Here is a 194,606-nt window from a genome sequence, read left to right on the forward strand (position 1 = left end):
GGCGTTCCCCCAGGAGCTGCGCATACGCAGGATTTGATATCAGCAATGTTATAATCATATCATCTAACTAGTACAACGCATAAATGTAAATAATAATTTACACAAAGGTACTAAAGTCACAATATTAGTACTATAGCAAGAATCAGAAATGAATAAACTGTAAATTTTTCATTACAGAATTTATTTTTTACGCTGGCTTTCCAGCCACCACTTATCCAGCTCGGCGGCAAAATGCTGACGATCGCGCGGCGAGAGAGTGTTTGGCCCCCCCGTTTGTACGCTGCTGGCGCGTAGCGTGTCCATAAAGTCACACATCGTCAGACGTTCGCGAATCGTGGCGTCGCTATAGCGTTCTCCCCGGGGATTAAGAGCCGCAGCGCCTTTTTCCAGCACTTCAGCCGCCAGCGGAATATCCGCGGTAATCACCAGATCGCCCGCTTCGCATTGACGCACGATTTCGTTATCCGCCACGTCAAACCCGGCGGCCACGCGAAGCGTGCGGATAAAACGCGAAGGCGGCACGCGCAAGGCCTGATTGGCAACCAGAATAAGCGGCAACTGCATCCGCTCGGCGGCGCGGTACAAAATTTCTTTAATGACATTCGGACACGCATCCGCATCCACCCAGATGGTCATAATGTCTCCCGTACGGTATACAATCTTTTATTGTCTCGCGCTTTTGCCTTTCATCAAAGTGCTGTTTCTCCTTCTGCCCGTTTTCAATCCGCGTTAAGCTAACCATTCCCCATAACACACAAACATAGGGAGTGACGAGATGGAGAAGAAAATCGGTTTTATTGGCTGCGGTAATATGGGCAAGGCTATTCTTGGCGGACTGATTGCCAGCGGTCAGGTACTTCCCGGCCAGATCTGGGTCTACACCCCCTCCCCCGATAAAGTTGCCGCCCTGCATGACCAGTACGGCATTAATGCAGCGCAAAGCGCGCAGGAGGTCGCTCAGGTCGCGGATATCGTTTTCGGCGCGGTAAAACCGGGCATTATGGTGAAAGTGCTCAGTGAAATCTCCTCCAGCCTGAACAAAGACTCGCTGGTGGTCTCTATCGCCGCAGGCGTAACGCTTGATCAGCTTGCGCGCGCGCTGGGACACGACCGTAAAATCATTCGCGCTATGCCGAATACGCCGTCGCTGGTCAACGCAGGAATGACCTCCGTCACGCCCAACGCGCTGGTCACACCGGAAGATACGGCTGATGTCCTGAATATTTTCCGCTGCTTTGGCGAGGCGGAAGTGATTGCTGAGCCGATGATCCATCCGGTGGTTGGCGTGAGCGGATCTTCGCCGGCCTATGTCTTTATGTTTATCGAGGCGATGGCGGACGCAGCCGTTCTTGGCGGTATGCCTCGCGCTCAGGCTTATAAATTCGCCGCGCAGGCCGTCATGGGGTCGGCGAAAATGGTACTCGAAACCGGAAAGCATCCCGGCGAACTGAAAGATATGGTGTGCTCGCCTGGCGGAACGACAATTGAAGCCGTACGCGTTCTGGAAGAACGTGGCTTCCGCGCTGCGGTAATAGAAGCGATGACGAAGTGTATGGAAAAATCAGAGGCGCTCAGTAAATCCTGAAGCCCGGCTGGACGTCATGCCGCCACTTCGGTGCGGTTACGTCCGGCATTCTTTGCTTTGTAAAGCGCCATATCCGCAGACTTTAGCCATTCCCGATAATGACCGATTTGTGGCGTTAACGGCGCCACGCCCACGCTGATACGTAACATGACCTGCGGCGCGCCCGGCAAGCGTAAGGTATTTAGCCGTTCATGCACTCGCGACATGGCGGTAATCGCGCTGTCTGCCGGCGTTCCGCACATAATCACCGCAAATTCGTCGCCGCCAAAGCGCCCGATAATATCACTCCCGCGTAGCGTTATCTGTAATTGACGCGTCAGGGCGATAATAGCCTCATCCCCAACATCATGTCCCCAGGTGTCGTTAATGCTCTTAAAATGATCGATATCGATAATCAACAATGTCGCCTCCCGATGGTGGCGTCGGCTGTGATCGAATTCATTACGTAATAAAATTTCCCAGTGGCGTCGGTTATAGACGCCGGTCATGCCATCCCGCGAGCTCATCGCCTGCAAGCGTCGCTTATGTTCCGCTAATTTAATGGCCGTTTGGTAACTTACCCAGGCGAACAGAAGCGGATACAACATAATGACGGGCAAAGAGAGCGTGACTTCCAGCGACGAGCTTCGCATCGCGACGGGTAGCCCGGTAAGCTGCAACGTCACCAGACATGACGCCAGCAAAAGGCCCATTCCGACAGTGAATAGCCGCCGCCCGCCAGCGCCCATCAGATTCATGCTCATCATCATAAACAGCGCGGCGGCAGGCAACATATTGACGCCCATCAGCGCGATCCACATGCCGGAGAGGATCGCATCCACTTTCAGGTTGTAAATTTCCTGGCGTAGCGGATCAAGGGCTTTCGCCGCCCACTGCCATGCCAGATGCGGCCAGACAAAAGACCAGCCGACCAGCAATAGCCACCAGCCGCCAAAGACAGGTTGCGACACTAACACGGCGGCCACCGGTAAAAACATCCCCCCTAACCCCACTGCGCGCGGTAGCCTGATGCGCCGGGCGAAGCGCAACCCGGAGCGCTGACGATCATCAAGAGGGTCAGGCGGCGCTACCGCCTGTTCAACCGCTTTTCGGTAAAAATTTTCATCATTCATTATTTTTGGGAACATTTAGAAACAATTTTCCCAAATTATAGAAACAGAGCGCATGGAGGAAGTATGAAATTTCGGGTGAGTGTTTTTCAGGGCTCACCCGATAGCACTACGCCGCTTTTTTCAGGCAGGCGCTCATAAACTTACTACGGTCATCGCCTTTCAGGGATTGTTCCGTCGCCTGAACATTGCATTCACGCATTTTCTGCTGTTGCGGCGTCAGGCTTTTCTCTCCAGGGGCTGACTGGCTGTTTTTTAGACAGTCGCTAAGGTAAGTTTTACGCGCATCGCCTTTCAACGCTTGCGCTGTCGCCTGCTGATTACAGGTCGTCATGCGCTGCTGTTGCGGTGTTAACGGTTTTTCGGTTGCGCCGACGGCGGTTAAAAAGACCAGGCCAAAAAGTAAAGTCACCAGTAATGTTATTTTCATAGCACCATCCTTTTGTCAGTGTACGCATTACACGTTGTCCCTTTGGGAAATATCCCAGGGACTTTATATAAGTCTGGCTGTTACTGGCAAAAATACCACCCGGCAGTAAAAGTATTACTTACCGTTAGCAATATATGTTTTATTGATTGACAAACCGTAGGCTAATGTGCAACTCGATTATCCACAGTCACGCAGGATGCAGAAGAACAACGCATAACGTTACACTGTTATTACCATAGCCGCTTCGTTTTTATTTTCTTCTGGTTAATACAGAGCAAAATAAAAACGAAGCGGCCAGGGCTATTTTATAAAAGTAACGTTATAACAACTGTGTTGTTTTAAATACGATTAGTGCCGGGGGTGTCTCAGCAACTTTTTTACATATTGGCGCAGCAATTCCGTATCGTGATCAGGAACGCTGGCATCCGGCTTTACGCCTTCAAGTGCCCCCTCTACCTGACGTATCAACATCTCCTGCTCGTTTTGCGCCATGTTACGTAACATTGCTGTGACGATAATCTCTAACGCTTCTACCTGAGCAACCAGTTCTTTCGACTCTTCTTCTTTTTGGGCTAGCTTAAGCAACAACTCTGCTATGAGATTTTTCATGACCATATTTCCTTATTAGTTCCAGGGTGACGTTATCACTATGAAGAACCACTGCCTAGAGGCTGAAAGTACTATTTTTATGATACAGGAAGAACTTTACACAAATAATTATCACTGTCGCCGCAGCGAAACGTTTCTCAGGCCGTAAACGAGACGATAATAAACCATCAAAAAACAATAATCACGCTATATCATAATTTAAGGTTATGCCATCTATAGAAAAACTTCACGGATAAAGAATATATCTTTTAATTTAAACCATATCGTAACGGCAGAAGCGCCGTTACGATGCACCGCTATTGGCCTTTCGCTTTTTGCGCGTTACGCCGACGACGTAACGCCAGGGTCAGTTGCCCGATATTGATCAACACGATCGCCGCCGTAGCGATAAAAACCCAGCGGAAACCGGCCATCGCCGATACCGTCGCGCCCATCAACGGCCCAACCACGTTGCCCAGGTACATAAATGACTGGTTGTAGCCAAAAATACGTCCGGTAATTTGATCGCTGGAGTATTTCACCAATAACGTTTGTACGGCGGGTAACATCGCGCCATCGGCAAAGCCTAACAAGAAACGTAACAGCCCCAGCTGGAACGGCGTGGTGACCCAGGACATCGCGAAGAAAAGCAGCACTGCGCAGATAAGCGTGGCCATCAGAATTCTTTCCGTGCCGATTCTGTCGCCAAGTTTTCCCAGGCGAGGCGCGGAGATAAGCGCAGAGATACCGGGCACCGAGGCGATTAACCCGCTAAGAAAGGCGATGTTATTACTGTCCGGCATCATTGATTTGATAAACAGCGCCAGGATTGGACTGATGGAACCATTACAGAGTTGAATGACCATCGTGGTAAAAAACAAACTGATCACCAGCGCAGGATAAGGTAACGACACAAAAACGGCTTTACCGCTCAGGCGTTCGCTTTTCTTGATGACCGGACGCACGCCTTCTTTAATTAAAAATAGCGTGACCAGAAAGCTCACCACCAACAGCATGGCGGTAATCAGAAATACCGCCCGCAGCCCGATATGATCCGCGACAAAGCCGCCCATTAACGGCCCGCCGATAACGCCGCTGATCTGCGCGGTAGAAAGCGTACTGAGCGCCCAGCCGCTACGTTCGCGCGGTACCTGAGAGGCTACCAGCGCCATAGCATTGGGGATATAACCTGACGTTAACCCCATGATTCCGCGCAGCAGGAAAAGTTGCCAGGCATGGGTCGCGAATGCCTGCAGTAGAATAGCTATCGCCATCCCGAGCGACGCGCGCAATAGCATCAGTTTACGCCCTTTGCGATCGGCGAGACTGCCCCACATCGGCGACACAATGGCGGACGGAAATAAGAAACGTGATGCTAAACGTTAACCCGGACCACATTGATAACGCTTCATGGGAAGAGACGCCAAGCTGGGAAATATAAAGGGGTAAGAATGGCAGGATTTGGCTGATTGCTAGCCCGGTAAAAAAACATCCAAACCAAACGGAAATTAGATTAACTTTCCAGGATTCCATAAGACTCGTAACGGTAAGTAGCTGAAAATACGCGTTAGCTTAGCAAGTTCTCTTTTTCCTGGTGGTTCCAGAGGTGCGATACGTCACACTTTGCTATTTTGTCTCCCCGTTCATCATTTTTGTGAAACATGTCACATTATATAGCCGCGCAAGGCAGACGTTTATGCTTTAACGACACACGCCGTAGCCCCGCATTCCAAGATGAAAATGGTTAGCATGAGCAGCGTTATAGTCAGGCCCGAGCCCATTGCCATAATAATGGCAACTGGCGTTTAACATAGCGCGTAACCAGGGCCCCGTCTCCTGACGCCCCCAGCCGCGCAGAACAGTGATTTTTCGGCCATCTGATAGCTGAAACCCGCTGACATCCAGCGCTTCTGCGCTGGCATGTTCACTGCGACGCGCATCCGGGCGGTGATAAATATTACGGCAGGCATAGCTACCCAGATGTTCGATGCGGGTCAGGCGGCGCTTCATCCACGTTTCTGTTAAAGGTTTTGCCTGCTGTTCGACAAACAGCGCGGAGCGCAGCGCCAACGGGCAGGAGGCTAAAAAACTGCTGCTCAGTTTGACCTGGCCAAAATCTCTGACGCGCATAACATGGGACAAGGGACATTCACCAGCGCTATCCGCAACAGGTTGTGATGAAATTAATCCCTGTTGATTGGCCGCCGTCAACAGCTCCCGACACTGCGACGGCGTCAGGCGCTGTAGTTTGAAGGTAGTGATCCAGCCTGGCGGATCGGCAAGTTGTTGCGGAGCAAAAGGATTATAATAAGAGGGAAGATAACGATATCCCAGCCCGCCAATACCGCCCAACAGCACAATAATCAGAAAACCCTTACCTCTCACGCGGCCTCCGTTCTCACATCCCATAAACATTATGGCAGAACCCCGCGAAACCCGCGTTTTGTCGTGGTAATGTATACGCTTTGCATTCGATGGAATGGGTTTTTAAGATGGCGAAATTGCGGGTAGGAATAGTATTTGGCGGTAAGTCGGCGGAACATGAAGTGTCTTTGCAATCAGCGAAAAATATCGTTGATGCGATCGATAAAACCCGCTTCGACGTGGTGCTGTTAGGGATAGATAAGGCGGGACAATGGCATGTTAACGATGCGGAAAATTATTTGCAGAATGCAGACGATCCGGCACATATCGCGCTACGTCCTTCGGCAATCAGTCTGGCCCAGGTGCCTGGCAAACATCAACACCAATTGATTAACGCCCAAAACGGGCAGCCGCTACCGACGGTAGATGTTATTTTTCCTATCGTCCACGGTACGCTGGGCGAAGACGGCTCATTGCAGGGGATGCTGCGCGTCGCAAACTTACCGTTTGTCGGTTCAGACGTGCTGAGCTCCGCAGCCTGCATGGATAAAGACGTAGCCAAACGACTGCTACGCGATGCAGGACTGAATATCGCCCCGTTTATTACACTCACCCGAACGAATCGTCACGCGTTTAGTTTTGCCGAGGTTGAATCCCGTCTGGGACTGCCGCTGTTCGTTAAGCCCGCCAATCAGGGCTCTTCGGTCGGCGTCAGTAAAGTCGCTAACGAAGCGCAATATCAGCAGGCGGTCGCGCTGGCTTTCGAATTCGATCATAAAGTGGTGGTGGAGCAAGGGATCAAAGGGCGCGAGATCGAATGCGCCGTATTAGGTAACGATAACCCACAGGCCAGTACCTGCGGCGAAATCGTACTGAACAGCGAATTTTACGCCTACGATACTAAGTATATTGATGATAATGGCGCACAAGTTGTCGTGCCTGCGCAGATCCCTTCCGAGGTGAATGACAAGATCCGCGCGATCGCGATCCAGGCTTATCAGACGCTGGGATGCGCGGGTATGGCGCGTGTCGATGTCTTCTTAACGGCAGACAATGAGGTCGTGATTAACGAGATTAATACGCTGCCAGGTTTTACCAATATCAGTATGTATCCAAAACTCTGGCAGGCGAGCGGACTGGGCTATACCGATTTGATCAGCCGCCTGATTGAGCTGGCGCTGGAACGCCATGCGGCGAATAACGCCTTAAAAACCACGATGTAATAGCGCACGCCCGATAGCGCAACGTTTATCGGGCGTCTTTTACCTCATCCTCTTCGCGCCGGCGAATGATGAACCCCGCCAGCCAGAAGCTAATAATCCACGTTACCAGCCCAACGCCATAGGTTTGCCATCCTTTCGCCTCAAAACCCAGCAATCCTACGACACCATTCAAAATAAAGATAAGGCCAATAGAGAAGGCATAGTAGTGCCAGTCACGACGAATTTTTACAGGCAAACGCATAACGACTCCGACGTATTAACAGCAACAAAAACGTATTTTTGCATACTTCTGGCGAGCGAGTCTGTGGGGGATACGGAATTTCTTAAATGTTAATTGATTTTGATAAAAGTGATCGTTTTGTGACAACTAACAAAAATTTACGCGATGGATACATTCCGTATGTGAAATTACCATGATTCTGATATTGACAAACACAATGACCTGTCAGACTTCACAGTAAGCCGATGGCATAACGCCAGATCGTAGCCGATCATCCTGGAGGTCTTTATGGCTGATTTCACTCTCTCAAAATCGCTGTTCAGCGGGAAGCATCGAGAAACCTCCTCTACGCCCGGAAATATTGCTTACGCCATATTTGTACTGTTTTGCTTCTGGGCCGGAGCGCAACTCTTAAACCTGCTGGTTCATGCGCCAGGCATCTATGAGCATCTGATGCAGGTACAGGATACAGGTCGACCGCGGGTAGAGATTGGGCTGGGCGTCGGGACGATTTTTGGCCTGGTGCCCTTCCTCACGGGCTGCCTCATTTTTGCCGTTATCGCCGCGTTTTTACGCTGGCGTCACCGTCACCAATAAACCTTAGCGCGCTGGAGAAAATATCCCAGCGCGAAATTTATCGCCCCATACACCGCGCCCGCCGCTCATCAACTCGTTTAGCAAACCAGGCGGTCGTCAGCTTGCGCGTGATCTTCGGACTTTCCAGTTGAATACCGGGCAACATTTCCCGCGCAAGCGTCTTGCCCGTTTTGGCCTCGGCCAGTTTATAGACTTTCTTGTAGAGCGCCGTTTTTTCAAACGCCAGGCTATCGCCTTTCTCCAGTTGGCTGCGAATTTCACGCTCACTCATTCCCAACTGCCCTGCCAGTTTGCGTACCGCTAACTCTGTTTTGCCCGGTTCCTTGCTGTTATAACGAATCAGATCGCCATCCAGCGCCAGTTTTACCCCACTGGCTTTACTGACGGCATTCTGGAACGCAGCGTTACGGCTGGCGTACCATCCCGCGTTGAAGTCGGCGAAGCGGAAAACAGGCGCGCTGTAGTTCGCCGGGTAATTCAGCAAATGGTAAGTTCCAAACCACAACCCGCCACGGCGCGTAAAGACCTCCTGACGTACCGTACCCGCCATCTTCCACGGATAACCTTTCGCGTGCTGTTCGGCAAAGGCAATGCTGACCTGCATCGGGCCGCCCGTATGCACCGGGTTATATGAGCCAAATAGCGTCTGCCCCATAGGAACCATATTGATAAAATCATCAAAAATAGCGCTAAGCTGTTTTTCGGTTTTTACCGTGTCCAGGCGTTCGCTATAGCTCTTGCCGTTGGGGGAGTTAATTTTCAGCGCGGTGTGCACCAGAAACAGCGGAATGTGTAGTCGTTCAGCGCGGCGATCAATCTCCTGCCAGGCGATTTTACTTAGCCCCGGCACGACAGGATCCGCCTGATAACCGGACTCCTGCTGGGCGACAGCCAGCACCGAACAGATATTTTCTACCGTCGGCGCCAGCCCCTGGCTCTTAAACGTTGTCGCGATATCTTTCGCCCAGGCCTCTCTGTCTTTGACACTGGCCGGCATTTTCTGACGTACTACGCTTGCCACGTCGACAGGCTTCTCGCCCTTGCTCACCGGCTGCCCGGATTGACTACTACAGCCAGCCAATATGGCAACCGCCAGAAAAGGCAGAGGATAAAGACGGGACGCCGCCGACATAACGTTTCCTTCTGTTAGCTAAAAGAGTGGGTCACTTCCTGAACTGGCTGACCATCCAACTGGCGTTCAAAGCTACGTAAACGTTTATAAATAGACATCAGCTCCACCAGCGTCGTCCAGGAGTTAATCAAATACTGGAACGAACCGCGCACCTGGCCAAACACGTTGGTGATTTGCGTCATCAGCCCCAGCGTAATCGTACCGGCAACAATGGAAGGAAACAGCAGGAACAAACCGAAAACGTTATCGACCTGCAAATAGAGAATGCGCGCGATGTTGAAATACATATAGTGAAAGTAGAGACGAAAGTAGTTATGGCGCACCGCGCTAAACAGTTCACGGACGGTGGGCGGCGTGGCGCGGCTGGCGTCATCTTCACCGTAGACCAGCTCCTTACGATAAGCGGCTTCCACTCGCTGATTTTTAAATTCCAGCCCCGGCAATTTGATCCCGACGACCGCCAGCAGGCCCGTCCCCATTAATGACCAGACTATGGCGGCAATGACCAGGCCGTAAGGGATATGCCCTACGATGGGTAAATTCGGCACATGCGCTGACAGGGTGACTAACACCGGCAGAAAGGCGATGAGCGTCATGATGGCATTGATAAAACTCACGCCCATGTTCTCCAGTGTAGAGGCAAAACGCATGGTGTCTTCCTGCACACGCTGGGCAGCCCCTTCGATATGGCGCAGGTACTGCCAGTGCGCCATATAGTGCTCATTCATTGCGGTACGCCAGCGAAATACATAGTGGCTGACAAAGAAGTTGTTCAGCACGCCGATCACCACGGCGATAAGCGCAATACCGAGAAACCCCCCCACTTCATGATAAAATTGACCAAGAGTGACCTTGTGCGGCGAGCTGAGCGCCGTTTGAATCAAATCATAGAACGGCGCGTACCAGGCGTTAACCGCGACGCCAACCTCCACCAAAAACCAGGTGACAAAAATAATGAGCGAGGTGCCAAGTATCGACCAGTACTGCCAGCGGTGCGGGCTATAGATGAACCAGAACGTTGCAAATAACCCCACGCAAATCAGGTAATAAGCATAAAAAATCAGATAGTCCAGCGACCAGAAGCGCGCTGCGCTGATAGGCACTTCATCGGATGCCCCCACAAGTCGCGCCACCCAATCTCCTCCTCCCGCCTGCCAGAAAATGACGGCGATCAGCGCCCAAACAAACGCCGACATGAAAAACGGCCCTGGCTTTGGGAAAAAAGATTTAAACATCATGCTCTCCTGCTAACTTCTTATCTTTATTACGGCTGCTGTGACGGCGGCAATAGCACGCCATGCCCACGCAAATGAAAGGGCTAAACCAGGCATTGTGACCTACGTTGTGACGCTTAGTTCGCATTTCTGCTCAACAGAATTGTTTCGACGAGTTTCATCCTAAGCAGGCACGCTGACGCTATCAGGTTATCACAAGCGCTCTATCACAAAAGTAAACATTCTCCATCACGAAAACCCGCCGTTACGTTTTTTCACCCACTTTTTTCTCTTTAACGTTTTGCAATGTGCCGCCGGGTAGTATAAATACGCATAACCACCGTTATTTCACTTATGGGCATCACCGTTGAAACGTAGTCTGCTTTTTACTGCCATGCTGTTTGCGGCATCACTTACTTCTGTCCAGGCGGCTCAGCCGATTGCCGATCCGGTTTTTGCCTCTGATATCGTTGATCGTTATGCCGAGCATATCTTTTATGGTAGCGGCGCCACGGGCATGGCGCTGGTGGTGATCGACGGCAATCAACGCGTGTTTCGTAGTTTCGGTGACACCAGACCGGGCAATAATGTTCGTCCACAGCTTGATTCGGTCATTCGTATCGCTTCGCTCACCAAGCTAATGACCAGTGAAATGTTGGTAAAATTGCTCGATCAGGGAATGGTAAAATTAAACGATCCTCTCAGCAAATATGCGCCTCCCGGCGCGCATGTCCCGACGTATCAAGGCACGCCGATTACGTTGGTCAACTTAGCGACCCATACCAGCGCGCTTCCGCGAGAACAGCCCGGCGGCGCGGCGCATCGTCCGGTATTTGTCTGGCCAACCCGCGAACAACGCTGGAGCTGGCTCTCCACAGTAACGTTAAAAGTCGCGCCAGGCTCGCAGGCGGCCTATTCCAATCTGGCGTTCGACCTGTTAGCCGACACGCTGGCGACCGCCTCCGGCAAACCTTATACGCAACTGTTTGAAGAAAAGATTACCCGCCCGCTGGGAATGAAAGACACCACGTTTACCCCCTCTCCCGATCAGTGTAAGCGTCTGATGGTGGCAGAAAAAGGCGCAAGCCCCTGTAATAATACGCTGGCAGCCATTGGCAGCGGCGGAGTCTATTCTACGCCAGGAGATATGATGCGCTGGATGCAACAGTATCTGTCGTCAGATTTCTATCACCGTAGCCAACAGGCCGATCGTATGCAAACGTTGATTTATCAGCGCACACAGTTAAAGAAAATCATTGGGATGGACGTACCGGGTAAAGCCGACGCGCTCGGTCTGGGTTGGGTCTATATGGCGCCAAAAGACGGACGTCCTGGCATTATCCAGAAAACAGGAGGCGGCGGCGGTTTTATTACCTATATGGCGATGATCCCACAATATAATATTGGCGCTTTTGTGGTCGTAACCCGTTCCCCCCTCACGCGTTTTACCAATATAAGCGACGGGATTAACGATTTGGTTACTGAGCTAAGCGGCAATAAACCGATTGCTATTCCTGCATCCTGAGTCGTCGCGCCTCGCGCTATATCAGACGAGGCGCAACCTTTTTGTTAATATTCGGAGGGCAAACGGTTAATACTGATCAGTTTGCCTTTATTCATTTCAATGTAATTACCCTTACGCAGGGCCGCGAGGACTTCCGCCACCACCGATCGCGATACGCGCGTTCGTTGATGGATATAATTCATAACACCAATACGTGAGCGAAGTTCTTCATCCCACTCAATCATTGTCATTAACGTCGCACGAATCTGGTCGTAAGAATTATTACCAATGAGCTGCTTGTCACGAAGCTCCAGTACCTGACTTTTCCATACTATCCAACAGAAGGCTTCACGCCACAGTTGGTTCTGCTCAATGATGGCGAGAGTTTGTGATGATGAGAGGCGATAACCGATGCAACCGCTCTCCGCAATTAATTTATATTGTGCCTCTTTTTTCGCCACACCATCGGCTAAGCCGAAAATAAAGGGGGCCTGCACAATACCAATAAGAACTTTATCACCCCGAACTAACGAAACAACCCCCTCTAAAATAACAAAGGTATGGGTATTACTTTCATCAGGTGAACAGATAATCTCTTTATCATTAACAAACTCGAAACGCGTACCATGCTTAGAAAGGCATTTATCGAGTCTGTAGAATTCCTGTAGTGGCTTGCTTAAAGATAACATATGCATTCCTTGCAATAATGCCCGTCAAGTCCTTGACGGGCATTTTTCAGTTTAAATTACCTTTATTTCTCCTGAGAGAAAATGATTACCAGGTATATTTAACACCAACGTTTGCAGACCAGTCTTGATCAACATCACCGCCGCCGAGGTAGTTAGCATCGGTGTAGGCGCTGAAGTTCTTCGTGAAGCTGAACTGAGTACCCAGACCAACACGTACCGCAGAACCTTCTACGCCGTTGTCGATAGAGTCGCCGTTTACGTCAGCATCGTTGTTGGAGTCGTCGTAAACGTAAGCCAGTTTGAAGTACGGGGTCAGCGCCTGATCTTCGCTGTAAGTGAAGGTATAACCTGCATCTACACCGAGTTCATAACGCATGCTGTCGTAAGACTGACCGTCAACTTTCATGTCGTTGCTCAGCTGGTAGTCGTCGCCGGACTGGAACAGACCGGATACGCTGCCGTAAGGCGTTACGTAGCCTGCATCACCCAGCTTCAGATCATAACCCAGTTTCAAGCCGAAGCCCCAGGCGTCAGAAGAGGTGTTGCCGTCAACGTAAGTACCGTCGCTCATGTTAGCAGACAAATCGTTGTTGAAGTGAGAGTAGCTTAAGTTACCGTCAACAAAGATGTTGTTTGCGAAACGAGCGGAAGAGTAGATGTAGGCAGACTGGCTGTCCTGATCCACCTGACCGGTACGATCGCTCAGATCGCCTTTCGCGAAGCCTGCTGCCGCACCAACGATCCACTTAGCGTTGTTACCGTCAACTTTGGTATCAACACCGACCATGATGCCATTAACATCCTGATCGTAGTTAATGGTGCCGTTGTCGCCGTTGAAGTTACCGCCGAAGTAGCTTACCCATGCGCCGCCGTTATCCGCCAGGCCATGACGAGCGTTGGTCAGACGAGTACCAACGGTGTCTTGTTCCAGGTTCCAGATATTGGTGTTCGCAGAAGGAATGCTCAGCGCCATGTTAGCGTAGTCGGTCAGTTCCATCTGTTCCAGCACGACAGTGTTGCCTTCCTGCTTAGCCTGATAGGTGTAAGCACCCAGGTCAGCTTTGTTTGCTGCAGAGAAGGTAGCGTCGGTGTTTATGTCATTGACATAAATCAGCTCGTTACCTTTGTAATCCGCAACAGAACCGGCACCAGTAGCGTTGTCGATGCGCACTTTATAATTACCAGTGGCCGCTACAACGTTGTCAGTGGTGCTACTTGCATCAGTCTCGTCACCATTGTTGATATCGCCGTTACCGTTGATAGTCAGATGACCATCAGAGTTCATCGCGACAACGCCGTAACCGTAGTTAGCCTGAGTGGTATCCCAGGTACGGTCGTTCACCAAATCGGCATTTAGGGTATAGTCATTGCTATGAATGTTGAACACACCAGCATAAACATTGCCATTATTATCCGCAACGTTACTGCTAGTCAGTTCTAACGTATCAGTATCAATGACGCTATCTGCGTTTGTATTGTTGGTTTGAATATCTAACATACCACCGTGAGTTACGGTAATAGTATTAGCATACAGTGCATCATCACTCCATGCACTGCTGACATCATCAGCCGAAGTAACTGTACTGAAAGTATCAACGGTCAGGTGATCAGTATCAACGTAGCCACCTTCCCCGATGTTCATAGCTGAACCACCGTTTAGAGTAATGGTATCAGCGGTTAAATTGGAGCCATTAGCGACATCAACCTGAGAGCCGCTATTTACTGCTAAGGTATCTATTACAGATGTTTTTGTGGTATCCCACTCAGATCCATTATTCAAGCTGACGTCAAAGATACCGCTCTGGAAGGAAGCAGCACTATTAACACGTCCCCAGGCATCATAATTAGTCGAGTCTGGATCTAAGCTATTGGCATCAACATCATAGAATTGCACTGGATCCATTGACTGTGAATAATTAACCGCCGCACCAACTCATTTAGTGTTATTCAGGGTCAATGTCAGGTGATCAACGTTTTGATCATCATCTGCCCAACCACCATTCGTATAGACAGTAGTGGAATCATCGACTAAACGGCCATTAGAATAGAAATTATAATTCCAGGAGCTCTCAAGGACGACATCCCCCAGTAACTGCGAGTCGGTAAACGTAACGTTGTTTACCATACGGTAATTTGAATAAGGATCGTCAACAAAAGCTAAAGCAACATCATCTTTATTCCAACCATTGCCATTATAATCGCTTGGTTCACTTGAATTGCCAAAATGGCCTTGTTCCTCATCTTCGGACCAGGAGCCTGAAGTTACAGTTGAATTCGCTACGTTAATAGTGTTATCCCACTGATGTGCTTCGGTTGTATATGTTGAATTGCCAAGATCATTTTGGTAAAGAGCAATACCAGCCACATGAGAATTGTTAGTAATATTAATATTACTTTCAACATCAAGGGTTATAGCAGTGCCTAAACCAGCAGTAACCAATTTGTCATAATCGGTTTTGACTGTTTTTCCATCAGAATCGAGATAGGTATCAGTGAAGTAAAACGCCTCAAAGTCATCATCGATTGTAGAATTAGAAATATTTAGATTAAAAGTATCATCATCAACCCAATCATGGGTCGTATAATCACTACCGTTAGTCCAAACATATTGACCGTAGCCCATCTGGTAAGAAGTAATCATACCATGAATGGTTGAGTTGGTAACATCCAATGTATTCGCAGTATCATTGGCGTAATCATGATTCAGATAATAAGTTGAAATAACGCCATTTACAGTGTCACCAGTAAATTTTGTATCAAAATAGCCGCTATCACTAGCTGGGGTGTTGTAGACATAACCACCATAAGTTAGATAGTCATGGTCGTTGGTATCATCCCAGCCAAAAACAGTGGCCGCATCGTCATGGTACCCAAAAGTATCGTATGTAGTAGCATTCGCCTGAGAAGTGATTGCCAGAGTGCAAGCCAATGCTAATTGTGAGACTACAAGTTTCTTTTTCCAGGAGTGCATTTGTCATCCCTCCTCAGGGACGTAATATAGTTGATCCATCAATTATCAATGCATAAAAACATATAGATGTTTAGCAAGGAGGATTATGCGGTGTCATTGCTAAAAGGTTCAATTATTCTTTATCCTCAGTCCGGATTCGGACATGAATTAAAAGGACGTAATAAAAGGAAAATTTATAATTGAAAAGCATTCTTTTTCATGGCCTTACAAGAAAATAAAAAAACAAAACACATATAAGATAAATATGGATTAAAGAAAAACAAAATAAACATGAATAATGTTGAAACCCACATTTACTTAAATGACGATGAAATAAAACTAAAAACAACGTAAAACTAATTCTTATTTAAAATGATATAGTGCCTGAGGTATTAATCTTCGGTATATAAAAGAAGCGCCATGTTCTGCCGCCGCCGGGGCTGCGCCTGCTACGTTAAGGACCGTTTTCGTAAAACATCTGCCTGCAGATTCAGGTATACTGGGCCTTCGATTCCACAAACATCAGGCAGACCATGACAGACCTTATCCATCGCCCTCGCCGCCTGCGCAAATCCGCTGCGCTGCGCGCTATGTTTGAAGAGACAACACTTAGCCTGAACGACCTGGTGTTGCCGATCTTTGTTGAAGAAGAACTCGACGATTACAAAGCTATTGATGCCATGCCCGGCGTAATGCGTATCCCGGAAAAGCAGCTGGCGCGAGAGATTGAACGTGTCGCAAATGCTGGCATTCGTTCCGTTATGACCTTCGGCATTTCTCACCATACTGATGACACCGGCAGCGATACCTGGAAAGAAGACGGCCTGGTGGCAAGAATGTCCCGCATCTGTAAGCAAACCGTGCCGGAGATGATCGTTATGTCCGACACCTGCTTCTGCGAATACACCTCGCACGGCCACTGCGGCGTATTGTGCGAACACGGTGTGGATAACGATGCGACGCTGGCCAACCTCGGCAAGCAGGCCGTTATCGCGGCGGCGGCTGGAGCAGATTTTATTGCGCCCTCCGCGGCCATGGATGGACAAGTCCAGGCTATCCGCCAGGCGCTGGATGCCGCCGGTTTTACCGATACGGCAATAATGTCCTACTCCACCAAGTTCGCCTCTTCTTTCTACGGCCCCTTCCGTGAAGCAGCGGGCACCGCGTTAAAAGGCGACCGCAAGACGTATCAAATGAATCCGATGAACCGCCGTGAAGCGATTCGCGAATCACTGCTCGACGAAGCCCAGGGCGCGGATTGCTTAATGGTGAAACCGGCCGGCGCGTATCTGGACGTGCTGCGTGAAATCCGCGAACGCACAGAGTTGCCGCTTGGCGCTTACCAGGTGAGCGGTGAATACGCCATGATTAAATTTGCTGCTATGGCTGGCGCCATCGATGAAGAAAAGGTCGTGCTGGAAAGTCTGGGCTCGATTAAACGCGCCGGCGCCGATTTGATTTTCAGCTACTTCGCACTGGATCTGGCTGAGAAAAATATTCTGCGTTAATTCTGTTACAGGGCGGCGCGCTGCCGCCGCCCTTTCCCGACTTTACACCCCACTATTCAGTCGCTGAGCCTGACCCGTTGCCGAACGCGGCTTATACGGCTTACGGCTATTCCTCGATCGCCTGGCGAATTTGCTGCAACGACGCGGGATCGTCAATGGTTGTCAGATCGCCCGGATCGCGGCCTTCGCAGATCGCCTGGATCGTGCGGCGAAGCATCTTTCCGGAACGCGTTTTGGGGAGCTGCGAGACAAACCAGACATGCGCCGGACGACCAAAGTGACCGATCTGGTTGTCCACCAGCGCCATAATCGCGTTTTCCTCGTCGCGCGCCGCCTCGCGATCCGCCAGCGTATCGCTCTGCTTCGGAATGACAAACGCCACCGCTACCTGCCCTTTCAGAGCGTCTTTTATCCCCACTACCGCCACTTCCGCTACGTTCGGGTAGCTGGAGATACTTTCTTCTATTTCTCGCGTCCCCAGCCGATGACCCGCAATATTAATCACATCATCGGTACGGCCCAGAATAAAGTAATACCCCTCGGCGTCGCGGATTCCCCAGTCGAAGGTGGCATAAACCTGACGGGCAAACAGCGACCAGTAAGTCTTCACAAAACGCGCATCATCGCCCCAGATAGTCTGAATACAGCCCGGCGGCAGCGGCCCTTCGATCACCAGCATGCCTTTTTCATTTATGCCGCAGGGCTCGCCGGTGACCTCATTGAGTAACTGGACGTTATAACCGTACATCGGCACACCGGGACTTCCCAGACGCGACGGCCTGTCATCCAGCGCGCGGGCCAGCGCCATGATCGGCCATCCGGACTCCGTCTGCCAATAATTGTCGATAACCGGTACGCCCAGCGTCTCCGTCACCCAACTGGCCGTCGGCTCGTCCAGCGGCTCACCGGCCAGATAAAGCGCCTCCAGCGAGGAGAGATCGTGATTGCGGATTTGCGCCGTCGGGAATTTTTTCAGCACGCGAATCGCGGTCGGGGCGGAAAACATCCGGTTAACCTGGTATTTCTCGACAATTTTCCACCAGACCCCGCAGTCCGGGTACGTCGGCAGTCCTTCGTAAACAATAGTCGCCATGCCTGCCAGCAGCGGCGCGTAAACGATATAGGAGTGGCCGACGACCCAGCCGATATCCGATGCGCAAAAGAATACGCCGCCCGCCTTGCCGCCAAAAATGGTGTCCATCGAGGTTGCCAGCGCCACCGCATAACCGCCGACGTCGCGCTGGACGCCTTTCGGTTTGCCGGTAGTGCCGGAGGTGTAAAGAATGCACGAGGTTTCATTGGATTCCAGCCACGCCACCGGCACGCTCGCGCCGAGATGCTGCTGGCGCAACGTGGCAAAATCCAGATCGCGCCCATCCACCCACGCCATTTTCGCCAGCCCTCTGTCCACCAGCAGAACGTGTTTCGGCTGATGCTGCGCCTGCGCAATAGCGTCATCAAGCAGCTTTTTATACGGCAGGATTTTACCGCCCCGCGCTCCAGCATCCGCCGACACAATCAGCGCCGGTCTGGCATCGTCAATGCGCGCCGCCACGCTGTGCGAGGCAAAACCGCCAAAGACCACCGAATGGATCGCGCCAATGCGCGCACAGGCCAGCAGGGTTATCTGCGCTTCGGCAATCATCGGCATATAGACCAATACGCGATCGCCACGCTGCACGCCCAGCGACAGCAGCATGGCGGCCACAGCGTTGACTTCATCATGCAACTGGCTGAAGGTAAATGTGCGCTCTTCATCGGTCTCTGATGAGACGGCAATCAGCGCCAGCGCCTCCGGCTGTTTATCCAGCCAGCGGTCAACGGCGTTATGACATAAGTTAGTGGTGCCGCCGCAAAACCAGCGGGCAAACGGTGGACGGCTATGATCCAGCGTCTGCGTAAACGGCTGTCGCCAGTCGATACGTCGGGCCTGCTCGGCCCAGAACGCCTCCGGTTCGTTAATGGAACGCTGATAAAATTCGCTAAAAGACATCACGCTCTCCTGTTGAACTTACGCCTTACTGCTGGCTGGTTCAGATGACATATAAATCGAGGTATTCGTTAACCGGCATCTGCTCCAGGCGGGCTCTGTCCAGGGAGACATCCAGAATGCGTTGCTGCTGGCGAGTCGGGAACTGACGCGCCAGGTTAATTTTAAATTTTTCGATAAGCTTCGGAATACCGTCGGCGCGGCGACGCGCATGACCAATCGGATACTCCACGACAACCTCGCCAAAGCGTGAGCCATCAGTAAACTCCACGGTGATCGCATTGCCGATAGCACGTTTTTCCGGGTCGTGATAGTCGGCGGTAAAAGCCGGGTCCTCATAACACACGATTTTCTCGCGCAGGGCGTCAATACGCTTGTCCTGCGCCACCTCGTCTTCATAATCCGCCGCGGTTAACCGTCCGAACAGCAACGGCACGGCGACCATATACTGGATACAGTGATCGCGGTCCGCCGGGTTATTGAGCGGGCCTTTTTTATCGATAATGCGAAGACAGGCTTCGTGGGTGCGGATGGTCACTTTCTCGATATCCGCTGCCGTTTTACCCGCGGCCTGCATCTGCTCATACAGCGTCATCGCCGCTTCGACGGCGGTTTGCGAGTGGAATTCTGCCGGGAAAGAAATTTTGAATAGCACGTTTTCCATCACGTAGGAGCCGTAAGGGCGCTGGAAACGGAACGTTTCACCTTTGAATGAAACGTCGTAGAAGCCCCAGGTTTTGGCGGTGAGCGCCGAGGGATAGCCCATCTCGCCGGTTTTCGCCATCAGCGCCAGACGTGCCGCGCGCGAAGTCGCATCGCCCGCCGCCCAGGATTTGCGCGTACCGGTATTCGGCGCATGACGATAAGTGCGCAACGACTGGCCATCCACCCACGCCAGCGATACCGCGTTGAGGATCTCATCGCGCGTCAGCCCCAGCATTTCAGCGACCACCGCGGTCGAGGCCACTTTGACCAGCAGCACATGATCAAGCCCGACACGGTTGAAGGCGTTTTCCAGCGCGATGCAGCCCTGAATTTCATGGGCTTTGATCATCCCGCTCAATACCTGTTTCATGGTCAGCGGCGCTTTGCCGGCGGCGACGGCGTTGCGTGACAGCCAGTCCGCAATCGCCAGAATACCGCCGAGGTTGTCAGAAGGATGGCCCCATTCGGCGGCAAGCCAGGTATCGTTAAAATCGAGCCAGCGGATCATCGCGCCAATGTTAAAGGCTGCCTGTACCGGATCGAGCTGGAACTGGGTGCCCGGCACGCGTGCGCCGTTGGGCACCACCGTGCCTGGCACGATCGGCCCAAGCAATTTTTTACAGGCCGGGTATTCCAGCGCTTCCAGACCACAGCCAAGCGTGTCGAGCAGGCAGTAATGCGCAGTGTCGTACGCCACCTTTGAGGTGATCTCGTAATTCATAACGTAATCAACGATATCAACGATTTCACGGTCAAAGTCTGGGCGAACGTTCGAAATATGTGCGGACATAGGGTACAACTCCTGTTTTTATATTTAGAGGTTTTAATTAGCAACGCTTTTCGATCGGCACAAATACGCGATCTTCCGGGCCGGTATAATTGGCGGAAGGACGAATAATCTTGTTGTCCTGACGCTGTTCAATAATGTGCGCCGCCCAGCCGGTAACGCGGGCGATGACAAACAGCGGGGTGAACATTTCGGTAGGGACGCCCATCATGTTGTAGGAGACCGCCGAAAACCAGTCGAGATTCGGGAACATCTTTTTGGTCTCCCACATCACCGTTTCCAGACGGTCGGCGATGTGGTACATCTTCAGCGAGCCGCCTTCTTCTGAAAGCTGTTTCGCCACCCGTTTGATCACCTGGTGGCGCGGGTCGGCGATGGTGTAAACCGGATGTCCAAAGCCAATCACCACCTCTTTGTTTTCCACGCGTTTACGGATATCCGCCTCTGCCTCGTCCGGTGTTTCATAACGCTGTTGAATTTCCAGCGACACCTCATTCGCCCCGCCGTGTTTCGGGCCGCGCAGCGCGCCAATCGCACCGATAATCGCGGAGTAGACATCCGAGCCGGTCCCGGCAATCACCCGACTGGTAAACGTCGAGGCGTTGAACTCATGCTCGGCGTACAGCACCAGCGAAATATGCATCGCCTTTTCCCAGCTTTGGGTTGGCTTTTCACCATGCAGCAGATGCAGGAAATGGCCGCCGATGGAATCATCGTCGGTTTCCGGCTGAATACGTTCGCCGTTGTGGCTGTAGTGATACCAGTAAAGAAGGATAGAGCTGAGCGAGGCCAACAGCTTATCGGCAATATCGCGCGCGCCGGAAACGGTATGTCCCTCTTTTTCCGGCAGGGTGCAGCCCAGCGCGGAAACTCCGGTACGCATCACGTCCATCGGGTGCGAGGCCGCCGGTAACGCTTCCAGAACGGTACGGACATTGGCGGGTAATCCGCGCAGCGCTTTTAACTTGCTTTTATACGCGTTCAGCTCGTCGCGGGTCGGTAATTTTCCGTGGATCAGTAAATGCGCGACTTCTTCAAATTCGCAGTGCTCCGCCAGATCGAGAATGTCGTAACCGCGATAGTGCAGATCGTTACCGCTTTTTCCCACGGTACACAGAGCGGTATTTCCGGCAGGTACGCCGGAAAGCGCGACCGATTTTTTAGGCTTAATGACATGCGTGTTGTTTTGCAGGATCGTCGTGTCTGTCATATTGTCCTCGTCATTATTGTAATGTGTAGGGTATTGAGGCGTGTAGGCCGTACCGTAGGCGGGATAAACGTAGTGCCATCCGGCATTGCCTGATGGCGGCTTCGCCTTATCAGGCCTACAGGCTACGATTTTTTATTCCTGTACAGCGCGTCCAGCTTCTCTTCGAACTGGTAGTAATTGATGCTTTCGTACAGCTCGTTGCGGGTCTGCATGATGTCGATCACGTTCTTTTGCGTCCCTTCCTGGCGCAGCACGGTATAGACTTTTTCTGCGGCGCGGTTCATGGCGCGAAACGCCGACAGCGGATAGAGCGCCATCGCCACGTGTGCGCTACGCAACTCGTCGGTCGTAAACAGCGGCGTCGCGCCAAACTCAGTGATGTTGGCGAGGATCGGCACCTGCGCCACGTCGGCGAACTGGCGGTACATCGACAGTTCGGTGATCGCCTCCGGGAACAGCATGTCTGCCCCCGCGTCCACGTAAGCCTGCGCGCGATCGAGAGCCGCCTCCAGCCCTTCCACCGCCAGCGCATCGGTACGCGCCATGATCACAAAGTTCGGATCGGTGCGCGCATCCACTGCCGCCCGAATTCGGTCTACCATCTCCTCTTTCGAGACGATCGCTTTGTTTGGACGGTGTCCACAGCGCTTAGCGCCAACCTGGTCTTCAATATGCAGCGCGGCGGCACCCGCTTTGGCTATGGACTTTACCGTCCGCGCGACATTAAAGGCGGAGGAGCCAAAGCCAATATCCGCATCTACCAACAGCGGCAGCGGACAAACATCCGTGATGCGCCGGATATCGGTTAACACATCATCCAGCGTCGAAATCCCCAGATCCGGCAGTCCGAGCGAGCCCGCCGCTACGCCGCCGCCAGAAAGATAGATAGCCTGATACCCGGCCCGTTGGGCCAACAGAGCATGGTTGGCATTAATAGCGCCGACAATTTGTAATGGATTCTCTTTAGAGAGCGCGGCGCGAAATGCCTGCCCCGGCGAATGTAAAGACATACCTCGTCCTCATGTTAGTAAATTGTTATTCAAGATGTATTCACCAAAGCAAAGGCTATGCCAGGCAAAGAGGCAGCGAGAAAATTAAATACAATGAGATTTAAAAACAGGTAATTACAGTAATGCCTGTTATGAATAAGCGCGATTAAGGGAAAAGAAAAACGTGTCAGCTAACGTTTCATGAAACGAATCCCCCCGTTTCATTGCAACATTTATGAAACACGTTTAAAACAAAAAATCGCCCCTTAAAGATGAGCCTACTGCGATGACGACTGCTCACAGCGCTCCGCGCGATAATAGCGATAAACCGGTGATCTGGACGGTCTCCGTAACGCGTCTGTTCGAACTGTTTCGGGATATCAGCCTGGAATTCGATCATCTGGCGACCATCACGCCTATTCAACTCGGCTTTGAAAAGGCGGTGACCTACATTCGCAAAAAACTGGCGACCGAGCGCTGCGACGCGATTATCGCGGCGGGTTCGAACGGGGCCTATTTAAAAAGTCGCCTGTCAATACCGGTGATCCTCATCAAGCCCAGCGGATTCGATGTATTACAGGCGCTGGCGAAAGCGGGAAAGCTCACCTCGTCTATCGGTATCGTGACCTATCAGGAGAGCATTCCGGCTTTACTTGCCTTTCAGAAAACGTTTCACCTCCGTCTTGAACAGCGAAGCTATGTCACCGAAGAGGACGCGCGCGGGCAAATTAACGAACTTAAGGCCAACGGTATTGAGGCCGTCGTCGGCGCGGGATTAATTACCGATCTGGCGGAAGAGGCAGGAATGACCGCCATCTTTATTTATTCCGCGGCGACCGTTCGTCAGGCTTTTCATGATGCGCTGGATATGACCCGTCTGACACGGCGCCAGCGCGTGGATTACTCATCCGGCAAGGGATTACAAACCCGGTATGAACTGGGCGATATACGCGGCCAGTCGCCGCAAATGGAGCAGCTCCGCCAGACGATTACGCTCTATGCCCGCTCCCGTGCGGCAGTGCTGATTCAGGGGGAAACAGGGACCGGAAAAGAGCTGGCGGCGCAGGCGATTCACCAGACGTTTTTTCACCGCCAGCCTCACCGTCAGAATAAGCCATCCCCTCCCTTTGTCGCCGTCAATTGCGGCGCGATTACCGAGTCGTTGCTGGAAGCGGAACTGTTTGGTTATGAAGAGGGTGCGTTTACCGGTTCACGACGAGGAGGCCGGGCGGGGCTGTTTGAAATCGCACACGGCGGCACGCTGCTTCTGGATGAAATCGGCGAAATGCCCTTGCCGTTACAAACCCGACTTTTACGCGTACTGGAGGAAAAAGCCGTCACTCGCGTCGGCGGACACCAGCCGATCCCGGTGGATGTCCGGGTGATCAGCGCTACGCATTGCGATCTGGATCGGGAGATAATGCAAGGACGTTTTCGCCCCGATCTCTTTTATCGCCTGAGTATTCTGCGTCTGACGCTTCCTCCTTTGCGCGAGCGGCAGGCTGATATTTTGCCGCTCGCGGAAAGCTTTTTAAAACAGTCGCTGGCAGCGATGGAAATTCCGTTTACCGAATCGATACGTCATGGATTGACACAGTGTCAGCCGCTTTTGCTGGCCTGGCGCTGGCCCGGTAATATTCGCGAACTGCGTAATATGATGGAGCGCCTGGCGCTTTTTTTAAGCGTCGATCCCGCGCCAACGCTGGACAGGCAATTTATGCGGCAGTTATTACCTGAGCTTATGGTGAACACAGCAGAGCTGACGCCTTCAACCGTGGATGCGAACGCGTTACAGGATGTACTGGCGCGCTTTAAGGGCGATAAGAGCGCCGCGGCGCGTTATCTGGGGATTAGCCGCACCACTCTGTGGCGTCGTTTAAAAGCTGGTGCCAAAGACCAGTCGGATAATTAAGACAAATGACCGCGTCCTGAATGCCTGATGGCGCTACGTTTACTGCAGGCCGTCATCCGGCAAAACGGATGCCGGTTGCCAAGAATAAATATACCCGCCGGAAACCCAGGCGGGTATTTTTATGATGCAACGCTTTTATTTCTTTTTATAAATATCAGCCGTACCATGAATTTTATTTTCTGTCTGCCCGGACGTCAGCACCACCACATCCGCCCCTTTTTCATCCGCCTTTTTGATTAAATCTTCTCTGGCGTCCAGCGGCGACATTTCCCCGGTGGTGGAAATCGTGCCAATTTTCGTGTATTCGGAGGCGACTTTATCAAAGTCCGTTTTTTTCATGATTTCTGCGGCATAAACGTTTGTCACGACAAACGCTAATGCGCCAAGCATAACCTTGTAGCCAGTTTTCATAGCAAAACCCTCGTTTTATTATTACGCCATCATCGCTTTATCAGAACAAAAAGGCCGTTCGGACTGATTAAATAAGTAGTGTAGATTGCTGGAAAAATCCAGTCAGCCCCCGCTCAGTCGGCGTAACAACGCGGATTAAAACGCCCCTGCTTTGTGATCTCACTCGCAATCATCTGGTTTGACTATTAATAAGATGAACGTTATTTCTTGAGGCTATGGGAAGAGTTGTCTATGGAGCCGTTTCATGCCGTTGTGCTTACCGTCAGTCTGTTTGTGTTAACCTTTTTTAATCCCGGCGCGAATCTGTTTGTGGTGGTGCAAACCAGCCTCGCATCAGGACGCCGGGCGGGAGTCATCACCGGCCTGGGCGTCGCCACGGGAGACGCCTTTTATTCCGGGCTGGGGCTTTTCGGTCTGGCGACGCTCATTACGCAATGCGAAGCGGTATTTTCTCTTATCAAAATTGTCGGCGGCGCCTATTTATTATGGTTCGCCTGGAACAGTATTCGTCACCAGGCGACGCCGCAAATGAGCACGCTCCAGACGCCAATTGCCGCCCCGTGGACAATTTTCTTTCGCCGGGGATTAATGACCGATTTATCCAATCCGCAAACCGTACTGTTTTTTATCAGTATTTTTTCCGTAACGCTTAGCGCAGAAACACCCACATGGGCAAGATTAATGGCCTGGGCCGGAATTGTGCTGTCATCCGTTATCTGGCGTATTTTTCTCAGCCAGGCCTTTTCGCTTCCCGCAGTCCGCCGCGCTTATGGGCGTATACAGCGCATTGCCAGCCGTGTTATCGGCGCCATTATCGGGATGTTTGCGCTCAGACTTCTCTATGAAGGCGTGACGCACCGCTAATGTTTGCCCGGTAGCCTTTGCTACCGGACGATAAGCGTTATCAAAACGCCCATGACACGCTGCCTACAATGCTACGCTCGGCGCCAAAATAACAATAAGAGAGCGAATTACAGGCAGCGACATAGCGTTTGTCCGTCAGGTATTTACGTTGAGCTGGGCGCTCAAGCCATTTAACCCAATGCTGGATAAATCATACCCAACTACCATGTCGACCAGTGTATAGGACGGCAACGTGTGGGTATTCAGGCGATCGCTGGTCACGCCGTTGACGTACCTGATGCCGGAGCCCAAAGTCAGCCCCTCTAACAGACCGCTTTTCACATCGTAGCTTAGCCAGGCGCTGGCCTGGTTCCGTGGAGCATAAACCGCGCGCTTACCCTGCTCTTGCGGGCTACTTTTCTTATAACGGATATCAGTATAGGTATACGCCGCCTGCAAACGGACGCTATCCGACAAATGGCTAATGGCCTCCAGTTCCACCCCTTTAGACTCAATTTCACCAATCGAGCGGTACGGATCGGTAGGTTCTTCTTTGGTCGCGATATTGGTCTGGTTAATACGATACACGGCGGCGCTAAACTGGCTGTTCCCCCCCAGCGGTTCGTATTTTACCCCCGCCTCCCACTGCTTGCCTTTCATCGGTTCCAGCACATTGCCGTTTTCGTCGGCGAAGCTGGTCGGCGTAAACGCGGTAGAATAACTGAGATAGGGGGCGACGCCATTGTCGAACAGATAAAGCAACGCGGCACGGGTGCTGACGTTGTTTTTATCGAGATCGCTGCGTGAATCATGAAGTTTGTCGATGTTAGACACGCTGACCCGATCGTAACGACCGCCCAACGTAAAGCGCCAGCGATCCCATGACATCTGATCCTGTAAATAGTATCCGGTCTGCCGCAGCTTATGTTTTTCACGGCTATACAACGTAATGTAATCCGGCTGAGCGCCATAAACAGGGTTGAAAGCGTCAATCGGCGGAAACGCGCCATAATAGCCAGTAGTATGATTACTGCGATCCTGATAATCGATCCCCACCAGCAGACGATGATTAATCGCCCCGGTATCCACGCTGCCGTCGAGCTGATTATCCAGCGCGATAGCCGACATTTTCTCCCCAGAGCCGGAATAGCCGCGATTCAGCGCCGTTTCATTCAACCAACCTGCGGCATAGACCTGATTCAACGTCACTTTGGTATGCAAATAACGCAATTTTTGCCGTACCGACCAGCCGTTATCGAACAGATGCTCAATGTTATAACCCACCATATTTTCACGGCGATCGTATTTGTCGTAGTCATCTTCACCTTCAAAGAAAGTGTTAGAAATTTTTCTGCCGTTATAAGGTACAACCGTGCCTTGATAAGGCAGTCCGGAGTGGCTACCGCCTTCCGGATCACGGTGCAGATAGGCCATAAGATCAAGACGCGTCCGATCGGTAATTCGCCAGGTCAGGCTCGGCATCAGCGCATAACGTTCCTCTTTCAAGGGGGTAAACTGCGAATCGGCGTAACGTGTCATACCGCTAAGACGCGCCGCCACACGTTCATTGTCATCCAGTGGGCCGGTCACATCAAAAGCCGCCCCGCGCTGGTTGTGATTGCCGGCAAACAGCTTCACTTCTCCCCCGGCATCAAACGCCGGTTTTCGCGACGTCAGCGCGACAATGCCGCCTGGCGATGAACGTCCATACAGAACGGACGCCGGGCCGCGTACCACCTCGATATCTTCCAGAAACCAGGGGTCAACCACCAACGAACTGTGCGAATTGGTGTCGCCCATCATTTTTAACCCGTCGAGATAGACGTTATCCAGACTACCGTCCGAAAAACCACGCAATACGATGTAATCAAAGCGGTTAGAGGCGCCTATCTGGTTACTGTATACGCCAGGGGTGTAGCTTACCGCCTGACGCACGCTGGTTGCGCCCTGCTCTTCAAACTGCTGGCGGGTAATAATGGATACCGACTGCGGCGTTTCAATATCTGGCGTCGCCAGCTTGGTCGCGCCACTCTGAACGGGCGAGGTGACAATGACGGTATCATTTTTTGTGGTTTCCTGGGCAGAAAGAGGAAAAGTCGCGCCGCCGATAGCTCCGCCTATCAATAGCGCCATACGCGTTGTCGCAAACATGAACATCTCCAAAGGCATCTTTATTGTAAATAAGAATTATTACCTTTTAGAGATAACGGACTACTATGCGTAACGCCAGATTGCCTATGCGCAATGATAAAAAATCACCCAAAGCGGCAGAAAACCGGGTTAGCGGCGGATATTACCGTTCTGGCGGGGCGCGTTACGCACAGTGGCGGGACGCCGTCAGAGACGCGTCACGCAGCTCGCCGGGCGAGCAACCATAACGCCGACGAAATGCCGTCGCAAAGTTTGTGGCATGTTGATAGCCTGACATCCAGGCGGCCTGCTGCACGCTGTATCCCTCCATCAGATAACGACGCGCGCGCGCCAGGCGGCAATCGCGCAGATAATCAAACACGGTACACCCATAGGCATGGCGAAACTTGCACCGCAGGCTACTTGGACTCATTGCCGCCCGACGCGCCAGTTCGTTCAGCGTGTAGGCTTTTTCCGGCGTCTGCTCCAGTAAACGCCGAATGAGCTCCAGCCGCTGATATTCACCGGTGACGGGAAGCCCGCGTTTTTGCGTTGCGGGCTGACATAGATTTAGCGCATAGCCCAGTAATTGCAGCATGATGCCTTCCAGCATTAACTGGCGTGACGCCGCATGAGGTCCGGGCTGCTGCGCATAACGTAGCCCCGAAAGCAGAAACTCCGGCACCTGCCAGACCCTCGCCGAGGCCGCGCTATTTTCCCACTCGTCTGCCAGCGAGACAGGCAAACGCTCCCGCCATCCGCCGTCCGGGTACATTCCCAGCGACAAGGTGCGCAATTTACTGTCTGCGCCGTGATGGGCGCGTATCGTCTGCTGCTCACTCAGTTGCGAGCAAAACGCCATCCCCGCGCTCAACAAAAAGGTCTGCTCATTGACAGCCAGCGCGACGTTACCTTCCAGCACCACCAGCATATACAGCGGACTGCTATGGCGAGAGGTGGTTTCATAAGGTTGTAACACGTGAACATCCGAGCGTGTAATGCAAATCCCGCCGGGAAGCGCTATCTCTTCGATATCGCCATGAAGTACGGGACTACTCTGCGTATACTGCGGTAACGCAGGGAAGCGGTAATCAATGCCATAACGCTCGCCAAACGCGATGAAATCGCTGACGGAAAAGATCTTTTTCATCGCCGGGGCGGCGGAAGAGTGACAGGAGATCGGAGACATTATCAATACCGTTTATCTGCATTATACCAGAGCGTTAGCCACTGTGTAACCATATCACTGCGGCCCGGGAACGACAATAAAGATGAGAATAATTATCAACCGCTATTGAGGGGAGAGATAAGACGAGCAAAGGTGATCGATAAACGCCGATCTGTCGATAAAAACGCGCTTTCGCCAGCGACGAAAGCGCGTCCGGGGGTATCAGTCAGGAGCGAAATCCTGCGGAGGTCATGAGCAGTCTGAACAACATTCCGACGCCCGCCAGCAGAAGCACGCTGGCGCACCATATCGCGACCATCCATACGACTCGCCGCGACCATTTTTTCACTTTAACCATCAGTGATATCCCTCTCCGTGTCGCACTTTTCCACGGAAGACGTAGTAGCTCCAGAAGGTATAAGCCAGGATAATCGGGATGATTATCAGCGCCCCAACCAGCATGAAGCTTTGACTTTGCGGTGGCGCGGCGGCGGCATACAGCGAAATATCTGGTGGAATAATATTCGGCCAAATACTGATGCCTAACCCGCTGAACCCCAGAAAAATCAACCCTAGCGTGAGAATAAATGGGCGCGCATGGGATTCTGGTTTTTTCACGCTGCGCCATAGCCAGATGCTAAAAGCCAACACCAGCACAGGCACCGGCAGGAAGTAGTATAAATTGGGCAGCGTGAACCAGCGCTCGGCGATGTCGTCGTGGGTGAGCGGCGTCCACACGCTGACGCCTCCCATCACCAGCAACAAGACGATCAACAACGGGCGCGACAGCGCGCACATCCGGCTATGCAGCGGATCTTCGCTTTTCATAATCAGCCAGGTAGCGCCCAGCAGCGCATAGGTGACGACCAGACCGACGCCGCAGAACAGGTTAAACGGCGTCAGCCAGTCAAGCTGCGAACCGCTAAAGGTTCGCCCTTCCACCTGAAAACCGCTCACCACCGCGCCCACCACAACTCCCTGGGCAAAGGTCGCCAGGATTGACCCGACGATAAAGGATTTATCCCAGAACGCGCGATGCGACTCGGTGGCTTTAAAACGGAATTCAAAAGCGACGCCGCGAAAGATAAGACCAAGCAGCATAACCACCAGCGGGATAGTCAGCGCGTCGGTGATGACGGCATAAGCCAACGGGAACGCGCCAAAAAGCCCGGCCCCGCCCAGCACCAGCCAGGTTTCGTTCCCGTCCCATACCGGCGCGACTGAGTTCACCATAACATCGCGATCGTGTTTATCACGAATAAACGGAAACAGGATACCGACGCCCAGATCGAAACCATCCATCACGATATACATCAGCGTGGCGAACACGATAATAGCAAACCAGATAACCGGAAGATCGATGGTCATTCGCGTTTCTCCTGCTCAAGCGATTCTCCCACGGCAGAGATAGGACGCGCGGGTCTGCCATCGGTTTCAGCGGTCGGTGTCTCCGCCGGCTGCGGCCCTTTCTGGATAAGACGAATCATATAAATATAGCCAACCCCAAAGACCAGGGAATAGACCACAAAGAAGGCCAGCAAACTGATGCTCATCTGCAAGGTGCTGTGCGCGGAAACCGCATCACGCGTTCGCAGCAGGCCATAGACCACCCACGGCTGACGTCCTACTTCAGTCGTCACCCATCCGGCAAGGATGGCGATAAGCCCGGACGGCCCCATCCACAGCGCAAAGTGCATAAAGGGCCGCGAATGATACAGTCGGCGTCGGTAGCGTAGCCACAGGCTGGCCAGCCCCAGGAAGATCATCAGTACGCCCATGCCCACCATCAGACGGAAAGACCAGAACACCACGGTAGAGTTGGGGCGATCCTCTTTGGGATAATCTTTTAGCGCAGGCACCTGTTTGTCCAGGCTATGCGTCAGGATCAGACTGCCCAACGCAGGGATCTCAAGCGCATAGCGGGTCCGTTCCGCCTCCATATCCGGCCAGCCTACCAGCGTAAGCGGCGTTGGCTCGCCGGGCGTATTTTCCCAGTGCCCCTCAATCGCGGCGATTTTGACCGGCTGATGCTTCAGGGTGTTAAGGCCGTGCATATCGCCAATCAATGCCTGAACGGGCGCCACCACGACCGCCATCCATAACGCCATCGAGAACATACGGCGGATAGCCGGCGTATCGTTACCTTTCAGTAAATGCCAGGCAGCGGACGCGCCGACAAACATCGCGCTACTTAAAAACGCCGCAACGGACATATGCAACAGGCGATACGGGAACGACGGGTTGAAAATCACCGCGAACCAGTCCACCGGGACCACCTGACCGTTGTGAATTTCAAATCCCTGCGGGGTATGCATCCAGCTATTAGACGCCAGAATCCAGAACGTCGACATTAACGTACCCAACGCCACCATACAGGTAGACAAGAAATGCAGGCCCGGCCCGACTTTGTTCCAGCCAAAAAGCATCACGCCTAAGAATCCCGCTTCCAGGAAGAATGCGGTGAGCACTTCATAGGTTAATAAAGGCCCGGTGATACTGCCGGCGAACTGGGAGAAACCGCTCCAGTTCGTTCCGAACTGGTAAGCCATGACCAGACCGGAGACCACGCCCATCCCGAAGTTGACGGCAAAAATTTTGAGCCAGAACTGATAGAGCGAGCGCCAGACAGGATTACGCGTTTTTAGCCATAAACCTTCCAGTACCACCAGGTAACTGGCTAAGCCAATCGTAATCGCGGGGAAAATAATATGAAAAGAGACGGTAAAGGCAAACTGGAGTCTCGCTAAAAAGAAGGCATCAAACTCCATGTTCCCTCCCGTTTATATATAGTCACTTCGTGTAAAATATTCACTGTTCGCAACCAGGTTGAAACGAAACGGTTATTTTCCCCAAACGTATAAACGTCGGGGAATATCCAGATAAATTACGATTTTTTTTGCGGCTGGCTGTCAGGTTTATCGCCCGACTCTGGCGCTTCGGAGGGGGCGTCTTTTTCGACAGCGAAACGGTAGTATCTATTTAGCATAACATGTCTCCCTTAGTTACATTCACTTGGCAATATCTACCTGGCCGTTATAAAAATAACGGCAAAACAAAAAAAACAGCGTCTTCAAGACTATTTGCTATTTCAGCAAAATACGCTTAGCTGAAAGTTAAGAATAGACGTAAAACGATAACCTTCAAGTCAACGCGGTTTACGGGACGGGGGATTAGTACAGGGAGAATGACCGCAACGCTCGCTGCGCGGCGGCCATTTTATATGGTCTATCAAAAAGATAACCGTTAAGGTCCATTCAAACCCGTTAGTTTGCCTTCCCCTCAATCAAGCCATTGATCGTAGAAAATACCGCCGGCGCGCTGGTCGCTTCCGCAAACTCGACATTAATATTTTGCCGACGCAGCATATCGAAGAATTTACGTTGCGCATCAAGAATAACCTGATCGCCTACGCGCATATTTTCTGCTTTAGTTTCAACCAGTAAATAAACGCTGTCGGCGTCCTGACGCTCAATACGGTACACAAAATCCGGCGTAGTAGAGCCTCCCGTATATTTGGGGATCTGAATGGCCCGCTTAGGCAGTTTGCCAAACACAGAAACCTGTTGCGGATAATCGTATTTTAATAGCGGCAATTCTGGATCGACGCTGTCATAACGCAACGGCGGTATTTGATAGAGAGAACGAGGATCGTATATCGCATTCTCATCCACATTTTTCCCCACAATTTCAGCGCTAATCTCCTCTCTGAACTGCCGTGCCGTGGAATCAAATACCGACGTTGAAGCCTGGAAGTCGAGAGGCAGATAATCGTGGCGCTGCGCAAAATGCGCATTAATCCGCGTCTGTAATGCGCGGGTCATATTGTCCAACGAGATCTCGCTTAAATAGCGTGAATCTCCGTGCAAAACATCACGCAGCATCGCCATTAACACCGGGTGCAGGACGTTAACCGGCAGACTGGTGCGTAACGCCAGTTGCTTAAGAAAATGGCCATATTTCATGCCCGCCATAAATTCGCTGGCGGCTAATTCGCCTTCCCGCTGCGCCACTTCAAAACGGCCATTATCTTCATTCGATACCAGCCGTTGTTGCACCTGGCTTGGCTTCTGGCGTATATACAGCGACGGATCGCGCAGCACCTCGGCGGCAATCTGTTCCAGAGAAGCGCCGCTACGCTCGAATTGCAGCATATAACGGCGGGAAAACTGCTCCCAGATACTGCTAAGTTGTTCCCAATTCTCTTTGCGTAACCTGACTCGCAGTCGGGAGGCGGGCTTATTGTCACGAATGCGATCCGCTCGCACCCGCGCCTGCGTCAGCTCAGGGTAGAACTCCAGTAGCCACGCAAAGCCACTTTTGGTTTCCCCGTTAAGCGTGACGCTGGGTTTAAACTCATTACTCCGGTTGATCAGTTTTTTATCATCCAGATCTTCCAGCAAACGAAGCTCCGTAAACGCAGGATCGACTTTTTGTCGCTCGGTGACGATGAGTGTGATCATCGCCTCATCCAGCTTCTGCTCGTTAAGCTGAACTTTGCTGTCGCGATTAATCTCATCAACCAGCATACTGGCAAACGCTTTTTCATCATAACCAATCAGAAACGACAGTCGGGACGGCCACTCTTCCTGATGAACGCGATGGCCGTTTTCATCTACCGGTAGCCGCAGGCCGCGCCCCACTTCCTGAATTTTGCTCGACTCGCTACCGGAAGAACGTAATTTAGCAATGACAAAAACATTCGGGTTATCCCAGCCTTCGCGAAGCGTCCATTTTGAAAACAGAAAGCGGCGCGTTTCCCAGTTGCCGTGATGGTCTGAAAAACTGAGCAACTTCTCTTTATTTTTCAGAATATCATCTACCTCAGCCTGGATCGCCTCATCGCCGCTTCCGCGGTCTTCGCCAAAGTAACCAGCGTGGACGTTTTGGTTATCCGAGTGCAGGCTGGCGAGCGTGGCCTGCAGAAACGACAGATACTCCACTTCTCGCGGCAGGGTCTTGCGCTGATAATCGTCAATCAGTTGCGTCAGTTTCTTTTTCAGTAAACACTCAAACTTCAGTTTCAACCAACCTTCGTCATCACGATAGCTTTTAATACTGTCAATAAAGAAAAGGCTTAAGGTCTTAATACGCGGGGCATTATTTTCTGGCTCATTGCTGCGTAAGAAATTTGCCTGCTCGGTATCAAAATGCTTATCAATGGCGTCCTGAATAATCAGTTCCTGGTAGCTCGCGCCAAAGGTTCCTGGCACCAGCGCCATCCCTGCCTCCAGCTCCAGATCGTTCGACAACATTTTACTGCCGGCATATTCAATACTGCCTTCAAATCCTGCATCGACATCGGCGAGATTTTCGCCCACGCCAACCTCGGCAATTTTGCTCCCCCGTCGGAGGATTAATTTCTTTGCCGTGACGCTGTCAACGATATAACGATTGTTGGCCTGTTCTTCGGGGAGATTCGGGTAATAAATATCAATACCTTTCACCAAACCATCGTTAAAACTGTCCACCGCGTTGAGATCAAACTGCGGTTGCCGGCGATAGTAATCTTTACGTACACATTTATTTTTACCCTTACCTTCGACAATATCCGGGAAGGTAGCGCCAAAGCGGACGATCATTTGCGGCTGAATAGCCTGAATCGCTCGATAAAATTTGTTATCTCGCGCAAAACGATGCGGTTCATCAATAATGACCACCGGTCGCGTCATTTGCAGCCCTTTAACAGGCGACGTCAGCCCGCCCAGTAGCGTTTGATCGTAATCGTCTCGCGTCATACTGGCGGAATTGAGCATTTGCGCATTGATCAGCAAAACCTGAATCGTATGGCTATCACGACGGCTGGCATCAGTAAAACTTAATAGCTGGGCCGGAAAATTTTTACGCCCCGACTTTACTTTAAAATCACCGGCGTTGATGGTGCAAAGTTCCATCCGCGTATTTTCGTAGAACTGTGAAAAATGCTGTCTGGCGTAATCGCTGGTAATAAAGTTCCGCGCGCCTTCTTTAATGGCTGGCGTCGGCACCACCAGCACAAATTTGAAGAGGCCATACTTCTGATGCAATTCATACATCAACCGGGTATAGACATAGGTTTTACCCGTCCCGGTCTCCATTTTAACGTCAATATTGGCCTTATCGTCGTAACGTTCCTTAATCAGCGGATTAGCATAGTGACTATGATCGGCTTGCGCGTGATCGATACCGGTGAAACTCGCCAGAATCGCCGCTAACGCCTGTTCCTGATGGGGAAGTTCTTCCAGTAAAATATTCATCATCATCCCCTCTTAATAACGCTTCACCAGGTTCACTTTTTGATCAAGCTGTTTTAAGCCGATTTCCAGTTCACGAATGGATTCAAGGTCGAAAGAGTAGCCGTAAATGACAATGGTCTGAACCGGAAGCTGGTGCGTACCAATGTGGTTGAGAAGATCGCGGGTCTGCTCTGTTCCCCATCGTTCATCAATCAGATACAGGCGCGTATTATCAACATACCTGGCGCAATAGCCGGAGAAATCAATGGTCTGTACGTCAATATCCATTTTATAACCATCGGCGACCAGCCATGTCGTTAATAAGGTCTCTTCGCCGCTTGCGCCGCCCGGCACGCCCAATCCTCTGGCGGAAAAAGGATTGATCATGTCGGTAAATCCTGACTCGGTGAAAGCGGCCAGTTGACCGCTGGTATTGATAAAATGGCCGGTAGCAATATCGAAGCTATCCAGATCGTCCAGCGTCTGCTGTGTCGGAGTGGCAAAACGATAATGTTTAAAACCGAGATCGCTATTGGTCGCGGGATTGTTGGCGCGGATCTTCGCCGCAACGCGTGTAATTCGCTCGCGGCTGATTTCATCAATAGTGTTATAACCTGCTTTTTTCGCGATAGTGTTATTGCTTAATGCCTGATCGATAGTACACAGAATAAACGTGCGCTGCCCCCCATCTTCTTCATTCAGCGCCATTACCGCATGGGCCGTAGTGCCGGAACCGGCAAAAAAGTCCAGGACGACGCCGTCTTTATCGATAGCGAGCTTGATGATTTTCTTCAATAATGCGGTCGGTTTCGGCGTATCAAAAACGTTGTCGCCGAAGAGATCCAGAATCTCCTTTTTCCCCTCTTTATTCGACGCTACGTTATCCCAGTAATTGGTCGTTGGCTGCCCCTTACTGTGATGCGCGTACATGACTCGCTGGGGAATACCGCCGTTATCTTTGCCAAAATAGACCAGATTATCGGCCACCAGTTTTTGGTAACTGGCTTCAGGATAAGCCCATAGTCTTTCGTGTACCGTACCGTTCGGCGTGGTAATTTTATAGGTATAGCCGCCGCCGCTCAGCCCTTTTGACACCGTTAACGGCACCGGTCGCCATTTCCCTTCTGGAAACTGTTCGGTCGGTTCTTTATAGGATTTCTGAATATACTCTTTAGAAAGCGGTTCTAAACGTAAAGCGCCCTGACCGGTTTTGGCGTAAACAAGAATGTATTCCCCCTGGATGGAAACGTTATCAGAGTCGTTAGAAATCTCTTTTTTGCGCTTCCACATCACATTGGTGACAAATCCGCCTTCGCCAAAAATCTCATCCATCATTAATTTAAGATTGGCGTACTCATTATCGTCGATAGAGATAAAAATAAATCCGGTATCTTTCAGGAGCTTCCTGGCCAGGAAAAGACGCGGATACATGAAAGATAACCACGCGGAGTGCGTCGATTTACCCTGAATGGATTTTAAACGTGCTAGTTCGGTATCATTAAGACCAAACATATCCTGCAACGCCCGATCGCTATATTCAAAATGATCGGGATAGACAAACCCGTCCGATCCGGTGTTATAAGGGGGATCGATATAGATCATATCGACGGTATCGGCGTAATTATTTTGCAGATGGCGTAAAACATCCAGATTATCTCCGGTCAGAAAAAGATTATGGCTGTTTTTATTTTCTGCCAGAGTATTGTGTTCCACGTCAGGAACGATAACGGTAACGGATTTTTCACCCGCCTGTTTTTTTGCGTAATCTTTGCCAATAAAATCAATCTGATAACCGCTAGTCAGCTCATCAATATTACGCGCTTTCAGCGCGCGCTCAAATCTGGCGAGATCAAATCCGCCTTTCGCGATCAGTTCGCCCTGCTCGTTATAGCGATCGGCGGTAAAAAATTCCGGTAATGCACGTTGTAACTCAGACAGAAAGGCGCTATTCGGGGCAACAGACTCGTTGTGTTTTTGGTTATCTTTCAACATGATATCTTCGCTCCGTTGATAATTTTAAGGTGCAGCAATCAATTTCTTATAAAGAAAAAAGTAAGCGATGATTGTAATGGTCACGAACGGCAGATGCCATCATTAACCTTTGTTGTTCGTTGAAAGGGCGTGAAAACGACGGGAGGAAGGCGTGCTCCCGGCGACAGTATGCGCCAAGAGCGTAGTGTTTACGTGCGATGACTGATGGCCGACTCCGGGAGGGCGTCGCTATCTGTACCGGAGATGACGACTCCCCGGGTCTCGCGACCAAATGCCACAAATACACAGATTAAAATAGCCACCGCGCCAGCCACGATCGCCATTGCCAACCCGTAATTTCCGCCATGCGTTTCCGCGATGCGGGCCTGTAACGTCGCATTAACCGACGCCAGTAAATTACCGAGTTGGTAAACAAACCCTGGCAGCACGGCGCGCGCATTCGCCGGAACCAGCTCGTTCAGCCAGGTCGGTACGACACCCCAGGCGCCCTGCACCATAAACTGCATCAGAAACGCGCCCAGGCCAATCGTGAATGATCCGCTGGAAAATGCCCATAGCGGGAGTACCGGAAGCGCAAGAAAGGCGGCGATCATGATCGCTTTTTTACGCCCAATACGTTCCGATAGCGTACCGTAGAAAATACCGCCGAGCATGGCGGCAATGTTATAAAAAATCGCAATGATACTGATCAGATGCGGATCAAAACCATGCTGCATCTTCAGGAAGGTAGGATAGAGATCCTGCGTGCCGTGGCTGAAAAAGTTAAAGAACGCCATGACCAGCACCAGATACAGACACAACTTCCACTGCTTGCGCAGAACAGGAAGCAGCGCGGTATTCTCTTTACGCGCTCTGGCCGCCAGCCAGACGGGGGATTCCGGCACTTTAAACCAGATATAAGGCAGCAAGACAACAGGCAGGGCGCCAATCAGGAACATGCCGCGCCAGCCTACCATACTGTAGAAGAGGCCAAAAATAACCGAGGCGAACAGATAGCCGCAGGGATAGCCCGCCTGAAAAATGCCCGACATCAGGCCACGCGAACGATCGGGAATGGTTTCCATCGCCAGTGATGACGCAACGCCCCATATCCCGCCCATCGCCACGCCGTACATGACCCGAAAAATCAGAAATGCCATGAAGGTGGGCGACCAGGCGGAAAGCAGTTCAAACACCGTAAAGAACAGAATATTGAGCATCAGTATCGGTCGACGTCCGTACTTTTCCGCCATTCGACCAAATAGCAGCGCGCCAATGGGACGTACCGCCAGGGTCAGCATAATCGCAATGGAAACGTCCGATACGGAAGCGTGAAACCATTCGGCGAGATCGCTAAGTACAAAGACAAGGATAAAGAAATCAAACGCATCCAGCATCCAACTGGTAAAGCTGGCAAACGCCACATGTCGTTGTGTCGTCGTCCAGTTCAGGGGGGTGTACATAGGTAGTGTCCTGCATCAAAAAATAACATCAAGCTTTGAAGCGGCGAAACGCTGAAGCGCTCCCGTCGTCAAAGCGACGTAACAAGGTAGCGTTGCGCTACTTATTTGTTATCTTTTTGTATATAGCAGGTAAAATGTTAGCAAAAATAGACAAATCATTACATATTATTAACAAAGCTTACTGACACATGATTTGTCACACTTTTTATGGGGATTATCTCATGCAAAGGAAAGCGAAGCGTGGCTAGCGTATCGCGACCGGCCTGTCGCCAGACCGATCGCCATTGACGATTACCTCTCGCGCGGCGGGAAACCGGCCTTTTGCAGGGCGGCGGCAATCTGCTCCGCGGATAGCGACGTTTCAACGTCAACCAGACGCGTCGCCGGGTCAGTTCTCACCGTCGCATTAGCATCGAGAGTCAGAATCGTCTTTTTTACCGTACTGGCGCAGCCGCCGCAGGTCATGTCATCAATATGGAACTGCATAGTGAACTCCTTTTGTGTGGGAACTGTTGCCAGTCTGGGCCTTGCCAGTGTTGGAGGGTCAAGCGTAATCTCAGGGCTTACAGACGCTTTGCCAGTCCGTGGCGACGAGGACGGCGCAATACCGCTCCGGTACGCGCCTCCGGCTCGCTATCGTCAGGTTGTCCAAGCGTATGCAGAATGGGGCAATCTGGCAGCGCGTCGCCGGCGCAGCAGTGAATCAGCGCTTTGAGGGTTTGCGCCATGTGCTGCATGTTCTGGATACGTCTGTCCAGTTCATCAATGTGCGTCTGCGCCAGGCGTTTGACGTCAGCGCTTTGCCGCGACTGGTTATTCCAAAGATTCAGTAAGTCGCTGATTTCAGCAACTGAAAAGCCAAGATCGCGCGCGCGGCGTATAAAATGCAATTGATTAACATCAGCCTGGGTATAGGCCCGATAGCCGGAATCCGTCCGACTTGCCGCGGGAATCAGACCAATCTGTTCATAGTAGCGAATCATTTTGGCCGAGACTTTCGATGCTTTAGCTGCTTTACCGATGTTCATGACGCTCCTCCTCATGTCGTGGATGTGTCGGATGGGGTTGCCATCGGCGCCCGGAAACGGCGCAGCCGCAAAGCGTTGCCCAGCACGAACACGCTCGACATCGCCATCGCCCCTGCGGCGAATACCGGTGACAATAATATGCCCCAGACCGGAAATAGCGCGCCTGCCGCGACAGGAATCAGCGCCGTATTGTAAGCAAAGGCCCAGAACAGATTCTGGTGGATATTGCGGATGGTCGCTTTAGACAGCGCGATAGCATTCGGCACGCCTTGCAGGTTGCCGGACATTAGTACGACGTCGGCGGATTCCACCGCCACATCGGTGCCGGTGCCAATCGCCAGCCCCACGTCGGACTCCGCCAGCGCTGGCGCATCGTTGATGCCATCGCCGACAAACGCCACCTGCCCATACGCCGCTTTCAGGCGCCGTATCGCCTCGACTTTCCCTTCTGGCAATACCTCGGCAACCACATCATCACTTCCTAACTGTCTGGCGATAGCCTGTGCCGTGCGGGCATTATCGCCAGTGATCATGGCGACCTTAATGCCGAGCTGATGTAAAGCGTTAATTGCGGCGGGCGTACTGGGTTTGATCGGATCGGCCACGGCGATAATCGCCGCCAGTTGACCGTCAATAGCCGCATAGAGCGGCGATTTCCCTTCCTGCCCTAACCGTTCGGCGGTGGTGGCGAAGCCGCTAATATCCACGCCAATTTCGCGCATATAGCGATCAGCCCCCACGTCAACACGCGTACCGTCAACGGTAGCGTATACGCCCATCCCGGTCACCGATTCGAAGCCGTTCATGCCTGGTAGCGCGCTCCCTTCCTCTTCTGCCGACACGACAATCGCACGGGCAATCGGATGCTCTGAACGCGATTCTACCGCCGCGACTTTCGCCAGCACCTCACGGCGCTCAAAGCCGCTGGCCACGTCGAGATCGGTCAGTACCGGGCGGCCTTCGGTAAGCGTCCCGGTTTTGTCTACGGCCACCACCTTAGCGTCTTTGAGTAGCTGTAACGCCTCCCCCTTACGGAACAGCACGCCCATTTCCGCCCCACGACCGGTTCCCACCATAATGGAGGTCGGCGTCGCCAGGCCCATCGCGCAAGGACAGGCGATAATCAGAACCGCAACACCATTGATCAGAGCGAAAGTCAGCGCAGGCGACGGCCCAAACGCCAGCCATACCACAAAGGTCAGCGCAGCAATAAGCATTACCATTGGGACAAACCACAGCGTCACTTTATCCACGACGGCCTGAATCGGCAGTTTTGAACCCTGCGCCTGTTCCACCAGACGAATGATTTGCGCCAGCATGGTCTGTCCGCCGACGGCGGTCGCCCGCAGCGTGAGCGCGCCTTTTTGGTTGACGGTACCGCCCACCACCGCGCTTCCTGCGGATTTCTCAACCGGTATCGGTTCGCCGGTAATCATCGACTCGTCAACGAAGCTGCGGCCTTCGGTCACTTCGCCGTCAACCGGTATCCGCTCGCCTGGCCGAACCTCCACACAGTCTCCCAGCACAACCTCGTCGACAGGGATATCCACGATGCGGCCCTCGCGTAACACATGCGCGACCCGCGCCTGTAGCCCCACCAGACGTTTAATCGCTTCGGAAGTCCGCCCCTTCGCCCTTGCCTCCAGAAAGCGCCCCAGCAGAATAAGCGCGACAATCACTGCGGCGGCCTCGTAATAGACGTTTACCGTCCCTTCAGGCAACAGGTCGGGCGTAAAGGTCGCCACCAGCGAGTAGCCGAATGCCGCTGCGGTTCCCACGGCGACCAGCGAGTTCATGTCCGGCGCCAGACGCGCCAGCGCCGGGAACCCTTTAAGGTAAAAACGGCGACCGGGGATCGTCAGCACCAACAGGGTCAGTGCAAATTGCCAGTACCAGCTTTGTTGCAGGCCAATCGTTTTTATCACCCACTCGTGCATACCAGGAATAAGGTGCGAGCCCATTTCAAGCACAAAAACGGGGAGCGCCAGCACGCTGGCGAGAATCAGATCGCGCTTCAGCCTGACGCGCTCGGCCTCTTTTTTCTCTTCAGAGTCGTCTTCGCCCTGCCCCGCCGTCTCTATCGGTCGCGCCTCATACCCCGTTTTTTCAATCGCCGCGATCACCGCCTCCGCCGATGCCGTCCCGCGGACGGTGGCGCGCTCCGTCGCCAGATTCACCGTAGCGTCCGTTACGCCAGGCACAGCCTTAATACCTTTTTCAACGCGAGCGACGCACGACGCGCAGGTCATACCTTCAACAAGCAAGCTTATCGTGTCGTGACGATTTTCTGATTGACTCATGACGACTTCCCCATCCTGACTATTCGGTATCAGAAAGCCTAAAGCTTGCCATTGTGGGAAGGTCAAGCGTATTCAGGCTGCACGGTTCGGCGAGAATGTGAGATGGCTCATAAAAGAGGATGATGCGAGACATTTACGCCACGATGCCGACCCACGCCCCGAAAAAACCCGTCAGGAGCGCTTGACCTTTCCTTCGTTGTAACGCCTAGCCTTTGCCAAAAATTCTGCGGCAGCGTTGCGGAATGGCCGACACGCTGCGGTAAAGAGGGAAACGACATGCGTAGAACATTCAAAATTATGTTGATAGCCGGCGTCATCGCCGCCAGCGGGGGCGTGATTTACATGGCCGGCGAAGCACTATGGGATAAAGACAACGCCGTCGGACCACCGGCCAGCGCGCCGCCTCCACCGTCGGTACCGGTTGCTAAAGCCCTTAGCCGTACACTCGCGCCTACGGCGGAATTCACCGGTTTTCTGGCCGCGCCGGAGACCGTGGAGCTGCGTTCGCGCGTGGGAGGAACCCTTGACGCCGTCAGCGTTCCGGAAGGACGTCTGGTAAGCCGCGGACAACTGCTGTTCCAGATCGATCCGCGCCCGTTCGAGGTCGCCCTCGACACCGCCGTCGCGCAATTACGTCAGGCTGAAGTACTGGCCCGCCAGGCGCAGGCGGATTTCGATCGCATTCAACGACTGGTCGCCAGCGGCGCCGTATCACGTAAAAACGCTGACGATGTCACCGCCACGCGTAATGCGCGACAGGCGCAGATGCAATCGGCCAAAGCCGCCGTCGCCGCAGCGCGCCTTGAACTCTCCTGGACCCGTATTACCGCGCCCATTGCCGGACGCGTTGACCGCATACTGGTGACCCGGGGCAATCTGGTCAGCGGCGGCGTAGCGGGTAACGCCACGCTTCTGACGACTATCGTGTCTCACAATCCCATGTATGTGTATTTCGATATTGACGAAGCCACCTGGCTGAAGGCGTTACGGCATACCCGCTCCGACAAAAATCCACCGGTAGTCAACATGGGGTTAACCACCGATAACGGGCTGCCTTATCAGGGCGTACTCGACTTTATGGGCAATCAGATGAACCGCAGCACCGGCACTATCCGGGCGCGCGCCGTGATTCCTGACCCCAACGGAATGCTTTCTCCCGGCCTGTTTGCCCGAATCAGTTTGCCCATCGGCGAGCCGCGGGAAACCGTGCTGATTGACGATCTGGCGGTGAGCGCCGATCAGGGCAAAAACTATGTGCTGATCGTCGGCAAGGAGAATCAGGTGGAGTATCGTCCGGTTGAGTTGGGACAAATGGTCGATGGACTCCGCGTCGTTACACAGGGAGTACAGCCGGGAGAAAAAATCATCCTCAAGGGGCTGGTGCGTCCTGGCATGACCGTTGCGCCGCGTCTGGTGCCGATGCGGCAGAATGTGACCGACAAACAGACCGCGACATTGACTAAAGCGGACGGCGACAGTGCGCCGAAGGCGGTGCGCCAATGAAATTCACCCACTTTTTCATTGCACGCCCCATCTTCGCCATCGTCCTGTCGCTGTTAATGCTGCTGGCTGGCGCTATCGCCTTTTTAAAACTGCCGCTGAGTGAATATCCGGCCGTTACGCCGCCCACGGTACAGGTTAGCGCCAGCTATCCCGGCGCTAACCCGCAAGTGATTGCCGATACGGTAGCCGCGCCGCTGGAACAGGTGATCAACGGCGTTGACGGCATGTTGTATATGAATACCCAGATGGCCATTGATGGTCGCATGGTTATCTCTATCGCCTTCGAACAGGGAACCGATCCTGATATGGCGCAAATTCAGGTGCAAAACCGGGTATCCCGCGCGCTGCCTCGCCTGCCCGAAGAAGTCCAGCGAATTGGCGTTGTAACGGAGAAAACGTCACCCGATATGTTGATGGTGGTCCATCTTGTCTCGCCGCAAAAACGCTATGACTCGCTTTACCTGTCTAACTTCGCCATCCGGCAGGTTCGCGACGAGCTGGCCCGTTTACCCGGCGTCGGCGATGTTCTCGTCTGGGGCGCGGGCGAGTACGCCATGCGCGTCTGGCTGGACCCGGCGAAAATCGCCAACCGCGGTCTTACCGCCAGTGATATCGTTACGGCGTTGCGGGAACAAAACGTACAGGTCGCCGCCGGTTCCGTCGGGCAACAGCCGGAGGCCTCCGCCGCTTTTCAGATGACGGTAAACACGCTGGGCCGCCTGACCAGCGAAGAATAGTTCGGCGAGATTGTGGTAAAAATCGGCGCTGACGGCGAGGTGACGCGTCTGCGTGATGTCGCCCGCGTCACGCTGGGCGCAGATGCCTATACGCTGCGCAGTTTACTGAATGGCGAAGCGGCGCCAGCGTTACAGATTATTCAAAGTCCGGGCGCCAATGCGATTGACGTTTCTAACGCGATTCGCGGCAAAATGGATGAGTTGCAGCAAAACTTCCCGCAGGATATCGAATACCGGATTGCCTATGATCCTACGGTCTTCGTGCGCGCATCGCTACAATCGGTGGCGATTACGTTGCTGGAAGCCCTCGTGCTGGTCGTCCTTGTCGTGGTGCTGTTCCTGCAAACCTGGCGGGCGTCCATTATTCCTCTGGTGGCGGTTCCCGTTTCGCTGGTCGGCACCTTTGCCTTGATGCACCTGTTTGGCTTTTCGCTGAATACGCTTTCGCTGTTTGGTTTGGTCCTGTCGATAGGTATCGTTGTCGATGACGCCATCGTTGTGGTCGAAAACGTGGAACGGCATATCTCGCAGGGCAAAAGCCCCGGAGAGGCGGCAAAGAAGGCGATGGATGAAGTCACTGGTCCCATTCTTTCTATTACCTCGGTGCTGACGGCGGTCTTTATCCCTTCCGCATTCCTAGAGGGCCTGCAGGGTGAGTTTTATCGTCAGTTCGCGTTGACCATCGCTATTTCGACCATCCTTTCGGCCATTAACTCGCTGACGCTCTCCCCTGCGCTGGCTGCCATTTTGCTAAGACCGCACCACGATACTGCGAAGGCTGACTGGCTAACGCGGTTGATGGGCACGGTCACTGGCGGTTTTTTCCATCGCTTTAACCGTTTCTTCGACAGCGCGTCGAACCGCTATGTTAGCGCCGTCCGTCGGGCCGTGCGCGGCAGCGTCATTGTGATGGTGCTCTATGCTGGCTTTGTGGGGCTAACCTGGCTTGGCTTCCATCAGGTGCCGAACGGGTTTGTGCCTGCGCAGGATAAATACTATCTCGTCGGCATCGCCCAGCTCCCAAGCGGCGCATCGTTGGATCGCACAGAGGCGGTCGTGAAACAGATGTCCGCTATCGCGCTGGCGGAACCCGGCGTTGAAAGCGTCGTCGTCTTCCCCGGTCTGTCGGTTAACGGCCCGGTAAATGTGCCAAATTCGGCGCTGATGTTCGCCATGCTGAAACCCTTTGACGAGCGTGAAGATCCTTCGCTTTCCGCTAACGCTATCGCCGGAAAGCTAATGCACAAATTTAGCCACATTCCCGACGGATTTATTGGCATCTTCCCGCCACCGCCGGTTCCAGGGCTTGGCGCGACGGGCGGCTTTAAATTGCAGATTGAAGATCGTGCGGAACTGGGATTTGAAGCGATGACAAAGGTGCAAAGCGAGATTATGTCTAAGGCGATGCAGACGCCCGAACTGGCCAATATGCTGGCCAGTTTCCAGACAAACGCCCCGCAGTTACAGGTGGATATCGACCGGGTAAAGGCGAAATCAATGGGGGTATCGCTCACCGACATCTTTGAAACGTTGCAAATTAACCTCGGCTCGCTTTACGTCAACGATTTCAACCGATTTGGCCGTACCTGGCGGGTGATGGCGCAGGCCGATGCGCCATTCCGTATGCAGCAAGAGGATATCGGCCTGCTTAAAGTCCGCAATGCGAAGGGCGAGATGATCCCGCTTAGCGCTTTCGTCACGATTATGCGCCAGTCGGGGCCGGACAGAATCATCCATTACAACGGCTTCCCCTCGGTAGATATTAGCGGTGGACCGGCTCCGGGCTTCTCCTCCGGACAGGCGACGGATGCGATTGAAAAGATCGTGCGTGAAACGTTACCGGAAGGGATGGTCTTCGAATGGACCGATCTGGTTTATCAGGAAAAACAGGCCGGCAACTCCGCGCTTGCTATCTTTGCGCTGGCGGTGCTGTTGGCCTTCCTGATCCTGGCGGCGCAGTACAACAGTTGGTCGCTGCCCTTTGCCGTCCTGCTTATTGCGCCTATGTCATTACTCTCAGCCATTGTCGGCGTGTGGGTATCTGGCGGAGATAACAATATCTTTACGCAGATTGGTTTCGTGGTGCTGGTCGGCCTGGCGGCCAAGAACGCCATTTTGATTGTCGAGTTTGCCCGCGCCAAAGAACACGACGGCGCAGACCCGCTGACCGCCGTACTGGAAGCGTCCCGCCTGCGTCTGCGTCCTATCCTGATGACCTCATTCGCCTTTATCGCAGGCGTAGTACCGCTGGTACTCGCGACGGGTGCCGGCGCGGAAATGCGACATGCGATGGGCATCGCCGTGTTTGCCGGCATGTTGGGCGTCACGCTCTTCGGCCTGTTATTGACGCCTGTATTTTACGTGGTGGTTCGCAGGATGGCATTAAAGCGTGAGAACCGCGTTGATTCACATGATCAGCAAGCATAATGATGGGAATGGCATAATGAAGATCACTTTTACAGGCTATCGGCAGACCGCCACGCTGGCGACGCTTGCTTTCGTCACCACGCTTGCTGGCTGTACGATGGCGCCGAAGCACGAACGCCCCGCATCGCCGACTGCGATGGTCTATCCCTACGCAACGTCAACCGTTTCTGGCACGCCGGATGCCGCTGACATTGGCTGGCGTGATTTCTTCCACGATCCGCTTCTACAGGAACTGATCGCGATCGCGTTACGCAATAATCGGGATTTACGCAAGGCAGGGCTCAATGTTGAAGCCGCCCGGGCGTTATACCGTATTCAGCGCGCGGAGATGCTGCCGACGCTCGGCATCGCCACCGCCATGGACGCCGGTCGCACTCCCGCCGATCTCAGCGTCACGGACGAGCCTGAGATTAACCGACGCTACGAGATGGCTGGGGCGACGACGGCCTGGGAACTGGATCTCTGGGGGCGAGTGCGAAGCCTTAGCGACCAGGCATTAGCCGCCTATATGGCGCTTGATGAGACGTACATTGCGGCGCGAATGAGCCTGGTTTCCGAAGTCGCCAGCGCCTGGCTGACGCTACGGGCTGACCGGGAGCTGCTGCGCTTAACCGAGGATACGCTGGCCGCGCAAAAAAGTTCATACACATTGACAACCCAGCTTGCCCGGACAGGCAACGCCACACAGCTCGATCTGCGTATGGCGGAGATCGCGCTGCGTTCTGCCGAAATCAATCGCGCGGCGTATACGCGACAGTTGGCGCGGGATCGTAACGCGCTGGAATTGCTGTTGGGCCAGCCGCTCACGCCTGAACTGTCGCGTCGACTAAACGAAGCGGTCACGCTTACGGAAGGCGCGATCCCGACCACACTGCCAGGCGGATTACCGTCAGATCTGCTGGTACGCCGCCCGGATATTCGCGCCGCCGAGTACAGGCTGCGTGGCGCAAACGCCCGAATAGGCGCAGCGCGCGCCGCCTTCTTCCCGACCATCAGCCTGACAGGCACGGCGGGAACGGCCAGCGCGTCTCTTAGCGGACTCTTTGAACCGGGATCGGGAAGCTGGCGTTTTCTACCGCAAATCACCTTGCCTCTCTTTCACGGCGGCGCATTACGCGCTGACCTGGATAGGGCGCATGTCCAAAAACAGATTGAAATCGCCAGGTATGAAAACGTTATTCAGCAAGCCTTTCGCGACGTGGCGGATGGTCTGGCGGGACAGCGTACGCTGAATGACCAGGTGCAATCAGAACAACGCGCGGTTGAAGCCAGTCAAATCGCCTATGAGCTGGCCGGACTCCGTTTTCAGGAAGGCGTCGATGACTACCTTACGCTGCTTGATACCCATCGTATGCTTTATGGCGCGCAGCAGCGCCTGGTGCGCACACGGCTCATGCAACAGCTGAATATCATTAATCTGTATAAAGCATTAGGCGGCGGTTGGCGGGAATACAGCGAGAAAAAGCAAGGTTAGCCCAAATAGCGCCCGCGTCGCCAGTGCGGCGCGCGCGCTAAACAGGCATATATTGCCTGCAAAATAAGGTTAACGAGGGCAACGATAAACGTTCCCGCTTAACGTGACATTCGTTTGTTTGCTTGAGCCCGAACCGTGCCATGAACTTCCTGTCTGGCCTGCACGCTGGGTTAACAGGACTACCGTATTTCCGCCCATTTTATAAGCTTTGTTTTTCAGATCGTTACGGGCACCCGTTTCCAGGTTACTGTTGGAAGTCCAGCCACCGGTAAAGAAATTCCCCTGGCTGCCCGTGATATCCCCTAAGTAGCTGCATTCCTTACCTGGCTCGCTGGTCATCACCCGTACCTGTTCAGCGCCATAATTCAACGAATTAGCACTACATGCGGTTAAAGCCAAGCCGACGAAACATACTAAGATCTTTTTCATACTAATACCTGGTCTATTAATCATTAAATAATAACGCGTTCTTGCTTCTGAACGCCGTCAAGGAACTATATTTAAGATGTAACGAATGTCTTTCATTTGCTGAAGAAAAGTCTCTGTCATGATGCTATCATGTATGCTTGAGGCTATTTCTTGTTCAGTTTTTTCAATATGCTCTCTGAGCCTTATTTTTGTTTTTTCGTCAAGCGCCGAGATAAGTATCTTAATGGCAAGCAGCATAGTAGGATTGATGCTTTCACACTCTCTCATCGTTAACTTTTTCATCTTTTTTGCTTCAAGCCTGATCGGCGTTTTTGTCTACACGGCAAATTTTAGATGCGAAGATATGGCGACTTCTTTGGTAAATAAATAGCAAATGGAAAAAGCGTTTGAAGCCATATTTACGGCAGATACGCAATCTATGAATGTACAAAGTCTTACGACTCATGCCATAGCTACTGGCGATCTGACTCATCGACTTTTTATATAAAAAGTGCCATAACAACTCCTCCTCCTTTTTTGTCAACGGCGCAAGTTCACCGACCGCTACATCATTTGCACAAGCGTATTTAATGAAATGCTCAATAAAAACAGGCTTTGCCAAATCGGGATCGATATCAGGATCTCTATCGCAGCCATGTGGATAAAGTTTTCCAATATCTCTGCGCGTGAGCCAGATTCGACGAGCATGTGGATAATGCTGCATGAGCGCCTTAAAACCTTTCCAGCCCCCCTGAATCAAAACTCGTCCATCAATAATAATTATGATATCTTCGCTAGCTGATATCTGACACGAATTATATTCTCCATTGAGTGGGAACATAAAGCACTTCCCATCCTCAAAGAGTGAAGCGATGCCTAAATAAGTATAATAATCATCCGTTAAAACTATACCTATCGTTTTTAACGGAAGTTGTTCCGATAGTGAATTTATCATAATTTCATCAATAGAATAACGCTACGGTGAGTGTTTTATCTTCCTCTTAAGATTACCTGAGCGCTCATAACCATCCCTATTCTGTAGCAGCACCGTATTATTTTTAATTCCTTGCCATAAACGTAACGCTTATACTTGTAATATCAGAAGCGATAACCTACGCTGACACCAAATGTATTGGTATCCACAGCGAAGAAACGACTGGCTTCCCATGATGCATCGATAGATATACTCTTAACTGGATTAAATATTACGCCAGCGCCGTAGGCAAAGGAGTCTTCTTTTGAGTGTTTATTAAATTTCATCGTCGCTATACCCGCATTGCCGTACAGGCTTACATAGTCATTAAAACGATATGTTGGTCCAAACATCAAAGAACCATAGTCTACAGAATCGGAACCATTTTTATGCAATTTTCCCTCTTTCCAGGTGTAGTTCTCCATTTCATTGCGCGTCGCGGTGAATGAGCCTAACATCCCCCAAGTCTCATTGAACTCGTAACGATATTTAAAATTAAAGCCTCGCAGATCTTTGCTATCGCTATTTTTCAATGAACTGAGATGAGTTTGTGCATAACCAAACGATACGGTGTGCTGATCGTTAGCCAAAGCTAAAGGTGACGCTAATAATAAACCTAAAAAAACAAGGAACGAAGACCGTCTTTTCATTAAAACCACTCCATTTTTGATATATAATTAAGGCGGTACCGGAACTTATGGCACACAAATAGCATTTAGATTAAGAGCACCTAATGCGCTTATTACCAGTCATGCCAACTGCGGAGGTAATATAACCTGATATATTCGATAATGGATATGAAATCAGTCTTACAGAGTTCTTACTTTTTTATTAATAGCGAATTCATAGTTGCTTCAGACCCGATCCTGGCATCGCATCCGTCAGGCGGACTGCGAGAGGTTATCAGCGAGTATCAGTTACCTCCCTGAAGAGTAAAAATCCATAACTCATTGTTTTTAACGTGCTTTAACTGGTGATCGAGTTAACCTTTACCCTTGCGGAGGGCAATTTCGCAACTCGCTTTCTGACGCATTCAGACAACATTCAGATCTACTGCGCGGTACAAACGTTATAAAGCTGCCGATTAAGAGAATAGAAAAAGGTTTTCTCACCCACTTTAGATATTCGAATCTCATTAGCCGCTTCCGGATGCAAAACCCGTAAATGTGATAACAGCTCGCCAGCCGTATCCGTGGCAAAGACTTTTACCTGGGATACTTCGAACGTATAAACACCAGGCGCTGTTCGATGTAAATTTTTCATATACACGTCCCGGTATAATATTTTTACACCGTTATCTTTTGTTTTTATTTCATATTGAAGCGTAATTCTCTTCATCTTAAAATCAAGAACAAGACTGCCATCGGCATGGATATCTTTAGGCTGTATCGTCGTTACCGTTCTTGTCGTACATAAAAATTCATTAGTATTAATAGAACTATGGTTACTGTTTCGTACCCAAACTACCATCAGTACGACTGAAACAGCCAGCATACCAAGCGTCGCCACGCTTAATAACGTTCTTTTATGGAAATGCATTTCGGCTCCGCTATATCAAGTTGGTTAAGACACTGGACAAAAATATTTGTGTTAGGCACACGAATGTAATAAATGATTTTTCCGTTTTGTTTATGTATTTCATTACTCATCTCAGAGTACGCTTCAACGATATCCGTCAGATGGGTTTTATCATGCCCTACACTATAAAAAGTGTATCCATCATACGAACCATTGAGGGTAAAATAATCAATATTTTCACCCTTAACTTTATAAATCATAAAAAACATCAGAAGCGCGGCCAGGCAAAAGTAGAGCCAATCTTTTCTATTCACAGCGCCCGGTATTGGGGGAATGATAGTATCATCGTGCCGCACTTCAACCGTCGATAATTCTGTTTCAGCAACAGCAGGCAACGGCATATCTTGCGCCTCATCACTCAACGGTTCAATGGAAACTGAGAGTAAAACACCCACGCGAGGGCGAGTCACAACAGACGCCCCCTTAAGACCAATTTTATCAAATGATCCTCGTAGCTGGTTAATCAGTTTATAATAACTGGCATCAGAGACCACGACACCTTTGCGCCCCCAGACATAGTTAATTAAATCATCTTTTTTAAAAAGGCCTTCATAAAAAGCGATAAGCAAACTGCGTTCCGATTCAGATATCGTTATCGACTCTCCGGCGCAGGAAAGCGTCATTCGTTCACAATCAAGAATAACCCTTTTGTCAATCAGATAATTGTTCTGACTCATAAAAATATCCGCCCCAGTGCTATCACGTTTCTTCACGGCATAAACATATTACCAGGATATATCGTGCTATTGAATTTTTTTCCGTAGCGAGTTCCTGCATTATTCAGCCACCAGATCGCTCGCGGATCCGCTTTCCCCCTTGAGCAAACCATTTTGCCGCTGGGCTGACTTGCCAAGCCAACTCATAAAGTCATTAGTCCCCATCGGCCTGGCATAAAGAAATCCCTGAACGAATCCTACCCCGTGGCTTAAGATGTAACGCAATTGGTGCTGGGTACTGACCCCTTCGGCAACCACATTGAGTCCCAGTCGCTGACTCAGCGTAATGATAGTATCCAGGACAGGAACATCATCGCTGCTGGTATCAATGGTATCGATAAACGTTCTGTCTATTTTAAGAGAGTCTACAGGTAATTGCTGGAGATAGGAGAGGGAGCAATAGCCGGTCCCAAAATCATCAATCGCTATTAACACGCCTTTTTCACGGAGCGTTGAAAGTTTTTCTGCGACCTGTGAAGGTTCTACAATCAGGCTACGTTCGGTGAGCTCCAACATAAGCGTTATCGTTCCCAAACGAGTCCTGAGCGCCTCTATATCTTGTATAAAACCGTCATCCATAAGATGCGCAGGCGATATATTTACGCTGATATAGAAATCATCCGGTACAGTCCAGTTTATCACGTCATGAACAATCAGTTCGAACAGATGACGAGAGAGTGGAATAATCATGCCTTCATTTTCTGCGGCGGTAATAAAAATATCGGGAGTTATAAAACGGCCATCCGGTTGCGGCCAGCGCATTAGCGCCTCCACGCCGCCGCAACTACCGTGTTTAACATTAAAAACAGGTTGATAATGTACCGTAAATTCATTGTGCGTTATTCCCCTGGCAATCTCCCGGGCCAGAGATAAGCGTTTTAAATACCAGCGCCTGTAGAACAACATCATCCCTACAGAAAGACATAATGACAGCGGAATAAAAATAAAAAGGTTTTGTAACCAGTATGCCGATAACGTTGAGAAAGGGGTGCGCACCATCAGCTGGATAGTGTGATCGGTTGAGGTGAACCGCTGCGTTAAAAACGCCTTACCGCGCAACGTCGCAGCGCTGGTAATCGCCTCTCCTGCGCCGAATGTCAGGCTAAAGGCTGATGCTCTCTCTGCAGCCAATATCTCCATGAGCTCCTGGACATACTGCGAATCCACAATGACGAAAGCCGCTTTATCCGCTGCTACTTTTTTCACATACACCACAACAAGGCGATCGGGTCCTTCGGCCATACTACCGATAGATCGCAACCACCGTTCCGGATAAGAAGCAGGTAAAGAAAGCCCTGCCAGCCGGGAAAAATGATAGCGTTCGGTTCCTGTGACAAAGGAGCAAGTGATATCGCCATTTTCCAGAAACCCAATGTCACGGACATAAGGAGTGAAGGCCCGCGTTCTGGACAGTTCTTTCAGCGTGTCAGAGCAAGAACTCTCAGCCAGTCTGGCGGCTTTTCCGGCGACTTGCCAGGAGGCGGCGGATATATCCGCGCTAAACCGCAGCAGCGTATTGGCGCTGACGGCGATATCTCGTTTTAGCTGGAAGATACCCGCGAGTAACCCCACCAATATCATTACGATCAGTGGAACGGCAATAAACAACATCAGAAATAGCTTTCTTACTTTCAAATCATTGCCCTCTTACCGGCCTTCCTTTTGCCACTGTACGCTTTTATAGGTTAACTAAAGTAACATTAATATAGAAAAGCAATATTGAGAGATAGATTATACGTTCTTAATGATAGCAAGATGGCACTCCCTGTGCCGAAAATAGACAAGAAAATATCAATACCCAACAGGTACAGGATACTATCGTTAGAATAAGCGATAGCAGATATCTAAATTCAATATGTTAGCCAGATGCCAGGTTCGCTGCCTGATGAGGCATAAATCACGGAACGAATTCCCATCAATACAGGGATTATTGGCTATAACTCAACGTTACTACTGGTGGTACACACATTATACAAATGTCGATTAAGCGAAAACATGTAGGTATTTTTCCCAATTTTGACCATCTTTAACTCATTAATCGTACCAGGCTGTAACAGTCTCAACCAGGAAAACAAATCGCCAGCAGTATCAGACTCAAAAGTCTTAACTGAATTGACTTTAAAAGTAAATGTTTTCATACCCGTTCTGCGCAGTTTGCTGATGCAGATATCACGAAAAAAAAGCCGTTTCTCTTTCGTATCGGTAGTAACATCGTAGTGTAGGGTAATCCTGCCGGATTTAAGATCCAGCACAAGTCCACCATCCATGTACAATTTTCGTGGCGCAATATACGCTTCTGATTTTGTCGTGCATATAAGATTATTGGTTCTATAAGAGTCACGATTTACCCACTCAAGCGCTATTATCGATCCGATTGCGACAATGGCGATAAATATTACAAATATAATCAGTAACGTTCTTTTACTGTAATACATTTTGGCACCGCCATTTCAACAGGATTTAAGCATTGCAGAAAAATATTCATATTAGGCTCCCTGATATAATAAAGATGGCGTCCATTTTGCCGGTAAATTTTAATTTTTAGAGAGTTAAAAGCAAAAACTACTTCACTTAATGTGACCTTATCCTCTTTTGTTTTATAGATTGCATAATCGTTATATTCGCCAAGATATGTAAAAAAACTATCAGGGCTGTTACGAACAGGCGCTTTATATATAGTAAATACACCATAGAGCAATGCCAGAAGAATGGCTCCTGTTAATACCACAAATACGCTGTGACGTTTAATTTTGTAAAATATGTTCTCCCGAGTCGTGGTGCCTTTAACGTTTTCATCACTCACCTTTAGGGAGGTGATTTTTTTTATAGGTTCAATGGTAACAGACAGCGATACCCCCACCCGAGGGCGAGTTACGATGTCAGATGACTGTAGACCAATGCTACTAAAATCATTTCTCATTTGATTAATGAGTTTATAGTAACTTGATTCTGAGACGCAGCCTCCACGATTTTCCCAAACAAAATGAATAATATCTTCTTTTTTGTAAAGACCATGCCAAAAAGCAAGAAGCAGATGGGTCTCAGCTTCTGATACTCTGATTATCTCATTACCATGCGATAAGGTCATCTTCGTACTATCAAATACAACACGCTTATCAAGTAAAAATATGCTTTCATTCATAACAATCCTAAAGGTAACTGCATCCATCATTCAGACGACATATTATCATGCTCAAAAAAGAATTCAGCCCCCTAATTAACCTGAGTTTAACTTATAAGTCTCACTTATAGTAAACAATAATTGACACAAGTATTACCTGAACATTACAAATCAAACAGTTATAGGTAAATCTGAACACTTTTCTTTACCTTAACGCAAACTCAGGAAACTTCTGAAAGGCCAAAAGTAAGAAAAAAGTAAGACTAATTATACTGTTTCAGAAGCACATTTCAGAAAATTTACCTTAATCTCACCATCGTATTATCCATCGGGAGGTTTAACTGATGCGGATTTTACATAGCAAAAATGTGCAGGTTTGTATTGCAACATAGTCTATCTATTCAGACGCGGAGAGAATTGTTATCGGATTACACTCAATTAAATGATAACACTATCAGTTGTACTAATGAGATGTATGGACGAAAGCGCTTATCGCTCTATTTCATGATAAGAGAAATAAGTCTGTTTGTTTTATATCGCATTATCAATAGTCAGGAGGGTATAGCTCATATCCAAAAATAGAGTTAATGATCGTTATTTTTACCACTCCTCCATAAGCACGAAACATTCGGGCGAATTGCACTCGTCCTGAAAAAGTAAAGATTAATACAGGAACATTATTATATGTCTATGAAAAAATATTTAGCAATGATCACAGGCTCGCTTCTTGTCTCCAGCAGCGCGATGGCTGTTTCTGATAACACCATCACCTTTCAAGGGGAAGTCTCTGATGAAACATGCTCTGTCGTGATTAATGGTAATCAGGCTAAACCCGTCGTGTTATTACCAACAGTAAGTACTAAAGATTTATCAGAACAAGGGAAAACCGCGGGGCCAATAACGTTTGATATTGGGCTGTCCGGGTGTACCGGCTCTCAGGACAAAACAACAAAAATTTCCACTGTCTTTGTCGGTAATCAGGTCACCAGTAACGGTAACCTGGGTAATACTGGCAGCGCGAAAAATGTTGAAGTCCAATTACTCGACACTTCAGGGGAGCCAATCAATCTGACCGGCGGCTTTACTGGCGACGGCGACCTACAGCTGGAACCAAATGCTTCTGAAGCGAGCGCGACTTATACCGCGCGGTATTACTCTACCGGGAAAGCAGAGGCTGGGACAGTCGCTGCCACCCTTCAATACGCCGTTTCGTATAAATAATTGTCGCTACGGTCTGGCGTTGAAACGCCAGACCATTTTCAATCGCCAGGGAGTTGTTGAGATGAAAATGGATACCCGACATTCCGCATTATATTACTTAATAGTTTTTCTATTCCTGGCCCTACCCGCCACAGCATCGTGGGCGAGCGTTACTATTTTGGGTAGCCGAATAATTTACCCATCAACAGCCTCCTCCGTAGATGTGCAGTTAAAAAATAATGATGCAATACCTTATATCGTACAAACCTGGTTTGACGATGGCGATATGAATACCAGCCCGGAAAATAGCAGCGCGATGCCGTTCATTGCCACGCCGCCGGTATTTCGTATTCAACCCAAAGCAGGCCAGGTGGTACGCGTAATTTATAACAACACGAAAAAATTGCCGCAGGATCGTGAGTCAGTATTCTGGTTTAACGTATTACAGGTACCACCAACGAATATTGGCAGCGACAGCGGGCAAAATAAAATGTTGGTGATGCTGCGCTCAAGAATAAAACTTTTCTATCGTCCTGACGGGCTAGGTAAACCTGATAGTCTGGCGAAAAAATTACAGATTAAAACGGTAAATAAGGGCTCCGGAAAAAGCGGTATTGTTATTGTTAATCCGCAGCCCTGGTTTGCCTCTTTAAGTAATTTGAATGTAAAAGTGAACGGCGCTTCATATAACCTGGATGCAGACATGATTGCCCCTTTCTCCAGTCAAACCTGGTGGCTGCCGGGCAAACGGTCACTCAAATCCTTCTCCGGTACAGTCACCGTTACTTTGGTTAACGACCTGGGCGCAAGGATAAGCGAGAGCTACGATGTCCCCCACCATTAATTTGAACCGCAAAAGCCTTGCGCTATTGATCGCCATAGTTTGCTCAGGCTCCGCGCAGGGTGAAGAGTATTATTTTGATCCTGCGCTACTTCAGGGGGCCACTTACGGACAAAATATTGCCCGTTTTAATGAACAGCAAACGCCTTCCGGAGACTATCTTGCCGACGTTTACGTTAATGGCACGCTGGTAACCTCGAGCACTAATATTCGATTTAATGCTGTAAAAGAGGGTCAACAGACTGAACCCTGCCTGCCCTTATCGGTGATGAAAGCAGCACAGATAAAATCACTCCCCGCGACCGACGCTGCGACCGAGTGTCGCCCGCTCAGGGAGTGGGTGCCTCATGCCGGTTGGCAATTTGATAGCGCCACGCTTCGCCTGTTGCTAACGATTCCAATGACCGAACTTACGCACAAACCGCGCGGTTATATCTCCCCTTCAGAGTGGGATAGCGGCGCGCTGGCGCTGTTTTTACGCCATAACACAAACTGGACCCACACCGAAAATACCGACAGCCATTATCGCTACCAATACTTATGGAGCGGTTTAAACATGGGCGTTAACCTCGGACTTTGGCAGGTCCGTCATCAAAGTAATCTGCGCTATGCCAATAGCAACCAGAGCGGAAGCGCCTGGCGCTATAATAGCGTTCGAACCTGGGTGCAAAGACCTGTCGCGTCTATTAACAGTATCCTGTCGCTGGGCGATAGCTATACGGACTCCAGCTTATTCGGCAGTCTGTCTTTTAACGGGGCTAAACTTGTCACCGACGAGCGGATGCGCCCGCAGGGCAAACGCGGTTATGCGCCGGAAGTTCGGGGCGTAGCGGCCAGTAGCGCGCACGTGGTAGTAAAACAACTGGGGAAAGTGATTTATGAAACCAACGTTCCGCCGGGCCCATTTTATATTGACGATCTGTACAACACCCGTTATCAAGGCGATCTGGAGGTAGAGGTTATCGAGGCCAGCGGTAAAACCTCACGTTTCACCGTGCCTTATTCTTCCGTGCCGGATTCGGTACGTCCCGGTAACTGGCACTATTCGCTGGCCTTCGGCAGGGTTCGTCAGTACTACGATATTGAAAATCGTTTCTTTGAGGGAACGTTCCAGCACGGCGTTAATAACACCATTACCCTCAACCTCGGTTCACGAATTGCGCAGCGTTACCAGGCATGGCTGGCGGGCGGCGTCTGGGCCACAGGTATGGGCGCGTTCGGCCTTAACGCCACCTGGTCGAATGCACGCGCAGAGCATAACGAGCGCCAGCAAGGCTGGCGCGCGGAACTCAGTTACAGCAAAACGTTTACCACCGGCACTAACCTGGTGCTGGCGGCTTATCGTTATTCAACCAACGGCTTTCGCGATCTTCAGGACGTGCTCGGCGTACGCCGGGAAGCAAAAACGGGGATTGATTACTACTCCGACACGCTGCATCAGCGCAATCGCCTGTCCGCGACGGTAAGCCAGCCGTTAGGACGGCTTGGCACGCTTAACCTCAGCGCCAGCACCGCAGACTACTACAATAACCAATCGCGTATAACACAGCTACAAATGGGGTATAGCAACCAGTGGCGGAATATAAGCTACGGGGTGAATATCGCACGACAGCGCACCACCTGGGATTACGATCGCTTTTATCACGGCGTTAACGAACCACTGGACGTGAGTAGCCGACAAAAATATACCGAAACCACAATGTCGTTTAATGTCTCTATACCGCTGGATTGGGGCGAAAACAGAACGTCTGTCGCCATGAATTATAACCAGTCCAGTCAAAGCCGTTCCTCAACCGTATCTATGACCGGCAGTAGCGGTGAAAACAGCGACCTGTCATGGTCGGTTTATGGCGGCTACGAGCGTTATCGCAATAGTAATAGCGATAGCAGCGCGCCAACGACGTTTGGCGGTAATCTACAACAGAACACCCGGTTTGGCGCACTTCGCGCCAACTATGACCAGGGTGATAACTATCGTCAGGAAGGGCTGGGCGCGTCCGGCACCCTGGTACTTCACCCTGGCGGTCTGACGGCTGGCCCCTATACCAGCGATACCTTTGCGCTTATTCATGCCGATGGCGCGCAGGGCGCGATCGTACAAAATGGCCAGGGCGCTGTGGTTGATCGCTTTGGTTACGCCATTCTGCCTTCGTTATCTCCTTACCGCGTCAATAACGTTACGCTCGATACCCGTAAGATGCGCAGCGATGCCGAACTGACGGGAGGAAGTCAGCAGATTGTGCCCTATGCCGGCGCCATCGCGCGTGTCAATTTCGCCACTATCAGCGGCAAAGCGGTGCTGATCTCCGTGAAGATGCCGGATGGCGGCATACCGCCAATGGGCGCTGATGTTTTCAACGGTGAAGACACAAACATCGGCATGGTCGGCCAGAGTGGGCAGATTTATGCCCGTATCGCCCATCCGTCGGGTTCTCTACTGGTGCGCTGGGGAACAGGGGCAAACCAGCGTTGCCGGGTTGCCTACCAACTCGATCTTCACACCAAAGAACCGTTTCTCTATCTGAACAAAATCTGCGAGAAGGAATAGCACAATGCTTTTTAGTTTCCGAACGCTATTGTTTATCACCAGCCTGTTCGTCAGCGCCGGAACATGGTCGTCATGTATCAAAGTCACCGATAAGAGCGCGCTCTCTGACGCGGCGATAAAAGCGGGCTACACGGCGCAAAACTGGATCGGCGCAACTGACACGAATACCGGTAATATCGGTTTGCCAACGGTGATTAGCGTCAGTAATAGTGAAACTTTTCAACCCTCCGGCACACTATTGGCCAGTGGGATCGGTAACTTCCTGACGGCCGCCACCGGCACGCCCTATTCCAGTAAACAGGTACTTTACCGCTGCGATTCCGCCGATGCCGGGAAGCTCTATGAGATGTATTCGACAAATGGCGATAGCGCTTTTGCGGGGGCATTTTTTACTCCCGAAGTAGAAGGCGCTTATTATGATGTGGAGCGTAATGTTGCTGTCCGTATGACAAACCTCAGTACCGGCGAATATTACAGCCGTTTCTGGAAAGAACGCCAACTTACCGCAGACAGTTGGTTTCAGGATGACAAATATATTTATATTCCTGCCAGCGCGTTTAGCAACGTGTTATATGAGATGTTTAAAATTGACTCAAGAAAATATTTTGCCTACCAGAATCCAATGGACCGAGATACCTGGACGCAGCCTCGGGGTTATATCGCGTTTAAAGGCCCAGGCTTGATTACCGAGCGGATCAAAGCGGGACTGGATCATGCCAGCGATTATTATGGCTGGCCCAGCTATTGGCCCGGGGCATGGAGTACATATAATAGCGTCACCTATGTTCGCGGCGCGTTATGTAAAATCAAAGATTATCCTGCGATCGTGAAAATTCCCCCTGTCGCCGTTGGCATATTAGCCGCCGGAGGCAATAGCCAGGCGCCTTTCCACGTCAGCCTAGAATGTGAGTCCGGCGCAGTGTCCAGTGCCCTCCCGTCCACCAGCGCCGCTAATGTCGCAATGGGGTTTGTCGTTAATCAACCCACCGCCGTGGCGGCGGCGCGTCGCCTGGGGCTAACCACATCCGCAGGCGGTCTGTCGTGGCTACTGGACACCCATTATGGCGAACCTGGCGTAGCTTCCGGAGTGGGTATCCGCATCTATAACGATGCCGGTACGCCAATTAACCTGTTACCCGATCGGATCAAGACAGGCACTGGCAACGCCCGAGGCTGGTATGGCTATAAAGATTTAACCACACGGGTATCATCCGGTTCAGTAGAAACCTACAGCGGTGATTTTACTGCCTCGCTTGAGGCGATCGGCGGACAAACAGTAACGGCAGGAAGCGTGAATGCGCAATTACAGGCAGTGGTTAGTTTTCAGTAAAGTCATATTAACGCTACTTGGGTTGACGGGATGGTATGGCCCGGCACAAGCCGCCGTTAATATTGACAGAACCCGAATTATTTTTGCTTCAGATGAGGTCGCTCAATCGTTGACATTATCCAACGATAATACAACGCCGATGCTGTTACAGGTATGGACCGACGCCGGAAACATTGACGCCTCTCCGGATAATAGCAAAACGCCGCTGGTGGCGCTGCCGCCGGTATTTAAAATGCAGCCAGGAGAACTGAGAACGCTTCGCCTGCTCCTGAGTTCCCACCAGCAGCTGGCAACGGACCGGGAGAGTCCCTTCTGGCTAAACATTTATCAGATACCGCCAGTCACCCAGGACATTAAAAACCACCCGCGAAAACTGGTATTACCGCTTCGTTTGCGGCTAAAAATTTTAATTCGCCCGACCGGATTAAAAGCGCCAACGGAAGCGGAGGAGAAAAAATTACGCTTTATTGCTAAAGAGAATACTATACGGATAGTTAACCCCCACCTCGTGGTATATGAGTTTAACGTTAACGATGGATAACAAGAAAAGTATCGGCGATATCATGGTTGCGCCGAAAACAGCACTTGATGTGCTGCTAACACGCTCGCCAACGCCGGGAGCATCGATAAATTATGCAGTAATCAATGACTCCGGGAACTGGCGACAATATACCGCCATACTGGAAAAATATATTAGTGAGAATGATTTTACTCCTGAGTTTTGATGGGAAATATTCAGGGATACGATCGTATCCCTGAGGCAAGCCAGACTCAGCATGTACCATTGTCAAAAATAGCATTAAGCTGATATTTTACTTTTTGCACGGTATCTTTGTTCTGTTGAGTTCCCTTCTCCTCAACAGACATATCCCATACGTTTTTATTATCTGATTCAATTAATGTGTAGGACGTATTATTATTACGCATCATATAACCACGAAAATTATTTTCGATGCCCGTTGTCACAGGCTTAGCAACCCCTGAAATAACAGACTCCGTCTCTTTATTGAAAAGCTGATATTGAATATTTGCGCAGTTTAAATCACAGGGGGAACATTTAAGATTTAAAACAAGCAGTATCGTGTTATTTTCAAAAACAAGGGCATAATGATTGCTGGCAGATGAACATAACGGGAATAGCGCGAGAAGGAGGATTATTATCAATTTCATATACTTATATAGACTCCATCAAAGAAAACTTTCATTTCACGCCCCTGAGAATAGCGAAAGGCATACCATGCAGAACGAATGCTTTCCGAGCTGACGTCCTCATAGACATTTATATCATGCTCAGCAAGTATGCGAGAAAGAAAATGAGAAGATTGTTATGACAGAAAAGGTTGTAACGATAACAGGAACAATACCTATTTCATATTCATTTAATTAATAATATTAATTTTCTATTTCATCTTTAGTAATACCCCCAATGGATTTTCCGCCTATAATGCTGCACAGGTAGCTACTTCTCTTTTGCTGTGAGAAAACATTACATTGGTATAACTAATGAGAATGAGCAGAGGCATTAAGTCACGTAATATTGCGTTTCCTCTGTTAAGGCTTTTGTGTGAAAAGAGCATTACTTTTAGTCAGTTAGGTAGCATTACATAAGCATAACTAAATTTGAGAAAACCTCGAAAAATCAGCATATTGAATTGATGGATGGTATTGTTTTTTAAAGAATTTTAATTACCAACCTGCGATAATACGCTTAAGATGAACACATATCTATTGAGCTAAAGTAGTCGCTCAATCAATCTGATTGTTATGGAGTGAGTGTGTGATACTTACAATGCCATCCAGCCGATACCAATAGAATTCTCAACCTCCGATAATCGTTACCCAAAAATCAGGAGATAAAATATGACGTTAAAACCAGGTGAGAAATCCGGTAATAATGGAGGTATCTATGTGGAGGTTGGGCCTCGTGGTGGGATAAAAGATAACTTCGCCACGATAGCGGAAACAAAACCGCGCCACCAACGCAACGCCCTAAAAGCTACTGGGTGCTGGCAAAAAGAACACCTAACAGTAAACGTAAGTCAGAGCATCTGGCGCCACGACAGTTGGCGCCGACTGATCACAGTACGCCCGGTGCTTTACCGCCTGGCAAGCATTGTGCAAGATGCTCCGTGAGGAAATCGATGCAGATTTTGATACGATCAGAACTTGATGAACGCCGGGTATATACAGCCCAGATATTCGCTTCCTGATACCACTGAGGCAACACGCGAACCAGCTCACCTCGTTCAATATACTGCGCAACATCCCATTCCGACCGCAATGTAATGCCATGGCCTTTCAGGGCCCAAATAAGCACCACACTGCCGCTGTTGGAAGAATGAAAACCGTTTAGTCGGCAATGTGTCTGCTGCTTACCGTCCGTTAATATCCAATTGCCAAATGCCGAGTTTTTTTCCTGAATCATTAGGCAATCGTGCTGCACAAGCGCACTAACAGACTCTGGCTTGCCGTGGCGTTCGAGGTATTCAGGGGAAGCACACAGGATCCGTCGATTAGTGGCTAACTGCCGTGCGATATACAATTCGTTGATATCATCCCCAACGCGAATTTCAATATCGATCCCCTCTTCCACCAGATCCACTTCACGATCCGTTAGCGTGAGTTTTACCGTAATATCAGGATAGGCGATCATAAATGACGACAGCGCCTCTGCGACATATTTATGCCCAAAACCAAATGAGCAGTTGATGGTGATATTACCAGCCAACACACCACGTTGATTATCCAAACGACTGACAAAGCCATCCATTTCACTGACGACCTGCATAGCCCCACACAGCGCATTTTCGCCTTCCGGTGTGAGACGCATCACTCTGTTATTTCGAAAAAAAAGCCGGGCGTTGAGACATTTTTCAAGGATAGCGATACGTTTGCTGATATAGGAGGGAGATAACCCCAGCTCCAGCGCTGCCCGGGCAAATCCACCGTTGCGAGCAACGGTGACAAAAACGAAAAGATCTTCAACAGAAGGCCAGCCCTCAAGGGGCTGGCGATGTTTTTTTCCTACAGGTGTCGTTTTCATAGCATCAGTGCGAAGTTGCCAAGGATGACCGAGTTATAACACTGAATGTAAAAAGGACTGAAGTTTCTGGATAAAGTACTCAGGACACTCTTCCTGCGGGGAGTGTCCGCAAGGCAATGCTTCCCCCTGAACGTTTAGCGCCTTTTCTTTCCAGGTACCAACCACATCATATAGTTGCCCTACCGTTCCCAGCCCTCCCCACAGCAACTGTAACGGACACCGGATACGCGCCGACGTATCTGCGGCATCATCGTCCAAATCAATCGTCGCAGCAGCCCGGTAGTCCTCACAGATCGCGTGGATCATCTCAGGGTTCTGGTAACAGCGCAGGTATTCATTGAATGCTTCCTGCGAGGTCGCGCCCTCTATTTTTAGCTGGCCAGAAATATGCTTACGCAGAAAAAATGCCGGATCGTGCGCAATCATCGTTTCGGGTAACGGGAAAGGTTGAATCAGGAAAAACCACCAAAAGTAACGCGTAGCAAAGGATTTATCGGTCAAGGCGTACATCGTCGCGGTTGGAGCAATGTCGATAAAAGTACAACAGGTCACACGATCCGGATAATCCAGCGCGAGCCTGTGTCCTACGCGTCCGCCACGATCATGCCCTACAAAGGCAAAACGGGAAAAGCCGAGCGCATCCATTAACATGACGATATCCTGCGCCATGGTGCGCTTTGAATAGGTACGGTGCGCCGGATCGCTCGTTGGTTTATCGCTGTCGCCATAGCCACGCAAATCCGGCAAAATGACTGTATGATTTTGCGCCAATGTCGGTGCGACTTTCCGCCATGTTGTATGATTCTGCGGATGCCCATGTAGCAGTACCAAAGGTGAACCGCTGCCTCCGATAGCCACTCTTACCGTCAGACCATTTTCCAGACGAACATCCTTGAGCGCAAACCCCGGAATAAACGGAGAGGCGCCGCATTCAATCAGTGTACTCATCACTTTCTCCCGTCATGCCAGCTAACAGATGATGTTAAATAACGGCTATCCCGGACGACATTGCGCAGGGTTCCAATATGTTCAATCTCAACTTCAATAACATCACCATCGTGTAAAAACAGCGGTGGAACGCGTTTTTTGCCCACTCCACCAGGCGACCCTGTGAGGATCGTGTCGCCAGGGGAAAGCAGAGTAAAGGTGCTTATATAAGCAATGAGTGAAGCGATAGGATGGATCATATTTGCCGTAGATTCGTTCTGCACCTCCCGCCCGTTTAGTCGTGTCAGTAAACGTAGCATCTGGGGATCGGGAATGTCGTCTGTGGTCACCAGACACGGACCGAATGATCCTGTCGAAGGCCAGTTTTTTCCAGCCGTAAACCAGCTATGCTGCCAGTCCCTCACTGAACCATCCATATAGCAGCTGTATCCGGCGACATAATCTAAAGCATCCTCAGCGCTGACCCGGGAGCATGGCCGCCCAATCACTACGGCCAATTCACCTTCGTAGTCGAACTCATTGGTATTTTCAGGCTTCAGCAGCAGGCCATTATGCCCGGTCTGAGAATCTGCAAAGCGGACAAAAAGGGTTGGGGCCGGGTTGGTTTCATTAAACTCAATACGCTTATCGGCGTAATTCATTCCGACACAGATGATCTTCTGCGGATCGTCAATCACCGGCAGAAAAGTGACTTCCTGGTAGTAATAATCCGCCGGCTCATCACACCATAACGCCGCATCCGTCAGCGCATTAGCGCACAGGAGAGATTTCAAAGTGGGATATTTGTCGCCAAGCCGCTGCGAGAGATCAATTATTCCGGTTTCCTGCATAATGCCGTAGCGTTTGCCACCGTTCACAAGATATTGAACCAGTTTCATTGCAGTCTTCTTCCTTAACCGAGCGGGGATGCAGGGCGTTTTAACCACGGCCGCCGTGAATAATGCGCAACCTCAAAATTTTCAATCTCCGGCAAGTATTGCAATGTCCAGGCTATCGCATCTTCGCCTACGGCCAGCATCGCCCGTTTGAGTTCACTGATCACAAAGGAGATCGTTTCCTCTGCCGTCGTAATTTCGCAGCGATCGAGTGAAACAGTGATAGAATTGGTATCAGCACTCGCGGCAAGCTGCGCCAGGCGCGCCAAAGCAGGTTCATCTAATGAGACCGTGAGGATCCCGTTGCGTTGGCAGTTATCATCGAAAATGCCTGCAAATGTGCTACCTATCAGCCCCCGTACTCCCAGTTGTTTTAATCCCCATACGGCGTGTTCACGACTCGATCCACAGCCAAAATTGGGGCCAACCAGCAGGAATGTCGCGCTCTGCCAGCCCGGCATGTTCAGAATAAAATCAGGATTTGGTTGGCCGCCAGCCATAAAGCGACGATCGAAAAACACCCCTTTATCCAGCCCCTGGCGATCGATCCCTTTCAGGAACTGTTTTGGCATAATCACATCAGTGTCGATATTCGGTTCCAGCATCGGCGCAATTCGCCCGCTGATTTGCTTAAACGTATCCATCTTATTCCCCTGCCTGAAGTAATGACCGAACATCGACCAGATGCCCCGCTACCGCCGCCGCCGCAACCATCGCCGGGCTCATCAAATGCGTTCTTGCTCCAGCGCCCTGTCGTCCAAGGAAGTTACGATTCGTACCTGATGCACAGCGATCGCCGGGCGACAATACATCTTCATTCATCGCAAGGCACATTGAGCAACCCGACTGCCGCCATTCAAAACCGGCAGCAATAAAGATTTTCGCCAGTCCTTCTTCTTCCGCCTGGCGTCTTACCATTGTTGAACCAGGCACAATGATCCCGCGAACATGGCTGGCGATTTTGCGCCCTTCAAGCACCTTCGCAACGGCACGCAAATCCTCAATGCGACCATTTGTGCATGAACCAATAAAAGCGTGAGAGATACGAATATCTTTCAGCAACATGCCAGCCGTTAATCCCATGTAATGAAGGGCCTTCTCAAGCGCCAGGCGCTTAAGCGGATTGGTTTCCTGTTCCGGGAAAGGAACACGTCCGGTGATGGAACCTGTTTGATCCGGACTGATTCCCCAGGTGACTTTAGGCTCAAGATCATGGCAGTTGATCGCCACCGTCTTATCAAATACCGCATCAGCATCGCTGCTCAACTGTGACCATTCCAGCAATGCCTGCTGCCAGAGTTCACCTACAGGCATTTGCGGTTTACCGTAGATATAGTCAAAAACCTTTTTATCCGGCGCAATAATAGCACCACGCGCCCCCGCTTCTACCGCCATGTTGCAGAGCGTCATTCGTCCTTCAACGCTCAACGCGCTGATGGCCTCACCCACAAATTCAATGGCATATCCCGTCGCGCCATCAGCGCCAATACGTTCAAGCAATTCAAGAACAATATCTTTTGCGGAACAGGCGAAAGGTAGCTCTCCCTGAACACTTACGCGCATGGTTTTGAGCTTGCGGTAAACCAGCGTCTGCGTGGCCAGCAGATGTTCAATTTCCGACGTCCCGATACCAAAGCCCAGCGCGCCAAATGCACCGTAGGTTGTCGTGTGACTATCCCCGGCGGCGATCACCATGCCAGGCATCACTAGCCCTTGTTCATGAGCAACCACGTGTTCAATCCCCTGACGCGGATCCAGCACATCAAATAATGTGATGCCAAAGTCAGCGGCATTTTCCCGAAAGTAATCAACCTGTAGCTGTCCTCCCGGATCGGTCATTAAGACATCCCGTTGCGACCGCGTGGGATTAACATGGTCAATATTCAATAAAAACGTGTCGGGGTGCCGAACGGCGCGACCGCGTTCTCTTAACCCGCTAAATGCCTGCGGGCTGGTATATTCATTCAGTATTGAACGATCAATATAAAGTAAAACATGTCCTTCGTTATCAAGTTCACGAATGGTATGTGACTCAACTAATTTTTCATACAGCGTTTTAGCAGACATATATATTCCTGGAGCAACGAATATCCGGGTAGCCAAATATTCACAATTTAAGCTTTTAGCTATAGTGACACATTAATGAAAAAATGATGATTCCATTATGGAAAGTATAAAAACACACTTCGTGTCTATAATCAGAAACTCTCCTGAACTGACTGTTTTTTGATTTGCGGTTGTTTCTCATATTTTGCGAAAATAAACCGGCAGATAAATAATCCTATCCCCAGCATCATCAGACATGATGCCGCAATAGCATTCCATCCCTGCCAGGAGAAAAGATACCCGTTTAAATACCCCATTACTGCACCGCCAGAGTAGTAGCAAAGCAGATAAAACGATGTCGCCTGTCCTTTTGCGTTTGGACTCCGTGAACTGACCCAGGCTAATACGGTGGAATGAGCAGAGAAAAATGCGACTGACAGTAAAACGATACCTGAAATGAAAACCCACAGAGAAGGGGCGATTAGCGTGAGAAATGCACCGACCATCATACAGATGATCAGCATACTGAGCGCATTCATCGACCCAATATTCAACGCGACACGGGCAGCATATGGCGCAAGAAAAAAAGTTAATGAGAAGCTAACTGGAATCAAACCTATCCAGGTGTAGCTCAGCTCATAAGGCGGTCGATGCAGGTAAAACGCCAGAAAATTAAAGATGGACGTAAAAGAGCCGAAAAGAATAAATCCAATGACAAAACATAATGATACGCGGATATTCTTAAAATGTTCCAACCCGCCTTTCAACACTGCACCAAGCTGTAGTGAAGGCGTAGGAACAAACTGTCGGGATGTCGGGAGAAACAACTTCACCGCGAGTGCCATAGCAATCAGAACACCACCGAAGATAAAGAAAATCGTATCTATAGATACATGCTCCATCATCAAAGTTGCAAACACACGACCAGACATACTCCCTAGCGAATTGCCAAAAATAAAATATCCAGTAACAATCCCTGCCAAAGCAGGAGAGACTTCTTCACTGATATAGACTGTAACGGCCGCCGTAATACCACTTACTGCAATGCCGAGCAAAGCGCGGTATACCACCAGCATCGGCCATGATGATGCAGTTGCGCACAATAGAGTTAAAATACCTCCTGCCAGCAACGAATAAAAAATGATTGGCTTTCGCCCAAAACGGTCAGATAACGTGCCGCTAAATAACATGGCTAATGCCAGAAACCCCACCTCAGCAGATAAAATCATCCCTACCTGATTCAATGGGATATTATAAACCTCACTTAACTTTGGTAATAAAGCCTGGATTGAATATAAAGAAGCTAACTCTGCCAAACCCGCCAGAGGTAATATCATTAAAATAGGCAAGTACTTACCTATTGTCTCTTCAATATTATTTTTCATACACAATGTTCCGTAAAAGATCCTGATTACCATCTGCCTGTTTGCCAACAAACATCCGTGTATACAATATTTATCTTTTACGTTTACAGAATTGACAGCGTTCACATTTTATTTTTCTTAATAGAGACGAAATGGAATCAAGTGTTTTATGAAATGTAGATCATCTAAGAATGACGCGGTAATGGCAACGTAGTAAGTTATGAACTATATATTTATTCAATAAATATATAGACATTAATTTGACGAAAAGAAATGAATCGGCAGTCCAAAACTGTCACTGGCAACCCTTCTGGACGCCGCCATCCTTAGATGGAAACGTCCGTTAGCGTTTTATTCGATAGTCAGCTCACACGAGTTCTTTGAGCTGCTCCTGCATATAGGTCGAAAAATACTCTGGGTTTTTGATAAGGATGCGGTTACCGGAGGCGACTTTTTCTGCCCATCCGGCCACTTTTTTCGTGAACTCAGGATTCCATCCCTCCTGCTCACCCCGTGCCACCACAACTTCCGGGCTTACTGGCACGCCTAAATCATGCAAATACTTTAAAATTCCCTTAGCGGTACTTTCATCCATTGAATGGGGTACTGACGCCGATGTGTTCATACCACCAATAAAATCCAAGGCTTTCTCAATTGCTGTTGGCATGCTCTTATCCTTAAAATTAACCACGTGAGAGACACCTTGATACTATGTACCCAACCCCGCCGGGATATCAAAGAGAACATCGCCTTTCTTTGACTTACCCCGCAGCTAAACGCTTGCGCGGCTGTTTTCTGCACTATTTTTTGGCTTCTCCGGCTAAAACCAGCCCGGTCGCTACCGCATTGCGCGGGCCTTCAGTACCACAGATATTACCCTGCCCGGCGACAACGCCGTACTGCGCCAGCGCATCGGTGATCATCTGCGGAATTTCAAAATCCAGCGATGAGCCACCTACCAGCACCACAAAAGTGATATCGCGAATCGAGCCGCCGGGCGAGACCTGACGTAACGCGCGCAGACAGTTGGTCACAAAGACTTTCTCTTTGGCCTGACGGCGCACCAGACGAATCTTCTCCAGCGAGGTCTGGTTATCGACCGGGATCAGCTCGCCCTCTTTCAGATACACCACTTTGGCAAATACTGACGGGCTAAGCGGTTCACGAAAAAACTCCACCGCGCCGTTCTCGTGGCGAATGCTGAACAGGCTCTCCACTTTGGCCAGCGGGTATTTCCTCTGCCAAAAACGGATCGCTTAAGCCAAGCTCCGTTTGAATCAACAGGCTGACCATATTCCCCGCCCCGGCAAGGTGTACCGCCTTCACTACGCCATCGTTATTGATAATGGCGGCATCGGTGGATCCTGCGCCTAAATCGAGGATCGCCAGCGGAGCGTCGCATCCAGGCGTCGTTAACGCGCCAGCCACAGCCATGTTGGCTTCCACACCACCGACTTCAACTGGCTGGGGTATTTAACCGGGCGCTTAGCTCGCTGGCGATAGCCTGCATCTGTAAGCGGTACGTCTGGCATCAGCGTCGTCATCAGATAAACCGGCGTCAGCGGTTCCACCTTGTCTGTGATAACGTCTTCCGGGAAGCATTCAGTGACGCAAAACAACGCTATGGTGCGCCACGCCTGACGGATGAGCTTCGTGCTCAGGGTTACCAGTTCAACGTGAAAACCGTGGCGGCCAGCCTGCGTCGGCAGGGGCTGCGGGCGAAAGCCTCGCGCCGGTTCCGTCCGGTCAGTTACCGCAAACATGGTCTGCCAGTCTCAGAGAATCTGCTGAAGCAGGACTTTTACGCCAGCGGCCCGAATCAGAAGTGGGTGGGTGACATCACGTATCTTCGCACTGGTGAAGGCTGGCTTTATCTGGCCGTGGTTATCGATCTGTGGTCGCGGTCAGTCATTGGCTGGTCGATGTCTTCGCGGATGACAGCACAGCTTGCCTGCGATGCGTTACAGATGGCGCTGTGGCGGCGTAAATGTCCGGAAAATGTCATCGTGCATACAGACAGAGGCGGTCAGTACTGTTCAACGGATTATCAGAGCTTACTGAAACGCCATAATCTGCGGGGAAGTATGAGCGCCAGAGGTTGTTGTTACGACAATGCCTGTGCGGAAAGCTTCTTCCATACGCTGAAGGTGGAATGTATCCACGGAGAGGACTTTGTCAGCCGGGAAATAATGCGGACAGCAGTGTTTAATTATATTGAGTGTGATTACAATCGGTGGCGTCGTCACAGTGCCTGTGGCGGTCTCAGTCCGGAACAATTTGAAAACCAGAGCCTCGCTTAGGGTTGTGCCCATATTACGCGGGTAGGATCACAGCTCTTTCCTTCTGCCACAAGTTTTCGGGCATCATCACGACGAGAACTGGCATCTGCAAGTGTGATCGTCGGATACACACCCAGCGAGATCATTTTTGGCTTACCGGCAAAACGATAACGGAACCGCCAGCTCTTGCTTCCATTAGGTTCAATTAGCAATGACAACCCTTGCCCATCTCCGAGTGTATAGGCTTTAGTTTCAGGCTTAGCGCGGCGAATCTGCATATCGTTTAAAGGCATGTGTATAGGAATCCAAGACCGAACAGGAACATATACACAATCCTATATACATTCAGTGTCGGATTCTACTGGATGGTTACGGACGGTGATGGACAAAAAAGCAATAAAGTCGTTATTAATCAGTGTATTTATGGATGAATACGGACGTTTGAGGAACTTGATATGGTGCCGATAATAGGAGTCGAACCTACGACCTTCGCATTACGAATTATAAGAACTACCTTTTAAGTCAACAACATACCGCGTCATACCTGCGCTCACACGTCCCATCTTCGAAATACATGCAAAGCCTTGCAAACCGATGCAAAGCTTTGTGTGTCCCACTTTGGTCTCACCAGTCAACATCACAGGTCGATCTAGCGCTGTTCAAATGCTAAACTCCCTGCCTCCAAGGACTCATAGTTGTTTACAATGCTAAAGTTATTCGCTAAGTACACATCGATAGGCATCCTGAACACGCTCATACATTGGGTTGTTTTTGCAGTATGCCTCTATGGTTTGCATACAAATCAGGCGCTGGCGAACTTTGCCGGGTTCGTAATTGCTGTTTCGTTCAGCTTCTTTGCAAACGCCAGATTCACATTCAACGCATCAACCACAACTATGCGTTATATGCTATATATTGGTTTCATGGGAACATTGAGTGCTACCGTTGGATGGGTTGCAGATAAATCCGCATTTCCACCAATCATTACTCTTATCACTTTCTCCCTCATCAGCCTGATATGCGGATTCATTTATTCAAAGTTCATTGTCTTTAGGGATACGTAATGAAAATCTCGTTAGTCGTTCCGGTCTTCAATGAAGAAGCCACGATACCTATTTTCTATAAAACGGTTCGCGAGTTTGAAGAACTCAAGCCGTATGAAGTTGAGATAGTTTTCATCAATGACGGAAGCAAAGATGCTACTGAGTCACTTATTAATGCTCTGGCAGTATCCGATCCGCTTGTCGTTCCGCTTTCTTTCACACGTAATTTCGGCAAAGAACCAGCACTATTCGCCGGGCTTGACCACGCAACTGGTGACGCAGTAATTCCGATTGACGTAGATTTGCAAGACCCTATTGAGGTAATCCCGCGCCTCATAGATAAGTGGCAGTCTGGTGCAGATATGGTTCTGGCAAAGCGTTCTGACCGCTCAACGGATGGACAACTGAAACGCAAAACGGCTGAGTGGTTTTATAAGCTGCATAATAAAATCAGCAATCCGAAAATTGAAGAGAACGTCGGTGATTTCCGGTTAATGAGCCGTGAGGTTATCGAAAATATTAAATTAATGCCCGAACGCAACTTGTTCATGAAGGGGGTGCTCAGTTGGGTTGGCGGAAAAACGGATGTTGTTAAATATGCCCGTGCCGAACGCGTGGCCGGTGATTCGAAATTCAACGGCTGGAAATTATGGAATCTGGCGCTCGAAGGGATTACCAGCTTCTCAACTTTCCCTCTCCGCATCTGGACGTATATCGGGTTAGCTGTCGCAGGTGTTGCATTTCTGTATGGTGCCTGGATAATATTCGACACTCTGGCGTTCGGTAACGCCGTGCGGGGATACCCGTCACTTCTGGTGTCGATACTGTTCCTTGGTGGCATCCAGCTAATCGGCATCGGTGTGCTCGGCGAGTATATCGGAAGAATTTACATTGAAACCAAAGCAAGACCTAAATATATTTTGAAGGGGAAGAACAGTGTTAAATAAAAACACGGTGGCTTTATATTCGATATTTTCGTTATGTGTTTTCGCATTATGCCTTTATATATCCTTCAATAACCCCGTTACATCTGACGGAGCATCTTTATTTTTAGAAGCAAAGGATATGGCTGCTGGAAACATTCTGCTACGAGGATGGACTCTTTCTACTGTATCGTTTTATTTTACTGAAGCTATATGGTATGCGATGGTGATCAGGATTTTTGGTGACAGCATATACCTGATGTATGTGTTACCAGCCACATTTTATACGATTGCTATTGTGTTGGCCTTTGCATTATCACGTACAGATGGGAAAAGAAAATGGTCAATCGCAGCGCTAATTCCATGCGTAATCATATCCTCTCCTCTGGCATCAACCATGACTTTGGAGACGTGTGTACACGTTGGAACTATCATATTTGCTCTGGTTTGCCTAAATGCGCTTAAGTGTGATAGGCATACAACCATTAAACAGACATGCGTTGCGACTCTCACTGCTGCATCTGTATTCAGCGACTCGATATTCAACTACTATATAACTATACCGATAGCCCTGGCTTTTGCTGTGAATGTATTATTAAACAGGGACTTCAGCAAGTGGCGATATGTAGTTGCAGTTATTATTGGTGTTTTCATAGCAAAGTTACTTGCTATAATAGCAAATCATTTTGGTTTACTAAACGCGCCAGGGACACAACCGCCAGCATTTGTTAGCTACGATAATATTCCGTCCAACCTGAATCTTTTCATTGTTGGTATCATCCAGTATTTCGACGCCTTCATTTTTGGAAAGCAGTTGTCTGCAAGCAATGCGATGATATTCGGCAGATTTGCAGTGATGATGCTTTGGTTGGTTCTTTTAGTTGTAGCTATCAGAAACAGATTCAAAGAGACTTTTGTTGATACTGTATTGGCAATTTCTTCGGTATTACTTCCAGTCGCATATGTGGCAAGTAACATGCCTGTAGACCTCGGAACTACAAGGTATCTGGTTTTCTCTTTTATTACTGGGTCTGCTTTAATTGCTCGTTATCTCAATTCAAAAGCAGATCAAAGACTCTTTGCATTTGCTTCAACAATTATATTGATTGTTGTTTTTGCCCCAAGCGGAAGATACGAACTACCTAATTCTAGGGTACAAGACATTAGTAGCTTTGTGCGTGATAATAACCTCGGTGATGGCTACGGCACATACTGGGTTGCGTCTGGTGTCACTCTTTTCAAAAACGGGGATGTAAGGCCAATTACGTTTACTGAAGAAAACAAAGCTGTTAGGTTAAACTGGCTGTCAAATAAAGAATGGTATGGATTTAAATCAAGGTATATCGTCACAGAGTTCAAGCATGATGTAAGTAAGATATTACATCAGTTCGGTTCCGACGCAACAGTTAAAGAAATAGACGGAGCGTATATCATTTATTATAAAGATAAAAGAGTTACTATCCAGTAAAAAAGGCGCGAAAGCGCCTTAATCATTCGTCATAAAAAGACATCTATTTTTGTCTGTTATCAAATTCAGAATGAGCCCAGATCACAATCATGATTACCGACACTGCTGCATTCGTCAAGGTGAATGGTTGCCATGAAAAAAGGTATGACAAGAGGTTTACAGCACTTAGTAATGCCGCAAAACGAACCAAATATTGTATTAGTAAAGCCATATATGCCCCCGCTATAGTGGGGGCATTGTACACAATTAATAGCAATACTCAAAAGGAATAATAATTATGAAATGATATTCATCCCTTCTTGCTTGTTAGACGCTGAGTTAACGTATTGACTTGATGCGTTTCCGGTGCATACGTTGCCATACGAAACTATGCGATCTCCCTCGATATGAATTCCCTCTTCCTGTGCTGTCGTGAGCGAACCTAGTGGAGTTCCACAACAGGTATTGCCAGACACAGTGAGTTTGCTGCTTATCCCTGCGTCACTCTGGATGCTAATGCCTCTATTTTTGTTGTCGTTGCAGTTGTTGTTAGAAATCGTTCCAAAATTGCATACTTCAACTGATATACCGTGAGTTCCATTAAAATACACGCTGTTCTCTACAACATTTATATCATTACACCTAATGAGCACTACTCCTGGCTGATTAAGAACCCTTCCTGAGCTGACCCAATTGTTAGATATATCAGGGTATACCACATCGCGCATAATGACCCCTGAGGAATCATTTGAATCAATGTCACATCCAGTTACCTTCTGAACTCCAAATTCTACATTTGGATAAGCGTCTTCGTCCTTGTAATGCAAGAGACCAGAATCACGATTGTAATATACAATACAATCCCTGAACCATACAGAAGGAAGGCCAATAGTTCTGGCCCCTACTCCAGCGCTTCGTGATATAAAGCATTTGTGGAATATTACCCATGTACCAATTGTTCCCTGAGGATCGACTTTCGGTGTATTAAGAAGATTCTCTCCTCCTAATGATCCAGAGAATTCACAGGAATCAATAAACCAGTTTGAAACACCATCAAACCATGAACCAATCCCACCATGGAATCGACAATCCCGCATATTGCCGTTCGTGGTGAAGTAAGTATGGAATGGGCGATGCCCGTCTACAGGATAAACATTAACGCCTTCCCACGAGATACCGTCAATTCTACCATCCCACTGTTCATTACGTGAGCAGTGAACAATAAAGTCTGTTGCCTCTGAATCGTTAATTTCGTACAGATTGGTTGAATTACCGCGCACAATATACGTATCTGTAAGGGTAAAAAATTTCGTATAAATATCACCAGCCGGAAAGATAAGCGCCCCCGTAGCCGCAGCGGCTAAAATATACGCCTTATTATCAAACGCACTCCCGGCGTTCGGCACAACACCAAACTCAGTGGCATCACCCGGACCAGTGATACGTTTCCACGCATACGTAGAGCCAACCGCAATAGTGCCACCATCGTCCGTTAAGCCAGTTTTATCGACGCACTGAAATACGCCAGCACCATAACCCTGATGCTCTGTATGCCAGCCTGTGAGTAGGGCGTAATCGCCTATCTCATTTGAATTATCATCACGCATTTCCTGGAATGATTTGAATTTTAATTCTAGCTTGTTCAATGTGTCATATACGTTACTGTCTTTATACCCTACTTTTTTAGATCCATCCGGCTCAGCCAGTTCTTGTCGGAACTGATCTGGGTCATACTTCAATACGTTAGCAATATAATCAACCTGAGAACCATAGGCATCATAGATAGCCATGCTATGACCCTGAACGGTGACAATTTTCACCAGTTGACCGTTGTATACGATTTTACCGGCTGAGTTGATAATTAGCGGCTGAGCAATCTGGACGTGAGATCCATCCTCATTTTCAATGTATACGGGTATCTGATTGGCAGGATTAACAGGATCGGTATCAATCTTACCAATGTAAATTTTCCCATCAGCAACAGCTTTAAACGAGCGGGATTCAGTGAAGATTGGACGAGGGTTAGAAACAACTACGTTGGCAGTGATATCTGACATTTACTGTGCTCCTGGTGCAATGAATCGCCACAGTGTGGCTACGGTGAATTTTGGGCATAAAAAACCCAGACTGAGCTGGGTCGTTGCATTGGTTATCTGTCAGTAGTGATGTAATGAAGGAGGTAATTCTTTATTCTTCAACCTTATCCATGCGGAAATAACGTTCTATCACCCACAGCTTGCTTTGCTCCCCCTTGCGCGTACCTCATGGTATCCTGCACAAAACTAAGGAGGTTGGCGTGTTAGAAATAATAGTATTCGTTCTTGGTATAGCCTGTTGCGCACTCTATGCAGAGTTAGTTTCCCTCAAGAAAAAGGTTAAGGCATTAGATCACCAATATGAAATTGATGCAAAAATTGAGCGATTAACGGAAGAGAATACACACTTAAAAAATTCCATAAGGATACTAACTGATGACAACTACAAACTGTCCAATGCACTGGCTAAGTGGGAAATAGTAAGTTATGAAAGAATGACGGACATGATTTTTTCGTCTTATATGGCTACAAAATCTCCTGAAACATCAGGAAAAGGAATAATTGCAGCTATTGAAAAGAGAATTAAATAGCCATCCATGGCGTTTAATCACTGCTGTGTTGCCTGGTTAGCCAGTAGCGGCCTTACGGCCGTAGCAGCCTGATTCAGTGCTCGCTCATATGCAGGCGTACCCGGCTTGGTGTTAGCCAGCCTGAGTAGCATATTTCTTACTGGCTTGCTCTCATACACCCTCATTGCCAGGCCATACCCGGCTTCTGCTGCGAGTGACTTCCCTAAAGTAGGTATTGCCGCGCCTAACCTTACCGGATTTGCCAGCGCCTGCCCTGTCTGTGTGACAACATTTGCCGAGTCGGACCTGGCTGTTTGTCTCAGCACATCATGAAGCGCATCAAGTTCCTTAATGTGGCGGCCGCTGAAAATGGTGTTGTAAATCTCACCTCCTGATTGCGCTTTTAATTTGTTTACTTCGGTTATGAACTTAGCTGGAGAATCGCCAGTTTTTTCAGCAATCTTGCTGATGTATGCAGCTCGCATCGCATCCTTGCCTTTGCCATCCAGGGCGCTCCATATGCGTTTCACGTCTGAAGGTTTCCTGCTGTATACGACGCTATTAATTAGCTCAGGAGTAGCTTCATTGCTGGCCTTGTTGAGTTTGTTTGCGATGTTCTTGTTCAGAACCTTGTTATAGACATTTGCATAATCTGAATTGGCTTTCAGATATGCTGCCGCGTCCGACGCGCCAAGGCTTTTCCCAACGGCGTTTCGCAAATCACGACTCATTGCGTTCTCCACCATGATAGTGGCTGCCTTGGCCTGATTAGGGAATACCATCGAGTCCCCCTGAACGTTAGAGCGAAACGCCGTTCTGTGCTGACGCAGAAGGTCAAATGTCATATCCAGATCGGTTGCCGGGTTGATGATTTCATCACGAAGGCTGCGCAAAGAAGACAAGAGGTTCTTATTTGCTGAAGAACCGAGCCTTTCTTGTCTTGCAATTGCTGTATTCAGCGCATTCATCGTGTTAGAGGTATCAATCGCTGCGTTTCCCATCTTGTTTGTAACATCGTTGATAACCGCCCCGGCTGCATCCTTTCTTCCTTTCAGCGTTCTGGTTAGGGACTGCACAACATCATCAGGATTGTATTCTCCAAAGCGGTCCAGATAATTACTTATCAGTTTGCTGCGGGTAGCGTATTGCTCTGCTCTCTTGCTGCCAGTGCCAAGGATTGCCCCTTCACCACCCTGAACCAACCCCTTTCCAAGGGCTCCCATTTCGTTAACCGGGCGTGCAATATCCGATGTCATGGGGGTTATACCCATGCTTTCTGCGGTATTGATTAGTTGCTTTGCTTCTGGCGCAATCGTTCCTTTTACTGCAGTTATGCCCCGCCCAATCCCTTTTGCTACAGCAGATAAAGCTCCCTGAGCGCCAAGGTTGATGGCGGCGTTCTTTGCAACGTTACCAGCAAAATCACCTTGCTGATTAGCGGCCTCAGCGACTGAACCGATAGCCATATTCCCCGCCACGCCAGCGCCGGGAACAAGATATCCACCAATTGTTTCGCCCGCCTGTGCGTAATGGTCTGTTGGGCGATCAACTGGGCGATATACGTCATCCAGCACTTTCGGGCCGCCTAAACCCTGGCTGATTGCATTAATCAGGCTGGCTCCGCCCTGCAATACATCAAACGGGATATTTACGAGCCCACGCCCAGCCTGCTCTGCAATCTGTCCTGCTGACTGGCCGCCAGTGAGGAAGTCGCCAGCCCGTTGCATCAGGGATTGCTCAGGCTGCTGTGGTTCTTCCTGCTGTGATGATTGTTGCTGAGTTGTCGGCACCGGATACGCAGCATAGAAAGCCTGTTTAGCCTGCTCAGCCTGATCGCCTGCCTGAGGTGCAACCACTTCATTGAAGTATTGCTCCTGAGCCTGTGCCTTCTGTTCTGGTTCCAATGCCTGATATTGCTGAGAGGCAATAACGTCTTTCCATGCCTTAGCCATTAATCACCCCATAGTGAAGAGAAGTTGCTGTTGGATGCAGGCTGTGATACCTGTGCAGGTTGAGATTGCTGTCGCTGAGATTTACCAACATTAACGTTATATTGTTGGTTGTAATTGTTGGTGTATTCCTGAATCTCACGAATCGACTGCTGCATAGCCTCCGGGCTTGAATAATCAACCTGCGGCATCCCCTGAAAATACATCTTCGCTTCTGCAACGGTGTTAATACCACTAGCCCCCATGTCCCTTGCTGCCGCCACACCCTGATTCTGCATTCTGCCCTGAATACGTTGTGCTGAGTTATATAACTGGCGCTGCTCTTTTCCTGTTAATCGGCTGCGAACATCAGCACCAATTGCCGGGTTACCTGCACCGCCTGTCATTCCTGTCATGAAATCGAGAGCAGAAGCGTCTGCATTTGCGATCGCGTCGATATCCTTCTTCATGGCATAGTTTTGTGCTGATGCAGACGATGTTGCAGGCGCTGCGATTGAACTGGCAGGAACGCGAACCATATTCCCCTCGTTGTCGATGCCTTCGTAGAACGCATTAGCCCCAGCGCCGTGAAGCTTCCCGCCTACCGTTACAGTTCTGCCATCTGATAACTGAACTGTACGCTCATCATTCCCAGCGATTCCTCTTGTTGACTCTCGCTGCATTGCCAAATCCTGACCTCGTCGCGCAGTAGAAGCAGATAAGTCCTGACCGCGCATCGTGATGTTCTGACCTCGTGCTGTTAGCGCCTCTCCTGCCTGATTGCTGCGGATTGTCTCTGCCAGTCTGCCTCGGTCAATCTCGCGACCTGTCAACTTGTCCTGAATATCAAAATACTTTTCTGGTCCTACCGCGTGCATCCCAATAAGGTCTGTTAACTGCGTGAAGCCTTCAGGGCTTTGTTGATATGTCTGCCACGCCTGTTCAGGAGATACGCCAATTTGCTGCAGCGTATTCTGGTGAGTGGCAAGCTCTCGTATCACCGCTTCTGGCCCCTGAGCGGCGGCAATGTTCAATCGTGCAGACATATCTCCCATTGCCTGATTGCGATCAGCATCAACAAACCCCATGCCCTGACGAATTGTTTCAATCTGGTCTGGATTGGTGGCTGCAAGTTGACGCAAGGCGTCGCGATCACCTGCCGCATAAGCCTGACCGAAAGCTTTTTGAAAGTCAGAAAGCCTCTGAGCAGCCTCATTCTGCTGTATTGCCTGGCCAACTGCGCCAAGCCCCTGAGCAAGTTGAACTCCAACGTTTGGGCGCTGGCTAAAGTCGTAGTTTGATAGTGATGGCTGCCCGGGCGCGTTTTGGTTTGCCACCTGCATTGATGGCAGTCCGGCGAGTTGAAATGTAGCCACGATAACTCCTTAGAAGAGTGAGCCAAGCAATCCGATACCAGCACCGATACCAGCGCCCCATGGCGTGGAAGTACCTAACAGGCTTGCAATACCAGCACCTGCAAGCGCACCACTCGTACCGCCGCTAATGGCACTTCCAAGCGTGGATTGACCAGAACCCTGAGAGCGGATAGCCGCCATCTGTTGTGCAAGATTACCTGCGTTATTTGCATAGTTCTGTCCTGCCGATGCCTGGCCTGCTGCCGCAGACTGACCAATGTTTAACAGGTTGCCATAGTTTTGCATCTGTCCGGAAAGCCAGTTTTGCCCAAGCGTTGGTGCAATGGCCGCCAGTTGGTTTGATGTCGCAGTCGAGCCAAGTCCACCTGTCGCCTCGGCGGCATTAAGGCTTTGATAGCTAGCCTGATCAGCCAATTGTTTATACTGGCCTGAGTTGTAATACTGATTGAGAGCGCTGTTCTGGCCTTCCAGCGTTGATAGCTGCTGAATCTGCTGGAGAGCCGGCAAACCTGCGGCGGCGTAAGGTGCCAACTGTTCCATCACACGATTGAATTGTTGGTTTTGCAGGTCTGCGGCGTACTGTGTTGCTCTTGCGGCCTCTTTTGCCCCGCTGCTTGATGAGCCGCCTTTACCGCCTTTTTCAGGATAATAAGGTTCCTCACCGCGCAGTTTCCTGCCCAGCTTAAATGCATATAACATGGCTATCTCCCGTGATTCAGGAAGTCGATTAGTTCTTCGCGTGTGGCGCTGTAAAACGTCACGTCATCTACGCCTTTGAAGTATTTCTTAATGGTTCCCACACGCTTAAGGCCAATCATTGCGCAGTACATCTGACCGTGGCGAAATTTGCGTGCAGCAAATGATGTAACGCACTGAACGGTGGTATTGGTGAGAATATATCTCCAGAACGCCAGGCCGATTTCCTTGCTGAAGCCGCGAATCTCAGGCAGGTACATGGCGTGGCAGTCAAAGGTCAGCGGCTGAATCTCGTTGTAATACACGATGCCACCGAACTGACCATGTACGTTCACTTCGAAATAGCGGCACTCAGGCTTGTAGTCGTATCCGTCACCGTTGTTGCTCCCGGCGATGATGTCGGGATGGTTGCCGACCATTTCTATCAGGTCGATATTGCGTGTTGGAATGAATGTAATCATTAATCAATCAACCCATGTGCACGCAAGGCGTCTTCCAAAGCCTTAGTGCGCCGGCGCTCAGTAATTAGAGCATTGGCTATAGCCTGGATTTCAGATTGCGTGTAAGTATCGCTAACGGCGAATGTCAGGTCAGCATCGAATACGCCTTTATTCGCCGTACCTGTTGCCGCGGTCCATCCAGTCTGGCGAGCGCCAACAACTTTTGTACCGTTAACAAAATAACTTCCTGATACGTTAATGGATGAGGCAAGAGTTTGAGTTCCTGTTCTGCTGAGTGAAACATAATCAACGATTATATCTGATACCTTACCGTCGATATCCTGAACTTTTATTTTCAGACCATTAACATCATTCTCTATTTCAAGAAGCTTTACTTTTATTCCTGAAATATCCTCTTCTGTTTTTGTAATTCTTTTTTCGTGCTCATCAAGAATTACATCCTGCTCATCATTTCTGACCTGCGCATCATAAGCACCTCCTCCTGCCTGATTTGCCTTTTCTGCAATGGAGCCAACATCAGTACCCTGATTTATGACATACAGAAGGTAAGACCGACTGAATATGTTGCGAGGGAGAATAGATGCATCAATGCGTGTAGCCTGAACCACGACAGGCTTATTAAGTGACGGGTCTGCCATATGTTACTCCAGACGAATTTGACACCCGGATAGTGTTACAGGTGATTTGGTGATTACCCGCAGCTTGAATCCGATTAATCGACGAATACGACCTACACGCTTCCATAAAACTCTCTTGTCGTACACAAACGGCTCATTCTGCTCAATCATCTGTTCGCGACCGTAATTGATTCCGTCTGTGGTTGCAGACAGGAACAGGCGGTCAGCGTACTGCGCAACGCCTGTCGAGGATTCAACTTCCAGATCGAAGCATCTGGCGTTATCCGCTTTGAACAGCGGAGTAAACAGCAGATGTTCCTGTTGCTTGTCGTACTGGCTGCTGATATCGAATTGCAATTTCCCGGTCACGGACTCCAGCTTATCGCCGCACGTTATCTGATTGCCTTCGTAAATGAAGTCGATAGCGCGGTACACATCGTCATACAGGCCTGTTTTCAGCACACACCATTGCGGACCATTGGAGCTTGAAGATGCGTCGTACACGAGAACATGGCGCGCAAGATGGATAATCAGCAACTCATGCGCATCAAATCGCAGAGACTCCATCACGCCATCAGCCAGTTCATCAGCAGTGTAGGAGCGTAGTATTTTCTCAATGCTCGCGCTGGCGATTGGTGACACCTGACCGGAGCCGATGATGTATACAGACGGCGCGCCTGTTGCCGGATTGCTGATGAACGCATACGAATCAGCGAATGGCGTTTTACAGTAAGTCCCGGCAATGCCTTTCTGCACCATCAGTGATGGCTGTGCGACATACAAAGCGGCACCAACGGTGGTTGCCCCAGTCAGGGAAAAATATTCAATCGTCGATGAACCAAAGCAGACGATGAAGTCTCGCCATGTTCCGATGCCGAGGATACCGTCCGGCTGCGATTCTGCGCGATATTGTGCGCTGTAACGGTCAGGATGCGATTCGTCTTCAAGGTCAGTGATAAACCATGAATCCGTGCCGTCTTTTGACCACGCATAACGCCCACGTAAGCGTGTAATGTCGCGGACTGAACCTAACTCATACTGAGTGAATCCGCTGTCTGCAGGCCAGTTTGAGACGGTTTTGACCGTGCCATCATAACGATACTCGACCAGTTGACCATTAACACCTACCGCCTGTGATGTCCGACCATGCGCCATTGATACGCGACCACTTCCGGCAACATCACCGACTTCACTTTCTCCTTTGTAGAGCTTGCCACCACACACGCGATAAACAGCATTCTGCGCCATGTTGTACTCGACTCCGCGCGATACACCGTTCACATCAGAACGTTTGGCAATGCCAGGGAATGAGCGAAGATATCCGCTGCTGTTGAGGATTTCTTTGGGTGTAGCCAGCATATTCACTGGCAGATAGTCGATATAGTCGGCATTTCGAAAGTCTTTGCCGACACCTTTCATAAGCGGAAGTTGCTGAATCGGCATTTATTCGCTCCCGTTATCGCAAGGTTCCTTCCAGTGGAAGTAATTCCAACCATTCCACTTCGCCAACTGGTTACCACTACCAACAGGCATACGGTTTGGATAACCGGAATTACATTTAGCGGCTTTTGCTCTGTCCATTGCAGACAGTTTGACGAGTCGCTCTTTCCCGTATCTGGCAGTAGTTATAAGTTTTGCAGGCGCTTCCAGCGCATAATCCGGAGCAATGCGGCAGGCAAGGTTGAAAATGACGGCATTGATAGCGTTATTTGATAAACCGTGCTCATCGCCCGGATCTGGAGCGACATCTGCATCAGCGAAAATGTAGCCAACGTTGATGCCAGGTGACGCATCACCGCCAAGCCATTCAGCCATCATCATTTCAAGGTCGTTGACGCTGTCTTCCATAGACTGCGGTTCGACATCGGTTAACGTGGCATTTGATGCCACACCGAGCTTACGTAATGCCGCAAGAACTAAATCACCCTTCGTTGTCAGGTTCATCTGCTGCCGCCTTAGGTTTTCGACCAGGCTTTTTACGCTGCTTTTCTTCTGGCTCTGGATCTGGCTCTGCAACGTCCTTCAGAAGGTCATCGGGATGTGCAAACCAACCAGCATCCAGATATTCCTGAATCTCTTCGGCTTTCACGATTTCAAAGTCGTATCCAACGCCTTTCCACTTCTTCATGTCGCCATGACGAAAGATCATGTGTGTCATGCTTGTCTCCAGATAAAAAAGGGAGCAGAAGCTCCCTCTGGTTATCACGCAGTCTGGTTAGGCAGACCAACACCAATTGCCTCTGGTCGTACAGCACATGCTGAATACCACACAGCAATACGGCACTTACCAGACAGAGTGTTGATATCACCCTGCGTTGCGAAGATGCCGTTAACACCAATGCTAGGAATGCTGAAGGAAGACGTTTTCATACCAGCAAACAGTTCATGGGTTACCGGGATCGGCTGAGACAGCAGACGGATTGAGTCATCAGCCCAGAACACGTTAGCGGTGGTTGTTGCCACGTTCAGAACGTTTACCGGAGTGGTATCAGCAAGAGATGTGTTTACGTTAGCGTAAGCCTTCTCTTCTTTTGTCAGTGACGCGTCATCCAGTGCAATCGGTTTCGGCGTGATTTCGATGTGAGTACCATCGATCACACGGGTGATTGAGAAAGTAGCATCATCAGTCAGCACGTTCTTCGCCATCTGAGACAGGAATTTCACACCAGTGAAACTGATTTTGTCGCCGCGCTTAAATCCGGTGGTGGTGGATACGGTCACCGTTGCAACACGGTTGTCGACGTTCTCTTTGTTACCATCGGTATCAAGGGTGTATGCCTGCGGCTTAAACTTCTGCGCACCAGAAACAGTTACACCAGTAGCGGTTGACTTGGTAACTGCCGGAAGTTTCGGTGAGCGAAGAATTTCATCAAAGCCAGCAATCTGACGCTGAATAGTACCGTTGCGATACGCTTCTTCAGGAACGCGACCGAAGATGTCACCATCTACCAGGTTGCGGCCTGCTTTGCGGTAATCGTCAGGGTTCAGGAAGTAACTGATGCCCATATCGCGGTTTAACTCACGGGAGAACATCAGGCGCTCTGCATCAGACACAAAATCCCAGCCAGACAGGCCAGTAGATGGACCAATTGCGCGGGTATCGTGAACAACAAGCGAGCCCATTTCAGTTGCCTGTTTGGCAATCGCTGACTCAATGTTATTCGCCAGTTTTTTGGCGGATGCCTGGATGCGTCGACGGTAAGAACGCTCATCACGCAGGTCATCTGCACGAAGCTCGAAGAAATCGTTATCCGGATCGCCCATGTTGCATTTCACGGAGAGTTCCAGAATCCCGGTTGCGTTGCCAGTTAAATCCCAGCCAGTCTGGGTTGGCGCTTCCTGCTCAACAGGCATCCACACGGTGTTGCTTGAACGTTGCATGGATTCTGCCGGAGGGGTGTATTTTGTCACTTTGGACGCCATTGGCGTCAGGTTCTGGACGGTTTCGATGATTTCATCCAGAGCATACGTGACCAGTTGACCTTCATTTAATGCCATTATCGAATTCCTTTATTCAGTTGCGCCTTGAGCTTGCGGTACGTCTCTACATCCCCTTTGTTTGCTGCCGCCTCCATCTGCTTTTCAATCGCAGAGATATTTGCAGCAACAGCGTGTCCCTGAATGGGTTCATCAGGTAACGGGGCTTCTGAAACAGGCTTGGCTCTAGGCTTGAGAGTTAAACGTTCTGACAGTCGAGTGAGTTCAATCAGCGCGGATTGCCCGTCCATCGCCAGCAACTGGCGTGTTTTCTCAGGATTAGCACCAAGGTGATACATGAGAGCGGCGGATTTCTCCGGGAAGAGGCACATGATGTCGGCACCGACTGCTGGCGGCACCAGTTGCATGAATGCATCCTCTTTCTCCTGATAGTCAGGGATATTGAGCTTTTCCGCTGCATCGTAGTGCTTACGGGCAGCCTCGACGTATTGCGCTGATTGCTGGGTGAACTCCTGAGTTTTGCGACCCTGCTCGGCGACAGCCTGGCTTCGTGCGTCCATAGCCTTGATCTGCCATTCACTGTTTGCCTGCTGGAAGGCAAACAGTGCGCGGCTCTGGTCATAGTCGTACTTAGCCAGTGCATCTTCGGAAAGATAATCGTTAGGGTCTGGTTGTTTTGGTAACTCAGGGTTCACCCGCAGGTGCTCCGGCAACTCTCCACGCTTAACCGCTTCCATCTGCTGCTCAAGCTCACGCTGGCGTTTGCGTTCGATGCGGCGACGGGCAAATTCAGCATTAGTTGCCGGGTCTTGTTTTGGTTTCTCATCGTCTTTCAGGACAATCTCGAAGCCTTCTTCCTGACCTGCGTTGTCGTTGGCATTATCGACAACTAAGCCATCAGCAGATGCCGCTGCATGATTGCCGGTCAGGGTTAATTCTTCAGAAGACTGAATGTCGGTGGTTTGGTCCATGATTAACTCTCTCTTATTGAGGTGTCTCGGCTACTCCGCCGGAGGGGATTTGAACTTGACGCATAAGATTCGCGAAATCCATGCGTTGTGAATGAGTCTGGTCTGCATCTTTAAGAAGCAGCTCAGCGTTAGCACGAGCATCTTTGCTGCGCTGTTGCTGGAATTGACCTACGAGCTTGAGGTACTCACGCAGTTCTGCCTGCTTGTCGAGGTCCATATTGTTGAAGATTTCTGCAATCTTCGCGGCGTTGAGTTGGTTTTGGGCTTCAACCTTGGCGGCTTCAACCTGAATCTGCGCCTGTTGGTTCTCTGCCTTGAGCAATTCAGCCTGACCTTGCAGAAGGATACCCTGCGCCTGAATTTGCTCTGCTGATGGCTGCTGCGGCTGCTGTTGCGCCTGTTGTACCATCTCCATCTCTTCAGGTGTTTCTGGTTTCTTCAGCCCCATCATCACCAGTTGCTTGTTCGCGTACTCTCGCATCATCTCGACGCCTTTACCGTCAAGCAGCGTGAAGTATTGCAGCATCAGCATCTGGAACTCTGGAGTACCTTGCGGAACCTTGGTGAGTAACTCCTGAATCTCTGCGCGGTTCTGTTCCTTCATGCTCTGGAAGGATGGCCCAACGTCCGTATAGCACTCATAGCGACCACGAATGTCGTTGAGTGTGACCACATTGCCGGACTGGTAATCGACAACTTGCGCATAGAGTTGAACGTCTTTCTCGCTTCCATCTTCGAGTGTCAGCGTTACATGACGAGGAACGTCATAAATATCGTTGACCATTGAGGCATAAATCTCGCCATCACGTCGCATTGCGGTAGCCAGGTTATCCTGAAACACGTATGTCTCAAGGTCTGCCCGCATGTTCAGTTGATTGACGGTATCGAAAGCGACCTGAGAGTTTGCTGCCTGCGTATCCACACCAAGACTAGCCACTTCTTTCACTGCGTTGGTGGCAGCTTCAAGCATGTAAGCGTTGGCTTGCGGCACTTCAGGGTTTTCCATGTAGGAGATTGGACCAATCGGCAGGTCGTTACCGTTTTCATCAGTCCTGTTCTGGAGATAGTACGGATAGTCATCATTTCCACCGTACATGTATTCGTAGCCTTCGATTTGCTCAGGGAAGAAGGTCGGTTTCTTCTTCGGTGAACGAGCAACAATATCGGCGTTGAACGACATGATCATGTTACGAAGGCGTTGACCGTCTTTCGTCAGCCTTACCACTCCTTCGTAGCACTCCTTGTCACCAGCGAATGACCATTCGCCATACACTGGAACGATTGGAATATGCTCTCCGGCTATCTTCTCGCGGTCTTTCAGTATCTGCGTGCAGGTGATGATCGACTTATACACACGCCGACGCTTCACCTTACGCTCTGCTACCTTAATGAATCCACGATTAGCCAGGTCGTCGATGACGTCTTTGATATCCTGCTGGTAATAGCTGACCGGCTCACCTGTCAGCGGGTCGCGGTAGATGAAGACCCTCTCCTTCTTCTCTTCTACCTCGTAATACTCAGCGACGTAGACGACATCATTCGACACCCACGGGAATAGCCATGTATCGTTAGGATTCTGGAAAGATGGCAAGGTGTCCGGATCAATACCGTAATCCTCTGCGAACTCTTTCCAGCCATTGCGTGACAAAGCGTTAATCACCGTGCAGTGCTTAGCGTCGCTCTTATCCATCTGCTTGCTGTTGGCGTCCCATATGACGTGTGAGCAGGCTTCATGGATTGGCAGGCGTCTGATTACCTGATTGTTGCTTGTTGGATCGTTGTCTTCGTACTGTGTGACCAGACGCCATGCACCAACGCCGGACTCTATCTGCTCACGAACGCCAACGTTAACGGCAATTTTTGCCGTGTTATGGCGCATATCGGTACGATACATTCCCATCAACACATCGGCAGCATCAGGATTAGCGCCGTCTTTTGGTCGGAAGAGAACGTCGATAGGGTTCCGGCGCATCTCTGCGACCAGTTTCCTGACCACCGGGCGAACAACATCGAATTGTCCGCGATATTGCAGGGTGGTGTAGTTTGATAGCCAGTCATCCCATTGCGACACTCGGCTAAAATACAGGTCATTTGTCGCCTCGGTTCTGGCTTCATCGCTCGCCATCCAGTCCGCGTCAAACTTGCACAGAATGGAATTGAGTCTGTTTTCGTCGGCCATTTAAGTTCTCCGTGCGATGGGCCTGATTGGGGCTGGTATCTTTTTCTCTTTTGGTTTTTTGATGTCGCGCATCATTTTGGCGAAGCGGCGCATCATGTATGCATAGCGAACGGCGGAGAGCACGTCGTCGTTAAGCTTGACGATTTTCCCGTTTTCATCACGGTGATAGAGGCGAAACTCCTCAAAGAATGGCTCACAGGTGTTGAATACTTTGAAGCGACCATCAAGCATCATGTCGCGCAATTCAGTGATGCCAGGCTCAACAGCATTACCGCCATCAGGCCATGTCGCATGCTCCTGCAACATCATAAAACCAGCTTCCGCGTACTGCCCTTTAAGCTGCTCACCGCCACCCTTCTCGTGCTGGTTTCCGTCATGAGGCCATGCAGTTGGCACTTTATGCGCCCATGATTTAACGGCTCCCCACGCCTGAACGGCTGTTTTTTCTTTCGCCTTCCACACGCGTGAAACGTAGATTGTGTCTGCGTCCTTATCCCACCAAAGCTGAACCTGCGCCTGCGGGTGATCCCATCCGAAATCCATCCCGCCAATTACGTAGAAGTGATCAGGACACTCGAACGGCTGACACTTAATCGTCTCTTCCGGTATCTGGAATATTCGACCGCTACCCATCGTAGGAATACCGCGAGCACGCGCCTCTCTCTCATGCTCAGGATAGGATGCGATGATTTGCTCTTTCTGCTCGTCGGTGTAGTGCTCAGCGTCATAGATGGTCATGTTGACCACTTTCTGCGACTTACTGGGATTCTTCAGGAACTTGGTAACAACGTCAGACATCCCCATCAGCGGGGTAAACGTCAGAATTGAGAATTGCCCGTATTTGTTTGTACGGGTAAGACCTTCGCCATAGATGCTATATGGCGGCTCTTCGTCAAACCAGACGCCGTGAATTGTGTCGCCCTGCCAGCGGGCGCGGCCCTGTGAGTAAGGCTTAAAGTAGCATATTGAGATGCCATCTTCGACGCCTTCTGGCGTGTGGTGCTTAACAAGAAGGTGATCAACAAGATTAGGGAAGAACGGAGACTTCTTCCAGCTAATGATGTCCTCTTTCGGGATTGACCCATAGCCAGGTTCATCATTCTCTTCGATACGCCCGCACAGGATGCGTTGAGTCGTTTTGGTTACAGTCTCGTTTGTTTCACCGCCAATCCAGAAGACAACTGGCTCATAGAAACGCTTACCTTTCCACTCTCCGCCATATTTACCATCAGCCGGATAACCTTTCGTTCCCGGGTATCGCCCGGTAAGGTGAAACGCGACTTCAGCAGCGCCAGTAAATGACTTACCAAGCTGGTTACCAGCCATAAAACATCGCTCTGGATAGTCATGACCTGCGTCGATGAACTCACGCTGTTTGCTGTATGGCGTAAACTCATATAGCAAGTGTGTATTTCGGTAGTTCTCTTCTTCTTCGAGTAGCTCGAGCAATTCGATTTGCTCTTCGTCGCTCAGGTTATCAAGAATCGCGTCCAGTTCCACGGTTGAATAGCTCCTTGATACGAGAGCGGCGCTTATCGCGATCTCCCTTATCAGGTGTCACGTCCTCAACTTGCGACTGCTCTTTGAGGCCCAAATCACGGGCGATGATGTTAGCGTTGAGAAGGTCAGCGGCTGCGCCGGAGAATTTTTGGTCGTAGATGATTTGCTCTGCTCGCGTAACGACTTCAGATAAATCTTCTCTCAGGCGATATGTGCGCCATGTTTCAAGCGTCACATCAATGAACAGAGTGAGGCCAGTAATGGTCATCGCTCGCATCTTGGCGATAGGCTCTTGTATCACTTCACCCTGATACGAGAACGCCTTCATCTCCCATAGCGGGTTAGCTTCCACCCACTCGAAGTATTCACAACAAGCAGCCCACAGCGCCTCAGGCGATTCGAATTTAGGGTTTCGCCCATGACTACTGCGGGCCTCCCAAAATCGGTTGCCCTTTGGTGCTGCCATATTCATCTCACTTATTTGTTATTTCAGGTTGAGCATCATGCTCCGGTAGTGAACAGGTCTAACGCTTCCTTCGATTTACGCACCGCTTCGATTGTGCGGGTCGTGATATCTGAATTAGCGCCACCTGACTGGAAGTGAATTTTGAATAGCTCAAGCTTCAGCTCGTCAGTGCCAATGAATTGAAATGCTTCTTCTGCGGCTGCGTTCTGGTTCATGACCAGTTTGTAAATCTCTAACTGGAATTTCTGTTCTTCAGTCATGGGAATAATCTCTGCCATTGTTGGCTCCGTTTATCCGTTAAAAGGGATATCAGTTAAGTTATCCCGTGTGGGGTATAAGCCATTATCAAAGCCACTCAGTAAGGAATGGCTTTTGTGATGGCATCACTTACTCTTTACGCTGCTATCCCACTCATCCCGGAATTTTGATGGGTTATTGAAACCTTCTGCTGACATAACAACTCCTTCAATGTTTGGCTGGAATTAGGATGTCTTTCCATCAGTCCGCCACCACAAAGAATCTTTTTTGCCATCAGGCAGGAGGTTCATCTTTCAGTGGCTGCCAGTGTTATTTCCCCACTTTCTGGCTTGGGTTGTTTCGCTGTACTGCCGTAACTGGTGGTGCACAGATTTAGTTAAATCTGTTCTCGCCTGAACTATCTTTTACATACCCGGATTGTGGGGATGTAAATCACGGTTTCATTATCAAGCCCACCCGTAGATGGGCTTTGTAATGAAGAGTTGTTATGAAAATTGCTCTAAACAAGCATTAATAGCCATCAGAAGTAAGCTCTACAGATTTCAATCCCTCAATGTCATCCTTGGACAGGGCGAACCATTCACCGTGCTTTCTCTTTGCGGCAAATTTGCGATGAAGCATGTTTTCAGTTTCTCTTCCACCAGGGATCAGGCACTCAAGCTTCAAACAGTCTGGTCCAGAGTTGCCAAGCGATTTGATGCGTTGTGGAATGTTGGATGAATACCCAATTTTGGTTAGCCCAGTTTTCTTCGATGACAAAACGTATACCTGAGGAGGTTCTTTTCTCTGGTCTTCCATTACACGTCTCATTGTTGCCATAAGTCCGCCGTGCATCAGCATTTCAACAAAGAACGCTGACCGAACACCTGACGACTTAAGCATGCCAGAAAATTCACTTGCCAATTCCATTAACTCTGCGATGTTTTCAGGAACTTTTTGGCAGTTATCTTCCTTGTATAAGGAAATCATTCTTTGAAGCTTTTCTTCTAATTGGTTCATAGCGTCTTTACCTTTTAGAAAGTGAGCCTGTCTCACAGAAAAGCCGCCCCGAGATGGTCGCCACCATATACGGCAGTTCTCAGGCTCAACTTTCTGAAAGGCTCGGGTGATGTAATATGCGCGTGAGATGCGCTGTGAAATTCAGATGTAAAAAAAGCCCCGCATCGCGAGGCTCATTAAATGGACTTTGTGATTTGCAAAAAAATTATTTCAGGCACTGAGTCCTGATGTACTCCTGCAGGTAGTTAACCTGCGCGGTTATCCTGTCGATTCCACTTCGGAGACGGTAATAATTGAGTTCAGCATCTGCTGTAAGTCTTGGGCTTTCTCCATCGCCCATGCCGCTGGCTCCGGTCGTTGACTTTGCACAGGTGGCGGCGACTTGCAGGCGCTTACGACCAGCAGAAACATCAGCACGGAGACTTTCGATAGTCGCATTAGCATCAGCAAGCTCCTTTGTGTATCTGGCGTCAAGTTCTGCTACATCACGCTTACGCTTCTGCATATCAGCGATGATGGATGTGGCTTTATCGCGCTGCTCTTTGTAGGTAATGGCGTTATCACGGTAATGATTAACAGCCCATGACAGGCAGACGATGATGCAGATAACCAGAGCGGAGATAATCGCGGTGACTCTGCTCATACCTCAATCTCTCTGACCGTTCCGCCAGCTTCTTTGAATTTTGCAATCAGGCTGTCAGCCTTATGCTCGAACTGACCATAACCAGCACCCGGCAGTGAAGCCCAGATATTGCTGCAACGGTCGATTGCCTGACGGATATCACCGCGATCAATCATCGGTAAAGCGCCACGCTCCTTAATCTGCTGCAGTGCCACAGCGTCCTGGCTTTTGGGAGAGAAGTCTTTCAGGCCAAGCTGCTTGCGGTAGGCATCCCACCAACGGGAAAGAAGCTGGTAGCGTCCGGCGGCTGTTGATTTGAGTTTGGGGTTTAGCATGACAAGTTTGCGAGGGTGATCGGAGTAATCAGTGAATAGCTCTCCGCCTACAATGACGTCATAACCATGATTTCTGGTTTTCTGACGTCCGTTATCAGTTCCCTCTGACCACGCCAGCATATCGAGGAACGCCTTACGTTGATTATTGATTTCCACCATCTTCTACTCCGGCTTTTTTAGCAGCGAAGCGTTTGATAAGCGAACCAATCGAGTCAGTACCGATGTAGCCGATGAACACGCTCGTTATATAAGCGAGATTGCTACTTAGTCCGGCGAAGTCGAGAAGGTCACGAATGAACCAGGCGATAATGGCGCACATCGTTGCGTCGATTACTGTTTTTGTAAACGCACCGCCATTATATCTGCCGCGAAGGTACGCCATTGCAAACGCAAGGATTGCCCCGATGCCTTGTTCCTTTGCCGCGAGAATGGCGGCTAACAGGTCATGTTTTTCTGGCATCTTCATGTCTTACCCCCAATAAGGGGATTTGCTCTATTTAATTAGGAATAAGGTCGATTACTGATAGAACAAATCCAGGCTACTGTGTTTAGTAATCAGATTTGTTCGTGACCGATATGCACGGGCAAAACGGCAGGAGGTTGTTAGCGCAGCCTCTTGCCACCCGCTTTCACGAAGGTCATGTGTAGAAGGCCGCAGCATAACTATCACTGATGAATTCAGGATAGCCAGTGGCTACGGCTCAGTTATGGTGCTGGTTAACGGACTTGAACCGCTACCCGTTAGCTTACAAGGCGACCGCTCTACCATTGGAGCTAAACCAGCATGTCTGGCGGGACAGCGTGGACTCGAACCACGATAAGAAGGTTAACGGCCCTCCGTAATAACCTTTATACGACTGACCCAAATAAAAAAGCCACCGTTGCAACTTAAGAGTCACTAACGGCAGCTTACCCTCTAATTATGGCTAAATGGATAATTGCATGTCAAGACTTTTAACAACAACATGCTTAACTTTCTCAACACGTTTACGCATTTTGAAAGCATTTTGCATTGGCTGGTATAAAACAAATAATGATGCTTTCAGGATGTCGTCAATTTCATTTCTACAGGTTGCCAGTGAAGGTTTTCTCCATCCCTCGCCACCACGTCCACACATCTTGCGTGGCTTTGCAGTCGCGTGATAGTAGGATGCAATTGCTCGCTTAGAGGAACCATGTGCGTAGTAGCTGAGGAGGATGCCAAAGGCTTTCTTGTCAATGTACATAACGGAATCTACGACCTGAGAAATCAACATTCCGTCATCATCATTGCACATTGGCCTTGTCATCACTCTTGATGGTTCTACCCTCTCCATAAACTGCGCTATAACGCTGCTCATGCGTTTTTCGAGTCTTCCTGAATAAACCCATGCCCCCCATAGCTCAAGCCACCCATTAAGCCAGTCATGCTGCTCTTTAGTGAGGTTCAATTCTCGTATACTCATGCAGCATCGCCTCCCGCCGGCTTGTTCAATCCAAGCCGGTTCACCAGTTCGCGCTCTCGCTCATGCAGATAATCCATCGCCTTCTGGTGTTGCTCCGTCATCTCTCTGACGCTGCGTAATTCAGCTTCGTCACGTTCACGCTGCTTTTTCGCTTGGTTAATGCTGGTTACGGTCATAAATACCTCTCCCGCCCTGATGAATCATTAAAACGCCGTTAACGATGGCGTGATACCTGGCTTCTTTGTCGTACAGATAGCGCCTGACTGTGTTGCGGTGGCACGATAAGCGCCTGGCTACTTCTGTCTGGTTTCCGTATGTCTCAATGAGCATGTCTGGAATGGTTTTGACAGTGTGTGTCATGCGGCCTCCAGTAGTTCCGTAATCATTGGCAAATTCCCACACGTCTCAGTCACTACCAGCACAAGCATTCCGCCTTTAACCGCCTGACAGCGCTTGATGCGCATATCGTCTATCTGGCCGTCATCCAGCCAGAAGCCCGCACTAGTGAGTGCGTCAAAAACGGCCTTTGGTAGATTGTCCAGGTCGCGTTTGCGGTTATCGGGAGGTGCTGCGAGAATGGTGATTCTGATGCGGGGTGTGATTTTAAGGTCTAGCTGTTGTTGCTGAATTATTTCGATTACTTCTCGCCGGTATCGCTTTCCCCAATCGCTGATGTAGTGGATTCCTCGTGAGTGACGCCAGTAGCGATTATTGGATGGAGGCCACGGCAACGCTATACGGTATTCGTTCATCGCACTGTTACCCTCCCTTCGCGTGTTAACTTTTGCAACGTTAAGACAATGGCGCGGTCCATTTCTGAGCGTCGCTCTTCCCGGCTTAAATCTTTTCCGTTGTCTATGCGCTCATGGCATGGCGGGCAAAGCGCCGCTGTTAGGCTGTCGTCAACCTTTAGCCCTATTCCCTTTCCTTCGTTGCGATGCGCAGCCTGAACTCCATATCGACCACACAGAACGCAGCAATCTATCTCCCTTACTGCCTGAAGCCATTTATTGCTCCTGAATATCCTCATTAGACATATCTCCATTAGGGTCGCGGTATACCAGCCATTCGTTCACGCATTCAGCACAGGTGTAAATTTCATCTTGTGCCAGTTGCTTGTTACATCCTGCGCACATTGCCCTTGCTATGCTCTCTTGTTCATAACTTCGATTGGGGTCAATCATCGCGTTTTCCTCGCGCGTTCTCTAAGCCACCGGATATCCCACAGGTGAGCCGTGTAGTTGAAGGTTTTTACGTCAGATTCTTTGGGGATTGGCTTGGGTTTATTTCTGGAGCGTTTCGTTGGAAGGTATTTGCAGTTTTCGCAGATGATGTCGGTGATACTTCGTCGCTGTCTCGCCACACGTCCTCCTTTTCCTGCGGTAGTGGTAACACCCATGTTGGTGTTCTTTCACACCGGAGACACCATCGATTCCAGTAAGGTTGGTTTGGTCGGAAGCGGTTATCTTCTTTGCATTCACCGCACCGATAACATCGCATCATGCAGCTTCCCTCCCGAAGTCGAAATCAAGCTGCCCTCCAAATATTTCGCATGACTCAGAACAAGAGCCGGTATCGAATCTTTTAGCTCGTACCATGTCCTGATGCAGGGCTTGATAATCATTTTCTGAATACATTTTCGCGATACCGTCCAGCGACATTCTTCCTCGGTACATAATCTCCTTTGGCGTTTCCCGATGTCCGTCACGCACATGGGATCCCGTGATGACCTCATTAAAAACACGCTGCAATCCCTCCTCATCTTTGCAGGCAAGTCCGATTTTTTGCGTTGATTTTTTAATGCAGAATATGCAGTTACCGAGATGTTCCGGTATTTGCAAATCGAATGGTTGTTGCTTCCACCATGCGAGGATATCTTCCTTCTCAAAGTCTGACAGTTCAGCAAGATATCTGATTCCAGGCTTTGGCTTTAGCCGCTTCGGTTCATCAGCTCTGATGCCAATCCACGTGGTGTAATTCCCTCGCCCGAAATGGTCATCACAGTATTTGGTGAAGGGAACGAGTTTTAATCTGTCAGTACAGAACGCGCCGCCGACGTATGGAGTGCCATATTTCTTTACCATATCGATAAATGGCTTCAGAACAGGCATTCGCGTCTGAATATCCTTTGGTTCCCATACCGTATAACCATTTGGCTGTCCAAGCTCCGGGTTGATATCAACCTGCAATACGGTGAGCGGTATATCCCAGAACTTCACAACTTCCCTGACAAACCGATATGTCATTGGATGTTCACAACCTGTATCCATGAAAACGTAATGCACGTCTTTACCTGCCCGTCGCTTTTGCTCCATTAGCCAGAGCAAATATGCTGACGTCCTGCCACCGGAGAAACTAACGACATTTATCATGCAGCCCTGTCTCCCCATCTCGCTTTCCACTCCAGAGCCAGTCGCGCTTCGTCTGACCACTTAACGCCACGCTCTGTACCGAATGCCTGTATAAGCTCTAATAACTCCGCAAATTCGCTTACACGCATCCTGCTGGTTGACTGGCCTATTACCACAAAGCCATTCCCGGCAAGGTTAGGAACAACGTCATGCTGCTTTAATGCTGCGGTAAACACACACTTCCAGCTTTCTGCATCCAGCCAGCGCCCATGCCATTCAACCTGACGAGAGAGGTCACCTAAGCAGGCCCATAGTTTCCTGTTTTGGTCTAAGCTGCGGTTGCGTTCCTGAATGATTACTACGATTGGTTTGGTTGGGTCTGGAAGGATTTGCTGTACTGCGTGAATAGCGTTTTGCTGATGTGCTGGAGATCGAATTTCAAAGGTTAGTTTTTTCATGACTTCCCTCTCCCCCAAATAAAAAGGCCTGCGATTACCAGCAGGCCTGTTATTAACTCAGTGATGTAGATGGTCATTGCCAGTATTCCTCATTGTCACGGTCTCTCCATGTGAGCCATATATACTCATAGACGAACGGGATAAATGATTCAAAAAACAGTTTCCACTGCTCATCATAAAATCCTGTCGCTTTATCAACCATCAGCTCTAATGAATGCTTCCTCTTTGGTGGTCGAGTGACACCTGACAACCTTTCAAATTGCATAATGAGCTCTTCTTCGTCGATACATCTGTTCAAAACAGCAATGAAGCGGGGATTCAAAAGCATTTCAGGTATTATTTGGTTGTTCATTCAGTACTCCGTAACATTCTCCTGCCTCCACACTTCGTCATACTCCGACTTCGGCATGTTAGCTATGTAGTTGTATGGTGACGCACCTTCCATTTGCAGGAACTGGTGAGACTGCTCGTCAAGAAATAACGGCACGCCACCTTCCCACCCTTCCCCGTTTCGCTGCTTCTCAAGCATTAAAACAGATGCGGGCGCAGCAAGAAGTTGCTGGTCTTTCTCGTTAATTTGCTCGCCAGCATGAACGCGCTGTAACGCTCTCTCGCGAGCTTTATTGCGCCAGATGATAAACAGGTTATCTGTCAGGTCTGTAATCGCCCCTGAGCCTTTTACGTCCATCTTTCCGGTAGGTTTCTCCTCGCTGTCTCCCTTTCTGGAGTGAGTGACGAGGATAATGTGAGAGTTGGTTTTATTCTTGAAGTCGCACAGCGCGTCAACAAACGCCTTTTGTCCGTTGTAATCGTCATCGCCAATACCACACTTCATGAGACTGTCGATGATGAATAACTGGATGCCGTATCGCCGTCTTGCGTATGTGAAAATTTCAATCAGGCGTTCAGCCTTGGCTGTACCTGTCAGGCCAAATAACCATAGCCGGTCATCGTAAAACTTAAATGCTGATTCGATTTCCAGAACTGGCGGCATTTTGCAACATGTAGACTGCCGGGTCAGGCGTTTGAGCAGAATCCCGGGCTTCAGTTCAAGCGATGCGACGCATGTTTTTACCCCCTGTCTCATGGCCTCAAGTGCCATATGCCCGACAACCTCCGTTTTTCCATGACCGTTCACGCCATTGACAAGAGTTAACTCCGCCTCACGGAACTGGAAGTTGTAAGCCAGCGTTTCCCACGGTGGGTTAAACAGATACTGCTGCTTGCCGTAGAAAGCATTGATGGTGTCATGATAAAACTCACGGGCGCTGTAAAGCTCTTCGGGGTCGAAATATGACGCTGTCCCGATGTACTGCCAGATTTCATCCTCGGTGACGCCGTTCATCAGGCATTCGTTGATATCTTTGTGTGGCAGTGTAACCAGACGACAGCGATGTTCACCCAGTCGGCTTGCGATTTCCCTTGCAGCTTCGCGACCTACATCATCAACATCCATCGAAATGAATATTTCCTCAAACCTGTCTAGGTTATGGTATTCAAACTCAATCCACTGTTGTTTAGCGCCTTTCCCGCCACCGAACGGGACAGATAGCGCCGGGATTCCGTATTGTGCATAGCTCATGCAATCAATTTCGCCTTCGCAAAGCACAACCGCCCTCACGCCAGCATCGAGAGCCTGCCATCCGAACAGACAGGGTTCACAGTCACCTTCTGCCATGATGACTTTCTTCCCGTCCGGACGTTCGGTGCTGATTCTCTTGACCTGCAACAACTCACCATCGCGTTTGTACGGAAGCACCAAAGCATCCAGTCCTCGCTCTCCATTCCACACCTTGCCGCTGACAACCTCGTACCGCTTTACGACTTCTGGAGATATGCCACGCGATTGCAGGTACTCAAGATGGGATTCTGTTCTGGTAACGTAATGGGCGATTTTCTTGCGGTCAGGTCTGGAGAATTTCTTCTCACGTCTGGCGTCGAAATGGTGATCATCATCCTTGATACCGAGAAATGCCTTTGCCTCCTGCATAGCCTGATGCAGATTTATTCCCCGACAGGCCATCCACAAATCAAGCATGTCACCGCCGTCTCCCTCAGCGAAATCAGCCCATTTTTTCTTGCCGCTAAGGTTGACCTTAAGGCTGTTCCCCTTGTCACCGTTGACGTTACCGGCAACCCACTCATGCCCCTCTTTCTTGCCGTTTGGCAACAGGTGCGGGGCCACCCTGTCAACCTGCGCCCAAAGCAGGTCGCTAAGTTCACTTGGCCTCATGATTCCCTCAGATTGAGATTTTTAAACCAGAAATCGACAAACGAAATACTTAACCAGCCGTGGTTATAACCAGCGACCAGTAGCGATTTGATTCTGGATTTCATGGTTCACCTGTCGAAAAACACGTAGCCAGTTTTCGATACGGTGATTGCGGATGATGATTTGGATTGTGGTTGAATTGTTTCTGGCTTTTCGTCGTTCCAGCGCTGACCGTTCAGGTAGCTTGATGGTAACAACCTGTCGAATCCAAACTGCTTACCATTCCTGCATGCGATGTCTTCTGCCAGCATCGTGGCAAACTCGATTGCCGTCCCCCTGGTAGTTTTACGCCACTCCCTGAACTGTGTTCTGAATGCCGAAGCTGCGTTTTTCTTCCCGGCTTTCCGCATACCGGCACACCAGAATATTTCCTCGAATGCCTTATCGGTTTCTTCGTGACGGCCAGATGATTTTTCACACTCCGTCCGAACGCTTTCGGACATAATGTTTTTATCTTGTATTTCTTTCTTTTGAATAGTGTCTTTTGTGTCCCCCTGTTTTGAGGGATAACACTCCCTCAAATTGAGGGATGTTTTATCCCCTGTTTTGAGGGATATTCCCTCATTTTGAGGGATGCGCCATTCTGAGATGTTTTTATTTGGTCCAAACATGCCGCCTTGCTGCTTGATAATATTCATTCTGACGAGTTCTAACTTGGCCTCATTGCACCGTTTGACGGGTAACTTTGTAATCTCGCTAAGTTGAGAATCGGTGATTCTGTCCATTGGTTTATTCCACCCATAGGTTTTACGCAGAATGGCAAGCAGCACTTTAAAATGTCGCTTGGTCAGATCTGCACCTGAATAAGCCTCAAGCAGCATATTTGATAGTCTGGCGTAACCATCATCGAGATCTGCCACATTACGCTCCACGACCGGTTCTAACGGTCTGTAGTCTGCTAACTTAACGACGCCCATGTTTCACTCCTGCTTTGGCTAGTCTGTAAACACCAACAAGGCGCTCTGCGAACGCCCTGTTATTTGCTGCGGCTACCACTAATCCCTCAGGTGAATCAGGATGTCGAATCTCTTCTTTTTCCTGGTATTTCTTACTACGTTTTGTCATAATTACCTCTCCTAATGCCCTTAGAAATCCATCTGGATTTGGTCAGAACGCTCGGTTGCCGCCGGGCGTTTTTTATTTCTCGGCATCACAGCTTCCACCGCTTGCCTTGCCACTTCCCTGATTAAGCTCGTCTCCCATACCTTCTCCAGAAGAACGAACGTCACCGCCATATCCTGAATGTTCAGGCGGCTTACTTTTGAATCAGACCATCCCGCCATCTTTGCGAAATTTGTCTGACCCATTGATACGAGCCGGGCGCGAAGCTCTGTTTCCACTTCGCGTATCTTTTTGCTGTGATTTGTGAGTTCCATTACTTAGTATTTCCTGTAGTTAATAGTTAGTTGTGCGCATTCGTTGATGCGCCTTGAAATATGTTTACCGCGTTGTCGGCGGTTCAGATTGGTAAAGAGCGGTGCAGACTAAGCTGCTTTGTTTCTTTTCTTGCCATACAGCAACCAGCTTGGATCACACTGGAGAGCTGTAGCTAGCTCAAGCAGGAAGCGCGGACGTTTTGTTTCACCAGACTCAATCTGTTGGATTGATTGCTGTTTCATCCCAGCCTTTTCAGCCAACTGAGCCTGAGTCATTTTCAATTCTGTACGCTTCTGTTTGAGGCGTTGTGAAATGGTTTCCATATGTTCACCTCTACAGTTTCATCTGTATTGTCTAACAGTTATTTCTGTTTGTCAAATACAGTTTCAACTGTGAGGATGGAAACCCATTTTGGAGGATGCTATGAGCCTTGCAGAACGAGTAAAACAAAGAAGAATTGAGCTTGGATTGACGCAGACTGAAGCAGCAGATAGAGCTGGAATCAGACAACAGTCATGGGCAAGCATAGAGGATGGAAAAACTCAGAAGCCCCGGAATATCGTGGGGATAGCTAGCGTCCTTAACTGTGACCCGTCATGGTTATTGAATGGGGGTCATTTCCAGCCAGTTTCTGAAGTGAATTCAAGGAGGATACCTTTGATTAGCTATGTTCAAGCAGGTGCTCTAGCATGTAAAAGCCCCATTGAGGCTTTTGATGGGAGTTTTGAATATGTCATGACAGACATGGATTGCTCTCAATTCACCTTTGCTCTAAAAATAATTGGCGACTCTATGGAGCCAGAATTTAAAGCTGGCGACGTCATAGTTATCGATCCCGAGATTGAGCCCATGCCCGGCGAGTTCGTTGTCGCCAAGAATGGAGAGCATGAGGCAACATTCAAGAAATACAGGCCTATAGCATCCTCACTAGGAAGCGATTCCACATTTGAGCTAGTTCCCCTCAATTCAGATTACCCGACCATAAACAACATCGGTAGAGACATAAAAATCATAGGAACTATGGTCGAGCACAGAATCTATCGAAGAAAAAGATAACCCCCCCCAACACTCCAAACACTAAAGCCGACGAAAGTCGGTTTTTTTGTGCCTCAAGAAAATAAATTACTCAAAATTACAACAACATGTGTACTTTGCGCGGTAAATTACAGTTTTGTCTGTTGAAGTTATTACAGTTTTATCTGTATATTTAAGCCATCAGCAGGACGCTGGTAGGCAAACGGAAAGGCAACGCTCTTTAACTTCGATGATGTGCTGACAAAGCGCGAACAAATACCAAACTAGATGGGTTTGGGTTGCAGGTAGAAGCCAACCTCTTCGGCGGAGGCGCTCGGCAATGAGTACGCGGTCAGGGTTAGTCACCTGGCTATCTGCAACACCAAAGCCATTTCACATGAGGATTAAATCATGACGGTTATCGTGTACGGGAAGTCAACGTTTGCAGGCAATGCTAAAACTCGCCGTCGTGAGCGGCGCAGGAAGCTCGCAATGGAGCGCGACACCATCTGCAATATCATCGATTCAATTTTTGGCTGCGATGCTCCTGATGCTTCTCATGAGGTTAAAGCTAAAAGAATTGACCGCGTTACCAAAGCCATTTCGCTTGCCGGAACACGTCAGAAGGAAGTTGAAGGAGGATCTGTACTTCTTCCAGACGTAGCACTTTACGCGGCTGGTCATCGTAAGTGTGGGCAAATTACCGCTAGATAATTATTCAGGCAGCAGCAAGCCTCTCATCTAATCAGGTCGCAATGCGGCTTTTTTATTGCCAAAATTTAAGGAATAACAACATGACCAAAGAAATTGTGACATTCAAGGGATTTAACAAAAACCTAAAGTGCCGTGACTTTCAGTTTGAAATTGGCAAGACCTTCCATCACGATGGAAAAGTGGAGGCTTGCGGTTCTGGATTCCACGCCTGTGAATGTCCTTTCGATGTTTTCAGTTATTACTCTCCTGCAGACAGCCGCTTTGCAGAAACCATCTCCTTCGGTATTACTGACCGCGAATAAGATGGTGACACCAAAATCGCCAGCGCCAGCATAACGATTAAGGCAGAGTTAACGCTTCCTCAGTTCATTCAACGTGGTATCGAATGGATTTGGAGCAAGATAGATAAGTCTCTTGAGCAGCAGATCATGTGTGGCAACCGGTCAGCGGCAACTAACACTGGCGACTGTTCAGCGGCAGATGTTTCTGGATCACAATCCGTAGCAGCGGCGTTCGGCATTGAAGGAAAAGCTCGCGCATCAGAAGGTGGTGCAATCGTCCTCTGTTATCGCGATGAAGATGGCGAACTGATTCACATCCGCGCAAGCAAAGTTGGCGAGAACGGTATTATGCCGAATACATGGTATCAACTGAATGAAGATGGTGAGTTTGTAGCGTGTGAGTGATGCACCTATAGCAGATTGCGCAGTCTGCTATGTGAGCAATATCGCATAACTATGATGAGAAATTTTAAATGGGCAGAAAATTTAAAGTTTGGCTAGATTCAGGCGCAAATATTCATTCCTGCTATAAGCAGGAAATTGACATTGAAGAGGATCTTGGTATCTCTGATGATGAATGGGACTCATACAGTGAAGGGGATAAGGATGAAATTATGAAGGATGTTGCATGGGAAAGAATGGATTGGGGGTTTGAAGAGATAGAAAGCGAATAAGCACTGTGTATTCATTACAGTGAGTGAATACACGGAGCAATATCGCTCGTAACCAAACGAGGACGACGACTCGTTCTGGTTAATCGAAAAATCATCCCTTGATGTTATTTGCCGCTCGCAGTCAGGGCGGCTTTTTTCGCATATCCACAGCGCTTCATATCGAGGCGTTTTCGCTATGCCAATAAATAAAAATGGAGAATCCAACGATGACATTTGCTATCGCGGGCGGTGCCGTCATGGGTATCGCCCAACTTAATGAATCACTTTTAGAGCGTATAACCAGAAAATTACGGGCCGGATGGAAACGTCTCGGTGAAATTCTTAATCAGCCAGGAGTACCACGCCATGACCATTACGCCTGTTAACGGAACAATTCTTGTTCAGCAAGGAAACAGGGAGTTCAACAAGCTATATGAGAAAGTATTTCCGGATACAAAGCAGGGAATGTCTGATGCGTATACATGGGCTGCCGGAATAGCTCTTGGTTGGGATAAGTGGCAGGACGAAGAATGGGAGGCGCGTCATGTTGCATGATTTTGATGATGAAGAATTTATTGCTCTCATTTCTCCTGAAATTGAGGAAGAAGTGGAGCAGCAAATTAACTTAGCCGCAGAACGGCAGAATCCGGTTATTAGCTGGGATGAATTTGCGGGGTATTACTCATGAATCTGGATCAGTTAGATGAACCATTCAATCCTGAAGATATCGAGTGGAGAATACAGCGAAGCGGAAAAACACGCGATGGGATGGTGTGGGCTATGGTGCTTGCTTATGTCACGAACAGAGCAATCATGAAACGCCTAGACGATGTTTGCGGCAAAGCAGGATGGCGCAATGAATACCGCGATATTCCCAACAACGGCGGCGTTGAGTGCGGCATATCAATCAAGATTGATTCCGAATGGGTCACCAAATGGGATGCTGCTGAAAACACGCAGGTAGAAGCCGTCAAAGGTGGTCGTTCCGGTGCAATGAAGCGCGCTGCCGTTCAGTGGGGAATCGGCCGTTATCTGTATAGCCTTGAAGAAGGTTTCGCACAAACATCTCTCGATAAAAAGCAGGGATGGCACAGGGCAAAACTGAAAGATGGAACAGGATTTTACTGGTCCCCTCCATCGCTGCCGGGCTGGGCAATCCCAGAATCAGATAACAAACCATCACCAGAAAATACCAACCAGAAATCTCCATCGGTTGACTGCGAGCAAATTCTGAAAGACTTCAGTGATTATGCGTCGACAGAAACTGACAAGAAAAAACTCATCGAGCGTTATCAGCATGACTGGCAATTAATGGACGGCAATGAGGATGCGCAGGCTAAATGTGTTCAGGTAATGAACATCAGAGTTAACGAACTAAAACAGGCGGCATAAATGGCTAGTAGAGGAGTAAATAAGGTGATCATCTTAGGCCGGGTCGGACAAGACCCGGAGGTTCGTTATTCACCATCAGGGACGGCGTTCGCTAACCTGACAGTCGCTACATCAGAGCAGTGGCGAGATAAACAGACTGGCGAACAAAAGGAGCAGACTGAATGGCATCGTATTGCCGTGGTAGGGAAACTGGCTGAGGTCGTAGGGCAGTATGTGAAAAAAGGTGATCAGGTTTATTTCGAAGGAATGTTGAAAACCAGAAAGTGGCAAGACCAGTCAGGGCAAGACCGTTACACCACAGAGGTTCACGTAGGCATTAATGGCGTGATGCAGATGCTCGGCGGAACTGGTGAAAGCAAACAGCAAGCTGCCAGTAGGCAAACACAGAAACCACAGCAGCAATCAGCACCTGCGCAACACAACGAACAGCCTATGAACTTCGACGATGACATACCCTTTGCGCCTGTAACTCTCCCCTTCCCTCGTCACGCTATTCACGCAATTTAAGGACTTACATGAATCATTTAATGGTTGACCTTGAAACAATGGGCAACGGGCCATACGCACCCGTTATTTCGATTGGGGCAGTATTCTTTGATCTGAAAACTGGAGAAACAGGAGAAAACTTCTCGGTTAATATCTCGCTCGAGTCATCAATGCGATACCGGGCGCGTCCTGATGCTTCAACCATTTTATGGTGGATGGAACAGGGAGAAGATGCCAGAAAATCGCTAACCAATGGCACTCAAGAGCTTTCAACGGCTCTTTCATGGTTATCAGACTTTATCGCAAAGCACGCCAACCCTAAATTCGTTCAGGTTTGGGGAAATGGCGCATCATTTGACTGTGTGATTCTACGAAATAGTTATGCGCTGACCGGGCAACAAGCACCGTGGCAGTGGTGGAATGACCGCGACGTCCGAACCATCGTTGAGCTTGGAAAGGAGATCTTATTCGACCCTAAGCGAGATATGCCATTCGAAGGAACTCGCCACAACGCGCTTGATGATGCCATTCATCAGGCCAAATACGTTTCAGCCATCTGGCAAAAGCTAACTAAATAACCAGTCGGAGCAAAATCATGTCATCACCTCTCAATGGGGCGATCTCGCCATATCGCCTTTCAGGCTGCACCAAAGATGAGGTGCTGGCTAATTTCGCAAGGTATTACGAAAAGAAAGACGAAATTCCAATGGAATCAAAGGATGAAAGATTCTCACGGTATGCAGACGAATATAAAGACAGATTAATGAAAGAGCGCATTTACCAGACATCCATCCGACCATTCCGCAAAGCAACTTACACCAAATTCATTGAAATCGACACGCGCCTTCGTGATTACCGTTCGCGTTACGGCGCTATCAGCAATAACTGAGGAATTCATCATGAGAGGTTTGTCCTACGCCCCCGGAATCCTTCCATCGGAAATGATTATTCGCCAACGCGTAAAGCCAATGCCATCGAGAGAGGAATTTCTTAAGAGAAATAGTTTCGGTTCTGTTAACGACAACAGATATCTTGAAATGATTTTGAGGAGTAAGAAGGATTATGTCAAAAAATGACATTTCATATGAATACCTCATTAACAACATTCACTACGATAAAGAAACTGGGATTTTCAAGAAGATAATTAAATCCAATAATGGGGATATAATTGGTTTCAAACCAACTGGCTGTACGCACTCGATGGGATACATAAGGATATATATTAATAAAAAATGGTATTTAGCGCACAGACTAGCTTGGTTATATGTTACCGGGAAATGGCCAGTAAATGTAATTGATCACATCAACAGAAATAAAGCTGACAACAGGTTTATAAACCTACGAGATGTCTCCAGTAGGGAAAACAATAGCAACACAAGTAGAAATAAAGGAACTGAAATAGGCACAGAAAGGTATGCTTATGGATGGAGAGCATACATAGGTGTTAATGGAAAACTACATCACCTTGGCTCATATGCAACATGTGATGGTGCAAAATATGCGTATGCTCTAGCAGAATATCAAGTAGAAATATATGGTTACCTGCGCCCCACACCAATCGATTGCAGAAAATTAAATTACGGAAACAGGGGGAATCGTAATGGAAATCCTAAATCAAACCGTCGTAAGCATCCATCAGTGAATGAAAACAAATATATGAATGCAATGTTGCGGAGTGGGAAGAAATGAAAGAAGTGAAAATATACACGATTGTCAGTGACCAGTTATCACCACCAATAACAGGAGAATCATTCTGTACTGATATGGTGCGTCATAGTGATTATGCGGAACTTGAGGCTAAATACGCGGAGCTGGCAGAAGTGCGGGAAAGTGCTCGTAACGAGGGCATCAACTATGCCGCCAGTCGCCTCGCTGCCGCATTCAATCACGGATTCCTCGATAAACCTGTATCAGAAGTTCTCGACGTAACACGCATGATTTTGTCAGCGAAAGAGGATTTAGCCAATGACCCACTACCAACGGCTGATGGTTTGTCAGGTGAATACGCAGAGAAATCGATTGAGGAATGGAAAACCCAACTGCGCAAAGGCGGTGCAGCATGAGCAATCCATTTTTTATCAAATGCCTCAAAGATACAGAAGGATGGTGGACTGAAGGCGAGATTTACGAAGCTCGCAGGGTTGCCGGTGGTTTTGTACAGTTTGGTGATGATAACCAACCAAATGGCGAAGGCTGGAGTGCGGAGCCGATGGAATATCGGGAGGATGGTTCGATCCTGTATCAGGTCGGTGGTCTTGATGGTGAAGTCATTTTTGAGGAGGCAGCTCAATGAGCAACCGAATTCGCAATGCTCAGGTATTCGACGCGCGCACCGGTGAGTACCCGGTTTATATGTACATTCACTGGATCATTGGTGGTGAACTTGATTTTGATGCCAATTATCAGCGCGGGTATGTCTGGGGGCATGAAGAGCAGCAGGCATTCTTAAACGCAGTTATTTCTGGTTTTCCTATCGGCTCAGTGGCGCTGGCAAAGGCACCTGACTGGTGTTCGCGTGAACTTCCTTACATAGAAGTTGTTGACGGTAAGCAGCGTCTCACCACTTTGAAAAAATTCATCACCAATGAGATTCCAATCATCCTAGCTGATGGTCCGCTTTACTGGCGAGACATGACTCGTGCGGAGCAATTGGTATTTGGGCGTCGTCCACTCCCAGCAGTTGTGCTGGATGAGGTGACGTACAAGGATCGCTTGGCTTATTTCATGGTGGTGAACTTTACTGGCGTTCCGCAAAGCGAAGAGCACAAGCGACACGTAATGCAACTAATGGAGATGGAGACAGCCCAATGAGCTACATCGACAAACAGGCGCTGCGTATTAGTGAACTTGAAGAACTCAACGAGCTGCTGCGTGAGAAGGTCAAAAAACTTGAGTCTGACCTGTGGGACAAAGAGCAGTTACGCCAAGTTTACAGCGAAAAATCCCTTAATCTCGATAGCAAAGTTAGAGAACTGGAGGCGCGAAACCAGAAAGACTTCGTTTGGCGTGGTAACGAAATTAGCAGACTCAATGATGAGGTTGACGAACTAAAAGAGAAGCTGGAAGCCGCCAACAGACGTAGTGCCGAACTGGGTCGTGACTGTTGGACATATGAAAACACCGTCAAAACCTTACTGGAGAGAGCGGAATCTGCGGAGTCCGCTTGTACAGAAGCAGCGCGAATTCTCAAAAGCGGTGAGCGAATGGCTTTAACGCGTGCTGTCAACATTCTGCTGTCTGTCGGAGAGGATGACTGGAGTACACCATGACTATTACCAAAGAACGCCTGCTCAAAATTCAGCATTGGCGCGAAATATATGGAGCTGGTAGCAACGTTATGCTGCCGACAGAAGAGGCGGCAGAGCTGGCGCGTATCGCGCTGGCATCGCTCGAAGCGGAACCTATTGGCGCTTTCCACATTGCCGATCAGCAGGTGGGCGGAACCTCGGATTATATCAAGGATGGCAAGTGGCCCATCGATAATGGAGTCATTGAGGCATATGCCGCCCAACCAGTATCGCATGTTCCTGAAACGCTTCCATGTCCAGTGCATCTGGTGCCTGGTCTGCGCCTCGGTAAAGGGTGTAAAACAGAAACTTTATTGACTGTATTGCAGCGCCGCGCAGAGTATTACGCCAAGTTGGAAGCCATGACACCAGAAGAACGGGAGAAACATGGCGCCAGTATAGAAGCATTCAAAGCGATGTTGCCGCAACCAGCACCGGTAGACAAAGAATTTATCCCTAAAAACCTGGACAAGGCGTTGGGTGTTGTTGGTGTTGCGTTACCTGAATCAAAGGAAGAGTTTAATTTCCAGATAGAGCGCTGGATACAGCGTCTTATTGACCGGGTTATTCGTTATGCCGACGAATTCAAAGAGCAGCTAGTGCCGGTAGTGCCTGAAGAAATGAACTTTTCCACCGCCTGCAACTTTGTGCAAATCAACGGAATGGCGAAGGAGGACCGGGCAACTCTTGCAATGAGAGCATGGAACGCCTGTCGCGCTGCCATGCTTCAGGGTGGTGAACCTGTAAGCCAAACTTACGAGTTGCCACAAACGCAGTTTGAACAGGTTGCTGACCTCTACGAAATGCAATTTGATGATGGGCGCACCTGCGCATTCCACACAGATGGTGCAAAAGCTGCTCAGTGGTTGCTCGCATGCGATGATAATAAGGTGCAGGAATACGTCAGGATTGAGCGCTATCAGGAGGCTGTAATTGGCAACTCTCCGGTAAGTCCGGGTAGTTGGATAAGCTGTAGTGAGCGAATGCCAGATAATGATGAATCTAAACCCATCGCAATTTTTACCGGAAAATGTCTTGGTCAGGGGATGTTCGTTGCTACATACGACGATGATGGGTTCTTTGACTATTGGGAGGGCATGGAAATTATCGGTGTAACCCACTGGATGCCGCTGCCAGCAGCACCGCAGCAATAACAATCCTCGCGCTCGCGGGGATTTCTTTTATCTGAACTCGCTACGGCGGGTTTTTTATTGGAGATAGATAATGTCAGACCAGAGCAAGTATTACGATTACTACATGGTTGAAGGTGATGATGTTAAGGAACTTATCAGTTCATACGATACCATTAACGAACAACGTAATTCTATCCTCCCAGCCGCAGCAGAACAGGTTGGTGCTATAGCATGGACAACAACTCGTAATTGGGGTGGTGGAGGTGGCTTGCTGCAAAGTTTCGTTTGGGAAAAAGGATATGAATTCCCATGCCAGATAACAATCAAGCGTGAGGATTTTTTGGATGGGAAGCGAGTTGTGATAGTACGAGGAAAGGGAAATACAAAAGAAGGCCGTGCATATAACAAGGAGCTTGATGCAGTTATCCACGAAGCTAACGTCAAGCTAAAAGCATTACCTGAGTGGAATGACTACATCGCTAATCATTACGGGATTATGCGCACAGGAATTGGCTGTCAATCTGGGCGTGGCTTTGGTTTCGCTATGTTATCAACGTACGGCGGCAAGCACCCGCAACGCGATGATTGTCTTATTTTTGCAATACCAAATAACAAAGAAGAGCAGCATGGCGAAGTTGTTATCCCTGATGCATTCAAGAAAATAACTTACGGGCAATTCTACGACATCGCTAACGCAAAAGAAGACGAAGAAGAAACAGCGGAGTAACTATGGAATCACACAGCCTCACACTCGATGAGGCCTGTGCATTTCTCAAAATATCCAGACCTACCGCTACAAACTGGATTCGCACAGGCCGCCTTCAGGCAACACGCAAAGACCCTTCCAAACCTAAATCCCCTTACCTCACCACACGACAAGCCTGCATTGCGGCGCTTCAGTCTCCGCTGCATACTGTCCAGGTGAGCGCGGGTGATGACATAACAGAGGAACTGAAATGTCACTATTCCGCAGAGGTGAAACCTGGTACGCCAGTTTCACATTGCCGAACGGCAAAAGATTTAAGCAGTCTCTTGGGACAAAGGACAAAAGGCAGGCCACAGAGCTTCATGATAAGCTGAAGGCAGAAGCATGGAGGGTAAGTAAATTAGGAGAGACGCCTGACATGACTTTTGAGGATGCCTGTGTCAGGTGGTTAGAGGAGAAGGCGCATAAGAAGTCGCTGGATGATGACAAGAGTCGGATAGGATTCTGGATCCAGCATTTTGCAGGGATGCAGTTGAAGGATATTACCGAGACGAAGATTTACTCCGCCATCCAGAAGATGACTAATCGGCGGCATGAGGAAAACTGGAAGCTAATGGATGAAGCTTGCAGGAAGAAGGGGAGGCAGCCTCCGGTATTCAAGCCTAAGCCGGCAGCAGTAGCCACAAAAGCAACTCACCTTTCATTCATTAAGGCACTCCTCCGGGCTGCTGAACGCGAATGGAAGATGCTCGATAAGGCTCCGATCATCAAAATTCCTCAGCCGAAAAATAAGCGTATCCGCTGGCTTGAGCCTCACGAGGCAAAAAGGCTGATTGATGAATGCCCGGAACCGCTAAAGTCAGTCGTAGAGTTTGCGCTTTCTACTGGCTTAAGGCGGTCTAACATTATCAATCTGGAGTGGCAGCAGATAGACATGCAACGAAAGGTGGCATGGATACACCCGGAGCAAAGCAAGTCCAATCAGGCCATTGGCGTGGCGCTGAATGATACTGCTTGCCGGGTGCTGAAAAAGCAAATAGGCAATCATCACAAATGGGTGTTCGTCTACAAGGAAAGCAGCACCAAGCCAGACGGAACTAAATCACCTGTAGTGAGGAAGATGCGCTATGACGCTAATACTGCATGGAGGGCAGCATTAAAACGAGCGGGCATTGAAGACTTCCGTTTTCATGACCTGAGGCACACGTGGGCAAGTTGGTTAGTTCAGGCTGGCGTTCCGATTTCGGTATTGCAGGAAATGGGTGGCTGGGAGTCTATCGAAATGGTTCGCCGATATGCTCATCTGGCACCAAATCACCTGACTGAACATGCTCGACAAATTGACTCGATCTTTGGTACTTCTGTCCCAAATATGTCCCACAGTAAAAATAAGGAAGGCACGAATAATACGTAAGTATTTGATTTAACTGGTGCCGATAATAGGAGTCGAACCTACGACCTTCGCATTACGAATGCGCTGCTCTACCAACTGAGCTATATCGGCCCTGAGAAGGGTGTGTTCACGCGGGTGAATCACGGGGTAGAAGGTTAAAACTAACCGGGCGGTGCGTCAATAGCCTTGCTACTCAACCGGCTATTTTTGCACCGCTCGTCATTAATTACGCACGAATCGTACCATCGCCAAAGCCGATCCACTTATAGGTGGTAAGCGCTTCAAGCCCCATCGGACCGCGGGCATGTAATTTCTGCGTGCTGACCGCCACTTCTGCGCCAAGCCCAAACTGCCCGCCGTCGGTAAAACGGGTAGAGGCGTTGACATAAACCGCAGCGGAATCCACTTCGTTCACGAAACGCGCAGCATTATGCATATCACTCGTCAAAATCGCATCGGAGTGCTGAGTACCATGTTCGCGAATGTGAGCGATAGCGCCATCCATATTTTCGACCACCACAACGTTCAGATCCAGAGACAGAAACTCGTTATCCAGCTCTTCCGGTTTCAGCGGCACCAGTTTGGCAGGGCCATGCAGTGCCTGCATGACGGTTTCATCCCCATGCAACGTCACGCCGCTCTCCGCCATCTGCTTGCTCAGCGCAGGCAAAAAGCGTTCTGCGATGTCCTGATGCACCAGCAAGGTTTCCACCGTGTTACAGGTGCTCGGGCGCTGGGTTTTGGCGTTGACGATAATCTTCAGAGCCGGGGCGATGTCTGCGCTGCTATCAACAAAAATATGGCACACGCCAATCCCGCCGGTAATCACCGGAATGGTGGATTGCTCGCGGCACAGTTTATGCAAGCCTGCGCCGCCGCGCGGGATCAGCATATCGATGTACTTATCCATACGCAGCATTTCATTGACCAGCGAACGATCCGGATTATCAATCGCCTGAACCGCTGCCTCCGGTAAACCGCAAGCTTTCAGCGCCTTCTGAATGACACGAACGGTTGCGGCATTCGTGCGATGCGTCTCTTTCCCACCGCGTAGAATCACCGCATTACCGGTTTTCAGACACAAAGAAGCCACATCAACGGTAACATTCGGACGCGCCTCATAGATAACGCCAACCACGCCCAACGGCACGCGGCGGCGTTCCAGACGTAGCCCGCTGTCCAGCAGACCGCCGTCGATCACCTGCCCGACCGGGTCGGCGAGATTACAGACCTGGCGCACATCGTCAGCAATCGCTTTCAGACGCGCAGGGGTCAGCGCCAGGCGGTCCAGCATCGCTTCGCTCAGGCCGTTGGCTCGCGCCTGCTCAACATCTTGTACGTTCGCGCTGAGGATACTTTCCATTTGCGCTTCCAGTTCATCGGCTATTTTTTCCAGCACGCGATTTTTTTCGCCGCTGGAGAGCAGCGCCAGCTTATACGACGCCGCTTTAGCAGCAATGCCCATTTGTTCCAGCATATGCCTGTTCCTTATCGAGTAATCATGTCATCACGATGAACAGCGACCGGGCCATATTCATAGCCCAGAATCGCATCGATTTGTTGAGAGTGGTGACCGGCTATCCGCCGCAGAGCATCACTGTTATAACGGCTGACGCCATGAGCAATATCACGCCCTTGCAGGTTACAAATTCTGATGACCTCCCCCCGCGAGAAATTGCCCGTCACGCTTTTGATGCCTTTTGGCAGAAGTGAACTGCCACGTTCCAGCATTGCCGCGGTCGCGCCTTCATCAACCGTAATTTCGCCTGCCGGCGGCGCGCCGAAGATCCAACGTTTTCGGTTCTCCAGCGGCGAGGCTTGCGCATGAAAACGGGTGCCGACGGAAATCCCCTCCATCACATCGCCGATAACGCCCGGTTTACTGCCTGAGGCAATAATCGTATCAATACCCGCGCGACAGGCCACGTCTGCCGCCTGAAGCTTAGTGCTCATACCACCGGTTCCCAGCCCGGAAACGCTGTCTCCCGCGATAGAGCGCAGCGCATCGTCAACGCCATACACATCTTTGATAAGCTCCGCCTGCGGATTGCTACGCGGATCGGCGGTAAATAATCCTTGCTGATCGGTCAGCAGCAGCAGTTTATCCGCGCCTGCCAGGATCGCCGCCAGCGCGGAGAGGTTATCGTTATCGCCCACTTTAATTTCCGCTGTCGCAACGGCATCATTTTCATTGATAACCGGCACAATATGGTTATCCAGTAATGCACGCAGCGTATCGCGGGCGTTCAGAAAGCGCTCTCTGTCTTCCATATCCGCACGCGTCAACAGCATCTGCCCGATATGGATACCGTAAATTGAAAACAACTGCTCCCACAGTTGAATCAGACGGCTTTGCCCTACCGCCGCCAGAAGCTGTTTAGAGGCAATTGTTGCCGGCAGTTCCGGGTAGCCGAGATGTTCACGTCCGGCGGCAATCGCGCCAGAGGTAACAATAACAATACGATGTCCCGCGGCGTGTAGCTGCGCGCACTGGCGGACAAGTTCTACGATATGGGCACGGTTCAGGCGGCGCGATCCGCCTGTTAGCACGCTGGTGCCGAGTTTTACGACCAGCGTCTGGCTGTCACTCATGATTCTCTGCCGTTCAAAATAAGAAATAAAGACCAAATGAACGTTTTAGCAGGACTGGCTCCGGTTGCCAACAACCTGTACGCGTAGCGTGAAATTTTGTTGCGCAGGATCAGCAAGCGTAGCGGCGGAATTTGACCATTTTATTACCGCAACAATTAAACATATTTTTTAAAAAAATTCTCACTTTGTCATAAATCTTTCATTACCGAACGTTAAAAACCTTCCTGTTTTTTACCGGGTTTCCCGACAAATCATAGCGCGTAATTAAAACAGGAATGGAAATGAATAAGAGCACTCTGGCAATAGTGGTGAGTATCATCGCATCAGCATCTGTTCACGCCGCCGAGGTTTACAATAAAAACGGTAATAAGCTTGATGTGTATGGAAAAGTTAAAGCCATGCACTATATGAGCGATTATGACAGCAAAGATGGCGATCAAAGCTACGTTCGTTTTGGTTTTAAAGGCGAAACGCAAATTAACGATCAATTGACCGGCTACGGGCGCTGGGAAGCTGAGTTTGCCGGTAATAAAGCCGAAAGTGATTCGTCCCAGCAAAAAAACCGCCTGGCCTTTGCTGGTCTGAAATTAAAAGATATCGGTTCTTTTGACTATGGACGTAACCTGGGCGCGCTGTACGATGTTGAGGCCTGGACGGATATGTTTCCCGAATTCGGCGGCGACTCTTCCGCCCAGACCGATAATTTTATGACTAAACGCGCCAGCGGGCTGGCGACTTACCGCAATACCGATTTCTTCGGCATCGTTGATGGACTGGATCTTACCTTACAGTATCAGGGGAAAAACGAAGATCGCGATGTGAAAAAGCAAAACGGCAACGGCTTCGGCACATCCGTGAGCTACGATTTCGGCGGCAGTGATTTTGCCGTCAGCGGCGCTTATACTCTCTCCGATCGCACCAGGGAGCAAAATCTGCAGCGCCGCGGTACGGGCGATAAAGCCGAAGCCTGGGCTACGGGTGTAAAATATGACGCGAATGATATTTATATTGCGACCTTCTATTCAGAAACCCGCAACATGACGCCAGTTTCCGGCGGATTTGCCAATAAAACCCAAAACTTCGAAGCAGTTATCCAGTATCAGTTTGATTTTGGTCTGCGTCCGTCATTAGGCTATGTGCTGTCAAAAGGCAAAGATATTGAGGGCGTCGGCAGTGAGGATTTGGTGAATTACATTGACGTTGGCGCAACCTATTATTTCAACAAAAATATGTCCGCGTTTGTAGATTACAAAATCAATCAGCTTGATAGCGATAACACGTTAGGCATTAATGACGATGATATTGTGGCAATAGGGTTGACCTACCAGTTCTGATAAGTCGCATTGTGCCTGATGGCGCTACGCCATCAGGCATGGCAGCAGGGTTATGCCGACAGTTTTACCGGCTCGTCGTTGAAATCGTCAGACGGCTCCAGCGCCAGCTCCATAGAAATCAGCAGGTCGCGTAGCTTTTCATGAAACTCGCGTAGCGTGTATTCCAGTCGCTCCACCACTTCGGTTTCGTTAATCGGCACTGCGGTCCAGTTGCCCTCTTTATCAAACAAACCAAACTGATAACGATAAGTGAAGCGTTTCTCTTGTGCTTCCAGCTCCATCCACCAGCCCCAAAATTCACGCTTCTCTGGCGCGGGCTTCACGTTGACGCAAACTGCCAGGCAATCGAAAAAAAAACGATTGTCTTCGCACTGCCCTTCCCGGATATAGGGGCCAAGCGCGGTAAATTTCTTGATCAATCTACTTTTCGGGTGTCCACTCGGTAACGTCATTGCGATCTCCTTTAATGAAGCAACTGTTTTACCAAATCAATAGAATTTATCAATCTATTAACACAATCTATGATTAATCCAGTCGGTAATTTCTTGCAGCGCGCGGTCAAAATTGCGGTACACCGGGTTAAAAGGGATCTCTATCAGCTTACCGTCTGAAGATGATGTTGTAATTAAGCGAGACTCTTCTTCCGGGCTGAAAGGATCGTTTTTCCAGAAGCCGGAAAGCATTGGCGTAGGACAACGTCTGCCCAGTAGCCCCTGTACTTTCAACGAATAGCGATTGAGCTCCACACGCAGCGCCTCATCCGAAGCATCATGCATACCCAGACGGCTGGCCAACACATCCAGATACATCTCCGGCACCGTGCTCTGTCGTTGCGGATCGCTAAGTAGCGCATGGACCACCGGCCCCAGGCAAGCCACCGCTTTCAAACGCGGCGCTTCCAGATAGGCCAGACGCACCGCAACATTGGCGCCAAAACGGAAACCAAACGCCGCAACACGGGTATGATCCACCCAGGGGACATTAGGAAGCGCTTTTAACACATGCTGGTGGAGCAAGCTGAAATCCTGGGTTAATTTCCACTTTGATGAAAATCCAACCGAAGGCATATCAAGCGTTAACATCGCGATACCGCGCGGCGCGAAATAGCGTTCATACAGGGTGTAATAGTCGGTTTGCATGGCGTCCAGGCCGCCGCACATGAGCACCGTCGGAAACGGGCCATCCCCTTTCGGCATATGTAAAAACGCGGTGACAGGCGAACCGCCAGGAACGGCAAATTCCATTTCACGTAACGAGCCGGGCAACCGCTGCGCGGCCTCTTCATAGGCGCGATTCGCCAGCGCCTGCGCCTGCTCCGCCAGCTCATCGCCCTTCAAATGCGGGTAGGCGGCAATGTTATAGAGCGTTGAGGCATGAAGCCAGTAGCGTCCGCTGCGCATGGCGTCCTGTTCCTGACAGGCTTTCTGCTGCCAGTCCATCGCCTGCTTTGCCCACTCATAAATCCAGTTGCCGCCGCGGTAACCGATGACTGTATCGTATAAATCATCATCCGTTCGCTCTGCGTCGCTCATCACAATACGCGCCTGCACATCAAGGATTTCTCGTGGATCAACGCCGCGCCAAATCCACATCAGGCGGTTTATCATGCGATACCAGTGCGGGACGTTCTTACCGTCCAGCGCGGATTGCATGGGCGGCTGCGACCCACGATTGAACCGACGGACAAGGGTAGACGTTTCAGTATGTTTAAAGCGGGGTTTGAACAGGGTTTCGCTGAGGTTAGCCTGTGTCATTCGTGCAGCCTCCTTGGATACTCATAGAGGCTTATTGTAACCAATAAAACAGCGCCCGGCATTGCCGGGCGCTCTGAAAAGCTGCTGATTAACGACCTGAAATCGGCGGTACAAATACCACACCCATATCCCAGGGCTGCTCAATCCAGGTGTTCTGAGGAATATCAATAATATAATCATCAACCAGCGGACGGCCCGCCGGTTTAGCGAAAATCGTGACGAAATGCGCTTTAGGGTACATTTCGCGAATCGCGACGGCGGTGCCGCCGGTATCGACCAGATCGTCGATGACGATAAAGCCTTCGCCGTCGCCTTCTGCACGTTTCAGCACTTTCAGTTCGCGCTGGTTATCGTGATCGTAGCTGGAGATGCATACGGTATCGACATGACGAATGCCCAATTCACGCGCCAGTAGTGCGCCCGGTACAAGGCCGCCACGACTTACGGCAATAATGCCTTTCCATTGTTCTGAAGGCATGAGGCGGCTCGCCAGTTTGCGTGCGTGAATCTGCAACATGTCCCAGGTGACGACGTATTTTTCGCTCATGTGAAGTGTCCCAGCCTGTTTATCTACGGCTTAAAAAGTGTTCGAGGGGGAAATAGTTGCGCGAGATTATAGAGACCTGACGCGCTAAAAACCAGTGTTTAGCGGAATCCACGCCTCTTTTTGTATGCTTTATACTACCCGCAGACGGAGAAAGTGGTATTCTCAGTCGCATCTCGTAAGAGTTATCAATTCCGCTAACCCTGTGGCCTGTAAGAACGTTTTTCAGACCACCGCCAAGGAGACTTATCGTGTCTGAACTGTCTCAGTTATCACCACAACCTTTGTGGGATATTTTTGCCAAAATCTGTTCTATTCCTCACCCGTCCTATCACGAAGAGCAACTCGCGGAACATATTGTGAGTTGGGCCAAAGAGAAAGGCCTTTACGTGGATCGCGACCAGGTCGGTAATATTCTGATCCGTAAGCCCGCCACTGCAGGTATGGAAAATCGCAAGCCGGTCGTTTTACAGGCGCATCTGGATATGGTGCCGCAAAAAAATAGCGACACCGTTCACGACTTCACTACAGATCCTATCCAGCCTTATATTGATGGCGAATGGGTTAAAGCGCGCGGTACTACGCTCGGCGCCGACAATGGTATTGGAATGGCCTCTGCGTTAGCGGTACTGGCTGACGATAATGTCGTCCACGGCCCGCTGGAAGTGCTGCTGACCATGACCGAAGAAGCGGGCATGGATGGCGCGTTCGGCCTCCAGTCCGGCTGGTTGCAGGCCGACATCCTGATCAACACCGACTCTGAAGAAGAAGGTGAGATCTATATGGGCTGCGCAGGCGGCATCGATTTTACCTCTAATCTGCCGTTGACCCGTGAAGCTGTACCCGCAGGATTTGCATGCTTTAAGCTAACTCTGAAAGGCCTGAAAGGCGGCCACTCCGGTGGTGAAATTCACCTAGGCCTTGGCAATGCTAACAAATTGCTGGCGCGTTTTCTGGCCGGGCACGCAGAAGAACTGGATCTGCGTCTGATCGATTTCAACGGCGGCACGCTGCGTAACGCGATTCCGCGCGAAGCGTTCGCTACCCTCGCCGTTGCCGCAGACAACGTAGACGCTCTGAAAACGTTAGTGAACGCTTACCAGGATATTCTGAAAAACGAACTGGCGGAAAAAGAGAAAAACCTGACGCTGCAACTCAATGAGGTTGCCAGTGATAAAGCCGCATTGACCGCGCCGTCACGCGATACCTTTGTGCGCCTGCTGAACGCAACGCCGAACGGCGTGATCCGCAATTCAGACGTGGCGAAAGGCGTAGTGGAAACATCGCTGAACGTTGGCGTGGTCACAATGTCTGATGCGAATGTCGAAATTCACTGCCTGATTCGCTCTCTTATCGACAGCGGTAAAGATTATGTGGTGAGTATGCTGGATTCGCTGGGCAAGCTGGCTGGCGCGAAAACCGAAGCAAAAGGCAGCTATCCTGGCTGGCAGCCCGATGCGAACTCGCCGGTCATGCACCTGGTGCGGGAAACCTATCAGCGTCTGTTCAACAAGACACCGAACATCCAGATTATCCACGCCGGCCTGGAATGCGGTCTGTTTAAGAAACCCTATCCGGATATGGACATGGTTTCTATTGGGCCTACCATTACCGGACCTCACTCTCCGGATGAGCAGGTACATATCGAAAGCGTCGGCCACTACTGGACTCTGCTGACCGAATTGCTGAAAGCGATTCCTGCGAAGTAAGAAAGCGCTAAAATGCCCGTCCCATTTCTGGTACGGGCTATCAATATGGAATATCGGGTATCCATTGCCAGATAAGCTCTCCTGGATGCGCTGAATAGCGCTGCGGCTACACGCGAATAGCCGGACAGCCCTATAACAGCGCTGGTAGCACCGAATTATTGTGGCGTAAACGCCATTCCTTTAAATATCCGCAGCGGATTGCCGCGCTCAATCTGATGATGGAACAGACGCCTTTCAGACTTCAACGCCGCACACTCATTTTGCCGTTGCTGTTCCAGCCGCCAGGCAATCAGCAGCCGGGCCAGACGCTTATTCGCATGTTGACTGCGCTCCGACTGAACCTTCACGCTAATCCCGCTCGCCAGGTGCGTGGCCCGCACTGCCGAGTCGGTTTTATTAACGTGCTGCCCACCCGGGCCGGAAGAGCGCAGAGTCTCGAAACGAATCTCATCAGACTGTATGTGTTCGTCGGCGGAAAAGCGCCCAATGCCGACGTACCAGTTTTTTCGCCCATGGTGCGGGCGATACGGGCTGGTACAAATCCATAGTAACGTGCCGCACCAACGTTCACTGAAAGCCATAGCTTTTTCGCCGTCCAGCGAGACCAGCGCGGAACGCAGCGTGTCTGGTAATCGTCCCGGCTCCGTTTCAAGTCGCGTCAACGATACCTTTTCTCTGGCGGCTTCTTTCGTCAGACAGTCCAGCGCTTTTTTTACCGCCAGACAACACTCGTCCGGTCCCTGTGCGGAAGAAAGTTGCAGTAGGATCATGCGCTTTTCTCCCCTGAGGTTTTCAGCGTCAGCACCGGACGCAGGCAGGCAACCGGCGTAATCAGTCCGGCGTCTGCCAGACAATCCACAACGCTATCGATGGATTTATACGCCTGCGGCGCTTCTTCATAAATGAGCTGGCGATCGCGGCAAATCACCCGGCTACCCATCCCGGTACGGCAGAGCTGTCGCGGGGTAAATTTTGCCGATAACCGGTCTTTACACTCGGTACGCATCCATTTGCGCCCCGCGCCGTGCGCCAGGGAGAAGAGGCTCTCCTCGCTGACGACGGGTTTCACCAGCCAGCTATAATCGCCGCGCGAGCCGGGGATAATCACCAGTCCCTGCCCATCTGGCGTAGCGCCTTTACGGTGCAGCCACCCCGCCTCACCCGCGACAGTACAGGGTTCAACGAAGTTATGCGCCACATCCAGCCGCGGTTCGCCCTCAGCCCTGAGCTGTTGCAGTATCCGGCGGGCAATCAGCGCGCGATTACTGCGGGCAAATGCCAGCGCATCGTCATGTTCTGCAAGGTAGTGGCGCGCATCGTCGCTATCTTCCGGCAAACCGTTATGCGAAAACGCCTCCACATGACGACGCAGGATAGCTTGCCCCAGACCGCGTGAACCACTGTGTACCAGCAGTAATAACTGCGCTTTTTGCAACCCCGACAAAGCGAACGAATCAGCATCGACGATGCGATCGACCTGCTGCAGCTCGGCAAAATGATTGCCGCCGCCAATGGAACCCAGCGCAGAGCGCCACGAATGATGCTGCATTGCGGCGGGGACATTCTCCTCCAGCCACTGCGCGTCCGCCACGTCAGGCAGCGACGCCAGCCGCTTCTCCAGTTTATCGGCGTTATATTTACGCCCTAAAATATCCGTTTGCCATAACGCCATGCCGCAGCCGATATCGTTGCCGACCAGCGCCGGATAAAAACGTCCACGCGAGAAAAAGGCTGCGCCAATAGGATAGCCGCGCCCCGGATGCAGATCTGGCATCCCGATAACGCGTTTCATACCGGTTAACTTAGCCGTCGTATATAATTGTTGGATCGCGGAATCTTCGATCCACAGGTTATCCGATGCGATAGAAAATACCACATCTGATAAAGGACGAATATAATTGCCCATATACCATTCCATATATGAATTAAAAAATCAGGAAATGGCAGACTAATCTAGGGCAATAAAAGAAAATTAATCCAGGAAAGGTCTGCAAAGTGCGTTCAGAGAATAAAGTGTCATGATGAACCTCCTTTGCAGTTATTGAGAATGAGAAAACGCGGGTATAGTAATACTGAAATTTAGATGGCGCAATCGTAATAGTGATAAAATCTTAATGGCCTGACTTATAACCCTAACACCAACTGTCGTTCCAACTGAGGGTCGAGCAGCGTTACGTGTAGCCCCACCAGCCGTACGCCGCGCTCGCCGCGACGCTCGTTCCAGGTTTTACGGGCGGTGATAATTAAGTCTTCTTTATTTAATTGCGGCCAGACATGTTCCTGAGTGGTTTGCTGAAAATCATTAAATTTTAATTTAACGCCCTGGCGTGCAATCAGTAAATCGGGCTTCACTATAGCCAGACGACGCTCCAGTTCCGGATATAAATGTTCAATAATGGCCTCGCAGTCCGACCACTCATGAATATCCTCCGCCAGAGTACGCTCAACGCCTACCGATTTACGCAGCCTTTCGCTGTTAACATCACGCTCGTCAATACCCTGACTACGCTCCCATAATACCCGGCCAAATTTACCGAAGCGTTTGAGAAGCATCGCCAGATCGCACTGTTGAATATCCCCGCAGGTTCTTAACCCCATATTTTCCAGTTTGGCGGCGGAAACTTTCCCCACGCCTGGAATTTTGGCTAACGGCAACGTTTTAAGAAAGCCGGGTACATCGGCTGGCGTAATAACATATTGTCCGTTCGGTTTATTGAGATCGGAGGCGATCTTCGCCAGAAATTTCACTGGCGCAACGCCAGCGGAGGCGGTGAGTTGCAGTTCATTGAAAATAGTCTGACGAATCTCCCTAGCGATCAGCGTCGCCGATCCATAACAGTGCGGGCTGTCAGTCACATCCAGCCAGGCTTCATCCAGCGAGAGCGGTTCAATCAGTGAAGTGTAGCGGGAAAAGATGTCACGTACATGCCGCGAAGCCTCTTTATAGGCGACAAAGCGGCCAGGCAATAGGGTGAGATGGGGGCACAGCTTTAGCGCCATGGCGGTCGGCATCGCGCTGCGTACGCCAAACTGGCGCGCAGGATAGTTGGCGGTACTGATAACTCCTCTTCGCTCACGACTCCCGCCAATGGCAATGGGAATATCGCGTAACGCCGGATTATCACGCATCTCTACCGCGGCAAAAAAACAGTCCATATCAACATGTATGATTTTGCGCATCGCTCGCCCCCACAATACTGTTTAAGTGTACAGTATGTTTTATTGCGCGCAAAGAGACATTCGCGTTAAAAATGCGACATATTCGAAGGTATGACGACGAAAGCGGCGGGAAAATTGTAAACGTACACACGGGGACTTGCGAAAAACTGCCGTGGTGCTAATGTGAGCGCTCCAAATCCAGATTACTCCGATTTGGGGACTCTTTTGCCGTTCTGGCGTGTGTAACCGTTTTATCAAGGAACAAGCAGTATGCGTAAAATCGCATTTTTTCTTGCGATGCTTCTGATGCCGTGCGTCTCATTTGCCGGTTTGCTGAGCAGCAGCCCCGTCACGCCGGTCAGTAAAGAGTATAAGCAGCAGTTAATGGGCTCACCGGTCTATATTCAGATTTTTAAAGAAGAGCGCACTCTTGATCTCTACGTCAAAATGGGTGAGCAATACCAGTTGCTTGATAGCTACAAAATTTGCAACTATTCCGGTGGGTTAGGCCCGAAACGCCGTCAGGGCGATTTTAAAAGTCCGGAAGGGTTTTACAGCGTTCAGCGCAATCAACTCAAGCCAGACAGCCGTTTTTATAAGGCCATCAACATTGGTTTTCCCAATGCCTACGATCGCGCGCATGGCTATGATGGTAAATATCTGATGATTCACGGCGCCTGTGTTTCCGTCGGCTGCTATGCCATGACCGACAGCGGCATTGATGAGATTTTCCAGTTTGTCACCGCCGCGCTGGTCTTTGGTCAGCCGAGCGTGCAGGTGAGTATTTATCCGTTCCGGATGACCGACGCCAATATGCAGCGTCATAAATATTCATATTACAAAGATTTCTGGGCGCAGCTAAAACCCGGCTACGATTATTTTGAACAAACGCATAAGCCGCCAACTGTTTCTATCGTTGATGGGCGTTACGTCGTGAGCAAACCGTTGAGTCACGAAGTCGTTCAGCCACAGCTGGCCTCAAATTATACGCTCTCCGAGGCAAAATAACGCCCATTCGCCTGGCATAATCTTTTGCCAGGTTTCATTCCCCGTTAGCGGCTGGGTAGCAATCACGGTAACCACGTCATTTGGCGTGGTCTGTGAACTGAAATCAATTTCCATATCCTGATCCACCAGCGTGGCTACGCCAAACGGCGCCCGACGAGTGATCCAGTGCAAATGGGTTGAGCAAAACGCCATCACATATCGCCCATCTGACAGCAGCATGTTAAAAACGCCTTTTTCACGTAATACCGTCGCCAGTGTCGCAATATATTTAAATACCGCTGTCATGTTGCCCGGCGTGCGGGGATAACGCTGCGTTAATTTATGCAATAGCCAGCAAAACGCTTTTTCGCTGTCGGTTTCCCCCACCGGACGAAAATTACCGGTTTCCAGCGACTTATAACCGTTGAGCTGACCGTTATGAGCATAAGTCCAGTTGCGTCCCCATAATTCCCGGGTAAAAGGGTGTGTATTTTCCAGCGCAACTTCACCGCGATTAGCCTGACGGATATGGGCGATAACCGAGCAGGACTTGATCGGGTAATTCTGTACCAGTTTCGCAATCGGCGAATGGTAGCTCGGTTGCGGATCTTTAAACGTGCGACAGCCCTTTCCTTCGTAAAAGGTAATTCCCCAGCCGTCTTTATGCGGCCCGGTTCCGCCGCCACGCAGCACCAGTCCGGTGAAGCTAAAGCAGATATCCGTCGGCACATTGGCGCTCATCCCAAGCAGTTCGCACATACATCACCTCCACAAACGCCTTAAGCGGGAAGGCGTAATTTTTACAGCCAATCAAATCTCAAAATATCAAAGAAAACAATATGCTATACCCTAAATAATTCGAGTTGCAGGAAGGCGGTAAGGGAGGAAATCCCCAGGAACATAGATAACTATGTGACTGGGGTTTCTGAGCGCAACCAACGCACCTGCAGCTTGAAGTATGACGGGTATAGTTATTTAACCATCTCTTTTTCGATCAGTTGAATCAGGATATGAATTACTTTGATATGAATTTCCTGAATACGATCGGCATAACCGAAGTGCGGTACGCGAATTTCAATATCCGCCGTTCCCGCCATTTTGCCGCCGTCTTTGCCGGTCAACGTAATCACTTTCATGCCTTTTTCACGGGCCGCGGCAATCGCTTTAATCACGTTACCAGAGTTACCCGACGTCGAGATCCCTAACAGGACATCGCCTTCGCGCCCTACCGCCTCAACGTAACGAGAGAAAATATAGTCATAGCCAAAATCATTACTGACGCAGGATATATGGCTAACATCAGAAATCGCAATTGCCGGGTAGCCCGGACGATTTTCACGATAACGACCTGTCAGCTCTTCAGCAAAGTGCATCGCATCGCAATGGGAGCCGCCGTTACCGCAGGAAAGTACCTTACCACCCGCTTTAAAACTGTCAGCCAACAGGACCGCCGCGCGCTGAATGGCGTGAATATTGGCGTCATCTTTTAAAAAATTAGCCAGCGTTTCCGCCGCTTCGTTCAGTTCGTTACGAATAAGATCCTGGTACATGAGGATATCCTTCAGCATGAATGTAAATGACAGTATGCAGTGTACCGGATAGCAGTACAGGCGAGAAGCATAAGCCGAATTAACGCCTCACGCTTTTGATTTTTCGTGCCCCCAAAAACGGCAACAATGTGAGCTTTGTTGTAATTATTTTGTAAACACATTGCTAAAAGATTTTACATCCACTACAACCTAATCATCACAAGTGGTCAGACCTCCTACAAGCAAGGGAGCTTTTCGTTATGATGATTTTGAGTATTATCGCTACGGTTGTTCTGCTCGGCGCATTGTTCTATCACCGCGTGAGTTTATTTCTCAGCAGCCTGATTCTGCTCGCCTGGACCGCCGCACTTGGCGTCGCTGGCCTGTGGTCCATCTGGCTGTTGGTTCCTCTGGCCATTATCCTCGTGCCGTTTAACCTCACACCGATGCGAAAATCAATGATTTCCGCACCGGTGTTCCGCGGCTTCCGTAAGGTCATGCCGCCGATGTCGCGCACTGAGAAAGAAGCGATTGATGCCGGTACAACCTGGTGGGAAGGCGATCTGTTCCAGGGCAAGCCTGACTGGAAAAAACTGCACAACTATCCGCAACCGCAACTCACTGCCGAAGAGCAAGCGTTTCTCGACGGTCCGGTAGAAGAAGCGTGCCGGATGGCGAACGATTTTCAGATTACCCATGAACTGGCGGATCTGCCGCCGGAACTGTGGGCTTACCTGAAAGAGCATCGTTTTTTTGCGATGATCATTAAAAAAGAGTATGGCGGGCTGGATTTCTCCGCTTATGCGCAGTCCCGTGTACTGCAAAAACTGTCCGGCGTCTCCGGGATTCTGGCTATCACCGTCGGCGTTCCAAACTCACTCGGCCCTGGCGAGTTATTGCAGCACTATGGTACGGAAGAGCAGAAGAATCACTATCTGCCGCGACTGGCGCGCGGCCAGGAGATCCCCTGCTTTGCGCTGACCAGCCCGGAAGCAGGTTCTGATGCAGGCGCCATTCCGGATACCGGCGTGGTTTGCATGGGCGAATGGCAGGGCCAGCAGGTGCTGGGTATGCGCCTGACCTGGAACAAGCGTTACATTACGCTGGCGCCGATAGCTACCGTGTTGGGTCTGGCGTTTAAGCTTTCCGATCCGGATAGATTGTTAGGCGGAGAAGAAGAGCTGGGTATTACCTGCGCCCTGATCCCCACCTCAACGCCGGGTGTGGAAATTGGTCGTCGTCACTTCCCGCTTAACGTTCCGTTCCAGAATGGCCCAACCCGCGGTAACGATATTTTCGTGCCTATTGATTATATTATCGGCGGCCCCAAAATGGCCGGACAGGGCTGGCGTATGCTGGTGGAATGTTTGTCGGTAGGACGCGGTATTACCCTGCCGTCCAACTCCACTGGCGGGGTGAAATCCGTCGCGCTGGCAACCGGCGCCTATGCTCACATTCGTCGTCAGTTCAAAATTTCTATCGGCAAGATGGAAGGTATTGAAGAACCGCTGGCGCGTATTGCAGGTAACGCTTATGTGATGGATGCCGCCGCATCGTTAATCACCTACGGCATTATGCTGGGCGAAAAACCGGCGGTACTGTCGGCTATCGTGAAGTACCACTGCACCCACCGCGGCCAGCAGTCCATTATCGACGCGATGGATATCACTGGTGGTAAAGGCATTATGCTGGGCGAGAGCAACTTCCTGGCGCGTGCTTACCAGGGCGCGCCTATCGCGATCACCGTGGAAGGCGCGAATATCCTGACCCGTAGCATGATGATCTTTGGTCAGGGTGCCATTCGCTGCCATCCTTATGTACTGGAAGAGATGGCCGCAGCGCAGAATAATGATGTGAATGCCTTTGATAAACTGTTGTTTAAACATATTGGCCATGTCGGCAGCAATACCGTCCGCAGTTTCTGGCTTGGCCTGACCCGCGGATTAACGAGCCATACGCCAACCGGCGACGCCACGAAGCGTTATTACCAGCATCTGAACCGACTGAGCGCAAACCTGGCGCTGCTGTCTGACGTGTCAATGGCGGTACTGGGCGGCAGCCTGAAACGCCGCGAGCGTATTTCCGCGCGTCTGGGCGATGTGTTGAGTCAGCTTTATCTGGCCTCAGCCGTACTGAAGCGTTACGACGACGAAGGTCGCCACGAAGCCGACCTGCCGCTGGTGCACTGGGGCGTACAGGATGCGCTGTATCGTGCTGAACAAGCGATGGACGATCTGCTGCAGAACTTCCCGAACCGCGTCGTGGCCGGATTGCTCACCGCGATGATCTTCCCGACTGGCCGTCATTATCTGGCGCCGTCTGATAAGCTGGATCACGCCGTGGCGAAGATCCTACAGGTGCCGAACGCCACACGTTCACGCATTGGGCGCGGTCAGTATCTGACGCCCGCCGAACATAATCCGGTCGGTTTACTGGAAGAAGCGCTGCGTGATGTCATCGCTGCCGACCCTATCCACCAGCGCATCTGCAAAGAACTGGGTAAAAATCTGCCGTTTACTCGTCTGGATGAACTGGCGCGCAATGCGCTGGCGAAAGGGCTTATAGATAAAGATGAAGCCGCCATCCTGGCGAAAGCGGAAGAGAGCCGCCTGCGCAGTATCAACGTTGATGATTTTGAACCTGAAGCGCTGGCGACCAAACCGGTAAAGCTGCCGGAGAAAGTGCGTAAAGTCAAAGCCGCATAATCAGTCTCGCGTCTTTCCTGCCCCGCTTTCGCGGGGCTTTTTCTTGCCGCTTTTTTATTATTGCTCATGCTACAGTGTAAAGACGCTGTTCAATGAGGAGCTCCGATCGTGTCTGGTTTGAAAATTACTCTGTTGCAACAACCTTTAGTCTGGATGGACGGCCCGGCAAACCTGCGTCATTTTGACAGACAGCTAGAGCTCGTATCTGGCCGGGATGTGATTGTTCTGCCTGAAATGTTTACCACCGGCTTTGCGATGGAGGCCGCTAATAACTCACTTTCGCAAGATAGCGTGATGACGTGGATGCAGGCCAAAGCCCGACAAACTGACGCTCTGATTGCCGGCAGCGCGGCGCTACAAACTGAGCGCGGCGCCGTAAATCGCTTCTTACTGGTTGAACCGGAAGGCAAGGTTCATCTCTATGATAAGCGCCATCTGTTTCGTATGGCGGATGAACATCAACATTATGCCGCAGGCGATAAACGCATCATCGTGCAGTGGCGCGGTTGGCGCATCCTGCCGCTGATCTGTTACGATCTGCGCTTTCCGATATGGTCGCGCAACCGCAATGATTACTATCTGGCGCTGTATGTAGCGAACTGGCCCGCGCCGCGCTCGCTACACTGGCAAACATTACTGACGGCGCGCGCTATTGAAAATCAGGCTTATGTCGCAGGCTGCAACCGGGTTGGCACCGATGGCAACGGGTTACATTATCGCGGCGATAGCCGGATCATTAATCCCCAAGGCGACATTATCGCCACCGCCGAACCACACCAGGCGACACGTATCGATGCCGATCTTTCTCTCGTCGCCTTGCAGGACTATCGCGAAAAATTTCCAGCCTGGCGCGATGCCGATCCATTCACCTTGTAAGCAACCTGCCGCTCAGCGCGGCGGGATTGTTTCACTCCGTAACTCTCCGTAAAACAAATTCGCGTGGCGTAATGTGGCAGGCAACGTATTCTGACTAAGAGCCTATCCCATTAGGGCTATTTTACTTGCCATTTTGGACCTGGGCAGTGCTCAAAATCCTCACGTACTACGTGTACGCTCCGGTTTTTGCGCGCTGTCCGTGTCCAAACTGGCTGCGCCAATAACGCCTACTGGGATAGGCTCTAAGATAATTGCTCGCCATTCGTGGGTAATAAAAACGGTTAATCACTCCCTTATCAGGATATCTTCATGAAAAACTTTGTACGCACAACTTTACTGGCAGCGACTCTGGCGGGCGTTTCTTTTGGCGCTTTCGCCACCGCTGTCCCCAATCCTCCCCTGCCCGCCCAGGATCCTATTGTCCAGCATCTGAAGCTGACAAACGATCAGATTACCCGGATCAAAAAACTTCACCAACAACTGGAAACCGACGTCAGTCAGATTTCTATGAAGGGAATTAAAGACGGTGCGCTGATAGAGGTGATTAAATCCGGTAAATGGGATGACGCCGCCGTAAAACAGCAGCTTGCAGCCTTCAGTAACATAGAACAACAGGCTCGCTATTATCGGGTTAAATATTATTTTGATTTAAGCAAAGTCTTAACACCAGAACAGCGTCAACAGGTACAACAAGATCTCGCCCAGGCACTTGAGTAAATATTTTTGCCCGTTATTCCTGGATAACGGGCTTTATCCAGGACAGGTACAAATTCATCTTCATCTTTTTCTTACAGCATCGCACCATCTCACACTACCCGTTACATAACGTAGAAGTGAAACCGTACGTGGGGCTGGCATACGTTGGGCAATTTGGCGAGGAGATGGATTTCCATACCGACGATTATCGTATTGTTATTTAATATTTTCATCTCATTTTTTACCCGCTTACAGAAAACCCAGCGTTACAATAGACCGTTTTTTGGGCTTCGTTTATGTAATCGTTATATCACACCCTATACCGTGAAACTTGTCTTTTAGCCCAATATTAAGGCAGGTTCTGAAATGAAAAACTTTTTCGCAGTCTGCATCATTCCCCTTGTGGTAGCCTGGTCCGCTACTGCATCAGCAAAAGAAGGGATCTATATCACCGGGAAAGCGGGAACATCCGTAGTCAATGTCTATGGAATCAACTCAACCTTCAGCCAGGATGAGATAGTCAATGGTCATGCAACGTTACCTGACCGTACCAAAGGCGTTTTTGGCGGCGGGGTTGCTATCGGTTATGACTTTTATGATCCATTCCAGCTTCCAGTACGTTTAGAACTGGATACCACTTTCAGAGGTGAGACGGATGCTAAAGGCGGGCAGGATATTATTGCATTTGGTGATCCAGTACACATAAATGTAAAAAATCAGATCCGAATGACCACTTACATGGTTAATGGCTATTATGATTTTCACAATAGTACGGCATTTACCCCCTATATCAGCGCAGGCGTTGGCCTTGCTCATGTGAAGCTAAGTAATAACACCATTCCTGTTGGTTTTGGTATTAATGAAACTCTGTCTGCTTCAAAAAATAACTTTGCCTGGGGCGCAGGTATCGGTGCAAAATATGCTGTAACAGATAATATTATGATTGACGCCAGTTATAAATACATTAATGCAGGCAAAGTAAGCATTTCAAAAAATCACTATGCTGGTGATGAACATACCGCTTATGATGCAGACACAAAGGTTGCCTCCAATGACTTCATGCTCGGCATTACTTACGCCTTTTAAACACTATTGGTAAAATAGCTGGTCCTGTGGGTTCCCGAAGGCGCAATGGAGGATATCAGTAATGAATACTCCTGCGCCTTCAGAAAATCGTTGAACAGGTGCAACCTGGCGCCATTTTTCAGTACACTGCAACGTTTCTGGTATGGGCTTAACTTCCGGCTGCCCAAAAACAGCCCCGTCCTGTTGTATGATCTCTAAATGTGAATGGCACGATTATGCGAGATACTTACAAGTGTCTGGTATGAAGATATACTGCGAACGCCGATGTAAACGGCGCGCGTAACATTTTAGAGCGGGACACGCCGTGCTTGCCTGTGGAAGGAGCGTGCAGTCAGGCAGCCCGTTGGAGCAGGAACCCACGCCCTTCAGGACGTGGAGGATGTCAATGCACAAGAATTGGGGAATCTTTAGCAGAATTTATTATCTCTACAGTAGCATCTCTCTTGTTCCCGTCATAAATAACCCAATGCCTCCAGAGCTGAAACCGCCTTCAGCATGAGCACTGGCTGCAAATAACACCAAATAAAATAATAATATAACAACTACCGAGACAAAAAATACCTCTCTAAAGTATTTAGAATTCATACAGTCAGCTCATTTAAATTTAACGTCACATGCAACCATGCATGCGTAAAACAAGAACCACACTCATATTAATAATGATTAGTAATGTGAGCGTGCGTATAAAGAGATACAGATGTATATTCCTTAATGTAACGGAACATCATCAATGCAAATAGCAACCATCGATATATTAAACTAAAATAATACATCTAGTGCATATATAAACCATTCGTATGGTGGCTGTAATAAAATTGTTGATAAACGGTCATCCCCTAAACTTTCAGCCTCCCCACCACACGAACAATGATATTCTTTATATTTAATCATAATAAAAAACAAAACAATAATTAAACAAAAAAATAAATAAGATATTTTTGATTCAAATCTTCACTCCTTCTGTTATATACACCAAGTTTCATTTTTTTAGGATCCCGAAAGAAAAAACCGTCATATGACGATGGCCATTGCATTCCATACATGTAATCAACTTCGTTCTGGTACACGGCTCTCTGTTCTACATCATTTATATCCCCGACAAGAATCTTTTGAAACTTATGATAATGATAAACACTACTAATAAAATTAGGATCACGAGGCACTACACAAGCCTGAAAAAAGAACCCAAGGTTTTTAATTTCACTGGAATAAGAATGTTTACCACAAAAATCAAACCAAACTTCCATACCATAATCTCTGCGACTCCTGATGTACTCGCTCAGAAATTTGTGGTTATTATTAAAGTCAACAGAAACAGCAAATAACCCGACGCTATTTAATTTACTGATCCTTTCCAAATGTATGAGCACAAATTCCCAGGGGAGCCTGAGTATATATTTATTTATCCCATATTTATGGTTGAATAAATTAAATGACTTTTGTAACTCTTCAAAAAACGTCAATGACTCAATTATGTGGTTTTCGCCTTCTTTCCAGAAGGATTCAACGAAATAAATATCAGTAACATCATCTGTTTTAATGCGGTTTTTTGTTACATGCACGGGGTGATATTTAACCATATGATATTCCGCTATGTTATTCTGTGCCGCTTAATCTCACCACTGCTGATTAAAATCCTTGTTCAACAGCCGCAATCTGCCGTTGTTGTTCCATAAGAAGGATAATAATGTATTAAATCAGTAAGTACACATCACACTTTCACACTGGCAGTTCGTTTGTTTCCTTTATTTGCTCAAGAACAAAGCTCGATGCAGATCCACTAATTGAAGAATTAGTTAATATTATTTTCTCATAAAAACTATAGTAATCGTTCATATCTGTAAATACTGTATGCATTAAATAATTAAATGATCCAGAAATTCGATAAAAGGCAATAACCTCAGGCATTGACTTTATTTCCTCAGAAATACTAGCGTATTGCTCCTCAGATATGTTAATCATAATAAAGACATTAAGTGAAAGGCCTAGTTTTTCTTTATCCAATAAAGCGAACTGACCAATGATACCCCCCCTGTCTTTAAGTTTTTTTAAACGTTTGAAACATGGTGTGGGCGTAAGCCCCACTTTATATGCAAGTTGCCATAAAGTTTGTGCACAATCTTTTTGGATTTCTTTCAATAATTCTTTATCTTTATCATCTAAATACTCAGTCATAGGAAAGCAGAACCTCACGCATTGATTTTCATAAGTGAATAGATTTTCTTTATTAAATAAAACAAGTATATAAAGAGAACTCTGATTTAAAAAACCATATAAGAAAGATATCAATAAAATAAATAATTACTGTCAGGGGGTTTGTGTTCCCATCAGCATTGTCACTGTCAGCGTTCCCTGATACTCACCAGAACGCTTCTCCCTGATGTTAAAGGGTTGTGTTGTCAGGGTAAGGGGCACTGGCACACAACGTACCGCCTGCCGTTGCCCGGGAAGTACCACCGGACGCGTTGCTGCTTTATCCACGTTATCCAGGCTGAACTCCACACCACGGGTGACAGGAATACTTCGTCCCCCATAATTCATACTGACCACATAATCAATCGTATCAGCAGAATCGCTCTTTATAACCTGAAATCCCGTACCTGACTTATTGCTTCCTTCTATCTTCATCTGTAATGAACGGGCTTTCACACCTCCGTCATACAGACACATATCCAGATTAGCCCTGCCCGACATTTGTGAGGCATTCATCCGGTGAAGATTCAGGTCAACACGAGGCGTTGCTGTACCAAATTGCGGAAAGTAAATAGCCGCATTTTCAGCAAAGTGGTCTGTAACGGTCAACGTGATATCTGCAGTCCAGGCTCCAACTTTACTCCAGGTATGCCTGCTAATCACATCCAGGGCCAACGTAGCCTTCCATATGCCAGTTTTTGGTATCTTCGCAAACTCTTTTGAAGGAATGTTGACAGACAGGTTTTGCATTAGATATTTACATACCGACCCCCCACTAATTTTAGTGGAGAGACAAAATCCACCAGACTGACCGTCCAGTATAAGCGTGGTTTCAGCATGGCTGATTTGTTCCCTGAAACGCAGACGAATTTTTGTAACCCCATACAGCATACCCGGTGGTAGTTTTGTCTCGTCACACGCCCCCTCGTTTTCATCACGGTCGGACCTGCATACCCATCCGCCATAAAGCCAATTTGCGTTCTGTTCTTTCCAGACGTGAGCGATAACCGGTTTATTGCTCATGTCGTAATTCAGGTTGACAGTGCTTGCCCAATCGGTAATCGTCGCGTCAGCAATTTGTGGCAGTGTAGCGCCAGCCATCAACAGGATTACAATCATCCTTGCTGGATAAACATATTTTCGGATGAAATTAATAATTGCTGACCAATGGGCTGTCATACTTGTCCACTTCATTTTATTCTTCATACTATCGCCTTTATCTTTATGTCAGGCTTCCTGAACGGAATGGCGCAGCAAACCTGCCACGTTCAGCAAACGGATGACCCGCGGCGATATTTGCAACGCCTGTGGCAGGGCATCCACGTCACTTAATTCACACCGCACATCACCCACTACCTGCATAACATCCCGACGTTTATGTACTGACATCGGACAACGCAGGATCCTGTTTTTTGACAGCAGCCACAGGCTGGATTCTTTATGCTCGCTCTGCAGGCTAAATCGCCCGGAAGGTCCCAACGACAAAAATGGATGGTTCAGTGGCTGTGCGTCCAGCAGCGGTCTGCCATCCTTGTCCACTACGCGGCCAACGTACAGTCGGCTCATACTGGCGCTGATGTTGTGAACCAGCAGATGCCCGGGTGTCAGGAAGTAGCACCTGCTTCCCCCTCCCGCTTTTACGCCTGCCATACCCTGTGAACTAACCCCTGCATCCTCAATGGTCACCTCCGTGGCGTTATAGCCTTCCATCAGCAACAGCGACTGCTGACCAAAACCGAGACTGAACGGCTGGCTGCTGCCACGAACGCTGACTACTTTCCCGCTACTGCCCTCGTCCCCCTCTGACTCCACGTTCACCGCCATGCCAGAGGCCGGTTCACCGTCCTGACCACCTCCCCAGAACAGTCCATTACGGGATAACGCCAGAGACGAGCTGTAGCCAGCGGTGAGTGAACTGGCGCTGCCCGCATTACGTTGATGGGAGTTACTGATAGTGGCGCTCAGTTCACCCATACGGCCGCTCATGCGTCCGCCGAGACTCCCGCTCCAGCTGTCGTCGTTATAACCGGAGAAACCCACCGACAGTTCACGATACAGATCCTGCTGCCAGGATCTCACATGGTTCACATTCCAGGACGTCTGTGTTTTTTGATTCCGGCTACTGTGAATATCGGTCCCGGCTGAGGTATACCCATTACTGCCAGTCATTGTCGGTGGTCGAGAGGCATATGACACACTGACACTCATAAACAAGCCATCATCATTCACTCCGTCATTTCGGGTTCGCCATACTCCCCCATGGGTATTAATATTCATGCCAGCCATATTAAGGCTGTACGTTGCACTAGCCTGAGCAGATTCGCGGTGAGAGGCAGGGATGTATGCCTGTCGCCAGAACACATTTTCTTTGTCACTGTTATCATCATATCCCCGGTAAACCGGCCGACCTTCTGTCCTGCTGGTACTGTATCCCAGTAGGGCATACCAGTTCCCCACCGGAACCGACAGGGAGGCGTTCATCGAAGTCTGGCAGGTCATACTGGCATGCACTGACTGTGGATGACGACCACTACAGGCATCACTTTCCGTATGGTTACGCCACAGACTCGCGGAAAATCCGTCGTTGTATGTCACCTGCTCAGTGTTACCGCTCGTGCTGTCTGTCCCATGCAGTATCCCGGCAGAAAGGTCCAGCGTGCCATCCAGCACTGCATGCTGTGAATTCAGTCGGGTTTCACTGTACCAGGCCTCATGTGCCAGAGAGATACCTTCGGTCAGACTGATATTTTTCCGCAGCCCAGTTTGGAATCCGGCAGCCATGACAGTCTCACCGTCATAATGGCTGGCTTTATCCCCGGTATCTTCCGGCCCGCCCTGAATAAACCACTGGGTCTGTGCACTGAAGCTATTGCCCCACTTACTGAAGGGCTGGGTCTCCGTTCGCCGCAGAATCCCATCCTCATACACCCGCAACGCCAGAGGATAGCTTCCCGGTGGAAGAGAATGAGTATCCAGGGTATGCATTCCCGGGGTCAGGAACTGACTCCCCAGCAACTCGCTGCCACGATAAATATCAATACGGGCATTTCGGGTAACCTGAACCATAACCGGAGTGGCATTCTGGTCCACCTCATGGTTAACATAAGCTTGGGTGGTCCCGGTTCGTAATCCATCAAACCGGCTCAGGGGAAGCAGACTGAACCCAAAATCCCCCCCCGTGGCGCTGGACAGATTCCGCTGATCCATCCGACCAGCCTGGAAATAATACTGATTGCCGAGATCCTGACGGACAAACAGATTGTCAAACCAGGCCTGACTGTTATTGTAATGTTCTGACTGATTCCAGATAGCCGCCCAGTTGCCTCCCAGATAACGACCGTCACCAAGCCCCAGGGCACCGCTACCATTCAGTGTCATATTACGACTGTGGAGATCATCACTCAGATACAGCGTCTGGCGGTGAATAAATGCGCTGACACCCTCCGGGGTCGGAGTCAGCCAGCGTTTATCACGTCGTTCTTCATCCGGCAACCAGTCCCGGTTAAGAAACAAAGATAACTGAGCGTTGTTCTCATCAAAAATAACCGCAACATCCTCTTTATCTGTTGCCACGTAACCACACTCGCTGCTGTCTTTTGCTTCTGAGACACCACAGACCAGATTGCTGTTACGTAGCAACGGACGGCTGAGTGCAGCCAGCGCTTTTTGCCGTTCTGCGGCCGGCAACGCGGCAAGCCCACTGCTTTCAAGTACCATCAATGGGGACATGAACTGCACGGTGTCCGGTTTAACCACCACCGGAAATAATCCCAGTGAATGCCCTGGTAGCAACACTTCAATTTGCTCAGTCTGTCCTTCCAGCAGAGATTCAAATCCAGGAGGGGGAATAAGAGTTGCCTGGCTGGTAAAACTGCACAATCCCAGTAAATAATACATCCAGAAATAACGACTCACGTAAAGAGACCTGAATTGCAATGAATAATAAGATCAATACCGGATCCGGTTCAGGTACGAACGGTGACACCCCAAAACCGGATCAGATGAAGAGCTAATAACCGGTTATTAGCCGGCAGTGACAGCCTGTGAAATCACCAGACTGACCAATCCGCTGTATTCACCGGCAGGCAGGTTTTGTAAGGCTGCTCCAGCCTTCTGACCAATATCCAGGTTCAGCAGAGCTGAAGCATCGCCAGTTTTTCCGTCCGGGAACAGGGTTTTAGCTTCCAGTACAGAATTGGTGGTGGTCAGTGACCGTCCTCCCAGAGTCACTTCCATATCAATGGTTTTGGTGGGATCCAGGACGTTGATAAGTTGTGGAGCATTCAACAGTTTTACATTAACCGACTTGGTCTGATCGTTGCTGTAAAGGCGGGTCTGGAGTGATTTATGGACCAGGCCCTTACCCGGCATGAAATCCAGCTTCATAGTCGACGGGAGGGATGAACCATCGGCCTGCAGCAGTTCAAGTGTACTGTCAATATTGGCAGTGACGGTAATATCCTTCTGAACCGCAGAAACAGAAAAAGAATAAACGGTGGCCAATGCCACAGCTGCGGCAATAAAAGATGTTTTCATGTTCATAAAAAATAACCTTGCTTTGTTGTTTATTACAGTGATATATGTACACTCGGTATACATCCGCTCCCCCTGAGAATAAATGTAGGGTATAGCGTACGCTCCGTGTGTTTTTACTTTCCGGCTGCTGTTAAATCAGCAGAGATTACCGGTGAATTTGCACCCGTACGATATTCCACACGAAATACATTACTTTTTATTCCGGCCGGAATATCAGCACTCCCGCCGGGATAAATACTTTTGCCTATATTCTGCCAGTGGCATGTGGTGTCGCAGTTGCCAGCCCGAATAAGAGAAAGCCGTGTGTTTCCCGTATTCAGCAGGTGGTGACCGTTCGTTACCAGCGCAGGCCTGGGGTCTGACGGAGAAACACGCAGCAACACCCCCCAGACAAGATTCACACTTACGGATGAATTTTGCTTTCCGCCTGCCTGTGGATCATCTTCCAGTTCAGGAACAGCCTCGAAGTATACCCGCCAGGCTTCCTCTCTTTCCGGTGCCTGAGTACTGATAACACGTATTGTTTTTTTTGTTCCCGGGGAAAGAGCAAATTTCTCCGGGGAGACAACAAGTCCTGTCTCTATATCATTCCCTGCTGGTACCTCCTTCTCCTGTGGCATACCAGGGTGTTCAATACGCATGATTCTTGTTCGAATATATTGCACATGATCTGATTTAGAATAGACGAACAGTGAGGTGGCCTCTTCGCGGCTACTATTAATTTCTGCCGCCATGGGATAAACGAGCATATTCGCCCTGGCATGACCACATGCAAACATAGCGACACAGAGAAACACCCCGGGAAGAGTATCTTTAAAATTCATACCAGATTTTACCGTATAAAAGTCATCTAAATTTTAGTATTAGCATAGACAGAAAGTTATCAGCATAAAGAAGCAAATTACGATTCAGTGTTAATACATTTTGTGTGGAGGGCATCATACGGAATAAAATTTTTCGCTCAATACCTCTGTTTTTTTCAGGAAAGAAAAAATTAGTAAATAAAAGTCCACGGATTTCATTCACCAAAAGCGAACGACAGATCTGTAAGAATCGCTGAACAATTAATAACGCCGCAGTAAAAATTTTGGAAATTCTTCATAAGAAAGTTGTTACTGTGTACCTGACTTACTCAGATAAATGGAACTGTATTTCCCCCTCCTTCAAAGCAACAAATACGTAACATAACAACGTAGGAGACAGAGAATCTAAAGAAAGCCCTCCAGGAGGGAGATACAATTCAGACTACAAAACCAAATAAACCTTAAACAAAGCCACAAATAGACTGATCATCATGAGGTTTTACAAAACCAGGTAAAAAAAAGTAAGCAAAGTAATTAATTTAGAAAACTAAAGTTACAGTTAGATCAGATTTACTTGCTCAATATCTGTTAAAAATATGATATCAGCAAATAAAAACTTATATACATCATATGGTTACGCTTGATGTTTACACCTCTCCAGCAAAGTGTAATCAATATAATACACTATTTTTAGATGAAATATTGGTTAAATATTTCATAAACAACAATATAAAACAGAACAATTCACCATGAAAATACAATTCACCTTTTAAAACATAATGTTATAAAAAACACCATTCAAATTGATGCCAGTCCCTTACCTGTCAATGTTGTTTACGGTTCCTTTCCCCCTTTTGTGCGAGTAAGCAACATGAATATACAAGTCTTAACGACCAATGCCTCTGTCAGCCCAAAATAAGTCGACATTCCTGTGCATGGCGCTGCAGCAGGAATAGAACGGCAGACATCAGCGCGGAATGGAATCCCGGCTGAAACAGGCTCGTCTGCCATGAGTCAAAACGCTGGAGCAGTTCGACTTCAGCTTCCAGCCAGGCATCGATCGTAAGGTCGTCCGGGAGTTGGCCGGTCTGGCGTTCGTGGAGCGCTGCGAGAATGTGATCCTGCTGGGGCCCCCGGAGTGGAGAAAACCCACCTGGCCGCTGCCCCCGGTGTGAAAGCGGCAGATGTGGGCCATCGGGTGTTGTTCATGCCGCAGGACAGGTTGGTAGACGCTGATGAAAGCGAAGCTGGAAAACCGCCTGGAGCGCCAGCTACAACAACTGAGCTATGCGCGGGGGCTGATCCTGGACGAAATAGGTTACCTGCCAATGACCAGTGAGGAAGCCAGTCTGTTCTTCCGTCTGCTGAACCGACGGTATGAAAAAGCGAGCATTATCCTGACGTCAAACAAAGGCTTCGCAGACTGGGGAGAGATGTTCGGTGATAACGTGCTGGCAACAGCGATCCTGGATCGGCTACTGCACATCACTCAACCACACTGAATATCAAAGGAGAAAGTTACCAACTGAAGGAAAAACGCAAAGTCGGGGCGCTGACCAAAAGCGCAACGCCAATCAGTGAAGATGAAATGGCGGAAAGCGGACAGCAGAAGTGATCAAACAGCGGATATTAAAAATAGCGAAAAACGACCATAAATCCTGGCGTTGACATCCTCAAGATTTAATATCAGAAGCTTCCATGCCGCCGTATCCAGACTTCCAGTTGTCCCTGGTGGCTTCAGAAATACCGGCCTCCCGGTAGACATCTTTAACAGTCCGTCCGGATTCAACTGATCTAATCACAGCGATGATCTGGTGCGCAGTAATACGGGCTTTACGCACAGCGATCTCCTGCGTTGGCAGATTGATTATGCCGGATGATCTCTAAATGTGAATGGCTCGATTATGCGGGATACTTACAGTGCAACCTGGCGCCATTTTTCAGTACACTGCAACGTTTCTGGTATGGGCTTAACTTCCGGCTGCCCAAAAACAGTCCCGTCCTGTTTCCGGGTATTATCATTTCCGTCAGTCGGCATCATGTTTTGTATTGGGCATCGTCAAAAGACGACTGGCTGACCAGTCGCATATCTCGATGCCTCAATTCAGTCATCATCATGTGGGTTTAAGTCAGGAACGTGTCAAAACCATTCCAAACGGGTTAATCATCATTCAGAAAATCAATTTGTGGGCGATTATTCCATTTATCTTCAATAAAAGACAGAAAGCGTTGAAATAAAGGAGAAGAATACTGACGATGACGCCATACAAGATAAATGGGGAGATCTGGAACCCTCCATTCAGGAAGTATAATTTCAAGTTCATTATTTTTTAAGTATTTGGTGGCAAGCCAGGCCGGAGTCATGAGGTTGATACCCTTTCCTTCTAAAACCAAATTAAGAACACTCAAAAGATTATTGGAAGATAAATGAACATTAACAGCGCCACTAATAGTGTATGATTCATCTTGACGGAAAAGAGTAAGAGGTCCGGAAAGACCATGGTTGTGAAGACCCACAATAATGTGATTTTCCAAATCGCCAGGATGTGAGATCCTGCCATATTTTCTGATATATTTCGGACTCGCACAAAGAACCAACTTTAAAGGGCTTATCTTTCGATACACGAGATCCTCACTTTCGATTATGCCACTTTTAAAAACCAGCTCATCAAACTCCAGGGATTTACTAAAAAAATCGCTACGCTCTCGTGAATCCAGGTAGATTTTTGTATCCGGATAGCTAGCTGTAAATTCCCATATCCACTTATTGGCAAGAAACTCACAGACAATAGCCGGAGCCGAAAATTTTATACTCCCTCTGATAATTTTATCCGGATTTCGCAATTCATCCAGCAAGGACTGAAAGGAAGATGTTATCCTTTTCATGCTTGCATAGGCTGTCTGACCAGATCCAGTCAGTTCTAAGTGATGTGAATCGCGCCGAAGTAAAGTAACCTCAATAGAATTCTCAAGGCGACTAAGCGATTTACTGACAGCAGAAATGCTAATATCTAATTCCCGTGCAGCCCGGGAAAGATTCCCTACTTCCGCCACTTTAATAAATATCATCCAGTCTCGCATACCACGATTATTGATCAGTTCCATCATTATCTTCCGTTGATAAAAGAAATTCTTATATTAAAGGAGCTATCAACGACTTACTGATGCGTCATTGTGTGCCTCAATGTCCTTGATATCATCATAATAAAAAATCTATTGGCTGCAAAATAGCATCTGAATCGATCATGATTTTGCATCCATCTCCGGTTACTAATTGAACCTGTTTACCACTCAGTGTAAATACCCTATCTCAGAAGCGATCGTCAAGGTTGTCGCCGAACCAGATCTCAATAATAAAGTGGTTCATTGTCATGCACCCGTTCTGCAAAGGCATTCTCCTTTTCTGTGACGCAGTCTGGAGCACATTAATTGCATCGTTCACCTAACAAAGTATCCCGTGGAAACAAGCAAAACATCGCCAGATTATTCTTACTTGCGTACCCCCCACCCGGCTCGATATTATTTGTGAAAGCGGAGGAAACAGAACAGACGGTTTAAATAAGACACTTACTCAAAACACAAACCTATGTGCAGGCTCCTCTCATTTCGTCACGTCGCTGATATCCAGCTTTACTGGCGCCAGGGGAAGATATCTGCGCAAGGCAATAATTCCGGCGCAACAACAACCACTCCCGCTGGGCCTCTGTACATTCAAAATCGCCCATGACCAAAAGCCAGCGGGTAGAAGCCCTGCGCCAGTGACCTGCTGCCTCCAGATTCTGCGCAACCGGGTCTATCACGGCCTCCGGTGTTATCTTATTTCTGCTCAAAATCAGCACCATCATTTGGGATATAGCCTACAACCCCTGCCCGCCGATGATGGGGGAGGATTCGGTATGCAGCACTTTCATCCTGGTCTCCGGCTCAGTCAGCTATCCGACGTGGCCTCTTATGCCGGGCCAGCAGCGAAGAAAATCCGGGCGTGGTGTGATAAAACAGACGACGTTTCAGCCAGCCCACATTCTTTCGCTCCTTTGTGTTGATACGACCAATACGCTGTGAACCGATGACTGGATTGTTCATACGCCTTTCTGTGGTATACAGGTATGTGAACCCCAGCTCTTCAGCCACATGAATATAGTCAGAACAATACCAGCCCTCAGGCCAGCACAGATGCTGACTGCAGTAACCCAGCATCTCCCTCATCCGCTTACGACTAAGAAGAATATCGACACGAAGCAAATCCGACGGATTACGGGACACAGGTTTCTGGTCCCAGCGTCGGTGGGTGTGCGTGTGCGAGTGAAACTCAACAAGGCCACTGAGGTGCATCTCCCGGACCTCTGACCAGCGCAGCATGACCTCACCAGCCCGGCCTTGTTTAACCAGCATCTGACACTCATCATGAGAGTACACCGGTTCGCCTGCAGGAATACGGACCGGTCCGTCACTGATCAAACTGGTCACAAGAAAGAGATGCGCATGCAGATTAAACTCCTGCAGCACCGGAAAAACCTGCAACCAGTTATCCAGCCAGCCGCCATCAAAGGTCAGCATGACGCTTTTACGAGGCAATCTTGCACCATGATAAAAAGCTTCCACCTCTGCTGCGGTAACGGTTTTCCAGCCAGATTCAGCCAGCCATTTCATCTGCGCCCGGAACGTACGGGGAGATAAGGTTATCTGTCCGGGTTTATCACTGACATGGTGATACATTAATACCGGTAAATGTCGTGCATAAGACATATGCTTTATTCCTTTATATAAAAAATAAATTATTTTTACGCCTGAGGGGACAAGAAAAAGCCCTCTAAACATAAAATCTTAAATATCACATATGAATACCTGACAGATAAACAAACCTTATACCAGGGGCTTATAAAGCCCCGCTCACAAAAGAGTGAATCAAACAAATCCACAAAACAGAAAATAATAAAGGCATCAGTGTCCGTTAAATTATTTTACGAAACATAATATTCCTCTCCCTACAAAAAAAGATGAATTTCAGATTTTAAAATAAATCAGCAATTGATTTTTCTGCAATGAAGATTGCTAACCATATTTGCCTTGAGTAAATTTTCAATACATCCTCGAACCTGATATACAGTATTCGCCTTATTCACTTATACAGGAAGTATGAGTGGAACAGACGGCTACGTATCCTCCTGCGCCAATGCACAGGCCTTAAAATCCAGCGTCCAGGTGTCCGCTGGCACTTCCTGATTACCATCAACGACCACACTGAAACTGGCGTTATCTGCAGCGGTTCTTAAAATGGCGCCACGACCATTCACTGTATCTGGTTGCCATCCCTCGCCCTCCAGGCGAACCTGAATGTGATGGCGAGGATCCTGTTGCCCGCTCAGCAGCAATACGGTAGGCGTGTTACCCGCCTTTTGCTCATCGCTCCATACCCGAAACCCGCTGTGACTGCCGTGATAAGTCACCCAGCCTTGCGCAAGCACCATCCCATCTGGCACGTGCCCAGCCCGAAAGTAAGCCCCTACACGTAGCGTTGTCTGAAGTTTTTCTGCGGCGTTCGCTATCGGCATCAAGCTACTGACAGTGACCAGTAAGCTTACGCTATAGATAACCATTTTCACTCGCTGTATTTTCATCCACATTATTCTCTCCTTCAGAATCGGCTATCTGCAGAGACCGCTCATTTGATACAAGCCCGCGATTCCCTTATGGGCAGGTAGGTGGTAGTTAACCCGACATTGCTGTGCTCCCCATTTCACCGTCAGTTCGCCCTTATCCGCCAGACCAGTGAGATAAACCTGGCTATCAGTATCCACCAGATCAGCACTGCCATCCTGCCCATTGACTGTAACCTGCGCCCCGAAAGGAATGGCGCTACCATCCTCCCGTTTCAGCGTCATCAGTGCCCTGGCCCCGATGCGAGTGTGAAACTTCGCTTCCACCACTGCCCCTTCGGTTGGCACCACGCGCACATCGGTTTGTGTGACCTCTGCGTCATCCGGTAGTCGCGACGGATCGAGGCTGACTGTATTCTCCTGATAGACGCTCAGGTTGCCCACTGTGGTGTCGCCACGAAAATCCGTCTTAACGCCAGGCCAGCCGCCAACTGGCACCCCCGAGGCCCCTGGCGCTTCAACCAGCGCCACTGAGCCTTGCAAAGGTTGCCCCAGCGTCACACCATGATGGTGGATAACTATACCTCCCGCGATATTGACTCCCATCTGGCGCATCGCCCGGCTGTAGCTATAGTCACCACCTAACAGGCCGTAACCCCCATTCCATGCCAAGTGCAATGCGCTGTTATTACCACCACCTGGCGGGGCATCGGCACGGTAACTCTGACGCACCTCCCAATCCAGTTGCTGACTGAATGCCTCTCCGTTGACCCCCACTTGTTGCGTCTGACCACCGTGTGATGGTGAAGTCATCTGCCAACTGGCACTTACATTATTCCCCGTCCAGCGGCTTAATGACATACTGAACCACAGGCTGGTTATGTTCTCTTTACGGTGCGCGCCATTGCGCCACAGCGTTCTGTTTTGATTCCAGTTCAATGACAGCGAGCCCCCTCCGATAGAGGTTCCCCAACTCAGTCCGTAGCTGTCATCATGACCGGGGCGATTACGCCAGTCGGTACGGGAACCGGTTAAACTCAGATTGCCCAAATGCCTCCCCCATGACTGACTCAACATCAGGGTGGTACGCGAGCTCGGCTGCAAATTTTCCCGCCACGACCATAGACGGTTGCCATCATGTCGATAACTGTCGAGCACATCGGATAAGGTGTTATAGCCCTGCGAGGCATACTGCCATCTCGTCAGAGAAAAATTTGTTCCCGTCGCAGTCAGCTGGTTGCTGTAACGCAGTCGCCAGGAGGCTCCTTGCTGTACCGCTTCCCCCTGACGCTGACTGTGTGTGTCGCTTCCATCGACAGATAAACTCCCCCACCGCCCGAGAGATACCCCCAAACCAAGCGATGCAGCTTGATAGTGCGTTGCACTCTGTATACCGCCATATGCAGTGAGATTCCACGGCAGACCATACATCAACGTAGCCTGCGCGATCTGCGCCTTATCTGTTGCAGAGTCTGACGATCGGTATCGGCCCGCCAACAGGCTGTACTTCAAATATCCCTGGTGCAGTGCTATCGCCGGGGTCTGATACGGCACCACAAACATTTGTGTACTGCCATCGGCCTCCCACACGGTGACATGCAGATCACCACTACTGTCTGTTACCGACAGATCCCGCAGTGCAAACGGTCCGGGCGCCACAGTGGTGTTGTAAATGGTGTAACCATTCTGTTTGACCTCCACCCGAGCCTGCGTGCGGGCAATCCCACGCACTACCGGAGCAAACTGCCGCTCACTGTAGGGCACCATGTTGTCATCCGATGCCAACATCACACCGGTAAATGGCACACTATCAAATATCTCCCCCTGCGAAGTCTTTTGCCCCAGAGTCAGACGACTTTTTAGTGAGTACAGTCCACGCTCAGCATAGGTATATGCTGCCTGCCACTTCCCCGACAGTTGACTACTCCGCTGCCAACTGGTCGCATTGCGGACACGCCACGCACCTATATTGATTCCCGGTTGCAGTTGTACCCAGGAAGAGTTGTCACGCCTCCCCATATCCATTTTGTAATCCGTCTGCATTGTCCTCGCACTGTAGTTCATCAGAAACGCCGGAATACCATCATCCCAGAGATCTTCAGGAGCGATCCCCTTAAATTTCGTACGCAATGCCAACTGCGGAATACTCAGTTGCAGTTGCTGATTATTGATATCCAGTACCGCTTTAGCCTGTGGAATGGCGGTCAGATCCGCACACTCATCTGGGGTCTTTGCTGCTTTCCACAACTGAGGGTAATCTTCCGTTTTTACGCCGTAGCGTGAAAGCTGACTGACCGTCAAACAAGGAGCCAGAAAAGGCGTTCCTTGCCCATCCTTTTCCAATTTGAACACCACATCACGGGTGTCGATACGTTTACCATTCACCATCACGTCCACTCGATAAGTCCCTGGCTGTTGTACCCCCTGGTTAAAGAGCGACATATCAACCCCTTTCGCTGCATCGCCCAACATTGATGCATCGAATGTGTAAGCGTGCGCATTTGCGCAATGAACCACTCCCGCGATAAACAGTAGCAAGGCAGGTTGTTTGAGCTTCATTTTCTGCCGCTAAACCCCTGGATTTATTTAAGAACGTAGTGGAACGGATGACTTTCACCACCAAAGTCTGTAATAACTCTCCACTCGATATCACCATGGGCACTACCTGGCATATTTAGTGTTTTGTCAGCAAAGGGGGGGACATACTCAAGCCCTGTAATGGGCTTTCCCCCTACTGTGACAGAGGCTAAATTCATGTAAAACGGGGTGGGGTTCTCCACCTTAAGTTTGTTGCCCGTCTCCACCCATCTTAAATTTCCTGCAACATCTTCCGGCGTCCCCTTCACGGCATCCGGGCGGAAAATCAGCTTATCACAGGCGTTGATGGACAAATTGAGGTCAAGGGTCGCGCCCTTAGCCTGTGTATCCGACGGTTCATTTTCGGGTGGTACCGCCTTTATACAGACCCACTGTAAAGTCTCACGATCCGTTGGCATGTCACCACCAGTACGGACAATACGCAGTTGACTCTGCTGGTTCGCTTCTAAACGAAATAGAGGCGGTATCACCAAAAAGGGAGCAGGCGAACTTTTGTCTGCTGCTTTGACTGAAGACTGAACCAAAATAGGGTAATTCTGCGGGTTGCTCACCGAGAGCGTCGCTCCAGCCGTACCAGCGTGATAAATCACTCGTGTAGCCCCCAGCTTCACGCTGAATAATTTAGTGGCTGAATTTAATTGCTGGTTGACGGCATATACTGAAACCATAGAATTAGTGGCGAACAAAGCTACCGCCATTACAGCAAAATTAACTATTTTCATATCAAAAATTGTAAAAGAAAAATAGATGATTTGATGTGTATTGCGCCTTAAACAAGGCACAATACACTAATAGTTGTTTACTATTAAGGTTGATATCCCACTACGTCTAAAGTTATTGGGTACGTGTCAGCTGTGACATTCTGCGCCGGTCCTGTCAGGACAATATCAAGTGTGTCATCGCTATTAAAGGTCATCCACTCCGCCCCATTCCATTTTTCCGTGCTATCAGATCTTCTAATACTGTCACTTGATAAGCCCACACCGATCTCTTTACCAGTATTTTTACCAGCTACACGCCATGCAGTGCCAGTACGGTCTACCACGTTGTTAGCAATCCCCCTGACCCCGAATTCTTTAAGAGTAGTAGAATTAACTACAAGCTTCGCAATTTTCGCGCTAGGAGCATTTTTCCCAGCCTTTAAGCCCGACACTGGAATAAGCGATACGGTTAAATCTTGAGGAGAGGAAAACACAATATCCACTGATTTTTGTTGCTCTGAGTTCGGCAAAAATGAGCCAGCATAACAACTAGCAGCCATCATGCTCAACGCACTTGCGATAATCAATTTTTTTATGCTTTTCATTTGAATAACCACCTTTTTTAAACCAAATTAAAATAATCCAGCACATCCAGAATACATAACGCCATACCAAATCTTACCGTATGTAAAAAATCCGTGGCTGGTAATAACAGCTTGTACTTATTGGTATTTGTTACCAATTCAAATAAGTAATGTCATAAAAATCTATATATCAGAGCACCTCTTAATCTGAAAAAAATTGCGTTATTGCCAATATAAACAGTGTTGATGTTAACATCGTGTTGTCAGGGTGGAATAGAATGCCAGTCAAAAAGCAATTATACCTTCCATTTGCATTCAAGTGATAACATTACAATGACACCCACTACACTGGGTGTGGGAAACTTATCTTCGAAGAGAGGATAATTATCAGGCATCGTTGCAACATTGTTTATATTTAAACATACATCTCCTAACTCGACGGTAAAATTATTAGTTAACTTTTCCTCGCAGGGAAGATCTTTAATGGAAAATCTTGTTTTCCGAAACGGAAAAGCAATTATAACGCTCCAACGAGAGTCTCAACACTAAGAGCTGACTGACACAGGCCAGACTGATTATACAGGCATGAAAAAGCTCTCCCCTTCCTTTCAGTTCTTGCTGGATTATGCAAACGTCGCACCACCTCCCCGTGAACATGGCACATTAATTTGAAGCAGCTCTCATCCGGTATCGCTTTTCAGTGCAGCGAAATTCATCGCAGGTGCCCCCGTAAATAGACCCGTTTTAGTTCCATGCATTTTTAAGATTCCGGCCAGATAACGTTATTGGCGGTATTCCTCCGGTATCATATTGTTCCGCGATTCATGTGGACGTTCGCAGTTATATTCTGATAACCCTTTATCCGTAATTTCCCGCACCTCATTCAGCGTTCTGAACAGATAAGAATTGAGTATTTCTGTACGGTATGTCCGGTTAAAACGCTCGATGAAAACGTTTTTCTTCGGCTTACCCGGCTGGATAAACGCCAGCTTTACTGCATGTTTCTTTGCCCATTCAGCCAGTGCCAGCGAGATAAATTCCGGTCCCTTATCCATACGCAGCATGGCCGGATAACCGCGGTTGCTGTAATCCTGTCGAGTACACGGATCACTCGCAGAGCTGGCAGATTCAGATCGATTTCAATCGACAACGCTTCACGATTACAGTCATCAACAACATTGAACGTGCGAAAACGACGCCCACAGACCAGCTCTGGTTCAGCGCTTCCGGCGTGACCAGTGGCGAGGGATTGCGTACCGGCAGCCGTTGTTTACCCTTACGGCGAAAATTCAGCTTGAGCAGACAGTAAATACGGTGGAGCCTTTTGTGATTCCACGCGTATCCCTGCCGCCGTATCCAGACTTCCAGTTGTCCCTGGTGGCTTCAGAAATACCGGCCTCCCGGTAGACATCTTTAACAGTCCGTCCGGATTCGACTGATCTAATCACAGCGATGATCTGGTGCGCAGTAAAACGGGCTTTACGCACAGCGATCTCCTGCGTTGGCAGATTGATTATGTCGGATGATCTCTAAATGTGAATGGCTCGATTATGCGGGATACTTACATATTCACGCGTTGAGAGACTTTCAGTTCGTTTGTACGGTGAATGGATGCCGCAGGCGGGGTTTATTAACGGGATGCCCGTCAAGGTGCGGGTAATGAGGGATTGCATCGTGATCACGCCGCAGCATACCCGCGGACTCTTTGTCTGTATTGAAGGGATGGGCGTAACCCGCATTAATAAACGGAGTGCAGAACAGTGGTTAAAAAAACTCCTGGGGGCGCTGAACAATACCGGAGATATTCCGGTGATTAAACGCAAAAGAACGGAACAGGAGTTAATGAGTAATTGATAATAAAAAGCCGGGAAAAGATAACCCCTCCGGCTTTTACATATTATCCATCCGGCTCCAGATGTTTTATTTCAATCCTTTTGGTTTTATTTCTGGATGTTTTTCATATAATGGATTCATTATTTTAATAAGCATTTCACCCATGATAAAACCAACCGCTTCTCGATATACCTTAAATTCATCCTCATCACAACGGGACTGAACAACAGCAACAGATTCATCAAGTTCCTTACCAAATCTCAACATTAAATCACTAATTAATATAGCTGTATCCTTATCGTTAACCATACTTATTCCTGTAGTAAAAACATCAATAGCCTTGATTTCCTTTACATTCGTTAACACAATTCCAGCAAGCAAATCCGTTACTTTTTGTAGGTAAAGACATAAATGAGCATTCACTAACGCAATTATTTTCAACCATTTTTCATCTTAATAACTTGCCAGAATCACCTCTATTAGCACCACAAGTAATAAGGCCAAGAGGATCACTATCTGTAATAGGATTCAGCGGAGAATGATATCGGTTCCATCCCCCTTTCAGCCCTATTGGATCTGCGTAATATACCTTCCCAGTCCCGGATTATAGAAACGATGCTAGTTATAATACAGCCCCAATTCTTCATCGCATTGGGATAGGCTTTAACTGGAGTTATCACACGTTAATGTAATTTAATTACCTCCCCATGTTTCCCCGCATCATCCGTAAACATTGCTTGCAAGCATATTTTTTGTCCATCATTTTTAATATAGTTAAATTCTTCAATTAAAGAATAGTTAATATAGTCCACTCTATAATATAACTCCACGGATTTTGAATTAATGACATTACTATATTGAAGTTTTCGCCCTTTAAATTCACCGAGTATTTTCATTTTAGTTCCCATAACTGTTAAAAAATCTTTTCTCGCAGTGGCATTTTTGAAAGAGTCACATGACAAATCATATATCTCAGCATACTCCCCTTTATTATAAAGAGAAAAAAGCTTATCAACTTCTTCTTTCGCAACTTCTCGAATAGTGCTATCATTTTTAATATTCTCTCTACCTAACCATGTAAAAAATAGAATAACGAACAACACAATCAACACCATAAATAGTAACGATAGAAAAAATCTATTTCTTTTCACTTGAATTCACCTGATAACCAATCATATTCCTTATCCATCAGATCGAAAATCTCCGATAGACACCTCGAATGCCGGAAGCATGTGAGTTCCCCCTAGTCTCCAAATCCGGGTTCCATACTCACACCTTTTGTATATTTATAACTATCATTTTGATCACAAGCATCTGTATAAGCCATTCCCGCAAGAAGTGCCTCCATAAGAATCCCCTCCAGACTCTGATATTCCTGGTAATAAATCAGCATCAGGGGCTGATATTGTGAATAACAAACCAGCAGAAGTACCTGTACCGCTATGATCACACAATGAATAATACGCACAAACCTCTCTTTCCTTTGGGGGTGTGTACTCCAGCTCCAATTGCCCCGCCATCTGCTCTGGCGTCAGCCTCCCGTAACAGTCATACCGGTACAGTTACTACATATCTTCCGTGATGCGGTTATCCGCCTATAATGATTTCCCGGCTTTTATTCAACGAAGGATTAATAATTTCATGTACAGTCTCTGATATTCTTTACTCAGAGTTATCAGCCTATCCCCCAAAATAAATCACATATTATCTTGATTATTTTTTTAAGATTATCTCTAAACATCCCTCTTTTCGATAAAGTGGCATATAATACCCATATTATCGCGATTATACTTCCAATAATAAAGATCAACATGGATATTTTATTAATCATATTCATCAAACATCAATGTCCCTATCTTTTTGATGAAATTCATTGGAGAATCCATCATGTTATGGAATTTCTCTTTACACACATCGCTAATTGATAGCTCATCTGGATCGTCAAACTGTTCACTATGAGGCAATACACCTAATAAATTTTTGCAGCACCTATCCTTGTCGGTTTCATTAAGTGATTCTGATAATCATAAATTTGCCCTGTTATATGAAGCAGTTGCTAATTTGATATTCCACGCCCCCATACCAGTGAAACATTGCCCACTGGAGACAATATAACCAATCCATCAGCAGCAATACCCATCCCGAGTTTGGCTACCCCACTTGCGTGCAATCTTGCAGAATTAGCCATATTTAAACTAGCCGTTAACATTTTTGCCGGATTAAATGGAAGACTATCCAGACTATTATTAGTCTCATCTATCATGCGACTACATAATTCACATGTAAACAATCCCAGCGGATCTGTATCTGTGACGGGATTCAACGGATAGTGGTAAGGATTTAATCCTCCTTACAGCCCTGTCGGGCCCTGACTGACGAACCTGCCACACTCCGGTGCATAATATCTGAACAGATTTTAATGCAGGCCCGTTTCATCGTCAAAATACGGCCCCGGCAGCCGGTTGCTCATCACTGGCCGGGGAGAGGGGGGCACAGTGCCAGGATGTCGCGCCCATACTCACTCACCCTGAGCTCCACAATCAGCCAGCATCCGGCGGAGAATTAAGAATTTATTTAGTCAGCAAATATGAATGCCTCCGGCGTCAGCGTCCGCCACATCAACAGCGAAACCTGTATAACCACCTGTTACTCACAAATCCCCAGCCTGCACCTTAAGGGCGACTGGCTGGAAGAAGCGGGATTTAAGACCGGGCGCGGCGTCACCGTGAAGATTTCACAGGGGTGTATTGTGCTGATGGCGGACAGTAACGAGGAGCAGAAGCTGCGCGAACAGCTTTACAAGGCTGAACAGGTGGTTAAGGGGATGCGGGACGTGATTGTTTAGTGGAATGAACGGGGATTAATAATAAAAGAGGTCCGAGAATATCTCTCGGACCAATATACTAACGACCACCATATATAGAGATGACTTCTTTAGTCTTTACGTTTATGTTAACATTTATCTCTTTAACCTCAATACCACCAGAACCTATATCCATCCAGTTATCTTGAGTAATTTCCTCTGATAAAAATGTAATAGTATAGAACTCTACATTTTCTATTTTACGGATAATAGGATTGAAAATTAAATAAAAATTTTCCACATCGTATAATTTACTCCGCTCACTATTTTTAATTGCTATAATTGCATTAAATAAGAACGGAGTTAATTCTTTATCAATCTCAAGAACACAACGATTTTTTCTATTCATCAGATATACCCCCGCACCTTATAACGGTATCGCATCATCAGGGCCGCTGACTCTACCAAAAATCTTCCAGAACCCGCCACTTGGCGCTCCTAAAGCATCAGTATAGCCAGGATAAGAACCATTTGCCTGATTATGAATAAATATATCTTTTGAAGAAAATTGATCACTATTGTGATAATCTCCCGCCTTATTCGTCCGGTTAAAACCGCTGTCAGAATAATCACCATGCGTGTGATATTGCCCGACTGGTGTCGAACCTTTGGGTAAGCCTCCTGCTGAATCTTTAAATGTTGGCGCTGTTCTGCCGGTTCCTAAACGACCACGTGTATATCCGTAAGAACCATCTTTAGCTCTAAATATAATTCCGCCGTACTCTCTGTTTTTAAATATGGACATCGGGTTATATTTACTTAGAGCAGATCTCGCAGCATCATCCGCACTTGAAAAACCTGAACATGATTTCCTTAATCCGAGGGGATCGATCCAGCTTATCGGATTCGGCGCATACGCATATAAGTTTATTCCACCTCTCAGCGAGATTGGATCGCCCGATATAAACTTCCCGATATCCGGATCATAAAATCTGTACAAATTGTAATGCAGCCCCGTTTCCCTGTCCAGATATTGCCCCTGGAAACGCAGGTTCTGCTGTACGGGCCGGGCTTCTTTTTCATGCGTCAGGTTCCCCCATACCTGATAGCCCGCTTCCCAGACAATATTGCCCCCGCCGTCCGTCATCTCCTCCGGCGCGCCGTTTACGTCCGTATGGTAATACAGCACCTCATCCGCTTCGCCCGGCGCCGCCCTGTCCACCCGCGCCAGCGGCTCGTGGCTCCCCTGGTCGCTGTAGATATACAGGCTGCTGCTTCTTCCCAGCCTGCACTCCTGCGCCAGCCGCATTCCGTCCCATAAAAACGTCGTCCGGTTATACGGCTTTCCTTCCGCGTCCAGTTCGTGCTTTTCCACCCGCCTGCCCGGCGCGTCGTACACGTACCCGTAACGCCGTACGGTGCTCCCCCGGATGACCGCCACTTCCGTCAGCCGGTGCTCCGCGTCCCAGCGGTAGTGCTGCGTGCCGTTGCGGCCCCACTTTTCAACCACCCGGCCATATTCATCGTAACGGTAATGCAGCCCACGGTATGACGTTATCCGGTTGAACGGCACCACGCTGCCTGCACCCGCCTGCGCGGTCTCTCCCTGCCGCCTGTCCAGCAGGTTCGCCGCCGCGTCGTACTGCCAGCTGTCCAGGTATGCCTCATTCCGGCACGCCGTGATGCGCCCCGTCATGTCGTAAAAATAATCCGTCACCCCCTGCCGGCTGTGCCGCTTTTTCAGCAGCTCATCCTGGCCGCTGTACGCATATTCCCGGTCAATAAACGTCTCCGGCACCACACCGCGCATTCCTTTACAGGTCAGTTTCCGCGTTAACCGGCCCATCCGGTCGTACATCCGCCGCGTGTCCAGCCGCCCCTGGCTCCGCTGCACCTCACGGTGCAGGTGGTCGCGCGTGAACTCGCTGATGACATCACGCCCCAGGTTGATTTGCTGGAGATGGCCGCTCCCGTAGTACAGGTACCGCAGCGTCCGCCCGTCCGGCATCTGCGTTTCTGTGCGGTTGCCCTGAACATCGTACCGGTGCTGCAGCACGCCCTGCGCCGTTTCCTCGCTCAGCAGGTTACCCGCACTGTCGTAGCTGAACCGGATAACTTCCGGCTCTCCGCCTTCCGCCGCATCATGCCGCCTGCGGCGGATTTCCAGCAGACGGTCCGCCGCGTCGTACCGGTATTCCGTGCGCGTCTCCGGCGTGATTTTCGCCGTCAGCCTCCCCGCCGCATCACGCTCCAGACCGTGACGGATTTCTCCCCCGCGCTCCCCGCCGTATATCACCGCCGTCACCGCATTCAGCGCGTTATACCCGTATGCCCGGCGGCTGCCGCCGGGGTCCGTCTGTTCCGTCACCCGGTCCAGAACATCGTACCGGAACCGGTAGCTTTCCCCGTTCTCGTTCGTGAGCGTGGTCAGCCGCCCGTAAGCGTCGTACTCATACGCCGTCCTGCGACCCGTCGCATCCGTCTGCCTGCGCACCCGCCCCTGGCCGTCCCGCTGCCAGCGTGTTATCTGCCCCGCCGGGCTGGTGTATTTCACCAGCCGTCCCGCCGCATCCGGCTGGTAACGCTCCGTACGCCCGTCCGCGAACATGACCTCCGTCAGATGTCCGTTGCCGTCATAGCTGTAACGCGTACTGTTACTCTCCGCGTCCGTCACCCTTTCCAGCCGCGTGCGTTCATCATAAAACCATGCCGTCTGCGAGCCAGAACAGTCCGTGTGGCGCATAAGCTGCCCGTCTTCGTTCCACTGCAGGTATTTATCTCCGCCCCGCGCGTCGGTTATCCGCACCACCTGACCGTGCCGGTCGTACCCGTATACCGTGCGCTGGTGCAGCGGGTCGCTGACCGCCTGCAGGTTGCCCCGCTCATCATACTCATAACGCCACGCCGCCCCCGCGGCATCCACCTCCGTTTCCGGCTGGTGCCACACCGGATGCCACTGCGTCTGCTCAACCCGGCCCAGCGGGTCATGCGTCTCCGTCAGGTGGCCGAGACGGTCATAGACATAACGCCATTTGCCGCCCTGCGCGTCCGTCATCCCCAGCAGTAACCGCTCTTCATCGCTCCAGCGGAAAGTGGTCATCTGCCCGGCCTCGTCCCGGTACGCCGTCACCAGGCCCTGCGCATCCCACCAGTGGCAGCGCATGCGCCCCAGACTATCCGTCACACACAGCGAACGTTCTGCCAGATTCCAGTCCAGACGGTACTGCTCGCCGCTGTCCGTATGATGGCCCGTCACCCGCCACGCCGCATCGTCCGGGCCTTCAAACCACGCCCAGGAGTAGTAATACCGTTCGCCGCCCGGCTCCCGGTGCATCGTCATGCAGTCGTTGTCGTCGTACGCAAACTCGCGCTGATACTGACCTGCGTTGTCCACCACCCCGTTCAGCCGCCCCGCCTCATCGTAGCGGTAACGCCGCAGCAGCTCCGGCTCCCCTTCCGGGTAATGGCGGAAGATGCGCGTCACGCGCTGCGGGTGCGCTGCCAGCTCATAGTGCAGCCAGATGCAGGGGCGCTGCCGATCGCCGCTGATTTCCACCAGACGCCCGTGGTTGTCGTAGGTCAGGTGCTGGCAGTTACTGTTGCGGTCGCCCAGCATTTTCAGCCGCCGACGCTGTGGGCTGAGCGGGTCCGCTTCAAACAGCCTGTACACGCCGTCATCACTGCTGATAAGCCAGTGGCCCTGTTCGCTGCGCCGCACTGCCAGCCCCTCCCCGGGGCTGTAAAAACCGCTCCCCAGCTCCACCGCCTGCAGGTCAATTCGCCGTCCCATTGGGGATACATACGTCATGCAGTTTTCATCCGGGTTGTCCGGCGTACGCTCCAGGCACACTTCATACAGCACGCTCCAGCCCCGCCCGAACATCCCCTCCGTCCGTTCATCACGGCTGCTGCAGGTCCGCTGCCACTCCAGCGGGAAGTGGCCGGGCAGACTGAAATCAACGTCATCATCGCCTGCCAGGTACTTGGCTCCGGTGGCGGCGTTTACCGGGCGGTTCAGCGCACTCCCCGCCTTCTGAACCATCATGTTAATGCCCAATCCCATCATAAAGCAGGCACTTTTAGCTGACGCCCGTCCGGGCTGCATGAACGTCAGCGCAATGGTGGTCACCAGGGTTATTTGTGACTTACCGCTTTTGATATCCCGTACCACCAGAAGCGGCCCGCCGATACGTACATCACCGGATACATGTACGCCGTTCTCAGGCTCATCCACCACTTTTGCCTCGCAGGTACAGCGTACCCCGCTGCGCGCCGCAGGCTGGCTGTTGATACGCACATCCCGCGTCCCTTCGGCGATATATTCTGCTGCGGGCGGCTCATCGTCGCCTTTGAACAGGTTCGACACGCTGCCGATAAGCGCGCTTGCCGCCTGAAAACCGGCTTCCAGCACATCGAAAGTGTTCATCGCCCCCAGTACCGTCCCCACCGGGTCATCCGTCAGCGCCTGCAGTTTCTGCGCCATAAACTGGGTGAATGAAGAGGGATGTTTGTGGCAGTCGATTTTATCATCCTGTTTCGGGTCAGACCCCGGATATGCCGTTGCCACCGTGGGCTGCCACATCTCTGAAATAAAGTGGCCCGTGTCGGAAAGCATATCGCCCGCCTCTGCCAGAGCATCATTTCCCAGCGAGGCCCATCCTTCCTCTGATCCCATCCGGCTCACCACGGAAACGACGCCCTTAGCCATATTCTCTGCCCGGCCTTTTACTGCATCCAGATATTCCCCGGCCACATCCCACATTGATTTGGCGTCCTGCCTGCGTTTTTCTTCTTCTGCCTCTGCCTGCGCCTGCGCATCCAGGGTTTCTACATCATGGCGTGATAATGCCGTTGCCGCCGCCCGCGCCGCCCGTTTGCTGTTAATCCGGGTATCGCCTGAGCCGGTCAGGATATATCCCTCAATTTTCGGCGGAAAAAGGCTGTTGGCTATGTCTTCACAGGCTTTACTGATTTTCTCCCCGGCGCCACTCAGCAACATCGTCGCGCCGACCACGGTCCCCACAAGTAATACAGCGCTGCATCCCAGCGTTGCCACCGTAGCCCCCGTCGCCAGCGCCACAACAGCCAGTGCCGCAAAATCAATAACCGCATTGATGGCGAATTCCAGCGCACTGCCCACCAGATCTGCCAGAAAGGACGTATGCAGCAGCGCGTCGCCTTCCCTTGCCGCCCAGAATGCTTCTCCCATACCACACTCCCTGTGTTATTGTCCGGTTGCCGTGTTTTCCGGGTCCAACCTGAAACGCAGATTCTTTTTGATATCCGCCCAGCGCCCCCTATCCGCTTCGGTTAACGCTGTTGAGCGGGCATAGGTCAGGGCCATCATTACCCGGCTGCTCTGTAGCACAAATACCGCCTGGTACTGGTATACATGCTCATTACCCCGGATGAACTGACTCTGTATTTCCAGCCCTTCCATTTTCCCGTCAATACCCAGCCGGACAACCTGTGCTGGCGTATAACGCAGTTCCTTAACCTGCTTTTCCAGTTTTTTCATCTGTTGTTCAACCTGGGACGCCAGTTCATCACCGTCCTGCATTTTGCCGCGGCTGATAATCAGCGCCGCATCCGGATCGCTCAGGCGGATCATATTGAGGGTGCTGTCCTGGGATATATTACCGGAGAAACTCAAGATGGCCTCGTTGATATAATAGTTCGTCATGATTATATAAAATCCTTTTTGGTCTGAAAGTGTTGATAAGTCCGGCACTAAAATAAAAACTATTCTTTGGGTGGGAAAGTTTCCTTAATTACTGCTGCCATTGCTGTTTTTTCTGACTCACCAAATGTTCCCACTTTGGGTTCTCTTTTATTCATATTTAAATCCAGCTGCCCTTTTATAGTATTAATCTGACCATCGGCATCTGTTGCAGTAATATTGAACGTTTTACAGGTTACGTAAAATTCTCCCTTACTGCTCATGTACAGAACGGTGTCACCACAACTCAGGGTAATAGAATCACCCGCTGCCAGATATAACTCTTTTACCGTCTGAATGGTTTTATTTCCTCCGGCCAGAGAGGTATCGTCATACTGAACTTTATGGTCGCGGACAGCGCCAATAGTAGCTATTTCTGACTGATCAATGACCTTAACCCGATTATTCCCCACCCAGTGGCTTTCATTATTATTAACTTCAATACGCTGATCTTTTTCAGCATGTAGCCAGACCTCTTCACTACCGGGTTTATCTTCAAAACGCAGAGCGTTGGCATTGGTCGGTCCGCCGCCGATAGTGTGGCTGTATATCCCGCTCTGTGTTGCCGCGCCCGGCAGTCCCCACGGCGGCATGGTGTCCTGGTTGTAGGTACGCCCCACGATGATCGGCAGATCCGGATCGCCGTTTTTGAAATCCACCAGCACTTCCTGGCCGATACGCGGGATCTGGATCATCCCGAAGCCTTTGCCCGCCCATGGGTAGCTGACGCGTATCCAGCAGGAGCTGTTTTCATCCATTTTGCCGTAGCGATCCCAGCCAAACTGTACCTTTACCCGCCCGTACTGATCCGTCCAGATTTCCTGGCCCGCCGGGCCGGTGACGATGGCGCTCTGCGGCCCTTTGGTGTGAGGTTTGCTCACCGTCCGCTGCGGGCGGAACACCTCGCGGGTGGGGTGCAGTTCAAAACGGGTGGAAAAGGTAAAGTGCTGGTCCTGCCCGCTGTGCTGCGCGTTGTCCTGTACAAACAGCAAGGTCTGCATCAGCAGGTATTCCTGATTGACTTCGGCGGTGGGATAGTTTTCCAGCGTGAAGGTATAACCGGTCATGAGTGTGCGGATATTCCCTCCCCCCAGCACCCGACTGCCGGGGCTGCGCTGCGCTTCCATACGAATGCGCGTCAGCATCTCGCCTTCACTCTTGTCGAAGTAGTCTCCCGGCCACTCATAATGCTCGTAGGTGGCATGACCGGTTTCACGCGGGTTTGCCACGGTGTTTGCCAGCAATGAACGTGGCTTCGTAAAATCGAAATCATCCAGCACCCACTGGCCAGTCCGCAGACTCTCGTTTGCCGTGATAGTGTGGATAAACTCCTTGTCCAGCTTCAGCCCTTCCTGGTGCCACTCGACCAGCGGCGAGTCCGGACATGCTTTGTGGGCGCTGATGGCATCCGCCAGCACCAGCGTGTGGCTGTCCTCGCTGTGCTCAAACCACCAGTAGATGCCCCACTCCTGCATCAGTCGCTGAAGAAAATCAAAATCAGTTTCACCGTACTGCACCTGCCAGGTGCGTACCGGGTAGCTTTCCACCAGCCGCTTTTCCACCGGGTAGGGATATTCCGCCAGAACCTCATCCAGAATATCCACCACGGTTTTATTCTGGAATGCTTTGTAGTCGCTGGTATGGGTCAGCAGTTTTAGCCACGGCTCCATATGCAGCTCATAGGTAACCGAACGCCCTTCATGGCCCACCACCCGCGCCGCCGTGACCAGCCCGCTGATCTGTCGTTTACCGCCACCATCCAGTTCGATGTTGACGCACAGATCTTTGCCCACCATCGGTTTGAGCGGCAGGTTGGCCGCCGGAGAGACATAGCCCAGATTCAGGGTGTCGGGCGTTTTTAGCTGTACCACATAGCTGAACAGTTCACTTAATGTTTCGCCGCCGTCCAGGCTGGCGAACAGTAATGCGCCCGGCGGTACGGCGCTGCCGCTGACCGTCACATTATGCGCCCCCGGCCCGCCTGCAACAGCAGAGACGATGGCCGATACCGCATCCTGCGCCATACCTGCGGCGGCGGCAGCCTGCGCCGCTGCTACCGCGGCTTTCACCAGTCCTGATGGCTCCGGCAATGCGCCAAATAGCGATCCCGCAGCCTGTTCCACAGCGGCTTCCGCCGCATCTGCCACGCTTCCGGCGACTGAATCTGCGGTGACACCGCCACTTTCTCCGGTTATCGGCGGCGTGGTTGTCGTCAGCCCTCTCATACCGGATTTATTATTTGTGGATACAAAACTCATGGTAGTGACTCCTTTAATACCGGATTAAAATAAATAGACTCACCGTCAGGAAACAGTGCCCCGCACTTTATAATGCAACCAGCCTGTTATATTTAAATATTTACCAGAAGAACAGGGTATATTGCTGACAAGAGCCATGAAAATAAAAACATAAAAATTAGCACATAACATAAATACTGAATTACATAAATAAGGAAATGAATATAACAATATTATGATTTTATTTTTATTACGCTTACCAGATTCACATTGCATTTTATAGAAATTTGATTAATAACCAGCACACCGCCAGTCATATACTTTATCATCGTACTCATTACTTATCTGGCCACCATTGTAATCATTGTCAACCACAGCACGTTCAGACACGATAATTTGATCCGGTTTTAACGGTATTATTGTTTTGTTCCACCATTCGTTTGCTGACCAGAAACATACTTAACATTAACCGTAAATGTCTTTTCACCATTTTCTTTTTCCGTCTCCTGTTTCAGAATACGGAAAAACACCGGTTCCACTTCAATACAACCATGGCTGTAACCTTTGGTGGAATCATGGATATAAAAACCACCCCGCTTGCCCCCACAGGCTTTTCGGGTCTTCTCATCCGCTGATTCCAGCCGGATACGGTTATATCCCCAGTTCGCCCAGTATATCTCACATGTTCCGGCAGCCTGGCCTCGCGGAATGGTACTCCAGCCCCATGATGGTCCCAGATCACAATCCGCAGCATTTCTTATCGGTGCCTCCCCCTGAAACTGAATAAACAATTTATAATTCCCTTCCGGTATCGCCGCATCCGGCACACACTGTTTATCTGGCCACTGTAAATCCGGTAACCCCGTGGTCGCCTTAAATATCCCGATACCAGGCCATGTCAGCTTTTGCCCGTCAAAAGTCAGTCTTACTGCCATCATCTTCTCCCTGACTATTCTGTGTATTACAGCGGTGGTGTACAACGTATCATTAGCGCCAGCTTCTGATCCCGTACAGACTGGTTATCCACCGATAATACAAAGCTGAAAGGATAACGTCCCTGCATCTTCGCCAGTGAGATATTCCCCTCCTGAAGGGAATATGCACTTCCGCGTCCGTAACCCTCAACATCCTGCGCCAGTAGGCTGGTATAGCTGATTAATGCTGAGAAACAGCCACATTCACCGGTGCTTTTTTTCAGTGTGACCGTTGTTTTCAGAATGGTAAGGTTATCCATTTCCTGACGATGAACGGGATGGATATCCACACACTCCGCCAGCGGGTTATCAATGTTTACATCTGTTCCGCCCCAGGCAAATACGGGCAGGAACATTCCTGCACAGGCAGACATAAACAGAACCTCTACAGCGTACTTTTTCACAGCATCTGACCTCTATTTTTTTCATCCACCAGCCGCAGCGCATCCACATACCGCCCTTCACTGTTCTGCTGCCAGAACCAGCCTTGCCCTGGTGTTGCCTGCCCCAGCGTCTTACCCGGCCAGCCCGGCCACGGCAGATAACGCACGCCCGGCAGTTCTACTACCGGTGCTTCATCCGGCAGCCCGGTCAGTTCCCGGATGCGCTGCGATGTACGTCGTAACCCACGCAGCCACTGCGCCCACCACGGCCCCGGCTGCCACATCGCCCATAGCTGGTCCACCTGCTCCGTCAGCCGCCCGCGCCGCATCGTGTCCGGCGTGATATGCTGCGCCGCCATCCTCGCCAGCCAGTACAGCCAGCCCTGCGTCTCCTGCAAACTCTCGTCCAGCCACTCCCGACCGCAACGCTGGTAAATCACCAGCGGCCACGGGCGTCCCACGCTATCCCGTGACGCCATCAGCACTCCGGTCAGCCAGTCAGTCGTCCCACCCATCGGCAAAAATCCCGGCGACATCACAAAGCTCCACGGCAGCGGATGGTGTTCCGACGCGGGCATATCATGTTCGCCACGCGGCGACAGGTGCATCCAGCCGTCACGCTCTTCATCGGTCGTCTGGCCTTCCGGCAACACGATATGCCGCCCGCTGCCCACCCATGTCTGGCGGTTCAGCCAGTCCTGCCATATTCGTCCCTCTTCAGCGCCCACCCGCCAGCGCACATAGTCGCTCTGGTCCGGCAGCCTGCCGAACATCGCCGGGGCTGATACCACCGCTGTCCGGCGCATTACAACGCCCTCGCCGGACAACTGAAGTTCTGCAACAGCTCCCGGCTGACCGGGTTAAAATCCCGCCCGGCGGTGATTTCCAGCACCACCCGGCGACCGTCAAAACCATATTCCACCAGTTGACGCCCCCGCACCGCCGTTTCCTGTACCATTCCGGCGTCCAGCAGATGAAACAGCGCCCACGGCCCGCTGGTCAGTAGCGTTGAGGTGTCCTGGCGAATACGCGGGCTGGCGGTGCTTTCCGCCATCGAGCCGTTGCGCGGTCCCGGCCACGTCACTTTCAGGGGCCGGTCCGGACCATGGGCGTAGCGCAGCACCTGACCGTCGATATCAATCACCAGTTCCGTGATGGCCGGGTCCATATCCACCACGCTAATCTGCATCGACCAGGAAAATTTTTTCCCGCCCTCGCTGTTAAAAAACACGCTGCGGATCTGCTTCGCCTGCTGAAACGGCGTTAAATCCGGCCCCTGCAATGTCATGTTGCCTTCGGTCGGTTTGTAGCGCCACGGGTCGCTGGCGGTGTCCGCCAGCGGAGCCAGTTGTTTGCTCCAGAAAGCATCCAGTACGCCGCCGCTGGCGAAGATGCGGTTAAAGTCCTCGGCGCTGACCTCCTGCGGGCTGTCGGCGAACGGATAACGCCCGTCGATGGCGTCACGGCAGTCGTCGCCCATCATCGCCTCCATCTGGGTGTTCAGCACATCGCCGGTCCCGGCGTTGATTTTGCGCGTTCCCTGCTTCGTCAGATCCAGCAGGATGTTTTTCAGCGGCGCAGGCAGTTTCGCCGCCTCCAGTTGCAACTTGTCTGCGGCAGTAATGCGCGCTGGCAACGTCCCCGCCGCCAGCGCGCTATCAGCAATGGTCAGTTGGGTGTAATACTCGTTGAGCATGGTCAGCAGCGAAGCGATCTGCATCGTCCCACCGCCGCTCTGTCCGCCGTCAGTCCGCCCGGCAATGACCTCGCGCAGCGCGGCGAAACGGTCATCCACCAGCGTTTTTTCCAGCCGTTCTTCCGGGTGAATATCCTGGAACAGTTTTGCCGTCTGTACCACTTTCCCCGCGTTACCGGATGCGCGCTGCGCCAGTTGTTTCTGTCTGGCCTGCGGGTCCGGCGGCGGCACCAGCGTGGTCTGCTCCACCACCGCTTTTCCCAGCCGCATCAGCGGTGAGTCCGGCGACGCCAGGGTGCGCAGCACCTGTAAATCATAGGCCAGGCCGGAACTGCCCTCTTCCCCGGCACTGTTGATACTATGGATACTGTCCAGAAAATCCTGCCAGCGGCGGGCATATTCTGTCAGGTACAAACGGCGGACTTCGCGGGCGACAGACTGCTCCTGCCCCGGTATCTGGCTGCGCAGGCTGTCAGTCAGCTTTTTTGGCGTACTCTCCCGGCCCATCACCCAGCCATCGTTCGCCGTCGCCGCCGCCACAAATTCCGGTAATCGTTTGTCGAACAGCTCCCGGTAACCTTCACGGGTAAAAATACCCGGCACGCCCCGATCCAGCGGCGCGCCGTTGCTACGCACAAACACCGTTCCCGCATCCGCGCCGACGGCGCGTACCAGCGTGAACTCCTGCGGCGCTTCGCTCTCCATTGCCGCCAGCGCCCGCGCGTAGATACGCTCGGTACTGGTGTGACCGTCGAGGAATGCCCGCGCCTGGCGGATCAGCGCCTCATCTTTCTCATACGGTGAATGCACCACCCGGCTGCCGTCAAACAGCGCTTCGATATGCGTCAGCACGGCGGCGCGCCCGCCGAACCCGGCCACGCTGTCGCTGTTCCCCAGATCGTTAATCACCCACGACTGGATCTCCGCCGCGTTGTATTTATCTTCGTGATCTTTATCCAGATTCAGCAGCAGATAGATGCGCAGGGCATCGTAGGCAGCTTTACTGTCCTGACGGGCAATGGCATCCGCCAGCACATACTCCATCCGTTTCACCAGCGGCGGTAGCAGCAGTTGATCCAGCAGACGGTTGTACAGCGACGCCACACTGTCGGTTACCGGCGGTACGCTGTACAGGCCGTAGCGCCAGGTCAGCGGCGGCGCGTCCGGGTCCAGTTCCGGCCAGGCGGACAGTTCCCTTGCGCTGTCCAGCAGTGCCGGGACGGGAGCCATCGCCGGTTTACCGGTGTAGGCTTTCACCTCGCCGTCCAGCCGGGTCGCGCGGGCGCTGATTTCATTCAGATAGTCGCCGTTGGTCTGCTGGCTGGTCTGCATCCCCTGCCACAACAGGAATGCCAGCACCAGTACCAGCAGGTGCCCGCCGAGGCGCAGCAGGCGGTAACGCCAGGCCCACTGGAGGTTTGGCTCCACCAGGTGCGCTTCACGGAAAATAAACTGTGTTAGCAGATCATGCAGAAAGTAGCTGCGGTTGCCGTCCGGCAGAGCGTGTGGGAGAGAGGCGGATGATTCGCCACGGGCGGTTTTTATCGCCCGGACAAAGCGCTGCCAGATACTCAACTGGTCGGCCACGGCGTCGGCCTGCGCCTGCGCGGCACTGGTGAAAAACACCCCGCGCAGCGTGTTATTCAGTTGCGTGGCATCGAATTTTGAATCGAGGAAGATCTGTTCAATAGCCTCCAGCAACGGCTCGCCGAGGGCGGCGAACTCACGCGGGAAGGTATACAGCCGCTGGCGGCTTTTAAGGTCGTACTCTTCCTGTAACCGGGTATCCAGTCCCTGATCCAGCCGCAGCGTCAGGCGCGCCAGCTCCTGCGCGCAGGCGGCGTGCAGCGCCTGCGGGTCGCCCGCTTTTCGCCTGCGGCTGTACGGCAACGTGAAGCCCCAGATTTGTGCGCGAAGATGGCTGGTCAGCGTGCGAAAATACTCGCTGAACCCCGGCAACAAATCCATTTTGGTGACCACCAGATAGACCGGAAAGCGAATCCCCAGGGTCTCGCGCAGTTCTGCCAGTCGCGCCCGCAGAGCGGCGCAGGCCGCCAGGCGTTCCGCCGGTGACTGTGCGGTTAAATCCGCCACGTTTAGCGTCAGGATCACGCCGTTAAACGGCGCGCCGGGGCGATGTTTACGCAGCAGACCGAGAAAGCCCTGCCACTCTCCGGCGTTACGCTGCGCGGCGCTCGCTTCACCACCGTCATCGTGGCGGGCGTAGCGTCCGGCGGTATCAATCAACACCGCTTCGTTGGTAAACCACCAGTCGCAGTGTAGCGTGCCGCCACCCGGCACTGTCAGGATACGCGAGGTCTGCTCCATTTGCTCCGCCAGCGGGAACTGCAATCCGGTGTTCAGCAGGGCCGTGGTTTTTCCGTCACCGGGACTGCCGACCACCATGAACCACGGCAGCTCATACAGAAAGCGTTTTCCCTCGAAGATTTTACGCCAGCCGGGCATGTCCACCCGCAACTGCCGCAGTTGCCGGATGGCCTGCGTGACAATATGGTTGACGGTGCGCAGGTCGGCTTTGATCTCGCCTGCCACCGGTACCTCTTCCCCGCGCGGATGCAGGAAGCGACGCAGCAGTTGTTCATCCATACGCAGCGCACGCCACAGCCGGTACAGGCCGTACAGCGCATACACCAACAGGATGAAACCAATTAATGTCAGGCGGACCCACAGCGGCGCAAACGGATGGACATCGCCCAAGGCCAGCAGCGGTGTGACGAAGCCAATCGCCAGGCACAGGACACTGATGCCGATGATACTCATCGACCAGTTGACCAGCCACAGTACCAGCAGCATCAGCAACAGGGCAATGGTCACTACCCGGCTACCCACGGAGGCCAGTGGGCGCAGGGTATCAAATGACACCAGCGGCCCGACAAACCAGACCAGCAGCGCCAGAATCAGAACGCCCACAATCGCCAGCGCGCGCCGGGAAAAAAGCAGACTGAGAAATTTTTGCATTATATTTCGACTCGCCACCCAATAATCAATATTTTAAAATTCCCTGGATAAAGTAATATAACCATTAAATCTTACAGAACACTCATCAGCATTCATGAAGCTGGATGCAATGAAAATATCTTTTTCTTTATCTTTGTTAATATAGGTATATTTTGCCACGATAGATTTAACCTGATTTTCATAGTAACTATCGAAATAGGATTTTTTATCTAATATTGCCAATTTATTTTTGGCCTTATCTTTTTCATAATCCATCCTGGCCAGAGATTCTGCATAGACCTTAGATACAGGCGAGATGTCAAGAATCTCTACCTTTGTTTTATCCTTTATAATAGTAGCGACATCTATATTCAGGTCATTTTTTATGGCATCAAATAATGATGACTCCATTGATGCTCCAACCGTAGCACACCCATAATCGTGCGCATAAGAAATGGCAGGAATACCCACCAACAGAAAGACCATTATCTTAAACATATCAATCCCTTACTACCAAGACTTTACCACCAATACTTATCTGAACTGGCAGCGATAACATTATCACAGGGTATACCTGTCATACTTCAGGCTGCATGTGCGTTGGCTTTCCTCGCTCACCCCAGTCACGAACTAATGTACGTTCCTGGGGATTCACTCCCTTGCCGCCTTGATGCAACTTGAATGATTTTATATATTACAGGGATACTCTATTAATTTATTTATGATAAGTTCAGCCGCGCGAGAATTCAGTTCCTCATTGGTTTTATTTTTAAGAGAAACATAGACTAATTCATTTAATGTTAGCGTCTTAAATAAAGCGTATCCACACCACAGTTTGTTCTCTGTCGCATCCTCCACGCCGAGCAGATAGACACCCGCCCTGAGTTTATCCCGTTGATTACCAGACACCCAAAATTTAAAAAAGTCATTACCTGAAAGATTAAGCGCATCCGGAGTCAGGGATAAAATGGGAGATGACCGGGAAGCAATTTTTATGGAGGAGTCTGTCCTCTGACAGGGAAAATTTTTAACTAATGCTTCCTCTATTAGTATTGAAGCCCTTACATCAGGCTTTTTCACTGCGTGCTGTTCAAACCAGGTCAGCACAGTATGGTTTATTGTTATACTGTCAACCTGACCATATCCACACCAGGCTTTACCTTCTGTCGCATCCTCCACCCCCAGCATATACATCAGTGCATTGTCTTTTTTCTGTACGTTGTCAGTGGCATAAAATTTCAGGAAATCCCGAGTACTGAGGTTGACATTATCGGGGGAAATGAAGCCTGCGTTAATCGAGGATCCGGCAAAAGCGCCACCGGATAACAGGCAACATAAGATGATCAAAAAAACACGAACAGATCGTGTTATGTGATATGTCGCTGAGATCCGATAATAATCCCCCGTCACGCCACATATTGCCGAATGATGAGACACATCATAGGTCGATTTTTTTATCATTCATTCACTCCACTACCAGAATTTCCACCCGACGGTTTTTCGCCCGCCCGGCTTTACTGCCGTTATCCGCCACCGGCACCGTATCGCCCTTGCCGACGATATGTACCCGTCCGGCAGGTACGCCGCCGGAGGTCAGCAACGCCGCAACTTCCGCCGCCCGTTTTTCCGACAGCACCAGGTTGGATGGGAATTCAGCCGAATGAATGGGCTGGCTGTCAGTGTGACCCGTTACAGTGACTGCGCCGCCCACTCGGGCGATTTCCCGCGCCGCTTTGTTAATCACTGGCCGGATTGCGTCACTCACCGTTTTTTGTCCCGGTACAAACATGGCGCCGCCACGGAAGACCACCCTACTGTGCTGGTCATCTTCGTCCACGGTCAGCAGGCCACGGGCGATTTCGTTTGCCAGCAGGATTTTCAGCCGCAGCTTATGAACCGGCACGGGCGGCGGCGGCAGTTTTATACCAATCGCATCAATATGCTGTTGTACGGTGACGGTCTGCACATCCATCCGGTGGCTGTAAAGGCCAAACAGCGTCAGCATCGCCAACAGGGCTATCCCGGCGCTCAGCCAGACCGGCACCCGGCGCATCCGCCGCAGTCGTCCGCTTATCGCCCCCTGAAAGTCAGGCGAGAGCGCGGGCATAACCGGATCGCGACGCTGTGAAAGCTGTGTCAGCAGTTGCTGGCGAATATTGTCCAGTTGCTTACGCCCGTCTGGCTGCACGCTGTAGCGGCCTTCAAATCCCAACCCCAGCAGGTGGTAGATAACCTCCAGTACGTTGCCATGCTCCTGGAAGCTGGCCGCCAGACGCCCGATGATCTGGAAAAGTTTTATCCCGCCTTCGCTTTCACCATGAAATGTTACCAGCAGGCTTTTTCCGGCCCAGACGCCGCGCCGTCCCCAGGTTGTGTTATTGGCGGCTTCATCAAGCGCCGTACACAGGCAGTAACGTACCGCCAGTACGTGCTCGCGCCGCAGGTTCGCCTGATCGCATAATGTCTGGTACAGATGCATCTCGCGTACCAACAGATTACGGTAAGGCTCTACCAGGGCCGCATCCAGTTTAGCGGGCATGGCTGCGAGAGCGCACAATAAAGGCCGGGCAGCGGCGAGCAACGGGTTAGCCGCCGCGCTGATTTCAGCCAGCCGGAGTTTGCTGTCCGGACCGTCTTCAACGATGACATTGAGTTCCGTGCGCTGGCTGGTGTGTACCGGCGTTTCATATTCACTGTCCTTATGCTCCGGCGTGGTGGACAAAAAGGACATCATGTCCGCCGCTGGCGGCGTCAGGGTACTGTCTGTCATTTATCGCGCACTCCCCACAGTTCTGTCTCCAGCCCCGGAAATTCCCCGGCGGTATGCATGGCCATCCCGCCGTAACGGGCAATGTGTTCCCACAATGCTCCCTCGCGGCGGATGTCGTAATAGATGTATCCGGCCTGAAACGGGATTTGGCGCGGTGGTACAGGCAGAACCTGCAAAGCCAGCCCCGGCAGATGCGAGCGGATCAGTTCCGGCAGGCGATCGGATGGCCCGATTTTGGTCTGGGCGGCAAAATGTTGCAGTAGCACATCGGTCGGCATTGAAGCCTTTATCGCCAGTACCAGCGTGCTGAAATCGGCAAGATCGGAAGGGGCCACCACCGCATTCAGGATGCCGTAAGTCCCCTCTTTCAGCTCGATGCGCTGCGCGCCCCGGATCAGTACCGCGTTCAGCAGGAACTGCACCTCATCAACCAGCGATTTCAACCCGGCATAGGGCGCCAGGTGTTTGTACTCTTTGTATTCAGCGGGCCGTCGCGTTTGTGGACGCACATAGGTGGAGAGTTCCCCGGCCAGTTCGGACAGGTAGCGATACAACACTTCCGGGGCCAGCGGGGTTTTCGCCAGGTGAGTCAGCAGCGGCTCAAAGCGATTGAGAATTTGCAGCAGCAGGTAATCGGAGACCTCCGCTGCTTCATGGCCGTGGTTGTCGCTGCCTGTCAGCCGTTCCGCCAGCGAATCGGCCCGCATTCGGATGAGATCGTTGATCCACGACAGCCAGGTACACATCAGTGAACTGGCCTGATAATTAATGATGGGCGGGATCAGGTCGTGGTCGATATCTATCCGCCCGTCAGGATTCAGCCCGATGATGCGGGTCAGCGGCAGGCCAATCCAGGCGCCCGTCACCGCCTTTTCCGGCAGCAGCCGCAGGCGCAGGTGACTGAGCTGTAATAACTGCGCGCCACGTCCCAGCGAGTTGGCGTCGCGGATGTCGTGTTCGTGTACCGAGAAACGCGCCAGTGATTCCGGGTTATTGTCAAACGTAGTTTCTTCGCTGTTCGGCGCGCGTACCGGTACCGCCAGACAAATCTGCTGGTTCAGGTGCTCCGGCAGGATGGTCAGCGGCGGCGGCAGCGGGGTGTGGTCCGGTGCGTTAAACGGCGTGCCGTCAGGAAAAATCCCTGATGCCTCTTTCAGTATCAGTTTACCGATGTTCAGCGCTTCGCCATCAATATTGTAGTGGCTGAATCCCCAGAAAAAGGGGGTCAGCGGCAGGCTGCGGTAATGCATGACGTGTTCCAGATAACGCTCTTGCTGCTGAAACATCTGCGGCAGTAAAAATTGTCCTTCACTCCAGACTACGCGGTCATTCCAGCTCATAATTCATTTATCCCGTTCCGTAATTACAATGGCGCTTTGTTCCAGTTCCGCCTCCAACTGCACTTTTCCTTTCCCCGGTATGAAGCTGCTGTACCAGGCTTTTTCCGGGGCTTCCGGGATTTTGTAGGTTACCCGCCAGACCGATTTGGCCAGGTTACGGTATCCGGCCAGTACGCCGATTGCCGTGGTCTGCGCATTCAGCGGGCGACGCAGTTTTTTCTCTTCGCCGGGACGCAAAATAAAGCTGTCGCGACGCACTAAATCGTCGGTAAGGACGGATTTGTCGTTGTCATGGAGCGACCAGTAATCAGCTGTCGTGAAAGCGGCGTCATTTTTTAGTTCATAAACACGTATCTCAATGGGCGCGGCCTTCTTCTGATTGTCAGGATTCACCTTATCGGAGGCTTTCACGCTCAGGTCGAGTCGCTGTGATTCGAGGTCAGGTAACGCATCGCTACTGCCGCATCCGGAAAGCAGGAGCAGTGCAAAAGGCATAGCTACCGCACATAACCACCGAGTGGGGTTACGCCATTCATCCACTGTAAATTCCTTTAAAATCAAAACAATAAATCCGGCCAGATGTAAATCTGGCCGGAAAAACAACCGTTAAATTTCTTTGTTGGCCTTGAAGTCGTAGCCTGCGGTGATGGTGCCGCCGCTGCCACCCTGCTGGTTCTGCACCACGTATTCCTGCTTCACGGTGCTGAAGGAGAGCTCAATCCGCTCGCGAGACGCGATTTCGCCTTCTCTGTTACCGCTAGGTGAAACGACCGCAACGATCAGATCGGTAAAGGTGTACTTGAGGTACTCCAACGGGTTGCCGCCAGCCTTACGCATAACCAGAATGGCCTGCGGAATGTGCTTACCGGAGGCACAGTATTTGAACAGATTCGGGCTGGCGCGATCGATATAATGCTCGAATTCCAGATTAGTGACAGAGACCTTACCGGAGCCGAGGCCACTACCGGCGTGCATGGTGGATTCCTGATGAATATTCCAGCGCCAGCCCAGTACTTCAATTTCATTTTTGTGTTTGTCATCCATTGACTCGCCGTCAATGCCGTCAATTTTCAAAAAAATGTCATAAGCCATTTTTATATCCTTGTTAAGTTTTACTTAAAATTAATCTGATTTTATCTACATCTTTGTTTATAGATAAATCATTGCCGTACAGAATTCCTCTCCAATAATTTCAGGACAACAGAAGACTGTATATTTTTCCGATACCGATAATGTATTTAGTTATTTTATGAGTTTGCATTATTTAATGCATATAAATAATGCCTCATAGCTTCCGATAATAAAAACCATAATCTGTACTGAAATTTTCACGTTTCAAATTGCTAATTACAGATAAAAGATACAGACTGGTCTTCTGGCGACCCCTCAAAATCACGGGTCTTACAGCGAGTAGAAGAAGCAGGTATTGGTTGCGCCAACCATATCTGTTCATGACCATAAATGCACGAAACCCAATAGCGATCGGTTTCTTTATCGCTAACACGTTCTGTTTCCCATACAGACCAATTTTCACCGTTTACTTTTTTAGTCTCTGGTTTGAGATCCATCAGGTTTTCAGGTTTACCCTGCGTTACCCCAATACTACTTAACCATAAACGCGACATATATCGAGGAGAAAGCTGCCACGGCGCTGGGACATCAGACTTCAGGCTCACAGCAGAAGACTGAGTATCAATAACAGCCGGACAACTGACTTCCCAGGCTACAGCATATTGTGAAAAGAGCAGAACAATACCAGGTAACAGATGAAAAGTTGAGATTATGGTCATAATATGTATTTCCTACTCAATAATATAAAAAGCTTCGGCATTGTTACTGGCATCCGGATATGTGCCATCACTACGTATCCCACCTTTACGAGAAAGTGAGCGGGACGAGATTTTTTTCTTCTTTTTCCACTGATCCATAACATAAATATAGTTAGAATCCTGTTCAAGATAGAAAGCCGCATGTTTATGCACAGCGTCACCAGTTGGGTATTTACCATTAACAAAAGTTGCGATTGCTGTCCCCCTGGGGATCGACTTATCCCCAAAAACCTTTCGCCCTTGCTTCCAGGTTCCTGTAACCCCCAAATGTGCATATTGCTTGACTAAAGTCACACACTCCCCATCACCGACCTGATCTTTCCCTTGCAACGAATCAACCAAACCGTAAATATATGCCATATATCCCTCTTTATATTCTCTATCTTCTCTGACTTCACTCGCTTAAACATTCACAAAATAAATGCATCAGGCATTGCCCTGCTTCACTGACGGCAGTTTTGTCACCAGGCGCAGCGATCCCGTCAGCCCTTCAAGCTGGAAATGCGGACGCAGGAAGAATTTCGCGTCGTAATAACCTGGATTGCCTTCCACCTCTTCCACCACTACTTCAGCGGCAGCCAGCGGACGACGGGCTTTAGTTTCTTACGAGGAGTTCACCGGATCGGCGTCGACGTAATTCATAATCCATTCATTTAGCCAGCGCTGCATATCCTCACGCTCTTTAAAGGAACCGATTTTGTCGCGGACGATACATTTGAGGAAGTGAGCGAAGCGCGAGCAGGCGAACAGGTACGGCAGACGGGCGGACAGGTTGGCGTTGGCCGTCGCGTCCGGATCGTAGTATTCCTGTGGTTTTTGCAGCGATTGTGCGCCGATAAAGGCGGCATAGTCTGAGTTTTTACGGTGGATCAACGGGATAAAACCGTTTTTCGCCAGTTCAGCCTCGCGGCGGTCAGAGATGGCGATTTCGGTCGGGCATTTCATGTCCACGCCGCCATCGTCAGTCGGGAAGGTATGGCAGGGAAGATTTTCCACCGCACCGCCTGATTCCACACCGCGAATCAACGTACACCAGCCGTAGTGTTTGAAGGAACGGTTGATGTTTACGCCCATCGCGTAGGCCGCGTTGCTCCAGACGTATTTGGTATGGTCAGAACCATCCGCATCTTCTTCAAAATCAAACTCGTCCACCGGGTTGGTTTTTGCGCCATACGGCAGGCGGGCAAGAAAACGCGGCATCGTCAGGCCAATATAACGGAAGTCTTCGCTAGCCCGCAGCGAGTTCCACGGCGCATATTCCAGGTTCTGGGTGACGATTTTGGTCAGGTCGCGGGGATTCGCCAGCTCCTGCCAGGAGTCCATTTGCAGTACCGAGGGGGAAGCCCCGGCAATAAACGGCGCATGGGCCGACGCGGCGACTTTGGCGATAGAGCCAAGCAGATCCACATCGGGCGGTGTATGGTCGAAGTAGTAATCCGCAATGATACAGCCATAAGGTTCGCCACCTAACTGGCCGTATTCGGCTTCATACAGTTTCTTGAACATCGGGCTTTGATCCCAGGCGATGCCCTTGTCACGCTTCATGTTGCGCCGCAATTCATCTTTTGACAGATTCATGAAGCGAATTTTCAGCTTTTCGTCGGTCTCGGTGTTGTAAACCAGATGCTCCATACCGCGCCAGGAGGATTCCAGCTTCTGCCAGTCGGGATGTTGCAGGATCAGTTTGATCTGTTCGGTCAGTTTAAAGTCGATCTGCGCAATAATAGCGCTGATGCTTTTATAGGCGTCATCGCTGACGGTGATCGTGTTCGCCAACGCCTGTTGCGCCAGCGTCTGCACCGCGGCTTCCACGGCTTTTGCCGCCTGGGTAGTCTTGGGTCGGAAGGCCTGATTCAGCAACGCATCAAATTCACCGGATGCGGAGACGGTATCCTGAGCAACCGCGTCGGTTGCCTGCATATTACTGTTTGCCATGAAAATTCCTTAAAAATTCGACGTTATTCCGCTGATTCATTATCCGCTGACACACCTTGCTGGGTAGCGGCCGGTTTCGGCGCATTCGCCAGCGTTTTCAGCAGGGTCGGGTCCTGCAACAGTTTATTGACCAGATTTTCCGCCCCGGCCTTACCATCCATGTAGGTCTGGAGGTTCGCCAGTTGGGTGCGGGCTTCCAGTAACTGGTTCAGGGCGTCCACCTTGCGGGCAATCTGTGCCGGCGAAAAGTCGTCCATATTTTCCAGCGTGATATCGACCATCAACTGACCTTCACCCGTCAGCGTATTCGGCACAGCGAACGCCACGCGCGGCGCAATGGCTTTCATGCGCTCATTGAAGTTATCAATATCAATATCGAGGAATTTGCGATCCGTCACCGGCGGCAGTTCTTCACGCGGTTTCCCGGCCAGATCGGCCAGCACCGCCATCACGAACGGCAGCTCGATTTTTTTCTCAGAGCCGTAAATCTCTACGTCATATTCAATCTGCACGCGCGGCGCGCGGTTGCGCGCGATGAATTTCTGCGCGCTATTGTTGATAGCCATAATCCTTCATTTCCTTTTTAGTCAACTGGTTGCCGCAAGGGGAGCGGTATACCGGTACAGTTTTTAAAATCGCACTACGGACACTTCGAACGGCCGGTTTCAGCAAACGATCTCAAAAACAATCTGCTCATCACCATTAACGCCGATATCAATTTGCCTGATAGCGGCTTTTTCCGTCATGGCCTGCAACCAGTAGCGCGACAGTTGCGGCAGGATGTGCTGTTCGATGTAGCCAATCAGCAACCGCGCGCCCGTTTCATGCATTGGACAGCACGCCACAATATGTGCGACCAGTTCCTCGCTATACGTCAGCGTCACGCCGTGCTGTTCACTCATCCGCGCCACCAGCCGGTCAAGGTGCAGATGGGCAATCACGCCACGCGACGTTTCGTCCAGCGGCAGGTAAGGGATCACCGTCACGCGGCCCAGAAATGCCGCCGGGAAATGCTTGCGTAATTCCGGCATTAGCGCCTCTTTAAGCCCCGTAGCGTCGGGCATTAAAGCCGGATCTTCACACATCTGGCTGATGAGGTCGGAACCCACGTTGGTGGTGAGTAATAGCGTGGTGTTTTTGAAATCGACATGTGTACCCTCGCCGTCCTCCATCCCACCCTTGTCAAACACCTGATAGAAGAGTTTGTGGACGTCATGGTGCGCTTTTTCGATCTCGTCGAGCAGCACTACACTCCAGGGGTGGCGACGCACTGCTTCCGTCAGCACACCACCCTCGCCATAGCCCACATAGCCGGGGGGCGCGCCTTTCAGCGTGGAAACGGTGTGCGCCTCCTGGAACTCGCTCATATTGATGGTTACCAGGTTCTGCTCACCGCCGTAGATAGCCTCCGCCAGCGCCAGCGCGGTTTCGGTTTTACCGACACCGGACGGCCCGGCCAGCATAAACACGCCCACCGGTTTGCGTGGATCGCCCAGTCCCGCCCTGGCGGTCTGAATACGTTCACCAATCTGCGCCAGCGCGCCGTCTTGCCCGGTAACGCGTTGCGCCAGTCGGGCAGGCAGTTCCAGCACCTAGCTGGCCTCATCTTTCACCATGCGCCCGGCAGGAATACCGGTCCAGTCGGCGACAATCGCCGCGACAACCGCCACGCTGACTTCCGGGAACACCACCGGCGCGTCGCCCTGCCACTCCCTTAGCGCCGTTTCGGCCTGTTGCAGCGTGGTTTTGTCATCAGCATCAGACTCTGCGACACGCAGTTCCTGCAACGTATGTACCAGTTCCAGCTCCCGCTGCCAGCGAGATTCGGATGCAGTCAGTTCATTGTTGAGCGAGAAAATTCGCGCCGTCAGCGCATCGCGCCGCTCATCTGACTGAATCCCCATTTTTTCCTGCTTCTGCAACAGCGACCGTTCCATTTCCGCCGCTTTTAGCTGCTGGCGCAGGAACTGTACGCTGGCAGGCGGCGTGTGCAGCGTCAGCGCCACGCGGGCCGCGGCGGTATCCAGCAGGCTGATGGCCTTATCCGGCAACTGCCGGGCGGGAATGTAGCGGTGAGAAAGCTGTACCGCCGCACGTACCGCCTCATCCAGAATCAGTACGTTATGGTGTTTTTCCAGCGTATCCACCAGACCACGCACCATTTCCATTGCGGGGATCTCTTCCGGTTCGGCAATCTGCAACACCTGAAAACGCCGGGTCAGCGCCGGATCTTTCTCAATATGGCGCTTGTATTCGCTCCAGGTGGTGGCGCCGATAGTCCGCAGGGTGCCGCGCGCCAGCGCCGGTTTCAGCAGGTTAGCGGCATCGCCCGTGCCGGATGCGCCGCCCGCGCCCACCAGAGTGTGAACTTCATCGACAAACAGAATAACCGGCTGCGGCGAGCGCCCGGCCTCTTCCAGTAACCCTTTCAGACGCGATTCAAACTCGCCTTTCATGCTGGCTCCGGCCAACAGAGCGCCAACGTCCAGCGCCAGCAGCCGTACTTCCCGCAGCGCGGGCGGCACTTCCCCCTGCGCAATCGCGAGGGCAAAACCTTCGACGACCGCCGTCTTTCCGACGCCCGCCTCACCAGTCAGTAGTGGATTATTCTGGCGACGGCGCAGCAGAATATCCGTCATGGTGCGGATTTCATGCTCACGCCCCGTCACCGGGTCGATTTTGCCGTCGCGCGCCTGTGCCGTCATGTCCTGACAGTATTTCGCCAGCGCGGATTTACCGTCCTGCCCGCCGTTGGGAATCGCCTGGCTGCTTTCACCGGGAATGGCTGATGCCAGGCCGGAGCCGTCGTAAGGGCGCTCCTGCGCTTCCGGCGATGTTTCGATCAACGAGGGCAGTATTTCCGTCAGTTCATCAACCGGAAGCGTGGCCAGCGGCGCGCAGATACTGCTCAGTACCCGACGCAGTTCTGGCGTGGTCAACAAGGCCAGCAGCAACCAGCCGCTGCGAATTTTGTTATCGCCGTAACGGACGCTCGCCAGCATCCAGGCCTTTTCAACGCTGAGATCGATATGGTGAGAAAAATCACTAATGGCGCTGGCCCCGGCGGGCAGCATATCCAGTTGCCGGAGTAACGCTTTCTCCAGAAAAATAAATACATTTAAGGGACATAATGAAACAAGACATGTGGGAATTACGGAAAATACAGTCGCAGGGTATAACGGATAACGCACAGTATCCCGCAGGGACATACATCGTATTTACTGCCGCCGCCCCCTACATTCCGCTTTTTGAGCAACATGGGAAAGACGATATCGCGCTCAGTCTTGTTCGCCACGAAGAGGCGTGGTGGATTGTTAATCACTCTGATGAACTGTGCTGTGCCGTCAATGAGCAGGTGATGGAACCTCATCACCGTATGCGGCTGAATGATGGAGATACGATTGAATGGGGTCTGTCATCCTGGTGCCTTGCCCGCACCAATGATGAGTCCCGTCCCGATGTTTCGTTTCCTCAGTTGGTTCAGTCATCTGAATCCGTTGCTGAGTACCTGGATCTGGACTGGTTTAAACAACAACAGCTCAATCCGCAGAACCCGTTCGATATTATTCCCGTCCGGGAAACCGCATCCTCTTACACCGGCCATGAAGCGGATAGCACGCTACACCAGCTTTACCAGGAATATCAGCAGGCATTGCGGCCCTCCGGGCAGGAAAAGCCCCTCCGTGATAAACCATTTCCCCGAAATGAAGACGCTGTCACCCAGGATTTGACGTCGTTATACGATAAAAAGGGCGACACCGACACGTTACAGGATATGGTGGCAGGCGCGCCCGGTATTGATGCCATTCTGGATACGCTGGACACGACCGGTGAGGGTGAAATGCACTGGCTGGCGATGGAATCAATGCCCGATATCCTGCAACTGCTCTCGCCGGAACAGGCGGGGAAAACCGCACATAGCGAGATACTGCCCGATCTGACCCGCCGCGAGCATCGTATTATTGGCATCGACAGCCACTACCGAATCACTCCGACACAGAAAAATGGAAATACCGCCCATGAAAAAAACTGACACGCTTCCTGCTACCCTGTCCGCGCTGATACAGGAATACTCTATTGCGGAGGGGATTCAGATGGCGGAGCAGCAGGTTCGGGAAAATCCGGCGAAAGCGCTCTGCCGCCACAGCCTGTTTCAGTTGCTGTGTGTGGCCGGAGACTGGTCGCGGGCGCTACACCAGCTTCAGCTATGCGCCAGGATGGAGGCCAATTATACCCAGGAGGCCCGGCTGTACCGGGAGCTGGTTCGCTGCGAAATGTTCCGCCACACCGTTTTTCAGGGTGAACAACGACCCGGTTTTCTTCTGCCGCAGCCCGTTTGGGTGGAGTCACTGCTGGCGGCACTCGCCTGTCATGACGATATCGGTGAGGTTGATAAACACCGTAATACCGCACTGGAAGCCATAACAGACACGGGCGGGCAGTGGAACGGCGGCGCATTTGACTGGGCGAGCGACAGCGATTCCCGCCTTGGCCCGGTACTTGAGCTAGTCACCGGCGGCGTGTATATCTGGCTGCCGTTTTCGCAAATACGCTCGCTGGAATCGCCGCAACCGACGCGCCTGACCGATCTGCTGTGGAAACCCGTTAATATCACCCTTGTGAATGGCGATACGCACGGCGCCTGGCTCTTTACCCGCTACAGCGGTTCGGAAAGTGCATCTGACGCCCTGCGTCTGTGCCGGGAAACCGCCTGGCAGGACGGCCCCGGCGAAACCACCGTGCGGGCGCTGGGGCAGAAAGTGTGGATGACCAGCCACGGCGATATCAGCCTGCTGGACATGGCCTATTGTACCTTTCATGCTCAGGAAAACGATGGCGCATGAGCACGTCCCGTTTTACACCCGCTAACCATCTGCTGCCCACCCTATTTGATCGGCTGTGTGACAATGCCCCGTATCAGAAAATTGACCGGGATATCAGCGTCACGCCGGTACAACTGAAGGAGATCATTCGTCGGGATCTCTCCTTTTTGCTCAATACCATTAGCCACGAGGGTGACATCGACGCCCGGCGCTATCCGCAGGCGGCGGCGTCAGTGCTCAACTATGGCCTGCCGCCGCTGGCGGGCAGCTTTATGTATGAGCATAAGTGGGACGATATCAGCGAGGCGATCCGGCGCGCCATTATCCGTTTCGAACCCCGGCTGAACGCCGCCACACTCAGGGTCACGCCCTTGCTCGATAAAACCCGGCAGGGTAGCTATAACACGCTACAGTTTGAAATTCGCGGACAAATTCTGACGCAGCCGTATCCCACGGAGTTTCTGGTACGCAGCGCGCTGGATATGGAGCTGAGCCGCATTACGTTCTTTTAATACAGGGCATTATTCATGGATCCACGGCTACTGGAGTATTACAACCGCGAACTGAGCTACCTGCGGGAGACCGGTGCTGAGTTCGCCACCCTCCATCCCAAAATTGCCGCCCGGCTGGGGATGCAGGGAACCGATATTGCCGACCCGTATGTGGAACGCATGATCGAGGCGTTCAGCTTTCTGAGCGCCCGCACTCAGCTAAAAATTGACGCCGAGTTTCCCCGCTTCACACAGCGGTTACTGGAAGTCGTCAGCCCCAATTACGTCACCCCCACGCCATCGATGGCAGTGGTAAAGCTGTATCCTGATACGCAGGAAGGCGACCTGGCGAAAGGGGTCACCGTGCCGCGCGATACCGCGTTCGTTTCCCCCATCCCGGAAGGCGAAAATACCGCCTGCCAGTTTCGCAGCAGCCAGGACGTCACGCTGTGGCCGCTGTCCATCGAGGAGGTACGCCTGACCGCCGCGCCGCCGGATATGCCCGCCCTGCACCGCTATCTGCCGCCTAATATTCATGTCGCCGGGGCATTGCGCATCACCCTGCGAACCTTCGGGGAACTGACTTTCAGCGAGCTGGCCGGTCCGGCACGGCTGCCCTTTTACCTCTGCGGCGAAGAACGCATTGCGTCACACCTGTTTGAGCTGCTGCATACCAGCGCCGTCGCCACACTGGCCGGTGAACCCGGTCACTTTGACGGCGAACTGAATGTGAATCTTCAACACCCGGTGGCGCACGAAGGGCTGGAGCCAGGGCAGGGGCTGCTGCCGCTCGCCTGGAACGTGTTTCACGGCCATAATCTGCTGCATGAATTTTTCGCCTGCCCGGAACGGTTTTACTTCTTCACCCCGACCGGATTGTCTGCCGGGTTACAAAAGGTGCAGGGCAATGTGGCGGAAATTGTCATACTGCTTAACCGCCTGCCGCCGGACTGGCTGATTCATCAGACGGACGCTGCACAGTTCAGCCTGTTCTGTACGCCGGTGATCAACTTGTTTCCTCGCACCACCACCCGGATTGAAGTCACTCACAGCGTGACGGAACAGCATCTGGTGGTGGATCGTACCCGTCCGCTGGATTACGAGGTGTTTTCTGTTCAGGAAGTCGAAGGCCTGGAAGCGGAAACCACACGGAAGATGATTTTTCGTCCGCTGTATCACACCCGTAATAATGACGAAGGCAACCACGGGCGTTATTTTTCACTGCGTCGTGAACCGCGCCGCTCGTCAGAAAACGCCCGCCGCTATGGCACCCGAACCCCCTATACCGGCTCGGAAGTCTTCCTGTCGCTGGTTGATCAGCATGAAGCGCCCTACCCGGAAAATCTGCGCCATATCACCGTCACGGCAATGGTGACTAACCGCGATCTGCCCTGCCTTATTCCACGTAATGGCCGGGATGATCTGACCGTTGATGCGGCGATTCCGGTGGCGGGCGTGGGTCTTATCAGACCGCCGCGCCCGCCGCAGCCGCCGCTGGCTGAACGCGAAATGGCCTGGCGGCTGATCCGGCAGTTGTCGTTTAATTATCTGCCGCTGGCCGATCTGGATCACCGCACCGGCGGCCAGGCGCTGCGCGATCTGCTGAATCTGTTTATCCCGGCTCACGACAGCCCGCAGTCGCGCCAGGTGCGCAGCCTGATTGGCTGCAAAACCACCCCGGTGACCCGCCGACTGCCCGGCTCCGGCCTGTTGGTCTATGGCCGGGGCGTCAGTTGCGAACTGACCGTGGACGAAGAAGGATTTTCCGGTATCAGTCCTTACCTGTTCGGTCTGGTGCTGGAACACTATATTGCCCACCATGTTTCCATTAATACCTTCTCGCAGATGACGCTGCACTCGATGCAACGCGGGCATGTCATGACCTGGCCGGTCAGAACCGGGCAACGGGGGAGCGTATGACCGGCGCTCTCGACCAGGCGCAGAAAACCCCCTGGCGTTACGGATTCCTGAGCCTGATGCGGCGCGTGGATGCCCAGCTCTGTGATACTCCGGCAGGCAGTATCTGGCAGCCACGGATGGAAAAATTCCGTCTGGGACAGACGCCGACGATGACCTTTGCGCCACGGGAAATCGCCCAGGTCAGCTGGCAGGATGGACGCCTGCACCTGAGCCTGTACAGCCTCGGACTATGGGGGCCAAACGGCCCGTTGCCGCTGCACTATACCGAGCTGGCACTGAACCGCTCAGAGAGTCGCCACGATCCGACGCTGGTTCATTTTTCCAATATTTTTCACCACCGCTGGCTGACGCAGTTCTGGCAGGCATGGCACAGCGCCCAGTCCGCCGGTGGCGGGCTGGACAAACCGGAACACGACCGTTTTGCGTTTTATATCGCCAGTCTCAGCGGGCAGGATCTACGGGAAAGCGCCGAAAGCCCGCTGTCAGATCATGTTCGCCTGGCAGCCTCCGCCCATCTGGTACGCGAATCGCGCAATCCTGACGGGCTGGCCGCCACGCTGGCGCACTATTTCAGCGTACCTTTTGCGGTGAAAGAGTTCGCCCTGCACTGGATAACGGTGGCGAACGATGAAATCACCCGTCTGGGCACGCCCGCGCAGTCTTCGGTGCTGGGCAACGGGGCGCTTATCGGCCAGGCCGTACCGGATATGCAGTACAAATTCCGGCTAATTATCGGCCCGCTTACGCTGAAGGATTACCTGCGTTTTCTGCCCGGCGGCAACAATCTGCCCGTGCTGACAGAACTGGTGCGTACGTTCATCGGTTTTGAATATTGCTGGGAAATTGAGCTGCAGTTGAAGCCTCATGCCGCACCGCCTGCGGTGATCGGCGGCGCGCAGCGGCTTGGCTGGACGGCCTGGGCAGGTAAAGCCATGCATGACCGTCAGGTGACCGGCATGATTTTTGAACCTGAACACGGCTTAACCCACTGAGAGTAATGATATGGATATGTCCCTGACTAAACCGGTAAGCGCGGAACACCCCTGCGGCCCCGATCCGGAATACGACCCGGAATACCTGCTGCTGTTCAGTCGCGCCGCCCCCCAGGCGGAGGCGCAATATGGTGATTTTGTCAGTACGCCGGAAGCCGTGAACTGGCCGGAAATTGAGCGTGATGCGCGCCGTCTGCTCACGCGCAGTAAGGATATCCGGGTGTTGATCCTGCTGCTGCGCAGTCGCATCCAGCAGGCTGGCGCACAGGGACTGGCGGAAATGCTCACACAACTGGCAGAACTGAGCGTAATCTGGTCTGATGCACTCCATCCACAGCTGCTTACCGGCGAAGGCGCATCCGCAGAATCTATTGAAGATGCGGCGCTGGCGCGCAGTAATGCCCTGGCGGCGCTGCTGGATCACGAAGGCGTGATGGCAGACATTCGCGGTATCACGCTGTCAAACAGTGCCGCCCTGCGCCTGCAGGTACGGGATGTCGAGCGCGCGTTATCCGCTCCCCGCCCGGCTGATGCGCTGGCCCCCGAATCCGTCCGCCAGCAACTGGCCGACCTCGAAGCCCGTGGGGCATTACCGCTGGCGGCGTTTCGCGAAGCGCAGGAAAGCGCAGAACGCCTGCAAGTGTGGGCGCGTGAGACATTAGGCGATCTGGCCCCAGATTTTTCACGCCTGCGGCAGTTGTTAGCGCTGCTGCCTGACGTGGTACAGACAACCACACCGGAAATCCCTCCGTCGCCAGCGCCAGTGCCAGACCCCGCAGGCACGGTTATGGATAATGCCGTTCCGGCACGGGCAGAGGATGTGCCGCCTGTCAACGCGCCACCCGGTATATCCCTCCCACACAATGCTGAACCGGGGCCAATTCGCGATCGTAATGATGCGCTGGAACGCCTGCGGTGTATTCGTCGCTGGTTTGAGAGCAGTGAACCCAGCAGCCCGACCATCCCACTGTTACGCCAGGCTGAAAGACTGGTGGGAAAACGGTTCTCGGAGGTGATCAATGAGATCCCGGTGGAGTTGCTGGAGAAGTGGGATGCCCTGGAGTGATGATGCGCATGTCTGGCGGTTCTCCGTAATTATCTGAGTGACATCAACATTACGCAGTCTGCTACTGCGCTGAACATGTCCCGATCCCGGTTAAGCACCGCCATGAGGCCGCGCCTTAAATGTCAGTGGGATCAAAATAGCCATGACAGTGAAAGAAGTGGCGGTAATATCCTGTTCGTCATCCAGGCGTAGGTCCATTTGCATTAGATTCCACGATAGGCGGTGGCACTGCTGAAGACGAAAAAAAACCGTATCCCTTTTACAGTGATACGGTTTTTTTTACTTCACAGGATGTATAAAAACACCCTGAGATTTGTATCTGGCGGAACGGACGGGACTCGAACCCGCGACCCCCTGCGTGACAGGCAGGTATTCTAACCAACTGAACTACCGCTCCGTGATGTTCCCGCTGGGAACGAGGCGAATATTACGGTTTGCGGTGTCGCCCGTCAACGCTTTTTCTCACCTTTTGAATCAGTTGCTGCAAAAATCGCCCGAAGGATGATTTTTATAGCCTAAAAAGGAATAAATTATGCCCGCCAAAGGCAACTTCCGCCCTTTTTCTGCACCAGATCAAGCCGCGATTCATGCGCAGCCAGCTCTTCCTCAGTGGCAAAAACGACCCGTAACCGGCTGGCCTGGCGAACGATTCGCTGAATGGTCGCTTCACCTTGCTGCCGTTGCGTCTCTCCTTCCATCGCAAACGTCATGGACGTTTGCCCGCCCGTCATCGCCAGATACACTTCGGCAAGGATCTGGGCATCGAGCAATGCGCCGTGCAAAGTACGTTTGCTATTATCTATCTCATAACGCGAACACAGCGCATCAAGGCTGTTACGCTTGCCGGGGAACATTTTCCGCGCCAACGCCAGGCTATCGGTAACTTTGCAGAAAGTATTGGTTTTAGGAATATCGCGTTTAAGCAGACCAAACTCATAATCCATAAAGCCGATATCGAACGATGCGTTATGGATGACCAGCTCCGCGCCGCGGATATAATCAAGAAACTCATCGACCACATCAGCAAAAACCGGCTTATCCAGCAGAAACTCATCGGCAATACCGTGTACGCCAAACGCCTCCGGATCCACCAGCCGATCCGGCTTCAGGTAAACATGAAAATTGTTGCCGGTCAGACGACGGTTTATCACCTCAACCGCACCGATCTCAATAATCTTGTGACCTTCATAGTGCGCGCCTATCTGGTTCATACCGGTGGTTTCGGTATCGAGGACAATCTGTCGTGTAATTGCAGTGCTCATATCGGTCATTTATGTCAGACTTGCGTTTTGTTATCGATTTCAATTACAGGAAGTCTACCAGAGATGCTTAAACAGGTAGAAATTTTCACCGATGGCTCTTGCCTGGGGAATCCAGGGCCTGGTGGTTATGGCGCTATCTTACGCTATCGCGGTCATGAAAAAACGTTTAGTGAAGGTTACACGCTGACCACCAATAACCGTATGGAACTGATGGCGGCGATCGTCGCGCTTGAAGCGTTAAAAGAACATTGCGAAGTAACATTGAGCACCGACAGCCAATATGTGCGGCAAGGAATTACCCAATGGATTCATAACTGGAAGAAACGCGGCTGGAAAACAGCGGAAAAGAAACCCGTAAAAAATGTCGATCTCTGGAAACGTCTCGATGCTGCGTTAGGTCAGCATCAGATCAAATGGGTATGGGTCAAAGGCCATGCAGGCCATCCCGAAAACGAGCGTTGTGATGAACTGGCGCGCGCCGCGGCAATGAATCCCACGCAGGAAGATAGTGGCTACCAGGCGGAAGCTTAGCCATCCGGTTTGCGATATTGCCGGGTGGCGCCAACGGTCTGGCGGATAGGGGTTTTACTTTTATTATGTCGCAGCGGATTAAGCGTAAGCGGGATGGTCCGCTTACGGGCCACAATAAGCTGTAAACAGCCCAGCGCCGGGATATGCGTATTTAAAAGCCGCCCCCCCTGCTTTTTCCAGGGTAAGACATGAAAACGGCTATAATGTAGCACTTCAAAATTGAGTAAAGACAGCCAGTCCAGTTGCCGCATAAGGGTAAACATCCGACTATTATAGGGCGGTGTTTTACGTAAAACGGGTACCAGTTTACGTAACCCCATCAAACTCAGCGGGTTAAATCCACTGATGACCAGCCAACCGTCATCAATCAATACGCGGTCGGCTTCCCGCAATAAACGGTGCGGGTCGGTACACCACGGCAAAGTATGCGCCAGCAGACAAACATCGACGGATTTATCTGCAAAAGGAAGGTGTAGCGGATCGGCCAGAACCTGCATCGGCGACCCCTGCGACGAAACATTCACCTGATGGGAGACCGCGCACGCTTCGGAATTGATTTCTGCGCTTAAATTACCGATTTTAAGCAAATGGAAACCATACATTTTTGCAAACCACGGATTTAGCTGCTGTTCCAGCGCCTCACGGTAGTAATTGCCCCAGGGCAACTCACCCCAACATCCGGGCGCAACGACAGTTTGAGAGAGCCTTGCCGGTTTCATCGCAACCTTCCGCTAATTATTTGAGAGGTAATATATGAATCTTAACAGTATTCCCGCGTTTCAGGACAATTACATCTGGGTGCTGACCAATGATGAAGGCCGCTGTGTGATTGTTGATCCCGGCGAAGCGGCACCCGTCTTAAAGGCCATTGCTGAACATAAGTGGATGCCGGAGGCGATTTTTCTGACGCATCACCATCACGACCATGTTGGCGGAGTCAAAGAGCTGTTGCAACACTTCCCGCAAATGACGGTTTATGGACCGGCGGAAACGCAAGACAAGGGAGCAACCCATCTTGTTGGCGATGGCGATACTATTCGCGTTTTAGGCGAGAAATTTACTCTTTTTGCCACGCCGGGTCACACGTTAGGACACGTCTGTTACTTTAGCCACCCTTACTTATTCTGCGGCGACACGCTGTTTTCTGGCGGCTGTGGTCGACTGTTTGAAGGCACGCCATCACAGATGTATCAGTCACTTATGAAAATTAATTCTCTGCCTGACGACACGCTCATTTGCTGCGCTCACGAATACACTTTAGCTAACATTAAGTTCGCATTGAGCATACTTCCGCACGATTCGTTCATAAATGAATATTATCGTAAAGTTAAAGAGTTACGTGTAAAAAAACAAATGACATTACCCGTTATTCTTAAAAATGAGCGTAAGATTAATCTTTTTTTAAGAACTGAAGATATTGATTTAATTAACGAAATAAACAAAGAAACAATATTGCAACAACCAGAAGCGCGTTTTGCATGGTTAAGGTCAAAGAAAGACACGTTCTGATAATTCTTACTTGTCATTCGCTAACTTCGCCGTTATGATCGGTCGTCTTTTAAGCAACTATTGACACACACATGAAGGCAAAAGCGATATTACTCGCCTCTGTCCTGCTTGTGGGGTGCCAGACGTCTCAGAACACTGGCAACGTCCAACAGCACGCACAGAGCCTTTCTGCAGCTGGTCAAGGGGAAGCAGGAAAGTTTACGAGTCAGGCACGATGGATGGACGACGGAACGTCTATCGCGCCAGATCAGGACTTGTGGGCTTTCATTGGCGACGAGCTAAAGATGGGAATTCCGGAAAACAGCCGGATTCGCGAACAGAAACAGAAGTATTTACGCAATAAGAGCTATCTCCACGATGTAACTTTACGGGCAGAGCCGTATATGTACTGGATAGCGGGGCAGGTTAAGAAACGTAACATGCCTATGGAGCTGGTACTACTACCCATAGTGGAGAGCGCTTTTGATCCTCACGCAACGTCTGGCGCCAATGCCGCAGGCATCTGGCAGATCATACCGAGCACAGGGCGCAATTATGGTTTAAAGCAGACCCGTAATTATGACGCGCGTCGCGATGTTGTAGCCTCTACGACCGCCGCGTTAGACATGATGCAGCGTCTGAACAAAATGTTTGACGGCGACTGGCTGTTAACCGTTGCAGCGTATAACAGCGGCGAAGGCCGTGTTATGCGGGCAATTAAAGCAAACAAAGCGCGTGGAAAACCGACGGATTTCTGGTCGCTTTCTTTGCCCAGAGAAACAAAACTCTACGTACCTAAGATGCTGGCATTGAGTGAAATTCTCAAAAACAGCAAACGCTACGGCGTACGTCTGCCAACAACAGATGAAAGCCGAGCGCTGGCACGAGTTCGTTTAAACAGTCCAGTTGAAATGGCCCAGGTTGCGGATATGGCGGGCATGTCTATCAGCAAGCTGAAGACGTTTAATGCCGGTGTAAAAGGGTCTACCTTAAGCGTAAGCGGTCCGCAATATGTTATGGTGCCCAAAAAACATGCCGAGCAGTTGCGTGAGTCGCTGGCTTCCGGTGAGATTGACGCCGTTCAGTCCCAACTGATCGCCGACAATACGCCGTTGAATAGCCGTAGCTATAAGGTGCGCTCTGGCGATACGCTCTCCGGTATTGCTTCGCGGCTTGGCGTAAGCACGAAGGACTTGCAGCAGTGGAACAACCTGCGTGGTTCGCGCCTGAAAATCGGGCAAAGCCTGACCGTGGGCGCTGGCAGCAGCGCACAACGACTGGCAAACAATAGCGATAGCATTACCTATCGTGTCCGTAAAGGCGATTCGCTTTCCAGTATCGCCAGACGTCACGGGGTGAATATCAAAGATGTGATGCGCTGGAACCATGATACGGATAATCTACAACCGGGCGATCAGCTTACGTTGTTTGTGAAGGACAATAGCACGCCAGACTCCTGATATTGTCCGACGAAAAAACCAAAAGGCGCCGCTTCCCCCGGCGCCTTTTAAATTGCTATACCGCTTTATGCGCTTCCAGCATGATAGTATCGCTGCTAAACGAGCCGTCATCCTGCAACTCAAAATAACGCTTCACCTCTACCGGGGCGCTCGCCTGATATAATCGAATCGCCTCAACCAACGGCGCTGGCGTACGCATCCGCGTTACCCATGAGCGAAACTCCAGCGATAAACGATCGGTTATCACGGTATTCGTTACCAGCATCGCATTATTGACCATCGCCAGCCATTCACCACTGGAATAATTACGGACATGCGACGTGTCGCGTAACGCCTCCACCGTTTGCAGCCAGATATCGCGTACAGGATGTCCAGGCGACATGACATCCATGATAATCAGCACGCCGCCGGGTTTTAATACACGATAAACCTCACGCAATGCCTGACCAACGTCGTGCCAGTGATGCGCGGAATAGCGGCTAATCACCACCTCAAACGATGCATCTTCAAAGGGCAGTTTTTCGGCATAGCCTTGCCGGAGAGTAATATTACTTAAATGTCTTTCTTCCGCCGCTCCAGCGACAACCTCAAGCATGCTGGCTGATAAATCGTATGCCACGACCGAATTGACATGTTGCGCAGCGACAAAACTCGCGTGTCCAGCCCCACATCCCATATCCAGTACGCTCGCGTGGGAAAAATCAGACAACCTTTGCGCCAGCCGCGCTAAGTCACGACCCGCTGCGTGAACGGCGCTATGTAAATAGGCGTTCGCCTGTGAACCAAACTGCTTTTCAACATTGTCATGGTGGGAATGCGTTGTCATGGTAGTGCCCTTCTGTTATGAGAAAAATAGAGGGCAGCACCCGCAGAGGCCTGCCCCACGGCAGACCTGACTCACCTTTATTGCTCAGGTTTGCCGGGACTGAATTCAACGAGTAGCGGATTGTGATCGGAAGCGCGCGTCACCAGTACGGAGGCTTCATTCACGTTTAAACCACGATAAAAAACAAAATCCAGCGGTCGTCCAAACGCACGACGGCGTTGATCGTCAGTGAAACGCACCTGGCGCAGCGACATCTCACGTGCAAAGCGGTACAACGCATTCATACGTGGGCGGCTCCAGGCATTAAAATCACCCGCCATAATGACAGGGCCGCTATGGTGCGCAATCTGGTCGCCGATCGGAAGTAACTGCTTACTGTATACGTCCACGCCCAGACTAAAATTTACCGCATGAACATTTACTACCATTAATAAACGGGTATCCGGCAAGGGATATACCGTCACCAGGGCTGATTTCGCCAAACGTAAAATTGGTTCTCTTTCCCGTAAAGGGCAGCAGTAAACAGGATGGGCGGCAGAAAGCGTCATGACGCCAGACGGGTGCTGAGGTAATACAAAAGCGGGAACCTGATCGGCGGCAAGATAGTTAGCGGTGGCAAACTGTACCAGTTCAGGCGTCGTCTGGGCCTCCTGCAACAGGACCAGATGCGCATCTTTGCCATAGTTCTTCAGCACCGATAACCATTCGGCTCGCTGCTGCTTGAATATATTCCACACGAGGATACGGATCCGCTCTTCACTGCTTAGCGGTTCCCCGGCGGGCAATGCCTGGCCAATGCTCGCAAACGACCCTGGCGGCAAAATCCGCTCGGCGGGCTGTCCGGCAACATAGCGCATCGCATAGGTGTTTTTTCGCACTTTTGACTTTCAAACCTCTGTAACGTCAACCAGTCCTCAACCGGACTGGTTCTTCTGTTATAGGGATTTTAGCACTCACTTTCAACGAACAATTGCAGTTTGTTTTGTAAGTAGGCGCTTACATCAATAATTTACTCCAGAGCAATGCGTACAGGTTTATCAAGACGTCCGCTGACGCCCACCAGCAGGAAAGCCACCAGAACAATGAGGGCGCCAATCCACGGCGTCTGCGCCAAACCGTAATGCGCCACCGTTTGTCCGCCAATCACGGAACCCAGCGCAATACCAATGTTAAACGCCGCAATGTTCAGACCTGACGCCACATCTACTGCATTAGGCGTGAATTGTTCCGCTTTCTGTACCACGTAGACCTGCAACCCCGGTACGTTACCGAAGGCAAAGACCCCCATCACCAGAATGGTAGCCAGCGCGACATACTGCGTGGAGGCCGTCACCTGGAAGACCATCAGCAGAACAAACAGCACGGCGAAAATGAATTTCAACGCCGGCACGGCACCATGCTTATCTGCCAGTTTACCGCCCCAGATATTGCCGATAGCCACTGATACGCCATACCCCAGTAAGATCCAGCTTACCGCTGCCGGGGAGAATCCCGCCAGATCCTGCATCATTAGCGCCAGGAAGGTGAATGCCGTGAATACCCCGCCGTAGCCCAGCGCCGTAACGGCGTAAATCAGCAACAGACGAGGATGAGTCAGTACTTTCACCTGGTCACGAATGCTGGCGGCCGCCCGACCGGGAATATTGGCAGGGATCAGCAGTTGACTGCTCATCAGCGCAATCACGCCTAACAGTGATACCGCAAGGAAGGTCTCACGCCAGCCAAAATGCTGACCGATAAATGTGCCCAGCGGAACGCCCGTGACCAGCGCTACCGTTAAACCACCAAACATAATAGCGATCGCAGAAGCCGCTTTCTCTTTTGGCACCAGACGTGTCGCGATGGTAGATCCAATCGAGAAGAACACGCCGTGCGCCAGGCCCGTCAGCAGACGGGCGACGATTAATGTCATATAGCCCGGTGCCTGCCATGCCAGCAAATTCCCCGCCGTAAACAAGACCATCAGCGCGACCAGTAACTGTTTACGCGGCAGGCGTCCGGTCAGCGCGGTTAGCACCGGCGCGCCAATAGCCACACCCAGCGCATAGATTGAAACCAGCATTCCGGCGGAAGGTAATGAGATAGCCAGTTGTTGAGCAATGGTCGGCACCAGGCCGATAATCACAAACTCAGTCGTGCCAATAGCGAAGGCACTTATAGTCAGTGCAAATAAAGCGAGAGGCATACATAACTCCATAACAGCAGTAATCAGATGACACGCAGTATGCCTGGATGTTTTAATGACAAAAATAGCCAAAATATCAATTTAATTTTGCTTCAGGAGCAAAAATGAAAGCCACCTCCGAAGAACTCGCAATTTTTGTCGCTGTCGTGGAAAGCGGCAGCTTCAGCCGGGCGGCAGAGCAGCTTGGACAGGCCAATTCCGCTGTCAGCCGGGCAGTTAAAAAGCTGGAGATGAAGCTCGGCGTCAGTCTGCTTAATCGTACGACCCGACAGCTGAGCCTGACTGAAGAAGGAGAGCGATACTTCAGGCGCGTGCAGCAGATACTGCAAGAAATGGCCGCCGCAGAAACGGAAATCATGGAGTCGCGTAATACCCCGCGCGGCTTACTGCGTATCGATGCGGCAACGCCGGTAATGCTGCATTTCCTGATGCCGCTGATTAAACCTTTTCGTGAACGGTATCCGGAAATAACGTTGTCTCTTGTCTCCTCAGAAACGTTCATCAATCTTATTGAACGAAAAGTGGATGTTGCGATACGCGCAGGCACGTTGACAGATTCAAGTCTGCGCGCGCGCCCGTTATTTACCAGTTATCGTAAGATTATCGCCTCACCGGATTATATTGCCCGTTTTGGCAAGCCAGAGACCGTTGAAGAGTTAAAACGGCATCTGTGCCTGGGGTTCTCAGAACCTGTTTCGCTCAATACCTGGCCGATTGCCTGTAGCGACGGGCAGCTCCATGAGATCGAATGTGGGATTTCTTCCAACAGCGGGGAAACGTTAAAACAACTTTGCCTGAACGGTAACGGCATTGCATGTCTTTCAGATTATATGATTGATAAAGCGATCGCGCGGGGAGAACTGGTGGAACTGCTGGCCGATAAACGTCTGCCGGTAGAAATGCCTTTCAGCGCCGTTTACTACAGCGATCGCGCCGTCAGCACACGTATTCGGGCATTTATCGACTTTTTGAGCGAATATATAAGAACAGCCCCCGCAGGAGCTGTGAAAGAGGGGTAAAGGGTACAAAGGGTCAGGCAATTAATCCCACTCAGGGGCCAAACCTTCCGGACTAACCAGGCGGTCGTTGCAGTCCAGTGCCTCGATCGCTGCTCTATCTTCGGCATCCAGATGCAGTTCCAGTGCCAGCAGGTTGCTTGCCAGGTTTTCACGCCTGGTAGATGAAGGGATCACGGAGTAACCTTCACCCATAGCCCATGCCAGAATAACCTGCGCCGGGGTCGCATTATGTTTAGCCGCAATGCGTGCAATCACTTCATCTTTCAGCGCTTTACCGTATGCCAGCGTCATGTAAGAGGTGATATGGATACCGTGCGCTTTCGCCCAGTCAACCACCTTACGATTCTGCAGATACGGAGATAGCTCAATCTGGTTGGTGGCGATATGGTCTGCGCCCACCGCGGCAATAGCCTTTTTCATCAACGGAATGGTGAAGTTTGAAATGCCAATTTCGCGAGTCAGCCCTTGTTTTTTAGCTTCCAGCAATGCCTGCATAAATTCTTCGACAGACACAGCATCACCCGGAGATGGCCAGTGGATCAGCGTCAGATCGACATAATCGGTACGCAGTTTTTTCAGGCTCTCTTTCAGGCTTGGGATTAGTTTGTCTTTGCTAAGGTTTTCAATCCAGATCTTGGTGGTGATGTACAGCTCATTACGTGGTACACCGCTTTCAGCAATCGCCTGTCCAACAGCCGCTTCATTATCATAGATCTGTGCAGTGTCGACAGCACGGTAGCCCAGTTCAAGCGCCGTTTTAACAGAAGCGATAACCACGTCGTCTTTCAGGCGAAAAGTACCTAAACCGAATGCAGGGATAGTCATAGAATTCCTCTTTTTAATCACTATGTTCGTTAGCTGAGGGAATTATGACCTTCAGCGCTTTGTAGAAAAAGAGCGAGAAATGCAGAGGATTTTTGCGAATTGAGCAATAATTAAATGACAGGCAAAGAAAAAGCCCTGAGCTAATGCTCAGGGCTCTTAATAAGTGGCGGAACGGACGGGACTCGAACCCGCGACCCCCTGCGTGACAGGCAGGTATTCTAACCAACTGAACTACCGCTCCACCGAATTTCTTTGTCACAATCCGGATTTTCATCCCGGTTTACTGCAATTTGATGCCTGGCAGTTTATGAATCACTTCGTGATTCACCCTTCGGGCCGTTGCTTCGCAACGTTCAAAAGCTTTCGCTTTTGTCCTACTCTCTGTCGAGTAGTGAACTGCCCCGAAAGTTAATACCATACTTCTAATTTGATGCCTGGCAGTTCCCTACTCTCGCATGGGGAGACCCCACACTACCATCGGCGCTACGGCGTTTCACTTCTGAGTTCGGCATGGGGTCAGGTGGGACCACCGCGCTAGTGCCGCCAGGCAAATTCTTTTGTGCTCAGTACGCAATTCTTTATCGCATCAGCGGCGTTGCCCGCGCTCGTAAAGTCAGTCACATACTTCTGTATGCTCCTTCCTTTCCTTCGCTTGCCGCCTTGCTGCTGCGCAAATTATTGCGTACTCAACTCTGAATCAGTGCTGAAAATTGTCTCTCATCCGCCAAAACATCTTCGGCGTTGTAAGGTTAAGCCTCACGGTTCATTAGTACCGGTTAGCTCAACGCA

182 protein-coding genes, 5 tRNA genes, 1 rRNA gene and 22 pseudogenes are annotated in these 194,606 nt (G+C 50.4%); 63 read left to right on the forward strand and 147 right to left on the reverse strand.

Features of this window, described 5'->3' with window-relative positions:
- Positions 1-180: 180 nt before the first annotated feature.
- Entirely contained in the window at positions 181-636 is a 456-nt protein-coding gene (locus ACLJRU_RS03580) for a YaiI/YqxD family protein (RefSeq protein WP_001539275.1), read from the reverse strand.
- 139 nt (positions 637-775) lie between these two features.
- On the opposite strand from ACLJRU_RS03580, the gene proC reads away from it, so the two are divergent.
- Positions 776-1,585 carry a pyrroline-5-carboxylate reductase gene (gene proC / locus ACLJRU_RS03585; RefSeq protein ID WP_000412193.1) on the forward strand — a complete coding sequence of 270 codons (810 nt, stop codon included), beginning with the start codon at positions 776-778 and terminating at the stop codon, positions 1,583-1,585.
- Between the two features lie 14 nt (positions 1,586-1,599).
- On the opposite strand, the gene adrA is transcribed toward proC, so the two are convergent.
- The 5 genes and pseudogenes from adrA to ACLJRU_RS03610 all read right to left on the reverse strand — a co-directional run bounded on the left by adrA (position 1,600) and on the right by ACLJRU_RS03610 (position 6,127).
- Positions 1,600-2,712, reverse strand: a complete 1,113-nt coding sequence (adrA, locus tag ACLJRU_RS03590; RefSeq protein ID WP_000484079.1) for a diguanylate cyclase AdrA — start codon at positions 2,710-2,712, stop codon at positions 1,600-1,602.
- 91 nt (positions 2,713-2,803) lie between these two features.
- Positions 2,804-3,124 (reverse strand): phosphate starvation-inducible protein PsiF, encoded by a 321-nt coding sequence (gene psiF / locus ACLJRU_RS03595; RefSeq protein ID WP_000705165.1) that lies wholly within the window; start codon positions 3,122-3,124, stop codon positions 2,804-2,806.
- A 348-nt stretch (positions 3,125-3,472) separates the two neighbouring features.
- Positions 3,473-3,733: an anti-adapter protein IraP gene (iraP, locus tag ACLJRU_RS03600; RefSeq protein WP_001518423.1), complete on the reverse strand. Its 261-nt coding sequence runs from the start codon at positions 3,731-3,733 to the stop codon at positions 3,473-3,475.
- A 296-nt stretch (positions 3,734-4,029) separates the two neighbouring features.
- Positions 4,030-5,245 (reverse strand): annotated as a pseudogene (locus tag ACLJRU_RS03605) (multidrug efflux MFS transporter).
- 168 nt (positions 5,246-5,413) lie between these two features.
- A complete protein-coding gene (locus tag ACLJRU_RS03610) occupies positions 5,414-6,127 on the reverse strand; it encodes an extensin family protein (protein ID WP_024148673.1) in 714 nt (237 codons plus the stop codon).
- 77 nt (positions 6,128-6,204) lie between these two features.
- Between ACLJRU_RS03610 and ddlA the strand changes: the two genes are divergently transcribed.
- Positions 6,205-7,299 (forward strand): D-alanine--D-alanine ligase, encoded by a 1,095-nt coding sequence (ddlA, locus tag ACLJRU_RS03615; RefSeq protein WP_001096587.1) that lies wholly within the window; start codon positions 6,205-6,207, stop codon positions 7,297-7,299.
- A 25-nt stretch (positions 7,300-7,324) separates the two neighbouring features.
- Here ddlA and ACLJRU_RS03620 read toward each other — a convergent pair whose 3' ends face one another.
- Positions 7,325-7,540, reverse strand: coding sequence for a DUF2754 family protein (locus tag ACLJRU_RS03620; protein ID WP_001239243.1), 216 nt, complete (start codon positions 7,538-7,540; stop codon positions 7,325-7,327).
- Between the two features lie 267 nt (positions 7,541-7,807).
- Here ACLJRU_RS03620 and ACLJRU_RS03625 point away from each other — a divergent pair, with 267 nt between their 5' ends.
- Positions 7,808-8,116, forward strand: a complete 309-nt coding sequence (locus tag ACLJRU_RS03625) for a YaiY family protein (protein ID WP_000763139.1) — start codon at positions 7,808-7,810, stop codon at positions 8,114-8,116.
- Between the two features lie 37 nt (positions 8,117-8,153).
- Here ACLJRU_RS03625 and yaiW read toward each other — a convergent pair whose 3' ends face one another.
- Together yaiW and sbmA are read right to left on the reverse strand one after the other, a co-directional pair.
- Positions 8,154-9,248: a surface-exposed outer membrane lipoprotein YaiW gene (gene yaiW, locus ACLJRU_RS03630; protein WP_001271418.1), complete on the reverse strand. Its 1,095-nt coding sequence runs from the start codon at positions 9,246-9,248 to the stop codon at positions 8,154-8,156.
- Between the two features lie 14 nt (positions 9,249-9,262).
- Entirely contained in the window at positions 9,263-10,483 is a 1,221-nt protein-coding gene (gene sbmA, locus ACLJRU_RS03635; RefSeq protein WP_000477019.1) for a peptide antibiotic transporter SbmA, read from the reverse strand.
- A gap of 346 nt (positions 10,484-10,829) precedes the next feature.
- On the opposite strand from sbmA, the gene ampH reads away from it, so the two are divergent.
- Positions 10,830-11,987 carry a D-alanyl-D-alanine-carboxypeptidase/endopeptidase AmpH gene (gene ampH, locus ACLJRU_RS03640; RefSeq protein WP_001539270.1) on the forward strand — a complete coding sequence of 386 codons (1,158 nt, stop codon included), beginning with the start codon at positions 10,830-10,832 and terminating at the stop codon, positions 11,985-11,987.
- A 44-nt stretch (positions 11,988-12,031) separates the two neighbouring features.
- On the opposite strand, the gene iprA is transcribed toward ampH, so the two are convergent.
- Together iprA and ACLJRU_RS03650 are read right to left on the reverse strand one after the other, a co-directional pair.
- On the reverse strand, positions 12,032-12,655 hold the full coding sequence (gene iprA, locus ACLJRU_RS03645) for a hydrogen peroxide resistance inhibitor IprA (protein ID WP_000950242.1): 624 nt from the start codon (positions 12,653-12,655) through the stop codon (positions 12,032-12,034).
- 85 nt (positions 12,656-12,740) lie between these two features.
- Positions 12,741-15,626, reverse strand: a pseudogene (locus tag ACLJRU_RS03650) (autotransporter outer membrane beta-barrel domain-containing protein).
- A 512-nt stretch (positions 15,627-16,138) separates the two neighbouring features.
- On the opposite strand from ACLJRU_RS03650, the gene hemB reads away from it, so the two are divergent.
- Positions 16,139-17,113 carry a porphobilinogen synthase gene (gene hemB / locus ACLJRU_RS03655; RefSeq protein ID WP_000130730.1) on the forward strand — a complete coding sequence of 325 codons (975 nt, stop codon included), beginning with the start codon at positions 16,139-16,141 and terminating at the stop codon, positions 17,111-17,113.
- Between the two features lie 106 nt (positions 17,114-17,219).
- Here the strand turns inward: hemB and prpE are convergent, their stop codons facing one another.
- The 4 genes from prpE to prpB form a co-directional block, all read right to left on the reverse strand.
- The gene (gene prpE, locus ACLJRU_RS03660) at positions 17,220-19,106 is read right to left on the reverse strand and encodes a propionate--CoA ligase (protein ID WP_001539265.1); all 1,887 of its coding nucleotides are present in this window, start codon (positions 19,104-19,106) and stop codon (positions 17,220-17,222) included.
- 40 nt (positions 19,107-19,146) lie between these two features.
- Positions 19,147-20,598, reverse strand: a complete 1,452-nt coding sequence (locus tag ACLJRU_RS03665) for a bifunctional 2-methylcitrate dehydratase/aconitate hydratase (RefSeq protein WP_001272705.1) — start codon at positions 20,596-20,598, stop codon at positions 19,147-19,149.
- Between the two features lie 37 nt (positions 20,599-20,635).
- Positions 20,636-21,805 (reverse strand): 2-methylcitrate synthase, encoded by a 1,170-nt coding sequence (gene prpC / locus ACLJRU_RS03670; RefSeq protein ID WP_000132750.1) that lies wholly within the window; start codon positions 21,803-21,805, stop codon positions 20,636-20,638.
- 122 nt (positions 21,806-21,927) lie between these two features.
- The gene (gene prpB, locus ACLJRU_RS03675; RefSeq protein ID WP_000052229.1) at positions 21,928-22,815 is read right to left on the reverse strand and encodes a methylisocitrate lyase; all 888 of its coding nucleotides are present in this window, start codon (positions 22,813-22,815) and stop codon (positions 21,928-21,930) included.
- Positions 22,816-23,080: 265 nt separating this feature from the next.
- Between prpB and prpR the strand changes: the two genes are divergently transcribed.
- Positions 23,081-24,706 (forward strand): propionate catabolism operon regulatory protein PrpR, encoded by a 1,626-nt coding sequence (gene prpR, locus ACLJRU_RS03680; RefSeq protein ID WP_000205263.1) that lies wholly within the window; start codon positions 23,081-23,083, stop codon positions 24,704-24,706.
- A 135-nt stretch (positions 24,707-24,841) separates the two neighbouring features.
- Here prpR and yahO read toward each other — a convergent pair whose 3' ends face one another.
- Positions 24,842-25,117 (reverse strand): DUF1471 family periplasmic protein YahO, encoded by a 276-nt coding sequence (gene yahO, locus ACLJRU_RS03685; protein ID WP_000848026.1) that lies wholly within the window; start codon positions 25,115-25,117, stop codon positions 24,842-24,844.
- 231 nt (positions 25,118-25,348) lie between these two features.
- Between yahO and ACLJRU_RS03690 the strand changes: the two genes are divergently transcribed.
- Positions 25,349-25,981, forward strand: a complete 633-nt coding sequence (locus ACLJRU_RS03690; RefSeq protein ID WP_000433131.1) for a LysE family transporter — start codon at positions 25,349-25,351, stop codon at positions 25,979-25,981.
- 40 nt (positions 25,982-26,021) lie between these two features.
- Here the strand turns inward: ACLJRU_RS03690 and foxA are convergent.
- The 13 genes and pseudogenes from foxA to golT all read right to left on the reverse strand — a co-directional run bounded on the left by foxA (position 26,022) and on the right by golT (position 42,232).
- Positions 26,022-28,129, reverse strand: a pseudogene (foxA, locus tag ACLJRU_RS03695) (ferrioxamine B receptor FoxA).
- 145 nt (positions 28,130-28,274) lie between these two features.
- Positions 28,275-29,279 (reverse strand): ferrioxamine uptake transcriptional regulator FoxR, encoded by a 1,005-nt coding sequence (foxR, locus tag ACLJRU_RS03700; protein WP_000074601.1) that lies wholly within the window; start codon positions 29,277-29,279, stop codon positions 28,275-28,277.
- A gap of 95 nt (positions 29,280-29,374) precedes the next feature.
- Positions 29,375-29,566, reverse strand: coding sequence for a hypothetical protein (locus ACLJRU_RS03705; RefSeq protein WP_229023495.1), 192 nt, complete (start codon positions 29,564-29,566; stop codon positions 29,375-29,377).
- A complete protein-coding gene (locus tag ACLJRU_RS03710) occupies positions 29,485-29,670 on the reverse strand; it encodes a DUF2474 domain-containing protein (protein WP_306292668.1) in 186 nt (61 codons plus the stop codon). The genes ACLJRU_RS03705 and ACLJRU_RS03710 overlap by 82 nt, the downstream gene beginning before the upstream one ends.
- Complete coding sequence (gene cydB / locus ACLJRU_RS03715) at positions 29,616-30,626, reverse strand: cytochrome d ubiquinol oxidase subunit II (protein WP_000151045.1); 1,011 nt, start codon at positions 30,624-30,626, stop codon at positions 29,616-29,618. The genes ACLJRU_RS03710 and cydB overlap by 55 nt, the downstream gene beginning before the upstream one ends.
- Positions 30,623-32,026 (reverse strand): cytochrome ubiquinol oxidase subunit I, encoded by a 1,404-nt coding sequence (locus tag ACLJRU_RS03720; RefSeq protein ID WP_000393711.1) that lies wholly within the window; start codon positions 32,024-32,026, stop codon positions 30,623-30,625. The genes cydB and ACLJRU_RS03720 overlap by 4 nt, the downstream gene beginning before the upstream one ends.
- 116 nt (positions 32,027-32,142) lie before the next feature.
- The gene (gene ssaA, locus ACLJRU_RS03725) at positions 32,143-32,244 is read right to left on the reverse strand and encodes a small effector SsaA (RefSeq protein ID WP_001539256.1); all 102 of its coding nucleotides are present in this window, start codon (positions 32,242-32,244) and stop codon (positions 32,143-32,145) included.
- 277 nt (positions 32,245-32,521) lie between these two features.
- Positions 32,522-35,494 carry a type III restriction-modification system endonuclease gene (locus tag ACLJRU_RS03730; protein WP_077916175.1) on the reverse strand — a complete coding sequence of 991 codons (2,973 nt, stop codon included), beginning with the start codon at positions 35,492-35,494 and terminating at the stop codon, positions 32,522-32,524.
- 9 nt (positions 35,495-35,503) lie between these two features.
- Positions 35,504-37,462, reverse strand: coding sequence for a site-specific DNA-methyltransferase (locus ACLJRU_RS03735; protein ID WP_000910370.1), 1,959 nt, complete (start codon positions 37,460-37,462; stop codon positions 35,504-35,506).
- 188 nt (positions 37,463-37,650) lie between these two features.
- Positions 37,651-38,904 carry an MFS transporter gene (locus tag ACLJRU_RS03740; RefSeq protein ID WP_000288503.1) on the reverse strand — a complete coding sequence of 418 codons (1,254 nt, stop codon included), beginning with the start codon at positions 38,902-38,904 and terminating at the stop codon, positions 37,651-37,653.
- Positions 38,905-39,195: 291 nt separating this feature from the next.
- Positions 39,196-39,390, reverse strand: a complete 195-nt coding sequence (gene golB, locus ACLJRU_RS03745) for a gold resistance metallochaperone GolB (protein WP_001159470.1) — start codon at positions 39,388-39,390, stop codon at positions 39,196-39,198.
- Between the two features lie 77 nt (positions 39,391-39,467).
- Positions 39,468-39,932, reverse strand: a complete 465-nt coding sequence (gene golS, locus ACLJRU_RS03750) for an Au(I) sensor transcriptional regulator GolS (RefSeq protein ID WP_001020583.1) — start codon at positions 39,930-39,932, stop codon at positions 39,468-39,470.
- Between the two features lie 11 nt (positions 39,933-39,943).
- The gene (gene golT / locus ACLJRU_RS03755) at positions 39,944-42,232 is read right to left on the reverse strand and encodes a gold/copper-translocating P-type ATPase GolT (protein WP_023235286.1); all 2,289 of its coding nucleotides are present in this window, start codon (positions 42,230-42,232) and stop codon (positions 39,944-39,946) included.
- Between the two features lie 276 nt (positions 42,233-42,508).
- Here golT and mdsA point away from each other — a divergent pair, with 276 nt between their 5' ends.
- The 3 genes and pseudogenes from mdsA (at position 42,509) to mdsC (ending at position 48,373) form a co-directional block, all read left to right on the forward strand.
- Complete coding sequence (mdsA, locus tag ACLJRU_RS03760; RefSeq protein WP_001254861.1) at positions 42,509-43,735, forward strand: multidrug efflux RND transporter periplasmic adaptor subunit MdsA; 1,227 nt, start codon at positions 42,509-42,511, stop codon at positions 43,733-43,735.
- Positions 43,732-46,899, forward strand: a pseudogene (mdsB, locus tag ACLJRU_RS03765) (multidrug efflux RND transporter permease subunit MdsB). The gene mdsA and the pseudogene mdsB overlap by 4 nt, the downstream one beginning before the upstream one ends.
- 16 nt (positions 46,900-46,915) lie before the next feature.
- On the forward strand, positions 46,916-48,373 hold the full coding sequence (mdsC, locus tag ACLJRU_RS03770) for a multidrug efflux transporter outer membrane subunit MdsC (RefSeq protein WP_001539251.1): 1,458 nt from the start codon (positions 46,916-46,918) through the stop codon (positions 48,371-48,373).
- A gap of 69 nt (positions 48,374-48,442) precedes the next feature.
- On the opposite strand, the gene ACLJRU_RS03775 is transcribed toward mdsC, so the two are convergent.
- The 9 genes and pseudogenes from ACLJRU_RS03775 to ACLJRU_RS03815 form a co-directional block, all read right to left on the reverse strand.
- Complete coding sequence (locus ACLJRU_RS03775) at positions 48,443-48,802, reverse strand: DUF4156 domain-containing protein (protein ID WP_000722978.1); 360 nt, start codon at positions 48,800-48,802, stop codon at positions 48,443-48,445.
- A gap of 57 nt (positions 48,803-48,859) precedes the next feature.
- Positions 48,860-49,084, reverse strand: coding sequence for a membrane protein (locus tag ACLJRU_RS03780; protein ID WP_000737127.1), 225 nt, complete (start codon positions 49,082-49,084; stop codon positions 48,860-48,862).
- Between the two features lie 10 nt (positions 49,085-49,094).
- A complete protein-coding gene (locus ACLJRU_RS03785; protein ID WP_001539248.1) occupies positions 49,095-49,736 on the reverse strand; it encodes a helix-turn-helix transcriptional regulator in 642 nt (213 codons plus the stop codon).
- A 143-nt stretch (positions 49,737-49,879) separates the two neighbouring features.
- A complete protein-coding gene (locus ACLJRU_RS03790) occupies positions 49,880-50,404 on the reverse strand; it encodes an Ail/Lom family outer membrane beta-barrel protein (protein ID WP_000830237.1) in 525 nt (174 codons plus the stop codon).
- A gap of 400 nt (positions 50,405-50,804) precedes the next feature.
- Positions 50,805-51,293 carry a hypothetical protein gene (locus tag ACLJRU_RS03795; protein ID WP_000545421.1) on the reverse strand — a complete coding sequence of 163 codons (489 nt, stop codon included), beginning with the start codon at positions 51,291-51,293 and terminating at the stop codon, positions 50,805-50,807.
- A complete protein-coding gene (locus tag ACLJRU_RS03800; protein ID WP_011264205.1) occupies positions 51,266-52,009 on the reverse strand; it encodes a transcriptional regulator in 744 nt (247 codons plus the stop codon). The genes ACLJRU_RS03795 and ACLJRU_RS03800 overlap by 28 nt, the downstream gene beginning before the upstream one ends.
- A 99-nt stretch (positions 52,010-52,108) precedes the next feature.
- Positions 52,109-53,683: an EAL domain-containing protein gene (locus tag ACLJRU_RS03805; RefSeq protein ID WP_001539243.1), complete on the reverse strand. Its 1,575-nt coding sequence runs from the start codon at positions 53,681-53,683 to the stop codon at positions 52,109-52,111.
- 499 nt (positions 53,684-54,182) lie between these two features.
- A pseudogene (locus tag ACLJRU_RS03810) lies at positions 54,183-54,483 on the reverse strand (hypothetical protein).
- Positions 54,456-55,190 (reverse strand): transcriptional regulator, encoded by a 735-nt coding sequence (locus ACLJRU_RS03815; RefSeq protein WP_023137646.1) that lies wholly within the window; start codon positions 55,188-55,190, stop codon positions 54,456-54,458. Before ACLJRU_RS03815 ends, ACLJRU_RS03810 begins: the two are co-directional and overlap by 28 nt.
- A 663-nt stretch (positions 55,191-55,853) precedes the next feature.
- Between ACLJRU_RS03815 and ACLJRU_RS03820 the strand changes: the two genes are divergently transcribed.
- The 5 genes and pseudogenes from ACLJRU_RS03820 (at position 55,854) to stbE (ending at position 61,813) form a co-directional block, all read left to right on the forward strand.
- Entirely contained in the window at positions 55,854-56,390 is a 537-nt protein-coding gene (locus ACLJRU_RS03820; protein ID WP_000062035.1) for a fimbrial protein, read from the forward strand.
- 61 nt (positions 56,391-56,451) lie between these two features.
- Positions 56,452-57,213 (forward strand): fimbrial biogenesis chaperone StbB, encoded by a 762-nt coding sequence (gene stbB / locus ACLJRU_RS03825; RefSeq protein WP_000781486.1) that lies wholly within the window; start codon positions 56,452-56,454, stop codon positions 57,211-57,213.
- On the forward strand, positions 57,197-59,758 hold the full coding sequence (locus ACLJRU_RS03830; RefSeq protein ID WP_023235284.1) for a fimbrial outer membrane usher protein: 2,562 nt from the start codon (positions 57,197-57,199) through the stop codon (positions 59,756-59,758). Before stbB ends, ACLJRU_RS03830 begins: the two co-directional genes overlap by 17 nt.
- 4 nt (positions 59,759-59,762) lie before the next feature.
- Positions 59,763-61,088, forward strand: a complete 1,326-nt coding sequence (stbD, locus tag ACLJRU_RS03835; protein ID WP_000899096.1) for a fimbrial usher protein StbD — start codon at positions 59,763-59,765, stop codon at positions 61,086-61,088.
- Positions 61,054-61,813, forward strand: a pseudogene (stbE, locus tag ACLJRU_RS03840) (fimbrial biogenesis chaperone StbE). The gene stbD and the pseudogene stbE overlap by 35 nt, the downstream one beginning before the upstream one ends.
- Before the next feature lie 46 nt (positions 61,814-61,859).
- On the opposite strand, the gene ACLJRU_RS03845 reads toward stbE, so the two are convergent.
- Positions 61,860-62,258 (reverse strand): hypothetical protein, encoded by a 399-nt coding sequence (locus ACLJRU_RS03845; protein ID WP_000766847.1) that lies wholly within the window; start codon positions 62,256-62,258, stop codon positions 61,860-61,862.
- A gap of 690 nt (positions 62,259-62,948) precedes the next feature.
- On the opposite strand from ACLJRU_RS03845, the gene ACLJRU_RS03850 reads away from it, so the two are divergent.
- The gene (locus ACLJRU_RS03850; RefSeq protein WP_001675688.1) at positions 62,949-63,221 is read left to right on the forward strand and encodes a hypothetical protein; all 273 of its coding nucleotides are present in this window, start codon (positions 62,949-62,951) and stop codon (positions 63,219-63,221) included.
- On the opposite strand, the gene ACLJRU_RS03855 is transcribed toward ACLJRU_RS03850, so the two are convergent.
- The 8 genes and pseudogenes from ACLJRU_RS03855 to ACLJRU_RS03890 all read right to left on the reverse strand — a co-directional run.
- Entirely contained in the window at positions 63,166-64,131 is a 966-nt protein-coding gene (locus ACLJRU_RS03855; RefSeq protein ID WP_000859020.1) for a LysR family transcriptional regulator, read from the reverse strand. The genes ACLJRU_RS03850 and ACLJRU_RS03855 overlap by 56 nt on opposite strands.
- 33 nt (positions 64,132-64,164) lie before the next feature.
- Positions 64,165-65,079, reverse strand: a complete 915-nt coding sequence (locus tag ACLJRU_RS03860) for an alpha/beta fold hydrolase (RefSeq protein ID WP_000105592.1) — start codon at positions 65,077-65,079, stop codon at positions 64,165-64,167.
- A complete protein-coding gene (locus ACLJRU_RS03865) occupies positions 65,079-65,957 on the reverse strand; it encodes a fumarylacetoacetate hydrolase family protein (protein ID WP_000780208.1) in 879 nt (292 codons plus the stop codon). Before ACLJRU_RS03865 ends, ACLJRU_RS03860 begins: the two co-directional genes overlap by 1 nt.
- A 14-nt stretch (positions 65,958-65,971) precedes the next feature.
- Positions 65,972-66,598, reverse strand: coding sequence for a 3-isopropylmalate dehydratase small subunit (gene leuD, locus ACLJRU_RS03870; RefSeq protein WP_000379345.1), 627 nt, complete (start codon positions 66,596-66,598; stop codon positions 65,972-65,974).
- A 1-nt stretch (position 66,599) separates the two neighbouring features.
- Positions 66,600-68,021: a 3-isopropylmalate dehydratase large subunit gene (leuC, locus tag ACLJRU_RS03875; protein ID WP_001539231.1), complete on the reverse strand. Its 1,422-nt coding sequence runs from the start codon at positions 68,019-68,021 to the stop codon at positions 66,600-66,602.
- Positions 68,022-68,152: 131 nt separating this feature from the next.
- Positions 68,153-69,391, reverse strand: a complete 1,239-nt coding sequence (locus ACLJRU_RS03880; protein ID WP_012543325.1) for an MFS transporter — start codon at positions 69,389-69,391, stop codon at positions 68,153-68,155.
- A 340-nt stretch (positions 69,392-69,731) separates the two neighbouring features.
- A complete protein-coding gene (locus tag ACLJRU_RS03885) occupies positions 69,732-70,055 on the reverse strand; it encodes a DUF1889 family protein (protein WP_001539227.1) in 324 nt (107 codons plus the stop codon).
- A gap of 109 nt (positions 70,056-70,164) precedes the next feature.
- Positions 70,165-70,883, reverse strand: a pseudogene (locus ACLJRU_RS03890) (diol dehydratase reactivase ATPase-like domain-containing protein); the annotation flags it as partial.
- A gap of 1 nt (position 70,884) precedes the next feature.
- Here ACLJRU_RS03890 and ACLJRU_RS03895 point away from each other — a divergent pair.
- A pseudogene (locus ACLJRU_RS03895) lies at positions 70,885-71,664 on the forward strand (IS3 family transposase); the annotation flags it as partial.
- A 17-nt stretch (positions 71,665-71,681) separates the two neighbouring features.
- On the opposite strand, the pseudogene ACLJRU_RS03900 reads toward ACLJRU_RS03895, so the two are convergent.
- A pseudogene (locus tag ACLJRU_RS03900) lies at positions 71,682-71,936 on the reverse strand (Arm DNA-binding domain-containing protein); the annotation flags it as partial.
- Positions 71,937-72,347: 411 nt separating this feature from the next.
- On the opposite strand from ACLJRU_RS03900, the gene ACLJRU_RS03905 reads away from it, so the two are divergent.
- The 3 genes from ACLJRU_RS03905 to ACLJRU_RS03915 are packed head-to-tail and all read left to right on the forward strand — an operon-like array spanning position 72,348 to position 75,077.
- On the forward strand, positions 72,348-72,707 hold the full coding sequence (locus ACLJRU_RS03905; protein ID WP_023235281.1) for a GtrA family protein: 360 nt from the start codon (positions 72,348-72,350) through the stop codon (positions 72,705-72,707).
- Positions 72,707-73,633 (forward strand): glycosyltransferase family 2 protein, encoded by a 927-nt coding sequence (locus ACLJRU_RS03910; protein ID WP_038393947.1) that lies wholly within the window; start codon positions 72,707-72,709, stop codon positions 73,631-73,633. The genes ACLJRU_RS03905 and ACLJRU_RS03910 overlap by 1 nt, the downstream gene beginning before the upstream one ends.
- Entirely contained in the window at positions 73,623-75,077 is a 1,455-nt protein-coding gene (locus tag ACLJRU_RS03915) for a hypothetical protein (protein ID WP_038393946.1), read from the forward strand. The genes ACLJRU_RS03910 and ACLJRU_RS03915 overlap by 11 nt, the downstream gene beginning before the upstream one ends.
- Before the next feature lie 275 nt (positions 75,078-75,352).
- Here ACLJRU_RS03915 and ACLJRU_RS03920 read toward each other — a convergent pair whose 3' ends face one another.
- Entirely contained in the window at positions 75,353-77,113 is a 1,761-nt protein-coding gene (locus tag ACLJRU_RS03920; RefSeq protein WP_038393945.1) for a phage tailspike protein, read from the reverse strand.
- A gap of 239 nt (positions 77,114-77,352) precedes the next feature.
- On the opposite strand from ACLJRU_RS03920, the gene ACLJRU_RS03925 reads away from it, so the two are divergent.
- Entirely contained in the window at positions 77,353-77,682 is a 330-nt protein-coding gene (locus ACLJRU_RS03925; protein ID WP_001539215.1) for a hypothetical protein, read from the forward strand.
- A 17-nt stretch (positions 77,683-77,699) separates the two neighbouring features.
- On the opposite strand, the gene ACLJRU_RS03930 is transcribed toward ACLJRU_RS03925, so the two are convergent.
- The 36 genes and pseudogenes from ACLJRU_RS03930 to ACLJRU_RS04105 form a co-directional block, all read right to left on the reverse strand.
- Positions 77,700-79,613 carry a hypothetical protein gene (locus ACLJRU_RS03930; RefSeq protein ID WP_001539213.1) on the reverse strand — a complete coding sequence of 638 codons (1,914 nt, stop codon included), beginning with the start codon at positions 79,611-79,613 and terminating at the stop codon, positions 77,700-77,702.
- Positions 79,613-80,965, reverse strand: a complete 1,353-nt coding sequence (locus ACLJRU_RS03935) for a phage DNA ejection protein (RefSeq protein WP_023235277.1) — start codon at positions 80,963-80,965, stop codon at positions 79,613-79,615. Before ACLJRU_RS03935 ends, ACLJRU_RS03930 begins: the two co-directional genes overlap by 1 nt.
- 9 nt (positions 80,966-80,974) lie before the next feature.
- Positions 80,975-81,664 (reverse strand): hypothetical protein, encoded by a 690-nt coding sequence (locus ACLJRU_RS03940; protein WP_001539209.1) that lies wholly within the window; start codon positions 81,662-81,664, stop codon positions 80,975-80,977.
- A gap of 2 nt (positions 81,665-81,666) precedes the next feature.
- On the reverse strand, positions 81,667-82,122 hold the full coding sequence (locus ACLJRU_RS03945; RefSeq protein ID WP_000627591.1) for a DUF2824 family protein: 456 nt from the start codon (positions 82,120-82,122) through the stop codon (positions 81,667-81,669).
- The gene (locus tag ACLJRU_RS03950) at positions 82,122-82,760 is read right to left on the reverse strand and encodes a hypothetical protein (protein WP_000774921.1); all 639 of its coding nucleotides are present in this window, start codon (positions 82,758-82,760) and stop codon (positions 82,122-82,124) included. Before ACLJRU_RS03950 ends, ACLJRU_RS03945 begins: the two co-directional genes overlap by 1 nt.
- A 3-nt stretch (positions 82,761-82,763) precedes the next feature.
- Entirely contained in the window at positions 82,764-84,182 is a 1,419-nt protein-coding gene (locus ACLJRU_RS03955) for a packaged DNA stabilization protein gp10 (RefSeq protein ID WP_001539206.1), read from the reverse strand.
- On the reverse strand, positions 84,183-84,683 hold the full coding sequence (locus ACLJRU_RS03960; protein WP_038393944.1) for a packaged DNA stabilization gp4 family protein: 501 nt from the start codon (positions 84,681-84,683) through the stop codon (positions 84,183-84,185).
- Entirely contained in the window at positions 84,661-84,897 is a 237-nt protein-coding gene (locus ACLJRU_RS03965) for a hypothetical protein (RefSeq protein WP_023235276.1), read from the reverse strand. The genes ACLJRU_RS03960 and ACLJRU_RS03965 overlap by 23 nt, the downstream gene beginning before the upstream one ends.
- Before the next feature lie 44 nt (positions 84,898-84,941).
- Positions 84,942-86,237 carry a P22 phage major capsid protein family protein gene (locus ACLJRU_RS03970; RefSeq protein ID WP_023235275.1) on the reverse strand — a complete coding sequence of 432 codons (1,296 nt, stop codon included), beginning with the start codon at positions 86,235-86,237 and terminating at the stop codon, positions 84,942-84,944.
- The gene (locus ACLJRU_RS03975) at positions 86,237-87,148 is read right to left on the reverse strand and encodes a scaffolding protein (protein WP_038393943.1); all 912 of its coding nucleotides are present in this window, start codon (positions 87,146-87,148) and stop codon (positions 86,237-86,239) included. Before ACLJRU_RS03975 ends, ACLJRU_RS03970 begins: the two co-directional genes overlap by 1 nt.
- A 13-nt stretch (positions 87,149-87,161) precedes the next feature.
- On the reverse strand, positions 87,162-89,327 hold the full coding sequence (locus ACLJRU_RS03980) for a portal protein (RefSeq protein ID WP_001539196.1): 2,166 nt from the start codon (positions 89,325-89,327) through the stop codon (positions 87,162-87,164).
- Positions 89,328-90,827 carry a terminase large subunit domain-containing protein gene (locus ACLJRU_RS03985; RefSeq protein WP_001539195.1) on the reverse strand — a complete coding sequence of 500 codons (1,500 nt, stop codon included), beginning with the start codon at positions 90,825-90,827 and terminating at the stop codon, positions 89,328-89,330.
- Entirely contained in the window at positions 90,805-91,293 is a 489-nt protein-coding gene (locus tag ACLJRU_RS03990; protein ID WP_023235274.1) for a DNA-packaging protein, read from the reverse strand. The genes ACLJRU_RS03985 and ACLJRU_RS03990 overlap by 23 nt, the downstream gene beginning before the upstream one ends.
- Positions 91,294-91,328: 35 nt before the next feature.
- On the reverse strand, positions 91,329-91,571 hold the full coding sequence (locus tag ACLJRU_RS03995) for a DUF2560 family protein (protein ID WP_000807788.1): 243 nt from the start codon (positions 91,569-91,571) through the stop codon (positions 91,329-91,331).
- Positions 91,572-92,061: 490 nt separating this feature from the next.
- Complete coding sequence (locus tag ACLJRU_RS04000) at positions 92,062-92,550, reverse strand: GIY-YIG nuclease family protein (protein WP_038393942.1); 489 nt, start codon at positions 92,548-92,550, stop codon at positions 92,062-92,064.
- A 205-nt stretch (positions 92,551-92,755) separates the two neighbouring features.
- Complete coding sequence (locus ACLJRU_RS04005) at positions 92,756-93,193, reverse strand: lysis protein (RefSeq protein WP_001539193.1); 438 nt, start codon at positions 93,191-93,193, stop codon at positions 92,756-92,758.
- Entirely contained in the window at positions 93,190-93,666 is a 477-nt protein-coding gene (locus ACLJRU_RS04010) for a glycoside hydrolase family protein (RefSeq protein WP_000229384.1), read from the reverse strand. Before ACLJRU_RS04010 ends, ACLJRU_RS04005 begins: the two co-directional genes overlap by 4 nt.
- Positions 93,650-93,973 carry a phage holin, lambda family gene (locus ACLJRU_RS04015; protein WP_000783734.1) on the reverse strand — a complete coding sequence of 108 codons (324 nt, stop codon included), beginning with the start codon at positions 93,971-93,973 and terminating at the stop codon, positions 93,650-93,652. Before ACLJRU_RS04015 ends, ACLJRU_RS04010 begins: the two co-directional genes overlap by 17 nt.
- 242 nt (positions 93,974-94,215) lie before the next feature.
- Positions 94,216-94,291: transfer RNA gene (locus ACLJRU_RS04020), tRNA-Thr, on the reverse strand.
- A gap of 5 nt (positions 94,292-94,296) precedes the next feature.
- Positions 94,297-94,371 (reverse strand) — tRNA-Asn (locus tag ACLJRU_RS04025).
- Between the two features lie 62 nt (positions 94,372-94,433).
- Positions 94,434-94,952 carry an antiterminator Q family protein gene (locus ACLJRU_RS04030; RefSeq protein WP_000027546.1) on the reverse strand — a complete coding sequence of 173 codons (519 nt, stop codon included), beginning with the start codon at positions 94,950-94,952 and terminating at the stop codon, positions 94,434-94,436.
- Complete coding sequence (locus tag ACLJRU_RS04035) at positions 94,949-95,128, reverse strand: hypothetical protein (RefSeq protein ID WP_000219132.1); 180 nt, start codon at positions 95,126-95,128, stop codon at positions 94,949-94,951. The genes ACLJRU_RS04030 and ACLJRU_RS04035 overlap by 4 nt, the downstream gene beginning before the upstream one ends.
- Positions 95,109-95,312, reverse strand: coding sequence for a phage NinH family protein (locus ACLJRU_RS04040; protein WP_000149925.1), 204 nt, complete (start codon positions 95,310-95,312; stop codon positions 95,109-95,111). Before ACLJRU_RS04040 ends, ACLJRU_RS04035 begins: the two co-directional genes overlap by 20 nt.
- Positions 95,309-95,704: a crossover junction endodeoxyribonuclease RusA gene (rusA, locus tag ACLJRU_RS04045; protein WP_001539188.1), complete on the reverse strand. Its 396-nt coding sequence runs from the start codon at positions 95,702-95,704 to the stop codon at positions 95,309-95,311. The genes ACLJRU_RS04040 and rusA overlap by 4 nt, the downstream gene beginning before the upstream one ends.
- On the reverse strand, positions 95,701-95,982 hold the full coding sequence (locus ACLJRU_RS04050) for a hypothetical protein (RefSeq protein WP_001218097.1): 282 nt from the start codon (positions 95,980-95,982) through the stop codon (positions 95,701-95,703). The genes rusA and ACLJRU_RS04050 overlap by 4 nt, the downstream gene beginning before the upstream one ends.
- The gene (locus ACLJRU_RS04055) at positions 95,960-96,136 is read right to left on the reverse strand and encodes a protein NinF (RefSeq protein ID WP_000566855.1); all 177 of its coding nucleotides are present in this window, start codon (positions 96,134-96,136) and stop codon (positions 95,960-95,962) included. The genes ACLJRU_RS04050 and ACLJRU_RS04055 overlap by 23 nt, the downstream gene beginning before the upstream one ends.
- Complete coding sequence (locus ACLJRU_RS04060) at positions 96,133-96,315, reverse strand: NinE family protein (RefSeq protein WP_000113766.1); 183 nt, start codon at positions 96,313-96,315, stop codon at positions 96,133-96,135. Before ACLJRU_RS04060 ends, ACLJRU_RS04055 begins: the two co-directional genes overlap by 4 nt.
- Positions 96,316-96,344: 29 nt before the next feature.
- Positions 96,345-96,455, reverse strand: a pseudogene (gene ninD / locus ACLJRU_RS04065) (protein NinD); the annotation flags it as partial.
- The gene (locus ACLJRU_RS04070; protein ID WP_011264202.1) at positions 96,452-97,324 is read right to left on the reverse strand and encodes a phosphoadenosine phosphosulfate reductase family protein; all 873 of its coding nucleotides are present in this window, start codon (positions 97,322-97,324) and stop codon (positions 96,452-96,454) included. The pseudogene ninD and the gene ACLJRU_RS04070, both read right to left, overlap by 4 nt.
- The gene (locus ACLJRU_RS04075; RefSeq protein ID WP_023235271.1) at positions 97,321-97,761 is read right to left on the reverse strand and encodes a recombination protein NinB; all 441 of its coding nucleotides are present in this window, start codon (positions 97,759-97,761) and stop codon (positions 97,321-97,323) included. The genes ACLJRU_RS04070 and ACLJRU_RS04075 overlap by 4 nt, the downstream gene beginning before the upstream one ends.
- A 73-nt stretch (positions 97,762-97,834) precedes the next feature.
- Positions 97,835-98,113: a hypothetical protein gene (locus ACLJRU_RS04080; RefSeq protein WP_001749496.1), complete on the reverse strand. Its 279-nt coding sequence runs from the start codon at positions 98,111-98,113 to the stop codon at positions 97,835-97,837.
- A complete protein-coding gene (locus ACLJRU_RS04085; RefSeq protein ID WP_023235270.1) occupies positions 98,114-99,994 on the reverse strand; it encodes a toprim domain-containing protein in 1,881 nt (626 codons plus the stop codon). It abuts the gene before it with no gap.
- Between the two features lie 107 nt (positions 99,995-100,101).
- The gene (locus ACLJRU_RS04090; protein ID WP_001539182.1) at positions 100,102-100,950 is read right to left on the reverse strand and encodes a replication protein; all 849 of its coding nucleotides are present in this window, start codon (positions 100,948-100,950) and stop codon (positions 100,102-100,104) included.
- The gene (locus tag ACLJRU_RS04095) at positions 100,937-101,098 is read right to left on the reverse strand and encodes a hypothetical protein (protein ID WP_000166968.1); all 162 of its coding nucleotides are present in this window, start codon (positions 101,096-101,098) and stop codon (positions 100,937-100,939) included. Before ACLJRU_RS04095 ends, ACLJRU_RS04090 begins: the two co-directional genes overlap by 14 nt.
- Before the next feature lie 20 nt (positions 101,099-101,118).
- Positions 101,119-101,409, reverse strand: a complete 291-nt coding sequence (locus ACLJRU_RS04100; protein WP_000424138.1) for a CII family transcriptional regulator — start codon at positions 101,407-101,409, stop codon at positions 101,119-101,121.
- 108 nt (positions 101,410-101,517) lie between these two features.
- The gene (locus ACLJRU_RS04105) at positions 101,518-101,733 is read right to left on the reverse strand and encodes a helix-turn-helix domain-containing protein (protein WP_000447947.1); all 216 of its coding nucleotides are present in this window, start codon (positions 101,731-101,733) and stop codon (positions 101,518-101,520) included.
- Positions 101,734-101,833: 100 nt separating this feature from the next.
- Here ACLJRU_RS04105 and ACLJRU_RS04110 point away from each other — a divergent pair, with 100 nt between their 5' ends.
- The 21 genes and pseudogenes from ACLJRU_RS04110 to ACLJRU_RS04210 all read left to right on the forward strand — a co-directional run bounded on the left by ACLJRU_RS04110 (position 101,834) and on the right by ACLJRU_RS04210 (position 112,490).
- On the forward strand, positions 101,834-102,466 hold the full coding sequence (locus tag ACLJRU_RS04110) for a helix-turn-helix domain-containing protein (protein WP_023138238.1): 633 nt from the start codon (positions 101,834-101,836) through the stop codon (positions 102,464-102,466).
- Between the two features lie 369 nt (positions 102,467-102,835).
- Positions 102,836-103,138, forward strand: coding sequence for a hypothetical protein (locus ACLJRU_RS04115; RefSeq protein WP_001539180.1), 303 nt, complete (start codon positions 102,836-102,838; stop codon positions 103,136-103,138).
- Positions 103,139-103,218: 80 nt separating this feature from the next.
- Positions 103,219-103,824 (forward strand): annotated as a pseudogene (locus ACLJRU_RS04120) (hypothetical protein).
- Positions 103,825-103,892: 68 nt separating this feature from the next.
- On the forward strand, positions 103,893-104,093 hold the full coding sequence (locus ACLJRU_RS04125; protein ID WP_001539177.1) for a hypothetical protein: 201 nt from the start codon (positions 103,893-103,895) through the stop codon (positions 104,091-104,093).
- A gap of 206 nt (positions 104,094-104,299) precedes the next feature.
- Positions 104,300-104,458, forward strand: coding sequence for a protease FtsH-inhibitory lysogeny factor CIII (locus ACLJRU_RS04130; protein WP_000141641.1), 159 nt, complete (start codon positions 104,300-104,302; stop codon positions 104,456-104,458).
- Positions 104,439-104,627 carry a DUF5444 family protein gene (locus ACLJRU_RS04135; RefSeq protein WP_000156731.1) on the forward strand — a complete coding sequence of 63 codons (189 nt, stop codon included), beginning with the start codon at positions 104,439-104,441 and terminating at the stop codon, positions 104,625-104,627. The genes ACLJRU_RS04130 and ACLJRU_RS04135 overlap by 20 nt, the downstream gene beginning before the upstream one ends.
- Complete coding sequence (locus ACLJRU_RS04140; protein WP_000902090.1) at positions 104,617-104,760, forward strand: hypothetical protein; 144 nt, start codon at positions 104,617-104,619, stop codon at positions 104,758-104,760. Before ACLJRU_RS04135 ends, ACLJRU_RS04140 begins: the two co-directional genes overlap by 11 nt.
- A complete protein-coding gene (locus tag ACLJRU_RS04145; RefSeq protein WP_001046989.1) occupies positions 104,757-105,464 on the forward strand; it encodes a Rad52/Rad22 family DNA repair protein in 708 nt (235 codons plus the stop codon). The genes ACLJRU_RS04140 and ACLJRU_RS04145 overlap by 4 nt, the downstream gene beginning before the upstream one ends.
- Positions 105,465-105,971: a single-stranded DNA-binding protein gene (gene ssb, locus ACLJRU_RS04150; RefSeq protein ID WP_001539175.1), complete on the forward strand. Its 507-nt coding sequence runs from the start codon at positions 105,465-105,467 to the stop codon at positions 105,969-105,971.
- 8 nt (positions 105,972-105,979) lie between these two features.
- Positions 105,980-106,528 carry a 3'-5' exonuclease gene (locus ACLJRU_RS04155; protein ID WP_001539174.1) on the forward strand — a complete coding sequence of 183 codons (549 nt, stop codon included), beginning with the start codon at positions 105,980-105,982 and terminating at the stop codon, positions 106,526-106,528.
- A gap of 17 nt (positions 106,529-106,545) precedes the next feature.
- Positions 106,546-106,839, forward strand: coding sequence for a phage anti-RecBCD protein (locus tag ACLJRU_RS04160; RefSeq protein WP_023235268.1), 294 nt, complete (start codon positions 106,546-106,548; stop codon positions 106,837-106,839).
- A gap of 10 nt (positions 106,840-106,849) precedes the next feature.
- Entirely contained in the window at positions 106,850-107,026 is a 177-nt protein-coding gene (locus ACLJRU_RS04165) for a DUF2737 family protein (RefSeq protein WP_023235267.1), read from the forward strand.
- The gene (locus ACLJRU_RS04170) at positions 107,013-107,639 is read left to right on the forward strand and encodes an HNH endonuclease signature motif containing protein (RefSeq protein ID WP_023235266.1); all 627 of its coding nucleotides are present in this window, start codon (positions 107,013-107,015) and stop codon (positions 107,637-107,639) included. The genes ACLJRU_RS04165 and ACLJRU_RS04170 overlap by 14 nt, the downstream gene beginning before the upstream one ends.
- A complete protein-coding gene (locus tag ACLJRU_RS04175; protein WP_001539169.1) occupies positions 107,636-108,013 on the forward strand; it encodes a hypothetical protein in 378 nt (125 codons plus the stop codon). The genes ACLJRU_RS04170 and ACLJRU_RS04175 overlap by 4 nt, the downstream gene beginning before the upstream one ends.
- Complete coding sequence (locus ACLJRU_RS04180) at positions 108,010-108,243, forward strand: hypothetical protein (RefSeq protein WP_001539168.1); 234 nt, start codon at positions 108,010-108,012, stop codon at positions 108,241-108,243. Before ACLJRU_RS04175 ends, ACLJRU_RS04180 begins: the two co-directional genes overlap by 4 nt.
- Positions 108,240-108,761 (forward strand): DUF262 domain-containing protein, encoded by a 522-nt coding sequence (locus ACLJRU_RS04185; protein WP_001539166.1) that lies wholly within the window; start codon positions 108,240-108,242, stop codon positions 108,759-108,761. The genes ACLJRU_RS04180 and ACLJRU_RS04185 overlap by 4 nt, the downstream gene beginning before the upstream one ends.
- Positions 108,758-109,219 carry a hypothetical protein gene (locus ACLJRU_RS04190; RefSeq protein WP_023235265.1) on the forward strand — a complete coding sequence of 154 codons (462 nt, stop codon included), beginning with the start codon at positions 108,758-108,760 and terminating at the stop codon, positions 109,217-109,219. The genes ACLJRU_RS04185 and ACLJRU_RS04190 overlap by 4 nt, the downstream gene beginning before the upstream one ends.
- Complete coding sequence (locus ACLJRU_RS04195) at positions 109,216-110,391, forward strand: DUF551 domain-containing protein (RefSeq protein WP_001539163.1); 1,176 nt, start codon at positions 109,216-109,218, stop codon at positions 110,389-110,391. Before ACLJRU_RS04190 ends, ACLJRU_RS04195 begins: the two co-directional genes overlap by 4 nt.
- 70 nt (positions 110,392-110,461) lie before the next feature.
- Positions 110,462-111,097 carry a DUF5420 family protein gene (locus ACLJRU_RS04200; RefSeq protein ID WP_001283605.1) on the forward strand — a complete coding sequence of 212 codons (636 nt, stop codon included), beginning with the start codon at positions 110,462-110,464 and terminating at the stop codon, positions 111,095-111,097.
- Positions 111,098-111,099: 2 nt separating this feature from the next.
- Entirely contained in the window at positions 111,100-111,450 is a 351-nt protein-coding gene (locus tag ACLJRU_RS04205) for a helix-turn-helix domain-containing protein (RefSeq protein ID WP_024131253.1), read from the forward strand.
- Entirely contained in the window at positions 111,372-112,490 is a 1,119-nt protein-coding gene (locus ACLJRU_RS04210) for a tyrosine-type recombinase/integrase (RefSeq protein ID WP_223557563.1), read from the forward strand. Before ACLJRU_RS04205 ends, ACLJRU_RS04210 begins: the two co-directional genes overlap by 79 nt.
- Before the next feature lie 14 nt (positions 112,491-112,504).
- On the opposite strand, the gene ACLJRU_RS04215 is transcribed toward ACLJRU_RS04210, so the two are convergent.
- The 3 genes from ACLJRU_RS04215 to proB all read right to left on the reverse strand — a co-directional run bounded on the left by ACLJRU_RS04215 (position 112,505) and on the right by proB (position 115,061).
- Positions 112,505-112,580 (reverse strand) — tRNA-Thr (locus ACLJRU_RS04215).
- A gap of 115 nt (positions 112,581-112,695) precedes the next feature.
- Entirely contained in the window at positions 112,696-113,946 is a 1,251-nt protein-coding gene (proA, locus tag ACLJRU_RS04220) for a glutamate-5-semialdehyde dehydrogenase (protein WP_000893222.1), read from the reverse strand.
- Between the two features lie 11 nt (positions 113,947-113,957).
- Positions 113,958-115,061, reverse strand: coding sequence for a glutamate 5-kinase (gene proB, locus ACLJRU_RS04225; RefSeq protein WP_001285275.1), 1,104 nt, complete (start codon positions 115,059-115,061; stop codon positions 113,958-113,960).
- Positions 115,062-115,342: 281 nt separating this feature from the next.
- On the opposite strand from proB, the gene phoE reads away from it, so the two are divergent.
- Positions 115,343-116,395, forward strand: coding sequence for a phosphoporin PhoE (gene phoE, locus ACLJRU_RS04230; RefSeq protein ID WP_001539157.1), 1,053 nt, complete (start codon positions 115,343-115,345; stop codon positions 116,393-116,395).
- Positions 116,396-116,445: 50 nt separating this feature from the next.
- Here phoE and crl read toward each other — a convergent pair whose 3' ends face one another.
- From crl to gpt, 3 genes are all read right to left on the reverse strand, one after another.
- On the reverse strand, positions 116,446-116,847 hold the full coding sequence (gene crl / locus ACLJRU_RS04235) for a sigma factor-binding protein Crl (protein ID WP_000174693.1): 402 nt from the start codon (positions 116,845-116,847) through the stop codon (positions 116,446-116,448).
- 57 nt (positions 116,848-116,904) lie between these two features.
- The gene (frsA, locus tag ACLJRU_RS04240; RefSeq protein WP_023235264.1) at positions 116,905-118,149 is read right to left on the reverse strand and encodes an esterase FrsA; all 1,245 of its coding nucleotides are present in this window, start codon (positions 118,147-118,149) and stop codon (positions 116,905-116,907) included.
- Positions 118,150-118,237: 88 nt separating this feature from the next.
- Positions 118,238-118,696: a xanthine phosphoribosyltransferase gene (gene gpt, locus ACLJRU_RS04245; RefSeq protein WP_023235263.1), complete on the reverse strand. Its 459-nt coding sequence runs from the start codon at positions 118,694-118,696 to the stop codon at positions 118,238-118,240.
- A 248-nt stretch (positions 118,697-118,944) separates the two neighbouring features.
- Between gpt and pepD the strand changes: the two genes are divergently transcribed.
- A complete protein-coding gene (pepD, locus tag ACLJRU_RS04250; protein ID WP_001292971.1) occupies positions 118,945-120,402 on the forward strand; it encodes a cytosol nonspecific dipeptidase in 1,458 nt (485 codons plus the stop codon).
- 155 nt (positions 120,403-120,557) lie between these two features.
- On the opposite strand, the gene prfH is transcribed toward pepD, so the two are convergent.
- From prfH to dinB, 3 genes are all read right to left on the reverse strand, one after another.
- Positions 120,558-121,172 carry a peptide chain release factor H gene (gene prfH / locus ACLJRU_RS04255; RefSeq protein ID WP_000602086.1) on the reverse strand — a complete coding sequence of 205 codons (615 nt, stop codon included), beginning with the start codon at positions 121,170-121,172 and terminating at the stop codon, positions 120,558-120,560.
- The gene (locus ACLJRU_RS04260; RefSeq protein ID WP_000528881.1) at positions 121,169-122,308 is read right to left on the reverse strand and encodes an RNA ligase RtcB family protein; all 1,140 of its coding nucleotides are present in this window, start codon (positions 122,306-122,308) and stop codon (positions 121,169-121,171) included. Before ACLJRU_RS04260 ends, prfH begins: the two co-directional genes overlap by 4 nt.
- A gap of 218 nt (positions 122,309-122,526) precedes the next feature.
- Positions 122,527-123,582: a DNA polymerase IV gene (gene dinB / locus ACLJRU_RS04265; protein ID WP_001226209.1), complete on the reverse strand. Its 1,056-nt coding sequence runs from the start codon at positions 123,580-123,582 to the stop codon at positions 122,527-122,529.
- Between the two features lie 249 nt (positions 123,583-123,831).
- Here dinB and dpaA point away from each other — a divergent pair, with 249 nt between their 5' ends.
- A complete protein-coding gene (gene dpaA, locus ACLJRU_RS04270; RefSeq protein ID WP_001225654.1) occupies positions 123,832-124,569 on the forward strand; it encodes a peptidoglycan meso-diaminopimelic acid protein amidase in 738 nt (245 codons plus the stop codon).
- Here dpaA and ACLJRU_RS04275 read toward each other — a convergent pair.
- Positions 124,540-125,307 carry a class II glutamine amidotransferase gene (locus ACLJRU_RS04275; protein WP_000333377.1) on the reverse strand — a complete coding sequence of 256 codons (768 nt, stop codon included), beginning with the start codon at positions 125,305-125,307 and terminating at the stop codon, positions 124,540-124,542. The genes dpaA and ACLJRU_RS04275 overlap by 30 nt on opposite strands.
- A gap of 212 nt (positions 125,308-125,519) precedes the next feature.
- Positions 125,520-126,098: a D-sedoheptulose 7-phosphate isomerase gene (gene lpcA / locus ACLJRU_RS04280; RefSeq protein WP_000284051.1), complete on the reverse strand. Its 579-nt coding sequence runs from the start codon at positions 126,096-126,098 to the stop codon at positions 125,520-125,522.
- A 239-nt stretch (positions 126,099-126,337) separates the two neighbouring features.
- Here lpcA and fadE point away from each other — a divergent pair, with 239 nt between their 5' ends.
- From fadE to pagN, 4 genes are all read left to right on the forward strand, one after another.
- Positions 126,338-128,782, forward strand: coding sequence for an acyl-CoA dehydrogenase FadE (gene fadE / locus ACLJRU_RS04285; RefSeq protein ID WP_023235262.1), 2,445 nt, complete (start codon positions 126,338-126,340; stop codon positions 128,780-128,782).
- A gap of 108 nt (positions 128,783-128,890) precedes the next feature.
- Entirely contained in the window at positions 128,891-129,658 is a 768-nt protein-coding gene (locus ACLJRU_RS04290) for an amidohydrolase (protein WP_023235261.1), read from the forward strand.
- 309 nt (positions 129,659-129,967) lie between these two features.
- Positions 129,968-130,375 carry a Spy/CpxP family protein refolding chaperone gene (locus ACLJRU_RS04295; protein WP_000788200.1) on the forward strand — a complete coding sequence of 136 codons (408 nt, stop codon included), beginning with the start codon at positions 129,968-129,970 and terminating at the stop codon, positions 130,373-130,375.
- Between the two features lie 345 nt (positions 130,376-130,720).
- Entirely contained in the window at positions 130,721-131,440 is a 720-nt protein-coding gene (pagN, locus tag ACLJRU_RS04300) for an adhesin/invasin protein PagN (RefSeq protein ID WP_001539143.1), read from the forward strand.
- 3 nt (positions 131,441-131,443) lie between these two features.
- On the opposite strand, the gene ACLJRU_RS04305 is transcribed toward pagN, so the two are convergent.
- Positions 131,444-131,632 (reverse strand): hypothetical protein, encoded by a 189-nt coding sequence (locus ACLJRU_RS04305; protein ID WP_031606641.1) that lies wholly within the window; start codon positions 131,630-131,632, stop codon positions 131,444-131,446.
- 56 nt (positions 131,633-131,688) lie between these two features.
- Between ACLJRU_RS04305 and ACLJRU_RS04310 the strand changes: the two are divergent.
- A pseudogene (locus ACLJRU_RS04310) lies at positions 131,689-131,801 on the forward strand (hypothetical protein); the annotation flags it as partial.
- A 602-nt stretch (positions 131,802-132,403) separates the two neighbouring features.
- On the opposite strand, the pseudogene tioA reads toward ACLJRU_RS04310, so the two are convergent.
- The 6 genes and pseudogenes from tioA to tcfA form a co-directional block, all read right to left on the reverse strand.
- A pseudogene (gene tioA, locus ACLJRU_RS04315) lies at positions 132,404-133,020 on the reverse strand (protein TioA).
- A 139-nt stretch (positions 133,021-133,159) separates the two neighbouring features.
- Entirely contained in the window at positions 133,160-133,615 is a 456-nt protein-coding gene (tinR, locus tag ACLJRU_RS04320) for an Lrp/AsnC family transcriptional regulator TinR (RefSeq protein WP_023235259.1), read from the reverse strand.
- A gap of 132 nt (positions 133,616-133,747) precedes the next feature.
- Positions 133,748-134,839 (reverse strand): fimbrial protein TcfD, encoded by a 1,092-nt coding sequence (tcfD, locus tag ACLJRU_RS04325; RefSeq protein ID WP_001539138.1) that lies wholly within the window; start codon positions 134,837-134,839, stop codon positions 133,748-133,750.
- A 21-nt stretch (positions 134,840-134,860) separates the two neighbouring features.
- Positions 134,861-137,548: a fimbrial outer membrane usher protein TcfC gene (gene tcfC, locus ACLJRU_RS04330; RefSeq protein WP_023235258.1), complete on the reverse strand. Its 2,688-nt coding sequence runs from the start codon at positions 137,546-137,548 to the stop codon at positions 134,861-134,863.
- Between the two features lie 108 nt (positions 137,549-137,656).
- A complete protein-coding gene (gene tcfB / locus ACLJRU_RS04335; protein WP_000287810.1) occupies positions 137,657-138,232 on the reverse strand; it encodes a fimbrial protein TcfB in 576 nt (191 codons plus the stop codon).
- Between the two features lie 50 nt (positions 138,233-138,282).
- Positions 138,283-138,993: a fimbrial chaperone TcfA gene (tcfA, locus tag ACLJRU_RS04340; RefSeq protein WP_001539136.1), complete on the reverse strand. Its 711-nt coding sequence runs from the start codon at positions 138,991-138,993 to the stop codon at positions 138,283-138,285.
- A gap of 1,034 nt (positions 138,994-140,027) precedes the next feature.
- Between tcfA and ACLJRU_RS04345 the strand changes: the two are divergent.
- Positions 140,028-140,474 (forward strand): annotated as a pseudogene (locus ACLJRU_RS04345) (ATP-binding protein).
- A 177-nt stretch (positions 140,475-140,651) separates the two neighbouring features.
- Here the strand turns inward: ACLJRU_RS04345 and ACLJRU_RS04350 are convergent.
- The 11 genes and pseudogenes from ACLJRU_RS04350 to ACLJRU_RS04400 form a co-directional block, all read right to left on the reverse strand.
- Positions 140,652-140,813: pseudogene (locus tag ACLJRU_RS04350) on the reverse strand (transposase); the annotation flags it as partial.
- An 80-nt stretch (positions 140,814-140,893) separates the two neighbouring features.
- Positions 140,894-141,013: pseudogene (locus ACLJRU_RS04355) on the reverse strand (hypothetical protein); the annotation flags it as partial.
- Between the two features lie 119 nt (positions 141,014-141,132).
- Positions 141,133-142,080, reverse strand: a complete 948-nt coding sequence (locus ACLJRU_RS04360; RefSeq protein WP_001539130.1) for a LysR family transcriptional regulator — start codon at positions 142,078-142,080, stop codon at positions 141,133-141,135.
- A 496-nt stretch (positions 142,081-142,576) separates the two neighbouring features.
- Positions 142,577-142,814, reverse strand: a pseudogene (locus ACLJRU_RS04365) (PerC family transcriptional regulator); the annotation flags it as partial.
- Positions 142,815-142,896: 82 nt separating this feature from the next.
- Positions 142,897-143,718, reverse strand: a complete 822-nt coding sequence (locus tag ACLJRU_RS04370; protein WP_000119392.1) for a polysaccharide deacetylase family protein — start codon at positions 143,716-143,718, stop codon at positions 142,897-142,899.
- A 407-nt stretch (positions 143,719-144,125) separates the two neighbouring features.
- A complete protein-coding gene (gene afaD / locus ACLJRU_RS04375) occupies positions 144,126-144,596 on the reverse strand; it encodes an AfaD family invasin (protein WP_000266932.1) in 471 nt (156 codons plus the stop codon).
- 21 nt (positions 144,597-144,617) lie between these two features.
- On the reverse strand, positions 144,618-147,128 hold the full coding sequence (locus ACLJRU_RS04380) for a fimbrial biogenesis outer membrane usher protein (RefSeq protein ID WP_001539128.1): 2,511 nt from the start codon (positions 147,126-147,128) through the stop codon (positions 144,618-144,620).
- Positions 147,129-147,151: 23 nt separating this feature from the next.
- Entirely contained in the window at positions 147,152-147,889 is a 738-nt protein-coding gene (gene safB / locus ACLJRU_RS04385; protein WP_038393941.1) for a pili assembly chaperone SafB, read from the reverse strand.
- 83 nt (positions 147,890-147,972) lie between these two features.
- Complete coding sequence (gene safA / locus ACLJRU_RS04390; protein WP_001539124.1) at positions 147,973-148,485, reverse strand: Saf fimbria major subunit SafA; 513 nt, start codon at positions 148,483-148,485, stop codon at positions 147,973-147,975.
- A gap of 749 nt (positions 148,486-149,234) precedes the next feature.
- A pseudogene (locus ACLJRU_RS04395) lies at positions 149,235-149,808 on the reverse strand (integrase core domain-containing protein); the annotation flags it as partial.
- On the reverse strand, positions 149,742-149,939 hold the full coding sequence (locus ACLJRU_RS04400) for a transposase (RefSeq protein ID WP_001224041.1): 198 nt from the start codon (positions 149,937-149,939) through the stop codon (positions 149,742-149,744). The pseudogene ACLJRU_RS04395 and the gene ACLJRU_RS04400, both read right to left, overlap by 67 nt.
- Before the next feature lie 52 nt (positions 149,940-149,991).
- On the opposite strand from ACLJRU_RS04400, the gene ACLJRU_RS04405 reads away from it, so the two are divergent.
- Positions 149,992-150,306, forward strand: a complete 315-nt coding sequence (locus ACLJRU_RS04405; RefSeq protein ID WP_001539118.1) for a SymE family type I addiction module toxin — start codon at positions 149,992-149,994, stop codon at positions 150,304-150,306.
- 66 nt (positions 150,307-150,372) lie between these two features.
- Here ACLJRU_RS04405 and ACLJRU_RS04410 read toward each other — a convergent pair whose 3' ends face one another.
- The 5 genes and pseudogenes from ACLJRU_RS04410 to ACLJRU_RS04430 all read right to left on the reverse strand — a co-directional run.
- On the reverse strand, positions 150,373-150,651 hold the full coding sequence (locus ACLJRU_RS04410) for a hypothetical protein (RefSeq protein WP_012664366.1): 279 nt from the start codon (positions 150,649-150,651) through the stop codon (positions 150,373-150,375).
- Between the two features lie 130 nt (positions 150,652-150,781).
- A pseudogene (locus tag ACLJRU_RS04415) lies at positions 150,782-150,939 on the reverse strand (RHS repeat-associated core domain-containing protein); the annotation flags it as partial.
- 29 nt (positions 150,940-150,968) lie between these two features.
- Positions 150,969-151,436, reverse strand: coding sequence for a sugar tyrosine-protein kinase (locus ACLJRU_RS04420; protein WP_001539113.1), 468 nt, complete (start codon positions 151,434-151,436; stop codon positions 150,969-150,971).
- A 92-nt stretch (positions 151,437-151,528) separates the two neighbouring features.
- Complete coding sequence (locus tag ACLJRU_RS04425; protein ID WP_001538166.1) at positions 151,529-151,753, reverse strand: hypothetical protein; 225 nt, start codon at positions 151,751-151,753, stop codon at positions 151,529-151,531.
- A gap of 819 nt (positions 151,754-152,572) precedes the next feature.
- A pseudogene (locus ACLJRU_RS04430) lies at positions 152,573-152,746 on the reverse strand (RHS repeat-associated core domain-containing protein); the annotation flags it as partial.
- 126 nt (positions 152,747-152,872) lie between these two features.
- On the opposite strand from ACLJRU_RS04430, the gene ACLJRU_RS04435 reads away from it, so the two are divergent.
- Positions 152,873-153,130, forward strand: a complete 258-nt coding sequence (locus tag ACLJRU_RS04435) for a SymE family type I addiction module toxin (protein ID WP_000994220.1) — start codon at positions 152,873-152,875, stop codon at positions 153,128-153,130.
- Positions 153,131-153,188: 58 nt separating this feature from the next.
- Here ACLJRU_RS04435 and ACLJRU_RS04440 read toward each other — a convergent pair whose 3' ends face one another.
- The 19 genes and pseudogenes from ACLJRU_RS04440 to tssH all read right to left on the reverse strand — a co-directional run bounded on the left by ACLJRU_RS04440 (position 153,189) and on the right by tssH (position 178,003).
- On the reverse strand, positions 153,189-153,497 hold the full coding sequence (locus ACLJRU_RS04440) for a hypothetical protein (protein WP_001539109.1): 309 nt from the start codon (positions 153,495-153,497) through the stop codon (positions 153,189-153,191).
- Positions 153,498-153,515: 18 nt separating this feature from the next.
- Positions 153,516-158,297 carry an RHS repeat-associated core domain-containing protein gene (locus tag ACLJRU_RS04445; RefSeq protein ID WP_023235254.1) on the reverse strand — a complete coding sequence of 1,594 codons (4,782 nt, stop codon included), beginning with the start codon at positions 158,295-158,297 and terminating at the stop codon, positions 153,516-153,518.
- A 15-nt stretch (positions 158,298-158,312) separates the two neighbouring features.
- On the reverse strand, positions 158,313-158,771 hold the full coding sequence (locus ACLJRU_RS04450) for a DcrB-related protein (protein WP_000186513.1): 459 nt from the start codon (positions 158,769-158,771) through the stop codon (positions 158,313-158,315).
- Between the two features lie 59 nt (positions 158,772-158,830).
- Positions 158,831-161,065, reverse strand: coding sequence for a type VI secretion system Vgr family protein (locus ACLJRU_RS04455; protein WP_001539102.1), 2,235 nt, complete (start codon positions 161,063-161,065; stop codon positions 158,831-158,833).
- A 395-nt stretch (positions 161,066-161,460) separates the two neighbouring features.
- Positions 161,461-161,982, reverse strand: a complete 522-nt coding sequence (locus tag ACLJRU_RS04460; RefSeq protein ID WP_000968384.1) for a DUF2778 domain-containing protein — start codon at positions 161,980-161,982, stop codon at positions 161,461-161,463.
- Positions 161,983-162,005: 23 nt separating this feature from the next.
- A complete protein-coding gene (locus ACLJRU_RS04465) occupies positions 162,006-162,422 on the reverse strand; it encodes a DUF2195 family protein (RefSeq protein ID WP_000759645.1) in 417 nt (138 codons plus the stop codon).
- A complete protein-coding gene (locus ACLJRU_RS04470) occupies positions 162,419-163,207 on the reverse strand; it encodes a TagF domain-containing protein (RefSeq protein ID WP_023235253.1) in 789 nt (262 codons plus the stop codon). The genes ACLJRU_RS04465 and ACLJRU_RS04470 overlap by 4 nt, the downstream gene beginning before the upstream one ends.
- Complete coding sequence (gene icmF / locus ACLJRU_RS04475; protein ID WP_023235252.1) at positions 163,207-167,076, reverse strand: Type VI secretion protein IcmF; 3,870 nt, start codon at positions 167,074-167,076, stop codon at positions 163,207-163,209. Before icmF ends, ACLJRU_RS04470 begins: the two co-directional genes overlap by 1 nt.
- Positions 167,077-167,109: 33 nt before the next feature.
- A complete protein-coding gene (gene sciR, locus ACLJRU_RS04480; RefSeq protein ID WP_077905915.1) occupies positions 167,110-167,541 on the reverse strand; it encodes a Shiga-like toxin A subunit SciR in 432 nt (143 codons plus the stop codon).
- A gap of 201 nt (positions 167,542-167,742) precedes the next feature.
- On the reverse strand, positions 167,743-168,516 hold the full coding sequence (locus ACLJRU_RS04485) for a Rap1a/Tai family immunity protein (RefSeq protein WP_000592738.1): 774 nt from the start codon (positions 168,514-168,516) through the stop codon (positions 167,743-167,745).
- Positions 168,517-168,520: 4 nt separating this feature from the next.
- Positions 168,521-169,825 carry a type VI secretion system protein TssL, long form gene (gene tssL, locus ACLJRU_RS04490; protein ID WP_001539090.1) on the reverse strand — a complete coding sequence of 435 codons (1,305 nt, stop codon included), beginning with the start codon at positions 169,823-169,825 and terminating at the stop codon, positions 168,521-168,523.
- Positions 169,822-171,165, reverse strand: coding sequence for a type VI secretion system baseplate subunit TssK (tssK, locus tag ACLJRU_RS04495; protein ID WP_038393940.1), 1,344 nt, complete (start codon positions 171,163-171,165; stop codon positions 169,822-169,824). Before tssK ends, tssL begins: the two co-directional genes overlap by 4 nt.
- A 3-nt stretch (positions 171,166-171,168) precedes the next feature.
- A complete protein-coding gene (gene tssJ / locus ACLJRU_RS04500; RefSeq protein ID WP_001539087.1) occupies positions 171,169-171,705 on the reverse strand; it encodes a type VI secretion system lipoprotein TssJ in 537 nt (178 codons plus the stop codon).
- A 66-nt stretch (positions 171,706-171,771) separates the two neighbouring features.
- Complete coding sequence (locus ACLJRU_RS04505; RefSeq protein ID WP_000312793.1) at positions 171,772-172,257, reverse strand: Hcp family type VI secretion system effector; 486 nt, start codon at positions 172,255-172,257, stop codon at positions 171,772-171,774.
- A 251-nt stretch (positions 172,258-172,508) separates the two neighbouring features.
- On the reverse strand, positions 172,509-172,955 hold the full coding sequence (locus ACLJRU_RS04510) for an STY0301 family protein (RefSeq protein WP_001539084.1): 447 nt from the start codon (positions 172,953-172,955) through the stop codon (positions 172,509-172,511).
- A 12-nt stretch (positions 172,956-172,967) separates the two neighbouring features.
- On the reverse strand, positions 172,968-173,354 hold the full coding sequence (locus ACLJRU_RS04515; RefSeq protein ID WP_000323515.1) for a BPSL0067 family protein: 387 nt from the start codon (positions 173,352-173,354) through the stop codon (positions 172,968-172,970).
- 66 nt (positions 173,355-173,420) lie between these two features.
- Positions 173,421-174,929 (reverse strand): annotated as a pseudogene (gene tssC / locus ACLJRU_RS04520) (type VI secretion system contractile sheath large subunit).
- A gap of 23 nt (positions 174,930-174,952) precedes the next feature.
- Positions 174,953-175,495, reverse strand: a complete 543-nt coding sequence (gene tssB / locus ACLJRU_RS04525; protein WP_000996815.1) for a type VI secretion system contractile sheath small subunit — start codon at positions 175,493-175,495, stop codon at positions 174,953-174,955.
- A gap of 99 nt (positions 175,496-175,594) precedes the next feature.
- Positions 175,595-178,003 (reverse strand): annotated as a pseudogene (tssH, locus tag ACLJRU_RS04530) (type VI secretion system ATPase TssH).
- 56 nt (positions 178,004-178,059) lie between these two features.
- Between tssH and tagK the strand changes: the two are divergent.
- From tagK to ACLJRU_RS04560, 6 genes are read left to right on the forward strand one after another with little or no spacing between them, the layout of a single operon-like run.
- Entirely contained in the window at positions 178,060-178,962 is a 903-nt protein-coding gene (gene tagK, locus ACLJRU_RS04535) for a type VI secretion system-associated protein TagK (RefSeq protein WP_000806685.1), read from the forward strand.
- A complete protein-coding gene (locus ACLJRU_RS04540) occupies positions 178,949-179,773 on the forward strand; it encodes a type VI secretion system accessory protein TagJ (RefSeq protein WP_023235166.1) in 825 nt (274 codons plus the stop codon). Before tagK ends, ACLJRU_RS04540 begins: the two co-directional genes overlap by 14 nt.
- Entirely contained in the window at positions 179,770-180,264 is a 495-nt protein-coding gene (tssE, locus tag ACLJRU_RS04545; RefSeq protein WP_000108007.1) for a type VI secretion system baseplate subunit TssE, read from the forward strand. Before ACLJRU_RS04540 ends, tssE begins: the two co-directional genes overlap by 4 nt.
- A gap of 15 nt (positions 180,265-180,279) precedes the next feature.
- Positions 180,280-182,163: a type VI secretion system baseplate subunit TssF gene (gene tssF, locus ACLJRU_RS04550; protein ID WP_001539073.1), complete on the forward strand. Its 1,884-nt coding sequence runs from the start codon at positions 180,280-180,282 to the stop codon at positions 182,161-182,163.
- Positions 182,160-183,155, forward strand: a complete 996-nt coding sequence (tssG, locus tag ACLJRU_RS04555; RefSeq protein ID WP_001539071.1) for a type VI secretion system baseplate subunit TssG — start codon at positions 182,160-182,162, stop codon at positions 183,153-183,155. The genes tssF and tssG overlap by 4 nt, the downstream gene beginning before the upstream one ends.
- Before the next feature lie 10 nt (positions 183,156-183,165).
- The gene (locus tag ACLJRU_RS04560; protein WP_023235165.1) at positions 183,166-184,221 is read left to right on the forward strand and encodes an ImpA family type VI secretion system protein; all 1,056 of its coding nucleotides are present in this window, start codon (positions 183,166-183,168) and stop codon (positions 184,219-184,221) included.
- 320 nt (positions 184,222-184,541) lie between these two features.
- Here ACLJRU_RS04560 and ACLJRU_RS04565 read toward each other — a convergent pair.
- Positions 184,542-184,618 (reverse strand) — tRNA-Asp (locus ACLJRU_RS04565).
- 133 nt (positions 184,619-184,751) lie between these two features.
- On the reverse strand, positions 184,752-185,483 hold the full coding sequence (gene dnaQ, locus ACLJRU_RS04570; RefSeq protein WP_023236721.1) for a DNA polymerase III subunit epsilon: 732 nt from the start codon (positions 185,481-185,483) through the stop codon (positions 184,752-184,754).
- Between the two features lie 63 nt (positions 185,484-185,546).
- On the opposite strand from dnaQ, the gene rnhA reads away from it, so the two are divergent.
- Entirely contained in the window at positions 185,547-186,014 is a 468-nt protein-coding gene (gene rnhA / locus ACLJRU_RS04575) for a ribonuclease HI (RefSeq protein ID WP_000917872.1), read from the forward strand.
- On the opposite strand, the gene ACLJRU_RS04580 is transcribed toward rnhA, so the two are convergent.
- Positions 186,011-186,733, reverse strand: coding sequence for a class I SAM-dependent methyltransferase (locus tag ACLJRU_RS04580; protein ID WP_000801238.1), 723 nt, complete (start codon positions 186,731-186,733; stop codon positions 186,011-186,013). The two genes, rnhA and ACLJRU_RS04580, sit on opposite strands and share 4 nt — an antisense overlap.
- Before the next feature lie 34 nt (positions 186,734-186,767).
- Here ACLJRU_RS04580 and gloB point away from each other — a divergent pair, with 34 nt between their 5' ends.
- The gene (gene gloB, locus ACLJRU_RS04585; RefSeq protein WP_001052773.1) at positions 186,768-187,523 is read left to right on the forward strand and encodes a hydroxyacylglutathione hydrolase; all 756 of its coding nucleotides are present in this window, start codon (positions 186,768-186,770) and stop codon (positions 187,521-187,523) included.
- A gap of 71 nt (positions 187,524-187,594) precedes the next feature.
- Positions 187,595-188,962 (forward strand): murein transglycosylase D, encoded by a 1,368-nt coding sequence (gene mltD / locus ACLJRU_RS04590; protein WP_023236719.1) that lies wholly within the window; start codon positions 187,595-187,597, stop codon positions 188,960-188,962.
- Positions 188,963-189,017: 55 nt separating this feature from the next.
- On the opposite strand, the gene ACLJRU_RS04595 is transcribed toward mltD, so the two are convergent.
- The 3 genes from ACLJRU_RS04595 to ACLJRU_RS04605 form a co-directional block, all read right to left on the reverse strand.
- On the reverse strand, positions 189,018-189,788 hold the full coding sequence (locus ACLJRU_RS04595) for a class I SAM-dependent methyltransferase (protein WP_000207227.1): 771 nt from the start codon (positions 189,786-189,788) through the stop codon (positions 189,018-189,020).
- A 77-nt stretch (positions 189,789-189,865) separates the two neighbouring features.
- A complete protein-coding gene (locus ACLJRU_RS04600) occupies positions 189,866-190,666 on the reverse strand; it encodes an endonuclease/exonuclease/phosphatase family protein (RefSeq protein ID WP_001230970.1) in 801 nt (266 codons plus the stop codon).
- 131 nt (positions 190,667-190,797) lie between these two features.
- Positions 190,798-191,973, reverse strand: coding sequence for an MFS transporter (locus ACLJRU_RS04605; protein WP_001539064.1), 1,176 nt, complete (start codon positions 191,971-191,973; stop codon positions 190,798-190,800).
- A 104-nt stretch (positions 191,974-192,077) separates the two neighbouring features.
- On the opposite strand from ACLJRU_RS04605, the gene yafC reads away from it, so the two are divergent.
- A complete protein-coding gene (gene yafC / locus ACLJRU_RS04610; RefSeq protein WP_001539063.1) occupies positions 192,078-192,992 on the forward strand; it encodes a DNA-binding transcriptional regulator YafC in 915 nt (304 codons plus the stop codon).
- 21 nt (positions 192,993-193,013) lie between these two features.
- On the opposite strand, the gene dkgB is transcribed toward yafC, so the two are convergent.
- The 3 genes from dkgB to rrf all read right to left on the reverse strand — a co-directional run bounded on the left by dkgB (position 193,014) and on the right by rrf (position 194,365).
- Positions 193,014-193,817 carry a 2,5-didehydrogluconate reductase DkgB gene (gene dkgB / locus ACLJRU_RS04615; RefSeq protein WP_000154877.1) on the reverse strand — a complete coding sequence of 268 codons (804 nt, stop codon included), beginning with the start codon at positions 193,815-193,817 and terminating at the stop codon, positions 193,014-193,016.
- Between the two features lie 164 nt (positions 193,818-193,981).
- A tRNA-Asp gene (locus ACLJRU_RS04620) sits at positions 193,982-194,058 on the reverse strand.
- 191 nt (positions 194,059-194,249) lie between these two features.
- Positions 194,250-194,365: ribosomal RNA gene (gene rrf, locus ACLJRU_RS04625) — 5S ribosomal RNA — on the reverse strand.
- Positions 194,366-194,606: the final 241 nt, after the last annotated feature.

Origin of the sequence: Salmonella sp. SAL00653 (genome assembly GCF_046552515.1) — a bacterium.
GTDB classification, from domain to species: domain Bacteria; phylum Pseudomonadota; class Gammaproteobacteria; order Enterobacterales; family Enterobacteriaceae; genus Salmonella; species Salmonella enterica.

What these genes read in the sequence shown, in the direction of transcription:
- frsA (WP_023235264.1), bottom strand. Translation starts at nt 118,149, where the DNA reads ATGACACAGGCTAACCTCAGCGAAACCCTGTTCAAACCCCGCTTTAAA.
- ACLJRU_RS03850 (WP_001675688.1), top strand. Translation starts at nt 62,949, where the DNA reads ATGACGTTAAAACCAGGTGAGAAATCCGGTAATAATGGAGGTATCTAT.
- ACLJRU_RS04515 (WP_000323515.1), bottom strand. Translation starts at nt 173,354, where the DNA reads ATGGCATATATTTACGGTTTGGTTGATTCGTTGCAAGGGAAAGATCAG.
- yahO (WP_000848026.1), bottom strand. Translation starts at nt 25,117, where the DNA reads ATGAAAACTGGCTACAAGGTTATGCTTGGCGCATTAGCGTTTGTCGTG.
- ACLJRU_RS03905 (WP_023235281.1), top strand. Translation starts at nt 72,348, where the DNA reads ATGCTAAAGTTATTCGCTAAGTACACATCGATAGGCATCCTGAACACG.
- ddlA (WP_001096587.1), top strand. Translation starts at nt 6,205, where the DNA reads ATGGCGAAATTGCGGGTAGGAATAGTATTTGGCGGTAAGTCGGCGGAA.
- ACLJRU_RS04560 (WP_023235165.1), top strand. Translation starts at nt 183,166, where the DNA reads ATGGATATGTCCCTGACTAAACCGGTAAGCGCGGAACACCCCTGCGGC.
- ACLJRU_RS04295 (WP_000788200.1), top strand. Translation starts at nt 129,968, where the DNA reads ATGAAAAACTTTGTACGCACAACTTTACTGGCAGCGACTCTGGCGGGC.
- ACLJRU_RS03855 (WP_000859020.1), bottom strand. Translation starts at nt 64,131, where the DNA reads ATGAAAACGACACCTGTAGGAAAAAAACATCGCCAGCCCCTTGAGGGC.
- ACLJRU_RS03800 (WP_011264205.1), bottom strand. Translation starts at nt 52,009, where the DNA reads ATGAGTCAGAACAATTATCTGATTGACAAAAGGGTTATTCTTGATTGT.
- iprA (WP_000950242.1), bottom strand. Translation starts at nt 12,655, where the DNA reads ATGTTATCTTTAAGCAAGCCACTACAGGAATTCTACAGACTCGATAAA.
- ACLJRU_RS04470 (WP_023235253.1), bottom strand. Translation starts at nt 163,207, where the DNA reads ATGCGCCGGACAGCGGTGGTATCAGCCCCGGCGATGTTCGGCAGGCTG.
- ACLJRU_RS03960 (WP_038393944.1), bottom strand. Translation starts at nt 84,683, where the DNA reads ATGAACCTGACAACGAAGGGTGATTTAGTTCTTGCGGCATTACGTAAG.
- ACLJRU_RS04055 (WP_000566855.1), bottom strand. Translation starts at nt 96,136, where the DNA reads ATGATTGACCCCAATCGAAGTTATGAACAAGAGAGCATAGCAAGGGCA.
- ACLJRU_RS03945 (WP_000627591.1), bottom strand. Translation starts at nt 82,122, where the DNA reads ATGATTACATTCATTCCAACACGCAATATCGACCTGATAGAAATGGTC.
- tssK (WP_038393940.1), bottom strand. Translation starts at nt 171,165, where the DNA reads ATGAGCTGGAATGACCGCGTAGTCTGGAGTGAAGGACAATTTTTACTG.
- pagN (WP_001539143.1), top strand. Translation starts at nt 130,721, where the DNA reads ATGAAAAACTTTTTCGCAGTCTGCATCATTCCCCTTGTGGTAGCCTGG.
- ssb (WP_001539175.1), top strand. Translation starts at nt 105,465, where the DNA reads ATGGCTAGTAGAGGAGTAAATAAGGTGATCATCTTAGGCCGGGTCGGA.
- golT (WP_023235286.1), bottom strand. Translation starts at nt 42,232, where the DNA reads ATGAGTCAATCAGAAAATCGTCACGACACGATAAGCTTGCTTGTTGAA.
- ACLJRU_RS03830 (WP_023235284.1), top strand. Translation starts at nt 57,197, where the DNA reads ATGTCCCCCACCATTAATTTGAACCGCAAAAGCCTTGCGCTATTGATC.
- ACLJRU_RS03975 (WP_038393943.1), bottom strand. Translation starts at nt 87,148, where the DNA reads ATGGACCAAACCACCGACATTCAGTCTTCTGAAGAATTAACCCTGACC.
- sbmA (WP_000477019.1), bottom strand. Translation starts at nt 10,483, where the DNA reads ATGTTTAAATCTTTTTTCCCAAAGCCAGGGCCGTTTTTCATGTCGGCG.
- tcfA (WP_001539136.1), bottom strand. Translation starts at nt 138,993, where the DNA reads ATGAATTTTAAAGATACTCTTCCCGGGGTGTTTCTCTGTGTCGCTATG.
- prpB (WP_000052229.1), bottom strand. Translation starts at nt 22,815, where the DNA reads ATGTCTTTACATTCGCCGGGGCAGGCATTTCGCGCCGCGCTCTCTAAA.
- ACLJRU_RS03860 (WP_000105592.1), bottom strand. Translation starts at nt 65,079, where the DNA reads ATGAGTACACTGATTGAATGCGGCGCCTCTCCGTTTATTCCGGGGTTT.
- ACLJRU_RS04455 (WP_001539102.1), bottom strand. Translation starts at nt 161,065, where the DNA reads ATGAGTTTTGTATCCACAAATAATAAATCCGGTATGAGAGGGCTGACG.
- ACLJRU_RS04190 (WP_023235265.1), top strand. Translation starts at nt 108,758, where the DNA reads ATGAGCTACATCGACAAACAGGCGCTGCGTATTAGTGAACTTGAAGAA.
- ACLJRU_RS03740 (WP_000288503.1), bottom strand. Translation starts at nt 38,904, where the DNA reads ATGTACACCCCCCTGAACTGGACGACGACACAACGACATGTGGCGTTT.
- ACLJRU_RS03730 (WP_077916175.1), bottom strand. Translation starts at nt 35,494, where the DNA reads ATGATGAATATTTTACTGGAAGAACTTCCCCATCAGGAACAGGCGTTA.
- ACLJRU_RS04405 (WP_001539118.1), top strand. Translation starts at nt 149,992, where the DNA reads ATGGCTCGATTATGCGGGATACTTACATATTCACGCGTTGAGAGACTT.
- ACLJRU_RS04435 (WP_000994220.1), top strand. Translation starts at nt 152,873, where the DNA reads ATGAATGCCTCCGGCGTCAGCGTCCGCCACATCAACAGCGAAACCTGT.
- ssaA (WP_001539256.1), bottom strand. Translation starts at nt 32,244, where the DNA reads ATGCTAAATAGATACTACCGTTTCGCTGTCGAAAAAGACGCCCCCTCC.
- ACLJRU_RS04540 (WP_023235166.1), top strand. Translation starts at nt 178,949, where the DNA reads ATGAAAAAAACTGACACGCTTCCTGCTACCCTGTCCGCGCTGATACAG.
- ACLJRU_RS04485 (WP_000592738.1), bottom strand. Translation starts at nt 168,516, where the DNA reads ATGATAAAAAAATCGACCTATGATGTGTCTCATCATTCGGCAATATGT.
- ACLJRU_RS04440 (WP_001539109.1), bottom strand. Translation starts at nt 153,497, where the DNA reads ATGAATAGAAAAAATCGTTGTGTTCTTGAGATTGATAAAGAATTAACT.
- ACLJRU_RS04165 (WP_023235267.1), top strand. Translation starts at nt 106,850, where the DNA reads ATGAGAGGTTTGTCCTACGCCCCCGGAATCCTTCCATCGGAAATGATT.
- ACLJRU_RS04505 (WP_000312793.1), bottom strand. Translation starts at nt 172,257, where the DNA reads ATGGCTTATGACATTTTTTTGAAAATTGACGGCATTGACGGCGAGTCA.
- ACLJRU_RS04450 (WP_000186513.1), bottom strand. Translation starts at nt 158,771, where the DNA reads ATGACGAACTATTATATCAACGAGGCCATCTTGAGTTTCTCCGGTAAT.
- ACLJRU_RS03845 (WP_000766847.1), bottom strand. Translation starts at nt 62,258, where the DNA reads ATGAAATTGATAATAATCCTCCTTCTCGCGCTATTCCCGTTATGTTCA.
- ACLJRU_RS04115 (WP_001539180.1), top strand. Translation starts at nt 102,836, where the DNA reads ATGACGGTTATCGTGTACGGGAAGTCAACGTTTGCAGGCAATGCTAAA.
- ACLJRU_RS03990 (WP_023235274.1), bottom strand. Translation starts at nt 91,293, where the DNA reads ATGGCAGCACCAAAGGGCAACCGATTTTGGGAGGCCCGCAGTAGTCAT.
- ACLJRU_RS04595 (WP_000207227.1), bottom strand. Translation starts at nt 189,788, where the DNA reads ATGACAACGCATTCCCACCATGACAATGTTGAAAAGCAGTTTGGTTCA.
- iraP (WP_001518423.1), bottom strand. Translation starts at nt 3,733, where the DNA reads ATGAAAAATCTCATAGCAGAGTTGTTGCTTAAGCTAGCCCAAAAAGAA.
- ACLJRU_RS03910 (WP_038393947.1), top strand. Translation starts at nt 72,707, where the DNA reads ATGAAAATCTCGTTAGTCGTTCCGGTCTTCAATGAAGAAGCCACGATA.
- gloB (WP_001052773.1), top strand. Translation starts at nt 186,768, where the DNA reads ATGAATCTTAACAGTATTCCCGCGTTTCAGGACAATTACATCTGGGTG.
- tssF (WP_001539073.1), top strand. Translation starts at nt 180,280, where the DNA reads ATGGATCCACGGCTACTGGAGTATTACAACCGCGAACTGAGCTACCTG.
- golB (WP_001159470.1), bottom strand. Translation starts at nt 39,390, where the DNA reads ATGCAGTTCCATATTGATGACATGACCTGCGGCGGCTGCGCCAGTACG.
- dinB (WP_001226209.1), bottom strand. Translation starts at nt 123,582, where the DNA reads ATGCGCAAAATCATACATGTTGATATGGACTGTTTTTTTGCCGCGGTA.
- ACLJRU_RS04200 (WP_001283605.1), top strand. Translation starts at nt 110,462, where the DNA reads ATGTCAGACCAGAGCAAGTATTACGATTACTACATGGTTGAAGGTGAT.
- ACLJRU_RS04085 (WP_023235270.1), bottom strand. Translation starts at nt 99,994, where the DNA reads ATGAGGCCAAGTGAACTTAGCGACCTGCTTTGGGCGCAGGTTGACAGG.
- ACLJRU_RS03865 (WP_000780208.1), bottom strand. Translation starts at nt 65,957, where the DNA reads ATGAAACTGGTTCAATATCTTGTGAACGGTGGCAAACGCTACGGCATT.
- ACLJRU_RS04105 (WP_000447947.1), bottom strand. Translation starts at nt 101,733, where the DNA reads ATGGAAACCATTTCACAACGCCTCAAACAGAAGCGTACAGAATTGAAA.
- tssE (WP_000108007.1), top strand. Translation starts at nt 179,770, where the DNA reads ATGAGCACGTCCCGTTTTACACCCGCTAACCATCTGCTGCCCACCCTA.
- ACLJRU_RS03970 (WP_023235275.1), bottom strand. Translation starts at nt 86,237, where the DNA reads ATGGCATTAAATGAAGGTCAACTGGTCACGTATGCTCTGGATGAAATC.
- ACLJRU_RS03690 (WP_000433131.1), top strand. Translation starts at nt 25,349, where the DNA reads ATGGAGCCGTTTCATGCCGTTGTGCTTACCGTCAGTCTGTTTGTGTTA.
- stbB (WP_000781486.1), top strand. Translation starts at nt 56,452, where the DNA reads ATGAAAATGGATACCCGACATTCCGCATTATATTACTTAATAGTTTTT.
- ACLJRU_RS04360 (WP_001539130.1), bottom strand. Translation starts at nt 142,080, where the DNA reads ATGATGGAACTGATCAATAATCGTGGTATGCGAGACTGGATGATATTT.
- ACLJRU_RS04035 (WP_000219132.1), bottom strand. Translation starts at nt 95,128, where the DNA reads ATGACCGTAACCAGCATTAACCAAGCGAAAAAGCAGCGTGAACGTGAC.
- ACLJRU_RS04205 (WP_024131253.1), top strand. Translation starts at nt 111,100, where the DNA reads ATGGAATCACACAGCCTCACACTCGATGAGGCCTGTGCATTTCTCAAA.
- ACLJRU_RS04010 (WP_000229384.1), bottom strand. Translation starts at nt 93,666, where the DNA reads ATGGTGGAAATCAATAATCAACGTAAGGCGTTCCTCGATATGCTGGCG.
- dkgB (WP_000154877.1), bottom strand. Translation starts at nt 193,817, where the DNA reads ATGACTATCCCTGCATTCGGTTTAGGTACTTTTCGCCTGAAAGACGAC.
- safB (WP_038393941.1), bottom strand. Translation starts at nt 147,889, where the DNA reads ATGAAAATAGTTAATTTTGCTGTAATGGCGGTAGCTTTGTTCGCCACT.
- rusA (WP_001539188.1), bottom strand. Translation starts at nt 95,704, where the DNA reads ATGAACGAATACCGTATAGCGTTGCCGTGGCCTCCATCCAATAATCGC.
- ACLJRU_RS04030 (WP_000027546.1), bottom strand. Translation starts at nt 94,952, where the DNA reads ATGAGTATACGAGAATTGAACCTCACTAAAGAGCAGCATGACTGGCTT.
- ACLJRU_RS04605 (WP_001539064.1), bottom strand. Translation starts at nt 191,973, where the DNA reads ATGCCTCTCGCTTTATTTGCACTGACTATAAGTGCCTTCGCTATTGGC.
- ACLJRU_RS03580 (WP_001539275.1), bottom strand. Translation starts at nt 636, where the DNA reads ATGACCATCTGGGTGGATGCGGATGCGTGTCCGAATGTCATTAAAGAA.
- ACLJRU_RS04100 (WP_000424138.1), bottom strand. Translation starts at nt 101,409, where the DNA reads ATGGAACTCACAAATCACAGCAAAAAGATACGCGAAGTGGAAACAGAG.
- ACLJRU_RS04070 (WP_011264202.1), bottom strand. Translation starts at nt 97,324, where the DNA reads ATGATAAATGTCGTTAGTTTCTCCGGTGGCAGGACGTCAGCATATTTG.
- mdsC (WP_001539251.1), top strand. Translation starts at nt 46,916, where the DNA reads ATGAAGATCACTTTTACAGGCTATCGGCAGACCGCCACGCTGGCGACG.
- ACLJRU_RS03720 (WP_000393711.1), bottom strand. Translation starts at nt 32,026, where the DNA reads ATGGAGTTTGATGCCTTCTTTTTAGCGAGACTCCAGTTTGCCTTTACC.
- ACLJRU_RS04170 (WP_023235266.1), top strand. Translation starts at nt 107,013, where the DNA reads ATGTCAAAAAATGACATTTCATATGAATACCTCATTAACAACATTCAC.
- ACLJRU_RS04040 (WP_000149925.1), bottom strand. Translation starts at nt 95,312, where the DNA reads ATGACACACACTGTCAAAACCATTCCAGACATGCTCATTGAGACATAC.
- ACLJRU_RS04000 (WP_038393942.1), bottom strand. Translation starts at nt 92,550, where the DNA reads ATGAACCAATTAGAAGAAAAGCTTCAAAGAATGATTTCCTTATACAAG.
- ACLJRU_RS04160 (WP_023235268.1), top strand. Translation starts at nt 106,546, where the DNA reads ATGTCATCACCTCTCAATGGGGCGATCTCGCCATATCGCCTTTCAGGC.
- rnhA (WP_000917872.1), top strand. Translation starts at nt 185,547, where the DNA reads ATGCTTAAACAGGTAGAAATTTTCACCGATGGCTCTTGCCTGGGGAAT.
- ACLJRU_RS04260 (WP_000528881.1), bottom strand. Translation starts at nt 122,308, where the DNA reads ATGGGCAATTATATTCGTCCTTTATCAGATGTGGTATTTTCTATCGCA.
- adrA (WP_000484079.1), bottom strand. Translation starts at nt 2,712, where the DNA reads ATGTTCCCAAAAATAATGAATGATGAAAATTTTTACCGAAAAGCGGTT.
- ACLJRU_RS04130 (WP_000141641.1), top strand. Translation starts at nt 104,300, where the DNA reads ATGACATTTGCTATCGCGGGCGGTGCCGTCATGGGTATCGCCCAACTT.
- ACLJRU_RS03965 (WP_023235276.1), bottom strand. Translation starts at nt 84,897, where the DNA reads ATGACACACATGATCTTTCGTCATGGCGACATGAAGAAGTGGAAAGGC.
- tcfB (WP_000287810.1), bottom strand. Translation starts at nt 138,232, where the DNA reads ATGTATACCGAGTGTACATATATCACTGTAATAAACAACAAAGCAAGG.
- ACLJRU_RS03995 (WP_000807788.1), bottom strand. Translation starts at nt 91,571, where the DNA reads ATGGCAGAGATTATTCCCATGACTGAAGAACAGAAATTCCAGTTAGAG.
- gpt (WP_023235263.1), bottom strand. Translation starts at nt 118,696, where the DNA reads ATGAGCGAAAAATACGTCGTCACCTGGGACATGTTGCAGATTCACGCA.
- sciR (WP_077905915.1), bottom strand. Translation starts at nt 167,541, where the DNA reads ATGGTCTTTCTGTTGGTGGGTATTCCTGCCATTTCTTATGCGCACGAT.
- mdsA (WP_001254861.1), top strand. Translation starts at nt 42,509, where the DNA reads ATGCGTAGAACATTCAAAATTATGTTGATAGCCGGCGTCATCGCCGCC.
- ACLJRU_RS03815 (WP_023137646.1), bottom strand. Translation starts at nt 55,190, where the DNA reads ATGAATGAAAGCATATTTTTACTTGATAAGCGTGTTGTATTTGATAGT.
- leuD (WP_000379345.1), bottom strand. Translation starts at nt 66,598, where the DNA reads ATGGATACGTTTAAGCAAATCAGCGGGCGAATTGCGCCGATGCTGGAA.
- tinR (WP_023235259.1), bottom strand. Translation starts at nt 133,615, where the DNA reads ATGACTGAGTATTTAGATGATAAAGATAAAGAATTATTGAAAGAAATC.
- proA (WP_000893222.1), bottom strand. Translation starts at nt 113,946, where the DNA reads ATGCTGGAACAAATGGGCATTGCTGCTAAAGCGGCGTCGTATAAGCTG.
- ACLJRU_RS03775 (WP_000722978.1), bottom strand. Translation starts at nt 48,802, where the DNA reads ATGAAAAAGATCTTAGTATGTTTCGTCGGCTTGGCTTTAACCGCATGT.
- tssL (WP_001539090.1), bottom strand. Translation starts at nt 169,825, where the DNA reads ATGACAGACAGTACCCTGACGCCGCCAGCGGCGGACATGATGTCCTTT.
- foxR (WP_000074601.1), bottom strand. Translation starts at nt 29,279, where the DNA reads ATGTCTCCGATCTCCTGTCACTCTTCCGCCGCCCCGGCGATGAAAAAG.
- ACLJRU_RS03940 (WP_001539209.1), bottom strand. Translation starts at nt 81,664, where the DNA reads ATGTTATATGCATTTAAGCTGGGCAGGAAACTGCGCGGTGAGGAACCT.
- ACLJRU_RS04125 (WP_001539177.1), top strand. Translation starts at nt 103,893, where the DNA reads ATGGGCAGAAAATTTAAAGTTTGGCTAGATTCAGGCGCAAATATTCAT.
- ACLJRU_RS04080 (WP_001749496.1), bottom strand. Translation starts at nt 98,113, where the DNA reads ATGAACAACCAAATAATACCTGAAATGCTTTTGAATCCCCGCTTCATT.
- ACLJRU_RS03950 (WP_000774921.1), bottom strand. Translation starts at nt 82,760, where the DNA reads ATGGCAGACCCGTCACTTAATAAGCCTGTCGTGGTTCAGGCTACACGC.
- ACLJRU_RS03610 (WP_024148673.1), bottom strand. Translation starts at nt 6,127, where the DNA reads ATGTTTATGGGATGTGAGAACGGAGGCCGCGTGAGAGGTAAGGGTTTT.
- ACLJRU_RS04180 (WP_001539168.1), top strand. Translation starts at nt 108,010, where the DNA reads ATGAGCAATCCATTTTTTATCAAATGCCTCAAAGATACAGAAGGATGG.
- ACLJRU_RS04075 (WP_023235271.1), bottom strand. Translation starts at nt 97,761, where the DNA reads ATGAAAAAACTAACCTTTGAAATTCGATCTCCAGCACATCAGCAAAAC.
- mltD (WP_023236719.1), top strand. Translation starts at nt 187,595, where the DNA reads ATGAAGGCAAAAGCGATATTACTCGCCTCTGTCCTGCTTGTGGGGTGC.
- tcfD (WP_001539138.1), bottom strand. Translation starts at nt 134,839, where the DNA reads ATGAAGAATAAAATGAAGTGGACAAGTATGACAGCCCATTGGTCAGCA.
- proB (WP_001285275.1), bottom strand. Translation starts at nt 115,061, where the DNA reads ATGAGTGACAGCCAGACGCTGGTCGTAAAACTCGGCACCAGCGTGCTA.
- tssB (WP_000996815.1), bottom strand. Translation starts at nt 175,495, where the DNA reads ATGGCTATCAACAATAGCGCGCAGAAATTCATCGCGCGCAACCGCGCG.
- ACLJRU_RS04370 (WP_000119392.1), bottom strand. Translation starts at nt 143,718, where the DNA reads ATGTCTTATGCACGACATTTACCGGTATTAATGTATCACCATGTCAGT.
- ACLJRU_RS03980 (WP_001539196.1), bottom strand. Translation starts at nt 89,327, where the DNA reads ATGGCCGACGAAAACAGACTCAATTCCATTCTGTGCAAGTTTGACGCG.
- phoE (WP_001539157.1), top strand. Translation starts at nt 115,343, where the DNA reads ATGAATAAGAGCACTCTGGCAATAGTGGTGAGTATCATCGCATCAGCA.
- ACLJRU_RS04095 (WP_000166968.1), bottom strand. Translation starts at nt 101,098, where the DNA reads ATGACAAAACGTAGTAAGAAATACCAGGAAAAAGAAGAGATTCGACAT.
- stbD (WP_000899096.1), top strand. Translation starts at nt 59,763, where the DNA reads ATGCTTTTTAGTTTCCGAACGCTATTGTTTATCACCAGCCTGTTCGTC.
- yaiW (WP_001271418.1), bottom strand. Translation starts at nt 9,248, where the DNA reads ATGTCGGCGGCGTCCCGTCTTTATCCTCTGCCTTTTCTGGCGGTTGCC.
- ACLJRU_RS04090 (WP_001539182.1), bottom strand. Translation starts at nt 100,950, where the DNA reads ATGGGCGTCGTTAAGTTAGCAGACTACAGACCGTTAGAACCGGTCGTG.
- ACLJRU_RS04110 (WP_023138238.1), top strand. Translation starts at nt 101,834, where the DNA reads ATGAGCCTTGCAGAACGAGTAAAACAAAGAAGAATTGAGCTTGGATTG.
- ACLJRU_RS04140 (WP_000902090.1), top strand. Translation starts at nt 104,617, where the DNA reads ATGTTGCATGATTTTGATGATGAAGAATTTATTGCTCTCATTTCTCCT.
- dpaA (WP_001225654.1), top strand. Translation starts at nt 123,832, where the DNA reads ATGCGTAAAATCGCATTTTTTCTTGCGATGCTTCTGATGCCGTGCGTC.
- dnaQ (WP_023236721.1), bottom strand. Translation starts at nt 185,483, where the DNA reads ATGAGCACTGCAATTACACGACAGATTGTCCTCGATACCGAAACCACC.
- proC (WP_000412193.1), top strand. Translation starts at nt 776, where the DNA reads ATGGAGAAGAAAATCGGTTTTATTGGCTGCGGTAATATGGGCAAGGCT.
- crl (WP_000174693.1), bottom strand. Translation starts at nt 116,847, where the DNA reads ATGACGTTACCGAGTGGACACCCGAAAAGTAGATTGATCAAGAAATTT.
- prpR (WP_000205263.1), top strand. Translation starts at nt 23,081, where the DNA reads ATGACGACTGCTCACAGCGCTCCGCGCGATAATAGCGATAAACCGGTG.
- tagK (WP_000806685.1), top strand. Translation starts at nt 178,060, where the DNA reads ATGAAACAAGACATGTGGGAATTACGGAAAATACAGTCGCAGGGTATA.
- ACLJRU_RS04145 (WP_001046989.1), top strand. Translation starts at nt 104,757, where the DNA reads ATGAATCTGGATCAGTTAGATGAACCATTCAATCCTGAAGATATCGAG.
- ACLJRU_RS04580 (WP_000801238.1), bottom strand. Translation starts at nt 186,733, where the DNA reads ATGAAACCGGCAAGGCTCTCTCAAACTGTCGTTGCGCCCGGATGTTGG.
- ACLJRU_RS04185 (WP_001539166.1), top strand. Translation starts at nt 108,240, where the DNA reads ATGAGCAACCGAATTCGCAATGCTCAGGTATTCGACGCGCGCACCGGT.
- ACLJRU_RS03705 (WP_229023495.1), bottom strand. Translation starts at nt 29,566, where the DNA reads ATGGTGCGCCAGCGTGCTTCTGCTGGCGGGCGTCGGAATGTTGTTCAG.
- golS (WP_001020583.1), bottom strand. Translation starts at nt 39,932, where the DNA reads ATGAACATCGGTAAAGCAGCTAAAGCATCGAAAGTCTCGGCCAAAATG.
- ACLJRU_RS03930 (WP_001539213.1), bottom strand. Translation starts at nt 79,613, where the DNA reads ATGGCTAAGGCATGGAAAGACGTTATTGCCTCTCAGCAATATCAGGCA.
- ACLJRU_RS03780 (WP_000737127.1), bottom strand. Translation starts at nt 49,084, where the DNA reads ATGAAAAAGTTAACGATGAGAGAGTGTGAAAGCATCAATCCTACTATG.
- ACLJRU_RS03625 (WP_000763139.1), top strand. Translation starts at nt 7,808, where the DNA reads ATGGCTGATTTCACTCTCTCAAAATCGCTGTTCAGCGGGAAGCATCGA.
- ACLJRU_RS03735 (WP_000910370.1), bottom strand. Translation starts at nt 37,462, where the DNA reads ATGTTGAAAGATAACCAAAAACACAACGAGTCTGTTGCCCCGAATAGC.
- prpE (WP_001539265.1), bottom strand. Translation starts at nt 19,106, where the DNA reads ATGTCTTTTAGCGAATTTTATCAGCGTTCCATTAACGAACCGGAGGCG.
- lpcA (WP_000284051.1), bottom strand. Translation starts at nt 126,098, where the DNA reads ATGTACCAGGATCTTATTCGTAACGAACTGAACGAAGCGGCGGAAACG.
- ACLJRU_RS04175 (WP_001539169.1), top strand. Translation starts at nt 107,636, where the DNA reads ATGAAAGAAGTGAAAATATACACGATTGTCAGTGACCAGTTATCACCA.
- fadE (WP_023235262.1), top strand. Translation starts at nt 126,338, where the DNA reads ATGATGATTTTGAGTATTATCGCTACGGTTGTTCTGCTCGGCGCATTG.
- yafC (WP_001539063.1), top strand. Translation starts at nt 192,078, where the DNA reads ATGAAAGCCACCTCCGAAGAACTCGCAATTTTTGTCGCTGTCGTGGAA.
- tssG (WP_001539071.1), top strand. Translation starts at nt 182,160, where the DNA reads ATGACCGGCGCTCTCGACCAGGCGCAGAAAACCCCCTGGCGTTACGGA.
- prfH (WP_000602086.1), bottom strand. Translation starts at nt 121,172, where the DNA reads ATGATCCTACTGCAACTTTCTTCCGCACAGGGACCGGACGAGTGTTGT.
- ACLJRU_RS04005 (WP_001539193.1), bottom strand. Translation starts at nt 93,193, where the DNA reads ATGAGCAGAGTCACCGCGATTATCTCCGCTCTGGTTATCTGCATCATC.
- psiF (WP_000705165.1), bottom strand. Translation starts at nt 3,124, where the DNA reads ATGAAAATAACATTACTGGTGACTTTACTTTTTGGCCTGGTCTTTTTA.
- ACLJRU_RS04275 (WP_000333377.1), bottom strand. Translation starts at nt 125,307, where the DNA reads ATGTGCGAACTGCTTGGGATGAGCGCCAATGTGCCGACGGATATCTGC.
- ACLJRU_RS03785 (WP_001539248.1), bottom strand. Translation starts at nt 49,736, where the DNA reads ATGATAAATTCACTATCGGAACAACTTCCGTTAAAAACGATAGGTATA.
- ACLJRU_RS03795 (WP_000545421.1), bottom strand. Translation starts at nt 51,293, where the DNA reads ATGCATTTCCATAAAAGAACGTTATTAAGCGTGGCGACGCTTGGTATG.
- prpC (WP_000132750.1), bottom strand. Translation starts at nt 21,805, where the DNA reads ATGACAGACACGACGATCCTGCAAAACAACACGCATGTCATTAAGCCT.
- hemB (WP_000130730.1), top strand. Translation starts at nt 16,139, where the DNA reads ATGACAGACCTTATCCATCGCCCTCGCCGCCTGCGCAAATCCGCTGCG.
- ACLJRU_RS04460 (WP_000968384.1), bottom strand. Translation starts at nt 161,982, where the DNA reads ATGATGGCAGTAAGACTGACTTTTGACGGGCAAAAGCTGACATGGCCT.
- ACLJRU_RS04135 (WP_000156731.1), top strand. Translation starts at nt 104,439, where the DNA reads ATGACCATTACGCCTGTTAACGGAACAATTCTTGTTCAGCAAGGAAAC.
- ACLJRU_RS04195 (WP_001539163.1), top strand. Translation starts at nt 109,216, where the DNA reads ATGACTATTACCAAAGAACGCCTGCTCAAAATTCAGCATTGGCGCGAA.
- ACLJRU_RS03665 (WP_001272705.1), bottom strand. Translation starts at nt 20,598, where the DNA reads ATGTCCGCACATATTTCGAACGTTCGCCCAGACTTTGACCGTGAAATC.
- afaD (WP_000266932.1), bottom strand. Translation starts at nt 144,596, where the DNA reads ATGTGGATGAAAATACAGCGAGTGAAAATGGTTATCTATAGCGTAAGC.
- ACLJRU_RS04015 (WP_000783734.1), bottom strand. Translation starts at nt 93,973, where the DNA reads ATGAAGATGCCAGAAAAACATGACCTGTTAGCCGCCATTCTCGCGGCA.
- icmF (WP_023235252.1), bottom strand. Translation starts at nt 167,076, where the DNA reads ATGCAAAAATTTCTCAGTCTGCTTTTTTCCCGGCGCGCGCTGGCGATT.
- leuC (WP_001539231.1), bottom strand. Translation starts at nt 68,021, where the DNA reads ATGTCTGCTAAAACGCTGTATGAAAAATTAGTTGAGTCACATACCATT.
- ACLJRU_RS04380 (WP_001539128.1), bottom strand. Translation starts at nt 147,128, where the DNA reads ATGAAGCTCAAACAACCTGCCTTGCTACTGTTTATCGCGGGAGTGGTT.
- ACLJRU_RS04155 (WP_001539174.1), top strand. Translation starts at nt 105,980, where the DNA reads ATGAATCATTTAATGGTTGACCTTGAAACAATGGGCAACGGGCCATAC.
- ACLJRU_RS03920 (WP_038393945.1), bottom strand. Translation starts at nt 77,113, where the DNA reads ATGTCAGATATCACTGCCAACGTAGTTGTTTCTAACCCTCGTCCAATC.
- ACLJRU_RS04050 (WP_001218097.1), bottom strand. Translation starts at nt 95,982, where the DNA reads ATGAGGATATTCAGGAGCAATAAATGGCTTCAGGCAGTAAGGGAGATA.
- ACLJRU_RS03790 (WP_000830237.1), bottom strand. Translation starts at nt 50,404, where the DNA reads ATGAAAAGACGGTCTTCGTTCCTTGTTTTTTTAGGTTTATTATTAGCG.
- ACLJRU_RS03620 (WP_001239243.1), bottom strand. Translation starts at nt 7,540, where the DNA reads ATGCGTTTGCCTGTAAAAATTCGTCGTGACTGGCACTACTATGCCTTC.
- ACLJRU_RS03820 (WP_000062035.1), top strand. Translation starts at nt 55,854, where the DNA reads ATGTCTATGAAAAAATATTTAGCAATGATCACAGGCTCGCTTCTTGTC.
- ACLJRU_RS04510 (WP_001539084.1), bottom strand. Translation starts at nt 172,955, where the DNA reads ATGACCATAATCTCAACTTTTCATCTGTTACCTGGTATTGTTCTGCTC.
- ACLJRU_RS04445 (WP_023235254.1), bottom strand. Translation starts at nt 158,297, where the DNA reads ATGGGAGAAGCATTCTGGGCGGCAAGGGAAGGCGACGCGCTGCTGCAT.
- ACLJRU_RS03955 (WP_001539206.1), bottom strand. Translation starts at nt 84,182, where the DNA reads ATGCCGATTCAGCAACTTCCGCTTATGAAAGGTGTCGGCAAAGACTTT.
- cydB (WP_000151045.1), bottom strand. Translation starts at nt 30,626, where the DNA reads ATGACCATCGATCTTCCGGTTATCTGGTTTGCTATTATCGTGTTCGCC.